The organism is Bacillus sp. JKS001846, from assembly GCF_900176455.1.
GTDB classification, from domain to species: Bacteria; Bacillota; Bacilli; order Bacillales; family Bacillaceae_G; genus Bacillus_A; species Bacillus_A cereus.
Genome location: NZ_FWYG01000002.1, coordinates 288358 through 518573 on the forward strand (window position 1 = coordinate 288358; position 230216 = coordinate 518573).

Genomic DNA, 230216 nt, shown 5'->3' on the forward strand with positions numbered 1-230216 from the left:
CTACATCAAGTACTTGATCAAAATATTGTAGTGGTCCATAGTTTGCTTCTTTTGCAATCACAGCCATTCTATTTTCAAAATCAGGCATGACGGCACCTGGCATTTTAAAATTCCTAATCACATTGGCAATATGGTAGCAATAATTTGGTTCCAATTCTAAATGAATTCGAATAACGTCTCGATAAAACGCATAATGAAGTGTTTCATCTTTTGCAAGACGGCGTAATAATGTAGCAAGATCTGAATCATGCTTACTTGCAACTTTAGCAACATTATTGTAAAACACCATCGTTGCAAGTTCTTGTAGCGTCGTATACGTCATGGCTTCGATTGGTGTATGAAAATTAGGCTCAAATCCACCCTCAACGACTGACTTTCTTAATTCATGTATTCGCTTAGGATTCACACTTCGAGTGAGTAGTAAATATGTCTCCAATAAATTCGAATGTTGATCCTCTTCTGAGGTCCAAGTATGAATGAAGTCTGTAATAACAGAAAGGGATCCTTTAAAAGTCGCAGATAAATACGTTGTAAACCATGGCAAATTCACTTCTGTTAATAAAGCTGTTTCAATGGCCGTAATTACACCAGAAGGAAGAGTAACTTGACTTTCATCCCAAGGAACTCTTTTAAAGTCCATTCCCTTATCCCATGGCAAAAACTCATGATAACCCCAGTCTATCTTCTGCGCTCTTATTTTATGTTGTTCATACATTTCTTTTAAACGTGGTTCTAATCGAAAATCTAAATCATTCGTTAGCATATGAGTGCCCCCTTTTCTTACCATGGATATTCATCCTATTTTTATCCTTAAAAATTTTCTACAAATAAATATTACTTTCCTTTTTTTAAGTTAAACATAATAAATTTGTAACAAAATTTTTTAAGAGCACTATGTTTTCATATGATTTCTTCATATAAAAAGGGATCCTGAGGGTAACATTCATGGATGATGATACTCGTCATGTTGTAAATCTTGTTGAGTGTAAAAAGATGCATGTCTATAAAGAATCGTTTTATAATAAGTATTGATAGTATTTTATACAAACCATCAACCTATTTAGATGTAAAATCCAATATATTAGATTAAGCATTTGAAAAACAAATACAGTTGATGAGATAGCTTTAAACTACAATTCCCAACAAGATCAATGTACATTGGCTATGATGAGTTAGACCAAATTTTGTGAAATAGCATACAACACAAAAGGAAGAGGCGATAAACATGCAGTCAACGGAAGCGCATATGAGGGAAAAACAACGTAGAGAAAAAATAGAAATTATATTTAGTCACAGGGTAAAAGGAGAGAGTTATTTTCATGGCTCTTCCTATCAATGGAAAAACATTGTATATCAAAATTATAATAGAATACAACAAAAAGAGTTAGAAGTTGAACAACTCATTTCGAAAATGGAAAAAGCAGGGGTTCGTTTTACGCAGCACCGTTCACTCATACACTATCCCGTCATTGATTTTGTAAAATATATAGCTAAGATTTATAATGAACCTCTCGAAATACAATAATCATATTTAAAGGAAATCTTTATAAAAGGTTTATTTTCGAGGCTTTTTTAACTAAAACCTTAAAAAATCATTACAATATTCTTTTTATTCTCAATACTCTTCAGTTTTGTTATAATATCAATCATAACGTATTATATTCGTTTGTATATTTCCATATTTCAGGGGTTTTATTACACAAAAAGACAACTCTTAATTGGAGTTGTCTTTTATTTTTTTCGATATACACAACACTATTTTGATACAAAAACATCAAGATTCTTACAACCAAAGAAAAAGTAGGATTTCTAATAAGAGAGATCCTACTTTATTCCCTCATATTCCTTCATTATTTTATAAAACGCGTTTTTCTTTAGCTCTAACATTTACATAAACATAGTAGCTGTTATTTCTCTACTTTTCCATTTAGAATAAGTTTCTTCTATTATATGCATTTGTTGTTTGCTTAGGGTTGAAAGGTTCGCCTGAGGACGCCCTAAATGTTTCCCTTGAGATTTAGCTACAGCAATCCCTTCTACTTGTCGATGATGAATTTTTTTACGCTCTTGATCTGCAATATAGGAAAGGAAAGATAAAAATTGGTCTTCAATCAACCGAACCATTTCACACATTTCACGAAATTTACGGCTATCGAATAAAAAAATAGTGAGCTTAATGTTTTTTCTTCACCTTGACATTTATTACAAAAAAATGTTATTATTAAAATTAATTATTTTTGTTCGGTGTAAAGGATTTGTAACTTTTCACCTTTATGATCACTGAGAGCAAGGATAGTATTACATTGTGTGTGTTTACACACTAGGAGGCAATACAAATGGAAAAAGGTAATGTAAAATGGTTTAATGGCGAAAAAGGCTTCGGATTCATCGAACGTGAAGGTGGAGACGATGTATTCGTTCATTTCTCAGCGATTCAAGGCGAAGGTTATAAAACTTTAGAAGAAGGTCAAGCAGTGACTTTTGATTTGGAGCAAGGTCAACGTGGACTTCAAGCTTCAAACGTACGTAAAGCTTCTTAATTTTACAAAGCAGGGAAGGCAGGCTCTTTTATGGGAGTCTGCTTTTCTTTTTTCTGTGAAACTATTTTGAGAAGTCAGCTCATTTTTTGTTTTGGGGGTGTTTACATTCCTTAAATTGATGGGCATGTGGCGGGACCCCACATCCATCAACTGAAGAAATTAATTGTTCCCTAAAACGAAAAAATTCGCCGAATTCTTATAAATCACTAACCCTAGAGAAGTATTTTTTTGTTATGGGACTATTTAAGAACCTTAGCTTGATGGCGATGGGCTACCATCAGCAAAACGTGAATTTACAAATGTTAAGAAGTATAAGAAGAATAAATGGTTGAACGTTAAGAGTAAATAATGAATTACCTCATGTATAGAAAATGAAATTCTTCATACACAAGAAATGATTTTATACACTACAGTGAGTTAATGAATATATTTTACAATAAACTTATGAAGGGAGATGACAAGATGAATATAAATTTTAACTCTGTGTCTATTAAGCCTTTAACAAAGCGTGGACGAATTGCTCCAGTAATCGGGCTGTTCTTCTTATCGCCGTTCGTTGCAGAGTATTTGCTTGGAAACATTTCAATCAGTAGGATAGCAGCATTACCTTTTTTTGCGTTGATGTATGGCTGTGGATCGATTCTCATTCGGGAGATTACCAGGCGTAGAGGTTACGGATGGCCCACAATGATCTTAATTGGATTAGCGTATGGAATCCTAGAAGAAGGATTAATCACACAATCTCTTTTTAATCCTTCGTATGCAAATGCCAATCTTCTGAGTTATGCACCTATCCCGGAACTAGGGATAAGTGCTTGGTGGACTCTGTTCGTCCTTACATTACACACAGTTTGGAGTACTAGTGTGCCTATTGCACTCATTGAATCTTTTATCCCTAACCGGAAAACAACACCCTGGTTGGGGAAACTCGGAATAGTCATAACAAGCATGTTATTCGTAGCTGGACTGATTTTCTATTTTTATGGTTCGTATGCACAAGGGCATTTTCTCGCTACTCCAACGCAAATGATCAGCACGCTCATTGCTATTTTCGTAGTGATTATCATTGCTTTCAGCATTGGTCATGTTCCAAGCACTTTTGTAAGAGGGGATGCACCAAATCCTTGGGTAATCGGGATAGTTTCACTGATAGCCTCAAGTTTATTTATGATTTCCAATAATTACAATGCCTGGGGGCTGTCGTTTTTTGGTTATTACTGTTCACCATAATGACAATCTTATTCTTGCATTGGTCACGGCGCAAAGGTTGGGGAAATACACACGAGTTAGCTCTAGCTGGAGGAGCACTCCTGACTTATGCATGGCACAGTTTCATCGAAGACCCAGTCATTGGAGCCACAGGGACCGTAGACCTGATTGGTAATGTGGTTTTTTCGCTTGTTGCAGTCATTATTCTGTTTCTCGCTATTAAAAGTTTAAAGAAATCTCAGTAAACCTATATAACGATAAATATATTCTGTGTTTCTATTTCATTGAGGAACAAAAAAAGCCTAATTTCTCAATTTTAATGCTGAGAAATTGGGCTTTTTAATATTGTAATTTCCTTAACGTTGTAAATCCGTATTTTACTGATGCTCCCCTGTATAAAACGGTACGAATTTATTCCAATTCTAAAACCGACTTATGAGACAACCTCATTTTTCACCTTCTATTCTAACTAATAAGTCGTGAAATTCGTTTCTTCTGCCATGAAAGTTTATAGTATCCGTATTGCAAAAGTAAACTCACAATAAATGCAGCTGGATATCCAATCCATATTCCTTTTATACCAAAATTTGTATGATAAGAAAGGTAATAAGCAACTGGGACTTCTACAAGCCATATTGATACGACACCGATAACAGTGGGCCATAGTACAGTTCCACTTGCTCGCATTGTCGCACCAATAATTTGAGCATGACCAAAAATTAAGTAACTCCAAAGTGTAATCATCACTAAACTATGTGCAATTTCGATTGTATTCGGGCTCGTTAAGAATAACGCTAGGATTTCTCTTGAAAACAAGTAAATAAGAGTAATTAATATTCCACCAATTATATAGTTCATAACAATTCCAGCGCGAATAACTTTCTGTAATCGATTAAATTGATTCGCACCAATAGATTGTGCAGCGAAAATGGATACTGTAATTCCAAGACTGACTGCCGGCATCTGAACATAACTTGCAACTTGGTTCACAACCCCATATGCAGCAGTCGCATCAGATCCGAAGCGATTCACAAATGCGATTACCGCAATCTCAGATAACGAAATAAGTATCATATTAATACTCGCTGGAATCCCAAGGCGTAATAATAGTTTTAATAAATCCCAATCCATACGAAGATATTTCCGTACTGTCTCATCTAATTGCAGTGGATGATTCTTCTTCTTTAAATAAATAAGCATCACAACAAATGTTACAATGGTTGAGATAACAGAAGCATAAGCGGCCCCATACACATCAAACTTCGGTATTCCTACCCAGCCAAAAATTAGAATAGGTAATAATATCATATTTAAAGCTGTACTAACAATTAAAAAATAAAATGGTGTTTTAGAATCTCCTGTACCTCGCATAAATGTTGTATAGGCAAAATATAAGAATAAAACTGGCATAGAAATAAATAAAATACGCGCATAATGCACACTCATATCAATTATATTTTCTGGCGTACCCATAAGGCGCATAATATTTAGGGCAAATATACTTCCCACCACTGCCAAAATAGCTCCTATTATAAAGGTAAAAGTCAGCGTCGTACCAACGATAGCTTTTAAACGATCTTCATTACGGGCACCAAATGCCTGACCAATTAAAATCGAACTACCTGATCCAATCCCAATTACAAATGATACAAGTAAAAAGAATAATGGGAAAAATGCTGAAATAGCAGCTAAATCATTCACACCAAGCCATCGCCCTACCACTACCATACCAAACAATTGTCCAACTGATTGTAATATATTACTTAAAAGCAAGGGAACTAAAAACATAGACATGGATTTCCATATTGGTTGCCCTTGATTTTGTGACTTTTCACTTTCTTGAATATTATCTATGGATGATTTCAACTTTCTTTTCTCCTTTTATTAGGGGTATTATGTGATTCTAGGAATTTTACACGAAAGACAAAAAGAGATTTTAAACCCAACTTTAATATTTGTAAACATTACCCTATATTAAATAATCAACATTTTATCACCAATTTCAGAATTAAATTTGGGGATAAAATTTAGCTAACCCTTTCTAAATCGCCCTTCTATATGGATACTTCCCATAGCCATCAAGCTATGTTTTCATCATGTTCCTCAAAAGAGAAAAATTATATATTTTTACTCCAAAGATATCAATTTTGCTCTTTTGAGGAATGTTTCATTTTACTAGCTTGATGGGCATGTGGCGGTACCCAAAATGTACTTAATTCAGAATCGAACATCAGTTTCATTTAGACTAGCCTAACTTGAGTTCCGTCCATAATAAAATAAAGACGTTAAAAATCTAAACCTACGTGAATGGGACTGTCCTTCTTGTCGTACACACCATGATAGGGATATTAACGCAAGTATCAATCTAAAGAATGAAGCGATAAGGCTTCTAACCGCAAGGACTGCGGGGTTAGCCTAATCAATTAGAGTTCGATAGAACTCTTTACTTAGGAATCCCTCACTTCTAAACGAAGTGAAAGTGGAGGTAGTTCAAGGATTCTACATCTGCAATGTGATACTAGAGATGCCCTATTTGTTAAAAAACTCCAAAATACGGTCATTTATATATTGAGGATTCTCCATGGACATTAAATGTCCTACATCTTTCACCAATTCTACAGTTAAATTGGGTGATGAATTTTCAGCACATTTGAAAGCTTCTATTGGGTTATACATTACTTCATTCTCTCCTAACATTAACAGCATAGGCGTTTGAATTTTGGCTAACTCTTGATTCGTAAAAATATATGGAAATCCCTGTTCTGTTGGAGTTTCATTTTTTAATGAATTATTCCACATCATTCCTGCTATCAATTGTTCTTGAATATAAGGATGAATAGTGTATCGATTATCAAAAATCCACTCCAAAAATTTCTCGACCCCTTCCCTACTATTCATCATTCCTGAAGCATAGGAAAAAAACAAAGGATGAAAAGGAATATACGTTGCTGCAGGACTCATTATTACGGCCTTATTTACCTTCTCTGGAAAAAATGTCAAAAAGTTAACGGTATGCAAAGCACCATATGACAATCCTACAATGTTCGTGCTATTAATTTCTAATGTATGTAATACTTCTTTTAACCATAGTGCGTAACTTAAGCGATCTGTAAAACCCTTTTTTGGAACACTTTTATTTTTATCTCCTAAAATATCAATACACATTATTCTAAAATGTTTACTCCAGTGTAAGATATTTGAATACCACATTGTCGAACTCATCTTTGCTCCATGGAGCAATACGAGAGGTTGTGCTAATTTATTACCACTTTCAATAATATGAGTCTTCCCTTGAGATGTTTCTACAAAGTAAGATGAAAAACTAGTTGGCCATAATTTTAGACTTTTCTCATAAGATTGTAGATAGTTAGTTTCTTGATATTTTTGTTCTAAAATCTTCATTTTAGTTCCCTCCACATAAATCATTTTCATAGTTCACTTTTAAAGTCACAGTAGTTTTGCTTTACTTAATACCCATTTTAAATTTAAAAGTTTCAATTTCATCGACTGCCTTGTTATATCCTCCAGCATTTTTTAAAGATTTCCCAATTCTATGGCTATTTTTTGTATAAATATTATTTGATAACACATGCATTGCTGTATTACGTAATATTTCCGGAGTAAGCAAATTACGATCTAACTGAACTCCGGCTTCTAATTCTTCTATTCTTTGAGCAACTATAGGCTGATCTCCCATAACTGGGATAACTAGCATAGGTACACCAAAATATAAGCTTTCACTGGAACTATTCATTCCCCCATGTGTAATAAATAGATTCGTATGTTGTAGAATATCTAATTGAGGAACGTAATTATATAGCTTAAAATTAGAAGGAATATTTTCTAATTGACTAATATCATTTTGTGCCCCTACAGCTAATATGATAGTAACCGGGATATCTCGAAATGCTTCAAAACATGTGTAATAAAAGTCAGGTTGTTCGTTAAATACTGTTCCCATAGAAATAAAAATAAGCTTGTTTCCCTTTTCCTGTTCTAAGGAAAAAGTATCTACATCTTTACGCTGTGCAATAGAAGTCCCGACAAATATATAAGAATCATCAAATTCCTCTACATTTGGTTGATACAATTTTGATGTATATACAATTGTAATATCCCCCGGGCATGTCATCACATTTTGTCTTTCATTAAGGGTAATACCATAAATATCTTCCCATTTTTTTAAAATATACATGACTTCCTGATATGAAGGAGATTTTTTATTTTCTTCTCCATGATTTTTCATAAGAGTAGAGGCTATCTTTTTAGTAATGGCAAATGTTGTACATGAAGAAATTTTAGGTAATTGTAATACTTCTGCTATGATCCATCCAATAGCGAAATTATTATCATATATAACATAATCGTATTCTTCTTCTTTTACTTCTTCTAAAATTATCTCTATTATTTTATCCATGGATTTTACCATGTGTAATAATAGTTCTTGAGAATCTATTTGCCCACTCATTCTTTTTACCATGTCTATTTGTGATATGAAATTTTCATATGGTCGAAACAAAGCTCCTGTATTCTCTATTTTACTTCTATACTTTTCTACGCAATAGTAAATAACTTCCTCGCCTCTTTTTATTAGTTCTTCGACAAGTGCAATTGTCGGATTAATATGTCCTTCTCCTGGAAAATTAAACATTAGAACTTTTACCATATTATTGTTCCTCCCCTAAAGTTTAAATAACTATTCTGTTATTACTAATATCAATCACGTACTGATATTTGAAGTAAAGGTAAAAATTTTCTCCTTTCATTTTAATGAAATCACTTGTGCTATTAAATGGAAAAAACAATTAAGAAACAAAGTAGATATAAAAATCACATAATTCCCTCTCTCTATTTCACTCATGTATAATAAAAAATAACTAAGAGTAGAAAGGGCTGAATTATGCGCAGATATCAATATTTTTAATCTACCCATCACTAATATAATGGAGGTAAAAGTATTGATTACAGAATTATACACACAAAGATTACATTTAAGAAAAACAGAAGAATCCGATTCATTAAGCTTATTTAAAATATGGTCTGATCCAGATGTTACGAAATTCATGAATACCAAGAAAGATTAGTACAAGTCTGATTCCTGTCGAGTGTATGTATGTACGAAAGTAAAGAATACTCCATCAAAGAAATTGTAGAAGGAACTGGTATATCACAAAGTTCTCTTTATCGTGCAATCAACGCGAACTGGAAGAAACGCAAAAGTAAAAAACTTTGCGTTTCTTTTTTAATACATTTTTCAGAAACTCCTTTCTATAAAATTCAAATTTTGTTAATTTTTTATGAGTTATATATTCGAACGTTCAAAACAAAATGAACCTATAGACACATACACCATATACTTATTTAAATACTTCCTAAGAAAGTAGGTGAAAACTATGCCAGCTATTCTTGGAAACCTTGTCGTACAAACCAGTAATGGTTCTTTCAATTTAGGTGATTTTTATAACGTTTCTCCAAAAGAAAATACAAAATCTTATAATGGTTCAGGTTCAACAAATAATGCTTTTATTACCAATAACTTTAGTGGTGTTAGTGCCACAAACACATTCGATGCGGATGTTGCAGACCAAGATCAAGTAGTAGCAAACTAAAATTATTCATTCCCTCTACCTCCCGGATTGAACTACGCTACCAATTTACTAAATCGCTAGTTAATTATCCAGATATCTGTAGATACTTCCATACTGCCAAATAATTGCATGAGTGTTGGTACTTATGACCTATGGGTTAATCCATATATCAAGCATCAAATCCTTGTGCGTGATACTTACTTCTTCTTCTTTAGAAATAGATTAAAAACTTACGTTGATAGCTATGTCGCGATACTTATATTTAAAACTAATGTTAATAAAAGGGGCATATTCTAAACATGAAAACAGAACAAGCTATAGTGCTTGTCCCATCCGGAGCAATTCATAAAAATTTTTAAAATGTCCAAATGACTCATATTGGTAAAATGAATCATTGATAGTTTGTATAAATTATTTTTTATGATGTTATCTATTTGCTTATTATAGAAATAAACCGTCTGTACGACCTGCTTCTCGTTCGTTTGGTATATGGCCCTTCCTTTTATATTAGGAAGACTCTCTGCGCCGCTCTCATCTAATACAGCTCGGCTCCCTGCTTCCGTCTGTAATCTAAAGCAAACACGAGCGCCAATGTTTTGTCTCAGTTGTGACAGCATAGCGCTATTGGTCGGATATTGGGTTGCATATATTAAACGGAATCCAGCCGCCCTGCCACGACGACCAATATCAACAATGATGTCCTGGCACTCCTGATATGGCGCTATATCGGCTGCTTCATCTACGATTACAAAATACCGTAATGGATCACCAGCTTCTTTTATATCTTCGTATCCTTTTTCTAGTAAATATTCGTTTCTAGCGTTCAGTTTATCTTGCAATTCTCTTAGAGTCTCAAGGGCTTCCTCTGGATTCTTCGCAATTGATTCGAATTGATTTAGGAATCTGTATCAGTTGAAAGAGAGACCACCTTTCAAGTCTATAAGGAATAACTTTATATTTTCTGATTGGTTACGTACCAGTGATGTAATAATTAGTTTCAATACATTTGATTTCCCCATATCTGTCATGCCGGCAGAGATCATGTGCGATAACTGGTCAAAGTCGTGTTTTACTAATATATCCCTTGTATAACCTATCGGGACTTCCCAACTTCTACATTGCCTCATCATCCCTTCTTCGAATTTCACAAAATCAGGAATCCTCTTCTCGTAAACTCTTATTTTTAGCAAACCATCGTAAGACAGCTCAATTTCCTTTCTAACGATTTTTTTCTTGTTTATGATGTTTTTATTTGTTTTAAGATATCTTTTCGCATTCGAAGAGATTTGAAGTCTTGTAGTTTCAAATCATAAACTTCGCTCTTGTGATTTAACCCACCCTCTAAATGTTGTATCTTTTGTTCAAAATCGGAGAAGCTAAGACCTAGCGGAATCCTATACGCATATTCAACTCCCCATTTATTCCTCGTTTTACGGAGTAGCTGTATTGTCCTGGTTTCTTTACCTTCTTTTACTTTTAATCCGCAGTTAGCGCAGATTCTTTATATCTTAGAGGCATCATTTGTTGCTCCTTTTTGATGCATTTTTGATAGAAAGACTACACCACCGACTGCAGCTGAACTTACTAACTCAAATATCACAAACTCGCACCACCCCTCATGTATGTTTTAACGAAAACAGTCCCTGCTAATTAGAAGAGAGAATAATAGCTATGAATCATTGAAAACGATAGTCTCGCAATGTCTTACGCATCATTCTGTAAACGAATTCTATTCGGAATAAGTGAAACGTAGTTTTGAAAGGCTATCAATTTGGAACTGAAAATCGTAATTTGTTTGGTATGGTAAAAGGTATTCTATACAGCTTGCTCAATATTCACCATTTTTAGGGGTTTATTTTTAGTGAAACTAGGACATTAATAAGGACAACAGATTCTTTAAGGAGTGAAAGTTGTGTGGGGCCTTGGAAAAAAACGTACAAAATTAGGTAAATATTTAGATAAGCATGGAATTGAGCAAGAATGGTTAATTAGAAAATCAGGGCTAGGAAGAAATACTGTGGGAGATTTGGCTAATAATCCTGACAGGTCACCTACGAGAAGAACAATGCAAAAGATATTAAAGGTTCTCCGTGAATTAGATTCAAGGATTAAAGCTGATGATTTTTGGGATATGTAAAACAATAGTATAATTTTACAAAAGGAGCTGTTTATATGGGTATGGAGAGAAAATCCGTTGAATATTTCATAGAAATAATGAATGAACGTATTCAATTCTTAACGGATAGCATTAATGATTTCGAAAAGGAAATAAAGTCTGCTGATGGATATGCAAAAGGTCATTTTAAAGGATATAATGCAGCTCGCCGAAGTGAAATTGAATTTATCCAACGACGAATAGAATTTTTAAATAAGATATTAGAGGAGAACAACGAGCCAGAAAAAGCAGTTTAAAGAGAACGTACGTTCGTGTATAATGAACATAAATTACACGAATCGGGGGATAATCATGGAAAATCAAAGCTAGGAAACACCTAAATTACGCGGGAGAGGCAGGAAGATATACTTATTTCGTTTTACAGAGATGGATTCATTAGCAATATGTACATAACTGTTATACGAATTGATTTACATACTAATACAATGCATTGTACAGATGCGTTTAATTTACATACGAAGTTTAAGTTTAATGAAATTGTTGATGTAGCTGACTAATTATTTTCAGCTTTTTATACTGCTGTAACTCTAACGAACAAAAATAAACTATAACAATAAAATAAAAAACTAGTCGCATCTCATGAGGCGGCTAGTTTTTATTTTATATTAAAAAAGTCTAGCTCTAAAGTGTACGGAACTGTTGTTACTTCCAGTAGGATCAAAAATTTTAACAGTATATCTTCCTCCGTCTGTAACCTCTAAATCTCTCACTTCAGCATATTGCCCTTGTGATGTAGCTCGTCGTATTAAAGTTTTATCTTTATAAACTTCAAAAGTCATTTTATTACTAGTAGCGTATTTATCCATCCAAAGATTCACAAACGTACGTAATCCACCACCTAATGGTGTTACATCAAAATAATACACATCGTCTGCCTTCGCTCCGCCAAATCCTGCATTATCTGTATCAAATTCTCTTTTGCCTGAATTTAAACTTGCGTAAACTGTGAAACCACCTAAAGCAGCAGAATTATGTTTGATATCCGATTGGTTAAGGACATTTGCTGAACTTACTGTTGGCAAATTATTTTCTTCTGCTCTAGCTGCAGTTCCTCCAATTAACCCTAATCCACTTAATCCAATTACCCCAGCTAGAGCAACTCTTGTAAATTTTATAACCATTTTTAACTTTAAATCCCCTTTGCATTTTCCTAATTTCACCAATAATTTACAACGTAATACCAAAAAAGTAAATATATATAAAATTTATAATATTAAAAATATTCAATTAACGTTGGGGTATCGCCACATGCCCATCAAGCTAAGATTTTGAAGTATCCCCAAAACGAAAATTTTATTATTTTACAGTTTTTTATGAGAATTCAACTCATTTGTTTCGTATTGGGGAACAACCAATTTCTTAACCTGATTTGAAATTAAAAATATAAACCTTTGCCCACTGGCTGAACAGTTTCTAACACAGTGTCAACCATGTCTTCATTAATTAGGGTTCTTATAATCCAAGCTGAGAGATCTTGAGCAGCAAAACAACCTGCAGCAGTCGAGATATTTCCTTCGTTTACGAAACTTTGTTCAATAACGTCTACATCAAATTCTTTTAGCTGTTCTACTACGGATGGATATGTAGTTGCTTTTTTGCCAGTTAACAATTTTTTAGCTCCTAGTAGTAGTGAACCAGAACACATAGAGCCTATTAATTGTCTTTGAGGATCTACATGAATGCTATTAAGATATTCTTGATTTTTATATAAATCTTGTACACCCTTACCGCTTCCAAATATTACAGCGTCAGCAGAAGGAATATCAGATATGGTTCCTGTCATGGAAATACGTAAGCCAGACATGGATATATGAGTTTTTTCCGTTCCTAATAGTTGGACATTCCAATCAGAAATACCGCCAACTAAACGTACACGATTTAATAAATCCCATGGTAAAAAAATATCTATATCAGTAAAGTTATCGAAACAGACTATTGCAATTTTCATTCTCTAGCCCTCCATTATTTAAATATTAGAAACATTTTAATTGTAACAATTTCAAGTGGCAGTAGCGAGGTTTAAATTTTATAATAACCGGGTATCCCGCCAGCGCCATCAAGCTAAAAAATTGTATCCATAAAACGAAAAAAACGCTATTCTTTTTGTAGAAATATACAGAAAGGATGGCGTTTTTGTATGAATCTATCGATTCAAGATGAGTTTCATCTATTCGCTGAGGAACTGCAGCGATACCTTTCTCCCCATGTTCTTAAACAACTCGCACAGGAGACGGGATTTGTAAAACGTAAAAGCAAGTATGGCGCACAAGATTTGGCTGCTTTATGTATTTGGATCAGTCAACATGTAGCAAGTGATTCTCTCACTCAATTATGTAGTCAGCTTTATGCAAATACAGCTACACTCATAAGTCCAGAAGGACTGAATCAACGTTTTAATCCAGCAGCTGTCGCATTTCTTCGAGAAGTTTTTACTTCCCTTCTCACACAAAAACTCTATTCAAATCACTCACTTTCTGCACACATAATCTCTACTTTCAATCGTATCCGTATTTTAGATGCGACAGTGTTTCAACTGCCTGATCAATTCGCCACTGACTATCAAGGTTCAGGTGGAAGTAGTAATAAGGCAGGCGTGAAAATCCAATTGGAATATGATTTACTTAGTGGTCAATTTCTTAACGTGCATCTTGGACCAGGAAAGAATAATGATAAAACATACGGTACCATCTGCCTTGAAACTGTAGAGGCGGGCGATTTGTGTTTACGTGATCTTGGTTACTTCGATTTAGGAGACTTACAAACTATTCATGATAAAGGGGCTTACTATATCTCACGGTTGAAGCTGAATACACGAATTTATATCAAAAACCCTGAGCCAGAATACTTCAACAACGGCACGTTAAAAAAGCAAACAGAATACATCCAACTTGATATGACACAATTGATATCGGGTCTAACTCCTGGTGAAACGATAGAAATTCCCGAGGCATATATTGGCCAAAATCAGAAACTTCCAGCACGTGTCATTATCCATCGTTTAACCGATGATCAAACGCAAACACGCCTAAAAAACCAAGCGATACGTGAAAAGAAACAGGGCATTGTCATGAAGGATAAAAGTAAACGTTTAATGGGTATGAATGTATATATCACGAACACGTCTCTAGAAGGAGTACCCACAAACTACGTGCACTCACTGTATTCACTTCGTTGGCAGATTGAAATTTTGTTTAAAACGTGGAAGTCATTTTTTGAAATTGATGAATGTAAAAATATTAAAAGAGAGCGCCTAGAGTGCCATTTATATGGACAGCTCATCGGCATTCTCCTCTGTTCTTCTACGATGTTTCGAATGCGACGGTTTCTGCTTAAAAAAACAAAGCGATTTATATGATTAAAGATTACTTTCCGTTACTGTTTCAAGCGATAGCCATTGGCACAGAAGAACTTTTGAAAATTTTGTATCATCTTTATCTACTGCTCAAAAAGAACGGTCGTAAATGTCATCGGTATAAGAAGATGACCGTCTTTGATATTCTAGGGATTGTGTATAAAACGACGGTGAAGCATAGACAAGCTGCCTAGCGAAAAAATCAGATTTTAATAGGCTTCTTTAGTATGCCTACTTTTCTATCAATTGTTAGTTTTGAACCAAGGATCGTTTCATATCTAGTAAATTACTTGGTTAGCTTGATGGGCATGTGGTGCTACCCCTATGAATATTACACAAACGTTTGTTTAAAATATTTTAGTTATGAATCAATGTATGGGGCATGATAGGTTACAGTATTCAACTGTCTGCTTAGTTAATTTCTCATTTATTATATAAATTTTATATAGCAAAGAAAAAAAGCATCCGCTATCGGTGCTTCCACTAAAAATTTATCGCTACAAGTTCTGCTTAACGCTTTTTCTTCATGAGAAGTAATTAACTTTTAAACTTTTCCCAATATTTGAAACCACTATTTGTAATTCAATCCATATTTTATTGATACCAATACAGTTACAGGTATGTTAAAATCCATTTGAAACATTGCTTTTGGGAATACAATTGCTATTATAATCGCAATTTATTTTCTACAAACTGATTGGGTTGCAACCCAAATTGCGGCTTTATTCCGCAGTCCTTAACAATTTGTTAAGGACCTTTTTATTTGTCCTTTAGTTGCAAAAAAATAAAGTTTTCATTTAGAGGGAGTTAGTATTCTTAAGTTGGTAGATATGGGGCACCGTCATATAATCATCAAATTGAGATATCAGTTGTTTCAAAAAGAGCCGAACTTACATAAATAACTATCAATAGATAGAAATTTCATTTTGGGGATACTGCAAAATATTAACTTGATGGGCATGGGATAGCACCACTTATCCATCAAGCTAATATTTTTGGATCCTTCTCATAACGAAAATTTCACCTTTTTAAAGTTATTCACGAGAATTTGGCTTATTTTTACATTTCGGCAAGCAATTAATTTCTTTAATTAGTGGCGATGTGCTGAAACTCTGTATCTGTTGGTTTGATTATCATGGTTATTATCCCAACACTCAATTCCGGATTAATTATTAATGTAGCAAAAACACCTAATAAAATACATTACATTTCCCTTCTTTTATTTATAAATTTAATCTTTGTAATATGGAAAGTAAATATTAACTTTTTCTTATTCGTTTTAATATTTATCATATTGTGAATTAGCTTTCATCATTCCTTCGTTAACAGAGATTATATCTTTAAAAGCTCGTTGTTTTTCTTGAATATGCTCTGCAACCTTCATAATTATGGGCATAATCTGTTCTATTACTTGTTGTCTTTGTTCTCCCTTCAAACATATGAGCCAGTAATTGAATTGTTCTTGCTTCTTTTGAAATTCTTCTTCTGACATTTTTAAATCACCAAGTTCATATATAGCATGAACAAATTCTTTATAGATTCTCTCATTCATGTCAACACCTCCTTTATAACACAAACTTATTATTAGAATTTTTTAATATTAAAACCGTTCTTCAAACTTTTCATCTATTTTCCATCCTATTTCAACCATGAGTTCATTGTGTTCATTTGGGTATTAAGTAATGCGTAAGCAATTCCTAATCTTTGATATTTATGAATATGTTCATCCTGTTTTTGACTATTATAGTAGTCAATATAGTGAAACTTTGTATCTAAATCATTTAAACGTGAATTTATGTTTTTAATTCTTTCACTAATAATGCTATCATCTCCAAATAGTTCCTCAAACGATTTTCCAATCGTATGCCCCAATCCATCGGAACTAATGAAAAATTGTTTTGCTGACTCTGGCTGTTCTTCAAAAGCTTTTGTTAATTTCTTATCATCCATTACCATTGTTCCGTCATCTTTTAATTGAATACCATAAGTAGATAAGGTATTACCATCTTGCGAAAATCCGACTACGTTCCGCATTGCTTGATAAATATCATTCATAATTGCATGTCCATTTAAAGCTCCCATTGCCCCTGTAAAATCTTCGAAGGAAGAAGCAACTTGATTGTAATCTGTGACCAGTTTTTTTACTAGTTTAGTCGCTTCTGACATACCCGAACTATTTACTGTGAATTTTAATTCTCTACCTTTGACGTTAGTATTCTTTGTACTGATTTCTGATTCTTTTAGTAATTCAATCTCTAAACCAGGAAGTGGTGTAATTAAGTTAGTAGCACTTGACTCTTCAATACCATTTAGGTAATATTTTGCATCTTTTGCTGTATTAATGGTATTTAGCATAAACTTTTGCTTTTCATTACCACCTTCATCTATAGGGCTAGTTTTTACTTCTGTATAAAATATCTTTCTAAATAAATCTGATGTACCATCTATTAATTCAATTTTATTTTCTGCACCAACTTTTTTAGAATTCATAAAAATTTTATCGCCATGTGTATAAGCAGTTACTTCATATTCTCCATCATTGATTTGATTAATTAAATCTTTATACGTCATATCACTTGTTACTATTAAATCCTTATCTCTAATTTTCAAAGTATCATTCACATTCAACTTTTCATCAAGATTAATAGGATTTGAAGCGATTTGGTGATGCTCAGCAAGTTGCTTTACTCTTATATTAAACGTTCCGTCAATTGCATTGTGATTCGCTTTCACTTTAATATAACCATCTTGTGAAATTGTTACTTTTTTCTCATTGCCTTTAAAATTGGCTAAATTATTTAGAGTCTGTGCAAAAGGACTAAACTCTGATTTTAAACTTACATATACTTGCTTATCTTTTAAAAGTTCACTTTTGGTATTTGAGTAGCGTTCATTGTTGAAATCAGACTTTTGGTTTCCTACTTGCTGTATTTTTGAATTAGATATTACATTACTAGGAATACCCCAAAGGTGTGGTCTACCCATAAAACTTGTATATTTTGTTCCAACCATTTCTAAACTCATTCCTTTTCAATTTATTTTTAGGTGTATTTTCATTGTAATTGTAAATACATCTAAAAATAGATTGATAATATACAACTTATAATTGTGAAATATTCACACTGTTTTTATGTAAAGTATGATTATTTGATATTAAATTAGAGCCTATAAAAGATTGGGACTAGATATGTACCGTATCTTCAATCGTTATATTTTTTACTCCTGTGGCGTGCACAATACTTTTAGTGGTTAATACAAGCTAAATTAGTTAATCATTATCCTTTATATCCAATCGATATCCTATTTTGCTTACCACTTTAATTGCCTTTCTAACCCCTAAAATATCAATTTTTTTATTTACACGTATAATATTTTTATATAAGGTATTTTCACTCACGGATTCTCCATTTGTCGAAATTGCAGATGATAACGCGTTATGTGCTACAGTACGTGGATATTGCAAAAAAAGGAGTTCTATAATAATTCTTTCATTATTTGTTAAAGTAACTTGCTTTGATTTAAATTGTAGCTGTAAACGCTCTGGATAGAATATCAATCCTTTTATCTCTATAAAACGTTCTAATGGATGTAGAATATATTCACCATACGTTCGGCGTAAATATCTTTTTATTTTTGTTACTATTACTTTACAATTAAAAGGAGGAATTATACAATCATCTGCACCTTTTTCAATGGCTTGAATTTGTTCTTTTTCATTTTTACAATTAGAAATAAATATAATTGGACAAGTAAATCTAGATCGAATTTTCTGTAGCCAATAAAAACCATCCAATACAGGTAATTTTGCGCCTAATAATATTAGGTGTGGATCTAAAGTGTTTAAGTACTTCATAACTTTTTCAAAGTTTTTAACAGTTACTACTTTACAAGGTTCTTGTTTTAAATAAGTTTTTAATGTAGATGTGAAGTTCACATTACCATCAACAATCAAAATTCTATACATATGTTTATCCCCCCTAAAACATGTCCTTATTTATAAATCTGATTCTTTTTAGGTCTAATCGTGTATTACAAAAGAGATAGATACTACAGTATAAGAATCAGTAGCACCTATCTCTTTTCTTTATTTTACACTTAATTTTTCTTTCACTTTTGTAGGTAAATCATCTTTCTCCACTTCTTCCCAGGATTTTACACCCTTTTCTTTAGAATAGTATACAAGTAGAAATGCTTCTTTACGAAGATTCTTTTGTGTTTTGAATTCTAACTCCTTTTCTTTACCTTCCTCATCAAAACCTTGTAATTTATATGTAAATTCCTTTCCCATTATTTCACCATCAATGGATTTTGCAACTCCTTCTTTTCCATCTACATTGATTTGAACATAATATTTTTCTGTTCCAATACGATTTAAATTACAGCCAACTAACATACTACTAAATACAGTTAAAATAATTAAAAGTAAAATGATTTTTTTCAATAGATTCACCTCATATTCTTATACTTATATTAATCGCATATTTTCAATTAAGAAATCCAGAAACATTACATAAACATTACATTTTTGTAAGATAACAATAATTGCATGTAACTATTAATTTGCATTACCTTATAGGAGTCACCATATCATTTCGGGAAAATTGTATGATTTCCGGAAATGGTATGGTGACTCCTATTATATGAAATAGACGTGCTTAAAAATATCTTTCTATAAATGATTAACTTATTTTAAAAATAAGAAATCAATTAATCATAATAGTTAAAGGATTATAATAGGTTCCTTGAAAATCACTATTAGTTTGTAAAGGTAATTCGAATCATTTTATAAACGTTTATTTTTAATGAATACCTTTATAAACAAAAATGGTATAATTGTGGTAACAAATGTAAGGAGAGTACAAAACGTGGCAAATATTTATGGATATATACGTGTAAGTACAAAAGATCAAAATGAACAACGTCAGTTACATAAGATGATGGAACGAGGAGTGGAAGCTCGACGCATTTTTGTCGATAAAGCAAGTGGACGACATTTTGATCGCCCTCAATATCAATTATTACGAAAGATATTAAGTACAGGTGATATTGTTTACATAGATGCCTTAGATCGTATGAGCCGCAATTATGATGAGGTAATTTCAGAATGGAAGTATATAACAAGAGAATTACAAGCTGATATCGTAGTTTTAGAAAATGAAACCTTGTTTGATAGTCGGAAATTTCGTGATATGGGTGATATGGGCCGATTAATGGAAGATCAATTTTTATCATTGCTATCCTACGTTGCGGATCAAGAGCGTAAAAAAATTCATCAGCGACAAGCAGAAGGGATTGCTGTAGCTAAATCTCAAGGAAAGCACTTAGGGCGTCCTCAACTTAATCTTTCAACATTAAGCCAAAAGCAACTATTTATAATAGAAGAAACTTATCCAAAATGGAAAAATAGAGAAATTACTGGGGTTGAATTTATGGAGCTATTAGAACTAAAGAAAAATACTTTTTATAAAATAATTAAAGAATATGAACAAAACACATTATAACCTAAAGAAAATAAGCCGAATGTTCCTTAAAGTAGGAAATCCGGCTTATTTTATGTCGAATTTTTATTAGTCTATACTTTCATTAAGATGTAAATGCTGCCTCTAATTCACTCACTTTTTGTGTTTATCATATTTGTTTACTAAATTTGATATTGTATCAACAATAAAGTTTACGAAACCTACGTAAACTTAAAAAATGAATGAGAAACCATCGAATTGGGTCACCTTATAAGCTTAATGGACATGTGACGAGACCTCTAAATGAATAACTATTGTACTTAAATTTTTATAAATCTGCTTGATAAACCATATATCTACCATTAGCAAGTGAAACGAATACTTGATTCTCTTTAATTTTTACTACAGTACCGCTAGACGTATAATTGGTTAGTTTTGTTTTTGCTCTAACGGAAATTTTATTATTTGCATCAACCTGAACTAAAAGCATCTGACCAGTAGAACTAATTACTAGTGCATGTTTATCCTTGAGAGCTATTATTTTATTCCATTTATAATTCTTATTTTCTTCATCAGTTAGTTCAGCACTATCAATCTTTTTTCCATCTTTATCAAATAAGGCAATTTTTGAACCTTCTCCAACTGCTAATATTGTTCCATCATCAAGTTTGTCAATAGACATGATGTCATGTTTTGTTGAGCCCCAATCCCCAAAATCAATGATGTTGCCATTTTCTAGTGACATAACTTGATATTTTCCCTTTTCACCCATCATCAAGATCTTGTCTTTACTTAACTCAATTGTATCGTTAATATTCCAATCATTTGGCCATTTTCCTGTTCTTGTTACGTGGTAAGAATCACCATCAAGAATAGTATAATAACCTTTATCATATACTAATAAAATCCTTCCATCCGATAGTAGCTTAACAAATCTTGGACTAAGTTTATCTGATAGTTGTCTTTGTTCAATTAAACCTGTAGATGAATCTACAATTTTCCATTTCCCTAGTGTTCCCGCAATAAAAATATTGCCATCAGATGTTTTTACCATCCCTTTGGTAGGAAAATAAGGTTTGTTTTTTTCATGTGATACCACTGATCCACCAGATTCCATGCTTAATACAGCTAAATCACTAGAATTACCGACAAAAATAGTATCCCCGCCAAGACTAACAGCAGCTTCAATGGTACCACTTCCTTCCCATTTATTACTCACAACGCCGTACACGTTCGCCGCACTTGCACTTGTAGGTAATAAAAATAAAGTGCCTAAAATCAATGATATAGTTAATTTTTTAAGTTTAACCATTTTTCCACCCCTTTTAGCAAAATTTAACATATTTTCTATTAATATATTAACTCAACAGGTAACATAGGGTAAATATCATAAAATATTTATCAATAATATATTGAATAATTGGGGTCACACAACATTCCTATCAACTTAAGAATTTAGAATTACCCTAAAACGAAAAAAATGAGCTTTTTTGTTACAAGTTAACACAAAATTTCGTTCTGGGGGTAATTTGTTTTGTTAGCTTGATGGGTATGTGGTGCTACCCCACATCCATCAACTTAAGGTATATGTTTATACAAAGGCGGATCTTTCCATGTAGTTTTTCATTATTTTTTATAGATATCCTAAAAGTAGGCATATCAAATAAACCCCGAAGGGTTACAATTTTTTCACTATAATTATGCTACCTGATGAATGGAAGTGGTATACTCATAGACAACACCCAAAATATCAAAGACTGTCTTTTTCTCGTATCGATGAGATTTTCGTCCGTTGTGCTGTAGGAGGTTAAACAGACGAAGGAGAACCTTTGATAATTCTTGGGTGTTTTTGTGTAATGCTTGGTAAAAAAGTGAAAAATAATCCTTAATTATGTACATCGCTTTATATTCACTTAGCTCTTTCTGTTTCTTACGTAATAGGAGTTCTCGCATTTTAAACATAGTAGAAGAACATAGTAGAATACTAATGAGTTGCCCATAAAGATGACATTCTAATCGCTCTTGTTTAATAGATTTACAACGATGAATTTGAAACCAAGATTTCCATATTTTAAATAACAGCTCAATTTGCCAACGTAATGAATATAAATCATAGATTTTCTCTTTTGGTACCCATTCCGTAGGAATGTTTGTCATATATACCGTAATACCTTGTAAAAGCTTCGTGCGCTCTGTATATGTAATTCCTGTTTTCTTTTCACGAATAGCTCGGTCATGTAGGCGTTTCTGTTTTTGCTCCTCGGTACACCTATAAACTACAATACGAGTAGGCAGTTTGTCTTTACTCCCTACATATACATCGTGTAATTCATACACTTGGCCAGGTTGTAATTGTTTCATAATGTCTTCCAAATGAATTTGTATATATACCGGTTTTAATTGAGAGGGTTTTGTTTTAAATACCACTGTTTCGAACTCTTTTCTATATATTTTAGTTGGTAACTTAAGACGAGATAAATAATACCCTTGCTTGTCTTGAATAGACTGAAAGTCTTGTAGACGAAAATATCCTAAGTCACGAATATACAGCTCATTCTTTTGTATCATGCCTGTTCGAGTCGCACCATATGCCTGATCACTTCGTTTTCCTGGTTCAATTTTCACATCAGAAAATTCTCCACTTAACAAGTCATACTCTAGTTGAATTTTCACACCAGCTTTATGACTACATCCTCCGGCACCAGGATAAGTGGATGCGAATCGATCTGGAACTTGAAAGGTTGTAGAATCAAGGATGCGAATGCGCTCAAAGTAGGAAGAAAGAGAATGAGAAATCTTAGATACGCCTCCAATTTTAGCTTGTAGAAGTGTAGTAAACACCGTTCGAAAGAAGGCTACAGAAGCCGAGTTAAATCGCCGATTAAGTCCTTCCGGACTTAATAAAATTCCTGTTGAAGTTTCTAATTGACTACATAGTTGAGTAAGAGAGGTAGTAGCGACTTGTTGATTAAGCCATACACACAAAGATAAGAAATGGTGCCCGTGGCACTTACGTTTTCGTTTCATCCCGCCTGCTTCTATGGCTAATTGATTAAGTGTAGCGGGAGACATATATCGATATAACTCTTCAGCGAATAAAGATAATTCTTGTTTTTGATTCATATTCATAAAAAGCACGTCACCCTTTCTCATTAACATAAGAAAATAGTAACGTGCTTTTAACTTCAAAAATAGTCTAAATCCTTAAGTTGATGGATGTGTGGTGCTACCCCTAATATGAGAGCATTGCTCTCATTGCCAAAACGATGTTTTACACCTTTAGAGACAGTTACCATAAACCCTTCAGGAATTATTACACTTTCAACCTCTGTCTCAAGTACAAAACTCCCTTGAAATGCAATAATCATTTCTTCTGCTGACTCATGAACTTCATAGGGATATTCCTTTTCTTTTAGGTTAATCAGTATAAAACTTCCTTTATTTATTTCTTTTAATACATGATCTTTATCAACTTCTAATGAATTACCTAATTTTTTAAAATTTACTATGTTCATAATATCGTTCCTTTTATATAGGTTCATTTTGTATTATTTCAATGTTTTTCTCATGGCATTCTTTAGTAAAAGTTGATTGGTAACTCATTTCTTTCCCTAGTTGGTCAATTGATTGACTATCACTATTTTTTACAGATTCAATGAGTCGATTTATATATTCGCGAGCTAATTCTATCCTTCTATTCATTTCACCTCTATTTTCTGTTGAGTGTCCATGTCCAGGTACAAGCACACTAATAAAATGGTTCTTTAAAATTTTTTCAGCCTTCAATAGAGTGTTTATATAGGCGTTAGCACTATCAAACAGATAAGGTAACTCAAAATCAGATAAATAGTCTCCAGTAATCCATATGCCTTGTGGTTCAATTATTGCAAATAATCCATCATGAGTATGACCAGGTGAAAGATAAAAAGTAATTAATGTATTCCCTATTTCAAGTTGTTGTCCATCTTCTTTAATAACTATATCAATAGTTGGAAATTCAATAGGATATGGTCTATCGATGTAATACTCACTATCAAAGTTATTAATTAAATTAAGTTTATATTGCTTATTTGGATGGTCTAACATCCCTATACTTCCTATTACTTTTGCATCTGGAAATGCTCCATATCCGATAATATGATCAAAATCACCGTGCGTAAATAACAAATATAGTTCTTTTCCATCTCGAATTTGTTCTACATATGATTTAATTTCATTTATTTCATGTGGTAGCCATGTTGGATCTGTTATTAGTATAAAATCATCCGCCTCAAACACATTACTAGTAGTCTTCCATAAGGAACTTTGATAAACAGTTAAATTATTTTTCTTAAATTGTATCATAACTATCCTCCTACTTTATTTTCCCTTAAGAATAAATAAAAAAGCCCGGAAAATATCTTATTGATATCTCCCGGGCTTTTATCCCTCCGTGTATACAGTAAAGTTTACCGTACGTTTTCTCTCGGACCTGACCAATTAGAAAGTAAAATTGCGGAACCCTAGAAAACTTATAAATATTTATTCTTTTGAATAATTATACTTAAAAATTAAAATAAAATCAATAGAGTATAGGAATGAATATGAAATATCCCTATACATATTTACAAATAACACCTAGAATTCCATCCATGTACATAGTTAGGTTTTACAACCGTAATGGGATGTTATTATTGTATATTGTATACATGTGAAATTTACATAACATTATCAGCAGTAATCAAATCCGCGTTTTGCCGTCAGTACCTCATCTAGAAGAAGTATTACAAGCTGTTTTAAAACTGAATACATTTTATTGTAACTACTATCAAAATGTATAAAATTATTAACCCAATAAATTCGAGCCTATATTATTTAAAATAACATGAATCATAGTGGCAGGCACCCGAAAGAGTGCCTTTTCTCTATAAAAAATATATCTAACAAGAAATATAGTCTTAACGTACAGCATACATCTCAAAATATGTCCAAAATGTGTCTAAACGTACAATTTTCTTTTTTTGATATGGTGACCCCATGCCCATCAAGTTAAGAAAATAAATCAACCCCAAAACGAAAAAAATGAGCTTTTTTGTTACAAGTTAGCACAAAGTTCCGTTCTGGGGGCGCTATGAAATTTCAACTTTGTAGCAATAAGGTCTCACCAATATTACGCGATTACCTTAACTTCGATGTGAGAACTATTGGAGTATCGAAGTTTCTCACATCATTTACATATATTCAATGTAAATTCTATTAAATCATTTTTGATAAAAAATTTGATTACTATTACTGTTCTTATTGTATTAAAGCACTCCGTAAGTATAACAACTAAACTTAATGCTATTTCTCTTTTGTAAAAAAGAATCCTGTTCCTTCTTCTTGTGGTACAAATCCTTCTTTAACTGACATATTTTCTACCATTTTTTGTTCCTCTTTTGTTATAACTGTAACTTGGTCCTTTTCATTTAACATACTTTCTCTGTGTTCTTGGTCCTCTTTTGTTACAACTCTTGAATAGTCCCTTTCATTAGTATTTACCATTTCTGTGGTTTGTTCTTTCTGCTGTTCATCTGATCTATCTGCACGTGCATTTAGTAAGGATAGAGATGAAACAGCAAGAATCGCAACAACTCCAATGACAGACCAACGATAAGAGTCCTTTTTAAACTTTTTAATCATAAGAATTCTCCTTTTCAATGTTCTTTTATTTCTACTTAAGTTTGCAAAACTTGGCACTTGATAATAACTTGAGTGGTGTTCTAAAAGGCTGATAATTGTTTGACCATATGCAAGTTGTTCCTCTGAGTCTATATATGTAAGAGCGCACGCATCGCATGCCAGTTCCTGATCTTCCCTCATGCATGAGTAAGCATACCAAAGAATCGGGTTAAACCAATTTAAAATGAGTAAGCCATGCATAAGCCAATTCACACCAACATCTCTTCGTTTGATGTGAGCCAATTCATGATGAAAAATATATCGTAATTGTTGCTCATCTAATATTTTCATATGTACACTTGACAATAACACCCTTGGTCGAAAGAAGCCGAAAACAGTTGGACTTGAAATTTTTCCAGCTAGGAGTAGTGAAATATCCTGTTGAACAGACATAGATTTCTTACAGCTTTCGAAGATCTTGACAATCCTTCCATCTGTAATAACAGGTTGTTTTTTTATGTAGAGAAGTAAACGCCTATTCATAATGATGGTAGCAAGACCTAGGATGATAACCCCGGCAAGCCAAATATATAAAACGATTGTATAAAACGAAAACGTATCATCCTGTGGCTTTTTATTACTGTGCGTTTGTTTCTTACTTTCGGCTGGTTGTGTTAAATCAGATGCATAGTTATCTTCTTTTGTGACTACCTTTGTATCGCCTATATTAGTCCGCTCTTTTGAAGAAGAAACAACTACAGACTCTTGGTAAAAGGTATCAGAAGTTCCATTACTGTACGAAAGAATAGAATAGATACTGTAGGAACTATCTGGTGACCATGGTAATAGAAGTCTTACAATTAATATCATCCATAATAGATACTGCCATCGCGGGGTTAACTTGTTTCTAAGCAAGATTTTGACACATAAGATTAAACCAACTAATATACTTGCCATAATGGATGTTTCTATCACCCAATCAAAAAATCGAGGTAGATAGACGTTTACAAACATATCAATCATCATTATCTATCCTTCCACTGATTTTCCTCAGTCTTCTCATCCAGAATACGTTTGAGTTCATTAATATCTTCTGAAGAAAGTTTTTCTTCTTTTAAAAAATTCACAAGTAAAGGTTTAAATGCTGCACCATAGAAACTTTTGAGTAGCGATTTTGTTTCTACTTGTAGATAACTATCTTGCGACACTAAAGGATAATATGCATACATACGCCCTTTATCCTGATGGTAAGAAACAGCCTCTTTTTGGACTAATCGATTAATAAGCGTTCGAATCGTTTTCGGTTTCCAATCCATCGTTACCTCTAGTGCTTCAATCACTTCATTTGCTGTTTGAGGCGATTTTGACCAAAGAACTTTCATGATTTCTAATTCAGCTTCCGAAATTTTAGGTAATTCTTTCATTTTATAAAATTCCACCCCCTTGTATTACATTTGTAATCTGTAAACTAATATTACAAATGTAATCTTTAATTGTCAACCATATTTTGGGTTTGTAAATATATTCTCATGAAACTTAGGAAATTAACCCAAAAAACAATGAAAATACGCTATTCTTTTTGTAGAAATATACAGGAAGGACGGCGTTTTTGTATGAATCTATCGATTCAAGATGAGTTTCATTTGTTCGCTGAAGAACTACAGCGATATCTATCTCCACATATTCTTCAACAACTCGCACAAGAGACAGGTTTTGTAAAACGTAAAAGTAAGTATGGCGCACGAGATTTGGCTGCTTTATGTATCTGGATTAGTCAACAGGTAGCAAGCGATTCTCTTACTCGATTATGTAGCCAGCTCTATGCAAATACAGCTACACTTATGAGTCCAGAAGGACTTAATCAACGTTTTAACCGATGTGCTGTTTTATTTCTACAGCGTGTATTCTCCCTTTTAATCAAAAGCAAACTAAACGATTCGTCTCGAATCTCAAACCAATACACCTCTTATTTTCAACGTATACGTATTTTGGATGCTACTATTTTTCAAGTACCCAATCATTTGGCTCCCATTTATCCTGGTTCAGGAGGATGTGCACAAACCGCTGGTATTAAGATTCAGCTAGAGTATGATTTATATAGTGGAAAATTCCTCAATTTTCGAATGGAACCAGGTAAAAATAATGATAAAACTTTTGGTACAGAATGTTTGGATACCCTACGACCAGGAGATTTATGTATTCGAGATTTAGGATACTTTTCTCTAAAAGATTTAAACCAGATGGATCAACGAGGGGTGTTCTATGTTTCACGGTTGAAATTAAATAATAGAGTATATGTAAAAAATGAATCTCCAGAATTCTTCCGGGATGGGACAGTAAAAAAGCAATCTTTATATGCTCTACTTGATCTTGAACATATCATGCATCAGATAAAACCAGGAGATACTTATGAAATTCGAAATGCCTATGTTGGACAACAAAAATTACCCTCAAGAGTTGTAATATATAGACTCACATCAACTCAAGTTCATAAACGCAGGAAACAGCAAACTTATGTTGAAAAGAAAAAAGGGATTACATACTCTGAAAAAAGTAAACGTTTAACAGAAATTAATGTTTATATTACCAACATCCCGTGGGAAATTGTTCCGATGGAACATGTTCACGAGATTTATTCTCTACGTTGGCAAATAGAGATTGTATTTAAAACATGGAAATCTCTTTTTGGTATCAATCATTGTCACAATATTAAGCGAGAGCGTCTAGAATGTCATCTTTATGGACAGTTAATTGCTATTTTTCTTTGTTCCTCCACTATGTTCAAAATGCGACAGCTGTTACTACAGAAAAAACAAAAAGAATTAAGTGAATATAAAGCTATTTATATGATTCAAGATCATATGTACTTAGTATATGAAGCTATACAACAAGACACCCAAGAAGTATCAAAAATTTTTCTTCGTCTGTTTGAACTCTTACAGAAAAACGGACGGAAATCCCATCGATATGAGAAAAAGACAATCTATGATATTTTAGGTGTTGTTTATCAGTACACTGTATCCTGTATAAAGCAGAAAACTGCATAAGCATTCCAAATACACCTTATCAAGGTTTATTTGGAATGCTTATTTTTAGAAACAAATAAACAAAATATTAAGCATATAGGCAACAATAACGGAAGTTCATGAAATACCCAACCTTAGCTTGATGGGCATGTATGGTGACCCCATGCCCATCAACTTAAGAATTGAGAATGCCCCCATAATAAAAATTTGCATTCTTTCATTGTACTTTAAAGATGTCTCACAGGTATATTACTGGCAACTATGTATCTTCGGGATTTTAATTATCTTTGTGCAAATTATATTCAGCAAAATTTGGAGTAAATATTTCCGCTATGGTCCCATTGAATGGATATGGAGAAAAGGAATTTACAAAAAATAACCTATTTTCACCAGTTTCATGCAATTAACTGAAAAAAATGATAAAATATCATATGAAAGATTAAAGATATATTTGTGATTGTAAAATGAAGTTATTAAAATTAAAGTGGTTCAAGTCAGAGGAAGACACCTTGTGGTGTCTTTTCTTTATTAAAATATGTATTTTAACAAATCTTTAATACTTATGTATTGGATAATAATATTATTTAGTAAAAGACATTTTTGGAGATAAGAGCCAATAAAAAAAGCCCTAACAAGGGTACCGCCCCATGACCACCAAGCTAAGATTTTAAAGTACCCCCTAAACAAAATTTTTACTTTTCTACATTTAGTTATCTTATCATAAACATTGATGAAATAAGTTTCGAAAACAGAAGCCTTCATAAATTAACCAATCAAAGTTTACATACGCAAAAAGGCTGGAAGCAACCAGATTAATTACCCTAATCATTCTTATAAGAAGTACAAAAAAAGCTAGTATAATACTAGCTTTTTTGTACATAAATAAATATTGAATATAAGAATTTAGTTACATTTACATGAATCTTGTTCTTAAAAACTGTTTATGGCTTCAATTTTATTTGATAATGTGATAGTAAACGTATACTTTAATTAATAAAGATATACTCATCCAAATTAAGATGGTCTAAAATCAGTAAATTGTTATATAAAAAAGGAAGAAGGTTTCGCATGATTAAACTGCCTTCTTCCTTTTTAGATTGCAAAAGCTTCTTTTAGGTGCTTATCAGTTTGTGAAATAAGTGCCCTTCAGAACTGCTTAAAATAGGATATACTTTGTTAATTGCCTGTACAAATTCTTTCACTAACTCTTCTTTGTTGGTCAACATCACATATTCGATAACCATTCATTCATTAATTCCTTATTTTTTTAAGAAACGTTTTACTCCCTTTACAGCATAATCATGATCAAGTTGAGGTGTAAGCCCCGCTACTGTTACAGTCCCAATTACACCTACGCCTATAATACGAATAGGGAAAGAGCCACCTACAGCTTGATAATCTGATGATTGAAGAAGAGAACTTTCATCATGAGTCGTTCCTTGCTCTTCGAATCTTGCTCTAATATAATGTGAGCTTCTGTTGTAATGATCCACTATGCGTTTTTTTCGATATAGCCATAATACATTTTCTTCAGATGTACCATCCATTAGGTGGGTGAATAACGGTACTCGATTACGTTCAATATGAATAGCTACTGCTTTATTATTTTCTTTTGCATACTCAATTAATGTCATGCCCAGATTTAGAGCATCTTCATTTGTAAATGTTTCAAATTGTAATTCGTTTTCTACATTTTCTAGTTGTTGTAAGTTCATAAATAAACTCTCCCCTAAAATAATTTTTGTTTTTTATCTAATTTATAATTCAGTACGGATAGAAGAAATGCGAATGCCGCCATAATGGCACCAATCCATGCCGTATCTAAATACGTTAAATAGTCTACTGCTAATCCACCTAAAGTAGATCCTGCAGCAATCCCTACGTTAAAAGCTGATATATTTAGTGCAGATGCAATATCTTTTGCAGAAGGTACTAATTTTTCAGCAAGCATTACAATGTAAGCTTGAACTCCTGCAGACATCATAAATGCAAATAAACCTAACAAGATAACTGATAAAATACTTAATCCTTTACTAGGTAGTAGTACCATTTGTAATAAAAGTACTATTCCTTGGAATAAAAATACAAATCGTAACGATTTAACAGGATGCTGGTTTGCTATTTTTCCACCTACTATATTTCCAATTGCCACGGCAACCCCATAAACTAAAAGTAACAATGAAATAGATCCTGATGAATACCCACTAATTTCTTGGAGAATAGGGGCGAGATAGGTAAACAAAGCAAAGGTTGCACCAAATCCTAGGGCAGTCATTAATAATGCCAGAAGAATACGTTGATTTTTCACAAGTTGTCCTACATCTTTTAGAGTAGGAGAATTTGCTTGTCTGTTCACTTTATCAACGGCAAATACATTTACAATTAACCCAATAATGCCGAGCACAGCTACCGCACTGAATGTAGCGCGCCACCCAAAGTGTTGTCCAATATAAGTGCCCATTGGAACACCTGCTATGGTTGCTACTGTTAATCCAGTGAACATAATTGAAATAGCTGTTCCTTTCTTGTTTTCTGGTACGATATCGGCAGCAACTGTAGCTGCAATGGCAAAAAATACACCATGAGCGATAGCAGTGATAACCCTCGAGATCATTAATACTTCATATGTTTCGGCAATGGCTGACATGACGTTACCCAATATGAAGACCATCATTAAGATGAGTAAAAATCCTTTTTTAGGAATGCGCCCTGTAATAGCTGTTACAATCGGTGTTCCGACAGCTATTGCTACTGCATAACCAGAAATTAAAGTACCAGCTTTTGTCACAGAAATAGTTAAGTCATCAGCAACTATTTGAAGTAAGCCTACAATAACGAACTCGGTTGTTCCGATAGCAAAAGCACTAATAGCCAAAGAAAGTAAGGCGATGTATACTTTTGTTGACATTTCTTTCATATTCACCCTCCTTAACACTTATGATGTTTTCCATTAAAGTATTTTTGATATATGCGAACTACATTGAATAAGTTTCTTACTAAAAGTCTTATCTAATTTTTTATTTAAACGAAGTGCTGGACCAGATACAGCCACAGCTGAAATCACATTTCCCTCAAAGATGACAGGAGCTGCAATACAGCGTAGGCCTATTTCTGTCTCTTCGTCATCTACTGCGTACCCTTGCTTACGAATAACCTTTAGGTGTTCTTTTAATAAATGCAAGTCTGCAAATGTATTTTTTGTATTTTGCACTAATGATAATTCTTTAAGGATTCCTTCGAGCTTGGTTTTGTCTAAAAAAGCTAATATGACTTTTCCTAGAGCGCTTAAGTGGACAGGAGCCCGGTCACCAACCTTTGAGTGTGCTCTTATAGTATGAGGGCCGTCAACAACTTGCGCAGTGATTACATCCGTTCCTTGAAGAATTCCAACATAGGCTGTTTCTCCAACTTCTCTACTCAACTCATGTAAAGGTGGAACCGATAACCAATTTGCTTTTGAGTTATACGAAGTGGATGAAGACACCATCTTATTAGTAAGACTATAGGAATTATCAATTTTTTTGACATAGCCCATTAATTCGAGGGTATATAATAAACGAAAAGCTGTTGACTTATTAAATGACAATGTTTGTATAACTTCACGAAGTGTCATATCTTTTTCTTGCAAAGCATCTAAAATTAGAAGTCCTTTTTTCAGTGTAGCTACTTCATATTGCTTCAATGGATTCACCTCTCTTTCTTACGTTGTTCATAATAAAATGTTGAGAAATATAAATCAAAAAAACAATAAAAGTTCCTATATTTGAAACAACGCATAAATATAATAACTGTATTACGAAACGTTTATCTTTTTGGATGTAGTATTCACAAAATAGGGAATGAATTATTTACCCTTGAAGGAGTTATGGATAGTGAGAACTTTTAAAGAGATTATTGAGTGGGAGTTCCTGTAGTTAGAGTTTGGCAAGGAAGTAAAAAGGAAAATGAAGAGAATGATTAATATTTCAATTCTATAGTTTTCACACATTAGTTCTGCTAATAGGGGTACCCCCATCACCATCAAGCTAAGAAATGCAAATACCTCAAAACGAAAAAATGAGCATTTTGTTACAAGTTAGTACAAAATTTCGTTCTGGGGGGTACTATAAAATTTTAGCTTGATGGGTATGGGGTATCGCCACATGCCCATCAAGTTAACAAAAGCGAATACCCCCAGGACGAAATTTTCGTACATTTTTGACAAAAAACTGCTTATTTTTTTGTTTTGGGAAGTATCCGTTTCTTAAGTTGATGGAGTTAATGGTGATGTGGCGATAAATACTATAGGTTTTATGTGTGTACCTATGTGAATCGCTCCCCTTACATTCATAAAATGTAGTTAGACATAGTATTGAGAGTATTCCTTGTGATAAAACGACATTGAAACAGGTCTTTCTTTACTACTTCAAACAAAAAAGTTTTGAAAGAACCTACTGAAGTAGAGATAGTTTTATAAAATTCATTTGTAGTGTTATATAGAATCAAAAAGGATATTTATACCATATTTGAATTGTTTTATGTTAAAATTATTCTGAATATTAATATTATTGTCAGGAGGATTATAAATGCTTACACCAGAACAAATCTCCAACTTATTTAGAAACTTTTCAGAAAAAGAATGTAAAGGGTCGAGCGATTTATATGAAAATTTATCATTAAGAATTGCAGAAGATGAGGAAATTCTTGCATTAGTGTCACATGCACAAATTGGTCAGCCTATTCCAAATTTATTATTTGGTGCCGTTCACTATTTATTATTGAAAGGCAACAGTCATGTATTAAAACAATACTACGGTAGCCTCGTTTCAACTCCAGAAAAAGATTTAGACCAGGCATTTCACCATTTTAAAGATTTTTGCCAGCTTCATAGAGAAGAAATTATTGCTATTTTAAAAACGAAGTTAGTACAGACAAACGAAGTAAGAAGATGTACATATTTATATCCGAGTTTTTGCTATATGTTTAATAAAGTTAATAAACCTTTAGCATTAATTGAAATCGGAACAAGCGCTGGTTTACAATTATTTTGGGATCAATATTGTTATTCGTATGGGACAGAGAAAGTGTATGGTAACATAAATTCTAAGGCTCAATTAAAATCGGAAATAAAAGGTGAAAATCAACCATTTCTTTTACAACAAAGCCCTCCTGTCACAGAAAGAATTGGACTAGATTTACATATAAATGATTTGAATGATGAGGAAGATTATTTATGGTTACGCTCGCTCATTTGGCCGGAGCATAAAGAAAGGCTTGAAATGTTCGATCATGCAGCAACTTATTTAAAAGAACAATCAGTGAAACTTATAGAAGGCGATGGGGTATCTCTTCTTTCTGAAATTGAAGAACAAATTCCAGAGGATTCAGTGATTTGTGTTTTCCATACACATGTAGCGAATCAAATACCAGAGAGTGAAAAGCATAAACTAGTAAAGCAGATTAAAGAAATTGGTGCGAAACGAGATGTTTTCCACCTTTACAATAACATGTGGGATAGAGATCTTCATCTTGATTATTTTATTAATGGTAAAGAATACAATGAAACGGTCGGAGAAACGGACGGTCATGCACGCTGGTTTAGCTGGGGATTAGAGAATAAATCTTTGTGCTAAATTTAGATGTACAGTAATATTTTTAAAGTAGTTGGGGTCACTATATATCACTATCAATCTAAGATAAATTTATATCCATAATTCACAGAAAACGTTATTCTTTTTGTAGAAATATACAGAAAGGATGGCGTTTTTTTATGAATCTATCGATTCAAAATGGGTTTCATTTGTTCGCCGAAGAACTACAGCGATATCTATCTCCATATGTTCTTCAACAACTCGCACAGGAAACAGGGTTTGTAAAACGTAAAAGTAAGTATGGCGCACGCGATTTGGCTGCTTTATGTATTTGGATTAGTCAACATGTAGCAAGTGATTCTCTCACTCAATTATGTAGTCAGCTTTATGCAAATACAGCTACACTCATAAGTCCAGAAGGACTGAATCAACGCTTTAATCCAGCAGCTGTCGCATTTCTTCGAGAAGTTTTTACTTCTCTTCTCACACAAAAACTCTGTTCAAATCACTCACTTTCTGCACATATAATCTCTACTTTCAATCGTATCCGTATTCTAGATGCAACAGTGTTTCAACTGCCTGATCAATTCGCCACTGACTATCAAGGTTCAGGTGGGAGTAGTAATAAGGCAGGCGTGAAAATCCAATTGGAATACGATTTACTTAATGGTCAATTCCTTAACGTGCAGCTTGGACCAGGAAAAAATAATGATAAAACATATGGTACCATCTGTCTTAGAACCGTAAAAGCAGGCGATTTGTGTTTACGTGATCTTGGTTACTTCGATTTAGGAGACTTACAAGCCATTCATGATAAAGAGGCTTACTATATCTCGCGGTTGAAGTTGAATACACGCATTTATATCAAGAACCCTGAACCAGAATACTTCAACAATGGTACGTTAAAAAAGCAAACAGAATACATCCAGCTTGATATGACACAAATGCTGTCTGGTCTAATCCCTGGTGAAACGATGGAAATCCCCGAGGCATACATTGGCCAAAATCAGAAACTTCCAGCACGTGTCATTATCCATCGTTTAACCGATGATCAAACACAAACACGTCTGAAAAACCAAGCGATACGTGAAAAGAAGAAAGGCATTGTCATGAAGGATAAAAGTAAACGTTTAATGGGCATGAATGTATATATTACGAATACGTCACTAGAAGAAGTACCGACGAACTACGTGCATTCACTATATTCACTTCGTTGGCAGATTGAAATTTTGTTTAAAACGTGGAAATCATTCTTTGAAATTGATGAATGTCAAAATATAAAAAGAGAACGCCTAGAGTGCCATTTATATGGACAACTCATTGGCATTCTCCTCTGTTCTTCTACGATGTTTCAAATGCGTCAGTTTCTGTTTGAAAAGAAAAAGCAGGAGCTGAGTGAATATAAAGCGATTTATATGATTAAAGATTACTTTCCATTACTGTTTCAAGCGATATCCGTTGGCACAGAAGAACTTTTAAAAATTCTGCATCGCCTTTATCAACTGCTCAAAAAGAACGGCCGTAAATGTCATCGGTATAAGAAGATGACCGTCTTTGATATTCTAGGGATTGTGTATAAAACGACAGTGAAGGATAGACAAGCTGCCTAGCGAAAAAATCGCGTTTTAATAGGCTTCTTTAGCATGCCTACTTTTTTATCACTTGCTAGTTTTAAAACAAGAATCATTTCGTATCTAGTAATTTATTTGATTAGCTTGATGGGCATGGGGTATCGCCAGCATTTCGGAAAAAAACCACGCTAAGCAAAAAATAAAATAAGCCATCCATATGGACAGCGTATTTACATAATTATCGTTATTGGAAGTTGTATGGATTCCCCTTCATTTACAGGCTTTGATATTGTTTGTTAAAACAGGTAATCCTAATTTCTCGGTCTTGGAATTGGATGGGCGTACTTGAATTTGTACTCCTTTCATTTCTGCTGTAATAATATCAATTCTCCCCGCCCAAGTAGGACCATCATCTTCTTCAGAAGGATACAGTTTGAATCGCCAACTAATTTCTTCTGGAATGAAGGCAAAACCTTCGTATGTATCATAATTACCCAAAGTGATTGGGTCAGGTAGGTGTACACCCAAAATACTTATGTTTGTTCGTGGAAAACTTGCTGTTAACTTCACCTTATAGACCAAAGCAACCCCTTTGGCATTCTTGTCTGCTTTATTGAGTGAATTTAGTATAACACTACATGGTAGGGATGCAGATGCATCTGCCTGCGCTTGATACGGGCTTAAAATAATGGTCATACACATTACTAATATCACGATAAACTGTCTCATAAGTTCCTCCAAAGGTTTTTTAGGTTAGTTTGCCTTTACAGGATTTTAATTATGAATACTTATTCATGACTGATTAACATTACGTCTCATTATCGGGAGTCAATATAATTTAGAGACTATCAAGAGCCCTCCAGTTTAATTGATCTGGAGGGCTCTTATGTTTACATAATCAAGTGTTATCAGAAGTAAATACATGTGTTTTGCTTAACATTGGGTAGATGAAATAAGGGAATTAAGCACTGATTTTAATTGTTCTCTCGTCGTAGGATCTAGGATTTCTGCTTTACTATTAATCTTGGTTCCTACGACACCAATTTGTAAAGTGCTTTCTTTTGGGATATTTGCTTCAATCATTTGTAATGTGAGCATTATTGATTCGTGTGCTTTATCTCCACCTGTAATACGTGAAGAAGCACTAATAACAGCTACTGGTTTATTCATAAATTCTCCCGATGATACAACCCAATCAAGAGCATTTTTTAGAACTCCTGGAACTCCCCTCGCATACTCAGGTGTACAAATTATTACACCATCAGCTAGTTTAAGTTGTTCACGTAAGTCCTTAACTGAAGCAGGAGGATCATCTGTATCTGCTTCAGGACTAAAGTATGGGAGATGTTCCAATCCTTCATAAAATTGAAAATCAATATTTTCCGATTTCAGATTAGAAATAGCATATAAAACGTTTGTATTGGAGGAATTCTTCCGTAGACTTCCTGAAATAGCGAGTATTTTTATTCTGTTTTCATTCATAGTATCATCCATTCTATTAACTACAAATTTGATTTTTAAATTTCCACCTTTTTCAAATTCCTTAATATTCCATCCTTCATAATTATACTGCTTTTGAAATGTCGTGTTCAACTAATTTGCTCCATCAGTTGAATAAAGAACCCTTTATATTTTATTCATGTCAAGTTTACATAACGTCCTATTATCGGTAGTTTTAAAAAAAGCCAATCCCTTGATGTAGAAGGGATTGGCTTTTGCCTGTTTTCTTACGATATACACTTTTTATACATCGTTGATCTACCAGGCTTTTAGAGAGATGTAGCTATTTAAGGATTTCTTTTCTTTGCATATAATCCTGTATATAAATTTGAAGAAGTTGTGTCAAATAAACTAGTTTATTTGACACAACTTAAGGTCTTACCTTGTGAAAAACCAAATAGCAAATAATATAACAGCGCTTACTAAGTAAACGAGCAAACTATTCCCAAGGTTCATTTTCCGTAGTAGTTTAAAATCACTTTCCCATCAACCTCAGCGTGTTTTGCTAATTGTAAATGATGATGCTTTGTCATTAAAATCAGACAAGTTAAATACCTTTTCACCGTTCGTATCATTATTTAATTCTTTTGTTTCTCCACCATAGTTAGCATTTTGATAAAGTAAAACTTTCGTATATGCACCTACGATTACCGATGAAGCCATATCGTTAAATGAACTACCAATTGGACTATTATCAAATGAAGGGCGAGAGATTGTTTCTGTATAATTATATCCTGAATTTCCAGCGTTTTCGTAACTATGTTGTAAAAACGTTACACTATGCGCTGGAAGCTGATCAATCTCGTACGATGATATTCTATTATCAAAAGTAGTTAGGTCGTACGTTTTTACATAATCACTATCATTTATAACAGTATGTCTGTATCCAGATTTATTTGAATCTTCGTAAATCACTAATCTTGTATGTGGCTCCAATGCTACACTAGAGATTTTATCATCAAAGTATGAACCTCCTGGACTATCTCCCACCCAATTTCTTGACATTGTGTCTATATATGATTGACCTGATCCGGATGGATTTTCATAAAACGTTACACTGTGAGATGTTGGAGTCGTAGTACCTAATTCAATAATATACGATGACATTTTGTTATCAAAAGAAGTTAAATTTATTAGTTGATCGACATTTGTAGTATTTGTATAGACAGAGGAAGCTCCACCATAGTTTGCTTCCTCAAAAACGGTTAGTTTTGTACCTGGAGTTAGTTTCACGCTTGAAGCTCGATCATTAAATTCGTCCCCGCCAGGACTGCTGGACATAAACTGTCTGGATAGGTTTGTTCCTCTTACAGTATCTCTAAAGCTTTGTCCATTTCCATTTAACTCGTCATAAAACACCGCATTGAAATAAACTGGATAAGCATTGTATCCATCTAAATGGTACACAATGTAAGAAGAAGTTTTATCATTATAAACTCCATTCGCTATTGTACTGAGGTTATAGAAAACATCTTGGTCTGTATTATTTGAGAGATAATACGTGGAGCCAGTATAGTTTTCTCCATCATAAATTCTCAATTCTGTTCTAGCTGCCAATGTCACACCTGATATATTTTTATTAAACTTCCAGCCACCAGGACTATTATTCACACTGGATCTGGAGACAGATTCAGTATACTCAGCTCCAGTGTTCTTTCCATTTTCATAAAAAGTAACACTATTGGAACCGATATCCTCAATTTTATAAGAAGAAGTTTTATCATTGAAACTTTGCGTTAGGTCGAAAAATTTATCTGCATTCGAAGCATTTGTAACGATATAAGACGCACCACTAAAATTTTCACCATCATATAATGTTACTTTTGTATTCTTTCCCACAGTCAAACTTGAGATTGTATTATTTAAATTTGAGCCACCAGGACTACTTCCAAAATTGTTACGTGAATACGAATCAGTAAATTTCGTTCCAATACTTGGATCTTGCACATAGAATGTTACATTATTCTTTGAACTTGTAGCTGCTTCAGCTGTACCTACAGAATTTGATAAATTGATAAAATTTCCTAATACTGCAGCTAATGCAACTAAGATTACTAGAAATTTTTTTCTCAATTTACGCATTTTTTCGCCTCCTAATTTTAAGAAAAATAGAATTATTTAATTAGCAAGGATACTTTCAAAGAGGTCCCACCTTCTTCATCTTATTTCGCTAATCAAATTCCTAAGCTTTATCACTAAAGTGAAAAAGTCTCAACTAAATATTACCATTTTTCAAGTGATACCTTATTGAGAAAAAAATCAAGAAATTATATTTATATTTTGGTTTTAAGCTATTGTTTCACATCAATTTGATGCAATTGTGTCTAAACGTACAATTTTCTTTTTTTGATATGGTGACCCCTTGCAGATATCTTGGCAGTTCTCATTCAGCATTCTATAGAAAAAAGTAATAAAGATAATAATCCTGAAAAATATATTTTTATTCGCTACAAAGGTAAGCCATTTAATCAAAAAACTATTCGTGATCACCTAAATAAATTAGCACGTAAAAATAAAATTCTCGATGAAAATGGAAATATTTTTTATTTTAAAATCCACCAATTTCGTCACACATATGCTGTCAAAATGTTAAACGGCGGTGCAGATATTCTAACAGTACAGGAGTTATTGGCTCATGCTTCTCCAGAAATGACATTAAGGTATGCAAAACTTTTAGATGATACTAAAAGAAAAGTCTTTGAGTCAGTCATAAAGCAAGGTGTTTTTAGCTTTGAATTAAACGGTGAAGTACAGGAAATTAAATCAGGAGAAGATATTCCAACAGACATATTGGATGCATTATGGCAAGACCACAAGCTAAATGCGATGGACAACCCTTATGGAACGTGTCACGCTCGTTTAAACAGAAACTGCCCTCATATGGAAGCCCCGCCTTGTCTAACTTGTGGTGATAATCAAACTCCTTGTAAAGACTTAGCGGTGGGTTTTTCAGAGTTAGATAAACAAAAATATGAACTTCACATTAAAACCACTACGAAAGCAATTGAAATAGCAAAACAACGTGGTAGAGAGGATATTGCGGAGAGGAACCAAAAAAATCTACAACGTTACCAAAATATTTTAAATACCCTCCAAGATGGAAATGTTATCTTTGGTAGACAAGATCGGATGAAACGAAAGTTAGGTGTTAAAAATGTCTGAATATGACCGTTCTACACATTTGAAAGAGATTCACGCCAACCGTAAGGCTAACACTTATTAGAAGGTAGATGAAGCCATTAAAAGGCTTATAAAAGCTAATGAAAAGATAAACTTTAACAGTGTATCCAGTGAAGCGAATGTATCAAAAGCAACACTCTATAACAACAAGGACTTCCGTTCCAGAATCGAAACATTACGAAATCAACAATCACAGGCACCTACACCGAAACAAGTAAAGCGAGAAATGAATGAAAGCAATAAGGATGCACTTATAGCATCACTTAAAAGAAAAAATCAAAAGCTGGAAGTGGAAAACAAGCAATTAAGGAAACAACTGAAAGTAGCTTACGCAGATATTTACAACAAACTATAAGGGGTACCACCACATGCCCATCAAGTTAAAATCTCATATTACCTCCAGAACGAAAATTTTGTGCATTTTGCTCGTATTTATTGTTTTGGGGAAATTCATATTTTTAGCTTGATAGCGATGTGGTGCTACCCCACATCCATCAACTTAAGGATTTAGACTATTTTTGAAGTTAAAAGCACGTTACTATTTTCTTATGTGAATGAGAAAGGGTGATGTGCTTTTTATGAATATGAATCAAAAACAAGAATTATCTTTATTCGCTGAAGAGTTATATCGATATATGTCTCCCGCTACACTTAATCAATTAGCCATAGAAGCAGGCGGGATGAAACGAAAACGTAAGTGCCACGGGCACCATTTCTTATCTTTGTGTGTATGGCTTAATCAACAAGTCGCTACTACCTCTCTTACTCAACTATGTAGTCAATTAGAAACTTCAACAGGAGTTTTATTAAGTCCGGAAGGACTTAATCGGCGATTTAACTCGGCTTCTGTAGCCTTCTTTCGAACGGTGTTTACTACACTTCTACAAGCTAAAATTGGAGGCGTATCTAAGATTTCTCATTCTCTTTCTTCCTACTTTGAGCGCATTCGCATCCTTGATTCTACAACCTTTCAAGTTCCAGATCGATTCGCATCCACTTATCCTGGTGCCGGAGGATGTAGTCATAAAGCTGGTGTGAAAATTCAACTAGAGTATGACTTGTTAAGTGGAGAATTTTCTGATGTGAAAATTGAACCAGGAAAACGAAGTGATCAGGCATATGGTGCGACTCGAACAGGCATGATACAAAAGAATGAGCTGTATATTCGTGACTTAGGATATTTTCGTCTACAAGACTTTCAGTCTATTCAAGACAAGCAAGGGTATTATTTATCTCGTCTTAAGTTACCAACTAAAATATATAGAAAAGAGTTCGAAACAGTGGTATTTAAAACAAAACCCTCTCAATTAAAACCGGTATATATACAAATTCATTTGGAAGACATTATGAAACAATTACAACCTAGCCAAGTGTATGAATTACACGATGTATATGTAGGGAGTAAAGACAAACTGCCTACTCGTATTGTAGTTTATAGGTGTACCGAGGAGCAAAAACAGAAACGCCTACATGACCGAGCTATTCGTGAAAAGAAAAAAGGAATTACATATACAGAGCGCACGAAGCTTTTACAAGGTATTACGGTATATATGACAAACATTCCTACGGAATGGGTACCAAAAGAGAAAATCTATGATTTATATTCATTACGTTGGCAAATTGAGCTGTTATTTAAAATATGGAAATCTTGGTTTCAAATTCATCGTTGTAAATCTATTAAACAAGAGCGATTAGAATGTCATCTTTATGGGCAACTCATTAGTATTCTACTATGTTCTTCTACTATGTTTAAAATGCGAGAACTCCTATTACGTAAGAAACAGAAAGAGCTAAGTGAATATAAAGCGATGTACATAATTAAGGATTATTTTTCACTTTTTTACCAAGCATTACACAAAAACACCCAAGAATTATCAAAGGTTCTCCTTCGTCTGTTTAACCTCCTACAGCACAACGGACGAAAATCTCATCGATACGAGAAAAAGACAGTCTTTGATATTTTGGGTGTTGTCTATGAGTATACCACTTCCATTCATCAGGTAGCATAATTATAGTGAAAAAATTGTAACCCTTCGGGGTTTATTTGATATGCCTACTTTTAGGATATCTATAAAAAATAATGAAAAACTACATGGAAAGATCCGCCTTTGTATAAACATATACCTTAAGTTGATGGATGTGGGGCGGTACCCCTTCTACATGATTCTTCATCGTAATTATCATAGTAGCGAACTCCTGGTATAACTGTTGAGCAATGATAACAATTTAAATCTCTTGTTCCTCCTGGATAGGTAAATTCATAATCTCCTAGCCCTTTTCTCCCCATCTTATATTCAGAATCCCCGACCACTTTAAGTATATTTTTAAAGCCGCAATGAGTGCATATTATAGGAAATCTATCTGTCCTACAGTCGGAGCAATCACAAGGCCTCCCCCAATCACAATTTGGCATCAAATATCCACCTTTTTCTTAATTAATTTTTAATATTTACATTATTAAAATATACACCTATACGGTAAAATATTCCATTATCGATATGTAGGTGAAGGACCACCAGCAAAATAAAAATTCGTATACTAAAAGATTTCTATGTTATTAAAAATGATATATATATTATTGATATCGGTAACATATATTATGTTTTTTAATTGATACTAACTGTTAAATAGTATTTATTTTTCGAATATTCTTTCGATTCGAGTTATACTAAGAAAAAGAGTCAAGTCTCCTTTAGGCTATATGTATACAAAATAACCAATTCTACCTTACAAGAATTGGTTTTTTGTAATTTATTTGCTATAAATCATGCAACAAGTTTACGCTTTGCAATCCCTTATCAAAATCATTTTATGATATACTCTTACAGTGAACGTAACAGTGACAAGTCTCTTCTATGTGTAATATCTTGTCACTGATCTTTTCTCTTGTGTCTTCTTCTTGCATCGTAAAAGAAAGAGCCACAATCCCAGCCATTGGGGATTGTGGTTCTTTTACTATCTTGGTTGTTTATTATGAATTTCCTTTCAAAATAAGCTCAACTTCTTCTATACTTAATTTACTTGCTTTTGCAATCGTTTCAATTGGTACACCAAGTTCATTCATACCTTTAATCATTTGAATTTTCCCTTGCTGAACCCCTTCTTGAATCCCTTCTTTTTTCCCTTCATTACGAGCATGGGCAAATTTTGCAGCTTCATCCATCAACGCTTTTTCCCTTGCTTCATATGCTTGTCGGAAAGAAGAATCTTGACTCATACGTTCCCATTTATTCATCGCTTTTTGTAAAATTGGGTCTTGGTTCATCGCAATATCCTCCAATGTTTGGGTTAATTGTTCATCCTCATTCGCTGGAAGCAATAACAACCAACGAACAAATGAATCTTCCCAGGGATTTACTTGTTCATTACGCCACTGTTGCATGAGCTTTGGAATCTCTACGATGTGAACTTCAATATCACTACTTAATATTTTCTGTTGTTGCTGATTCCATAGGATTCCGGTTGTATGGAATGCCTCATATTCAGGAAACATAACGAAATTTAATAAATTGATCGTAATTGTTTTATGAAGAGAGCTATATGGCATTCCTTTTTGAAGTTGGGATGTGTATAGCCTTCCCCAATAATACAGGCTTCTTTTAATCATATCATGATTATTATTCAATTGAATTTCCACATTTACCTTTGTTCCTGTATCTAATGTCGCTGAAATATCTAAAATTGATAATTTATCTTCCTCATGTTCTCGGTGTAAGTGCGGGTCTTCTAATTGTAACGAAACAATAGGTGATTCTAAAGAATCCTGTAACATCGCATTTAAAAACGCAATTAGAATATCTTCATTTCCACTTGTGCCAAATAATTGTTTAAAAGCAAAATCAATGCGTAAATTCACTAATTGTTGATTGGACATGGGTTTTCCTCTCCCCATCTCATAAGATGTTTTTCTTTTATTGTACATAAAAGAGTGGTCCGCATGCAAACAAGCTCTTACGTAAATATACATAAAAGCCTACTTATAGCATTTGTTGTATAGAACGGAGAATTGTTGATTGTAAGAAAAACTTGAATTTATTATACAAAATAACACAATTGATTCAACAAATTCTTTCGGCTATTATCCAAATTTATCAATTTATAGAATATTTTTTCAAAAACATGATTCCCAAACTATACCAATTAATGTATGAGAAAATAAGGGATACAAGACTAGTGATGAAATACATAATATCTCGACTTTTTATATTATAAAAAAATATGAATGGGAGAATGATAGTATGTTGAAAAAGAAACTAGGTAAATTAGGTGTAGGAGCTTTAGCATTGGGTGCTTTAATCCCTTCAACTTCCGCTTTTGCAGAAGAACCAACAACACTTCCTACTAATGGGGTAAGTTATGAACAAACAAATTTATCACACACACAAGTCAGCGAAGATTTCAAAGTTGAAATTTATTAACTTATTATCGCTATTATAAATTTGAATTATATACGTATCTTCTTTAACTAGCTTTTTGTTTTTATCGGTTTTCATAGCATTATTTATATCTTGCTCAAGTCTTTTTGCATTTTCCTTTGCAGTTGATTCATTTCCAACTATAGGAGTATTGATTATAAGTGTAACTGGTCCGTTCGAATCTTTGCTATTACTTATTATGGTAGTTCCTTTGTACTCTGGTTTACTTAATAAATCATCTATCAGATTTAAACTAAGTAGTTCCCATCTATGCTCTTTTTTTGCTAATTTAACGTCTTCTTGGACAATATTAATTGTATAAGATGTAATTTTTTTCTTTTTTAATTCTTTATCGATTTTTTCCTCAACTTCTTTAGGTGTTTCTGTATCAGATATTCTAAGGTCTAAAAACTTTGCGGCATCATCTACTGTAGCGCTAAGAAAATTTTTATCATTTACTACATTATGAACCGTATCCAACACTCTAGAACCCTCACTTTGCGAGGCTTCTACACTATCAATTTGCTGACAAGAGCCTATTAACATGAGTGAAGAAAAAAGAAGCGGAACAACAAACTTTGATTTTTTCAATTACATCACCTCTCTATTTCTTTCTTTCATCATACACTAAATTTACAGCAAAAAGGAAAAACTGAGGTATAGAAATTCTATAAACGATGTGTTTTTCAATATATTATTTATTTTTTATAATTGTACATAAATCAGTGATTTACATGCAAACAAGCTCTTATATCCATTGACATAAGAGCTTGTTTGACACCATACATAATTAACAGATTAGTTGCGTTTCATAGAAACTGAAAGATTGCCTACTGTAAGAAAAATTCACATTTAGTATACAAAATACGAACAAAAATTCCAATACATAAATTCATAAAATATTGTCCAATACATTTAAATTTCTATCCAGTCCAATGATTCAAAGCACCATTTCGCTTCATTTCTTATCCAAACAAAAGGATTTGTGCACCACTTTTAAAAATCACTCTCCAACTTTCACACAATATTAGCTCATAAAGGGGTCTCGCCACATCACTATCAAGCTAAGAAAATACAACTGTGGCTTCGGAGTAAAGTCTAATTCTAGGGGGGATTAACACGTATTTTATAGCAAAAGAAAAGGATTCATTTTGGGTAAACTTTACTCAAAATGAATCCTTTTCTTTTTAAATAAACTTTCTGCTTTATAAAAAAGTTTGATAAAACTTTGCTCATGAAATATTTTAATGTATACGCATTTCGCTTAATTACGTAGTTTATTAAAAAATATTACGATAACTAAAAAGTTATTTAGTATCTTATAGCCCAAAGTTCAAATCATTGTTGGGTGTCTTTTCTCTTTTTAATAAAATACTTCTACTTCATACAATTACAGTACTATACTTATACTAAACCCATCATATCCCTTACTTCCTACAGTTTGTATTACCGTTGAGGATAGTTGCGGTTCAGATGCAAGAATATCAAAAAAACGACGAACTCCCTGAACACTAGGATCAGTACTAACAGAATTTACTATCTCTCCTTTTCGAACTACATTGTCTCCTATAATTACCGTGCCTTTTCGAGATAATTTAAGTGCCCACTTTAAATATTCCGCATTATTTTGTTTATCCGCGTCAATAAAAATTAGGTCAAATGGAGAAGCTCCCTCATTATATAAGTTCGACATTGTTTCAAGAGCAGGTCCAATTCTTACTTCTATTAAGTTAGATAGACCAGCCCTTGCTATATTCAATTTTGCAACTTCTGCATGATGGACTTCTGATTCAAGAGTAATTAGCTGCCCATCTTCTGATAAGGCGCGAGCTAACCAGATAGTACTATAGCCTCCTAAAGTGCCAACTTCTAATATTCTTTTAGTTCCTTGAATTAATGCTAGTAAGTGAAGAAATTTTGCCTGATTGGGAGAAACGTCTATTGCTGGTAAGTCAGCCTCAGCATTCGTTGCTAATATTTCTTCAAGAATGGAGTCTTTGGGTAACAATTGATTTGTAATATATGTATCTACCTCATGCCACTTCTTTAAATCTATCATTATAAAATCCCCTTTCATCTTTTACCATAATTTCAGCAAGAAAAAATTTCCTTGTTGTAATATACATCAATTCACCTCTATATTTAGTATACTTTGTTCAAAGTTGGAAAAAAGGGTCATAATTTAATAATAATTGTCCTCTTTTAATGTAAGTTTTGATTATATAAGACACACTGTTTCAAATAATATATGGGAGTAATGGCATGATAAATCAAAACTATGTAAAGGCACTATAAAAAACAGGCTATAAGGGGTATTTAATTACTGTATACAGGCTAAAGAAATCTCAGAAAATGTACGCATTGAATAGTTTCAAACCAAGAAAAATTTTATGAACATTCTAGTGCACATATTCAAACTAATCAGTTGCAAATTTGAAAATAAAAATATCCCTTTGGATGATCAAATCTAACGGGATAACATCGTTACTTTTATACAAATATCGCGACTTTATTTTAAATGTTGCATCTTTTTATAAGCATCGTAACTTTATTTCAAATTAACAACAGATGAAAAAGCCTAATTTCAAGCTACAATAACAAGAAATTAGGCTTTAATTATTTCATAAAGTATAGGTTACTTATTAAGGGGTGGTACCAGCTACAAAGTGTATGCTAATGACTGATAATAATTGAACCGTAGTTCCGAGTAAAGTTCCATTACTCACTGTTTTAGGAACTTTTCATTTTCTTACTCTACGGCCTATGTCAGCTGCGCTGGTATCAGTCCTAAATAAAGAAGGAAAGACCTTATACCTTGTCGTTATGGCCTTTCTTTTTTTCAATTATCGATAATGAAATATTGTGTAAACTTTGTGTATACATTATACAATCTATTCAACTGTTAATAGCTGTTCAAAGAAACCGCCTATTTCTAGTTCTCGATCAATAAAATGTATCTCCAGGATCCAATCCCGCGGTTGACCGTTCTTATCAAGTTCTCTCATGGAAACATCATTATCAATATGAATATAGTTCTCAACTTCTTCCCCTTGAACTTGTTCATGAGGGAACTCACCAATGAGATGACCAGCATGTGGACCTCCATATTCCCACCCATACTTTTTTGCAAGATCACAAACAAATGAGAAAAGTTCACTACCTGTGATTGTAAGATTAGATTGAAAGAAGGCTTTTCCTTCTTCCCAGGCTTGTTCAATATCATTACGTAGTTTTAATTTGACTGGATCTTCTCCAAGGACGTATGTCCTACCAAAATCAGCTTCCCAATCTTCAAAAATAGGACCGAAGTCAAGAAAAATAATATCTCCCTCTAGCACGGTTAAATCTGGTGGATTTTCTCTATAAGGATATAATGTGTTCTTTCCAGCTCGTACAATGCGTTTATGCCAATATTTTTTGATTCCGAACATTTGAAAAGCCAATTCATAAATTTCCCGATTGATTTGTTTTTCAGTTACACCACTACGTAGTATCCCTTTTTCTTCAATCGCTCTGAAAAGATCTTCGGCTTTGCATTCAGCTTCTCGTAAAGCTAAACGTCTTTTATCTAAGGATTGATTCAAAACTACATCTCACCTTTCATAATTATGTAATCTGATTAAATTATAGGATTTTAGAACTTCTATAATTTTTCCTTTGCGGTCTGTCTCAGCTAAGCTCGTTCTCCCCCTTATAGGCTTACCAGCTTCTTAATTATATTAATATCCCCTAATTCACTAAGTCTTCGCACTAGAATGTTTTCTATATTCTCACTTAATACTAGTTGTTCAGATGAAAACGGTGCGAGTTGTAAGTTCTCACCAATCATAACTGAATACATTGCATGTTGAAACATTGTAATATCATTTGCATCATTACCGAATGCTATATATTCTTTTTCTTCCACACCCAATTGCTGCAATCCACTCCACTTATCTATTCCGTTTGGACTTATGTCTAAGATTCCTTCGTTTCCGTGAGAGTGAACCACAACATTCATATTACTAAGCTTTTCTTTAACTGCTTCCATGTTATCTGAAGTAAGCACTAAAATTTTTACGATTGACTGCAATTTATCCAATTTAACGTTTTTAGCACGCCTTTCTGGATCAAGATTATTCAAAATCGGATGTGTAGTTGGCCCTGTATAGGCATAATCCCAATCACCATCTATTAAATAAGAGACATTATAAAATTTAAGTAATTGAACAATATTTGCAAGCGTTCCTTCATCAAAACTAATCGTTGATATGATTTTTCCTTTCATTGCAATCATGGATCCATTTCCACCAATCATTGGGTATTGATGAAAACGTTCATGTAAGACGGGGAGTAAATCACGTATTGGTCTGGCTGAAGCAAAAATGACTTCGTGCCCTTGAGCTACTAGCTTTTCTAATGATAATAGTAGTCTTTCAGAAATAGGTTGACCTTTAAAGCAAATTGTTCCATCTAAATCGAACACAAATTTCATTCTATGCCACTCCTAAAATTTTTATTGTTCTTATCATATCAGTTTATCTTATAATGAAAAGGACATATGTCCCAAAAGGAGTATTATATGAAATTTATTCATGACTTGAAGCTACTTGGAACAAAATTACGAGAATATCATATTGAAGAAATGTTTAACGGAGAAAAACAACCCCCATTTACACTGCAGCAATATGGACAAGATGAAATTGTTTTACTTGAGGGAAGTGAACTAGAATCATTATTATTCTTAGTGGAAGGGAAAGTAAAAATAACATCAAGTGTTGAAACTGGAAAATCACTTTTACTACGATTTATCCAACCTTTTTCCATTATTGGTGATATTGAATTAATTCGAAATGTTCCCGTCCAATCACAAGTTAAAGCAATTAATGAATGTTTATTAATTGGACTACATTTTGATTATATAAAAGAATATGAAATGAATAATCCAAAGTTTTTACATACACTTTTAGAACATGTAAGCTATAAGCTTCAAACGTGCACAACAGCTTCTCGTGTGAATTTATTAGCATCTGTGGAAAATAAATTTGCGAGCTATCTTATGTCTACGATATCACCTGAGCCCGATAATATCTTTGGAGTGGAGCTAAAGACTTCAAATATAAAAGAGATTGCAGATTTACTTGGCACGACATATCGACATCTAAATCGAGTTATTCATTCGCTATCAGAAAAGAAAATTATTGAAAGAGATAAAAACTCTATTCGTATATTGAATTGGGGAGATTTGAAAGAAATGTCCAATGGAATCCGATATAAGTAAAAAAGATAACCCTGATTTCTTGGGGGTTACCCTTAAAATTCGTAAATTATCCACTTATGATATGATGACCCCCTATTATTGTACCAAAAACGACCGTTTATGTTTTAAAACTCATTATTAAAAATAAACACTCCTAACATATTAGTCATATACAATATGTTAGGAGCTTGATATTTTAAGTATTTTTTGAATTTAGGTCTTGATAACAAATGGAGACCATTCCTCTTCCTTTTGGCATATTGGCGTTACTCATGATTTATGTCCTCCTATTAGTGTGTTTCTGTATCTAGCTGTAGCGCTATGCGTGTAGGAAATTCCTCGTAAAATACTGTTTTTCCCAAACTTTGTGCGTATTTCATCCATTACTTTTGCTAACTTCATTTCTTGTTCTCGTTTCGTGAGATTATCAAAAAGAGAAATTTGTTCTTCCCCTTCTTGAATTAGGTTTGTTAAGGATATGTTTATGCTACGAATGAGTTCTCCAGTATATTGTTGATGTAAAAAGTATGTACAGATATTATATATATCCATTGTTAAATTTGTTGGACGACTTAAAGTATGTGTTTTTCTAATGCCACCGGAATAACTCTTGCTATAACCGACAGAAAAATGAACGGTTTGAGCAAGTTTGTTTTGTCTTCTAAGCCGATAACAAACTTCTTCAATATGTTCCAGTAGAATAATCGGAAATTCTTCTATTATATAGTCACGCATTAGAATTTGGCTTTTTCCAATAGAAGTTGTGGCAGGAACATATTTTTCTGAAATACGACTAAAGTCAATTCCGTGACTATGTAAGTGTAATTCTTCTCCAATCTTGCCAAAGCTCTGTTTTAAGTATTTAAGGGGATAATTGGCTAAATCCCCAATAGAGTATATTCCCTTCCGATTTAACTTTTCTTCTGTTTTATAGGATATGCCCCATGCCCATCAAGCTAAGATTAAATTTCCTATGAACTTCCGTTCATGTTGCCTACATGCTTGATATTTTGTTTATTTGTTTTTAAAAATACGCATACCAAATAAACCTTGATAAGGTGTATTTTTAAAGATTATGCAGTTTTCTGTTTTGGGTTGAATACAGTGTACTGGTAAACGACACCTAATATATCAAAGACTGTTTTCTTCTCATATCGATGGGATTTCCGTCCATTTTTTTGTAAGAGATTAAACAGACGAAGGAAAATTTTTGATACTTCTTGGGTGCCTTTTTGTATAGCTTCATATACTAAGTACAAGTGATCTTGAATCATATAAATTGCTTTATATTCACTTAATTGTTTTTGTTTTTTCTGTAGTAACATCTGTCGCATTTTGAACATAGTGGAAGAACAAATAAAAAACATGTTTTTTTGTTTGTAGGGCTAATGCTACCAATGAATAATAATTAATCAAGAATTAAACAATCAGAGAATGATAAAGAAAGGAGGCATCTTATGGCACAGACATTTCGTCTTTATTTACCAAAGCAAAAAACAGGGTGGCATGCTTTTAACTGGGACATTATGAGGGAGAAAATGCCTTCATTTCCAGTAGTTCATATCTCTGCTTGTGAAGCAAGGCTTTATGATAATTCTTTAGGTACTGACTTGCAGACAATCGAACTGGTCCAAGGTGATGCAAGTATATACGCAACAAGTGTTGTACCATCAATAAACTCAGATGGTACAACACTTGTTGATTTTCTTTTGGTAGTAGATTGGGATCATGAAACTAAATGTTGCCTGTGATATTACTCTATTTGACACACCAGATGGGTCATTAATAGTGGGTGGTAGGAGTTAAACGAATGAAGCTGTTGCAAGGTTTATAGCACAGCGGATAAATCTCTGACTTATTTTACTGTTAGTAGCTTATGAAGAAGAACATCATTCCTTTGTATCAAGAAATGATGCTCTTCTTTTCGTTTTGCTTGTTTTTGAAATGAAAAATTTTTATAATGATGAATTTATTTATTTTTCTTCATCACAAAATCTTTTTGTTCTCCTTTTAGTTTGTAATACTTCACGTTCAGACGAATAGCTACTACAGAGATTATAATAAACCCAATTACATATAACATGTCCCTTTCTCCATTTCTTATTGTTTAGCGAACTTATTATGTAAATACTTCACATGTTTCTTTTTAATATCCTTATCCGTAATGTTTGCTCGCAACATAGTTTGATAAATATGATTAACCTCGTCATTTGTAAGTTGCAGGTCTGTATAGGATTCAATACATTTCTTGAGATCGTTATAATATAAGACATGCTTATCTTTAGAAGGAACATTTACCCTTTTTAGACTGCATTTTGGATGAAAGGCTGCTATAGAAATGCACGGCAGCTGTTGTTCCATTATCCATTCAATAGCTTTTATATGTTTATAATTTTGTCGAAATGGATTTTGAAAAGAAGATTTCTTTCTAAAAATCCCCTGTGTCCACCTTGCAGATTTTTCGTTTCCATAGATCCATCCTTCGTAGTTTTTCGTCTCTATAACAAATACACCGGTTTCCGCGATAACAATATGGTCAATTTGCGTTGTATCACCATACTCAATATGAACTGTAACATCATGTAACACGCAATACTTTTCAGAATCCAATTTGCTCAATGTACGCTTCACTAATTTTTCTCCGACTTTCCCTTTCCATTTTGGTACATGTTTTTTCACAACAATATTCAATGGAATTAGAATTGCAATGAGAATTAATTCGAATATCAATACTTTCATTGTAAAATCCTCCTTTTCACACTCTTACGTTTTTGCGCATTAGACGGTAGATATACGTTTCTAATCCTAAAATAAAATATGAGATACATAAGCCTTTTATCACCATCTCTACAAATCCTAAAGCTAATGAAAGAAGGAGCCCGCCCCTAAACGGAAACGGCCTTGTCACTCTTCGATTTACTGGTTTTTCAATAACTCCAAAATTTGCCCATGTAGGCAAACGCTTTTCCACATTCTTTACAGTGCCTGTTAATCCGTATTTAAGCGATAAAATGAAACATCCAATTAATAAATATACGATAGATGAAAAATAGATAGATAGACTTATAACGATAATTGTAAGCAACCAACCTATTAAAATAGAATTTCGCAAAGCAATATATTCCCGATTTCTTTTCAAAACAAACATTCCTTTCAAAATAAATTAGGGTATTTTCAAATGGAAAATATTTACATTTGAAAATAAGCATGATATGATACGTCTATATTAAATTATGAAATAGCCTATAAAGGATTGTGATAGATATGTTAAAACTTGTAGTAGATAATACCGTAACAGAACCAGAACCAAAAACAGATTCAGCTTTTTCTAACTTTTTCACCTGCAAAGACTGCGTATATTATCTTTCAAAATCAGATTCTTGCAGTCTGCAATTAGCAGCTGATTCAAATAATCCCCTTGTCCCTTATGAGTGTGGTAACTTTGAGGAAACCTATGAAATCGGAACGGAAGATCCATTGAATTCACACATACATCAGCAACTTTGTGAAGAGAAAGCGCAAATCCTAGTTGAAAGCTATCCAGCACAACCTTCTATTGATCCAATTCATAAAGACGCAATATGGTATGGGTCAGTAAACTATGGTTGTTGGATTATAAATGATTCGAAGAAACGTTTTGCACTTGCAGAACAGGTTCCTTTCGGTGATAATAATGTGTCATCTAAAAAATACGCATCTCCTTTCCCTTTACATGACCATGGTGCAAAAGAAAGTATCAGGCACTATATGTGTTGGTACGTAAATGAAAAAGGAATTGGCGAATACCATCTTCTTATTGGTGGTGTCATCATGAAAATTGCAGAAGGAGTTAAGAAACTTGGATTCAATTACTAATCGTATCTACAAGAAAAGAATGTTAGAACATACCATACTATTTAGTTTGGTACAGCTGGTACCACTGATCATATCTACCGGTATCATATATATATTGCTAGAACTTACTGATACGGAGTGGAAAACCTGGTTTAGTTATGAAGGAATCTTTGTAATTATTTTTCTTATAACGAGGTTCCAGGTATTTCAGAATAAGAAAAGTATTATTTCTTTAAATCAACACGAAAAATGGTTTTCAAAGTTAAATATCTTCTTGGTCTCTATATCGCTAGTATTATTTGCATCCATACCAACTCTATTAAAAATTGCTTTCATTCTACAAATGACTGTTATTCTACTCCTACTAGAGTACCTTTGTTTGTATATTGATCGTTTACCGATACATAATTTATATAGAGTACAAGAGATCATTTGTGATAAAAAACAACTCAAAATTGAACGAATTATTCCAAACAATGAGGAACACGGTACTCATACAATTAAAACAAGGGATGAGCAATACTTTTTATATACCGCTGTGTATTTGAGCGGCATACTATCGCCAATTTCAGAAGAAGTATTTGAAGAATATGAAAGAAAGAACCTAATGGGTAGATAAAAGGTACTGAATGTAGATTCAGTACCTTTTCTATCTTAATATATAGTTCTTTAAATATTAGCAAATAGCCATGGAGCGAGTACGGCTAACATACACAGCAAACAAGATCCTGTTATGACACGGTTGGCCCAACGGTAATATTCCGGCTGTTTCGTACTCTCATGAATTCTTCTTAAACGAATACCTGCGATTAACATAAAGGGTGTGAAAATAAGTGCTGTTGCTTTAAACAGGTCTAAAAAATCCGTAAAGATGTTCATAAATGAAAATACATCGGAACTAAACAAAAAGTATACACTTAGTCTCATCGACATCATGCTGATAAATGAGAAAATCATACTTCCGGTTGCCCACTTCATCCATTGACCATTCTTTGTAATTAATGCCATAACCATGACAATAACGCCTAATACGAATGAAATAGAAAAGATATTGACTCCTACTTTAAAAGCCGGCGCATACAATCCTTCAATCTTTTGTATGATTGATGATCCAAACGAATCATCTTTCTCTGTTGTTTTCGTTCGATTGTTTAGTCCATCTTTAAATGATGACGAAACATCATTTCCTTTTAACTCATTAAAATCTACTTTTACAGAAGCTTGAGCTGCTTGTAAGGGTACAAGTAATAAAATCATCAAAACAAGCGTGCATAAGACTCCTATCATTCCTTTTTCTCGTTTCATCATACATCACCCGCTAATTTTGGTTTGATGCTCTTTAATTTGATTTCATTTCCTTCTGCAGCATAATAAAGATCTGCTGCATAATAGATATTTGCTTTTGTATATGCCCCCATAATTGCATTTGCAATTTCTTCTTTTTCTACTGCCACATATGTTTCATTTTCATTATAAAACTCAATTTCAATTCGGTTAATATTATTATTTAATACTGTAATATGTAATTCTTTTAAGCTATCTAAGCGATTCCCTAATCCACACACCAACTTAAATACTTTATTTGCAATTGTTGGTGGTTTTACATACGTCGTATTAAAATGAATCGTTTCACCATCTATTACACCATCTTCCTCGACTTCACACGTCATAATGAAAGAATGATTTTGTTTTTCAATTTCTTGTTGACTCAACTTGCGATCAATGACATACTTCACGCTTGTTGACAGGTTTTCTATATATTCATCCAGTTCGGTATTTGAAATTTTAACCTCTGAGAATTCCGGAAAAATCATGTAAGCGTGTATATTAGAACTACTTTTACTTACACGTAATACCTGGACTTGTTTCTTTTCATAGCGCACCGTTTGTTCTAATTTTTCTACTACATTGTTACTTATGGAATTAATATTCATTTACATTCACCTTTCAAAATTGTTATTTTTTTAACTCAAAAATATTTTTTACTTCATATAATCCTCATGTTTGGATTTAATCTATTTTAAGCATTGTAATATTACGAAGAGTTCTCAATTCTCCTGTTTTAAGACTGTTAATCACTTGAATCTCAAAACATTTCAATATTACAATGACGTACAATGTCTCATTATAGTCGAATATCCTTATATGGTGAATCATTCTGTCCCACTCATTTGTACAAAAATAAAAAAATGTTTTATTCTTGTACAAATGAGTGAGAAAATGCTGTATTTCATGCTATTTAACTAAGAAAATCCAACTAGGAAATAGATTTATATATTCCCTAGTTGTCTATTACTCCATTCAACTAGTGTATAAGAATAAGGTGAATTGACCTCTAATTCTATATACAGTAATTGATTTTCCGGTAATATCTCTCCCTCTGTTTGAATCCAATAACGTTTCTTATTAGACATATTTATGACACGTGTCAGTCCTTGTTCTCGTCCTATCACTTTTGCAGTCCACCTCACAAAATCCATATCTTCAACATCAGCTACTCCTTGTTGAACAGGAAAAACGTGTTCCTTTTCCGATGGAATTGAAACATATTCTTGTTGTGGATACATGTCCTCATATTCTAATAATTCCACTGGTATATCCTCATCACTTGGAAAAGGAATATCATAAACAGCCTCAGGAGTGGGAGTATGATGAAAATCTTCAACATACTCCACTTTTTCTATATCCTCATGTTTTAACCTGTCACTCTCTTCCTCACCCAGATTCTTATGAACAGATGTAGCAACTAAATCATATATACTTGCTACATCCTTTTCTAAGGTGATTTCTTTTGTTGGAACAGTAACACGCTCTTGTTCCCTTCCAATAGGCTTGTTTTCTCTTGGGCACCAATAAACAGGGCGTTCCACCGGTTTATTTTCCATTTCTTTTTTCTTGGCTTCTTCTATTAGAAATTTTTTCTTTGAATTACGAACTACCAAAAACACATAACAAAATAGACCAATTAAAATTTTTGTAAACATAATATTCCCCTCTCGATCATCCAAATAAATCGAACTCAAACTGTCCATCGATTACTTTGTTTTTTCGTTTCCCTTTCTTTTTAGAAGAATCCACTTCTACAATAACTGAATCCCAGAATGTGATATCCTGTTTTTGCACAAGCATACGCTTATCAGTATTCAGTGTTGTTAAAGCTCGAATGACATCTTCTATTTCTCCATCTATTTCAAGTACATTCTGCTTTACTCGAACACCAGGTACTTGCTCATTTTTTATGCACTCAACAGCTCTTCGTACAAATTGAGCTTCTTTCATAAATGCTACGTCCATCGTTTCTGGTAATTTCTCCACCCAATTCGTAAATTGAATTTCAAATGATTCAAATACAGGTGTAATGACATTACCGATGTTTGCTAGGACGCGTTTAGATTCATCAGATGCTGCTTTTGTCCATTCCTCTGTTGAACCTTTTAATTTATTTCCACTCTTAATGTTTTGAATTAATAAAGTCTGTAGATCTCCAGTATCACCAAGCATTGCATTCAGCCCATCGCTTGTTGCATCACCATTCATTGCTTCAGCAGCTTTATTCTTCTGAGCAATTAACTGTGCCATCTGAGCTTGGAATGTTTCTTTGTAGCTCAGATAGAAGGTTCTACATTGCTTAGTTTGTCCAATACGCCAGTGTCTTCTTGCGGCTTGGTTTAACGTAAATAAGCTAAATGAAAGCTGGTAGAAAATGAGCGTTGGTGTTGCCAATAAATCCAAACCAACTTTTACCAATTCCTGCGAACAGATAATTACATTTACACCACTATTCACTTGCTCTTTTAACCATGCACTGCGCTTTGGCGGAGTAACTGTATTGGTGCGAAGAATAGATACTTTCGCACCAGGTACTTGCTCTGCGACCTTTTGTAAACGAGGCTGAACGTCTCGTTCTTTCACTGTAGATCCTGTATCAGATACATAAATGATGGTTGGACGGCCTTCAGAGATTTCAGTATGCAATATTTCTTGCAACTTCTTCTCCTTCGGCTGAATACAATCCTCATCAAATTTGAATGTATCATTAGACCAAACCAGTTCTTTTCCTGCATTATCTAAGTAATAGTTCGGATAATGGATCATATTGTCTGGATATGCATTACCTGTACGAATATAAGAAAGCCACAATTTTCCGGCGTCTGGTGTACCTTTCGCTGCTTCGATTGCTTTTTCGAACGACTCTTTCATATGCTCATAGGCTTGCTTTTGCTCTTCAGACATATCAACAAGAATTGTAGGGACATTGACTAGTTCCACAGGATTTGGCCATACATCTTTAAAGCGTACATTAATGGTTGTATCCATTAAATATTGGGTAAACACATAAGGTGAAATACCAGGTACGACCTTGGTTTTATCTAATGTACCTTGCGCTCCACGTGAAGCTATATTAGATGTGACCTCACCATCATGGTAATATGTTCTCTCGATGTTTCCGTAGGTTTCATTCCATTCCATGAAAGAACTATATTCAAAACCGCTTTTCACCATTTTTTGAGGGAATAAACGCCATAACGTATAGAATACATCGCTTGCGCGGCCACCAAATAATGTACCTGTTCCAGCTACAACCTTCTTACAAACCTTTGCTAAACTTCCTAAGGCAGTTCCTTGTGCTGTTTCACTTTTTAATTCGTGGACTTCGTCACAAATTAAAGCATCAAAGAAGTGTTTCATTTTTCTACGAATATACTCAACAGTAGCTACCTTTCGATATGCTCTTCCTGATTGCTTCGCATCATATGGCTTCACACGATTCTCTAACTCTAGTTGTTTTTGCAGCGGTTTATTTCCCTCTTTTATTGCTCGCACTAATTTATTTTCATATTTGGTCCAATCTTTAAAACTTGCATATTTCGTTTTTACTTTTGGGCTCCAAATATTTGAATTACAATCAGCACATACACTGTTTTTATTTGTTTTCGAATCTAAGTCACTTCCTGTAAAATCTTTATACTGACAGACTTCTTTCTGTTCACCATTAGCTTGTTGAACCATAATTGAAGACGTTTTTTTACGCAACTTAGCACCACAATCTGGACAATAGTATCCATTCTTATAATATCTTTGCACCTCTTCCTCTGATTTCTTGGAAAGTGCAATTTTCTTATAAGGTAATGGCATCTGTTTAATAGAGTCCCCTCGCATTGTTGTAAAACTAATAACAAAATAGGTTGGTTTTTCTGGTTTTGGTCTTCCAGCCTGAATCCAGGATTGATGAATGCGAATTAAATCCTCTGTACGTTTAATTAGATGTACTTCTGCGTCTGGTATTAAGTGTCGTATTTCTTCTTTTGCCCACTTCTCAGTAAGAGTCGGTGGAACAAATACGCAGGTACGATACCCTTTTTTCCCGGTTAAATGGAAATATCCATCTACTGTTGCTGTCATAATTGCACTTTTTCCCGACGACATTTCCCCCTGTATAATGATTCCTTTTTGTACTTGTAATGCTTTTGCTGCACCTGTTGCTACATGTGCCTGTACAGGGAATAATGGTCTTTTGTATGTATCAAAATGAGATAATGCCTGATCTTTCATTGGTTGATGCAATGGCTCATCTAATTTTGTTACCTTATCAAGCATGACAGGCGAATATTCCAATAGGTATTCATTTAAATCATTAATTTCATTGATTTTTTCACCTGTACCTTCTTGCGGGAATTGACATTTCCCAGAGCGAATCATTTCTGATAAAAACTCCTTACAATCCTTTTCCTTTAGTAAGACTTGCGCAATCGTTAAAGAAGAAAATTCATTCTTATCAAAATACACCTCTAACGGTTGTAATAAATTTCTTGTTAGCATCTCATCATAAATTGGCTTCGCCCATTCTTCTAAGATCGGTAAACCATACGGAGGAGCCATTAGGAAATCTCTTACTTGTATCTCTGGCGCTTCGTCAATTGCAACAATATACTTTTCTTCTAATTCTCTAGAAAATGCAATAATTGCCTTCTTCTTATTTACTGTTTGTGTGTTAATAAATTCAAACTGACCTTTTGAGTTTACATTCACTTTTTTATCTAAAATGTAATGTAATTCTTCTTTTTTTCCTTCTCCAAAATACAAACGACTAGATCCCATTGATATGGCAGCACGGAATGACTTTAATGTACTGTCATTCGCACCTAGTACTGCAAATTGGATTTGATGATGACGATTTACTGCCATTGCAAAACAAAAAGCTGTATGTGAGGCAGTGGCTGTCTCCAATTGCAGCATCGCTGGTGTTTCTTCCTGGTCAAATGTATCTTGTTTAATTATTTCTTGTAGCATAAGTTTCCCTCCTAAAATAAAAAACGCATCATAATCGATACGTTTCATGTCCTACTCATTTAATTTATGTTTTAAAAATCTATAAACTGTTTCCACTCTGGTAATGATTGTTCAGCTGCAGTTAACATATCGCCTACACCATGGAATACTGAGAATTGCTCTAATACTTCCAAATGTGTACCTGCACCTAACTGAGAAGCACATAAACAAATGAATGTAAGTACAATAGCAATACGAAACATACGATTACTAAATTCCCATACGATAAATAATGCTCCTATTCCTAATAGTACAGACATAGCCTTCTTCCTTTCCTAGACAAGTTCTTTGACTACACCAGTTGGTGTTGCGGTGATAAATTTAGCGCGACGTTTTTGTAAAACAACTTCTTTCGTTGTTTTTTCCAATTGCTCAAATGAATGTTCATAATACACATTTTCAGATCCACGAACTGCATGGAGTGTATCACCTTCACCAAGCAAACCATCTGCCACACCTGTTATCAGCAATAGTCCTAATTGTCCGGAAGCAATCGGCATCTTTGCTCTTTCAGCAGCTGTTTTCTCACCTTGAAGTGAGTAGCCATTCCCTCTATTTAAACGCTTCTTTAATGATGCGATTCCCTCTGATTTGCCTATACCTTTATAAGCATCTTTATAATCCACGCGAGATGTGAAAATAAGTTTGTTTTGATGACGCAATTCAGGTATAGTCCAATCCTTATGATTCACCATTTGTGCTAAAGTACTCACATGTTTTCTTACGAAAGTAAGATCGGACATATTTTCACAAAAATTAGCAAATCGATCATTGAAATATGTATCATTTTTCGTAGCTACACGCTTACGGCCAATAAAAACACATTGCTTAAATTGCTCAAATTCTTCATTTTCATCACCAAAACGCATCAAGCCTATTTCCTCATAATTCTTTGCTAAAAAATAACTGATATCGTCTCTAGCGAATCTGTCGTATGGGATGACATACACCATAATCCCACCATCTTGTAAATAAAGGTGAGCACGCTTTAGGAAGTTGAACTCCATTTTCTCTGATTTTGTATTTTCTGTACGAAGCTCCATATTATATGGAGGATTTAAAAAAATAAGCGGAAAGTAGTCATGACTAATCATCATGCTTTCAAAGCTTGAGCGTACCACTACATCTAATTGCTCTTTTGCTTTGTTATATCGGTTTGCATCTAATTCCACACCATATGTATCAAGTTGTATGCCAACCTGTCTCACCTCATCTGCAAAGCTTCGTAAAATTGTCCCTTCTCCACAGCATGGGTCAAAGCAAGCATAAGCTCGCTCTGATTCCATTTGTAATAATCGTACTAAGTGTTCCCCTTCTGTTAGTGGTGTTGGATAAAATCCTGCCGCTAAATCATTTCCTAAACGCATAATCGTTCCCTCCAAGTTCTTTTTTACAATAAAAAAAGGAAGATCCAAGTAAATACATCACTTAGTTCTTCCTTTTACCCTCTATACACTACCTCGACTTTATTAAAACGGTAGTAAATCATCTGTAATCTCCGATAGCTCTTCCAAACCAGCGAATATATCATCCGGTTCTTGAGATTGCTCGTTTGTTTCCTGCTCTTTTGGATCATCTAATATTGTCCAAATGTTATCCTTTTTCATCTTCATATTCCTCTACCCTTCTTATTTTTCAGGTTCATAAACAACTTCCTCGTAATCAAAAAAGTAATCTTTCAGCTTACGTAGGATCTTGCGAAACTTCGGTTCAGCTACGAGCTTAGTACCACTATAAAAACTTGGTTGCCCAACAAAGCGCCATAAGATAACATAGCCTATCTTCATTTCTTGAATCCCTTCAATATATAAAGCGATTTCTTGAGTGGCTTCTTTTTCATTAAGAGCATGTGGCTTGAAATATTGAAATTTACCATCTGGTAATATAATTTCTGCTTCAAAACACCCTCTCATTTGATTTACTCTTGCTCTAGATTCAGATGACATTGCTGGTGCAGCATATGACTTCTGGTTATTTTCCATTCGTGTTTTATGCTCCTCTACTGTTGGTACTAGTTTTAAGTGTCTACAATCTTTTTTCATTTTACTATCTCCTCTACTGTTTAATTTGTTATTTTATGAATCATAAATAACCCCGCCTGCAAACTTGAAAACAATACAAAAAGGGCTTCTTCAAGTCGATTAATAATGTGCATAGCAAAATAAGCTATATATACACTAATCGGCTCAAAGAAGCCCTTTCACAAATGAAACAAGACGCAACTTGCTTCTACAACTCAACCACAACACAAAAAAAGGTGTGGGAATAAACGGAATCAAATAAACTAACAATATAACTATATATTACACAATTAAGATTTCTATATCAAGATTTTTTAAAAAAATGTGCTCTCTCCTCTTAGAATCTATGACGAAAATTCTTATAATACTATACTGAATAAAAAATTCTAATTGGAGGTATTCAATATGTTAATTAAAGTTAAAAATGCTCAAAAGGAAATCTTATTTATGGTATTTCTATTCTCCCTATTTTTCACAGCACTTTTCTTTGATGAAAAAACTGCTGTATCCAGAGCATTAATGTGTTTTTTTAGCATTTTAGTAGAAAATAGATTTTCCCAGCAATCATAAAAATTATATGAAAAAGAGCCATTTTAAAATGGCTTTTTTTCATCAATTATATTTATAGCTATATTTCATAGATTTTGGACTAAACCCAAATAATTAGATTAGCATATTATCAATTAATCATTACTTTATCTTCGAGAAAATCAGCCCATATTCTTACTTCAGGTAACAGGTTATTCCTTATATATTTTTTCCACTCATTAAACTGTTCACCTACGATGCTTGATTTATTCCTAGAAATATATATTACTAAGTTTGTATAACTAGTTAGCAGATTAAGATCATCGCGTGTTGATATTTCTAGCTCTCCCTCATTTATTGTTCTTAAATAACTATTAGCATATTTAATCAATAACTTATAATCACTTTCATTAAATACTGAAGGAATATATTTAGCAATATCTTTTATTATATCAATAGCCATACTTACAATATCCACTGTTCCATATTTTATTAACTGTAAAATTTCAGTTTTAATTAGAACTGAATTTACACTTATTTTCTTATGTTCATTTAATAATAAACAATCATATAGTGCTTGCATTGCTAAATTGACATTATTTCTTTTTTTATCACTTAACCCATCGATCAAAAGCTCTATATTGCGATCACCATTAATACCTAACCTTTCAAAGCACGGTATTAGAGAGTATGAGAATCCTTTTTTAATATCTAGTATATCCCAATAAATCTCCTTCATTTTATTTATATCGCTTTCTCCTAAATATTCTTTGGGAATCGTACCCCACATATTATTTCCTAAAATAAATACCAATTCATCTAAATAATTATACGCACCAAAATGACGATCCTCATAATCTTGCTCTATTTTTTTAAACCCTTCTTTTTGACTCTCCCACCAAAAATAAAATTTTTCTAACCACTGTTTATAAATACCTTTCTTCAGTTCTTTTCCATTTGCATCTATTATGTGATAAGAAAACACATTTGATAATTCCTTAAAGTATATATTTAATTGGTTATTTATAGTCAAAGAGCGAGAACTATAAAATTTAGGTATTTCTTTTTTTACAAATTCTGATTCATCTATTAATTGAAGTACTTGTTCTTGACTAATAATTTCTTCTATTATAAATTTCAGTTTAGAACTTTGACGCCTTGTGTAATTATTTATATAAGATAACAATTTACCATAATATAATTCGGATAAACTTTTTGTTCTGGCAAGCGCAATCAATTTAAGTAAAGCAACATCATGCTCATCATCATTCTTTAAATTACCAAATAATATTCCTATATGATTTTCAGGAACCTCAAATTGAATAAATCTAATTCTTTGTTCAAGTCCTTTTACAATATGTATAAAAAAAACATTCCCCATTATTACATTATTATTCTCTAAACTTACAATTTCATTATCTATTAACCTTTTCAAAAACAATTCGCTTTCAACACTATTTTTAGATACAATTATTCTTTCTAAAAATTGTTGTATCACTTTTATTTCTTTTGGTTGGAATATTTCCGCTTTATTTATAAAGTCTATTAATTTTAAATCTAATTGTTCTCTTTCTTCAATTGATAAAGCAAAGTATATTCTAGAGAGAACTTCCACCTCTATTCTTATATCTAAATCATTGTGATACTTATTAAAAATAGAATTTATTAAATAATCACTTAAGATATTTATATTAGTTTTTTCCATCGCATAAACGGATTCTCTTGAAAATACTCTATCTAAATCCTCTAATTCTATATTCTGTATTTTCTTCATTTGACAATATATTGGATAAAATTCTTCTAAGTTTCTTATTGCTAAATCTAGTTCGTAAGTATTATTAGTCGGTAACATTAAAGTTTCTTGCATTTGTAGGGCAGCAAACGAATCCAATAATGCTTTATCTATCAACAATGAATATTTAGTTTTAAATTTTTCGCTTCCCGGGTCAAATCCATAAGTGTGTTTTGTACCCAATGTGTTTTCAAATTTCTTTATTGAAATAACTGATTGCTCATACTCCCTACCTACATCACAATTCTTACTGTTTAATAAACTCAATCTATCTTCCCTTCCACTATTCTGTAAATGAAGCAGTACAACACTTTCTAATGAAAGTAATCGATAATCATCTGGCTTTATTGCAAGTAAGCTTCTAATTGTTTGTAAATACTCATACAACATTCGAGTTGCTTTGTCATTTTGATGAACCCTAAAATAAATAATCGCCTTTTTTATACCCCATTCTATTTCAGATTTCCCCACATGCCATTGATCCATCATTTCTTCTATAACTTGAAAATCACTATTTAAAGTAAATAATATTTGTTCATATAATAACTTATGGGTTTCTTCCTGGTTTAGCTTAAGTCCCTCTAGTATACTTTTATATCTAAAAAAACCATTTGCATTAATTTTTAATCTTTCTTCCTTTAAAAGTCGGAACAGTAATGGAATATATTCTTTATTTATCTCCTTCAATTCGGCTATTAAGCCTTCAAGCTTAATAGATACAGAATTAAATTCAATAGGAATATAAAATTTTTCACAACACCATACTATCTCGTTTATATAATCTATTATTTCTTTATCTTCAATCGAAGAAATTTTATTTATAAAGAATGTCATCTGTTGTTGAATGTCATCTACATATTTTTTTCTTATGTCATTTGGTATAACAAACCAGCCAGGATACGTTTCTCGATTTACTTTAAAATTTTCTATTCTATGATAGCCTTCATATGGCCACTTTATTTTCTCTTTTCTATTTTTATAAGAAAGATACTCGAAAATATCAGCGAACATTGTAGGATATGGGTTTCCTGGTTTATTATATATTTCTTTAAAATCAATTAACGTAATCCCCATTTTTGCCAGGTCATTAAATCTCAGCTTGCTCTGCCCATTACAATCTATCATATAGATTTTCGGCTTATGTTCACCGAGGTTATCTAGCACCCATGTTGTCCACTTTTTGAAATTAGGATCATCTCCAGAGAAACCTATTAATACAAATGTAGTCTCCATAATAGACTGCTGAACCATGTTTACAAATGGTCTAAAATCTTGTTGGTATTTTTCATAATCTTTTTTTGTAAAGATAAAAGGCCTATGCGACGGAAAGCTACCGTGTAATTTTACAATACGTGGTTGCACGGAACTTGGGATATCATTAATATCGTAAATAACTTGATAATTCCGCTCATAAACATGTTTTTTAGCGCGTTCTAATAAAGTATCATAATTTGTAGTATAAATATCCGCCCATGGAAGTTTCAATAAGTCGTGATGTATAGTATCTGGTTCATAATTATCATCAGGGATAGCCTCTTTTAAAATTTCGTCCAGACTCGTTCTTCCGTATTCTTCAACATATATTTGGCTAATTGCTAATACATCTTTCTCCTCAATATTTGGATGGTGGGTTAAATCTTGTATTAGTCGCTTTTTTAAATGGGACCACAAAGCCATGCTTTCAAATGAAGATTCCACTTTTTTGGCATTTAAGCTAAATCCTGCCCCAATCATCACTGACACCCTACTTTTACCATCTTTCATCCAAAGTCTGTCTCGAATAGCCTTTAAATGAGGATACATCGTTAAATTATCTTGAAAAAACTTTTCAACATCTTTTTTCAATTATAAATCGCCTCCATATAACAACCTTTTCCTATAATAAATTCATTACTTCTTGTCTTTCTATCCACTTATCTAGCTTATTCTTCGTATCATCATTTAATCGTTTTCTTTTACCGGATAACATCCTTGAAAGTGTTGAATATGAAATATTCGCTAACTCACGAATACTTTTATTATTCTTCTCTTTATACGTGTTCATCTTTTCAATATAAAACTCGATACTATTAGGTATTTCTTGATCTGGTATACTTATTGGCTTCTCTTCAATTACTGGTGGCCTTTCTTCCATCTCAATAAACAAAGGTGCCTGCTGCTTACTTTTCTTAGTAATCAACTCTTGTTGTAATTTAACAAGTTCATTTGTCGGAGAAATAATTACTTTTAATTTTAGCCAGTAATTCTCAAACCAGTTTTTCCCCTTACATTTCTCTTCATCAATATCAGGAGAGTATTTCCACTCTTGAATTACTTGGTCTCACATAAGATCATCTAGCGTCTTTTCAAAAACTTGTCTTGTAAGGCTTGGTTTTCTATTCATACTGATCTCCATTACTTGCAATAACCCTTTAGGACCACCAATACTATATGAATGTGTAAGATGTTGATAAGACTGTTGAATACGCCAACGCCAACTTAGATATCTGGTTACTCTTTTATGGTATCTCTGCTGCTTACTGTTATACTCCAATGCTTTCTTAGATAGTAATCCCGTTAGTTTCTCAGAACCATATAGATATTTTGATAAAAAGCTACCTAGTGTAACATTCATACTCTCTATTCCCAATGTTTTATCCGTATCAATATCCTTTGCAATGATAATTTCATCCATTACAAATAGCCTTCTAATTCTTTGCTTTTTATAAGCTAAGGTTTCATTGGGATCCTCTTCATTTAAAATTACAATCTCATTATCTTCATTGACATAAATAAAAATACTAGCAAGAGCAGCTAAGCGCTCCATAATCTTTAACCTGTCCTCTTTTCGATAATAAGCCTTGCCATTTTTGATTTGCTTCATATTACACATATCTAATATTTGTTCATAATGTACAGGCACAATGGTCTTATCATTTTCCGCACTCTTTACCCATAGTTCAGTTACAATATCAAGACAATCAGCAGTTAAATCGTCCATCACTCGAGTTAAAAAAGTAGAATCAATAAGTGTATTCCATCTTTTGAGCTCTTCTCTTTGCAATTTCATATCACCATCATCATGCGAAGAGACCACCACTAGACTATTTTGTTTATCCTGCAATTGCGCAATACGAACATTTTTATCTTGATCATCTGTAAACTTATTCTTAGCAATGGTGTCTGATAAATGGTACATAAATCCTGCATTACTTCGTTCTATATACTCACCCTTAGCCTCTAAATCTAAAGGTAATTCTTTTTCGACAACAGGCAGTTTAATCCCAAATTCCATATATAAATCGTCTTTTAGACATTCGAAAATTTCTTCCTTATGATTATCTAGTTTTGGGAGAATGTCTATCACAGATAATCCTAAAGCTTCTTTTTAGAAACCCATTTCACTAACCTTTCAAACGTCTGTGATGAATATGTTGAATTGTAAATTCCCTGTAGATCTCTTTCTACATCTTGATAGAATAGTTGCCATTTATTTAAAACTCTTTCACTCCCCTCAACTCCAGTGAATAGGGGATACGCTATATATATAGTGTTTTGAAATAGTACTTTTAACTTCTCCACTAATAATCCTTCTAATTGCTACTAATACAATTATATCAATTGCTACTAATCATTAATACCATTCTACATAGAGTTTCGAAAGTATGTACAGATTAAAGGTAATTTAACCACTCTTAAAAACTGTAACATTTTCCTTTCTATTACCTTACTTTAAGGCATTACTCATTTTCCCATCTTGCGTACTTTTGCTAGATAATACACAACACTAATATAACATTGTGATTTCTATAAAAATAGACTTAATTTTCGGAATATTATTGATAAATCAGTATTGCACTTCCAATTATTTGGTAATGAGATTATATTTGAGATGAGTTATTAGATGATAGGGGGATTAAGTTATGAAACAGAACAAACTATGTACAGTGTTATTTTCTGTGGCTTTAATGTTTAGTGTTGTCTTTGCAGCTTTTTCATTTCCTACGGGGGCTAGTGCTCGAGTAATGGATGAGAATAGCGGTACTTACAATGGGGCTAACTATAACCCGCCAAAAAGCAGTGATACAATTAAGTTTAGTGTTACCCCAGGATACGGTCACCTTAAAGTGTACATCAAAAACCGTGGTCAATCTAATCTATATGTTTCACTTAAACATGTAGCTAGCGGAAAAGTATACTTTGAAAACAAAGAAATTAGAGTAGGCGATCCAGCGCTAGAATGGAAAAGTAACAAAGAAGGTTTTCCACAAGGTGTTAAAGCTGGTGACTTTGAACTCTCATTTAGTAGTGGCGGTAAACCAGCATACCTTGACTGGGCTTACAAATCATCAGATATTATTTGGCCTTAGATGAAGAAGACGGGTTTTCCGTCTTCTTTTTTTATATGTATTAAAAAATGCAATACCCTTCCCATATTGCGCACTCTTCTTGTGAAACTAGCAAAGTTTTTCCCAAGCTGCGTACCTAAAAAATGTTTAACTCTTTTCAAATCCCTTGTGGTTCTATGGTTCAATAGGTGTTGCTTCTTTTAAATATATCTTTTAAAAGGCACGCTTTTACAAAGAATCCTTATATAAATATTAGTCCTGTTGTATTTACAAAGGCTATCTTTAAGCTATATGTAGCAGCTAAGAAGCTATTCTTAGACATTGCTATGCAACATCATATAGAAATAACTTTAAATGCGTTCTTTGTACAAGCACGATGAGAAGAAAAACGAGACGCACTTTAGCCAGATGTATTATTTCTTTCATAAAAAAATAACCGTACCAAACCAGTACGGTTATTAAAGAATTATCAGCTACACTATGATGTACGATACATCTCGTCATAGATGTTAAAAAGTGCAGAAATACATTCACAACAATTCTAACTTTATATATAAATTTTAAATATTTATAGTGTATGTTATCGAATAAAATTAATCGTTAGGAAACATCCATTTCCCTTCATTATTTGTATTTTGTGGTTTTATAATTTTAACCATTGTATCGAAGATAGAAGGAATTCCACCAAGTGGAGACTCTTCTAAATTTGACATATTATTCACTTTAACAATATCCCCTACATGAAATTTTTCCTCTTTTGATAAGTATTGTTCTACAAATCCATCTGATAGGTATACAAATACACTTTCATTTTCCCCTTTGGAGTTAGGATATTGTACTCTTAGGACGTTATCAGGATAAGCCGGTGTAGATGTATCTCTATTTACTGAAATAACTTTTCCTACTACGTAATCCATTTTACCATTTTGTTCAAAATAAACACCTGGTTCCAATGTATCGTTATTTTTTAACAATTCGATGTTATCCGTAACCGTTGTACCTGCATTCAAGTTACCACGCCCAAGGGCAGACTCTATATTAATTTTAACTTGATCTACTAGTTTAAATTTTTGTCCCTGAGTTAAACGAACTTCAATATCTTCCTCTTGACCGTATTCATTAATATAAGGAACCATTACATAGTTAATTGAGTCGTTAAATCTTTTCCCAATTTCTTTAATTTCACCTGTTACGTAATCATTTACTTGATGGTTTAAAATATGGTTATTATTAATTTTAACAACAGACTCAGGAACCATACTATCACCAAATGAACGCCATATCGATCCAGTGACTTTTATAATATCACCAACTTTTACATTTGGGTTTAATTGAGTTGTATTGACTGTCAAACGGTTAGGATTATCCATATTTTCATTAAATCCTTTTGCTTCAATCTCAAAGGAATTTGCTTCGACCTTTAAAACGCGTCCTTCAATTGACTGAATATTTGATTCAACCGCTGCGCTTGCTTTTGTTGCTTCTAAACCTGGTAAATTTGTGCCTGCAAGAGCAGCAATTCCTAATGCACCTGCTAGAATAACTTTTTTCATACCCTATAACATCTCCACTCCTATATTTTTAGATTAATTAAATCTATATTTAAAACGACTTTATGTAACCATTATAGTTACACCAATGGTATTTTTCAACTTCTAGATATATGCATTTCTTCATATTACAAAATTTATATTTTCTGGTTAATATAACTGGTTTCAATTTATATTAAATTTTTCAGTATAAACTCCAAATATATAATCAAATCCAAATACATGTCGCTTGATGCTCCCTGACAGGTTGTTTTAAATAAATATTCCTTATATATTTTCCCCCGACTATTGTTGAAATATTGTTCCTAACATAATTGGATAATAAGAATAACTTGAGATTTACAATTAAAACTTTTAAAAAATATAATATAAAACTCATTTAGAAGTATCATTTTCATTGTTTAATAATCTAATTAATTGCCCCATTGTTACATTTTCCAGTATTTGTTACATTTCATCTTGCGCTTGAATAAGAATAATTTCTAATACAAATTGTATATTTGCACCTATAGGACAGTTAAACTTTAAATTTTCATGAATAGAACATATTTCCCCTTCTACTCTGCATACTGAACGATAAACATCTAGTAATGTAATATGATGGACATCTTTAATTAAATACCACCCCTCCCCTTTATGATTATTATGAATAATACCTGTATCTCTTAGACATAATAATATACCACGGATAATTTTAGGATGAATACTTAAAGTTCTCCCAATAAATTCCGAATCATATGGGGTTAATGGATTTTTTTTAGAATAGATAAAATTTGTGACGCAACTGTTAAGCTAATATTAATTTTCATAATTTATATCCTTTTCATACATAAAGTAACTACATTTAGTTGAAATCCTTTTTATCTTTATATTACAAATCATATTTATTGATACTTTATAAATATCGAGTAGCATGATTATTCGTTCAATATTCTATAAAGGATAAAAACTTTATTTTACTAATTTAAAGTTAAATCAATTATTTACTATTTATTTAATTTTGAAATAGATCTTTCTAGCGTAAATCTTCCATCCCAATTTTTCTTGTTAATTACTTTTACTCTATCTCCGTCCTTAAATTCATGGCCTTGAGATGTATTCATATGCACATGGTCTGTTTGACCTCTATTATTTATATATTTTACAGAGACGTGATACTTTTCTGCATTATATATTTCACCTATTTCAAAATCTTCATTTTGCTTTTCATTCTCATTAAACTTTGAGATAGACCCTTCTAATACAAATCTTCCATCCCAGTTTTTCTTGTTAATTACTTTTACTCTATCTCCATCTTTAAAGTTATGTTCATGAGATGTATTTACATGTACATAATCTGTTTGGCCTTTATTATTAATATATTTTACAGAGACATGATACCTTTCTGCATTATATATTTCACCTATTTCAAACTCTTCTTTTTACTCTTCATTTACTTTGGAAATAGACCCTTCTGGCCCTATCCATGCGGTCATATTTCGATTATTTACTATCTTTTCCCATTCCTCTTTATGTACCACTTTGACTTTGTCACCTTTTTTATATGAATGGCCTTGTGGAATAGGTACATCTACATATTGTTTTTTACCTTCATTATCTTTTAATTTCACTTCAATATAATCAACTGATTTATCCTTAGTTATCCCTTCTACTTCACCTATTTCAAACTCTTCTTTTTGCTCTTCATTTACTTTGGAAATAGACCCTTCTGGCCCTATCCATGCGGTCATATTTCGATTATTTACTATCTTTTCCCATTCCTCTTTATGTCCCACTTTGACTTTGTCACCTTTTTTATATGAATGGCCTTGAGGAACAGGTACATCTACATATTGTTTTTTACCTTCATTATCTTTTAATTTCACTTCAATATAATCAACTGATTTATCCTTAGTTATCCCTTCTACTTCACCTATTTCAAACTCTTCTTTTTGCTCTTCATTTACTTTGGAAATAGACCCTTCGGGACTTATCCATGCGGTCATATATTTATTATTTACTTTCTTTTCCCATTCTCCTTTATGTCCCACTTTGACTTTGTCACCTTTTTTATATGAATGGCCTTGAGGAACAGGTACATCTACATATTGTTTTTTACCTTCATTATCCTTTAATTTCACTTCAATATAATCAACTGATTCGTCCTTAAATATATCTTTTATTTCACCCATTACTAATTCTTCATTTTGTTTCTCATTAACTTTTGTTATGACTCTCTGTGAATCAGTTGATTCTTTAGATTTAGCATTATCATACTGGGTTGTTTGATATCCAAAACTTTTATGATAGACTGTTTCCCCATAATTACCAATCTTGCTAACTTTTACTGTATCCCCTTCTTCAAAATCATGTTTTTTTGATGCCCACACGTAAACAGAATGATTTTTTCCATCATTATCATTATAATTTACCTTGATGTAGTCTCCATTTACCTCTCTAATAATAGTACTTACTATCCCATCCATATACTCTTCTTTTTTGTTTGACATTTTTTCATTCGAACTATTAAGGCTTCCCCCAACTCTATTTTGAAGCGCATCGGCTTTAGCAGTTAGTTGTGCAGCTTCTACACGAGTCACTAATTTATCTGGTTGCCAACCATTATCAGTACCTTTAGAAATTCCTAAATCAATTAAAATACTTGCGTATTTTTCACTCCAGTGTCCTTTTAAATCTTTAAATATAGTTTTCTTTTCACTTTTTACTGGGCTTTGTAATTTATATGCATTCACAAGCATTGTCGCCATTTCCGCACGAGTAACTTTACCCGATGGATTAAATAGCCCATTTCCTACTCCTCTAACTATCCCTGCTTTTTCTGCTGCAGCGATATAAGGCGCTCCCCAATGATTTTGTGCATCTTTAAATGAAGGCTTTTCACTTGAGTTTATATTTATTCCTAACACTTTTGTTATAATTTTGGCTGCAGAAGCTCTGTCTAATAATTCATATGATCCAAACGTGCCGTTAGGTAGGCCATTAATAACATGCTTATCCACTAGATAATTAACCGACTGTTCCGCCCATTTGGGTACATCTGGAAATCTCAAAGTATCTGCAAATATATTGGATGAATGTGACAATAAAGTTCCTGTAATAATTCCTGCTGCAATTAATTTATTTTTCATAAATATAACACCTCTAAAAGTTTATTATGGGGAGTTGGGGATTAAATTTAAGACAAATCATTTTTGTGAATTAGATAAAATATTCAAATTTAAAATACATCACCTTTAAATATAGTTAGTTAGTAAATATCACACATAAAGGAAGCAAAAAACAAATCATGAATGTAGGGGTGTTAGTAATTCACTTTATTTTGAAATGATGAAAATTTAATACACCCAACTCCGTGTAACCATTATAGTTACACCTATTAGTAAAGTCAATTACAGTACCCTTACACTTTTGTAAGATAATCTACTAAATAATTAACAAGGTTATGTTTACACCTACTGAATATTTATCGAATTAATTCAATAACTTTTCACGTTCAGAAATATGATTTTCAAATAATAAATTCAAGTTCCTTGTAACGTTCCATTGCTAAAATATATTTTAAAGACGATGATCTTTTTGGAAATTCAGGTGAAAATGATCAGCATCATTATATACACCAAATTCATAACCTTTTTCTTTATAAAACTTTATAATTTCCGGAAGCACTGCTAATGTTTGAGGTTTTTCATGCATTAAAACTACTTCAACATCCTCTGTTGTAGATTTTTTTACATTTTCTATAATTTCATTTGGATTATTCTTTAATTTCCAATCATAGGAGTCAATTGTCCAATCCCATACTTTTATTCCAGCTTCTACAATTTGATTACGAGTTTCTCCGCTCTTCAGCCCTGGTGCTGATCCATATGGTGGACGTACTAACTTAGGGTTTGTACCTGTAATATCTTTGATAAGAGATAATGTTTCTTTCATTTCTGGAACAAATTGTCCATTCTTGTATAGCTTATCACTATTATGCGTCATACTATGTGCTCCGATATAATGTCCTTCTTTTACTGCTCGCTTTACATTTTCCTGATAACTTGCATTTTGTAAATTACTTCCCTGCATGAAAAATGTTGCTTTTACATCGTTTTCTTTTAATACATCTAAAAATTTCCCAGTTAAAGTACTCGGACCATCATCAAATGTTAAATAAACAACTTTTCCTACAGGTTTTCCATCTGCTCTTTTTTCTCTTTGGGGTTTTGTATTTTCTATCTCTTTAGATTGTGACATTATACTTTGGTTATTTTTCCCCTCTTGGTTTGCTCCTTTTGCGGAAGTGGAATTAAACTTACCTATTATAAAGAACATAAGAAAAGAAGTTGTTAGTAGTATCATGATCGTTAGGAACACTCCCCGTATTCCACTATTTTTATTACCGTTTTCCGACATCGTTATCTATCCTTTCTCTATTATTTATACGTAAAAAGCAGGTTTTAATTGCTAGATTTAATATTATTACCCCCGCTCTGTACAAAAATAGATTACTAAAATGAAATAAAGATAACATGCAGATTATGTCGAAATAAGTTAAAGAATATTGAAATTCAACATAGAATCGTATACAGGATTACCACTGTGTTAAAAAACAAATCCGTTCGATACTTTGTTTAAGCCTGCCAAGCGAGTTACTGCAGCGATAGAGGCTATGCACACATTCAAAAAAGGATAGATTCTTCCAAAAAGGAAGTATGTCCAAAATCCAAAAAATTCATTCATAAATTAACTAGATTAGCTTCATCAGCTAGCAAACTAAAGGAAATTAACACGCTAGGTTTCTATTGAATATTTTTCATATTGAAATTGTTAAAAAGAAAGTTTAATTTAGCCAGGCAGAACGCCAAGCTGATTAAAAACATTTAATGATCACTGTTTGTCATTAGGGTAGAAAAATAAAAAAGAAAACAGCACCTCACCATTAAATTAGAGAGTGCTGTTTTGCTTTAAATCATATTTAATTGTGAAACAGGTTCATCGTGGTAGTTTTAATTATCAATTTCCATTCGAACTAATATCGATATTATTGGGAGCGTGTATAATTTATCTTAATATTTTTGTCTTAGCTGGTTGAGAGGCGCTAAAAAAACGATCAAAACGTCGCATCATTGCTTCGAGTGGACCAGCAGGAAGTTTTACAATTATTCCTCCAATTACCAATGTTACAGTCGCAACAAGTACATCCCCGATCGGAAATTCCAGACTATACTGCTGTATTCCTATCAGTTGAAGCCCCCACAATACGACAAACTGAGCTGCATACATTGTTAATGCTACTCGTCCAACCTTTTCGAAAGGCATCAATGCAACGGAAAACTTCCTCGGTACAAGACATACAAGTCCGAGCACAAGAAATGCGGCCCCAAGCCCCGTCAGTGTTTGAAATGTTGATGCACTGTGTGCATTTGTCCAAAGAAGAGTATGCCACATTGGTGGTTGGGCATTAGATGGCCAAATTAAATTTGGATCAGGCTGGTTACTAACGGAACCTTGAACGCTTATGAGCCACCCCTCAAAAGATTGACTGAGATCAGGAAGGACAAAAATAGCCAACAGCTTACAAATAATAAGTATAATCAAACCATTGCACATAAGTAGAAATGCAGGGCGCTGCTTTGTTAAGTCAATTCGCCCAATGACCATGCCTACGACGAAAGCGGGTGCTAGTGCTATCCCAGACATAGGACCGCCTCCTATATCTCTAAGAATAAATGAGTTCGACAAAAGACTTTCTCCCAGAATCATCAGAGGTGGACTTACAACAATCAGAGCACTTGCTGTTATAATGAGTACACGTGTTGAACGATGAACAAGAACAAGTGCCAGTACGAACAGGGCCGCATAGGCAGGTAAAATTACACCGACATGAGTGTTAAGCATAATAAGAAGATACCCAATTATATCAATAAACACTGCACGTGCGAGCATTCTAGATCGGAACCTACTGGTCTCAAGTCCTTTTTCTTTCGTGCGTCGAGCCATAATAGAGTAAGAAATACCTCCACAAAGTATAAATAACAATGTAGTGTTACCAGATACAATTGAAGCATTCATATCATTTAAGGCAAAGTGCTGTATAAACATTCCTATTACAGCTAAGCCACGAACCGCATCAAGCGCTACTAGACGCCCCATCTTCTGAGAATTCCTTTGTTCTTGTTTAGGACCTTCCTCAAAATCCGGACTCTTAACCTTATTGTTTGCTTCTGGCTCAGATTCTTTGACGAACTCGTCCAAAATTTTAATCCTTTTTCCCTTAACATGTTCCGACATTTTTTCTATCCCTTCTCTATTATTTGTATTTGAAAAAACAGGGTTTAATTGCTAGATTTAATACCTTTAACCCTCTATATACAAAAAAGAGATTACTAGAAATAAATAAAGATAAAATGCAGATTATATCAAAACAATTTAAAGAATATTGAGATATAACACCACATCATATACAGAATGTGGTGGCTATTAAAATTATAAATGCTATTCAATTTCTTTCTTCCTAATTTCTAATATGCACATGTAAAAGAGATTTCCCCTGGCAATAAATAATAAATTCATTTTATCTTTATCCTATCTTCATTTCCCTATGCTAATATTTTCATCTAAAACGAACAGGGGGCGTAATACATGAAGAATAAAAAAAACGTTAGTATTCTTCTTTAGTAGTATTGTTATTTTTATAACACTAACTGGATTACTATATAGTATTCATCTATTGAACAATACCAATAAAAAGCAGCGTTACGGTATAGAAGAACGTTTATTACAATTTAAGCTAATTATTGAAAAGGAGTTAGAAAAATATAATTTAAGTGACAAAACAACAACCTTATTAGGAATCATGTATCAAGAAAGTAGAGGTGAAGGTACAGATCCTATGCAGTCTTCTGAATCACTTGAATTAAATCGAAATGAAATTCAAGATGTTAACTTAAGCATTGAGCAAGGTGTAAAACACTTCGCCCAAATGTATCAATATGGAATAGAGAAAGATGTTGGAATGGACACTATCATTCAAAGCTATAATATGGGCCCAAAATATATTGATTTTATTGCAAGTCAACAAATTAAAAAACATTCAGAAAAGCTAGCTAAAGAATTTTCTAAAATAAAAGTCGATCAAAATCCAGATCTGTATACTTGTGGTGATAATAAAAAGAATTTTAGATATCCATATTGTTATGGCGATTTTACGTACGCAACAAAAGTAAAAGAAAAAACTAAGCTTATTGAAGACTTTTTACAAAAAAAAGAGCTAGCATATGATATTGATTAACAATAAATTCAAATAAAAAAAAGCGAGTAGAAAAATTCTTTCTACTCACTTTTTTTATTTGAACTTAAATAGAAGAAGAATAATACACCATCTCTTGTATTACATACACCATATTCGACGCCATGTAGTTCTAAAATATTTTTAGATATAGCCAGCCCTAAACCGGTTCCTCCTTTTGAACGTTGGCGAGCAGCATCTGCACGATAAAATCTATCCCATACCTTCTCTAGTTGTTCCTTCGGAATATGAGCACCTTTATTTTCTACACATACCTTTACACGATGATTCTCTTGTATTGTAGAAATCACAATATTTTCTTTCTCTGGTGTATAACGAATTGCATTTGTAATAAAATTCGTAAGTACTTGTTCAATTCGACGCCGATTGGCAATGACCTCAACTTTAGAAAGACATTGATGGACTTGTAATTCCTTTTTTGTTATTTCTAAAGATAACTGTTCACAAATCTGTTCGATTAATTGATCAATATAAAAAATATCCATATCCATTTTATATGTTCCAGATTCGAATTTTGCCAAATGCAGCATATCAACAATCAACACATCCATCTTGTCTACTTCTTTTGCCATTGCTTCAAAATAATAATCTTTTTTATGGATTGCGACACCATCTTTTAAAATCGAAATACAACTTTTCATAATGCTCAAAGGTGTTTTTAATTCATGGGATACACCTGCAATAAATTCCTTCCGGGTATTCTCTAATTGTTTTTCTTTCTCTATGTCTTTATGCAATTGATTAATATGCAAATGTAATGTATTCGAGAGCGTATTAATATTTTTTGATAAATCACCGATTTCATCTTTTGATGTAATTGGAATTTTTTCCGAAAAGTCTAAGTTTGCAATCTTTTTTGTTGCATTGTTTATTTGTAATAAAGGTTTTGCAATTTGTTTGGAATAATAAAAAGAAGCTAGAAAAGTAAGAAGTACTACAAATGCAAAAATGTATACATAGTAATCTTCTACCATTTGTACAGCCTCATCAACTGGTTGTAGGGATGCCATTAAGAAAATATATGTTGTTGCTCCATCTTTTTCTTTTATCGGCGATATTAACACTTTATATTTTATGTCATTTTTCTTATAATCAAGCATCTGTAAAGAATTATAATGATTTTTACTTTCATTGAATAATAAATTCATTTGAAATTCTCTTATATTTCTCATAAATGATTCATTTTTATAAATTGTAGTTGCTGTCTCATTTCTATCAGGTATTTTAATTTTAGTAATTTCCCCATTAAAGAAAACTATAGGAGCATCATTCTTATTAATCTCATTAGTTTCTTTACTTGGGAACATTGATGATTTCTCTTTCGTTTGGATCTCATTTAATCTTACTTTTTCTTTTGAAAGCATTTCTTCTACTTTTATTGACATTTGCTTATTTTCCCAAAGTAATCCACTTCTCTCTATTCCCAACTCATAAGGAACCACATTAGAATTTTTATTTATTCCATAACCATATATTCTTGTCCCTACTGGTAATTTTTCGCTTGAAATATCTTCTAAACTTATTAGATTATATAAAGGGATTGTGAGTACCTTATTATTTAAATCATTCTCATCAGAATTATCCACTTTCACTTCCACATAAAAATCATTTGTATATTTTAAATTGGCATTACTATCTAATATTGTAATTAATGCATTATTTTCTTGATAAAATTCTTGTTCTAGCTTTTGAATAGCTTGTACATTACCTTCACTATTCAAGTATTTTTTTTCGAAAGATTTCATACTTATTTTCATATCATTTATTTTTCTATTCGCATAATACTCTTTAAAGAATATTGTTTGTCCAATAAAGATGGTTGCTAAAATCAACATGCATAAAGCTGTTGTTAATACAAATAATTTTAAAACAATTCCTTTTTTCATATGTCTCCCTCAAATTTATAGCCAGCTCTTACCACTGTTACAATATGATTTGCCTTTTTCCCCAATTTATGGCGTAAATTTCGAATATGACTATTTATAGTGCGATCATCCCCAGCAAATTCATAACCCCATATTTTAGTGATCAGTTGTTCTCTCGTAATAACAATTCCCTGATTTTGCATTAAATATGTTAATATTTCAAACTCTGTGTGTGTCAAACTTATAGCTTCCTTATCTAAAGTTACGGTACGTGAAGGAAAATGTATATAGATACCACTATTCATTAATGCATCTTCATTGGTTACGCTAATGACCGAAGAATATCGACTTTCAATTAACCGCTTTGCTCTTGCTAATAAAATTGGTGGACTGTATGGCTTTGTAACATAATCATCCGCTCCTAGTTCAAATCCAAGCAATGTATCATCTTCATCCACACGAGCTGTAAGCATAATAATTGGCACATTAGATGTCTTACGAATCCGTCTACAAACTGACCAACCATCTAATTCTGGTAACATAATATCTAGAATAATTAAATGCACCTCATGTTCTTCAAATATAGATAATGCTTCTTTTCCATCAGTTGCTTCTAACACCTCATATCCATCATCTAGTAAATAATCTTTTACAATTTCACGTAAAATATCTTCATCTTCCACAATTAAAATGTTTCTTTGCATGTTTTATCACCCTCATTAATTAGTTGATTTTGTAGAAAGAATTATCCTTATATTTTTCAGCTAATATGGATTTTTTCACTATTTCTATTACAAATATATTTAGCGTAATTATATACAGATATTACTATGTTAATGTAAAGATAAAATGCAGAAAAGGGCTTAAAATATATTCAAATAATGAAAGTACCCCATGCCCATAAAGCTAAGCTTATATAAGTTTATTTTTACGTGAATTTTTTTATTTTTTGGGCTTGTTCTTTCAACCACTTCTCTATTTGTTCCTTTGTTAATCGATGAATAATAACACGAGCTAGTAATTTTTGATACTATCCAATGTATGCCTCTGAAATCTCCATTGTTTGACTAGGGAGCAATTGATTCACGAGTTCTTCCATATCTAAACGAATATAGAGTGTTCCTTTCTTCACGATTCCATTTCGAAAATATTCTGGCTTATCATTCTTACGATAGATTCAAGAATTTAATTTCAAACGTGAGATATAGTAAACTTCTTTATCATGGATTTTCTATAAGTCATGTAAGTCGAAATAGCCTAAACAAGTTCTTTGGTTGAACGGTTTGTATGCTGGTCGAACCAAAAGCTATATCATTTTCTCTTCCTTCTCCTATATAAACGCGCAGAAACTTTTCACTCAAGAAGTCATACTCCAATTGAATTTTAACTCCTGCTATATGGCTACTTCCACCTGAACCTTGATAATGTGGAGAAGAACTTATCTGGAAGCTGTAATGTTGTAGAATCTAGAATCCAAATGTGCTTAAAGGTCGCAGTATATTGATGAATTATTTCTTTTGTTGAATGAATTCTTTGAGTTAGAAGTTTAGCTAGCACTTGTTCAAGAAACTGTGCTGTGGAAGCATTAAATCGTTGATTAAGTCCTTCGGGACTGATAAGAACACCTTTAAATACTTCAAGAAAGCTACATAATTGTGTGAGTGATGTACTTGCAGCCTGTTGACTAAACCTAAGCCATAAGCATAAAGCAACTAACTCCTGTGCTTGATATTTATTCTTTCGTTGAACAAATCCTTTTTCTTTGGCTAGGTGTTCTAGAGTATGAGGAGACATATGTCGTTATAATTCTTTAGCAATCAGTTGAAGTTCGTCAAGAATCAAAAGATTCATAAAAAAACGCCATCCTTTCCAATAATTCTCCAGAAGGGATAACGTCTTTTTCTCTTTATAGGGAGTACGAAATCTTAACTTGATAGCGATGAGGTAACACCACATCGCCATCAACATAAAAATTTTCAATACCCCAGAACGAATTTTTTATCTTTGGTAGCAATGAAGCATATTTTTATCGTTTTGAAGTATTCCTAAAACGAAATCTTTATTATATTACATTTATTTATGAGAATTTAACTCATTTTTTTATTTCGGGGAGCAATAAATTTAATCAATTTCTTGACTTGATGGCAATTTAGTGGGATCTCCATATCAGTTTTTTTGATTATATTATAATCTCTACACTCAACTCTGATTTAGTTATTTATGTAGCAGAAACACCTCCTAATAAGATAAATTATATTTATCTTATTTTATTCATAAATTTAGTATTTCTTATATACAAATTAAATAATAATATTTCCTTATTCGTTTTAATATTTATCATAGTGTGAATTGGCTTTCATCATTCCTTCGTTAACAGAGATTATATCTTTAAACGCTTGCTGTTTTTCTTGAATATGCTCTGCAACTTTCATAATTATAGGCATAATTTGTTTTATTACTTGTTGTCTTTTTTCTTCTTCCAAAGATACAAGCCAGTAATTGAATTGTTCTTGTTTCTTTTGAAATTCTCCTTCTGATATTTTTAAATCACCAAGTTCATAAATAGAATTTACAAATTCTTTATAGAGTTTCTCATTCATTCAACCCATCCTTCATAAAATAAACTGATTATTAGAATTTTAAAATACTAAAACTGTCCTTCAAACTTTATATATATTTTCACTCTATTTCAACCATGATTTCATTGTGTTCATTTGAGTATTAAGTAATGCGTATGCAATTCCTAATCTTTGATATTTATGAATATTTTCATCCTGTTTTTGGCTATTATAGTAGTCAATATAGTGAAACTCTTTATTTAAATCATTTAAACGAGAGTCGATGTTTTTAATTCTTTCACTAATAATACTATCATTATCAAAAAGTTCTTCAAATGCTTTTCCAATCTTATGTCCTAATCCATTGGAACTGAAGAAAAATTGTTTTGCTCCCTCCGGCTGTTCTTCCAAAGCTTTTGTTAATTTCTTATCATCTATTACCATTGTTCCGTCATCTTTGAATTGAATACCATAAGTAGATAAGGTATTACCACCTTGCGTAAATCCGACTATATTCCGCATTTCTCGATAAATATCATTCATTATTGCATGCCCATTTAAAACTCCCATCGGTCCCGTAAAATCTTCAAAGGACGAAGCAACTTGATTATAATCTGTGACCATTTTTTTTATTAGTTTAGTGGCATCTGACACACCAGAATTACTTACTATGAATTTTAATTCACTACTTTTGACATTGGTATTCTTTGTACTTACTTCCGTTTCTTTTAGTAATTCAATCTCTACACCAGGAAGTGGCGTAATTGTGTTACTAGTGCTGGAGCCTTCAATCCCATTGAGGCTATATTTTGCATCTTTCGCTGTATTAATGGTATTGAGTACATATTTCTGTTTTTCATTACCAGATTCATCTATTTGGTCTGTTTTTATTTTTGTATAAAACATCTTCTTAAATAAATCTGATGTCCCATCTTTTAATTCAATTTTATTATCTTCACCGACTTTTTTAGCATTCATAAAAATTTTACCGCCGTGTGTATAAGCAGATACCCCATACTCTCCATCATTTATTCGATTAATTAAATCTTTATACGTCATATCACTTGTTATTGTTAAATCCCTATCTCTAATTTTCAAAGTATCATTTACATTCAATTTTTCATCAACATTAATAGGATTTGAAGCAATTTGGTGATGCTCCGCAAGTTGTTTAACTGTTATATTAAATGTTCCATCAATTGCATCACGATTTGCCTTCACCTTAATATAACCATCTTGTGATGTTGTTACTTTTTTCTCATTACCTTTAAAAGTAGCTAAATTCTTAAGAGTTTGTGTAAAAGAACTAAACTCTGACTTTAAACTTACATATAACTGCTTATCTTTTAAAAGCTCATTTTTTTCATTTGTGTAAGGTTCATTTTTGAAATCAAGTCCTTGTTTTTCTGATTTTCGTATTTTGGGGTTAGATATTACATTACTAGGGATACCCCAAATATGTGGTCTACCCATAAAACTAGTATATTTCGTTCCAACCATTTCTAAAATCATTCCTTTTCAATTTATTTTGAGATGTATTTCATTGTAATTGTAAATACATCTCAAAATAGATTGATAAAGTATAACTTATAATTGTGAAATATCCACACTATTTGTATGTAAAGTATGATCAGTAGATATTAAACTAGAGCCCAAAAGGATTGGGGTTAGATATTTGACGTATCTTGAATACTTATATTTCAATATATTTTGTTTTATAGAATATATCTAATAATTAATAAAAACTAAATTTGCTAACTATGTTCCTTTATATTTAATCGATATCCTATTTTACTTACCACTTTAATTACCCTTCTAACTCCTAACATATCAAATTTTTTATTTACTCGTATAATATTTTTATATAAGGTATTTTTACTCAGGAATTTTTCAGTCTTCGAAATTGCAGATGATAACTCGTTATGTGCTACAGTACGTGGATATTGCGAAAAAAGGAGTTCTATAATAATTCTTTCATTATTTGTTAAATTAACTTGCTTTGTTTTAAAATGGAGCTGTAAACGCTCTGGATAAAATATAAATCCTCCTATCTCCATAAAGCGTTCTAATGGGTTTAAAATATATTCACCATATGTTCGACGTAAATATCTTTTTATTTTTGCCACTATTACCTTGCAATTCAAAGGAGGAATTATACAATCATCCGCACCGCCTTCAATGGCTCGAATTTGTGCTTTTTCATTTTTACAATTAGAAATAAATATAATTGGACAAGTAAATCTAGATCGAATTCTCTGTAGCCAGTAAAAACCATCAAGTACAGTTAACTTTTCCCCTAATAATATTAGGTGCGGATGTAAGTTGTTTAAGTACTCCATAACTTTTTCAAAATTATCAACAGCTACTACTTTACAAAGATCCTGTTCTAAATAAATTTTTAATACAGATGTGAAGTTTACATCACCATCAACAATCAAAACCTTATACATATTCTTATTCCTCCTGAGACATGTCCTTCATTAGGACAATATGCTACTTATGATTCCGTCACAATTCTATTTGCTACTACTATACTTTATAGTTTTCTTTCTATTCATCGTTTTTTCGTTCATCTTTTTCTCTTCTTTAAGTATAGAAATCGCATAGGATATAATAAATCACTTTATCTTATATGTATCTTTCACCTTTATTATTGAACTAATAGTGCAGGCTTTTCAATAAAGTAAAATATTAGATATCATAATAATCATATAGTTATACCCTTCCTCCATTAAACAATCTTTTATTATGTATTTTTATAACTTGAAAAATACATTTCTAGTTTTGAACTACCCCCACTTTCACTTCGTTTAGAAGTGAGGGATTCCTAAGTAAAGAGTTCTATCGAACTCTAATTGATTAGGCTAACCCCGCAGTCCTTGCGGTTAGAAGCCTTATCGCTTCATTCTTTAGATTGATACTTGCGTTAATATCCCTATCATGGTGTGTACGACAAGAAGGACAGTCCCATTCACGTAGGTTTAGATTTTTAACGTCTTTATTTTGATATCCACAACAAGAACATAATTGGCTGGAAGCAAATGTTTTCGATACGACAATGACTTGTTTGCCATACCATTTTGCTTTGTATTCTAACATTGATCGAAATTGCGACCAAGATACCTCACTAATTACTTTTGCTAACTTATGATTCTTTAACATATTCGATACTTGCAAATCCTCTATACCGATAACATCGTGGTTTTTGATGATTTCAGTTGAAATTTTGTCCAAGTAATCTTTTCTAGTATTTGATATGTATTCATGAATTCTAGCTACCTTTACTCGTTGTTTATTCCAGCGAGAAGATCCTTTCATTCTTCTAGAAAGAACACGCTGTGCTTTCGCCAACTTATCTTCTAATGAACGGAAAAACTTCGGATTTTCATAGTGTGTTCCATCTGACAAAATAGCGAAATCTCTTAGTCCTACATCTATTCCAATGTAAGAATGTGTTTTCGGAAGTTCTTGTACTTCTGTTTCAACTAATAGTGACACAAAATATCTACCAGAAGGGTTCCGTCTAACTGTAGCATTTACAATACGCCCCTCTACTTCGCGACTTTTGGCAAGTCGAACAAGGCCTAGTTTCGGCAACTTTATTTTGTTCCCTATAACGGCAATGTTTTCATTTGTTTGTTTTGTGGTATAAGATTGTAGGTTGTTCTTCTTAGATTTAAAGCGCGGTGCGCTGTTTTGTTTTTTGAAAAAGCGTGTATAAGCATCCGCAAGGTTGCGAACAGACGACTGAATCGCAATACTATCCACTTCTTTTAGCCAAACAAGCTCTTTCTTCATGGCAGGTAGTTTGGCAGAGCATATACCATAGGTCAAGCCTTTTCCTGTCTCTTTGTATGCGTGATTCCATAAGGATAGGAAATGATTGAATACAAAGCGAGAACACCCAATCGTTTTGTTGATTAGAATTGCTTGTGCTTGATTTGGATAGATACGAAACTTATAGGCTTTATTAATCATTATTTGATTCACCTCCATTTTGGTATATGACTATCATACACCAAACGTACATTCGATAGGTAGTGGCGTAATACTTTCTATATGTCGAACAATTAAGATGGCTTACTGCTATCCCTTGTTCGAAGCCAATTCATCTCCCACCTACTCACTGGGCTGTGACCCTTCACGCTCCTTGAGGAAGGAGTCTTCTTGGCTAAAATGATAAAAAGCTATCCTTACAAAAGGAGATAGATACTACACTATATGAATCCGTGGCCTCTATCTCTTTTCTTTATTTTACATTTAATTTTTCTTTTACTTTTGCAGGTAAATCATCCTTCTCCACTTCTTCCCAAGATTTCACACCTTTTTCTTCAGAATAGTATACGAGAAGAAAAGCATCTTTACGAAGATTCTTTTGTGCGAAAAATTCTAACTCTTTTTCTTTACCTTCTTTATCAAAGCCCACTAATTTATATGTGTAATTTTTCCCCATTATTTTACCGTCTGAAGATTTCGCAACTTCCTCTTTTCCATCTACAGTGATTTGAACATAATATTTTTCTGTTCCAATACGATTTAAATTACAACCAACTAACATACTACTAAATACAGTTAAAATACCTAAAAGTAAAATGATTTTTTTCAATTGATTCACCTCATATTTTTACACTTATATTAATCCCTTAATTTCAATTAAGAAATCCAGAAACATTACATTTTTGTAAGATAACAATAATTACATATAAGCATTAACTTGCATTATCTTGTCAGGCCCCTCTTATATATCTTTCAATGCTGCATATATGTAGAGTTAATATATAATAAATGTCATAAGAAGATGTTGACTTCTCTTATACATGTAACTAAAATGGTTACATCTAGGTGGTGTTAAATTATGAAAATTAGTAGTCGTTTTACAATTGCAGTGCATATTCTATGCTTATTAAAAAACGATCCATCATACCTTTGTAGCTCAAGCTTTTTAGCGAAAAGTGTAAATTGTAATCCAGTAATAATTCGCAAGATATTATTGTGCTTAAAAAAATCAGGAATTGTTCACGTTTCACAAGGGAAAAATGGAGCTCATTTATTTAAAGCTCCTCAATTTATTACTTTATTAGATGTATATCGTGCAGTAGAAGTTGTTGAGAAAAATAAATTATTCTTTTTTCATGAAAACCCAAATCCAATGTGTCCTGTTGGTGCACGTATACACATGGTTTTGGAACTAATTCTTATTCAATCCCAGGAGAAAATGGAAGAATTCCTCCAAAATGTTACAATGCAGCAAGTAGTTTCATTACTAAACATTCAACCTGATCTTGTTGCTAAAAATATAAATTAAAACTTATTTGAAACTCCCCTATATAATTATATTTACATACTTTTTCTTAATATCTTCTAATATTTGATTAATTGTTTGTGCTCTATACCTTTCCATCTTATATATCTTTAACAATTTAAATCGAATTAGAAAAAAAAGCACCATTTTAAAGGTGCTTTTTTCTAACTGAATCTAAATAATTAACTATATCTTCTTTCTAAAACATATTATTAGTTATCTCACTTGAAATCTCTCGAATAATATTCTAATATCTGGAAAACTTATGATCTTTTATACGAAATATATCTACTATAGCAATCCCCTACAGATATGGTCCCGTTGGGACAAATACATGCCTAGTATTATGCGCGTTTGCAAATCTTTTAATCGCCTTCAGTTACCTTTTGAAAAAACAATCTAGCTAAAATTGACTTTGCACAGGCTTAACTTGATAGTGATATGATAGTACCTCAATACAAAACGAAAAAGCTCTAGCGTGAGAATGAAGAACTGATAAAAGGGCTTGATTCACCAAAACTTTACTTTATCTAATTAAAAACGTTATCTGTATATAGTAAAAGAATACCATTTTAAATTTTTATATGAATTAATCTGAAGCATGAATTTTTAACTACCAGACTTTGGAATCATTTTTTTCCATAAGGGAAATACCTTTTTGAACACTTCTACTATTGATGGATCAAATTGTGTACCGGATCCTTCTACAATACGTTTATAAGCTTCTTCAGGCGATAAGGCCGAACGATATGCTCTTGAAGAAGTCATTGCGTCAAATGCGTCTGCTATCGCAACAATTCTTGCACATAACGGTATTTGATTTCCCTTTAATTTTTGAGGATAACCAGTTCCATCCCATCTTTCGTGATGAGAAAGAATTATGTCTTCACTACCTTTTATTAAAGATATATTTTTGAAAACCTCTAATCCTAATTGTGGATGTGCCTTAATAATATTATATTCTTCTTCTGTGAGAGAAGACGCCTTATTTAAAACTTCATCAGGAATACCTATTTTCCCTATATCATGCAATAAACAAATAAAATGAAATTTTTTTAAAGATTTATCATCAAATTCATTTGTTTCCTTAGCAAGAATAGTAGCATAATTTGCTACACGTTCACTATGTCCTTTAGTGTATGGATCCTTTAATTCCATTATCCTCATTACTGATAAAGCTGTTTCTTTCATTTGTCTTTCATAGGATACTTTTATTTTTTGCACTAAAAATTTCAGTGAAAGAAACACAAAAAATGACGTAATAATGATTGTTATAAACAATAATACTAATTTTATTGGATAGTTAACGTGAAAATAATAAATAGCGATTAGAAATCTACATAGCATACAAATAGACACCCATAGAAGAAAACGAATGCTTAAAAATAAAGGTGAAGAAATTACTAAGAAGCTTTCCAGATAAGGCACATGTAAAGAAGTATTTGGACTACGTGTAAATATAAAGTCGTATGTTAGAAGATAAATAACACTAACACCAAGAAAAATGTATTTTGTTAACACTTGTTTATTCTTTTTTTGTAAATACTTGTTATATAAAATGCATGAAATAAAAATAGCTAAAAACACTAATTCAAATAAAAATTTCTGTAGCGAGAAATCCTTCCTAAGGATGAAGTAATGATAAATATTATCAAATAAAAGAATAATACAAGGAACAAATAAAAACATTTTTATGGGTTCCTTAGTTTCAATATTTTTAATACCTTTAATCATTGTAAACACCACCAAACCGTTAATAATATCAATATAATTTTATATAAATATTATCTTATATTATCTAGAATGTCCAAATATCGGTTCTAGTGCAAAAAAACACCATCCTTTCCTATGATTCAACAGAAAAAATAACGTATTTTTTTCATTTTGAGGGTATTTAATAGCCTACATTTTAAGAAATGTAGGCTAGGTTATATAAGTTAATCTGTTATTAATTTTGAATAAATACTTAGATCAATAAACTTTTCATTAGATTTTTCACACTTTCTCATTGTTCCTTCGAATGTAAAGTTTAACTTTTGTAAGACTTTTATTGAATTGATGTTTTCAGATTCAACTTTTGCTTCTATTCTATTGAATTCTAAAGTACTAAACGCATAATCCATTAAAGAGAGAATGGCTTCTGGCGCATATCCCTTACCCCTAAAAGCTTTACTAATATCTTAACCAATTTCTGCTTTGGCGTTTTTGAAATCCAATGAATTATAACCACAAGAACCGATAATTTCATTTGATTCTAATTCAATTATTGAATAACGAATAGCTCTGTTTTCCCGAGATAACTTATCAAGCATTTCAATCATATCTACCGCTTGGCCTTCATCAATAAAACTATTGATATTCATAAATTTTGTAACTTCTGGATCAGACCAAATTGTAAACATGCTAGCTGAGTCTGATGCTTTCATTTTTCTTAAAACTAATCTTTCGGTTTGTAGTTCTGTAATCAATATTTTTACCTCCATTATGTTTTTATTTTGGGGTCAAGATATTGATATCTGCGCATAGTTCAGTCCCTTCGTATTTCAAGATATTATTATAAAAGCTACAAAGGATGAAAAAATAAATTTCAAAAATTTGGTTATGTCACAGTTTATGATAACTACGTAATAAAGAAAAATGAAACAATTGTATTGTGATTTTTAAACACCTTTAATTTTATTCTTATTTACCGTTCGTTGAGAGCAATTATTTTTTAGTTGCTGTATTTCCCATTGCAATAGAAATTCTATTCCAACTGTTGATTTGATTAATTACCAGAACAAGGTCAACATATTGTTTCTCGTCATAGTGTTCACGTACTCGCTTATATAGGTCTTCAGGAACTCTTTTAGTGGGAATTAGAGTAATATACTCAGATAGTTCAAGAGCAACTTTCTCTTCAGGTGTATAAAAATCACATTCATTCCAAGCATTCAAGCAATAAATTCGTTGTTCGGTTTCACCTATCTTACGAGCATCGGATGTATGCATATCCATGCAGAAAGCACAACCGTTAATTTGAGAGACTCTAATCTTTATAAGTTCTCTAGTAATTCGATTAATTGTAGACTTCTTAGTGTATTTCTCCATATCCATCATAATTTTCATGCCATCAGGTGCAACATCATAGTAGGAAATTCTTTGACTCATAAGGCAAGACCTCCTTTGATTTTAAGATATTTATAATTATACCTTAATACGAACATTCGTACTATTTTTTTGTTTGTAAGGCATTCGAAATCAAAGAGAATGTCAGTTGTAGACAGTGTAATTAGTTGTTTCATGGTACGTAAATATCGCAAGTGAGTAACAGCATTTTCCAAACAAATATTTTCACTTTTTAATTACTTTATTATTACCGTCAGAATAAACCCTTTACAAACTTAACTTATATTTTTAATGCAATTTGAAAACCTGTTAATTTGCTATTTTATAGTATGTACAAGCCATATGGTGAATAAATTTGTTAGAGGAAAAGGAGGTGTACATATGTCAGATGAGAGTGAAATTTATCCAAAAAGATTAAATCTGGATGATTTTATATCTTCTGGAGCATTTGATCCTAGCCTTATAGGACCTACATTGCCATCAATTCCACCATTTACATTACCTACAGGACCTACCGGTGTTACCGGGCCCACTGGACCTACCGGAGTTACTGGGCCTACCGGAGCTACTGGACTTACCGGAATTACCGGATCTACTGGAGTTACCGGAGTCACTGGAATTACCGGAGTTACCGGAGCTACCGGGCCTACCGGAGTTACGGGACCTACTGGACCTACCGGAGCTACTGGACCTACCGGAGTTACGGGACCTACCGGAGTTACTGGGCCTACCGGACCTACTGGGCCTACCGGAGTTACCGGAGCTACCGGGCCCACTGGACCTACTGGTTCCACTGGAGTTACCGGGCCTACCGGACCTACCGGAGTTACTGGAATTACCGGAGATACGGGACCTACTGGACTTACCGGAGTTACTGGGCCTACTGGACCTACCGGAGTTACGGGGCCCACTGGACCTACTGGGCCTACTGGCTCCACTGGAGTTACCGGGCCCACTGGAGATACGGGACCTACTGGACCTACTGGGCCTACCGGAGTTACTGGGCCCACTGGACCTACTGGTTCCACTGGAGTTACCGGGCCTACTGGACCTACCGGAGTTACTGGGCCCACTGGAGATACGGGACCTACCGGAGTTACTGGAATTACCGGAGTTACCGGAGCTACCGGGCCTACCGGAGTTACTGGGCCCACTGGAGATACGGGACCTACTGGACTTACCGGAGTTACGGGACCTACCGGAGTTACTGGAATTACCGGGCCCACCGGAGCTACTGGATCTACCGGAATTACCGGAGTTACCGGAGCTACTGGACCTACTGGAGTTACTGGGCCTACCGGAGTTACGGGACCTACCGGAGTTACGGGACCTACTGGGCCTACCGGAGTTACCGGAGCTACCGGAATTACCGGAGTTACCGGAGCTACTGGACCTACTGGAGTTACTGGGCCTACCGGAGTTACGGGACCTACCGGAGTTACGGGACCTACCGGAGTTACCGGAGCTACCGGGCCCACTGGACCTACTGGTTCCACTGGAATTACCGGGCCTACTGGACCTACCGGAGTTACTGCAACAACATCTACAAAGGCTATCCTTTTTGGTGGTACTAATGCGGGATTTCAGCGCACAGCAGGATCACCTGGTGCAGCAGATTCACTAACGCTCCCTTATGTAACAGCAGGAGCTGGTAGTATTGTTGGTTTTTCCGCTTCTATTAATGTAAATAACTTAGGTATAGGTGTATATCTACTACAAGTATGTGATAATGTACCTACTAATCTAGCTTCACCAGGGGTTGGTCAAATAGTATCTACAATTACCCTTACTCTTACAGCCAATATTACTGGAACAATAGTCTTTTCAATCAAACCAACTGATATTGGAGCACAGCCTGTAAAAGTATTTAATCCAAATCCAGTAGTTGCTCCTGCAACAGTTACATGGACTAGTACGATACCTGGTAATCCAGTTGCAAGGACAGATGCTATCTCACTTTTTATTACTCCAGGAATTACTCAAAGCGCTGTATACTCTGTATTTATATCTACTGCAGTTTAAAAATTTAATACTTTATACATACAATATTAGTCTTAAAGGATTAATATTGTATAAGAATTTATGGAAGAGCCCAAGGGATATAGGGCTCTTTTTTTTGGGGGTCCTGATGCAAATAAAGGATACATTCCAAAAGGCAACGAAAATTATGTAAAGGGGTTCAGTCACATCTCCATCAAGCTAATAAAAGAAAATATCCCCAAAACCAAATTTCTGCTTTCTACATTTATTTATGAAGATTAAATTCATTTTTCCTTTTTAGAAAATAATGAATTCCTCAACTTGACGGTGATAGGGTTGCTAATGGGCGTTGCCAGGAATAGAAGGAGCATCCATATCGAGAAATTCAAAAAAACTTCTAATATTCGTCTTATAACCTCCGATTCTCTTTATAATGATGGTTACTTATAAAAATAATCAAAAACCCCAAACTATAGACTTTTTTAAGTGTCCATGGTTTGGGGCAGTTCATGAAAGCAAGTAGGATTTATTTTTTTATTATTTAAAAGTATCTTTTAAATCCTTATCTGTTATTTTTATATCTGCTTGTTTGAATAAGTCTTTGAAGAATTTCTGTTGCCATTGCTGATCTGTTAAACGTTTCGCTTCTAATTCTTTATTTATATTCTCTTTTTCTTGATTAAACGGTTTTAATTCTTTTTTCTCTGTCATTTTAATAATATGATAACCAAAAGAGGATTTAATAGGTTCACTTACTTGTCCAGCTTCTAACTTATAAGTAGCTTCTTTAAATTTAGGATCCATTCGATCCATTTGAAATGCATTAAGTTCTCCCAATTCTCCCCCTTTTTCCTTGGAACCAGGATCTTCTGAATGTTCTTTAGCTAGCGTAGTAAAATCTTCGCCGTTATTTATTTTTTCTTTTATTTCTTTCGCCGTTTTTTCATCTTTTACTAGAATGTGACTTACTTTTAAAATTGGTTTATAGTAATATTTTATTTCTTTTTCTGTAATTGATGCTTTAATAGCTTTCTCAAAAGCCATTTGTGTTTTCAATTTATCCTTAAGTTCATCTTCATTTTTAACATTCTTTTGTGTTAAATAAGATTTAAAATTATCTCCCATTTCTTTTTTCAATTCATCCACTTTTTTCTTTGTGTCATCATCTGAAACTTTGTATTTATCTAATAAAATTTTTTCTAACATTACTTGTTGTAAAACAGAATCCCCTGCTTTATCTCTTAATTCTTTGTTAAACTCTTCCTTAGTCAAATTTCCTGATTTTGATGTTACGATAGTGTCCGAATTACCACATGCTGATAATAATAAAACACTACTCATCGCAGCACCAATAAAGATACGTCGTGTATTCAATTTATTATACCTCGCTCTATACATAAATTTATAATTGAAAATCTATCGCCATTCCTCAGCAATCGCAAAGTTACTCATTCCATATTTCGTTGGATATTCCTCTTTTTTAATAACATCTACTTCACCAGGAGCCATGATCCAAAAACCAGGTGCTAATTCTCGGTTGTCAAACGTAGAATGGACCAAAATCAGCCCTGTAGACTTAGCATCCACAAGTGTTTGTTTTGTTGGTAATCCTCTATTTTTCAGACTATTTATTTGTGATTCCTCAAGCTCAAATGAATATCTTGGTTTATAGATATCTTGATTACCATTAGTTTTTCTATCTATATTTTGTATATTTTCTACTTTATGTTCCTTTTTATTAGAGTTTTCTGCTGTTTTTGCATTCATTAAAGAAAATACAGAAACGCCGATCACTGTTACTATTCCTAAAATTGACCAGCAGTATGACTTCCTATTAAATTTTTTAATCATCAAAATCCTCCTCTTTAATGCATATTTATTTCCACTTAAATTTGCTAAACTTGGTGTTTGATTGTAATTAGAATAGTGTTCTAATAATGTAATAATGGTATTACCGTATGCCAGCTTTTCTTTGTGACCAATAAAAGTGAGTGCTAGCGCATCACATGCAATTTCTTGATCTTCACGCATAGCATAATATGCATACCAAAGAATAGGATTAAACCAATTTAAGATAAGTAAACTATACATGAGCCAATTTACTCCCACATCTTTTCGTTTAAAGTGAGCTAACTCATGATAAAAAATAAATCGTAGCTGTTTATTATTTAATTGTTCAATATGTCTCTCACAAAGTAAAATTCTAGGCCTAATACATCCGAGGAGTGTTGGACTTGGAATCTTTCCAGCCAGAAGTAATGAGATATCTCGTTTAATTGACATTGTCTCTTTGCAACTTTCAAAAATGCGTAAAACTCTCTCATCTGTAATAACAGATTGTTTATGTAAATAAACATGCAAACGTCTATTTATAATTATGATGGAAGAACTTAAGCAGAGTACACCTAATAACCACACATACAGAAGAATTTCATACATAGACAAATGCCAAAAACCTTTATCTGTATCCTGAAACATCATTTCATTTTTTACTTCATTCTCCCCTTTTAAATTGAAAGAATATGTTTTTTGTTCATTAATTTCTTTTGAAGTTTGTACCTTTATATTTTCCTGCATGGGATAACGGAGATATTCATAGCCTTGCGAGAGCATAGAATACATACTAAATGAACTATTAGGTGACCAAGGTAACATAAGTCTTACAAGAAGAATTAACCATAATGCATATTGCCATCTTGGTGTTAATTGATTTTTTAATAATAATTTCAAACATAAGATTAAACCAACTAATATGCTTGCCATAATAGAAGTCTCTATTACCCAATCAAAGATATGAGGAAGATAAACATTGCGTAATACACTAAACATAATTATTTATTCCTTATTCTGTGAGGTTTAGCTTTGTCATCTAGAATTTCTCTCAGTTCATTAATTTCTTCTAAAGATAGCTTTTCTTCTTTTATAAAGTTTACAAGTAATGGCTTTAATGCAGCACCATAAAATCGTTTCAGAAAAGATTTTGTTTCTATCTGCAAATAATTATCTTGGGAAATTAATGCAGTATATGTATACAGTTTTCCTTTCTCTTGATTAGAAGAAATTGCCCTCTTTTTTACTAACCTGTTAAGCAAAGTTCGGACAGTTTTAGGACTCCAATCATTCGTTTCCTCAAGGCATTGAATTACTTCATTTGCTGTAAGTGAGGATTTCGCAGTCCAAAGTACTTTCATAACTTCTAATTCAGCTTCTGATATTTTGGGTAGACTATTCATACTTAATCTCCTTTCTGAGATTACAATTGTAATACGGTTATCATATTACAATTGTAATCAACAGAAGTCAAGAGTATAGTAAAATATGATTAATCGTTAATTACGCCGACCAATACCGTTAATTTACTGATTTTATTTTGAAAAAATGGACATTTGAAGAGAAAGGGTGTATATATTCTTCTAACAATTACTATTTTAGAAGCTACTGTAATTGGTATAGGGTTCTATTTTAAATAGGAGATGTGACACATAGATAAAAAGATGATGTTATTTGCTATTTTAGGACCTTTTTAATATTTTTGATTTCTTTTGCAGGATGTTCAGGTATTTTGTTGGGGGGAGAGATAGTTATTAGTTTTAATTCTAATTTAGCTACATGACTGTATTTACAGTTAGTTCGATTGTATATGTATTGATTATCATTGCGAAAGTAATTTTTGCTTATATAGGGTTGAGAGTTTTGGATAAGTTATTCGTTAATAGTTGTCTAAAACATCAAATAAGCAAGAATAGAAATAATTAAAGAAGCTATGTTTATACGCTCCAGAAGTTATACAAAGGAAAATATATAGGGTTATTCCAAACTTGTTACTGTGAAATAAAATTTTATACCTAAACAGCTAATAACCAGCCTAACTTATTTCATTTCTGAGGGATATTTCCAATCTCGTTCCTTTTTAGGCAGGGAAAAAGACTTAGATGTTTTTTGAACCTTAACATGTCTATCTGATATGCTGCCGCTAAATTAACAGCAGAATTAGATCAAACGGCTGAAATTATCAAGCAAATCACTGGTTATAAACCAACTCTCTATCGACCAGTCGGAGGCCTTCACAACGATTTAATTATTAATACAGCTATACAAAATTGGAAACTTGTTATTCTATGGTCATGGCATCAGGATCCTCAAGACTGGAGAAATCCAGCAGCTAGTAAAATTTCTAGATATATAACTAAAGGTGTTAAACCTGGAAATATTATTCTACTTCATGATTGGAATGGTAGCGAATTTTCTCAGACATCTCAGTCAGTTAAAACATTAGAAAATATTATGAGATATTTATACAGAAATGATTACGAATGTGTAACAATATCTGAAATGCTCTATCGTTCCATAAAAATAATCCTCACACCTTTTGATACTTTTTATCATTTTAGCCAAGAAGACTCCTTCCTCAAGAAACGCGAAGTGAGTAGATTGAAATAAAAAAGTGGCCGAGCGCCACTTTTATTATTATTGTTAAGCTTGATCGGAATTTCGTACATGTAATGGCGGAGGAACTACCCAACCTTTCTTCTTGCTTAAACGTAGTAAAGCTACTCCAGCTTGTGCTTTTTTCAAGTGAAATTGTCCAAAGAGCATGCCTACATCTTCTCGAAGGCATTTCCCCATAACTTGACTACAAGTTACTAATCCTGCAGCAAGACTTGTAGCAACGGCTGCTGCAATTTCAGCATCATTAATGCGTGCGCCAGGAGGAATATCTTCAATAGAGGCAACCGGTCTTTCTGGAGGTGCTGGTGGTAAAGCCACTCCATTCACCTTTAAAAGAGCTTTTAACTCTTCTATTTCAGAAGTCATATCATTCTCAATTAAGTTTTGTAAGAACTTCCTTAAATCTTCATCACCTGTGTGATTCATACATACTTGATGTCCAGCTACAGCTCCTTGTGCCGCAAGAAGATAACTCCAAATATCAAATACTTCTCCGTAATGTAAAGGCTCATTTTGAGGATTCCCACTTAATATACCCATTTTAAAATGCCTCTCTTTCGAAAATATCATAATAAGTATAGTTTTCAATATTGAAAAGATATTTTTAAGTATGTTTTTTCCTACAAAAGACTTTCTATCATGCATGGGAAACACCTTCCCAACACTGTGTGTAGTTTAGAAAAGAGATTTGCAAACAAAGTACTCAAAGATTATCAATAACCTTTAAGTGAGAAAGCGTTTACTATAAGGGCTTATTTTTTTATGAATACACAAAAGAAATTGGTTTGAATATCTGCTATGTCTTATACTAATCCACTCTCATTTATAATTGAACTTAGCGATTAACTCCACCGCCAAGTTGTTGTTCAGCCATTGCAACTAAACGTTTTGTGATTTCTCCACCAACAGAACCGTTTGCACGAGCTGTTGTATCTGCACCAAGTTGTACACCAAACTCTTGTGCAATCTCATACTTCATCTGATCAATTGCATTCTCAGCGCCTCGAACCAATAATTCATTACGACTTCCGCTATTATTGTTTGCCATAGTGTATCACCTCCTATAATTTTAATATGCTACGAATCATGGAAAAATAGTTATTCCTTTTTATGGAAATTTAATCCCACTTTAATTATGTATTAATATTGACTCTCTTCTTAAAAGAAGATTAAAAAATAAAGCTGAACAGAGTAAGAATAATTAATCTGTTCAGCTTTATCCAGTACAATTTAATTAACATATGTGCTTACTAATTCTTATATTATTGTAACGGCTGATTAATAGGCTGATAACTGCTTGCTATTGCTTTTATTTCAGAATCTGGTGCTGGAGATAACGGATAGTAACCTTTTTTAACCATGTATTGCCAAATATCATACGCATGTCTACTACTATTTAAAAAGGCTTTTTCTAAAAAAGACCTCAAATTTGGATTCGCGCACTCTAATACAGCCCCAGCATAATTTAATGCAGCTGATTTTTGATTTAAGAGATAGCCCGTAGCAATTGCTCGATCGTTTGGAGGTGCTCCATTTATACTAGGTGCAACAGATGGATATTGTTCAATAGGTGCTTTTAAATAAGAAACCAATACTGGATTTAACTTAGAGGGCTGAAAACGCTCAATATCGGGTGTATTCTGGCTTTGGACAAATTCTACTTTTAAATTATAGTCTTCCACATGGAGCGGAAAATGTTGCTGTAATAGTTGTTTTAATTCTAGATCTTGTGCTTGCTGAATGTATGTACCCATCGTATTAATTGTATTGTAACAGCCAGCAATTAATTCACTTAAATCACGTAACTCATGTGTAGCTAATTGCATTTTTGAATCCTCCTTTTCAAAGTTTTTTTAGTCTCTCCCAAAATATAAAAAATGCATATGAATTTTCTTATTACTCATACTAAAACTATTCGTTTTCTTTTTATGGAAAGAGAAGTTTCAAATGCACACGGTATGGAAAGGCTCTCTTTCACTTGGATTATTAAACATAGGCATTAGGCACTTTGTTTCCTAATCTTCGCCTGGCAATCGAACTGGATCAACTAATTTATAGCCATAGTAAAATTCGTTCTCTCGCAAATCTACCAGTGGTTTTTTAATCTATAATGCGACATTAATAAGGAAACGTGTCGCGCAAATAACTATTTTGTTAAAATTTTTTCACATTTAAACCAAACAAGCATATGTTATTGTATTGAGACCCTCTATGCATAGGAATCTACCTTTCTAACCTAAGAACATTGTTATGTGCGTGCTCTTAGATTTTTTATTATGAAATAACAGTACTATTATTAAATGCATAGATTGCATCTTTTGCACTATAGTTATACCATTCAGTTACAACAAGATTAGACGTCAATTCTTTTTTTACAAAAAAATAAATTTCTATCCTATTGTTTTCGAAATTTTAGTATTAAAATAACTTTCCTTGACCATGACTGTCTATTTCTTAAAGGCAATGAACTCAAAAAAACACCTCCTTTCCTTCACACTTATTATGCAAAGTAAGGAGATGTTCTCATATTCCTTTAATAGATTTACTTTTGGTACTATACTATTTTTCGTTTTTCATCATTAAGAGAAATTGGCATTTTAATTAGTACTTTGTGGATAAATTTAATTCTTAGAATGTCCCCAGACCCATCGATCTTTGTTTAATGTTGGTTCTTTTAAATCATTAATTTTTTCAATGTTATTCTCTACCTCCCAACTTTGATTATTTCCACCTCATAATACATTCTCCATATTCACTTTAACTTTATCACCTACATTAAATTTTTGGCCTTCTGTTAAGATAATATATAAAGATTGTTCCTTTTCCAGTTCATCAGGAGCTTTGACTATTACATATTTCGTCTGATCTCCAGGTCCATAAAGTCCTTTATCTACCACTGCTATTTTCCCAATTGCAAAATCAAATAATCCATTTTGTTTTTTATAAAATCCTGGTTTTAATTCATTATTATTTGTTTGTGTATAACCCCAAACCCATCGGTCTTCATTTGACACAGCTGTTTTTGAATCATTAATCTTCTCAATTCCATCCTCTACCCAGCGATTCATATCTCTCTTGACATTTCTCATATCAACTTTAACTTTATCATCTATATTAAACTTTTGTCCTTTTGTTAATAATACTGGTATTTGTAGTTTTTCTCCCTTTTTCCCTGTATATTCAAAGGTTACATACTGTTCTACAAATGCTATAAGTTTTACTTCATACACATCAGTAACTTTCCCTATTTCATACTCAAATGCGTTATCCTCCTCTAGATACTTTCCTTGATGCAACATTTGATTATCTTGGATTTTCTCAACAGCTGCGCTCGCTTTTGTTGCTTCCAATCCTGGTAAGTTTGTGCCTGCAAGAGCCGCAATCCCTAATGCACCTGCTAAAATAAATTTTTTCATACCCTATAACATCTCCATTCCTATATTTTCAGATTAATTAAATCTATATTTAAAACAACCATTCTGTAACCATTATAGTTACATCGATAAAGATTTTCAACTATAAAATTTTCAGTTAAAAGTCTCTTCCCTCAAACTCGCTAAGTTATGAACATCACTTTCACATTTCAAATCAATGTAGGAAAAAGATACGTAGTACAGAAAAAGTAACCTTTATACGAATCAATCACTAGCTATAATTTAAATAGGCTGTATAAAAGCAAGTATACCTCCACTTTTATACAGCCTATTTATCACATCTTATCAATTATAACCTGCCTTTTATACCACCGGTTTAGCTTCTCCTTAGCAACACCTGAAAGACGCTTAGTTTTTTGATTGTAGAATCTTGAAAGAGTAGGTTGTGATATACCTATCTCTTCTGAAAGCTCCCTCATTGTTATATTCTTTTTCGTATGCAAAAATACTATCTTTTCACGGATTAAATATTCACTTTCATCCACACTTATAGGCTTACTTTCTTTCTTTTCGACAACTTTTTCCGCTTGTATTACATTGGTATTTTTCTTTTTAACCAAACTCTCCATTGAACTCATTAATTCTTTAGGGGGAAATATTCTAATACCTAACTGCGAATAATAATTTTTAAACCAATTCTTCTTTGTTAATTGTTCTTCATCTAAACCATTTTCATACTCCCAATGGGAAATAACCTTTTCACGTTCTAGATCCATTAAGACATTTTCTAATTGGTCTCTAATTCTATTAGGTTTTTGATTTTGTTTAATATCCATTACTGCTAAAAGTCCTTTATCCCCACCTATAGAATAGGGCCTGCTTAAACTAGAAAACATTTGTCGAATTCTCCACTGCCATGTTAAATAACGAATTAGCCTTTTATGATACTTATGCCTATAACTATTGTATTCAAGTGCTTTTTTAGAGAGTAACGCGTTTGTACTATTTGAGCCATATAAGTAGCTTGATAAGAAACTACCTGGTTTAATTCTACATGATTCTATTCCCATGTATTCATTAGTGTTTTTATCTCTCCAAAGCACCACTGAATCGAGTACAAAAAGCCTTTTTATGATTTCACGTTTTACTTCGTAATGTTTACCAGGTTCTGCACGATCATTTAATACTACAACCTCATTTTCATCATTAAGATATATAAAAATACTTGCTAAAGCAGCAATTCTTTTAGCAACTTTAATCTTATCTTCAGCTCGATAATATTCAACTCCATTAGCTTTTGCCTTAGGAATACTACACATTTCTAAAACTTGTTCATATGAAAAATCAATGAACTCATCTGGTGATTTAGCCTCATTCAACCATTGAATAGTGATAGAATCCAGACAATCTGCTGTTAAGTCATCCATATTACTCATAACACCGTCCACGAGTGTATTCCACCGAGCTGCTTCCTCTATGTTTGTTAACCTTAAATCCTCATCTTTATGAGAAGAAAGTTGAGCCAGTCCATTACTATCCTTTGTTTCAATTGGATATGACTTGATTTTCGTTTCTTCATCCTCTTCAAATTGATTTTTTGCAATTCCATCTCTTAACTTATAATAAACAGCAGAGTTATTAACCTCATAATAAGCATTTGGTTTTACTCGATTATCATCCTCTAACGGAATAGATTCCATTTCATTGTTACTCTTTATAGACCTTAAAAACTCCTGATGAATAAATAAATCGATTGCCTCTTGTATTTCATCTTTATATTGATCTATCTCTGTGAATATTTGTAATGAAGAAACTCCTCTTTTTTGCTGCTTTTCAAGCCATTGTACTAGCATTGAAAAAGAAGGAGAAAGATATGCAGAAGTTACTATTTTGCTGTTATCTTCTTTCACATCCTTATAATAAGCATTCCATTTATCCCATAATGTCTCGTTATCTTTATAAAGTGGTTCCGATATTAATAATGCATCACGAAACAATTGTAGAACATTATCCATATGTCCCCCTCCTTCTTCATTAAATTTTTAAAATCTTTTTATTTCAAGTTGAAATAATATAGCTATATGAATTCCCTTATATAAAAACATGAAAAAATATCAGAATTTTCATTCTTTTACTCTCACTATTAATGACGTTTCATCACATGGCATTGAAGTTTCTTCTTTTATTTATTATATAGAACAACAACAATTTGTAAAACATAGGTATTGTATAGCCTACTTTATAATAACATTAACACCATTAAATAAGATTATTTTCATATAAATATGAAAATCTATAGCGGTATCATGTCCCTTTCGAGATAAAGATGGAAATTGTATCAATATCTTTATTAAAAATAATAAACAAAATTTTTTTCATAAACCCCTATATCCCTGATATAAAAGGATTTGTTCAATCTTCTTAATATTAAACATGAAAATTTATAGCGGTATCATGTCCCTTTCGAATTTATCTTGAAAGGCTTAAAACCACCTATATATCAATGTTTATAATGCTAATTTTCATTTTAAAAGTTCTTTACCCTACATGAAAACTTGTAGCGGTATCATGTCCCCTTATTTCAAAAACATGAAATACAAAATAGCTATATCATGTCCCTTTCAAAAACTCTAATATTCGATATGACGCCTATCATATCAACGATTTAAGGTTATTCCCCTAAAATCCACCGAACATAAAAAGATGAAAATATTTAGCGGTATCATGTCCCTTTAGAGATAATCCAAATTCATTAAAATCATTATTAAATCAAGCATTACAGAGGTTTTCACTTCTAGTTCTTTTCTTTCTAGAAAGATGAAAATCTACAGCGTTATCATGTCCTTTATTTTTTTTGCATATTCATGAAACCCCTTGTGGCTCTAAGATTCAAGACACATTTCATCTTTTCATATTTCACCTTAAAGGAGGACATTTTTACATTTTTCGATTTGTTATAATGAAAATTGGTATATTTTATAGTCTTTTGGCATATATTTCTGAATTTGTAGAACGGAGGTGAAAAAGATGGGAAAGTCATTTGTAATACGAAATCGACGTAGTTTAAATGGAGAAACAACCAATGCTGTGTTAGTAACACTAAAATCTTGGCAAAAGTTCGTGGAAACATTTGAGGAGAAATACTACAGCTATAAAGATACATATTTGGAAGATATTCTGCAGCACATGACATACGAAGAACGTATTGCTGACGTAGAAGGCTTTGTCGAAAAAGCCAAACCATCTTTTTCACGTCGCGCAATGTCTGCACTTGCAGAAAAAACGGGAAGAAAGCATAAATTATACGGCATTACAAATGCTGATCTCGAAGTGTTCTTATATCTACATAAGAAATGCTTTACGAATGGTGTCATTCCAAATGTAACAATACATATGATGTGGGAAGATTACAAGAAATATAAAGAAGAGCTTGCATACATTCAGCATTCTCAATTCTATATCGCTTTGAAAAAGTTAAGCTTACATAACATTATCTCTATTGAAAACGGAGTAGATGGCCGATATACAATCAAGCTGACTCATTTTATGAATGAGGAAACAGAAAAAGCAAATCCATACGTATATATTAGTCCTGTTGTATTTACAAAGGCTTTCTTTAAGCTCTCTGTAGCAGCTAAGAAACTATTCTTAGACATCGCAATGCAACAACATACGGAAACAACATTAAAGCGTTCTTTGGACAAGCAAGACGAAAGAGGAAACAAAACTCACTTTGGCGGGATGTATCGTTTCTTACATAAAAAATATCCGCATCAAATCCGTGCAGTTATTGAGGAATTAACAACGGCATTACCATGTACGGGGAATCCCCTATTCAAAATTTGTAAAATGCAAAAAGGTGTAAAGCATACAAAACGATATACGACATTATATCTGTCTATCCATTCAGACTACTTATGTTCGAAAGAAGCTGGAGAAGAACAATATAGGGATCCCTTTACACCAAAAGCTACCTATGCACGTAAAGCGAAATTCATCGAATCGGTTCTACAAGAAATGAATATTGGTGAACTGTCTGCAGACATGAATAAATTCATTCATGTATTAAAGCATACGTGTCATCGTCAAATCCGCAGTGTCATTCGTGGGCTTCGTGATATGGTTGATCGAAAAGAAGGATATCCAACGAAAATTGTATATACATTGAAAAAACTATTGCATCAAACATCTCAATATCAAATTCTTGATACTGCAGCAAAAGAAGGTATCTATCCTCTTATTGCGCAACATATACCAAAAGAGAGAAATAGTGACCGTGAGCACGCTGTCTTTAATTTCGGTTTACATTATTCTATGTACTCTCTTCACAACATTAAGAAGATGTTTAAGAATGTGCATGCACTACTGAAGCAGAAATTTGCGGTACCAGTGACGGAAGAGTCTTATCACCGTAATTATCTAAAATACCAGGAAGAAGCGTTATTTAGAAAATATGCATATGATCAGGGTGTTAATCTCCATACATATATCGCTTTAGAAATTGAAATGCGAGAAAAACTAAAAGTTCGTGGTCATAAAGAACGCACGATTCCAAGTGATGTACGTGAATGGTTTATTGAAGAAATTGATAAGCTACCGCAAGAGCAACTGCGTGTGATTGAACTACCAAAGCAGTTTAATTTACTAGAGTTTATGCGTACCTTCGAACGTTTAGTACGTGCTGGAGTAACAATAACAGCTCCAGATCAGGTGCTAAACGCAATGGAAATAAAATAATAGTAATGAGCTCTCTATTTTTGAAAAAATCGAAAGTAGAGGGCTATTCGTGTTTGTTTGATTAGTAACACCTTCCTACTACTCTATTCATAAATACTACATTCAAAGAACTTCATGTAAAATGGAGTCTTTTTTTATGCACTTTTATACAAATTCGATTCTATCAATACATAACTCTCCACATAATACTAGAGTGTATTCTTCTAATGTATTAAAACCTATCTTATAATACCTACAAAAAATCAAAAGGAAAATTATAAAAATAGTGGATATGAGGACAAAAAGGATCCAATGTGGATATAATCTTTCTAAAATCATTGTAATGACTAATGTTGTTGTATTTATCTAATAAAAATCATCAATAATAATGTGAGTTATGTGTAAATACTGATTAATGTTAACAAATTGCGGCCTAATCTGAATGAAATGTGGATAATTAGACGGTTAAAATCAACTTGATTACCACATTAAGTGAAAAAATCCCTATTTACTTGGTTGAATATATATAATGCGATTGGTATCAAATTCTTTCTGATTTCATGTAGAAATATATTATTTTCTTTCTGCTTTTTTGTAGAATTAAAAGTCTAATAATCCTTGAATCTACGGATACTTTTTCTGTAATTTATGATTTTTTCTGTTCCTATATCAAATTCCCCCTTACAGGAGTAAGTCTAACCTCTATTTTGAATAACCTATAAAAGTTCTATCTTTATTTCTTTTTAATATATAAGATATATATTTATAATAGATTTTAATCTCATTAGTATGCTTGTTAATAAGATGTCACACATTCAAAAACATTTGTCAATTCCTTGATAATAAATGTAATTAAACACATCATTCCCCTCATACAAAAGGTGGTTTAATCTATCGAACTATATTTTAATAACTTTTTCATGATAAGGAAGACTACAATTACTAAAGTAAGCAAAATATAATTAAAAATGAATGTGCTTTAGTAGGAAAATAATTAATCAAAAAGAAACTTTTGTTTGATACATTTGAGAAGCATTGGTCGCATGTCGAACAACTCTTTAATCTTTGACTATAGCGCTGATATTCACAAAGCTATGTACACGACAAACGCTGTCTAAAGCATCAATTCAAGTTTCCGTAAGTAGACGAAAAAGGCGCTTTCCTGAACGAAAACGCCTTACTAAAAATTCTATATTTACCTGTGAAAAAGTTCTAAAACAAATGGAATGATGGTCATATTCGCAATTGATCAAGGGTATTGAATCAACTTATGATTAACGATAAAATCGCCAAATGTATTGAAAAATACAGTATTTACCTACCATAATTAAAATGCTTTGTTTGTTCAATAAGATAATTTGATATATCTATATTGGTGCCATTCCGCAAGAGGAATTCCACTAAATCTTGTTTTTGAAGAACAGGATTAATAACGGCTCCATCTAACTGACTTAGAATCTGAACAATATCATGATGTGAAAACCCTTTAATTGTTTTAAAAAGCTCTGAATCACGTTTCTTTCGTTCAGCGGATTCTTCAGGATACCAAGTATTTAACGGTTCTTCAAATAGTTTCTCAAGCGTAAAGCGAAGGTTTAATTCGCCCGCCCAACCGAAGTTCAATCCAAGTGGCAGTGATGCACAGTTTCCATTATTTATCCTACCGAATAAGAACGCATCTGTTGGAGTTGGCAGATAGCCGCTAATGACATTTGGTAGTGTATTACAGGCAATTGACATACCAACACCACTACTACATCCAGTGACGACAAAATCAACTGCACCTGAATTTAATAGTAGCCCCACTGCTAAGGACACTTGGATATAGCTTAACTCGGATTCTTCAACTGTAACACCAAAATTGAGCACTTCATATCCATGCTCCGCCACAGCCCTTTTTGTCTCTTCAAAAATCAGTTCATTTTTGCTAGTTTGGGTACTTGCTTGTATTACAGCTATCTTCATTTTCACACGCCCTTTCGATTTAATTATCACACAAACCGAAAGTCAAAAGAAGATAAAAAAGACAGAAGCAATCTTGCCTTAATATTTACTATTCTATGTGCTCGTTTCAAAAACTTACAGAATAACAGTATACATTCAAAATACCATAAATAAAGGCATTACAATCCTAACAAGCAAAAAAAAGTATCTCATTACTATTGAAATACTCATCTAAAGAAAGCTCAAATTAACAATTAGTATATAGCTCCTTACTATATTTCTTTACTAAAAACGCCATTAATAACGTAATAAATCCTATATTTAAACCAAATAATTGATCTAAAGAAATTACATCACGAAAAACTCAACGTATAATAAATTCCACACCAAATACTAATATAAATATCTTATTTGTATATATATGTCTTACATACTCACACCCTGTTTAACGAACTATTTAAAAATAGAAAGTGGCAATAGCATAAAAGCATTTAGTAAAGATATGACAGTTCATTTAAAACTCTAGTAACCCAAAATGTCCAAATATCATACATAAAGTTAAGCCTATAGGATATTTCCAATTTATCCATTCATATAGGGGAGGTAGTTATACGATGATTAAAACTCCTAATACAATTAAAACAACACACTTTCTTCAAATTTAATCCTTATTGCTTGTCTTTTTATTGTCTTGATAATTGAAACTATCCATTTCCCCTGGAGCTGAGCAGTTAGTTCATTCTAACTGCTCTTTTTATTTTTTATCGTCACCCTTCCATTGTACCTCCATATGTTGTATAGAAATATCTCCTTCTAAATTGTCATTGATGCCTCTTTCAAGTCCTAATGCACATCCTACGATGAATTGAGATTTTAACTTATGAATAATTTATGGAATTATTTCCAATACTACGAATAGATTGGTAACAGCCAATCTGTATCCATAATGAATCTCTGATTTTCTTGAATTCTCCCTGAGGCAAGGCGGCTATTTTTAATAGCCGCCTTTCTTGTATGAATTATAAATATTTGTACATACTATTAACGGAATGTTTGAATCATTGTCATTGAAAATGTTCAGCACTTCCGCTCCTTAAGAGAACAGTCTACGCAACTGTTCTCTTTCCTATTTCCTTTTTTCACGCATATAATCTGACAAGCAATATTAACTCTAACTCCCCTACAATCAATCGCATTGCAACATTCTCAACATTTCCTCAACAAATTCTCAATATTTTTCATGGACAACAGCACACTTTCTCAACAGTTTTAATATCTTAATATTAAATACTGAAAGGAGATGTTGAAAAATGACTTGGTTCATTATTTTAGGGTTTATGCTTATTTTAATAATAAGCGGTTTTCATGCACATAGTATTCATATCATTTTCAAAATAGATTCAGATACAAAAGCTATGCCAAATTGGTCTTTCGTTAATAAAATAAACTTTCAAACATTTAAAGAATTGATAAAAAGACCAAACAAGAATAAACTCAAAAGCCTTACAATAGCAGAACTGTTTATCCCTTTAAGTATATTTAATAAATTATTTGGCAAAACATTAATTTTTCTAATCCTATTCTTCTATTCTCAATTCTTAAACTAAATATAATATGAGATGAGTAAAAGAATAGCAGTCGCCGACCATAACAAACAACAGACCGCCTATTACAGACGGTCTGTTTTAAAACAAATTGACTATATCAACAGAATAATAGTGTTTTGATTATTCTGAATGTTATTATTCATAAAAAATAATAGTTAAATATAAACTATCCATTGGCGATCCGCCAGAATTCTGAAATTATAAATAAAATACCGAATCATTTTAAAGCATTATTTGTCTTAGCAAGAACATATTATAAAATGAAGTTCATATTGTAACTAAATATAATTTTTGAATATATGTAATGGAATTGTCTTATCTTTTTTTATTTATGTGATAAAGAAATTAGGTTTGGGAAAATTATACAAACATTTATTTTAAATATTTTAGTTATAAATCAATGTATGAGGCATGATGGTTACAGTATTCAATTGTCTGCTTAGTTAATTCCTCATTTATTATATAAATTTTATATAGCAAAGAAAAAAGCATCCGCTATGGATGCTTTCCCTCAATATTTATAGCTACACGTTCTTTTTAACTGTTTTGCTAATTATTTTTTTCATAGTAGTCCCTCATACCCAGAATCGTCTATTTTTGATATGATGGCCCCTAATAATAAAAGAGATGAAGAATGACAAATTAATATATTTGATCTTCATCTCTTTTATTCTGTAATTTAATTTTTAATTAAATTATATGAGCTTAGCTCAATCTTACGATCACAAAATTCAGCCACATAAGGATCATGTGTAACAACTAATAATGTTTTACCTTCCTGATTCAATTCTTTCAAAAACCCCAAAACCATATCACGATTTTCTGAATCTAATGCACCTGTAGGCTCATCAGCTAAAATAACTTCGCATGGTTTTAGCATCAATCTTGCTAATGCAACCCGTTGTTGCTCTCCACCACTTAGTTCGTAAATTCTATTATTCATTTTATCCATAAGCCCAACTTTACGCATTACTTGTTGTTTTAGTTCTTCTTTATTTATGTTTTTTTTAAATTTTAATGCTATATCTAAATTTTTACTAACTGTTTCTTGATCTATTAATGCATAATTTTGAAATAAAAATCCAAATTTGTCACGTAATAATTTTATATTTTGTTTATAATTTATTTTCTCCCCATCAATCAACACTTCGCCTTCTTCAAAAGATTCTAAAGAACCAATAATATTTAACAATGTTGATTTTCCTACTCCACTTGGACCAATTAAAGCAACCATTTCTCCACGAGAAATTTCAAAATTTATGTTTTTAAAGATATAATGTGAATTATATTTTTTACTTAGTTCTTTTACTTCAATCATTTTTACTCTCCTTTAACAACAGATACTATTCCTTTGTATTCTGAAGTTCTTATAATAAAGTGGGTTAATAATAACTCGAAAGATGCCACACCAACAATAAGCGAAATAATAAATAAGGAAACTCCAAAAAATAGAACAAATGTTAATAATGTTATACACCATAAACTCACTATGATAAAAATAAACTTATAATGTTTATCCATGAATGAATAACCATGAATTGTTTGAACAGCTAAAACAAACTTACTACGCTCCAAATAATTTAAAATAGTAATAAAAACAATAAAAAACAATAATAAACTTACAAATATTAGTGTAAACTTCAAAATCAAACTTTCCTGTTTTAAATCACTTATTTTTTTAGATACAGATGCATATACCCCAGGAGTTCCAATAATTAAATCCTCAGTTTTAGTTTCAGAAATAACCGGTAACAATTCACGATAAGAATTCATAATATCATTCACTTCTGTTAAAATTCGGCCATTACTTATATAACTAACATAACTTTCTGGTCCAAACGTACTAGAATCAATCAAAACTAAAATACAATCTGTTACTGATTCTTTTTCAAAAGAATTCGTATGATCATATAAAAACTGGTACTGATTATTTTTTATATAATGAAAATCTAAAGATAGATTTTGAGATTTGAAATCATCTTGAGTCATCTCTTTAATCACTACTTTATCAAAATACTTCTGTGTTCTAAAATAATCCAAAAAATCTTTTTTAAGCTCTTTTTCCAACGAACGGTACTTTTCTGGTACAAGTAAAGTTAATTCAGTATCACTTTTAGGTTTTAAGTTTTCTAAAGAATTATTATCAATATCAAATACTTGATGATTTTTTAAATAGTTACTATTAACTACAGCATATTTTTGTGAAATAGATTCATCATATCTAGAACCAGATGAACCAGGCATAAAGTAACTAGAAGGAGCCATCAAAATAGAACGACCTTCAACCTTTTTATATAAGTTAACGATACTCAGACCGTTTTGATAATTTTGCTTTTCATTATTAGCTAAGTCAGACGCTTTTCCTCCATACTCAAAAAAAGCATATGATTTTAATTTATCCCAATCCTTCATTTTATGAATACGATCATTTAAATCTTTTTGGGTATGTAGCAAATTAAATACTAAAAAAATTAAAATGAAAGATGCAACATACTTTGACGTAATATTTAATATATTTATAAATTTAAAAGGCTGTTTATTTTTAATCATTCTTTGTATAGTAACGTATTTAACAGCAACAAATACAACACTATTAATAAATAATATAGCTATAATATAAACAATAAAAATTAACATACTAAATAATATAAAATCAAAGAAACGTTTTCCTTCAAATGCAAACCACACAAATGAAAATAGAATTATCATTGTTGGTAATAAAAGATAAATAATTAATTTCAATTTCTCTATCATTATATAAACATAAATGGTTCTCTTTTTATATCCATGAAGTTTTAAAATAGCTAACTCCTTATATCGCATAAAAATCTCATATAAAGTTACAAAAAACATTACAATCATGAAAATAATTGCACTTATCATTAAAATGAAAATTCCTGGCATCGCTAACAAAGTACCAATAAAATATTTGATATTCAGCGAATTATAGTCATTATAAATCAACCCTAAATCTGTTAATTTATTTTTAATCATTTCACGCTGATTATTAGTTTGATATTGAAAACTGTAAAAACCTATTATCGATTTTTCCTCGGCCTTTACTAACGGCTGAAGCGTCATACTTGAGTTTTTATTAAATAAGTCAATATCACCATTATTTGTTGATAAAATTTTATGATTTTCTATATCTACATTCTTTAAAGGAATTACATCCCTAACTTTAGATCGATTATAAATAGAATAATAGTAATCATAATTCACTCCACCTTTATTGGAAGTAGAAAACTGCTTTTTATAAATATTAATCTTTTGCTCTTTTGCAAAATTCTCTAATTCAGTCAAAATATCAATACTTTTCCGATCCTTAGCCCATGAAGTAATTTCAATTGTAGAAACATTAGTTCCTGGAAAATATACTTGCTGATACGATTCTTTTAAATCAAATAAAAAGATACTCAAAACAGAACATATCAAAAACCCTAAACTAATCATAATTAATAATATCTTTTTCATAGTTTCTCCTATCCCTTACTGTAAATAATTAATGTAAAAGGATTTCAGTGATAAATACACTGAAATCCTTTTAGATTGACTATTGAAGGTTATAATATGTTGAAATTGAATCATACCAACTATAAGTAGCTGAAGCTTTAGCCCAAGTGCCTTCACCAATCCAACCACTTGAATAAGTTTGACCTCCAACTTTAACAGCTGCACTGTGCACCTTACTATTATGAAGATAGTAAGAATGTACTACACCATTAGAATAATCATGATCCCATTTGCCGCCCCCAACATCTACTACAGCAGCTGCTGCTGATGTAGCAAAAGCACTTACACACACAGCGCCTAATACGAAACTAGACAATTTTTTCTTTAATCCCATTTGACATCCACCTTCCTAATTTTAAAAAATAAAATATGACTTGCTCACTTATTATTTTATTTTTTCTGAAAATTGTCAAAAAGAAAAAAGTACAAAAAACGACAATTATAATAACCTCTGCTAATAAAAATAATAAAACTGTCAAAAATATTCAGAATTTTCAAATATAATAATTTTACTAAAATGCGCCTTTTCGTCGTATTCCCTTGTGTATTTATATAATCAAATTGACTTGTATTTGATATTAATTTTTATCAAAAACCAAATGTGAACATTATTTAAACTTCTTTTTTTCTATTGTTTTATTTAAAGATTCTTTCAATTTGTTTTTTTCAAATTCAGTTACATTCAATTCTTTAAAATCACTTTCACTTATTTCTATATCATTTAATAACTCATAAATATCCTTCATAATTCACCACCTAACTATTAAATGTAAGTGAAAAACCCAATAATCCTTCTTACAAAATAGATTTACAATTTATATAACGCAGCAAAAAAATAAATCTCTCACTTTAAAAATAAAAATTAAAGGATTGGTTCACTCTTAACAAGGTGAATTCCGTCTCTTCTCTAATTTGATTTTGCTTCTTGAGATACAGCCAAAATGACATTGTGCTGCATTAAACACTCTTAACGTTGTTAAAATCACGCAATTTTATTTAACCTAGGGGTCCTTAGCTTGATGACAATGTTTCCGTCCCCCTAGATAGTTCTAAAAATCATACAGTTTTCTTTTGTCCTCTTAATCCAGTATACTCGTTAAAAACCCCAAAAATATTCTCATATGGGTGAAGTTTTCGTCCGTTTTAGCTAGAAATATGTTCATAAACTGTGTATATAAATCATGGAGGATAGTTTAAAATCTAGAACGGTGAATCGCATCACAAATACAGGGGAGTTTTGGGAAAAACTTATTTTACAGATGCTTCAAGTTCATTTAGGCGAAATAATAATGGAAAACCAGCCGTTGTATAATCAATTTATTACGAACATGCAAGGAGGCTTGTTAGGAGTGAAAATAAGCGAACTAGCACGATTGACCAATGTCAGCATACGATCCATCCGGCATTATGAAAATAAAGGACTTCTAAACGCAGATAGGTTGGAGAACGATTACCGGGATTTCGACGAATCGGCCATAGAACGGGTCAAAGCAATTCAGTTATATTTGAAGCTTGGACTAACAGCAGATGAGATTAAAGTATTGTTCAAGAGCGAATCGGCAAATCCTGACGAATATGAATATTGCGAAGAGATGCTGGAAACGTATGAAAGAAAGCTAAGTAATGTGAATTATCAAATCGAAGCACTTCATGGATTAAAGAGATTACTGGAGAGGCAAATCGCTTTAACGATTAGGAAAAAGAGAACTGTTTAATGTAGAAATGGCCCCCGAGCATGATGAATCGCTCCGGGGCCATTTTTGTTTGTGTTGACATTGACACTAGTGTAATCCTTTATGATTTACTTAATTTCATCTGAAAGGGGTTTTTCATTGAAAAGTAATAGCCAAAATGAGAAAAATGGTTCTGAAACTACAAACACGGTTGGGAACCGAAAATCAGTAACAGTCCTAGGATTAGGGCCGATGGGTCAAGCGATGGCAGGCGTTTTTCTGGAATACGGGTACTCGGTGACCGTGTGGAATCGGACTTCAAGTAAAGCAGACCAGCTTGTAGCAAAAGGAGCCATCAGGGTGTCCACAGTCAACGAGGCGTTAGCTGCTAACGAGTTAGTAATCCTTAGCCTTACAGATTACAATGTGATGTACTCCATTCTTGAACCCGCCTCTGAGAACTTATTCGGTAAGGTGCTCGTTAACTTGAGTTCGGATACCCCAGAGAAAGTTCGTAAGGCGGCTAAATGGTTGGAAGACCGTGGAGCACGGCATATTACTGGAGGGGTGCAAGTTCCACCGTCAGGCATAGGTAAATCGGAATCTTACACATACTATAGTGGTGAGCGAGTGGTCTTCGAGGCTCACAAGGAGACCTTGGAAGTGTTAACAAGTACCGATTATCGGGGCGAGGACCCCGGATTAGCCATGCTATACTATCAGATACAGATGGATATATTCTGGACGGCAATGCTGAGTTACCTACATGCTCTTGCAATCGCTAACGCAAACGGCATTACGGCGGAGCAATTCCTACCATACGCTTCGGCGATGATGTCATCACTGCCGAAATTCGTAGAGTTCTATACCCCGCGTCTCGACGAGAGTGAGCACCCTGGTGACGTGGACAGACTCGCAATGGGCTTGGCGAGCGTTGAGCACGTTGTTCATACTACCCAAGAAGCCGGCATCGACATCGCTTTGCCAGCAACTGTTCTTGAAGTCTTCAGACGCGGCATGAAGACTGGTCATGCCAGTGATAGCTTCACCAGCCTCATTGAAATCTTCAAAAAGTCCGATATTCGTTCATAAAAAATAGACCATTCCTTTCGGGATGGCCTTTAATGGGGCACGGAAACATCGTCATCAAGCTAAGGAAAAGAAGATACCCTCAAACCGAAAAATAGAAGCTTAGATTATATATTGCCACGCTAGAAGGTGAAATTTAACTCTATACAAATCGAAATAAATTTAAGTAACAAACAATTTTTTATAATTGTTTGTTACTTGAATGATATATAGTGATTCAATCGAGAAATTCATAAAAAAAACGTTATTCTTTCCTATTTAGCTTATTTAGAAAGAATAACGTTTTTTTTACTTTGGGATAGCCATGTGTGACAACAACCCTCTTTACTTCACTCACCATCAGCCTAACTTTCCGAATATGGTTCCGCTTTTAGAAATTCATCAATTTATTGTATGAACTGTAGAAGCATAAAATGAGCAATCCTTTCTTGGCACCATTTTATAATCTCAACATATTTTTAAATTATTCTTTTACTGTATTAATTGGCTTCATGTTTCTTTGGTTTCCGTTACACAGTTTCTGAAGCTGGGATGACTCTTAGAAAAAATGAGATAAGAAGACTGTTACATGAGGTACATTAAATGCGAACAATTTAAGAAAGACACTATTTTAGTAACCACTTGTATTTAAGTCTTTCTTAACTAATTTGTTGTAATTACAATTGAACTACCCCCACTTTCACTTCGTTTAGAAGTGGGGAATTCCTAAGTAAAGAGTTCTATCGAACTCTAAATAAAAAAGCTTATCCTTTAACACGTAATGATAAGCTTTTTTATTATTCTTTTCATTTTTTGTTTTCGGAAGTATTTCTTTAAGTTGATAGCAATGCGGTTCTATCCCATCACTATAAAGCTAAAACTTTATAGTGCCCTCAAAACGGAAACAACAAGTTGCATTTATATAAATAGCTTTTGGGAAATTGATAATTTTGTTTAGGGATACTTTAAGATTTTAGCTTGAGAGGCATATAGTACAACCTCATACAGAGTGATTAGGATATTAAACTTAAACGTGTTATTTTTAGCATTCTAAATAATCGGGTTCAATGTATTTTTCTGTTTCAGGAGAGCTTTTAATTTCTATAGGATATTTCTTAAAAGCTACAACAGTAACCCTATCTTCTTGAACTAAACTTCTGGATTCATTTATAGAAGAGAAACCTGTTCGCGTTAAAAAATTGTATAGAGAGGATTTTGTCATCCAAAAACTAGTAATGTTATCTAATGATGCCCATTTTGATTTTAAACGTTCTTCTATTGATGAATTAGCAGAGTGTTCTAGCATTGTGTGCCCCTTATATTCATAATTTTTATAGAGTACTGATACATTGGGAATATGAGTGATATGAGTATCAATTATTACAAACCTTTTGCAGACTTCATACACTTTTTCTAAAAAAGGGAATACATCTGAGCAATCTAAATGATATAAAATACCAGAGCATAAAACAATATCAAATTGACCATATTTTTCAGCACTTAAATTTCTTACATCATCTTGATAAAAGGTTAAGTTTTCCAACCTTAATAAATCTTTAGCGAATATAGCTTTTTGTACGTTTGATTCTCTTCCTTCTATCCCTACAACAGTTGCTCCTTGCATAGCAAACTCAATAGCGTAATGCCCCTCTAAACAAGCTAAATCTAAGATTCGAAGATTTTTAAAATCACATTGTGTGATATCTTGAATCATTGTCACAATTTTTTTTAACGCAGGATTTGGTTGTCGAATATCTCTTGTATATAGAGTATCCGTTAATTTAATATCATAAGCGGTCCATTCACCATATTTACGAATAATGTTTTCTTTTTCGAGAACAAAATCTTTCATGATACAATTCGCCACCTTTAACATAATATTATGTGTAATATATACCTTTATAAGATCAATATATGTGTGTATAACTTGTATTTAGACGAAGGTAAACATTTTAAAGTTTATTCCCAAGTACCATTAAGCACAAGTCTACGCTAAAGGTGTTATATGCATAATAATGTTTTTATGAAAAGGTAGTTGCAATTGCAGCTACTTTTTTATATAAGGCACATTGTAATAGATATTTGCGCCAACATAAAGACTCTCTTTCAAATTTTTCAAAAATAAGCTGTTTTTTAATGTTATGTACAAAAAACTAGAAATATTTAATTCTACGTTTTTTATAGATTAATCACTTCATTTACTATTTCTCAAATTCATCAATTTCAGCTTTACGCTTTAAAAATATTTCAATATCTTTATTTACTCTTTCCATTAAACCAAGAGCGTGTCTATCATTTAAAGCTAATTCTTTATAACCCCATATATATTCTATTGTTGTCGCTTTACTTTGTTTATGATCTGCAAAATACCATTCTAAAGGCTGTAAAGGATTAGATACTTCAAACAATTCAGCTGGGTACCATGAAGGCAGGTTTTCATTTTCACCTAAGATTAGATAGTCTAATTCTCCACCCAATGAATTAATACCATAAACCACATATTCCTTATAGATTTCTAAATTTATTATCGAATTTCGATTATATTCTTGTTTTAATAACCCCTCTGAAAATGTATCTCCTGAATTTTTTATACATTTTACTTTCATATACAAACTCCTATCAACAAAAAATTAATTTTTAAAATTAAAATCATCAAAATTGATATAATAAAAACCGCAGAAATTAAATATTCGCACGGTTTTATGTTTACCTAAGGCTCTTTTCATTATTTTACAACAATATAGAATTCACCTATCATTTCTTCTTGAGCATCTTGAAATGTTTCTAAAATCAAATCCGCTTCTGCGGCCTAACATATTCTTACTATCTTTAAAAAACTCCCATTCTATTGTTAAAGGAAGAGTAACCCATGCTGTTAACCAATACCACAACGCATCAGCATTCTCTCCATAATAATTCGGTAGATCTAATTTATTTTTCAATATTTTATGCATTATCTCTTTACTTGTAAATTTCCGTCATCTAATTGGATTGTTTCTATAATAAATATCCTCTCTATTTCATCTCAGTATAGAAACAAAGTCTATGGATGTTGTCATGTATTGATTAGCAGACTTTTAGCCCGCTATAAACTCAGCGTTTTTTTCCGGTGGAACACCCAAATCATATAACACATTACATAAATCAATGTTATCAATATTTCTCGAAGCTGGAATATCAATCTTATGGCTTGCTATTCTATTAGCTCAGTCCGTAAATGCATTTGCAAGATTTATTCCCATATTGATATCTGTGAAAAATCCTGGTATTTTTACATCCAATGCTTGTAATTCTTTCGCAATAATTGGAGCGTTTTTTATTATAATACTTATCTTTCAATTTTTATATCCTTACACCATATTTCTAATTCCATAGGAGGCATAATTATATTACAGGTATATAATTTCAAGCCCTCTTTTTCTACTTCACCGATTTCAATATCATGAAGAAAATATGGTAACTGTTCATATGTAAATGTTTTTATTGGCTTTTCTTTTACATATCCCATGCTATGTTTGAAATCTATTCTATAGCAACCGCTAAATTGAAAATCTACGTCGCCATTTTCATTCTTATAAGTTAGGTATACCTCATCACCAAAATAGTCGCATACTAATTTAGTAACCCATGCATCAAAATAGTGTAACTTTTCAAATTCTGCTTGTATTCCCCTTACGTTCATTTTCGACCTCAATTCTTACTTTTTATATGGAATAAGAGCATCTGTACTTTTAATATCCACTTTACTCCGATTCTCATCATATAAATCTACATAATCATATTTTGTTACTTTATCTGGTAGATCTATTCTCATCTTTTTCTCCTTCACCCAGCCATTTCAGTTGCTATTCCTGGTGCAAAAAATTCTAATCAGGTTAAAGAAAACTCTTCACATTTAATTCGTCCATTATTATTAGATAATAAAATTAAATTCATTAAACAACTTTGATTAAGTAATTATTCTTCTATAAAAAATTATGCTGATTTTTTTTCCAAATCCATACTACTACTTCTTCTCCACTAGAATATATCTTTAGCACTTCCAACCTATTTCTTTTATCTTTTCCCAACAATATCTACAGTTTATAAGGTATTTGAACCCTTTTATTAAACTACCTTATAATACGTTCTACATTATATAAAAATATCTATTACACTAGTTGAATACATGCTAGGGAAACATCCAAACCGAATAAACAATTAATTCAGAAATATTTTTAGAAACTTCATTATCTCACAATTACTTTTTTAAAATAAATCAAAAAATTTTTCTTTACTTTAAATTCCATAGTTCATATAATCTTCTATGGAATTACATTTTTTTCTAAATAGCTCCTCATTTCTAAGTGTTCGAAAGGGCAATTACAAATCATTATACCCTTATGTTTAACCAAGTAAAATAAAAATCCAGTTTTTCACAAGGAGAAGTGACTGCATGCAAGATATTTTAAAACTATTTCCGAGCGTTGACGGAAATGAAGAAAAACAACAACTTTTATTAGAATCTATGCAGAAAATAATTAAAAATCTTGACCGATTAAAAAATGAAGAGCGAGCTACTTTAGGTACATGTGAGGAAAAATCCGAAGGATACTACAATGGCTTAATTCACCAAAGTCATATTCCACTAGCTGGAATCACTATGTCTGAGGTTATAGAAGAGCTAAACCAATTTATGAATGGTCATCCTTATCCAAATAAATATTACTTGTCTAACGCTGTACCACTACCAAGTATACCTTCACTATTAGGTGTAATAACCATGGCCCTTTTAAATGGTAATGGTGTTTGGGATGTATATGGTCCAGGGGCAGCTGAAGCAGAAGTAAAAGTTGTATCCATGCTTTCAAAACTGATTGGTTATAATCCGCATAATAGCGGTGGCTATACAACATGGGGTGGACAAGGATGCGTGTTTTCGAGCTTGCGCTTAGCAATTTCTAAACAATTCCCATCAGCAAAAGAACATGGCGCTCCACAAAATGTATATTGCTTTGCTTCTGAAAATGCACATTATAGTTTATTAAAGTCAGCTGAAGCAACTGGCATCGGGTCAAATCACTTAATAAAAGTAAAAACTGATCCTTATACAAATTCTATGGATATAGAAGATTTAGAGAATAAAATGATACAGGTTATTAAAAATGGCGGTATCCCTCTCTATATTCTAGCTACTATGGGGTCCACAGATACATTTACCATTGATGATATAAAAAAAATTAAAGAGAGCGCTGAAACAATACAGAAAAAATATAAATTAAAGCCTATTTATATCCATGCTGATTCTGCAATGGGCGGATTCTATAGCTTCTTTAACAATTATAATTTTGTAGAAAATCCACTTTCATTTGAACCTAATGTAAAAAATGCCTTACAATACGTACAAGATAAAATGCAATATATGTCTCTTGCAGATAGTGTATGTTTTGATTTTCATAAATTAGGACAAACACCTTATGCCTCAAGTATTTTAATCGTAAAAAGTCATACTGATTTACAACTGATGGACATTGACCAAGATGATACACCTTATCTTGGTAATAGATCATATGGGAGTTATCATACAGGCTATACTTTAGAATGTTCACGAGCTGGTAGTGCTATTCCAATGTATATCAATCTATTAGCCTTTGGAATTGATGGATATCAAAAATTATTAGCAAATTATATTCGTGTAAATCTATTATTCAGAGAGAAGTTGCGTGAAGCTCTACCTCAAGTCGCAATCACAAATGATTTTACATATGGACCAATTACAACTTTCCGTTTCTATATGAATGGAGATGGCCAAGAAAATTGGAAAAAAGAACGAATAGGTCTTGCAACAAAAGAAGAGATTGAGGATACAAACCGATTAAATATAGAACTATTTAATTATCTAGGAAAAAATCGCGATCAAGTATTTTTTGGTGATACAACTCGTTCTTGTGTAGTAGATGTATTAAACAGTAGTGATAGAAATCCGATTTCCACATTAAAATTCTTTTCTATCTCTCCATATACAACTGTTGAATGTTTAGATGAGGTCGTAGCATTTCTTTATGAACATATTTCGATTGCTACTAAACAGATTTATTCATATGTTTAATCACCATTTTTGTTAGCGCTTTAATAGTTAAACTTAACTAAATTAAATAAAATTTTTTAATCCTTTTAATTACTATTAACTATATCAGGAAAGAGGAAAAACATATGAATATAGAGCTACTTGATACACACCACGTGAAAGATGCAGCACACTTACTTGCACATTCCTTTGTGAATAACGAACCTCTTGTAAGCAGTTTACAAATTCCTTTTGCTCCTTTTCACAAAATGTGCGAAGAAATGATGAAACAAGCTGTATCTCAAGCTATGTCATTTGTAGCAATAGAAAATTTTCAAATTGTTGGAGTTCTTTTAACAAAAAAAGTAACTCAGCCACTAATAGATACAGAGAAAGCGATTGAACTATGCCCGCAAATGGAACCTATTTTTCAACTTTTAGATACATTAGAAACAGAATCTATTAATTTTTCTCATTTAGATAAAGAAAAATTGGTCTATCTAGATATGGGCGCTTGTCATCCAGATTGGATGGGAAGTGGTATAGTCACTACCCTTCTTTCACATGCCATTCAAGAAATAAGTAAAAGAGATTATGATTTTATTGCTGCTTGTACAAATAAAATTTCTCAAAAAATCCTAAAAAAACTGTGTACGACCTATGAAATGAATGAAATAGTGTATAGTAATTTTCTTTATAAGGAAGCATACCCATTTGCTAATACAACAACTTCTTTAACAGCTCAATTACTATATATACCTCAATCTCAATTCGTCATTAAAGCCATATAAATTTGTGAAGAAGACTAGCTGTACTTTTGTGCAGCTGCTTTTTTATATAGAGTAAATAAGTAATAGATATTCAGGTTAACATAAGTGAAAATTTTCACATTTTAACTTCTTCGAATTCAATAGTCACTTTCTAAGCATGCCTTAATTCTACGCTGAGCCTATCTAAAGATCCCCTTCTATTTATTTCAACATGCTTTAATTTCATATGCTCCATTATTTCATCTATACAAGTAACTTAGACACTTCTCCCTATTTAATGACTAATCCTTTACTTTTTAAGTAACGATTGATACACACCTTCCCACTCTTAAATACTTTAAAATTTATTACCTAATAACCCCTCAACATTCTCTCTAATTCTTACAATTCTCTTTCATTTTGTTTATCTATTCATTCATCCCCATATCCTATATATCTCCCTACTCTTCCCCAAAAAATCCAATGTAAAATTCATGATAAAAGAAAACAAACGTATCATATGTAGATTATTTAAGGGAAAAAAGTGAGAATTACTGAATTCTCCTTTCTTTTCATCCTTTTTAGAAACTCTTTAAAAGTCTAATTCTATTACATTCCAGCTAGGTAACATATCTACTAATCATTAACAATTTGTATAGCTATATAAAGACTCTACTAATTCATTAAAGGAATCTCCTTCCCCCTATCGAATTATTGTAGAGGAAAGGAGAGGAATACATGGAAATTCTAGGATTAGATCCTCGCGCATTAGCGACTTTAGGTGCACTTGAATACACCAATCGTCGCAATAAAATAATCGAAGACTCGGAGAATAACATATACGAGTGTAAAGAAATAAAAGAAATACTTCAATCACTCCCTAAAGAGAAGCAGATTGAGGTTCTTGAGAATCAAGCTCACTTCGAAGCTGTGGCAAAGATGATTGAACAAAACAATTTAATCCTTTTAGAACAGATGAAAGCTCTACAGCTAATTCAGAAATAAGAAACTTATGATTAATTAATTCTACATATGCTTCCATATATAATGTCTCTTTATCTATACCACCAGCCTCTGTTTTTACAGGGGCTTTTGTTATGCGTTGATTCATATTTTGAATTTGAATGGTTTCTTTCACATGTATGAATAGATCCTCTAATAAACCTGGTGTCGACTCTAATTCTTGTTTTTCAATTTCCTCTGTGACAGCACTTATAAATTCCCATAGTACCTTTGCACCTAGTAGTTCCGCTAATCGTTTTTCACGCATTTCAAATGTTTTCATGTTCATATTTAAACACTTCCCTTATCTAATATTTTTTTAAAAATAATTAATAAATTATTTCGTTTTAGGAAAACAATATAGAAATGAAATTCTCACCCTCAAATTACACGTATCGTGACATTAATCTTCAAAAAAAAGAGTCCAATCAAACTTTAGCACCTTAGCTATATTCTTTGCGACAGCAACACTTGGATTTCTTTCACCAATTTCAATCATTGCATACATACTTCTAGATATTCTTGCCTTATATGCAACATAATCTTGTGTTTTCTCTTTATTTTTACGTTTTTCTAATAACCAAAACCTCATTATTCCCCCTCTTTCTTTGTCACAAAATGTGTAACTAATGATTATATTACATAATTATAAGTATGAAATCAATGTTTTTTACACATTTCGTGTACTTTGTTAAATGTTACAAATTGTGACGTTATAATTGATATAGAAAACACCTAAAAGGAGGTAGCATATGTTTGGCACTAGACTACACACTCTTCGAAAAGAACGCAAACTGCGTCAAGAAGATATGGCAAATCAACTAGGGATTGCTCGAACTACATATGCAATGTATGAACAAGGAAATCGAGAACCTGATTATAATACATTGATAAAATTAGCGACTTTCTTTGAAGTATCAATTGATTACCTCCTCGGTACAACTGAAATGAGACAAGTTACAGACATACAGGATCCTGAGCTTTCTCAATGGTTTGAAGATATAAAAAATGCGACTCCTCAAAAGCGTGAGGAATTAAAGAAGTTTTGGGAGTTTATAATACAAAGAGAAGACTAAATTATTTAAAAAACCGCCACCTTGACAGGGTGGCGGTCAGCCACAACGGGTAGTTATACGCCTTTTGTCTTGTTTTCAATAACGACATAGGAGGCGTTTTTTTATGACATCTAATATGGAACATTATCTCTTATATTTTTCATTCCTACTGCTACTTATGTTATTTCTAAATTAATATGGTCATAATTAAAAAAGAGGGTGCTCGCAGCTCCCTCTTTTTTTAGATAATTAAATATGCTCTCCATGATCCATAAACACTTCAATAGTTTCATTTTGTGATACGTCTTTTACATTAGTAAGACCAAAAGTAAAAACAGCGGATAACATCATCATTAATAAGATTGCTTTTTTCATTTTAGCGCCCTTCTTTCTATACTCTTTTTATCTGCATCTAAAGCGATGTGTAAATACTTGCTAGCTTTTTCGTGATTTTCTGAACCATAGAATATATTACCTAAAAGATAAGCATATTCTTTTACCCAATCATATAATTCTTCTCTTTCAAAATACATAATACCTTCCATGACCACCTTTTCTAATTCTTCTTGTGGTGCATAGTTATGTAATGCTTTTAAAATTTGAAAATGATGACGATAACATAAGTCACTAATCTTATAGCCATTCTCAATATATTCATTAGCATTATGATTGTGACCTAACTTAATATGTTCTCTTGCTAAAAGAAACATCGTTTTAGCGTTGTTTTCTAGTGATTCCTCTAAATGCTTAATTGCTAACTCTGACATGTTTTGACTTGCATATAAAAGTCCTAAATTGTGTTTTACACGTTTAGTAAGACTTTCGTCATTAGATTTTTGAAAAGTACCCAATGCTGAAAGTAAATATTCTTCCGCACTTTCGAAATCACTTAAGCGAGTGTGTGCCATCCCTAAAGTATTCAAACAAGCAGCAGTTTTTAATTCATACCCTGGACTAATTGAAAATACTTCATTTGCCTTCGTAGCAAATTGAACTGCTAGGATTGGTTTCAATATGTGATAGTAATGAACTGCAAGCCAATAATTAAATTCAGCTTTTTCGATTTCATCATGCATGTACTCTAAATACTTTTCAGCTTCTTCAAATTGCATTCTTGCTTCACTATGGTTTGCTGTATTAGTAGCATAAATTGCTTTAAATAAATGATGATAGTACTCTAAAAATGTTTCTGTAGGCTCTTGTAATGGCTCAATTTTATCCAAAATATCTTTTGAACTATCCATATCACGAATTAGCAGATTATACCGTGCATTCAATAAAGCATAGTAGACTAATATTGTTTGGTCTTCCTTAATATTATTGATTTTATCTGCAATCTCTTCTTTTATTTTATTAGACTGTAATACACGTTGTGAAATTATAGCTTGATACCAGTCGTTTAATAATTTTGTGATTTCTTCTTTAGAAATAATTTCAACATTCATATACGCTACCCCCTTTTGTTAAATGTTACCACAACATACTTGTTTATATAAACGATTTTTCGAATATTAAAACTTGATAAACTTTTTTGAACACTTATATTAAACAATGTTAATTTCAGATTTATTGAACTACCCCCACTTTAAATAATTATCTGTTAATCTTACCAATCCAATTAGTACAACAGTTAACATGATACACAGGGAAGATTTAATTGAATAGAAAATATATTTTGAATAACTCCCCTTAAAATTAGTATCAGTATGCCTCATTCCCTCGTCTATCGATTTTAATATCCGTATTTCTTCAAGTACACATATATGATTTGATTTTATACGAAAAACCATGAATTATTAAAAATTTAGTTTCAGATAGAATACGTAGACCATAAGAGTTGGTGTTTCTTAATCCAGAATACATTACTGGGTCTTTTTTTATTAGTACAAGATATAAATCGTCTGTTTGAATTATATAGTTGAGAAGGAATGCTTATAAAGAAGGAGGATCATGATGAAATATCAAACAATATTTCCCTCATTAAAAAAATCGCTTTTTATCTTTATCCTTTCTTTCAGTATGTTAATTTTCACACTCCCTGCCTCTACCTTTGCACAATCCAATAGCAATGCAAACCCTGTTACAAATTACTATGTATCTCCAACAGGAAATGACCTCAATCCTGGTACATTAGATCAACCTTTCGCTACCATTCAAAAAGCTGCTAATGTCGCAAAAGAAGGAAGTACAATCTACATAAGAGGCGGAGTTTATAACCAAAAAGTTCGTGTCGCTCATTCTGGTACCTCAGGAGCACCCATTACTTTTCAAAATTACCAAGATGAAAAAGTCATTCTTGATGGTTCTAAAGTCAAGTTAGAAGATGATGGGTTATTTACAATAGAAGACAAAAACTATATTCAAGTAAAAGGATTAGAATTTCGTAACTTAAAGTCAACGAAAGTTAACGAAACCCCTATTGGTATTTATATCACTGGAACAGGAAGTTACATTGATATTAGAAATAATTATATTCACCACATTGAAGCAAATGTTAAGGATGGAAATGCACACGGTATTGCTGTATACGGTACTTCATCTAGTGCTCAAAATAATTTAAATCATATTGTCATCGATAATAACGAAGTAGCAAATTTGAAGTTAGGACTGAGTGAAGCAATTGCTGTGAATGGAAATGTAGATTCCTTTGAAGTTACCAATAACAAAGTACATGATAACAACAACATCGGAATTGTCCTGATTGGACATGAAGGCGTATCGCCAGTAGCTTCTTTAGATCAGGCACGAAATGGAGTTGTTCGTAATAACATTGTCCATCACAATTCATCCATCAATAATACTAGTTATAACGAATATTCAGCTGATGGTATTTACGTGGATGGTGGAAAGGAAATTATCATTGAGCAAAATCAGAGCTATGAAAACGACCTCGGTATTGAAGTAGCTAGCGAACATGCGGGGAAAAGTGCAAGTCAAATTACAGTTAGAGATAATACAATATCTAACAATACTATGGGTGGCATTGCAATTGGTGGATATGACAGTCAGCAAGGATACGCTCAAAATAACACGATTACCAACAATTTGATTTATAAAAATGACACAAAAGATCAAGAGAGTGGTCAAATTGAATTAAATTACGATCTTCGTAACAATGTGATTACCAATAACGAAATCTATGCAAGTAATAGTCGTATTTTTATTAGCAATAATTTTAATAAAAACACAGGAAACAAACTTGATTACAATCATTACTATGGTGAATTCGATCAAAATAATGGCTTATGGCAATGGAAAAGAAAAACGTATAAAGGATTTTCTTCTTATCAAGCAGGTATGAACCAAGAAGGAAATGAACAACATAGTGTATTTAGCAAATTGTCTCCTTCATTCAAACTTATTTTAAAATGAAGCAAATTTACTAAAATGACTTTGTCTTAGCACACTTCAAATCCCCTCCCCTATAATGGCAAGGAAGAATTAAAAATTGCAGTTTCAATTGAAACTGCAATTTTTCCATGCTTATAAAAAACCTGTATTTATTCTTTAAGTACATAGGTGTATCTATAATTATATTAGTAAGCTGCGGCTAATTTCTCTTAATATTAAGTACTAATACCTCCGCAGAAAATAATCTATTATTAATTCAGAAATAAGTATATTAAAAATATGAACCTTATTTTTAGTATTTCTTTTTATATTTAATAGCTCCTTCTCCAATATGAATAAGCAACTTTTATTATCCCTAAAGAAATAAAGAAATATAAGAGGATATTCACAAATTGTTCTGCTGTAATATACTGAAGTATGTTAAGGAAAAATAATATAAATATTCCCAGATAAAGAGTATTATATAAAAAATTAGTAGTTTTATACTGAATTTCTAAACCTCTCTCATCTCTTGCCTCTGGGCTTTTTTGAAATTTAAACATATATAATTCACTTAAGCATGATAAAACTATAATAATAATTACAGCATACTTTATAAATTCCATTTGTTTATTCCTCCTTAAATTCAAAAACTTCCTCTAATGGTTTTCCAAAAGCTTGGGCTATTTTAAATGCAAGAATTAAAGAGGGATTATATTTATTCCTTTCCATAGAAGCGATAGTCTGTCTACTAGCACCTACTCTCTCTCCTAAATCTTGCTGTGTCCAACCTTTTTCGGCACGACAAACAACTATCCGGTTGTTTAACAACTACCTCCACCTCCCATATATATTTTATCCTATTTTTAACATTTTGCATATAATTTTTAACATATTGTGTATTATTTTTCACATTTTGTTAAAAATATAATATAAGGAACATTGAATATTTGCAAGAAGTTGTCTCTTCAAACGACTAGTACTCTAGGAAATTGCAGCTAAAGAAATTGCTGTTTCTTTTATTTCTCTAAAAATTTAATCGCTTTGCGATACTTCTCCAATCGTTTTAGGTCTTTATCTGTTATCCTAGCAAGTCGTGAGAGGTCAGAATTATGTTTTAAATCTGCAAGTTTGACTGTACGGGCAAGAGAATTTTCTTTCACTTTGCTCAGATACTCAAAATAAGGTGTGTATTTCTCTTTTGTCAGTACCTGCACTGCCTCAACTACGTTATGAGGTATACCAGCATTTAATAAATCAGCAGCTATTATCTCAGTATCTTCCAGAACATCATGCAAATAAGCAGTAGCCTTCTCTTCGGTCGTATTTACAAAGCTAGCAACTGCCTCAGGGTGTTTAATATAATCCATACCTGCTTTATCTACTTGTCCAGCATGGGCTTTTTTGGCTATCTCATAAGCTATCTTTATATAATCAGGTAACATCACAAAATCTCCCTTTCTTTAAATAAAATCTCCCCCTCTAGCAAGCTGTTCTAAAAGTGAAGGAGGAAAATATTGATATAATCCCTTAGCAAATCATTGAAGTTTATCTTGGAACAAAAAATTCATAAAAAATGCCATACTCTCTGTATATTTCTACAAAAAGAATAGCGTTTTTGGGTTATACGGATAGAATTTTATTTTAATTTGAATTACGCCCTTTTCCCTTACGGGTATTTACTATATTAATGAAGAAAATTAGTCCACAGACAAGAAATAAAAAAGGGTGCACCCATGTTCTAAAATTACCAAGACTTATAATAAGCATTATAATGCAAAGGATACAACCTATAATATCAATGCTAAAAGATAACTTCCCCTTTATTGTTTTCATTTTTAACTATTCCCTTCCAGATGCCACCTTTAATTTATAATTCTTAATATAATAATAACATACGTTTTGAATTTTAACTTTTTTTACATTTAATCACTTTTTTTGTTCTGGTACAACAAATCCTGTTATTGTGTGCACCCAGGTAGCAAGATAGCAATTACCGATGAAATTAAAAGTAAATCTGAACAGGTTGAAGAATCCATTACAAAAAAGCTAACGAAGCAAAAATAAACAACATATAGATTTGAATTATATTTCTCAACAACCAAAATTACTTAATGTGGTAAAAAATAATCAGGTTGGCACCCAATACCATATTACGATGGTTCCAGTCGCAGGAAGGCACCTTTGGGTGTCTTTTCTTTTGTTTGAAACATATTCTGGCAAAATACCTGTATCTTTGTTCATTTACGACTCACATAAAACAACAAACTTCGTATATATAATTTGTTACCCTAAATGGGTTGAAAATACGAACAGTTATAGGAGGATTTTGTGAATGGTAAAAACAGCTTGTGTAAGTATTATTACTGGAATTCTTTTAATATGTTCAACAGGATGTGCCAATCAAACTGATTCTATTATAGCTAAAACTCAATCAATAGATGATGGCACATATACAACAAAAGAGATCACAGACGCATTTCCTGTAGGAACACCCATAACTACTTACATTCAAAAAGAAGAAAAACTGAACGTAAAACATCTCACCAATATTTCACTTACAGATGGTGGCGTCGGTAGAATTCTGGAAGCAACAGATGGTTTTGTTGTCGTATGTGGGAATGAAAAAGGAGTTTTTGATGTGTTAATATTTAAAACCATGGAAGATGTAAAGAAATATGAACAGAGTTTAAAGCGATAATTAATATTCTTCTTATATCTTTTACACAGACATTGTCCTCTTGCTCTTGCTATGGCTTTTTCTAAGTACAGTATAATTGCGTCATGAATACACACACGTTATAATAGTCACCTAATTACATATGAAGAGGTGCAGAAAATGAATAAAACAGAATTAACAAAAGTAGTAGCAGAAAAAGCTGAACTTACACAAAAAGATGCTGCAACAGCAACACAAGCGTTATTAGATACAATAACAAATGCGTTAGCAAATGGAGAGAAAGTACAGATTCTTGGTTTTGGTACATTTGAAGTACGTGAAAGATCTGCACGTACAGGACGTAACCCACAAACAGGTGAAGAAATGCAAATCGCAGCTTCAAAAGCACCTGCTTTTAAAGCTGGAAAAGAATTAAAAGAGGCAGTGAAATAATTTTACATATTGAAAAGATCTTGATATGAATATTAAGATCTTTTCAATATCCTTTTTGTTTTATCATTTTAGCCAAGAAGACTCCTTCCTCAAGGAGCGTGAAGGGTCACAGTCCAGTGAGTAGGTGGGAGATGAATTGGCTTCGAACAAGGGATGGCAGGAAGCCACCTTAATTGTTCGACATATAGAAAGTATTACTCCACTACCTACCGAACGCATGTTCGTTTTATAATAGTCATATACCAAAATGGAGGTGAATCAAATAATGATGAATAAAGCCTATAAGTTTCGTATCTATCCAAATCAAGCACAAGCAATTCTAATCAACAAAACGATTGGGTGTTCTCGCTTTGTATTCAATCATTTCCTATCCTTATGGGATCACGCATACAAAGAGACAGGAAAAGGCTTGACCTATGGTACATGCTCTGCCAAACTACCTGCCATGAAGAAAGAGCTGGTTTGGCTAAAAGAAGTGGATAGTATTGCGATTCAGTCGTCTGTTCGCAACCTTGCAGATGCGTATACACGCTTTTTCAAAAAACAAAACAGCGCACCGCGCTTTAAATCTAAGAAGAACAACGTACAATCTTATACCACAAAACAAACAAATGAAAACATTGCCGTTATAGGGAACAAAATAAAGTTGCCGAAACTAGGCCTCGTTCGATTTGCCAAAAGTCGCGAAGTAGAGGGGCGTATTGTAAATGCTACAGTTAGACGGAACTCTTCAGGTAGATATTTTGTGTCACTATTAGTTGAAACAGAAGTACAAGAACTTCCGAAAACACATTCTTACATTGGAATAGATGTAGGACTAAAAGATTTCGCTATTTTGTCAGATGGAACACACTATGAAAATCCGAAGTTTTTCCGATCATTAGAAGATAAGTTGGCGAAAGCACAGCGTGTTCTTTCTAGAAGAATGAAAGGATCTTCTCGCTGGAATAAACAACGAGTAAAGGTAGCTAGAATTTATGAATACATATCAAATGCTAGAAAAGATTACTTGGACAAAATTTCAACTGAAATCATCAAAAACCACGATGTTATCGGTATAGAGGATTTGCAAGTATCGAATATGTTAAAGAATCATAAGTTAGCAAAAGCAATTAGTGAGGTATCTTGGTCGCAATTTCGATCAATTTTAGAATATAAAGCAAAATGGTATGGCAAACAAGTCATTGTCGTATCGAAAACATTTGCTTCCAGCCAACTATGTTCTTGTTGTGGATATCAAAATAAAGACGTTAAAAATCTAAACCTACGTGAATGGGACTGTCCTTCTTGTCGTACACACCATGATAGGGATATTAACGCAAGTATCAATCTAAAGAATGAAGCGATAAGGCTTCTAACCGCAAGGACTGCGGGGTTAGCCTAATCAATTAGAGTTCGATAGAACTCTTTACTTAGGAATCCCTCACTTCTAAACGAAGTGAAAGTGGGGGTAGTTCAATCTAAGGACACATCTTGCAAAGTCTATATAAAATAGATCCCAAAAAGAATGTAACCAACTTGTGTTATGATGAACATTTTAAGTTCGAAACCAGTGAGCTTTCTTTCCCTTTTTATTTTTCGAAAATATAGAAGCATTATATATTCTCTTTATTTATATACAGCTAGTTTTTGTAAAAGTTGTTCTTTTATAACCGGCCATTCGCTTGCAATAATACTATATACAACTGCATCCCGTACATAACCATTTGGCAATTGTCTTTCGTTTCGCAATACACCTTCTTTTACAGCACCTAGCCTTTCAATTGCGCTTTGTGCTTTTTCATTTCGTAAATCCGTTTTTATTTGCACACGTAACATGTGTAACTCTTCAAAAGCATATTGCAATAACATATACTTACACTCAGTATTTATACTTGTACGATGTACACTTGGATGATACCACGTTTGCCCAAGTTCAACCGTTTTGTTATCATTTGAAATACTGTACAAACGTGTACTGCCTACAATTTCATTCGTTTTCTGATCTACAACAACAAATGGTAAATCAGTTTCCCCTTCAAAACCTTTTATTGCTACTTGAACATACTGCTCCATATCTTGATGGCTATCCATTTCAGTTGTTAAATACTTCCATATACCTTCATTTCCTTCTACTATGGTAAATAAGCTTTCGATATCATTTACATGCATTAATCGTAACATGGCTCTATCATTTACTAATTCCATAAACTATTCCCCTTTTCAATAGATGCTCCAATAGTTGGCATTTCATAATCATTTCTTCAAATGGTTATGAAATTGGATATAAATCAGATTATTTGCTACAAATTTAAAATCATTAAACATTTCCTTTCACTTCTTATTATAAGTTTCACGTAATTGTATCTATTTTAAAAGGTCCGCCATATATATATTCTCTTTAACTAGTGGTATGGTTTAACACACAATTAGTTATACATATAAAAAAGGTTTCCTGCCTTGTAACAGAAAACCTTTTATGTATTATTAACCTACAAACCTAAAATTTCAACAATCTGACGTGCCTTAGCATTATCTATAAAATAATGCATCTCTATCCCTCTTCTTTCTGAGCGGAGTACGGTTCCCCTCAATTTTGATAAATGTTGTGAAACAGTGGATTGTGGGAGTCTCAATATCTCTGTTAACTGTGTAACATTGCAGACTTTATGTTGCATTAATTCATTTACAATTTGTAATCGAACAGGATGTGCCATTACTTTTAATACATCTACATCGTCTTCTTGGATTTCAGCTAGATTTCTTTCAGATATTAATGTTATCATTTCGCATTCTCTTTTATTATTAATTTCTATTTTCCTTTTATTCTTATAATTAATACTTATAGCTGATTACCATTTGTCCTGTTGAGAAAATATATTCTCTTTTTAAAACAAACAGGACACTAATTCATTAAAACGTTTTTACTGCTTTAATGAATTGGTGCCCTCTAATTTTTTGACCCAATATATCTTATTTTAAAGGATATTTTCGATTCCTTTTTCTCACATCTAGTGAAAATTTTGTATTTTCTTTAAAATCCATATTAAGAATATTCTTCAAATCCTGAAAGCATAAGTTTGCGGCAAACTTATGCTTTCTATCACATTCCATACCAATCAAGATAGTTAACACTATTAATGTAGTACTAACTATCTTAATTAAATATTAGTAATAGTAAGTCTAAATATTATCAATTCACTTTATATTACATGTATGTAAAAATAATAACATGATAAGCTTTTTCAAATTTTTCTCCTTGTAAAGATTTGAAAATAGCATTTCATTACTCTCCTTACTGTTAATATGCCTAGAAAAAGAACCCCATAGGGTTCTTTTTCTGTTCATTCCCTAAAGTCCCATATTAATAAAAAAAGAAGAGGGATATATCCTCTCTTCACCAATAAAATCGAACATCTTTACACTTAAGGAAGGGCATACATTCATCAAGAGATGAAATGAACAATAATAGTTCACCTAGTGAATTATAACATAAAACCAATTCCATTAATAGATAATATTAACATTTATGGAATAATTGTGACAGAATTGTTAAGTATCTTAATATTAAAAGGCTTTATATGTATGTAAATTGAAAATGGATAGTGTAAGGATAAAATATAAGGGGGATATATCATGTTTAACAAAAAACAAACATTCGTAACAACGGTAACAGCTTTAACACTAGGATGTGGATTTACATTCGGATTAACACCGGCCTTTGCAGATTCTAACAAGATTTCCGCCAACAATATTCCTGTTCATTCTATTCAGAACCAAGAACAAGAACCTTTTACTGGATATGTCATTTCAGTAGAGAACAATTATTTAGTAGTTGCAGCTACGCCTACAAAAGATGAAGCTCTTGCTTATCAACATGATTGGTGGGATCTAGTTTCTCAAAATAAGATTTTAAGAGTTCCTGTTTCAGATGATGAAAACTACACATTAGGTGAGAAATTAAATGTATATGCAGCTGCATGGACTAAATCCCTACCACCAATAGCTGTTATGCCTACAATTGAAAAAGTATTTCAGTAGGTAATATTTCCAATAATTTAGCTATCCCATATAAAAAGGAGTCAAATAGCGACTCCTTTTTATATTCTTTTTTTACCTTTCCCTAGATTCCTTACCTTCTCATACCCCTAATATTTAATAACATGCCTCTTTCTCACTAGCTAATACAATTTTCATCTTAGGAATTATTCATCGTATTATTTATTTGAATCCTTATTATAGTTTTAAAAATATCCATTATAAAAACGTATCCCTACCTACATTCACCTATACAAATTTAAGAAATAAATAATTTAAAAAGAAAAATACTACAACAAAGAATGTCCATTTGTTTCTTTTTGTTGGTTTCCAGCATGTTGTATGTAAAAAAATAAAGCACTACCTGTCATTGTAATTAAAAAGATTTGATAATAATCAACCATCTATAATACCCCCCTCCATACAAAAATAAGAAGTCTCTTTTTAAGAGACTTCTTATTTCTAATACAAACGACATACATAGGGTAAATATACACAATATTATCAGGATGGTGTGCTTTGTTACTCCTTTAGCATAACACACAATATCTCATTTTTGTTCAATAATCCCAATTCATAAAACTTTATCAACATTAAAATATTTCATTTAAAGTAAACGAACAAAAATAAACTCAACAAAATATTCACTTATAAAACCAACGTATATAAAAAAAACAGCTACAATTCCATTCATAGTTTTAAAAATTTGTCCTCCTCTTCTTCTAAGAATATTCTAAATCTCAGATAGATTATCTTATAGCGCCACCTTATGTATGCAGAATTACATATCAAACCATATTGAAAGTCATTCTCATTGTAACTATAATGGTTTCAAGAAGTGGTATTTTCACTTCCTTTTCAAATCTCAACATATATTAAAGGAGGAACTGGCATTATGAAAAAAGTTATTTTAGCAGGGGCACTAGGAATTGCAGTACTATCAGGTATGAATTTACCAGGAGTAGAGGCACCAAAAGCGAGTGCGGCAACTACGAATTTAGAAATTCAAGAAGTTACAAAATATTACTCTATGAATTCCTATGAAGTTTCTCAAAAAGAATCATTTAATCTTAGTAAAGGGGAAGAACTTACAGTCTTTGTACAAAATTCCGGGTTCCCAATTTCTTATACAGTCTTTGATGCAGATAATCAAGTAATTGGCACATACAATGCTAATTCACCATATGGTCGCGTATTCAAAGCACAAAAAGACGGTAATATTTCTGTTCAATTTCAAGCAGGAGTAAATTCTTCTTACATGAAGAAAATGAATTTCACAGCTAAATTTGCGGTTTCTAAACTTAACCAACAATAAAAAATGTAACGATCCTCTTTAAAAGCAAATTAAAAAGGTATATCCCTTCAATGGGATATACCTTTAACTTTAGTGAATTTTATATTGACCAGATAACTGCTCTTGCGCCATACGAACTAAACGTTTCGTAATCTCTCCACCTACTGAACCATTTGCTCGTGATGTTGAATCTGGTCCAAGTGTAACGCCAAACTCCTGAGCAATTTCATACTTCATTTGCTCAATTGCACTTGCTGCAGCTGCTATTAAGATTTCGTTTGAATTATTATTTTCGCGAATTTGCATTTTTTAAACACCTCCGTTGAATTTGGTAATATCATGCTCTATTTCCAACAAAATATGCAAAAAAATTATTCGTTTAGCTATTTTTCATATATACCTAAGCTTTCATCTCTGATGTGGGAATAAATAAAGGTATAGGTCATACTCTATACCTACACCTTCTTCTATCCTACTTACTTTTGAATTCCCCTATTAACCCCTGTAACTCTTGCGAGAGCCAATTCAAAGAATTTGCTAACTCTGCAATATCTTGTACATATAGTTCTTGCTCTTTCATACTTGTCTCCACATTACTACTGCTATTCACATATGTATTTACAATGTGTGATAATTCATTTACAAACTGAACAATTGTTTGATTATCTTTTAGAATGTCACTTGAATTATTCGAATTCGCTTTAATTTGATTTGTAACAGATTGTGCAGATTCTGAAATCTTTTCAAAGAAAGCACCACTACTTTGAACAAGTGTTATTCCTGATTCAACTTCCTTTGAACTCTTCTGTATGGATTTTACAGCTCTTTCTGCTTCAGCCTGGGTTTCACCAATTAATTTAGCTATATCCCTTGCAGATGCCTCGGTTCTTTCCGCTAATATACGTACCTCGTCCGCAACACCTGAAAATTCTTCTCCCATCTCTCCAGCACATGAGGATTCAGTAGAAGCATTTAAAGCTAATGAATTTGTTTGATTTGAAATGGTTGTAATTACAGTAAGAATTTCATGAGTTTCCTTAGATCGTACTTCTAATGCATAAATACTAGAAGATACATCCTGAACTGTATCTTTGATTCTTTTCATTTGATTCACGATTTGCTTAATCAAATCTTTTCCCTCTACAGAATGCTGGTCCATGTCTTCCAAAGCATTGCCAACTTGTTTTGCAGCTCCTTTAATTTCTTTCATCTTACTTTCCATTTCTTGAACAATCCCTAAACATTTTTGCACTACATATTCATGAGAATGTGCTCCTAAATTTAATCCTGTAATAGCACTTGCAATTTCTTTAAAGGCTATGCTATTCTCTTTTGTACTTACCGATAATTCCTGTGAAAATGTCGAAACCTGCTCAGCAGTCTGCCTTACTTTATCTATAATACTATTGAACTTTTTAATAGTATTATTAAAATAGGTATTAGTTATCCCTATATCATCAGATTTTTCATTCAATTTAATACTTAAATCCCCTTCACCAACTTTACGTAACCCTTCTTGTAAATCCTTTAAAGGCGATAGAGAGTTTCGTGAGATAAATATTTGAATTGTAATTGCGATTGTTAATGAAATTATAATAAATAGTAAACCTTGTATCATAAATTGTTTCTTTGTAAGAGGAATAATAGAAGCATCCAAATCCGCTGCAACAATTGCAATTATATTTTTATTTTCATCTGTAACTGGCTCTAAAATTGTTACCCAGAACCCTAATTCATCTTCATACACTTCTGTCATTTGTGCCTGTTTTGTTTGCATTACTTTATCATATGTTTTCATCCAATAAGTAGGCTGCTCATAGTATTCACCTGGTTTTACAGAAACAGTATTTGCTAATTGTGTATCCAAAGCTACTATTTGTAATTCAGCTTTATCATTTAGCTTGGCTCCTGTAACATATGTTTGCCCAACACTTTTCATATCTTTTATAGCTTTATCTAATTGCTCTGTCAATTTTTCTTTCTTCACTCTTTGTGCTGTGGGGTCTTTTGCTACATCTTTTACTATTTCTAGATCTAATTGATTTAATACCGCATCACCTGTTTCAAAAGACTGCCTCTCAAATATAGACATCATACTACTTTGAAACATATTAAAACTTAACGCTCCCATACTTCCAACAAGGGTCAGAATTACTAATACCGTTAGTAATACATTTTTTTGAAGCAACGATAGCTTATGCCAATATTTTTTCATTAACATCACCTTTCTTAATTTCTGGAATAAAGCTAAAGCAAGTAGTAATACCTTTTAAAAAACTTTTTTCTTTTATCTTGATTGTTTCACTATATTCATAGCAATATTTAAGGACTCCAAACGTTTATGTACGTATAACCAAAAACATGCAATTGTTATAAGCATTAAAATACAGCTAATTTTTAGCTCTCCCTTATATAACAATACTAAAGATATGATAGCCATCACATCTATAAATAATAATGCTAAAGTTTTTATATTTCCTCTCCTTAATACAATAACACTTTATAGAATTTAATATTAAGCGGTACAATATTTCTGTAATTATTGGATCTTCTGCTTATATTGTTTAATCATTTCACTTCTTTATCATTGCAAATTTTTCGTTTTTCACTTTATACGAGAAAATAAGTACAATCTACTTCTATTAACAGCTATAATTCTTTTACTCCACCACAATTTTAAACTTCATACCGTCATTTAATTCCCTTAACTTCCTCCCCTATGCAAGAAACCGCTCCTCAGTTATCATAGGGCTATATATTGAACACTCGCACCCTTTATATGTCCAGCTGTTTCTGGAAATATATCCGATGGAAGATATGAAGCCTCTGGTGCTCCATTCTTTCCACTTCTACTTATATTTTTTAAATTGATGACATCAAAGTTGTAGCCTACCAGAACAACTATAATAATTAATAGACTACTAAACATGATTTTTAATTTCATATTTATCGCCTTAAAAATTTCACACTAGATTCGTTACTATTTATTTTAATGTGTTTATCGGTGAGGAATGGAGACTGGTCTTATTTAATGTTTTTCGAAATTAAAAAAGAGACCTATTTATTGGTATTATCCCCTATAGGTAGACAGTAAAAAAAGAGTCCATCTGATATGATGGACTCAATACTGTTTTATCTGGAGGGGATTTTTTTATGGCAAGAAAAGGACAATCATTTCAAAAATATACAGAAGAACTAAAGCGAGAAGCAGTTCGTCTTCGATTAGAAGAGAGAAAATCATTGCGAGAAATTCGTGAACAACTCGGTGTGAAGAGCGATGCCCAGATTATTGAGTGGGTAAAACGTGCGCAACAAGGGGAGTCCTTTGATGATCAACGTGGTGTCTGGAATCGAAAGAATTTTAATAGTCTAGAAGAAGAAAATGCTTATTTGAAGGCACAGGTTGAGTATTTAAAAAAGCGCAATCCAAATCTACACGGGAAGGAATGGTCCTAAAGAAAGAACGATTTTCTCTTATCGATTCATTACGCCAAGCCTATCCACTCCGATGGTTGCTTCAAATCGCGGAAGTTTCTAAGGCTGGCTACTATAAATGGCGGAAATATCATAACGTGCAGCGTTTACGTCAGAAAAGGGATATGTGGCATAAAGAACATATTTTATCTATTCATCGTCAGCACCCTTACTATGGGTATAAACGTATGACTCGTGCTTTGGCTCGAGAAGGAATGGTAATGAATCATAAACGTGTTCGTCGTCTTATGAGAGAGCTGGGTATTCAATCTATCATTCGAAAAAAACGTCCGTTTTATGGAAGAAAAACATCTGTGGTATTTAAAAATCATTTGAATCGAGAGTTTCAAGCTGAAAAGCAAAATCAAAAATTCGTAACAGATATTACTTATGTACGAATCGGAGAACAATTTGCCTATTTGTCAGCTGTGTTAGATTTATACAACAATGAAATTGTTGCCTGGAAGCTATCTTCAAGAAATGATTTAGATTTGGTTTTAACTACATTACGTCAATTAGAAGGGAAGTCATTAACTACTAAGCCCCTTTTCCATTCAGATCAAGGGTTTCAATATACATCTAAATCCTACGCAAAACAGTTAGAGAAATTAGGATTTGTCGGTAGTCATTCTAGACGTGGAAACTGTTTTGATAATGCGTGTATCGAATCATTCTTCTCACATTTAAAAACAGAGAAGTTGTATTTAGTGTGCCCAAAAACATATGAAATGGCCTACCGAGCAATTCAAGAATATATTCAATTTTATAATACAGAAAGATTCCAAGAAAAACTTCACGGCCTTTCCCCGATAGAATATCGGGAAAAGGCCGTGGCATAATACTCTTTTTATTACTGTCTACTTGACAGGGAGATGACCATTATTAGATCTCTTTTTTAATTTATCTTAACTTAATTATTCTATTCTTTTACCTAAAATTCTAATATCCCCATAACTTCTTTTGTAAATAGTTTAAAATCAGTTAAATGTTTTTCAATAATTTGACGAACAATATCTAAATTTACACTTTGATAATCATGTACAGCAATATTACGAAATCCAACCATCGCCTTTAACTTATTTGCCAGCTCTGCGCTAAGTAGTCCTGCTGTAACTAATAAATCAAAGGCCTCTCGACTAGATTGGGGTAGTCCTAATTTTTTCCCTGCAACAATATGCATTGCTAAATCAATACTCGCTTCACAAGCTCTTTGTATGTTCAATATTATTGAATCTTGTTTTGTAAAGTCCTCTAAATTTTCAGGGTCATTTCCATATACATCTTGGATTCTTTTTATACAACGCTCTATTGTAGAAATTTTATTTAAAATAACCTCATTCTTCATATATAGAACCTCTTTTCTTTATATCATCAAATACTATCTGTCGTTCTTCATTCAACTTTGAATACATTTTTAAGGTTTTCATTTCAAAAATAACCTTACGTTTTTCATCCGAACAAAATATTGTCTTTCCTGTATGTATAATCTGAGCTTGAAAAACTGTAGAAGCTTCGGATAAATCAACTAAATCAACATCTCTATGAACAATGTTAGCTAACTCCTGTGCTAATAAAAAACGTTCATAGTTCCCTAAAGTTGTGTCACTTAAATAAGCTATATCAATATCACTATCTTCTCGTTCTCTGTTCTCAGCCGTTGATCCAAACACAATTATCCAATAGGGATTCACCGTCTCTTGTAATTTTTCTATAATAGCTGTTATCATGCTTTGAAAAATCATCTCATTAATCCCCCTTAGTATACTTGAATTTTATTATATCATAACCAATCATCAAGCCTTTAAACTACTGCAAATACTTAAACAAAACTAGAAGCTTATTTCTGGCCTAAAATTATTATAGTTCAGGAATAGGTATGTTGTAGCTTTGAATCTTAAATAATTGTTTATAATCCAACACTTCGCCTGTTAAATGTCTTTTATATTTTCTTCTTGCAAAAGTAAAAGACTGACAATAACTGTCAGCCTCTTACTTTTATAACTCTGAAGAACTTTAGCCTATTTTAATATACATTCTAATAATTTAAGGATATATTGCTCTAACAAAGACTTATATATATTAATCCACCTTTAATTTTTCTTTTACTTTTGTAGGGAGTTCGTCTTTCTTAACCTCTTCCCAAGATTTCACACCTTTTTTCTCAGAGTAATATATACGTAAAAATGCTTCTTTACGAAGGTTTTTTAACGCTGTAAACTCCATTTCTTTCTCTTTACCATCCTTATCAAATCCAGGTAATTTATATTGGTAAGTCGTATCCCCATTTACATTTTTCTCTTTTAATTTTTCACCATCTTTGGTAATTTGCACATAATATGTATCTGTACCAAGACGGTTTAGGTTACAACCTGTTAATATTACTGTAAAGAAAACAAAAACACTACACATAAGCACTATTCGTTTCATATTACTCACCTCATATCTTTTCTCACAAAAATTATATCCTAATCTATTTGCTACCAAAATTCATTTCCATTACGCTAACATTACGTTTTTGTAAGGTAGTAAAAACAGCATAAAATTAAAAGGATATGAATTCATATTTCTATTGAATTCATATCCTTTGTTCTTATTGAGTAAACTATTTTACCTCATTCTAAATAGGAGGTATTTTTATTATTCTGGGAAAATGAAATTAGAGTTCCCTTCACTATTATCGGTATCCTCTTTCGGGAACGTAATAGTAGAGCCTTGATTTCCTTTATTTATTTCTTGTTCTTCAGGAAATACAATGGAAGAATCATTCCCTAAGTTTGGTGAAAAACCAAGTTTAGATAAAATGGCTTTTAAGTCAGGTAAAACACCAATTTTATCAGAGATTGGATCGTTAGATTTCGTTCCAGTACTAGGGTCGCTTAAAATATTCCTAAGCTGGCTTGGTGTATATACTTTTCCCTTATTATTTTTTGCAATTCCTTGAATTGATGCAGCAGCACCAGCAATAATAGGCGATGCACTAGATGTTCCAGCAAAACTAGATGTATATAGATTTGTTATAAATTCACTTGGTTTAGCATCTGTAGTATCTACTGCATTCCCCCATCCATACACATCCACTCTACTACCGTAATTAGAGAAATATGAACGTTTATGAGGAACCCTTGCAGAAGCTGCCCCAACCATAATTGCCCCTGAATCTTTATAATCAGGACTATTACGATTTAAAACCTGTTTACCATTACGGTCTCTAAATTGATCCAAGTCATTTCCACCGTTTGCACCTGCTTCAATAATAATAATTCCCTTATTTGTTCCCATACGAATTGCATCAAATATGTCTGGTTTTACTTCCACAGGAAAATAGTTCTTATCTCCATATCCATCGTAAGTTGCTTGTGCCTCTAGTAAAAGAATATCTCCAGCTTGCATATTGTTAACGGCACTTAAAATAGCATCAGCTGTATTATAATTTCCGTTATCCCTAATCTGGGATACAACCTTTACCTTAGCCTTTGGTGCAATCCCAATTCCACCTATGTTATTATCCTCTGCAGAAACAATTCCCAATACTGAGGTACCATGATCATGGTGTTCACTCTTATTCTGCCCAGACATCAATTCTATCTTCTGATTCACTAAATCTTCATGACTTAATAACCAACCATACTCCATATCTACAAAAGTTATTCCTTTTCCGTCTCCACCATTTATACCCCAAGCATAAGGTGCATTAATTCCTAATGGTGCTGGTTCAAGGTAACCTTGTCTTGTAAGTCTAGGCTCATCATATGGATTAACAGATAAATTTGGTAAACGCTCTTCAGGTGGCGTTTCTTCTTCCTGTAGATATGCCGTTTCAATAAGAGATGATTTCTCAAACTTTGCAAGTAAGGCTTGTACATCAATATCACCTTGATTTTCTACAATATAATAGTTTAGCAAATTGGAAGAAATATGTTCGGAGTCGTTTATTTCTCTACCTAAATCTTTAATTTCTTTAGGATTTAAAGAACTAAAAAGTCGATTTATAGTTACATTTGGATATTCGGCTAAAATTTTAATTAATTCAGGGTCTTGTTTTTCTTCTTTAATGAATTTTTCTACCCCATCCTGATATGGTAAATTTACTTCATTTTTAAATTTCAAAATTAATTGTTTCGTAACTTGCTTATGTACATTAGAATTTAATTGCTTATTTGAATAATTGTAACTAGCTGCATAGGCAACTTCTGATTTATCACTTGGAAGTAATCCACCCACCCCATTAAATGCTGTTAACGCAATTGAAGAAACTATAATTCCCTTAAAAATTTTCAAAATGTGCACCTCTTTTAATTTATATATGATTATAAAATGCTTTATATGGCCTTAATTCTTTTTATATAAGCTTCTTATATTTCCAACTCCGTTCATTTTTTAATAATTGCTTATATATCATTAATACAACTACTTCATACCATCAAACCTATTAATTTAGTTCCATAAATGTAACTATTATAGTTACACCCTTAGCAAATAGTCAATCTAATTTTTTATGCAATTTCGCATTTTAAAGAATGTCTAATTGCATCCACTTAGTCCTAAATATTTTAATAGATGTTAGGCTTCTATCATTATAGGTAATTGCATATATGTAATATAAAACATATAAAGGGGGCAAAACGTGGAAATCTCAAGACAAGATTCCTGGACTAACGATAACGATTTACTTCTCGCATCAACAGTACTCCAGAATATTCGTAACGGTGGAACACAGTTAGCTGCATTCAAAGAAGTAGCAAAATTACTAAATAGGACACCTGCGGCTTGTGGATTTCGTTGGAATTCATACGTGAGAAAACAATACCAAGAGGAAATACAACAAGCAAAACAAAATCGAAAAGTGGGAAACAATATTTCTCTCTCTGAACAAAAAAAAGAAACAAATTCTTTATCTATGACATTAGATGATATTATTCTCTTTCTAAAAAATTATAAAAAAACAAATGAATTTACAAAGTTACAAAACCAAATAGAAAATTTAGAGGCAGAAAATCAGTCCATTCTACAACGTGTAACTATGTACGAAGAAGAGTATCGTATGTTACTTAATCATATTGATAAATCAAGGAGTTTAGTTGTAATTGATTAACAGAAGCAGTAACTTACTTTTATATACTTAGGTTGTAACCTAAAAAATTACTATATATGAATTAACTTTAAATACTAATAAGTAAAGTGTACGTTTACTATTAATAAACGTGCACTTTACCTATTTCTTAAAACATAAAATTTAATTTTCAACTCATTAATAATATTAAAATTAAGATGTTTGTTTTATAGGTATTTCTTTACTTCTATTCTCAATAAGTCTATCTAATAGTAAGTAAACAAATCCAGAAATAATACAACCCACACCTAAGATTGTAAATAATATATGCCCTAAAAGCTGATCCAGTAATACACCACCTAGAAGAGGTCCAAATACATTACCTGTAATCCATTGCAAATTAGCCGCTCCCATATAAGTCCCCCTCAAATGTTCTGGAGCTATATTAGCAACAAATGTCATTTGAACAGGTGACATAATCATTTCCCCTACTGTATAAACTGTATAAGCTATTAATAATGAGCTTAGGATCCCTAAATCATTTGCGTCTATTACATGAAACCACTTTGGTAACCACCCTATTGCTAAAAGACCAACGCCAAAAAGAATGGCACCATATAGCATTGATTTACCAATTGATTTGTGAGTTAACCACTTTGAAATAGGAAATTGAAAACATACAACCAATAAGCCATTTAAAGTCATTAAATATGGAAATGGATTACTATTTCCAAAAATCATTGTATCCTCATTACTAAAATGAAGTGGTAACATACCTTCCGATTGTGAGAATCCCATAAATATAATGATTCCCGTCACTATATAAAATAGAAATATTCTATCTCTTATAACAACTCTTAACGTAAATCTTATTGACTGTTTATGTGTTTCCTCTTGTATTATGATATTTTTAGGTTTTGTTTCCTTTAGAAACAATAACATTAATATTGTATAAAACAGCATGGTTCCAGAAGTAATCAAAAATATGACATCTTTTGATACAACCACAACTGCTGCACCAATTATAGGGCCTATTGCAGCTCCTATATTATGAGCCATTCTAAGTAATCCATATGCCTCAGTTCTTTTTTCGGGTTCTGTTACATCGGTAACCATTGCAGATGCCGCTGGTTCAAAGAAAGAATTACATAGTCCTAAACCAATAGATAAAATGGCATATGCTATAAAACCATCAATAAACAAAAAAACAAGCATTAGTAGCCCATTACTGGCCATAGAGAGCACCATAGTTGGTTTTCGACCATAAGTATCTGCTATATGCCCTCCAATTAATGAACCAATACTTGCTGCAATTGGAGATAAGGCTATAATTATACCTACCTCAAGTAGAGAATCCACTTTGTCCTTCAAATATAATGCAAAAAATGGCATTAACATCATCATTGCAATACCGTTTAAAGCTTCCCCGATAAAGCGGATCCAGACATTAAGGTCCATCCCCCTTAATTCTTTCCATGTACTCCTCATATAGTTACCTCGCCTATGCTCAAAGTATATTTTTATCCCAATAAAAGTTTTACTATATTATTATTAAAATCTAAATTTAGTCGGCTATGCTGAAACCCCCGAAAAAACCTATCTTTTGATAAAGTAATATAAACTTGTCCCTATAATTTCTAGTGCCTCCTGCATACGTTGAGGAGAAATATTTTCTAAAACGGTATCTTGAGGTGTATGGAATACCTTTTCAACATGATAAATTAGGGGATTCCAACTCTCTACATCCATCCAAATAAATAGTGCTGAGGAAATTCCAGCTTCGTAAAATGGTACATGATCACTAGAATCAAACTTTCCAGTTAATACAACCGATTTCCCTAATGCTTTACTAGTGGCTACCGCAGTATTTGTTACTTCATTTTGAGAGCCATCTAGTGTCATTGCATATAAGTCCTTAGCCTGTTGGTAACTTGTCGCTATCATATCTGCATTAAAAACCCCTAGAATATGTTTCTTATCTGTTGTAGATAACTGATTAACATAATGGTAAGCACCTAAAGATTCATTTTCTTCTGCTCCAAACGCTATGAATTGAATTTCTTTATTAGTCTCTATATCTTTAAAATTGTATGCTAACTCTAATAAAAGTCCTACGCCAGAAGCATTGTCATTTGCTCCAGGTGCTCCGATAACACTATCATAATGAGCACTCATTATTGCTACATCCTCATTATCTGTCTTGTATTTGGGCTTTTTTTTCGCAATAACATTTAATGAACTCAAATTCATTTCGTGTTTTGCCTTTAAACTAACTATATTTTTATTATGCACTATTTTATCTTTCATTCTAATTCCCTGATTATAAGCAAGCCCAAATACAGGTATTGATTGTTTCTTTTTTAGAACTGGGTTAAAGGCTTCTCCATAGTTGCCTCTATCCCCAATCGTACTATATAACAATACAGCTTTTGCTCCCTTTTCTGCTGCATACTCAACTTGTTCATTATATTTCTCATACGTATCAGCTTGTTCCAGTAATACTATTTTCCCATGAATTGGCTCAGGTGAATTTTTAATATCGTTCTCTTTTCCTATAGAAACTACCGGTCCTACGACAGGATCTTTAGGTATAGATGCATTAGATGCTGCTCCAACTTGCCATTCTTTTTCTCCATACACACTAAAAGAGATACTCCCAATATATTGATCTGGTACAGGAAAGGCCTGATACTCAACTTCATACCCTAATTTTTTTAATGTATCTCCAATGTATGTAGCTGCTTTATGTTCTTCCTTAGTCCCACTTGGACGTGGACCAATTTTCTCAGACAGAAAACGTGTATGTTCAATAGCTCGACTAGCACGAACCTTATCTGACATGAGAGAACTTTGGTCGTTCTTAGTCATAGCATGTACTAGTATTACATCCTCAGATAAATTACTAAAAAGGAAAAGCAACAAAATCCCAAAAGTTACAATAAGCTTCTTTATAAGAGTTAGTTTTTTCATTTGTCCTCCCTATGATTAAAAAAGATTAATAGTAAAACCTTCCCTCCTAACACACTTACTTAGAAGAAAAGGTTCATTAAAATAATCTCTAACTCAAGTTACATGTAAAAATAAATAGACCGATAGTGCCTTTTATATCTCCAAATAATTCATTTTTGTTTGCATACCAGTAATATTTTTATGAAACCAATTAAGAGTCTCCCATGACCTCTTTCTATTCGTATAATCAGTTTCCTGAACCTCAAATACAATTCCTATGTTTTTATCCAAAGTATTGTTCTTCACTTTTAATAAAGTTTCATGTAATAAACTTTCATTAATAGATCCATTAGCCGGATTCTCTCCCTCATAGCAACGTACCTCACTATAAGGAATCGTTAAATGCTTAAAAGAACTAAAATGAAAATGTTTAATATGATCCATTAAGCTTAAATACTTATGAAAATCCTTATATTCAATTTCTTCTTGCCTTAATAATTTAGAAATACCTAAACGTGTAAGATAGGTTATAGACCAATGACATATATCCCATGTTATTCCAACGTTAGATAACTCCAAATTAACCAAATCAGTAAAATCTTCGGGATATATAAATATAGGATCAAAATCATCACCCAAGTTTCCAATAATGGGTAGGTTTTCAACACCAATCCATATATCAGTTCCTTTTATTTCTTCATCTAGCATGTTAAAGAACTCTATAATCCTTTTTCTATTATCAAGAAGATTATAGTTTTGAAATTCCGCGACATTCATGAATTGATTAGCATGCACTGTTATACCTGATGCATTATACTTTATAGCAAGGTCAATAAATTCATATAGTTGCTTTTTAATAAATTCATCATTGAGATAGTCTGCATTATCAGTAGGAAAATGCAGCGTTAACAAGGATGGATTAAGGGTTTGAACAAAAGAAAGGACCTCAGAAAACCTTTTTGTATATGAGTTATCAAATAAAGATTTCCCATCAAAAATATTTGCTTCTAATCCATAGCCTTTTTCAACCCATTTTAAGTCAATCTGTTTACTATCTAAACCAAAGAACGGGACCTGTGGTATTAACATATTCTCTTCACCTACCATGTCCCCCTTACTAACATAAATGCCTCAGCCGCTTGGTATCCTGATTTGGCACCCCATACAAATGCGTTATGTCTCATTGCTTCTATAGAGCGTGGATGAGGAAATTCCCTTAACTCAGATTCATAATGTCTCATCGCACTTAATTTCTCCTCCAAATGATCTTCAATATTTACAAAATAATTAGGATGGAACTTATCTTTTTCATTATAATTCCACTCTGTAGAAGATAAAGTTTCATATGCAAATACCCATTTGATATTAGTATTTGGCAGAGGGCGTGTCGCTGTCATTACCGCTCTGTAAACAACAGTATGATCAATATTTATATCTCCACCATATTGAGTATAAATAATTGTAGGATTTATTTTTTTAATGTGATTTTCAATCTCTTTCACTACATCAAGTAAGGGTAATGTATCAAGACGATTATCAGGGAAATCTAGTCTTGCAAAACTTTTTACACCAAGTGTAGTACATGCCCCCTCTGTTTCTTTATACGATAAGTTCTTAACCTCTAAATCTAGCTCTTTATATTCTTTAGCTCTAGAAGATTTTCCCTCTGCAAGTATTACAACATGTACATCATCACCTTGTTTCACATGTTTCGCTATTGTTCCACCAACACCAATTATTTCATCATCTGGATGAGCAGCAAATACAAGTACATTCATAGAATTTTAGACTCCTTTAATTAATTTTTCTGTTTCCTTTGGCCCACAATTTAGTAAAATATCTAAAATAGATAAATGTGGTATAAATTCCCCAAATAATTGCTTGTAGGAATAATCTCTTATTCTTTGATAAATAATTTCTATATTCTCATTCTCAAAGTCTTTTTCGTTTAAATAATCTTGCCCTAAACTTCCAGAATAATAAGTACTGGCATTAAACTTCTGACACAACTCTAATACAAAATCACTTTTCTTACCTGTAATCCCTTCTAAATCTGATACATAATATAGCTCCGTATCAATGTTTAATTCACGGATAATAAAATGAATAAAATTCATGTTCATATCATTTAAATTAAGCCAATTTTCCGAATAAAAACTTTCTAAATAATCCTTATATACATTAAAGTAAGGTGCATTAGAATAATTAATTCTTATCGCTTTCCAATGCTTCCGTTCCCAATCTTGAGTATTGTCTATCTTTAACTTATTAAATGGAATTTCTTTATAATTCTTCATTTGTATTGGAACCGTTAGCCAAGACGCTCCTTGTGAAGTTTTAATACGATTTCTATTTAAAAAACCTTTTTTTTCAAATTGTGCTATATCATGAAATACAAACACATCTGATTTATGAATTTTTTCAAAAAAACCATACCAAGGTAAATAACTTGGTTGGTGGCCACTAATAATCATAGTTTAAATCCTTTCTTTTAAACAAAAACATTTTTTCAAAGCTGCCCCCCAGTATATCTTAGGTCTAGCAATCCCTTTATTATGCGAATATCCTAAATCCGCATACTTTAATTTATTATGAATTGCTAATTCAAACGCATCATTTAGTAGTAAATATGAAGATTGTGAATTTTTCCCTTCGGTATTATTAATATTAATCCAATAATATAAAGCCTTTTTATCCATTATAAAAATGCTGGAACTAATTAATTCTTCTTCTAAGAATGCCCCTAAGAAAAGGATTTTTTCTTGTAAATTAAGAACTAAATGATAAAAAAACTCTCTACTAAATGAATAACTGGCTCCTATACTTGTATTATGTTCTTGATATAATTGGTAAAACTCATCTAATTCCGCTACAGTTATAGGACGAACTTCAACATTCTGTTTACGTGCATACCTAACACTTGTCCTAGCTTTCCCAGAACACGATGTCCATAAATCCTCAAACCTATTTGGTAGGTCTAACATATAAGTTTCTTTATAATCCCACTTTTCTTTACTATAACTTTGAAAAGGATTTATCGTTATAGGTAATAAAAGCTTTTGAATTTTATTTTCAAACTTCTTATTTATTATGGATTCATAAACCGAAAAATCTATTTTGTCTTGGCCAATTATTATTGGACCTCCATAACCAATTAAACTTCCCAAAAGCCTACCATCCTGTACATACATAGGAGTTAAAACTACTGTATCTCGTGTTTCTATTCGTACTGGGAAAAATTGAACACCAGGTAATAATTCCATTAACTTTCCCCATTCGTAACTATGAAATACAGAACCATTGTATTCTTCCATACAGGCATCCCAATATTGGGCGTCAGTACATATTTCGATTTCCATATAATCACCTTTTAATTCTTATTCTCTAAATATTTTAGAATTTGACTACATATATACTTAAGATCCTTGTCTACTAAAGGATATTTAAAAGGTATTGATAATACCCTTGGCCATAAGAAATCTATATTTTCTGACTCAGTTGCGTACTTCGAAAAAATAGGGATTTCACTCAGAGGTAAATAGTTCCAACAAGTTTGTATACCTTTTTCCGCTAAATGTACAGAACACTCATACCTATCAGATGGTTCTTTGAATATAATGGTAAAATAGTTCAAATAAACGTTCTGAGCTGAAAATATAATCTTAACGCCATACTTTTCTTCAATTTCCTGCAGCATTGTATAACACAGACTAGCGTTACATATATTCATTTCTAAAATCTTCTTTGTTTTCTGTAGGTGTTTATCAATTAACAATGAACGTACTATAGACATTCTTTTTGGATTTATAACTTCTGTTTTCTCCGGTAAAGAATCTAACTTACTATTATTATAAGAGGGCAGAATCTCTAATTTCCTCCAATAATTAGTAAATAAACTCAGTACTCTACTCTTTTTTATTCTTATACCTAATTGTGTTTTTAAATGATTCTTATAATCTAAAATCACTTCTTCCTTCTTTTCTTCATCCATGTCACACAATTCACTTATTGTACGATTAAGAAGTAACGCTCCTCCCCTATACTTGGGATTGGTTTCGTTCCCCCAAAACTTAAAATACCAATGTCGCCTAAACTACCAACTGGCTTTCCATTTTGATAAGAAAACATTGCTTGTGCAGCATCATCGATGATATATATATTATTTTCTCTAGCCCAGTCAATAATTTCTAAATCGTCATGACATCCATACAAGTGCGTAAGAATAATTGCCTTTGTATTAGCATTCAAATGTTTTTTTATTTTATTAAGAGAAATTGAATGATTAGTGTTTAAATCAATTAATACAGGTTTTGCGCCCACCGTTAATATTGCTTCTATCACATTAGGACAATTAAAGTTTGATAGAATTACTTCATCTCCCTTTGCTACTTTTAGGTACTTTAAACCCGCCACTAATGCAGATGTACCGCTATTAGTTAATATAATTTCTGTATTCGGATAAAGAGCTTGAAGACTTTTTTTAAGGTTAGAATCATTAGGTCTATATACACTTTTCAAAAAAAATACATGATCAGATAAACTCCAAAGAGAAGAATATATGGGATACTTAATTTTCTTTGGATTCTTAGGATATAGATACTGTGTTTCCATATTTCTCCCCTATTATTATCTCTAATCCTTTATCTAATGAAATAATTGGTTGATAGTTTAAAAATAATTTAGCTTTCTCTATTGAAGGTATTCTTCTAAAGATTTCAATGCTAGAATTTCTGACTCCCTCTTCACCTAAATCAAGAAATTTAATTTTACTTTTATTGCCCATTAATTCATTAATTTTTATTGCTAGTTCTTCCATAGATATAGGTTTGTTATTGCCAACATTAAAATCTGCAAAGTTCTCTCCTTCATATTCAAAGGCTAGTATAGTTCCGTTAACAATATCACTTATATAACTAAAACATCTAATTTGCTGTCCATCTCCATAAATAGTAATATCTTCACCACTATGAGCTTGTTTTAAAAACTTAGAAATTACAAAGTTATCATTTTGTTGTGAACCGTATACATTAAAATAACGTACCACTCTGATTTTCAAACTATCACTAGCATATTCTTTCAAATAATCTTCGGACATTAATTTAGCTTTTCCATAAGCTGATTTTGGCATTTTAATATCATTTTCTTTAAACGGAACACTCACGCCATCCCCATATACCTCTGAACTGGAAGAAAACAATAATTTCTCTATACCATTTTCGCTACAAACCTGTACAATATTTTTCGTACCTTCAAAGTTCACCCTCACTACATCTTCTTCATTTAAACGGCAATTATCAACACCCACTAATGCAGCTAAATGGATTAACCCATCGACATCAATAAGATTTTCTCTTAATGTTGCAATATCTAAAATATCAATTTCCTTAAAAGGAACATCAATACTCGGTTTAAATTTATCAAATATAACTACTTCATACCCCCTTGCTAGTAACTCCTTTGTAACATGCTTACCAATAAATCCGCTGCCACCAATAACCCCAATTTTCATAAATATTTACCTCCCTATTTTTAATTGATATAGACTTTTTAAAGACGTTATAATATGTTCAACTTCATTGTCTGTAAGAGCACTATACAGTGGTAATGAAATAATTTGATTAAATATCTCTTCCGTTTTAGGTAAATATACGTTAAATCTCTCTTCATAATACGGATGCATATGAACAGGAATAAAGTGAACACTCAGCCCAATATTTCTCTTTTTCATTTCTTGAATTACCTGATCTCTACTAACAGGAGAATTAGAATTAATTTTTATAACAAATAAATGCCATGCGTGTTTTACACTTGGATCGTTAGTATAATTAGGTAACGTTATATATTCTTGAACCTCTTTTAATTCCTCTTGGTACCTTTCAGCTATTCTCTTCCGTTTTTCAATCATTTCATCAGCTCTTTTTAACTGACTAATACCCAAGCTAGCTTGTAGATCCATCATGTTATATTTAAACCCAGGTAATAGAACATCATAACGCCAGCTTCCTTCTTCACCATAACGATTCCATGCATTTTTGGTGATACCATGCCAACCATATAATCTAGCTTTTTCAGCAATCGATTCATTTTTAGTGACTAACGCTCCACCTTCACCTGTTGTTATATTTTTTGTGGCATAAAAACTGAAACAAATAACATCTCCATGTGTACCAATTAAAGTATTATCATATTTTGTCCCTAATGCATGCGCTGCATCCTCTATCAAAAACAGTCCGTATTCTTTACATAATTTTTGAAGTTCTTTTAATTTAGCCGGGTATCCAGCAAAGTGAACTGCAATAATTGCTTTCGTTTTTTTAGTGATTTTTCTTTTAACATCTTGAAGATCAAGGCATAAATTCTCTTCATCTATGTCTACAAATACAGGTTTTGCACCTACATGCATAATAACGTTTACACTTGAACAAAAAGTAAAACTTGGAACTATTACTTCGTCTTCTAATCCAACTCCCAGAGACAGTAATGCTAAATGTAATGCGGCAGTCCCTGAATTACAACTTACTACATGTTCAGTATTCAGATATTCTTTTAAATTCTCTTCAAACTCTATCACTTTTGGCCCCTTTGAAAGCCATCCAGATTTAAGGGCAGAAACTACCCTCTCTATATCTTCATCATTGATTTCCGGTCGATAAAAAGGAATAAACTCTACCATGTAATCACCTACAAACTTATAATATTTTTTTTATATACTGATTCATCTTTAAATATGTTTCTTGTGTCTAAAATTAAACAATTTACCTCATTAAGCAATTTAAAATTAATGCAATCATGATCCGTATGAACAATAATTAAAGTGTATTTGTCTAATTGACTTAGGTTTAAATCTATAGATTTTTTCAATGTGTTATCGCCCACAATGAGTTCCTCTATAAACGGATCGTAATAATCCACGTTATAGTCCTCTATCATTAAATCATTCATAATATCCAAAGCTGGCGATTCCCTAGCATCATTAACATTCTTTTTATATGCAACACCAACGATAAGAATATCCTTACCATCTTTATCATCTAGTAACTGTAGTGCTCTATTAAGAACGTACTTAGGCATGTTTTCATTAATTTCTCTTGCCACATCAATCATTTTTGTTGCTAAATCCTTATTATTTGCAATCCACTTAAAATAAATAGGATCAATCGGAATACAGTGTCCTCCTACGCCAGGGCCAGGATAGAATTTTTGAAATCCAAATGGCTTAGTTCCTGAGGCATCAATTACTTCCCAGATATTTATGTTTAACTCATTACAAATTTGTGTCATTTCATTAATAAAAGCGATATTTATAAAACGATACGTATTTTCTAATAACTTAGCTGTCTCTGCTACTTCTGGACTGCTTACCTTATGAATATCCTTAATTAAGTTACTATAGAAAGCTGCTGCACAATCGGTACAATTAGATGTAACTCCACCTACGATTTTTATAATATCTTGAATTGAAAACGATTGATTTGCAGGATCGATTCGCTCTGGAGAGTATGCTACAAATATATCTACACCAATTTTAAAATTAGTTTTCTGTTCTAATTTGTAGAAAACTTCTTCTCTTGTAGTACCTGGATAAGTAGTACTTTCTAAGACAATTAATGTACCTTTTTTAATGTATTTAACTATTTCATCAACTGCTGAATGAATATATGTTAAATCTGGTTGTTTACTAGTTCTTTCTAATGGTGTAGGAACACATATAACTACAACATCACATTCGTTTATATCATTCATTTCTGTACTAACAAAAAATCTATTTGTATGTAAAGCATCTTGGATTTCAGTATCTTGAATATCACTGATATAACTTATTCCACGTTCTAGTTTTCTTATTTTTGCTGAATTTTTATCAAAACCTCTTACCGCATAGCCTACTTCTAAACATTTAAGAGCCGATGGTAGTCCAACATAACCTAGGCCTACATATCCAATACACGCATTTTTATTTGCAATTTTTTCAACTAATAAACTTTTAGTTTCATTATTTAATACTGTGACCATTACTTATCACTTCCCCAAAAGATTTGATATTAAAATGCATACTAGCAAATAATAACTGTGCGTTCTAAAATCCCATGGATGCATATAAAATACTGAATTAGCAACAACCTACATTTTTAGCACTATCAATCCTCCTAATTTAATAAACATCTAAATTTGTAAAAACTCATGTGAAATATCAAGGTGTAATTTATATCTATAATATTCACACGTTATTTTTTGGGATTCAATTGATATTTTTCTATTTTTTTACTTTCTCAATATATAATAATATTTATTATTCCGAAAATTCTTTCTTTAAAAACCAAATATTTTTATATCATTAAAACAACATAATAGTTGTTATATCTACATTTAGTACAATTTTCATCCTTGAATAAAGAAAAAATCGCGCATACAATCATCCAATAAATTCTATTTGTTGGTTGTTTAAATGAACATTTAACCATAACTAAAATGGATAAATTTTATGTTTTTTACTTTTCATTAAAATTAATGGAAAAAGATCTATCTGAATTATAAAAAACAATTTGAAATATATTCAAATTGTTGACATAACAGATAAATATATTAACACTTGTTGATTTTGTAATAATTCTTAAATACATATACTCACTAATGCTATCCACAAATCATAATGAAGCATTACATCAAAAAAAAATCGCAACTCTCCATATTTAATGGGTGTTGCGATTTTTATGTACCAATAATTTTTATAAATTTTGCGTTAACCTAATCATATCCATACATTGAATACCATTTTCATATATTTCTTCATTGTAATTTCGTAAGAAAAAATCCTTATCCACACTGGTTATTCTAAAACCACATTTTTGATAAAGGCCTAATTGCATTAAACTAGAATTTCCCGTGCCTATTTCTATAGTTTTATATTCTTCTTTTTTAGCATAGTCTATAGCAAATTCAAGTAAATATTTCCCATATCCTTTTCCTTGCTCTTTTTCGGAAACTGCTATATTTATAATCTCAATTGTTTCAGGGCAAGTAGGAATTAAAATCATAATACCTACAGTAACCGTATCTTTTTTTAAAACAAAGCATTCTCCCTTTTTTAGGTATCCATTAACTACTTCTATTGAAGGATCAGCTAGTAATAACAACTCCATTTCTTCCATATTAACATTTGTAATTTTTTCAATACTAATTCCATCCCAATTATTTAATTCCATCTCTAACATCCTCCCAATTAATATTTTCAATTAATATCTTAATTGAATTCATTCTCACAAAACAATATTAATAACAATTTTAATATTTAGTAGGTAGTTACTATTCTTTATTAGAAAAAAACACATACAAATTGTATGTGTTTTTTCTAATAGAGATTTTTAGCTCATGTTACATCTTCTCTAATATTTCTTGTCTTTCACACCATTTCGTTAGCTTTTCTAATGCCTTTTTAGATAAACGTTTTGTTTTATAATTACAAAACCTAGATAATGTAGACGGAGAAATACTAATTTCATCTGCTATTTCACGTATGCTTACTTTTTTTTCATTGTGTACCTTCAGTATTTGGTCACGGATCTTCTTCTCTATTTGTTCGACTGATTCTACAGTCTTCTTTACCTCTTTAACAACTGTTACTTCAGGTAATTGTTCTTGAGGTTCTTCTATACTTTTCTTTTCAATTACCCTATCCATTGATAGTAGCATTTCCTCAGGTGGTAAAATCGTTATTCCTAAGTTTGCATAATAATTTTTAAACCAGTTACGTTTTCCAATCTGTTGTTCATCAAGCGGATCACTATACTCCCAATGAGAGATTACTTTTTCATTTTCTAAATCCATTAGAACATTTTCTAACTGTTCTCTAATACGATTTGGCTTCCAATCTTTTGGGATATCCATTACTGATAGTAATCCCTTATCCCCTCCTATAGAATATGGCTTTTTCAATGATGAATACATTTGTCTAATTCTCCACTGCCATGTTAAGTATCGAATTAACCTTTTATGATATTTGTGTCTATAACTATTGTATTCAAGTGCTTTTTTAGACAATAATGCCGTTGTATTATTTGATCCGTATAAATAATTGGTTAAAAAGCTACCTGGTTTAATACGACAAGATTCAATGCCCATATATTCATTTGTAACACTATGTCTCCACAATACAACCGAATCTAATACAAATAATCGTTTAACAACCTCACGCTTTAATTCTAGTCGCTCCCCATCGTCTTCACGGTCATTTAATACTACGACTTCATTATCATCATTTAAATAGATAAAAATACTTGCTAAAGCCGCAATTCTCTTTGCTATTTTAATTTTATCTTCCGCTCTATAGTATTCTTTATTTTTCACTACCGTTTTTGGAATGTTGCACATCTCTAAAACTTGCTCATAAGAAAAATCAATGAATTCGTCTGGAGATTTTGCTTCGTTTATCCATTGTATTGTAATTGCATCTAAACAATCTGCCGTTAAATCATCCATATTACTCATTACATCATCGACAAGGGTATTCCATCGAGCAGCTTCTTCTATATTTGTAAGTCTTAAATCTTCATCTTTGTGTGAAGAAAGCTGTGCTACACCATTAGAAGATTTTGTATCAATAGGATATTGTAAAACCTTACTTAACTCATCTTCTTCAAATTGATTTTTTGCAATCCCATCTCTTAGCTTATAATAAACAGCAGAGTTATTTACCTCATAATAATCCTCATGGTTTACTACGTTTGTCTTATCTATATTTTGATCATTTTCTAATATTTTTGAACTTGAAGGTGCTACATTTTGAAATTCTTTTTCTATAAATCCTTCAATTTCTTTATATATTTCTTCCTTATAGGAATCAATTTTCGCATAAATTTGTACTAATGTAATACCGGATTCTTGCTTTTTTTCTAACCAAGACACTAATGCAGTAAATGATGAAGAAGCATGGGGTGAGGTTAATACTTTATTATTGTTGTTTTCAACATCTTTAAAGTATGCATTCCACTTCTTCCATACTAGCTCATTCGTTTTATAAATTGGCTCAGAGATTAGTAATGCATCCCGAAACATTTGTATTAAGTTATCCACTTTATATTCCTCCCTAAACCATGGATCACAACAAAGTAGTTTTCATTATAAGGTTTCTTACTACTATTATATTTAATTTATTGTAACAGATATTTACAAGATTTTGCGTCTTTCTTTCCTTAACCACTTAACTTGCAACAGATTGCTCTTTCTTTTACCTATTCTTCTTTACTTGCATTCTTTTTGCGCTTTGCTTTCCTTAACCCCTTAACTTGCAACAAATTGTTCTTTCTTTTACCTATTCTTCTTTACTTACATTCTTTTTGCGCTTTGCTTTCCTTACATCCTCAACTTGCAACAGGTTACTCTTTCTTTTACCTATTCTTCTTTACTTGCATTCCTTTTGCGCTTTACTTTCCTTACATCCTTAACTTGCAACAGGTTGCTCTTTCTTTTACCTATTCTTCTTTACTTGCATTCCTTTTGCGCTTTACTTTCCTTACATCCTTAACTTGCAACAGGTTGCTCTTTCTTTTACCTATTCTTCTTTACTTGCATTTCTTTTGCGCTTTGCTTTCCTTACATCCTCAACTTGCAACAGGTTACTCTTTCTTTTACCTATTCTTCTTTACTTGCATTTCTTTTGCGCTTTGCTTTCCTTACATCCTTAACTTGCAACAGGTTGCTCTTTCTTTTACCTATTCTTCTTTACTTGCATTCCTTTTGCGCTTTACTTTCCTTACATCCTTAACTTGCAACAGGTTGCTCTTTCTTTTACCTATTCTTCTTTACTTGCATTTCTTTTGCGCTTTGCTTTCCTTACATCCTCAACTTGCAACAGGTTGCTCTTTCTTTTACCTATTTCATTCAACTTGCAACGCGTTTGCGGTATCCTTTCCCTATTTCATTCAACTTGCAACAGTATATTTTATTTCTCAACCTAGTAATTTTAAAATTTTTAAGCCACTTTTCTTATATTTTGAGTAAGTTACATACATAAAATGCAACATGTTTGCGGTATCCTTTCCCTAACTCCTTACCACTTTTCACTCCAACCCCATATATATCAAGCTTTTAAAGGTTTTTTATTTAATTCTTTATGTATCATTCAACTTGCAACACGTTTGCGGTATTCTTTCCCTTATTTTTCACCCAAGATGCAACACTGTTTGCGGTATCTTCCCCCTATTTTCAATCTATAAATACCAACAAATCCTTTTATATCAAGGATAATCATTGTAATTTATTTTAAATAATTATCCTCACCAACTTGCAACACGTTTGCGGTATCCTTTCCCTAACTCCCCTGCCATTTCTACTCTAATCCTATATATATCAAGGGCTTAGGTGTTTTTCTGCTCATTCATATACATATCATCAAACTTGCAACATGTTTGCGGTATCCTTAACACAAAAAAAAAATAAAAAATTCTCTTAACCCTTGATACGACTAGCTTCATAAGCTGTTGCAAGTTGCTATTTTTCTTCTTAAAGGAGCACGTTTCAGCATTTTTCATTTTGCTATAATCAAAATTGGTATATTTTATAGTATTTTGACATATATTTCTGAATTTGTAGAACGGAGGTGAAAAAGATGGGGAAATCATTTGTGATACGTAATCAACGTAGCTTAAATGGTGAAACAACAAACGCAGTTTTAGTAACACTAAAGTCTTGGCAAAAACTTGTGGAAGCATTTGAAGAGAAGTACTACAGCTATAAAGATACATATTTAGAAGATATTCTGCAGCACATGACATACGAAGAACGTATTGCTGACGTAGAAGGCTTTGTCGAAAAAGCCAAGCCATCTTTTTCACGTCGCGCAATGTCTGCACTTGCAGAAAAAACCGGAAGAAAACATAAATTATACGGTATTACGAATGCTGATCTCGAAGTTTTCTTATATCTACATAAGAAATGCTTTACTAATGGTGTCATTCCAAATGTAACAATACATATGATGTGGGAAGATTACAAGCAATACAAAGAAGAATTTGCTTATATCCAACACTCTCAATTCTATATTGCATTAAAGAAATTAAACTTACATAACATTATCTCCATTGAAAACGGACTAGATGGCCGTTATACAATTAAACTCACTCATTTTATAAATGAGGAAACAGAAAAAGCAAATCCATACGTATATATTAGTCCTGTTGTATTTACAAAGGCTTTCTTTAAACTCTCTGTAGCAGCTAAGAAACTATTCTTAGACATTGCGATGCAACAACATACGGAAACAACATTAAAGCGTTCTTTGGACAAGCAGGACGAAAGAGGAAACAAAACTCACTTTGGCGGGATGTATCGTTTCTTACATAAAAAATATCCACATCAGATCCGTGCAGTTATCGAAGAATTAACTACTGCATTACCATGTACGGGGAATCCCCTGTTCAAAATTTGCAAAATGCAAAAAGGGGTAAAGCATACAAAACGATATACGACATTATATCTGTCTATCCATTCAGACTTCTTATGTTCGAAAGAAGCTGGAGAAGAACAACATAGGGATCCATTTACACCAAAAACTACCTATGCTCGTAAGGCGAAATTTATCGAAGCAGTTCTACAAGAGATGAATATCGGTGAACTGTCTGCAGACATGAATAAATTCATTCATGTATTAAAGCATACGTGTCATCGTCAAATCCGTAGTGTAATTCGCGGACTTCGTGACATGATTGATAGAAAAGAAGGATATCCAACAAAAATTGTATATACATTGAAAAAACTATTACATCAAACATCTCAATATCAAATCCTTGATGCTGCAGCGAAAGAAGGTATCTACCCTCTTATTGCGCAACATATACCAAAAGAGAGAAATAGTGACCGTGAGCAAGCTGTCTTTAATTTTGGTCTACATTACTCTATGTACTCTCTTCATAACATTAAGAAGATGTTTAAAAATGTGCATGCACTACTGAAGCAGAAGTTTGCTGTACCAGTGACGGAAGAGTCTTATCACCGTAATTATCTAAAATACCAGGAAGAAACGTTATTTAGAAAATATGCATACGATCAAGGTGTGAATCTCCATGCATATATCGCTTTAGAAATTGAAATGCGTGAAAAGCTAAAAGTTCGTGGTCATAAAGAACGCACGATTCCAAGTGATGTGCGCGAATGGTTTATCGAGGCTATTGATAAGCTGCCACAAGAAAAACTTCGTGTGATTGAGCTACCAAAGCAGTTTAATTTACTAGAGTTTATGCGTACCTTCGAACATTTAGTACGTGCTGGTATAACAATAACAACTCCAGGTCAGGTGCTAACCGCAATGGAAATAAAATAATAGCAACGAGCTCTCTATTTTTGAAAAAATCGAAAATAGAGGGCTATTCGTTTTTGTTTCATTAACAATCCTTTTCTACTACTTTATTCATAAATACCAAATCAGAAGGACTTCATGTAAAATGAAGTCTTTTTTTATGCACTTCTATACAAATTCTCTTCTACCTATACATAATTCTCCACACAACGCTAGGGAGTATTCTTCTTATGTAGTAAAACCTATCCCATAATACCTACAAAAAATCAGAAAGAAAATTATAAAAACAGTGGATATGAGGACAAATATAATCAAATGTGAATAATATTTTCCCAATATCCTTGAGAATACTAGTGTCGTTGAATATATCTAATAAAAATCATCAATAATAATGTGAGTTATGTGTAAATACTGAGTAATGTTAACAAATAGCAGCTTAATCTGAATAAAATGTGGATAATTAGAGGATTAATACCAACGCATTTACCAAAATAAAGAAAATAACTTCTATTTACAAGATTGAATAAATATAATGTGATTGGTATCAAATTCTTTCCGATTTCATGTAGAAATATAGTATTTCCTTTCTGCTTTTTTGTAGAATTGAAAGTCTAATAATCCTTAAATCTACGGATACATTTTCTACTATTTATGATTTTTTACGTCCTAATATTAAATTTTCCCTTGTGGGAGTAGATCTTTCCCCTATTTTTGATAACCTATAATAGTTTTATCTTTATTTCTTTTTAATATATAAGATATATATTTATAATAGATTTTAATATTACTAGTGTGCTTGTTAATAAGATGTCTGACCTAATTGAAAATATTTGTAAATTGCGTTATAATAATGGTAATTAAACATATCATTACCCACATAAAAAAAGGCAAACCTAAGTATCCCTATCAGGATGAGGTTTGTCCTTTTTTCATTTTAATAAACAATTTATATTGGAAGGATTAAACATGGCTGTATTAAAAAATACAACTTATATAGAAATGAATGCCTATAACAAGATTGGATTTTTTAAAGGGAGTCTTTGGGATTAGTTTTTGTAGTGCCTTTTTGAAGTATTATGATAGCCCTATTTATTTGGTTTTATAAATAATAATCAACATATCAAAAAAGCAAAGGGCGGTAGTTTTTTGTTTAGAATAAAATTTAATTAGAATTTTTTTACAAAATCTTATTTGATAAAAAACAAAAGGAAGGCCTTTTTAAAAAAATTTGATCAGAATTCACTTATGATTATTTTATTATGTTAATATCACAGTTAATGCTAAATGAGAGAAAATAATTAATTTTATTTTAGTATTTCCTTTCAAATTAAAAATTTATAAGTATTCAGGAAAATACAATTTTAAATTTTCATATAAAGGTTATAATATACTAAGAAATTTCTAGACGAGAGGTGTACAATGAAAAAATCTTTAGCTAACTATATTTTGTGGGGCTGTTGTTTGTGGGTACTTATGCATCAAATTCTTTTGGCATTCCCAGCTAAATATGAATTTCTATATAACTTGGGAATGTTATTACAAGCATTTACTCTTTCCTATATAGCGGCATATCTTTTTTATGCCGTATACACTATTCTTCCAAACTTAAAATTCCAAAAACAAATAAACCCTGTTATGTACCAAGAATTAAGTGATTTATGGGAAGTATGTAATAAATTCAGCTATCAATTAGCCCATCATTCTAATGTAACTGCATACCAAAATTCAGATAAGAACTTTAGTGTTACAGTTCCAAAACAAATCGAAAACTTGCCTGTATTCCCTGGTGCAGTAAATAATTCAAAAAATGATATTAGTGATGGTAAATTGATTAATTTACAAAGAGAAAGCTTTAATTGTTGGAGCGACGCTATTCAATATGTCATTGGCCAAACTGACAAATCGATCAATCTAATTATAAGTTTAAAAGACATTCTTCCTGAGGAAACAAAAGAAACGTTAGTGAAAATTGTTTTAATGCAGAAAGCGCTTGCTGATTTTCAACATATTGCAAAACAATACGAGAGTTTAGGGCGTTTCGAAAAATTTAATCACCCTTTTATTCAGAGGGAAATGATTAAATTTTATGAGGCATTAGAAGACTTAGCGACATACAAAGTTAAACATGATAAATACACGAAAGAACAATTTACTATATACAAACAAAACTTAAACAATACAAACTCTAATTAATACATTGCAAAGCTTTATTTACCTGTATCCCCCATTTCGAGCGTCTTTTTTAGAAATACCTTGACTTTTTTTAAGTTACAGTAGCAGGTCTTTCACTTATTTTCTGTTATAATATATCCAAAGAAATTAGGTGATTATAATGCAAGAGAAAATAAGTTTAGAAGAAACATTAGAAGCATTTTCTGCTTATTTAACAGAAAAAGGTCTAAACAGTCTACGATCCAACGTTATGCATACGACATAAAAGATTTTTATAGATGGTTGAATCAAAATGAGTTGCTTTTACATATAAAATCATGGAATGAAAAATCCTCAGATGATTATCAAGCTTATTTCTCAGTGTTAGAAAACAAACGAGAATATTCTCTTAAAACAAGGCACAGGATATGGGTAGTTTTAAAGAGGTTACACATGTTTTTAGGCATAGTTAGTCCATTAGATGATATTCATCTCTCTTTAATTCCGGATCAGTCACTAAATGACAATGATTTTATTACCGAATTGGAAGAAACACTTTTAAAACAAATTGTTCTATCAACAAATAGGTTAACAAAAAGACAAGCTAAATATCGGCCTCTAATCATGGATAGAAACGCTTGTATAATTAATTTAATAGTAAACTACGGTTTGTCTTTACGAGAGCTTGTATCGCTTAATATGAGCCATATACAGTTTGCCTGGAACATTTTAATTGTTCCAGGTAAAAACGGAGTTACTAGATCTGTCTTCTTAACAGCTGAAGATACACAGCAGCTTTACAGATATTATTCGACTATCCCAGAACCCGTAAGACCTCGACAATACACAAATAATCCCCTATTTATAGCATTTAATTTTAATCGAGGTACTTATCGATGGGTTTACGAAAATGATGTACCAAAGGCTTTGTCTGAGGTTGCTATACAAAAGATGATTCGACTTGAAGTGAAACGAACAGAATTAGATAGGCGTATTTCTGCACAGCAAATGCGAAATACTTTCATTATTCGCATTAGTAAGCATACTAGGATTCAAAACTAAGATATCTTTAAAAAGATATTATCAGTATCTAGAAACAAAATCGTACATCATAAATAAGAATAATTAACTACTAAAAATAAAATTAGAGAATGGAGATTAAAATGACAAAAGAAGTATTTCAAATAAGTCTTGATCCCACAATTATTGAAATATTAAGAGATGACGTAAATGAGCAACAAAATATAACCATAAATAAAAAAGATGGTGAACACCGGTCGTGGGATAAAATATACGCTACAATGGATAGACTTGATGACACTGTTGAGTATTTAAATGGGATTAAATGCAGGTAAAATTGCTTAGAGAATAAATGCTTACTAAATAAGAATATTCCTAACGAATTAAAATACCGAAGAAGCTTGTTATCTAATGAGGAGTGAAAAGAGTTTGTCTATAGTAACTAAAATGAATTTAATTTTATAATCCAAAATAAAATACCCCTTTTCAAATAAATGAAAGGAGGTGTTTTTATTTTTCTTACTATATTTAAATATGATCCTTAATTCTTTCAAGTTCAATATTTATTTCCGCTACTTTGAAGAGTTTTTCGGAAGGTAAAATTTTAACATACAACTCTTCATCTAGAATATGATTAGTTATAATATAATTTTTGAAATTGCCTAAATCATTTTTTATTAATTGTCTTTGTTTTAGCTTGTCAGCACAGTTTGTATATGCGATTTCTCCATTCTTATAGAATAGTGGTATATGCCCGTTTAGAATATATAAATTTATATTTCCTTCCTTTTCGGCTTTATAAAAGTCTAATTCTTCGAATTGGTTATTAAACTCATAAACAAACCTAAGTGGAGCTTCAACATAACAAGTATCTACAATTTCAAGCGGACATACTATCTTAAATTTCTTTTCGTGAGTATCATTAATACCAATAATCATAGAATTGGGTATATCATATTCTTTATTTGAAAGATGGATTCCAATAAAGAAAGTGCTAAACAGATTTATGAAACAGACCAATCCTAGATCTTTAACACTAGTTAGAATTAAGTAATGGAAATCTTCTTTAGGATTTATTAAACTTTCAAAAGGTATCATGACTTCTTTTTGTAATCCATTTCCAATAAATAGATTATGATTATCTAGTCCATCAAAATCTGCTTTATAAAGAAGGTTTGATATAGTTCTTGCTTTTACATCTTTTAAAAAATAATGTTTAATGTTTTCAGTAGCAAATTCATATCCAATTTTCAATAATCCCATTTTAAACTTTTTTGTATCTATACTTAAATTGACTTCAATAGGCTTATCTATTAGTTTGTTTTCATTCCTAACAATAGATACGTTCTCTTTAGGAATCCCATTTCGTTGGAGTATCTTATTAATTATTTTATCCATATTTTTTTCATCTTTTTTATCCAACGTAATTGAAAAACTATTATCTAAACTATTACGAGGAATATCGGGAAGAATATATGGTGTTATTTTACCCATCTTGTCCTGTTGTAATTTTACTTTTGTATCTTCATCCCCTTTAAAATAATTTATTCCATCAAAAGGATGAGGCATTATACCTTTTTTCCCTGGAATGCGCATAATATAACGCTGAAATTCCATGAATTTATGATTAGTAAGCGGCTCATCTATATTTTGACCTAGCTTACTATTGCAAGGTTTACAAACTGTATAAATATGATAATAGCCATTAATGGAATCTGGAATAACATGTTCATCTGAAAATTCCACTCTATTTTTTCTGCAAATAATACATTTTTTCATCTATATCACCTATTCCTTTTGCTGTTGAAATAAAGAAAACTCTTATTGTAAAAAAAACTTTCTTTAAATATATCTATTACTTATATATTATGCTATTAGAAACGTCTCGCTAACTAATTCTTTAAGTATTTTCGCAAAGATATAATTTGTCTCTTCTAATAGCAGATCCTCTAATTTTATTAACCTGGCCAGTCTATTTGTAAAATCTGCAGTATACAAAAGTTTGGTACTTATTTTTTCATCTCCCTTAAATAGTGGTTCGTTTTCAATGAATTGAATTAAAGGGTTAATAAGAATTTGCTTATGCAGATCCTCCTTCTTTCTATGATACATCCCCATCCCTAACCACTGACGTACAATTCGTTCAGCATCTCTTGTTTATGTTATATCAGATCTAGATACAACAAAGGGTAATTTGTTTCAGATTAGTTTTGTAACCTCATTTGAATAATTAGGAGGGAAAAAGAAAAAGCTTTGTTATGTAATTCTCTATCTTTCTTTTATCCAACGAAATAGCCGCTGCTTCCCTAAATAGATATCTATTTTCAAAAAAAACACAGGAAATAGGGAAGTCGTTTTTTCTTCGTTTATTGTACAATCGTGGTGTATTGGCTCTAATTCATCACAATATACTCGAATCCCATTTGTTTCATACCAGGCTTGCAATACTGCCTCAATCTCTGTTTCAGATATAAGAACTCGTATACATTTCATATTGCGTATAAAGTAGACACTCTAAAAATATTCTTCTACCTTCTACTTAATCTCCTTTTTCTGTACAATCAAACATAACATAATCATGTATGGAAAACAGGTCTAAATTTCACTTGTTTTCGGTTCTAAGGAGTGTTTGCAGACTATGTCTGCATAACGTTCCGGTTGCGAATATCATTTCTAATGGACGGTAAGAAGCTTTTCCATGATTGTAAATAAGCCTAGTCCGTATTATCTTCACTTATTAGTTGGGTTAGCATTTTATCCTCACCATTCATCATCAGGCAAGTCCAACATCCACTGCTTGAATTTGCAGCTATATTAACACTTATTTTTTGTTTTTTTATCTATTTTTATGCCATATTCCAACATATTCTACCATACTGAATGTTCATTTCTTCCATGTATAAGCCTAAAGGCAGAATCCCCTTATAGAAAAACATCTATACCTCATAATTGGTTATGAGGTATAGATGTTTTTCTTGTTATTATGAAGTAAAAATAAGGAATTGGAATTTTTTTCTATTTATAAAAATTTGTTTTCTTCGAATCCTCTCTTCGTTAAAAAAGAGGAGCAAGGAAATACCATTATATATAAGTTTGATAAGTTTTTTTGAAACCCATTATTTAGGTTGTTCTCTATTTTTAACGCGTGTTAGCTTATAAGTTCGAAATCTTCTTCAAATATTAAATCATAATATTCACAGAAAACAACGCATAATTCTTTATAAAACTCTTCTAATTCTACATAATCCTCATTTTTATTTTTTTTCTCAACAATTTTTTCTTTTAATAAATTTTTTTTAATACGTATCTTTTCAAGATTATAGAAAATCTTATGCCTTTTAAGATATAGTTTTAATTCTTCATACATATACTTTCCTAATAAAGTTTTATAAATAATTTTCCCTTCCATATTTCTTTCAAGATGTTTATAGTATTCATCTGTACAAGGATCAATAAATCCCTTATTCCCAATAATATTTTCTTTTGGTGAGCTCCCAATCCATTTATTGGATTTCGATATATTACAATATGGACAACTATATAACAAATTATCATATGTAAACTCAAGTTCTTTAAATTTTTCTTTCGGAGCAAAATGCTCTACATGATAAACATTATAGCCACCGCTATAAATATCTAAATCATCACAATAAGCACATTTATTATCAAAATCCTTAGCTAAGTACTTTTTGTTCGACTTATTTGTACGCCAAATTTCTCCTGTATGTGTCCTTACTGGCTGCTTTATTTTTATCCTTTCCAATTTTCTTACTCCTTTTCTAAGATAGTATCAATTTTATTTAATAGCTTAGTTAATTTATTTGAATCTAAATCCCTTTTTATCTTATCGGGTAACGCATTTATGCCATTCATAGACTTTTCCAACTTTGCATCTAAATCCAGTAGCTTAGAATCAATTTCTTGAGATTTTCCCGCTAATGGTAATAGTTCTTTTATTTCTTCTTCCCATTGTTGTTTTTGTTTTGTATTTTTTAATATCTGCTCAATAATTTTATAATTTAATTCAATTCTCTCTGATTCCTCTTCTAGATATCTTTTAAAATCGAATACCTGATACGCATTAAATATCTCGTTAAAAAATAAATCATCTTCATACGAAGTTAATATAAAAGTAGGAAAGTCATATAATGACTCTTCTAGCGCTTTTGCAAAACCTACGCCTGAATAATCCACATTCTTATAGGAAGATAATTTATAATCTACTAAGACACAATCAAGTTCTTGGTCTATTACTTGTTGCACCATCTCTTCAATCTCATCTTTTATTTCTAATTCTACAGGCTCCAATCGATACATTGAGTATTTTGCTTGTTTTTCAGATGCTGCTCGATTAAAACCTTGCATTAGTTTTATCATTATTTGAGTTACTTTGGATGAATCATCATCAATTATCCCTATTCTAAATATACTCTCCATAGTCTTCAACCTCCTAAATTGAGAATTGTAGTTTCAATCCAAACCCTGACGTATATTTCGTTATTTCATATTTTGCATTGTATTCTCTGAGTGTTGATGCAACAATATACATTCCTAACCCTGTTCCTATAGGCTCTCCATTAATATCATTTTTACTGGTTACTCCATAGTTAAATATTTCATAAGGATTTTGAAATACATCAGATAAGCCACTACCATTATCCTCATAATGTAAAATAAAATTAGAATCTGTTCTCATATTAATATTAATAATTCGCTCTTCTGTTTTTATTTTTTCAAAAGCTTCTATAGAATTGATAAGCAGGTTGTAAATGATACTTTCAAAATCAGAAATAAATATTTTTTTAAAAACCTTTTTACCATCATCTTGAATGTTTACTTTTATGTTTTTTTGATTTAAAATGGGCTCCAATAAGCTGATAAGATTTTTAATCGTTTCGTAAATATTCTTTTTTCGCCGTTGTCTTTTATCCTTCTTTTGATTAATTATTACTGTTATCCACGATTTGAGAAAAATGTCATTTTTCTCCAAATCATCTAAACAGCGTTCAATTAATATATTATTATTACTACTGAATGCATATTTTAATGAATCTATTCTACTAACTAGTATTGCATTTATACTTTTTAAATCATGTACTATAGAAGTAGTTATAAGCCCATTTGTTGATAACTCTCGAAGTAATTTAATTTCAGAAATCAATTCATCTCTTTCTTCTTTATAATACTGCACTGTCTTCGCTAAAGTTTCAACTTGTTCCATCTCTTTAACTTGTTCAACTTTGCCTTTATTATCAAGAGTTTCTTTGGTTTCTCGCTCTTTTTTCTTTCTTTCTTTTTCCTTCTCTTTTAGTACTTGAACCGCTATCTTCGTCCCACTTTGTTTTGTTATCTCTTTCTCACTAATAATATCTTGATACTTTTTTATTGATCGTCCAATATAAGCTCTGTCTTTTTCAAAAACAGAAATAATATTTTTTATTACCTCTTTAAAAATATTAAAATATTCATTTTCAATAATGCCTTCTCGACTAGATTTATCTAAAATGCTGTCATTATTAATTCTAGAAATAAATAACGTACCTTGTCCTTGAAGGTTTCTGACATGCCAATTCCCCGATGGATGAGATATTGCAGCTGGGTTATTTGCTCTTCTAGCATCTATACCTAACCAATCAAATGCCTCTGATTTTGGATCGCCATAAGGCCTAACTAAAAAATTATCTCTATAGATTTTAATACCATTATGCTGTTCAAGCCAAATTCGCCTTTTTTTACTAATTTGTTTATAGAAAAATTTCCTTTTATCTTCGTCACTCATTGTTAATTTCATAAAAGTATAGTCAAATTTAAATGGCCCTATTTTTTTTATAGCATTCAAATAATCTTTTTCGTTATTACGCATAAGCTCTGCTATTGTATACTCATAATATACACTCTTATTCTCAAAGTCTTCGTATCTATACGGAGCTTTTTGGAATTCCTCCAACTTAAAAAGGTTTTTAGGAATTTGATCTAAATCAAATTCATTTCTATTTAGAGTAATTTTAAATACTTCTCCATCAAATTCTGCAAATAATCTATAATCATATTCTTCCGATGCCTCATTTTCTACTATAAAATACGGGTCTGAAAGAGATTTTTGTGCGCAAATTATATATTCTTTTTGCTCGGTTGGAGGAATTAGAAATCCTAAAGAATTAAATATATTATTAATGTCTTTTGCAGTCCACATGTCACGTAAATTACTTATTTTCAAAAGTGTACCTGTATTAAGATTAATATTTAAATCAGAATTTGTTTCTTTTATATTCTCAATATTTTTTAAAATATCATAAGGAATAACTTTTTCGAAATAATCGTCTAAATATTCGAAATCCGCTTCAATTTCATCAATTGTTTTTCCAGGTTCCTCAAATTTTGTCCAATCATTTCTCCATAAAATTAATTTTTCTTCCCTATTTTTAGTATACATGTCACAGCGACTTCCTAGCCGGTCTAATGCAAATCTACCTATTCCTTTTTCACCCGATTTTATTCTGTTTTTAACAGACTTGTAATTTTCCCTTTTATTATCAGTCCCAATCATCATCCAACAATTTTCTATAATATCCTTTGTCATACCGACACCATTGTCTAGAATATAAATACAATCATTTTCCATATCAAAACAAATAAAGCATAGCGTTGCATCTGCATCATACGTATTCTTGACTAATTCAATAATTGCTCCATCAACTTTTGAAACACTTTCACGCCCTAATAGTATCGTTGCACGTGATGAGATTCTATACTTCATTTTTTCCATTCTCATAATACCTCCTGTTTTGGAAATTCAAAGTTATTTATATCCCTAGCAGTTATTCTCACGGAACTTCCACTAGCATTAATGCCAATTGATTTTACATATTGATAAAAAGATTCACTTTCTAATATTTTCTTAGCTGTATCTAATTTTATATCTCCTTTGGATATGATATAAATACCGGAATATGGGATACATTCTTTTTTTAATTCATAAACTTTCACCGTCTTTGTTACAACAATAGATGTTAAAAGCTTTTCTTGATCTAAATGCGCAAGTGCCTGTGTCCTTCCATACTCATACCAGTTTACACTTCTATCTGACTTTCTTTTTTCTAAATTCCCTTTAAAGTTTTTCAAGTACTTATATCCTTCTGGAAAAGTTTTTTTAAACTCTTCAGGTGAATACTTATTTAATTTACCGTCTACATACGTATAAGGAAAAATTATTAATTCTTTTTTATTATAATTTAATGCACGTGGACTTGCTGTTTCTCGTAATAGAGCTTTTTCTATTCTGAAACTGTCTACATTAATATACTCTTCCTCTTCTGTGAAATTCCCTACAACAAACGCTCTATTCAATAATGTTGCAACGCTACTTGAAGCAGTAAAAAAATCACTGAATTTACATTTTTCTATTGAAGTGTTTTCCTCTTGGATAGAAAATACCCATTTCATTTTTAAATTTATTTTGTTTACCTTATGCTGTTTTTTATTTTTAATATCAAGGTAAGTGATTTCGTTAACTATTTTACCCTTATCTAAAATTAGTATTGCCGATGATATTAGTGCATTTTCAAATATTTTTTGCACGGTATAATCATGAATTTCCGATAGATACGGTAGCATTATCTCTCTAATTTCTTGGGCAAATACATTTTTAAATATACTATTTGGAATGAGATATGCAATTTTACCCGTATCATTTAAACTATTTAAACTGTCTTCAATAAATGCATAACAGTAATCAAATTTCCCTTTTTTACAAGATTGGAAATTTTCTCTTACAAACGTTCTAGTCTCTTTGTCCAAATCTCTATAATTAATATATGGTGGATTACCAATTACAAAATCAAACTTGATATCTAAACTTACTTTTAAAATATCCTTATTAAGAATATTCCAGGATATATTATCTAAATTATACTCTGCTGCTATAGAATTTAAATTTTTTATGCAGTTCTCATAATGTACTGAATCTATTTCGCACCCATATATATCTAATTCTAATCCTTTTTTTATTTTTTCCAAAGAGATACCCCTATTTAAACTGTCTTCAATATACCTTCTAACAATCTCTATTAAAATATTCCCATCTCCACAGGCATTTTCAATAACCTTTTTTCCATATAAATTTGAAACATAGCCTACGCCATTTAATATATCGTTTACTATGTTAAGCGGGGTAAATACTTGACACTTCTTATTCATTAAGCTTTCTCCTTATGCAAATTTTGCATTGATAAGAGTACATACCTCATATTTTTTAAGTTAAGTATTAACTTATATCATGCAGCACAATTTTATTCGTACTACTTACACCTTAAAGAAAATCAAACCCGAATTAAAGCTTTAAGATGTATGCAATGTAAATAGAAAAGGAATCCCTTTTCATAGAATTGAGTTTCTACACAAAATTCAAGGGAAAAGGCTTCCTAATAAAATAGTTTACAACATATAATCTCCAACCACTAGCATAAAATATTGAGGTAGTATTATTATTAGATAGCCATACTTTAATATAGTATATGAGATTAAATAAGCATCGATCTTCCTTTATAATAACTTTATAGAGTTATGAACTAATCTTTCTAATCATACATATAGCTCTTCTAACGATAGCTAGGCAATCGCATCCTATAACAATCTCAATCAACATGGCAGAATTATCTTTGTCACCACTGTACCCTATAAAATAACACGCATGTGATAAATAGGTCTTTTTCATTTACTCTTTAATTTGTGTATAAATGTCCGTCATTATATTGTTAGATTTATAGTAGCATTTCATTCTACTATGAATTATTCCTCTTTTTTTAGATAGAAAAAGAGAGTCCCTATTTAATAGGCACTCTCTTTTATGTATATCCTTTATTTTTAATCGACTGTGATTTCATGTATATTCAACTTGTTTAACTTTTCCATATAAAAACTCATTACTTTTTGAGCATGTTGTATGGCGATTAATCCATCTTGAACAGTAAGTGCTTCAAAATACGGATAACGAATATCTGTAGCATAACCATTCAGCTGCACGCATTGCTCTAAAATCAATGAGAACTCCTCATCTAATCTACAACAAGATTTGTGCAGCATTAAAAGGTTATGAGTTTTTGGGACTGTTCTACCATTTAATGCAAGAAATCCTTTTAGAAGTTTCTCCACACATTGTTGGCTATGATAACAAATAATTGCAGTGGGGAAAGGTTTCATATGAGATAAGTAACTAGCAGAATCTAAATCAGATTTTGCGATGAATACCCACTCTTTTAGATCCTCAGTATTTCTCATATAGGACCTTCCCTTCTAGTGCAATCTTATGTTCCATAGTTACGATACGGTTAGCACGTTCTAGAAACTCTTCTGGCCCATACACTAAAATATCAACTGGTGTTTCCATAACATCGTAAATACCCCAATTGATACAATTAATGACTTCCCTTTTTCTTTCTCCTACACCTTCCACAACAATACAGAGATCAAAATCACTATCTTCATTTGGTGTGCCATATGCATGAGAGCCAAAAAGGATGATTTTTTGGACAGAAGACACAGTTTCACGAATCTTTTGCACCAATAGATCCAATTCCCTTTGTACCTCTTCGTTAATCCGAATCACCCCTCGGATAATGTAATTAAATAGACGTTTAAGTATATTATACATGCGTTTCTCTTCTCCTTGCTATTACATATTTATTTTTATATTTTTCTCTTGTTTCCCAACGTTCTGCAATGCTTGATAACATTCGTATATCTGCTTGAAATCTTGTAAAAATCCATGGTCAGAGATACTATGAAATCCTTTAAAGTTCTTTCTACACCAATATAAGATGCTAGATTCATCCTTCGCTAAAAAAGAATCCGGATTGAAATGAATCAAAGCCTCTGCTAAACAAGCCAGAAGCAATGGTATCATTTCGGAATCTTGCTTTGATAAATCAAGTAAAGATACAACGGTATACTGCTTATATTGGTAGTATTGTAGAACACCATTACACATGTTTGTTGGTGTTAAACTGTGTTGTAATTGAGTGGAATCTAATTGATACACTCTCATCTTGTCCCCTCCTATATCATTACTCCTCAATTGGTGCAGCTTTCATAAAAGCCTTTTGAGCTTGGAAAATGATATAGTGATTCGATACGGTACCTTCATCAAAGAGTTCGTTGACGAATTGAGCAACAGTCATGGCAGCGAACTTATTGGTAATAACGCGCTGTGGTTCTGAAGCAGCTGACGGATTATAATTTCATAATAAGAAAGTACCCATTCATCAAATGAGTACTGTTCATAACCATCCTCTAGAAATTCAATCAAAATATGAATGGGATACGCTTCGCTTTGATAGGTGTTAAACGAAAATTCATGTAACACGAATTGAAAATCGGATTGTGTTATATGTTCCGATCCTATACATAAATAGTAACCAGCTGTATCGAAGTAATATCCTTCCGCAACCATAGAACTAATATCCGAAGCAAAATTCGAATACATGTCTTCTGAGCTAAATAGCGCGCCATCTAACAGGTCTTCTTCAGTTCCAAAGGCAAAGTGACAAAATATACGTGTTTGCTCGTTAAAACGCGCAAGCGACTCGAATAATAGTTCACTTGTGATATGCAACTTGTCCCTGTGAAAATCATTGATATTGATTAAGAATGGGATGTTATATTTACGAATTAATTTTTGTATGCGTAGTATCCGAATGTATACTTTCATCTCATTTCCTTAATTAAATAAATATTTCATCTTCTAGCCCCTGCTTTTCTACATCTTCTAGTTGTTCGGTGAAAAGATGTAAATGTAGCATTTCTTTTAATTCACAATCTGGACCATTTATACGAAATGAATTACCACTATAAAACGTGACATAATGTCGTAGCTGCTCAAATTGCTTTTCAAATTCATCTATATGTTCTAATGGTATGTCTTCTAAATCAGGCATTTCATTCGCAATAAATCCATTTATAATTGATTCAAAGGACTGACGAAGTTCATGATTATTAGGAAGGACTTCTTTTGACTGTAAAAAGTCAAAGAAGTCACTGTGATTCATACTCATTTGGATGCCCCCTTACACGCGAACCGGTAGAATTAACTGCAGATTAGAGTGAGTTGTATCCTCTGCTCCTACTACAACGATAGGTCTCTGATTACTAATCATTTTTATCGCGATTGTTTCAGAAGTTATTGTTTGTAGTGCTTGCAGCAGATATTCCACATTACAAGCCAATGTAAATACTTCTACTTGATTACATGGAATTTCTACACTTGCAGTACCTACTTGAGAATTTTGTGGTTTAAGATGGATGCTTTCTTTTCCTTCTGACGTAAGCACGATTAAGGAAGAAAATGCTGAAAGCTGCTCCAACGTGTTTTTAAATTCTTCACGTGATAGTTGTATTTCACTTTTAAATTCGTCGGGTACCATACGTGCCGTATCAGGATATGTACCAGCTAGTAATCTAGACTGATAGATAATACTTTCGCCACGGATCACCAGCTGTGTATCACTAATGAGCTTTAATTGTAAATTTGTTTCACGATTAAAGAGTTTAAGAGCTGTTTTAAGAGACTTAATTGGTAACACGACTTCACCATCTTTTGCGATAGTGATCTGCGTACAATCAAAATGTAAACGGGCTAAACGGTGAGCATCAGTTGCTATACTAAAGAACTTATCATCAACTGATTTTAAGTTCACACCTGTTAGGATTTTACGTGTATCCATTGCAGGAATAGCATGTAATGTTCCGTTGGCCATTGATATAAATTGTTCTTGCGAAAGTGAAATCCAGTCTTCCCCTGCTTCAATTTTGATTTCAGGATATTCTTCATGATCCATGGTACAAAAGCTAAACTGTTTCTTCATACTTTCTACAATTTTCAGCTCGTTATTTTTATGTTCTAAACCAATGAATTCACTTTTGAATTTCTTAATCGTTTTAAGTACCGGAGCAGCTGCAAAGAGCACCTTCCCCGGTTCAGTACAATCCCCACTGTTTACATTAAAGCGAGTTACTAATGTTACTGTTTCAGTACCGTCTGAACCCATTAGAATCATTCCCTGTTGATTACAATCTAATAAAACGCCTTGTAATGCGGGCATTGGGTTTTTAACGTCTACAGTAGCACTAGCTTTCTCTAATTTTTCGATAAATAATGTACGGTTAATAGTAAATTTCATAATAAATCCCTCCAAAAAGTAATAAAAAAAGAACAGACCTCATATCCTGTTCATTCGTTTTCCTGCTATAAAACAAAGCTTTACCCGCTTTGTTGTTTTTTTAACTGTTCTATAAGTTGATGAATGGCTTCTGTATGATCATGAAGTAACCATTCTCTAAAGGACGTAATATCGCCGGATATATAGGTAGATAACCAGCGGTTAAGCTGTTTTTCATTCCCATGGCTAATACTTATGGACTTATGAATCAATTGCAAACGAGTTATAATGTCCCCTAATCCATCAGTCGTTGTATCTTCGAATGTTCTAGCCTGTGCATTATGATTGTGATTATAGGCAAGCAAAACATCCCTAGATGTAATTCCTAAAGGCTTAACTAGTTGTTGCATGTCTTGAATTAATAACCCCAGACTTGGTTGGGCGTTTGATGGTTCCTTCTGTGGACAACCTTGTTTATTCTTTTGCTGTAACATAGTAGGTGGTGTGAAATAATACCCTTTCTTTTGATAAGAAACATAGATATCATTTTTCCCCTTACTAAGTGTAGTAAGCTCTACTTTATGTGGTTTTATATTATATAAATATCTTCCCACGCCCCAAAGGACTGCTGCCCTTTTTAAGCTATTGGAAAATCCACCTTTTACAGCATTGTAATCAGATTCTTCACTGCCATCCTCTTTTGATATCCAACGTTCATTCAAAAACACTGAAATGGTACATTTTGTTGCTTTCTCACCCCATTTTTCATAAGACACTTGCCATTTATCAATACCAAAGACTTCATCAAATCGGTCCTGAATGGCGCGTGCGTCAACAAATGGAGCTACATACGCGAAAAAACGCCCGTTGCTTTCGAATGTATGTGTAATCTTCCAACCTAATTGTTCGAATGGAAATTCGGCTTGTAAACTTTCCATATTATTCGTCATAATAATCCCCCTACATTAATTGTTATTTCGAATCTGGGTGTTTCCACTCTGTCTTTCGAAATTCATCAATCATTTCACATATAATTCCTCTGTTTTCATGAAGTAACCAATCCTCATAGGAAGTAATATCTTTTCCTGATTGAATGGATAGACGCTTATTCAAATCCTCTATACTCATACGACTGATATTCCTTGCTGCATAAATGAGACTTAAACTTACTTTCAAATCTCTTAAATCAGAAATGGTAATATCCTTAAATGTCCTAGCTTTCGTATTGAAGTTTTGATTGTGCGCCTGCAACATTGATACAGAACTGATCCATAAAGGATTAGCTAGTTCTTTAATTTCTTCAATAATGTCATGTAAATGAGCATCATTTTGTATTTTACCTTGTGATTTTTCCATGACTAAATTCATGATGTTTCCCCCTAATTAATAAAATAATTGCCTAAAGTGCTGGCTATACAATAACTCCAAACTTGAAGACAACACAAAAAGGGCTTCTTCAAGTCGATTAAAAATGTGCATAGCAAAATAAGCTATATATACACTAATCGGCTCAAAGAAGCCCTTTCATAAATGAAACAAGACGCAACTTGCTTCTACAACTCAACCACAACACAAAAAAGGTGTGGGAATAAACGGAATCAATTAAATAATAAATGTATTTGTATATTAAACTATCTTTATTTTTAATGCAAGTAAAAAAGAGTGAAACAACCGTAACACTCTTTCATTCATAGTATATTATTTGCTCCAAAACTCATTATAATACCAAGCTCGATAAGAAATATGTTCTGATACATCCATTATTTTCATACGGCTGCTATGATTTTTAGGATGAACAGGTATACTATATATCCTCGCATCGTCTGGTTTCGTCAAATCTTCTACTTCAATTTTTACAACTTTTAGATGGTATGGCATACGACCATTGCTAAAAATATCCCCTACACAAATTGTCCAAAGACTTGTTTCTATTTCAGTTACACTATTCATTTTATATTCTCCTCTATAAATTAATAAAAAAGACACTGAACGAATACGTCCAATGTCTTTTTTCCCTCTTATATACTAGTTAACTCAAAGTATAATTTTTCTGGTTTTCCATACATGTTAATTTCATTTTGATATAGGACAGCTAATGGCTGAGACATCTCAATGTTTTCCATATAGGATAATGAAACAGCTGCTTCTATTTTTTCTTTAATCTCATTAGGAATGGCTGAGTAAGATAAGCTATCCATTTTACTTCCTAATTTAGTATCTGTAGCAGCTTCATAATAAATTTCGGTAATTAAGACCTCATTATCATCTGGATCATACATATATCCTCGGTTAACTGTAATCATATTGTAGTGCTCCTCTCAGTTTTACATTTTCTAATTCCTTGTGCTTTTAGCATTGCAACAAGTACCATACCTATATATAAATCCCATATTTTCTATAGTTGCATTCCATTCTATATCTACTGTACTATGTCTCTTTTATGAATTGTTCTTAAAAACGGAGAGTTCAGAAATTCTTAACAAAAGTAGGATATGATAAAGCCCTGGATTTGGTAGTAATTTCTTACCGCTTTTAATATTCGACATTCTCTAAATTCGTTTTTTTACAATGTAATAGCATAGACCCAGGAGCCTTTTTCAAACCTAAATGTATCAAGATCTTTATCTATTCGATAGAAAACATTCGGTTCATACTCTGAAACTACTGCAAAATACATATAAACTGTTCCTTTACCTAAATATTCAATTCTCTCAATTGATAAAGAGAACATATCCCTCATAAGTTGTTTACAATGTAAAATCTCTTTTAGTTCTTTTTCAACATTCATAATATACACCTGCTTAATTAATTTTTTGGTAGTAAATTTGCTATAACACATGGGAAATCTACAATTTGTTGACGATGATAAATTTCTTCTACGGTATCATAGATTGCTATATGTCCATAATCTACCTTTACCCGCTCACGCAAACCTAATCTTTTAATATTAACGTACTCCACTTCACCATAATCATTTTGCGCTTCCATTAAATAAAATCCTACTGCTTCATATGGACTATTGGCTGCAATAATTTTTATAGCAAGTCTTTCTCTATAACTAACCTCATAAAATTTCATTTTTACTTCCCCCTTAGATATAGAAAAAAGCACCTTATAATTGTGCTTTAATCACTCTTATTATTGGTTTAGCCTAGATGGTCTAATACAAGTAGTTCCTAACTTAAAGACAACACAAAAAGGGCTTCTTTAAGTCGATTAAATATGTGCATAGCAAAATAAGCTATATACAATAATCGGCTCAAAGAAGCCCTTTCATAAATGAAACAAGACGCAACTTGCTTCTACAACTCAACCACAACACAAAAAAGGTGTGGGAATAAACGGAATCAATTAAACAATAAATATAGTTATATATTAATCTATTTCTATATCATATTCAATTGTTTTGAATAGAATGAAGATAAGAAGGAACCTTCTATGTAGTTATTATATGTATTGAAGAATAGTGCTCTTGTTTTCCCTACTAAAAATCCCTTCTTATTTTCAGTTCTTGATGTTACTTCATGTACTGCAGTTCAAAATATAGCTTTTCTGGCTTTTGATTTTGGTCTAAATGGCAAAGTATTTCTTGAATAGTTTCTTCTTCTACTTCCATACTTTCCATATAAGACATACTTTCGTTTTCTTGGATCTTTTCAAAAATGGAAGTAGGTAGCTTGTCTGCAGCAAACACACTCATTTTACTTCCTAGCTTTTGTTCGGATGCGGCTTTGTAGAAAATTTCGTTCACAATGACCTCATTATCATCTGGATCGTACATGTAGCCTCTTTGTATATGTAGCAATGTGTTACCCCTTTCTTATATATTCCTTTACGCGAAATAAAAACATTTATATATGTTGTTTTTTCTGTATAAAGGTGTCAAAGAATATTATTTCGTAAAATCCGTACTTTGTATAGAGGTAGATACAGGATTATTAGTTTTCTTAAGTTTTTTTGGTATATGGCGTCCTTTTTTAAACATTTCTAAAAAAAAGAGAAGCTCATATTCTTTTACGAATAGCTTCTCTGAGAAAATGTTACTCCTTTCTTTTTAAACAAAGTTACACCCACCACATCTGTGAAGGATTTTCCTCAATTAAAATAGATTGAAGATTCTTTGTGGCACGTTTGAATCCTTCTTGAATAGACATGAGTGGATCTTCGTGTTCAATACTTACAACATAATCATATCCATATGTACGAAGTACACTCATTATTTGCGACCATTCATCTAAGCTATGGCCACAACCAACAGAACGGAACGTCCAAGCTCTTGTTTTCACTTCACCGTAGGGCTGCATGTCTGTTAAACCATACATATTCACATTTTCTTGATCAATGTAAGTGTCTTTTGCATGAAAGTGAAAAATTGCATTTTCTTTCATTAATAACCTAATAGCAGCAATAGGGTCAATTCCTTGCCACCATAAATGGCTAGGGTCTAAGTTAGCACCTATTGCATTGCATGTCTCTTGACGTAGTTTTAGTAATGTATATGGCGTATGTACTAAGAAACCACCGTGAAGTTCTAAACCAATTTTCACACCATGTTCTTTTGCAAATTCACCAACTTGTTTCCAATAAGGAATGAGCTTTTCTTCCCATTGCCATTTTAAAATATCGTTGTATTCATTTGGCCATGGTGCAACAGGCCAATTCGGGTATTTTGCGTTTTCATGGTCACCTGCTACACCTGAAAAACAATTCACAACAGGTACGTCTAGTAGTGAAGCGAGTTGAATGGTTTTTAACAATGTTTCATGGGATTTTTTTGCAAAAGCAGTATCCGGGGATAAAGGATTTCCGTGACAACTAAAAGCGCTAATGATTAAATCTCTTTTTTGTATATGTTCTATATATGTGCTTCTGACTTGTTCGCTTTCTAATAATAAATCTAAGTTACAGTGCGATCCTCCAGGATAACATCCTGTACCAATTTCTACAGCATGCAAACCGGCTGCTTGTACATAATCTAGCATTTCTTCAAACTCCATATGAGAAAAAAGTGTTGTAAATACTCCTAATTTCATTTATCTTCCCGTCCTTTCTACATCTGTGTTACTACTCTTGTAAATTGCATCAATAATTTGTGATACTTGCAGCGATTCCTCAGGTTTTACAATTAATTCCTCGTCGTATAAGCAAGCTTTTATAAAGTTTTCAGCTTGCAAAATTCCAGGATCACTGTTAGATCCTATCCAAATAGGTTCACTATTTAATAGCATATTATGTTTTGTTGTATATAATTCAATTGGAAAAACATTCATTCCACCGTTTACTCCGGAGATACTTACTTGTTCTTCATCATTTTTAATATTTGCTGCCCAAGAAGTTTCAAATATTAATGATGCTCCATTTTCAAACTTTATGTATGCGGTAACATGATCATCAACTTCAAATGTTTTATAATCATATTTCCCCCACATGTTTATTTGATTTGGTAGCTTACTAACTGCATCATAGACACTACCAATGACTTCTGTTTGTTTTGGATTTCCAATTAACCATAGTGCTAAATCAAGAAGATGACAGCCGTAATCTATTAAACTTCCCCCACCTTGTAATTCTTTATTTGTGAAAACGCCCCATCCTGGCACTTTTCGGCGACGGAGTGCCTTTACACGAACAACAAGAGGCGTTCCAATCTCATCTATCATCATTTTTTTTGCAACTTGTGACTCCTTCATGTAGCGATAATGATAAGCGATAGCAAGTTTTTTACCGCTGTTTTTGGCAGATTCTATCATTTGTTCACATTCTGTCGCTGTTAAAGCCATTGGTTTTTCACATAATACATGTTTCCCTGCTTGTAATGCTGCGATAGAAATCTCAGCATGAAACTTATTTGGTGTACAAATACAAACAGCGTCAACTTCTTTAAAGACCTCCTCATACGTTTCAAATACATAAGGAATGTTATATGTTTCAGCGGTTTGTTTTGCGCGTTCTATGTTTCTATCATGTATAGCCGTAATCGTACAATATTCATGTAACTTTACAAATGCAGGGATATGGCGACCTTTTGCAATTCCTCCGGTCCCTATTATTCCAATGCGTAGTTTCTTCATGTCTTCACCTTTTCTCATAATGGAATTGTAACAATTTGTTTTGTTTCACTTGATTGTATGGCTGCCAAAATGACTTCTAGCGATTTCATTCCTTCTACGCCATTAATTAACGGCTCTTTATCAGAAAGAATAGACTCTACAAACCGCTCAATCACATGCGAATTACTTTGACTAACTATAGCATTCGATTGAATTTTATCAAGCTCATATTTTACAACTTCACCATTTTTATATTGAAGAATGAGTGAGTAAGTTGGATCATCTTCTAGGCGAAGAGTGGCCTTTTCACCATAAATAATTGTTGAATTATCTTCTTTGCTAACGTAAGACCAACTTGCTGCAAGTGATCCGATAATACCACTTTCGCTTTTCAACACACATACTGCACAATCATCTACATTCGAAAATGTTTTTGCGCTCGTCTCAACAAAGGCGCTAACTTCTGTAATTTCTTCATTCAGGATATACCGAATTAAATCGGCTTTATGTATACCTAAATCACCCATTGCACCAAGAAACGCTTCATCTTTTTTAAAGAACCAGCTCTCTTTTCCATCTACACTCCAATTTTCAGGACCACTATGACCAAATGCTGTACGGAAGCTATATATTTTTCCAATTTCTCCATTTTCAATCAACTGTTTTGCCTTTTGGTGAGAAGCGACAAAGCGCTGGTTATGACCAATCATTAACTTTTTACCGTTTTTTTCAGCAGCATCAATCATCTTTTTCGCGTCTTTTTTTGACGTCGCCATTGGCTTTTCACATAGTACATGAATGCCTGATTGTAAAGCAGCGATAGATATTGATGCATGTAAATCATTTGGTGTACAGACACTCACTGCATCTAACTCTTCACAATTGATAAGCTCGTTAAAGTCAGTGTACATATTTACACCATATTTATTGGAAATTTCTTTTGCGCGTTGTTTATTACTGTCACAAACAGCTACGATCTGCACATATGGGTTTGCTTGGTATTCTGGTAAATGACGATACTGCGCGATGCTTCCGCAGCCAATAACACCTACTTTTAAAATATTCAATATCATATCCTCCTTTTGCTCGATTTGAAATTATTATAGAAATTTTTTCACTTAAAAAATATGCCATATATCGTTATGTTTATATCAAAAGTTGCCTTCTTCTATTAGAAATAAGGCAACTTACTTATCGTATTTTGATAAAGGTGTTATATTGCTAACAAGGAGGTGTAAACGTCTATGACAGAAGGGATTTATAATAAACTTACTGAAGCAATTGAAGAAAAGGTCACTTATCAAAATCCATTACTATTTTTAAAGGTATGGGACATTGTTATGGAAACTTCTTATTATGATCAAATTGAGAGTGCCCCTTGGCATTATCATGAAGAGATTGAGTTTTTAGCAATTATAGAAGGATATTTAGGTATACAAAATAAAGATAAATATATTGTTCTTGGCCCTGGAGATGTTTTTATTTTGGGGAAATCTGAGTTGCATCGGTCACATAAAGCTTCTGCAGATTCGTTACACTACATTGTGTTTCAAGTAAATTTAAAACAACACTTTGACCGAAGCATTATACAATATTTACATTGCTTTTCAGAACAAACAAAATCTCTAAATGAGTTAAACTATATTTTTGAACAAAATAAAGTGGTAAAAAATGAGGCTTATGCTCTTATTATAGAAATCTTTACAGAATCAAAAAAGAAAATAAACGGATATGAAATCGCAATTAGTGCTGCTATTAAGAAATTACTTTTAATACTAGTAAGAAATGATACACATAACATTTTAAATTATAGTGAACAAGACGACTTGGCTCGTTTAAAACCCGTACTTGATTATGTAGAAAATCATATAGGAGAAAAGATAACCGTAACCAAAGCATGTGCATTAATAAATTTAAGCTATCATTATTTCATAAAATACTTTAAAAGAATTATGGGTATTTCCTTTTTGGATTATGTGAATTATAAGCGCATCAAACAAGCAGAAAGTTTATTAATAACAAGTGACCTTAGTATTTCAAATGTCGGATGTGAAGTTGGAATTGCAAACATGTCACAGTTTTATAAGTTGTTTAAAAAAGAGAATAACTGTTTACCAAAGGAGTTTAAGCAGCGAATACAAAGCAGTAAACAAGCCACCCTTAAAAGAAATTAATAGCTTGTAAGGGTGGCCTAGTGTGTTGCGAATAGCTTTGTATTTAATTGTTTAATCTCCCCTTCTGCAAGGGGCTCATAAAATGCATGTTGTAATCCTTGTATGTGCAAGGTTTCTCCTATACATAACAATACTTTACCAGGTATCAGGTCGAGTAATAGTTCATTATTAATTTGCTTTGCTTGGTTTTCAGTAGAAACATATATAACTAAGACTGTAGGATTGTTTCCTAAATCTTGCATAATAACATCTTTTCCTGACTCTACGAAATCTTTCCATCGAGCAATAATTCGTTTTAAACGATCCTTTTTATCTGTTAATAGGGTGGAGTATACAACGAAATTAAATTTGTGATTTACTCCACCTTGCACAGCAAAACTTAAAGGAGGGGTAAAAACCCCTTTACTAATAGATGGATGCATGATATGCCCTAAAAACGATGGGGCATAACGCAGATGGCAGATTAAATCTATATCGTGCCAATAACGTAGGTGAACATATTTACCGTGATTATCAATTCGTTCTGGAGCAAAGAAGAACATATTTCCCTGCCAGTATTTTAAAAACTTGTAACCATTGTCGGATAACGTATATGTTTCTTCAAAACTCTCCATATCAAAACTCTCCACTTGCCATTTTTCAATTAGACGGTAGTAAAGTAATCCTTGAAGTGCATCATTTATTTTCTTACGTGAATATTTCTCCTTAAATAAATATAATAAATGATTAAATCGAACGGATGTATGAACACCAATGAAAGCAAGTACGGTATACTGTTCTTCTGTTAAATGCTGCTTAAACTTAACCAATTCATCAAAAGAATGGAATACATAGGTTTTATCCAGTTCATGTATTCGATATATTTTAAGTCCCTGTACATCCTCACTTGATAAATGAGGAATAGAAGGGACATAAGTAGGCAATTGTTTCTCTATTGTACGCATAGTCATCCATTAAAATTGGAAAATTGACGAATTAGTTTTTTTACTTTGTCCCTGCGGATAATTTAGGATACGCACTGTACCTTTTCTATTTTTGGCGTCGATATTAAGCAGCTCACATGTAACAATCGTTTGATTTTTCGCATCTTCTACAGTTGGATTGGCAAGATTACGGCTCTTAAGTCCTTTAAACTGAATTCCTGGTGCAACCTCTACGAAAATACCCGCAATAGCGTCTACCCCTACAATTTTACCTACAAATCGGTCACGGCGTTTCTTTAGTTCTAACAACTTTTCAATTGGATCTGTTTCTAGTTTCTTTTTATTTCCTCTAAATTCATAACGGCCATTCTTTTCCCCTACTTTATCGATGATAAGTTCTACAACATCACCAATGACAATATCCTCCGGACGAACGAATGTATAGGACCAGTGTGAGTACCTTACACCTATTGTTACACCATGCACTTCAACTAAGACCGTTTGTGCAGATGGGATATGTCCTGAAACGATTCCTGTGTATACCTTGTTGCCCTCTTGCGCTGTCACTTCTTCATATAATCTTTTTTGAAGTGCCAATTCCCCTGCTGTGATAGATACAACAGCAAAGTTGCCTTCTTCCGTTTTTTGGAAGTGTTCAATGATAACAGGCTTTGTTCTACCCACTAGCCATTGAGGATTTTTAGGAACATTTATACCCGCCTCTGTAATGGGGCAATATGCTGTTGTATGAGTACCAATTTGCATTGTAAGTACTTGTATACGCTCAGACTTTCCGTTTTTAGTTGGGAATAGCTTTTCGGATACGACTGTAATCAAGCCTTTTCCTACAGTACGCTCACGTTTCATACGGGCTAATTCCTCTAGTTCATGATCACGTACTCGCTCAAATTGATTAAAGTTTGTTTCTAACACCGTGTCACCTTGTGGGTTCTCTGTTTCAAAAGCCATTCCAAGTTCTTCTACAGTTTGAGTGTTTGTCTTATCTTCTGCCATTATATTTTCCTCCTAGAACGTAAAAAAGGACACACCTGTACCGTTGGGATGGTACGTAAGGTGTGTCCTTCACGTAAATTATGTTTTATTTATATAGTTGTTAATACAAATATAATGGTATTTCTACTTAAATGCAAGAATAATTTTAAAATCATAAGTTTGCTATAGGTTGAATCAAAATCTAGAATACAGTCTTACTAGGGCTCTACTGCCAACATTTCAGAAAGATAACACGCTAAGAGTATGCATAATTTTATACAATTTTTCGGGTAATCCAGTAACAAACGAGAAACCTAAAAACGCGACATAATAGGATTGTATAAAAAAATGCATTGCTCCATAGAACGGAAAAAGGAGATTTCCTTGTGAAAGTAGGATTCCTTCTTTTTCCTTTCTACCGATAATGAGACATTATGTTAACCGTACGTGTATAAAATATACACTTAGATTATAGAATTTATAACATTTAAAACGAATTAACATTTCATACAATACGTCACTACTTTCTATAAAAAAACAAAATTAGTACCTGATAATATTATTTAGTGTTAATATAGAGATGAAAGGGGATTTAATATGAACTATACACAACAAGTGCAAAAATTTAAAAAAGACTATGTAGCCAAGATTCCCAAAAATGTTCAAACAATTATGCAACGAGCAACAGATGAATTAACAGCATCTAAAAAAACATTTAGTTTAAATGTGGGGACAAAAGCTCCTAATTTTACATTGCATAATCATAATGGGGTTCCTGTCACTTTATACGAAGAACTAAAGAAAGGACCTGTTATCCTAACATTTTATCGAGGAGTGTGGTGTCCTTATTGTAATATGGAATTGCGAGCATACCAGGCTATCCTAGACCAATTAAAAGAACAAAATATACAATTACTTGCTATTAGCCCTCAAATACCTGATCAAACTCTTACTACACATGAAAAAAATCAGCTACAATATCATGTATTAAGTGATTTAGATGATAAGGTATCAGAGACATATGGACTTAAATTTACAGTTCCTGATTATATGAAAGAATACTATATAAAGTTTGGAGCAAATTTATCTCTATACAATGGAAATGACTCTTGGGCCTTACCTATACCAGCTACTTATTTAATTAATAAAGCTGGTGAAATTACATTTACTCATGTGAATCCAGATTATACAAATCGAATAGATCCTCAAGACATACTGCAAATAATAAAAAATAAATAAGCCTAATAGTCTTATTTACATAATTATCGAAGGAGGATCTATACTTTCTCTAAAAAACCGCTTCTATTTTATAGAGAAGCGGTTTTTTTAATGAATACAACTATGAATTAACTTTAACTGTTCTGTTTATATATTTTTTCACTTTTTTTTTCTACGCGATGTATAATGCTTTCTCCTTCAACATCAATGTTAGGCAAAATTTTATCCAGCCATTTTGGCAAGTACCAGGCTGATTTACCCATGAGAATCATGAATGCAGGTACGATTGTCATTCTCACGATGAATGCGTCAAAGAAAACACCGAATGTAAGAGCCATGCCTATGGATTTAATGATGGTATCAGGCGCCAACATGAATCCAATAAATACAGACATCATAATTAATCCCGCTGCGACTACGACTCTCCCGCTCTCTCGCATTCCTTCTAGAATAGCTCTCTTTGGATCACCTGTATGCGTATATACTTCCCGCATCTTGCTCACTAGGAACACCTCATAGTCCATGGCGAGTCCGAACAAGATGCCAATCAGAATGACAGGCAAGAAGGCTAAGATCGGACCGGCAGCCGGGAACCCAAATATATTTTGGAAATGTCCATCCTGCACGAAAAATACCACGGCTCCCAACGTAGCGCCAAGAGACAGTAGAAACCCTAATACTGCTTTTAATGGAATGAGCAGAGATCTAAACACTAGAACTAAGAGTACATACGCAAGTCCCACAATAAGGGCAGCAAAAACTGGCAAGGCGTCACTCAGCTTTTGCACGATATCAATATTCATCGCTGCTGTTCCCGTTACCATTAGTTCAATTCCATCTTTTTTCTCAGTCTGGTTCGATTTGTCCCGGATCGCTTTTACCAAATCCTTTGTCTTTGTATCGTCAGGTCCAGTTTTTGGTGTAATAGAAATCATATAAATCTTTCCAGAAGGCCCCGGGATAGCTGGTGTCACACTTTTCACGTCAGGTAGGTTATCCAATTCTCTTGCGATGATGTTCATAGCATTTTGCGTTTCAGCTGTTGCTTCCTCTGATTTTGCTACTACCATTAAAGAGGCATGAAATCCTTCCCCATATGCTTCCGTCAATAAATCATATGCTCTTCTTTCTGTCGTTTCTGTGGACTTTGTTGTTCCATCAGAAGGCAGTCCAAGGTTCATATGGAAAAAAGGAATCGAAATCACTGCAAGTAGTCCGATTGCGAAAATCGTAACAATCAGAGGACGTCTTATGACAAATTCTCCCCATTTATTTGAACCAGCATGTTTCTTACCTGCCCCAGTCATCTTTTGTAAGAATCGATTTTGTTTAGATGGGGCAATCTTATGGCCGACAAGTCCCAAAATAGCTGGTAATATGATGATGGAAACCAACACCGCTGCAAGCACAGTAAAGGCAGCGGATACGCCCATCGCTGTCAGGAATGGAATCTTTGTAACAGACAGTCCCAAAAGACCTATAATAACAGTTAATCCCGCGAAGATTACGGCACTTCCCGCTGTTCCCGTTGCGATGGCAACAGATTCTGGAACAGAATCTCCTTGTGCAAGCTGCTGTCTAAAACGATTGATAATGAAGAGTGCATAGTCTATGCCTACTGCGAGTCCCAGCATGGCAGCTAATGATAAGGAAACTGATTGGATTTCCACATAATTGGTTCCAATCATGATTCCTAGCATTCCAATTGCTAATCCGATTATCGCAGTGAGAATCGGCAGTCCAGCTACTAAAAAAGACACAAAGGTAAATGCCAGGACTACGAAGGCAACAAGAACTCCGACAATTTCAGTCATACCTGAAGTCTCTGAGTCAGAAAACGTAACATCGCCTCCTGATAACTCCGTTTGAATGCCGGCATCCCTTGTTGTTTCAATACTATCTAAAATCGTATCTTTAGAAGCTTCTGTAACCTTTTCTGCTTTTACTTTGTACGTAACAACTGCATATCCAATTGTCTTATCTTCACTGAAGTTCTGCAGTTGCATCGGTGCTGCCACAGAATCAACAGCTGAGTCTTTTTTTATCTCTTCAAGAACTCCTGCAATTTTCTGTTGTACTTCCGCTGACTCCAAGGTTTCATTTTTGGGTGCTTTAAATGCCACTTTTACTTGGGCACCTGCTGGTTGCATCGCTTTAAACTCTTTTTCAATTACTTTTCCTGCTTTATCTGCTGGTGTATTCGGAATACTCAGCTCGTCCTTGAAAGAGGAACCCATGTTGACTGCAAAAAGCACTAATGCAATAAGAATTGCGAGTGCGCTGAATACAACCTTCTTCCTATGATTTACTGCCCAATATCCTAACTTATACAGATGTTTTGCCAATTAAATCTCACCCTATTCTTTTCAAAAATTATTCTTCTTACGTTGTAATCTAGAAACGTACAAATACCTGAATTACACATAATTAATATAATAAGATTTTAAAATACTTATTATAGATTGTATCTGAATATCCCTCCCTATTTATAGCTTGCAAAATGGCGACAAATTGCCAGTAAGAAACAAAGAAAATGGTACACATTGACAGCGATAATTTCCTTTTATACAATGAAATTATCACCGCACTAACAATTGTACTTACAAGTGTAAGTATAACAGTGAATTTTCATCTTTCAAGCAATATGTGATGATTTACACTTAAAACGAACATAATGAAGGGATGTGTTAGCTTTGAGGAAGTCAAGAGAAGACAGTATACACTCTCAAACATACATTATGGAGGCATTGAGCGCACTGTTGCATGAACATAAATTGCAAGATATAACAGTAACAGCTATTTGTAAAAAGGCTGGAGTTGCCAGAGTCACATTCTACAAATACTACCGCAACGTTTACGACGTCGTGCAAGCATCTGTGGATGAAATTGTTCAACAATTCTTAAAAGAGGTTGATAGTTTGGATCCGTATGAAAGTATGCAGCTAATTATTGAATATATCATAGAGGGATTTGTCTCTGCACAGAAGCCGTCAGGAAAGTTAATTGATGCAAATATATCTAATATGATGCTTGATTACTTGAATTATACAATGGAAAAGGTCTTTCAAGCGGATATTACACACGATCATGACATGAGCAGAATGCAAATCCTGTTTTTAGCAGGCGGTATCTTCAATATTGTTACCGATTGGATTAAAAGAGGGTCAAGGGAGTCTCCTCAGGCACTTGCTGCAAAAATATACGAGATTCTTCCATATGGGACAACAGATACACGGAATTTGGCAAATTCCTGATACAACTATTCTACCTTTTATTACATCTTAAAAAATGGGCACCACATAAAAAGCTGTAAGTATTTCATCTAACCATAAACGGCCGTTTTTGGTTAAAAGAGCAAAACTTTCTTTCATATAGTCTCGCCACACATCCATCAACTTAAGATCTCATAATACCCTCAGAACGAAAAAAGTGTACATTTTGCCCGCTTTTTATTGTTTTGGGGTAACTCGTTCTTTTTAGCTTGATGGACATGGGGTACGGCCCACATTTTAACGAAAATATACGCTAAGCAAATTTCGACATAAAAATAGCCGAATTTTCTACTCTAAGAAAAGTCCTGCTTTTATTTTCAGATTTGTTGTAAGGGACGAAGAGCTTCTAATGTTGTAGTATCTTATAACGACAGAAAAATGGTCAAGAGATTCTCTCCGAAAAAAAATCGTGTATAATTGTTGAAGAATCCATTTCGATGTATAGAACACTATACTATTCGAAATAACATCAGAATCTAGGAGGGATATAATGAACGCTACGCTTGAACTATTTCGTTACCATGTTTGGGCTAATAAAAGAGTTTTTGATCATTTAAAGAAACTTCCTGATGATCTGTATCGTAGACCACTAAAAAGTGTATTTCCTACCATCAGCGACGCATTAGCACATATCTATTCTGTGGATAACACTTGGATAAGCATAATGTACCATGAAAGTCCTGAGGACATTTATGCTGCAATGACGAGCTCGCGTGAAGAGGTAAACGATGTCACGCTCGATGCATTTGAGGCTTACTTTGATAAAATAGCAGCTCGATATGAAGAGTTTATTTTGAACCATCAATTTGATTTAGAGACAATATCTGAGTATCCGCTTAAATTCGGTGTGTTGCGGGCTAATTACAACGATCTCATTAGGCACGTGGTTAATCACGGCACATATCACCGTGGTAACATTACTGCAATGCTTAGACAAATGGGTTATGAAGGTATTTCCACAGACTATGGATTTTACCTTTTTGAACTGAAACGATGAACACTCCTTCGGGAGTGTTTCTTTATAAAAGTTGTTCTCGATTTGTCTCCAAAGTATTTTCTCCTATATTTTCTTCACGTTTCCAATCATTACATGTAAATCTAGGGCGAATTGATGCCCATCTACGCTATTCATAAATTTAGCCCCTTAACGTATATTTTCGTTAAAATGTTGGCGGTACGCCTATAAGCGTATTATCTAAGTGATACAATTAAGAAAAGGGAGGTGTATGTATGAAAAAGGGTTCTATACGAAGAATATTCCTGAAGGAATGGACGTTTACTCTGGTACTGATAGCAATTTTCCTTAATGTTTATATCCAAAAAACAGATATAGCACACATTTCCCTGCTCAAATTACTGTTTATTCCCGTTATCTTTATCGTTGCTCATTTCGTAGATAAGAAATTTGCAAAGTATGCAAGTTAGACATAGAAGGTATTCTGAGGTTAAAAAAGCAATCAATGTAAGGATTTCTCCCTTTCTGTTTCGGAAAAGGGTTGCTGTAATATTAAAAATTAGTTTCGAATAACGAAAATTATGTAAATAAGCTGTCCATATGGGCAGCTTATTGTATGTTTTTGCTTAGCGTGTTTTTCTTCAAAAATGCTGGCGGTACCCCTATAAGTACACTTGCAAGTATATTTATAGATGTACTTATAAGTGAATTATTTGTATTCCTGTCTATATAATTTAAACGAATAAATAGCTCCAATGAAGAATACAAAGGCTTCAAATAATATAAAGATTTGACGGAAATTCTCAATATCCTTACCAACTAGAGAAATAAATATAGCATTCATTAGAATTTGAATAGTAAACATACGAGAAGTAATTTTTAAATAAATAGCATTTGTTCTTTCATATGGTTTACCAATTTTTTTGTAAATAATAATAAGTGCAATTGCTGAACCCAAAAATAGAAGTGCTGTAAGTCCTACAACGATATTAAAATTGGCTGTACTTTCTAACATCCATTTATTTAATAGATCAATCATTATTATCTTCCTTTCCTACATAAGAGAATATTTCGTTCTTCTTTTTCACTATAATAAAAAAAGAAAAAGGAAAACATCGAACTTTCTTACAAACATTCGTGTATTCTTACAGTTTTGTCATTTTATAAATTTATTCATCGTCTTACCTTTCCCTATTTTCTTTGGGAAACATGGTGAATTACGAGAAAGAGCGCTACAAAATCAACTTTCGAAAACCATAATTATGTAAACACAAAAGTCCTCCAGTTAAACAATCCGGAGGACTTTTAATAGTTTTCTAAGTTATCTTCCAAATACACTCAATCCTAAATAAATCAAACTATAACTAATTAAAGCACTTGCAAGCATAAAACCTATTTTTAATAATTTATCTTTTATATTAGGCTTTACTTCACTTATAGGTTTTCCTTCTATAAAATCAACTATTTGACGAAAAGTTTTTAAATTATGCTCTTTTTTCAAGTTTTCAAGCTTCGATGATGAAAGCATAAGCAAAATCACTAGTACCACAGGTATTATAAGACCATAATAACCAAAAAAGTAAAATACAGGTGCAATAGAAATAGGAAGTAGAATCATTAATGCTAACATAATGTAACTCCACTTAAAGAAAATTGATTTTTGAAGTTCTTCTTTCATGATCTTTACATCTCCTTTAACTAAATCATCCAGGGAGACATTAAAAAGAATACTCATCATTAATAAATTATGAATATCTGGATAGTTTCTTTCATTTTCCCAGTTAGAAATAGATTGTCTGGAAACATGAATTTTTTCTGCTAACGCCTCTTGGGACATGTTATCCCGTTTACGAAAATATTGTATCTGTTTACCAATGTTCATTTATACATCTCCCTTAAGTTTGAGGTTAAGTTAAAGGCTAATTAAAGACTACCAAATTTCTTTATAATAACGTAATTTTAAAATGTAAAAATGTTTTATCATGCAATTTCCGCTTTATTTTTACTTCCTACAACGATAATTATATAAATAAGCTGCCTATATGGGCAGCTTATTGTATTTTTGGCTTAGCGTGATTTTTTTCGAAATACTGGCGATATTCCTACTAGATTTAATTTGAGGTTTACAATCTATTAATCAAAGAAATTATTCAACTCTTTACTCATAATGTTCGATGTTTTTTGCTTTGGTTTTTCAATTTTATTAAGCAGAGACTGCGAAGTGTTTTTCTTATTTTTTTGCTGAGATTTTAAGTGCTCTTGGCGTTCTTTGTAACTCATAGGTTTATATTCTTGTTTCTTCTCATCATTTTTCGAATGATCTTCTCTATTTTTTTCTAAGTTTTCTTGAACCGTAATACTAATAGATTCGTAAACTTTTGCTACATCTTCATCTAGCTTGTTTTCTTCGGTATGATTAAGCATTTCTTCAACTGGAACCGTGTTGATTTCTACATGTGTTTCTTCTGCCTCTGTTATTGTAACGGGAGGTCCATTAGATGGGAATTCTTCAAACAGTGTTTCGGTCTCATCAGGAATCACGGAATGAATAATGGAATCTTTATTCCAATCTTGCTCTAACATAGTAATAGATAATTCTTTGTTTAGTTCTGCTACCTCCATGTTAATTTCATAGCATTCGTCCATAGGAGGTAATTCTATATCTATGGTTTCTTTAATATCTTCTTTCACGACTGGTTCTTTTATTTCAGTGCTTATACTTTCTAGATGTGTTTCTTCTGCTATAACAGGAAGTTCATCATTTCTTTGTAGTGCTTCTATTAATCTTGATGCACGTGTATAACTAATTTCAAACGTGTCTTGTAGTACCGGTATAGAGGCACTTCTCGCTTCTTTCACAAAACTTAAAACATCGTCGTATAGAATATCCTTAAAGGCGCTAGTCTCATCTTGTACAGTTCCTTGGTCTTCGCTTCGAATCGCTACTTCCCGTGAAATAGTATTATTAGATGAATGGGTAGTATTAACACTTGTTTCTTCTGGCATACTACTATTATTTGAAATTAATACTTTACGAGGTCCATCCCCTGTGTAAGAACTTACAATTTGATTTTGTTCTAACTTCTCAATACATTGCATAGCCTTCATATAGCCAATCCTGAATTTTCTTTGCAGAAGAGATGGCGAGACTTGTTGTGATTCGATAATAAATTCCTTAATATCTTCATACAACTTATTATCAACTTCATCATCAACATTTCCCTGCTGGCTCATTGCTGCGGGTTCATTAGGTAAGGTTTCATTTTGAGACTTGTCTCCCTTATAATCCTCCAATGATACAATGTGTTGATGCTCCACGTTTGTTTCCATTGTTTCCATGGAGTTATTCTGTTCAATCTCACCTTCTCGGATAGGTGGTAATGGTTGTATTTTCTTCATGTTTTCTGCATCTACATGCTTCATAGGATTTGCTTTTTCGATAGATTCATTAATAAGGCGAAGACGCTCATTTTCCCAATATTCACCTGTTTTTGTATCTACTTGAATGATTGCTTGGGCGAATTCTTCTTTTGGTACAAAGTTACTTGTAATTTGTTGTACAGGTTGCACATGATTATCTTGTACGATACGAGCAGCACAGATGAATGCACCTTGTGCCATGATATCTCCTGGTGACATAACAACTTCTTTGGACTTTTGATAGGTTGATCCTAGTCGACTAACAGGATTCTCTTGCATAGGAGAAATACCCTGTTCGGATTCCGCCTCTTTAAATTCCTCTTTCTCACCAAACATGTCAGAGAAAATTTTTGCATCGTATGGCGTTACATCTCCAAATATCATTTTGTTACGGAACGAACCTAGTAGAGTAAACATGTATTGCTCTGTGAAGTCGAGGGCTAATTGCGATAGTGTTTGACTAGCGATTGTTAGAATTACTTTATATTTACGAGATTGTGCAGGGAATTCTTTAAACGGCCGCACAACATAATCCGGAAACTCATCGACAATTATGTGATGATAAGGTGAGACGTTTGGTTCCCTACGGAATACCGCATTCTGCATACTCAGCAATACAAATTTTCCTAATACATTAGAAAGGTCTGCTAATTCCCCTTTTGCGGTATTAACAAGTAGAATGCCACCCCGCTCTAAATGGACATCGAAATCAAAATCAGATTTTCCAAATAAAACACGTCGTATTAAAACGTTTGAAGCTAAATCTTTTAATATGTTGCGTAAACCTTTTACATATTCTTCTTCTCTGTCATAATGCATTGGTTGTCCGCGGTATTTTCCTGATTTATAAACTGCTGGTTCACCTTGAAAATCCATTTTTTCACGAATGGTATTATCAAACCATTCATCAATACCTTTTATAATTTTATATTCATTTTTTTGGTCACGTGAAGCAGCGCCACTTTGAACAAAATCATATAACTTTTCGACCTGTACTTTTAATAGTTTATGCATACGGTGAACACGTTCTATATCGTCATACATCTCAATCAAATCGTCGAAGGTGACATCTTTTTGCGGGTTGTAAAGCTTTAATAAATAGATATGTTGTTTAAGGTGGTTACGTTGAGCTTGTTCAAAGAATGCATTGTTAGATTCTGACAAACCTTGAATAACCATTGCGAAGACCTCTGCTACTTTATCAACTGGCCCTCGCAGAATGTTTATATTTTTGGTATCAGGATTAGTTGGATCAATGTAATAAACCGAACTTGCTGGGATTTTATGTGCTTGTACTAACTTAAATACTTTTTGACATAAATCATTACTGGGTTCAATAACAGTGACACCATTTAAAAATGTTCCTTTTACTTCTTCTGTATCATAATCATTCTTTTTATACGCAGTTTCAAACTTATTTATGAAACGTACCATCCAGTGTAAATCTTGATTTATCATAGGAATAATTAAACTTGATGTTTTACCAGAACCAATTGGTCCAATAATGATACCATTTAACGTTCTATCTTTCCCTTTAATCCGGACCATTTCTTTATGCTCAATATGAGGTCCAATTTCTACATCAGGATATATTTGTTCTTCTTGGCTATTAAACCATTTTTGTAATTTGTGATTTTTATATTCGTATTTTTGTGCCCACTTTAATATCTCTTCTCGGTAACGAACAATATGCCCACTATACCAAAGTGTAAACAAAATCATAAATACTGTTGGTAAAAATACAAAAATCATAGTGAGTGTGTGGAAATTGCCTGTTAAGACATGACCTAAGGCTTCATACTCACCAAAATTAAGATGTTTTGATTTATCCGTAAGATAAGGAATAACCTTTGCATGGATTGGAGCAGTTGCAAACCATAAAAATTGAATATCAACCGCAAAGTGAGAAGCAACCAAAATTATTAATTTCCCATTATTTACATGTAAAGCTGGAATACGGCTGTAAAACCTAAAGCTAAATTCTCCTAACAGTAAAGAAAAGAACATTAGAATAAGCGGTACATATGTAATTTCTATAGGATAAGACGGTGGTTCAAATGCATAGTAGAGTAACTTGATGTAGTTTACTAAACCGAATCCAAATGAAAGAATAAATCCGCTAATTAAGCCGATTGTAGTAAATAACGGTAATCGTTGTTTAAATGTCTCCATATAGGCTCACCTACTTCTTACAGATATAGTTGAGCTTTATGTTTAAATTGAAATCGATTATTGAATTCTGGTTGGAATAGTTCCTTTGATTTTTCGAGAAAGAATTCTGCTGCATCTTCAGTTTGTTTTAAATATAAATCAATACTCTCTCTCTCACAGAGTTGATTGTATTCTTGTTGAGAAAGTACCGCGATATTTACCTCGATTTTTTTATCCGTTGCCGTTTCAATTATGACATCGTACCAATAGAAATTTGGTTTCCCTGGAATTTGGATATCTTGTAGAGAAACACTAAACGTTGCTCCCTCTTCTGTAATATGATTAAGGACTAGTTCCGGGTTTTTAAATGCTTCTCTAGCAGAGAGTACTTCCCCAGTAGTAGTAGTTGCATATTGTAAATCCATTTTGATTTTCCACCTTTCTCCATATAAAAAAAGGCAAGCGACACCCACTGTAAAAACAGCGTGTGTCGCTTGCCTTAATTTCATATGTTCTGATTTAATTTTAGTTTTTAGTGTTTAGTTCAAACGTAATTCTATCACCTTAAATAATAAAAATCAATAAAATTGTATAAAAGTATATAAAAAATAAACGATTAATATAATTCAACAAGCTTGCGTCTTTTCGGGTGTATGTTATTTGCAGTACGCGCCATGATCTGTTCATCCGCGTCGATAGTAACACCTTCATTTTGGAGGGATAGCAGTAATACGTTGTCATAAGTGTCCATTAAAAGTATATCTCTAGCCTTTTTGCGCTTTGGATAGATCACAACAAGTGGTACCCCTTCATCACCTTCTCTTCTTGAAAACACAACATCGTCTAATCTAGCAATCATTCGGTAATCATTTTCATTCCCAAAAATAAAGAAGAAATCTTGCATAACATCTTTATCTCTCCTATACGTTCGTCTAAGACCACCATCTATTGTTTCCGTAAATGTTTGAACTTTTTCAACAAATGCATAACGCCAATCGGCATCTCCTACTGTGCGTTGAGATAAAGGCAAAAGAATATCTTGTTCAAAGTTTTGGTTATCATCTATTCCTAGAATGATATCTGAAATAACATCTCCAGCTTCTTTCAAAGAGCAGATGTGCATATTTAGGTTTGGTAGATTCATTAAATGTTCATGATATTCTCGCATAGAAAATAAGAGATTTTTCATACGTACGTATGGTGGTTCTGCATCTTGCGCAAGGAACATCGACTTGTCATAAAGAACAAAAACAACCGTTACATTCTTATCAGTTTTTTGCGCGTAATCGATGTACTTCCCTACTTTTTCAACTAAGGTAGCATTAGTTTCTTTACACATATCCATCTCTATATAAATATTTTTATTATGATATGAAATGTGTTCATCAGGAATTAAAGGTAACTGAGCATCTTGAATTGTCATGTTTTTCTTTAGGTAATAGGAACGGATATCTAACTCATTTAATATTTCATTACTAAATGTCTTTTTAGTAATAGCTAGTAGAGTACGTACAAAAACTTCACGTGCACATAAAGTATGAAGTGTAATTACACGTGAATATCTTTTTTTAGAAACGTTCGGTGGAAGTTTCCCTATTTTTTGTAAGAATTCAATAGCTTTTTCTTTTAAAGAGAATGAAGCTCGTTTTGTTATACTATCCTCTCTTTTATCAATCTTTTTAGTTAGGATAGCGCCGTATTGTGAGTATCGATCTAGCTTTGTGAATATGCTAGCTTCTGAACATTCTCTTCTCTCAAATGCACTATATAACGTTGTGATTTGTCTTGTTGTAAGAGCTCTTTTGTAATATAAAACTGTAAAAACAAATATGTCTGCTTCTTTTAGATGAAAATATTTCTGGGTACCTGCCCTTTTATATTTATACACTTTCTGCGGCACTATATACACCTCTTATTTATAATTAAATTTAAACAAAATCAGTAGTATTTTATATACTATTACATCTAAATATTGATTGTAAAATAAGAAAAAATGAATTTGAGAATTTCTTTTCTAGAGATACCTATTCTTGTACCCCAAAGTTGTGGTGGTAATGAGCTTTAAAAATCTATAGTAAATCATTAGCCTCATGGGGTTTATTAGATTTCCCTGATTGTTAGGGCGAAGTACTACTAGGTAACTAACAATTACTCAGGAAAAAGTTACTAATAAAGTGATACTATGCCGTCCTAACACGAAGCCGATTAAGATATTAAAATTTTGATGGATTACAATTATTCAAAAATTATAAAAGGATTTTGGGAATCAAGGATGATTTTCTTTATTTATTATTTGATTGGATGTTTATTTTTAATACTGGTTTATCTTGGGAATTTAGTTTTTAGTTTCCCTCCCCCGTGCTGAAATGGCAATTTAGTAAGAGGAAAATTAATGTTATTTCTATCTTATCAACGGTACATTTCAAGTACATTCATAGGTTTTGTATATTAATCTAAGTTCTATAGAATTCTCATTCACTAAATTGTAAACCTATGTAACAAACTTAAGGAACCGTTTTTTGTTTATATGAAATTGATAGAGTAAGAATGTTAGAAAGATCTAAGCAAAATTTCAATTATTCTAATCTATAAAGTATTTAACTAAATAACCTAGTGATTTTGTGGATATGAAATTAACAATCATCCTTAATAAACTTTTAAAAGTTACTGAAATTGATAAGAAATCGGGTTCGTATATAGACCGTCCTTTTTTCATTACACATATATTTAGGTGGATTAGTAACACAATTAACATAACATTAACAATCTCTAATTTAACAAGAAGTGAACTGTGTAAAAGGAAATGTAAGCATTTATCAACATAAATACATGAGTGTAGTGCAAATTATTAAAATGCAGGCGTTTTTCATCATTTATATGTAAAGTGCATATATAAAGTGTATATATAAGATTTATATATACACTTTATTATGTTTTGTTTATATATAATTGACAATTAATGAGGGATTAATTGTTGAAATATATAACCTTACATATACAACGTATGCATACGTTGTATATGTAAGGTGTATAAGATTATAATTAGATAATATATAGGTTTCTTGATGATGAAATAAAATCTTTTTTTATGTTTTTGTTTCATTTAATCATGATGGTAAAAAAAATATTATGAAAATGTAAATTACATGAAGTGTCAAATTGACATATCATATGTACGTTTTATATATACGTCGTATAGAAGAGGCTATGGGAAATATAGATTGTTTCTATTAGAGTATATATAAAACTTATATATACACTTTCTATATAAGTTTTATATATAATGACTTGATATACGGTGTATAATGATGTACTATGTTTCTAGGAATAATTAACCAATGTTTTAGGGGGGGACAACTTGAACGAAATATTAAGTGAAAAATATCAAACAATTAAGTTTACAGATGAAGTAGTAAACATGTTTGCTGATATTCTTGAACAAGACGAGATACTATATAGTGTATTTCTATACATAGGAAACGTAGTAAATAAACAATTCCAAGAGACAAAATACATGAGGGGCATATCCATTAATGAAATAGTGGAAAATGTAGTTATAGACAGGCGAGTAAAGAAAAAAAAAGGAAAATCTTATTCACTAGAGGTTGAACGTACAAATATATCAAGACGTTCAGCTGAAATAAGTGTAAGTACATTATCATCAATGTCTTTAATTTATGAAAAGACTATGCATCCATATAAATTTTTAATCTCAACTTATAGAGGACAACAAGTACTTATTGAGTTAGGGAAAAGAAAAAAAAGTGAATAAGGAGAGATAAAATAATGGCGAAAAACTTCTTGAAGAATGAAGTGGCAGTTAAAATGACGATGGTTGGTTTTGGACAAGCTGGTACTAGAATGGTAGACAAGTTTGCGGAGTATAAGCATACAGATGGGACAGCAGTATATAACTGCTTAGCACTAAATAGTAATGATGGAGATCTAGCTGAATTAAAAAATGTGCCTAAAAGCAATCAGGTTTCACTTAAATTAGGTGGCTTAGGTAAAAACCCAGAGCGCGCGGTTAAAGTTCTAGATTCAAATGAAGAAGCAAAAGAAAAATTAAAAGACTTTATCACTGAACGTGTAAGACCATCGGATGAACTTGTTCTATTTTTTGCTGGATTAGGTGGAGGAACAGGAACTTCTACAATAATTAAGGCTATTGAAGAATTTTCGGCATTTCATAACAAGCCGATAATTAGGAAAGAGTTACAAAAGGTTGCACAACAATATCCAATGGCTGAGATTAAAGCAAATCAAGCAAAATTTGCAAGAATAGCCTTTGAAAATGCTATTGAGCGTAAAGATTTTATTAAAATGGGAATTGTGGTGACACTTCCTGTCCGAGCTGATGGGCCAGATGTACTACGACAAGTAAATAAATTTTCACAAGAGATTTGGAAACTAGCAAATGACAAATCTAAAGGTGTAGCATTTGTAGTATTTGCTGATAACCAGCACTTTTATGATGAATTTAAGGAATTAAATGAAAATGAGAAAAAAGGTATTGCTAATTCAAGAGACTATGCAAATCAACGGATTAGTGAGATTATTCATGAGTTAAACACTGCTGCTAATGGTTCTGGTACTTCTGTAATACTGGACTCTCAAGACTTTAAACGTATTTTACTTGAAAAAACGGGCTGCTTAGTAATTAATAAAGTTTCTCGTAATATGAACCAAATAGAAAATAGTCATGCGATTATAGAGATGTTCCAAGAGTCATTAAGAGGAAGTTCATTCCACCATCCAATTGATTTAATGAAAAGAAATAATGATGGTTCTGTTGAAGCATCAAAAGTACATCATTTTGGTATGTTGGCTATTTTGGATGAGCAAAAAAACATTGATGATTCCTTTATGGATGACGCTAAAGTAGAAGTTTCAAATAATCTACCTATCAATGGTACTGTATTTAATGGATATCTAATAAGTAAAAATGATTTCTTAGGAAGCGTGTATACGTTCTATAAAACTGATGCGTTACCATCAAGGTTATCTAAAGGATTAGTAGAAGAATTTAATGAGTTTAAGGAAAGACAAAGTCAAATTCAATATACAAAGTCCCAAATTAGTACAATAGAGAGTATAGATGAGGATGAAGATTTAGGGTTTGCGTTTGGAGATTTTATTGACATGGGCAATGATGAAGATGAAAATTCTGGGATAAATGAAGATGATGAATTAGCAGATTTTCTAGATCCAGATAAGATGTTTGGTACTACAAAATAATAAAAAAGTCTGGATGTTTATCCAGACTTTTTTATTATTCTACAGCATTCATAAGAGATTTTATATAATCAATAATATTATCCTGTATGTACTGCTCAATGAAGAGTTGCTTTTTACTCAAATCTTCCTCTTTTTTAAACCAACCTGCTTTCCTAGTACGTTCCTCTTCAGGTTTACTATTCCACAGATTTTCTGCTTGTTTTCTTAATTCTTGTCGTGCTCTGTGCTCAATAATAAAGTTATCAAGTCTATCTTGACGTTGACGCAATTTTATGGTTTCTTCATCCTCTGGCTGTGGCAATTGTTTAAGTATACTCTCCACTCTCTCTTCATAACGAGACTCAATATGTTTTATTTTCTCTTCTAACTGTTTAGATACCATTTTTTCAATGATTTCTGCAGTAGCCTGAAGGTTTAATTCAGTAGATACCTCATTTGATTGATTCTCTGGTGATACAGGTCTTAAATCAAATTGGTGTGGTAAAAGGTCAATAATTGCATCTAAAGACCATTTTTCATCCCTTTTTAGCTTAATAAATAGAGCGATTTCAAGATCTAATGTATTATAGAGTTTTTCATTGGTATTTTGGGTTCTTAACGTTTCGTGAAGTCCTTTTTCCTCTAGAATATTGAACCAATTATAAACGGTATTATGATGACGTCCAACTAGTTTAGAGAATTCAGTTATTCGCCATGCTTTTTCAAAAACATTATCAGTTAATATATCATCATCGTTAATTTGATGGTCTTGTGATTCGTTTTTTTGTTCAATCATTGTAACTACCTCCTTAAAAATCAATGCATGAACACCCAATATGAAATTAACATGTGAACTGAAATTGACATGTTAGGCAGTATTGTGGTGATATTCATATAAATCCCTGTATATCCAGTGACTCATATGAAATGTGAAATTAACATGTTAGCATGTTCTTGTTGACAGAACATTAACTATAAATGCAAGAATATGCTTGGTTTATTAGTGTTATTATTAACTCCAAGTATATAAATGGTAATGTGCTATCAACGAAAATCTCGATCCTTTACATTAGTGAGATCAATGATAGTTGCTATGAGATTAACAAAATACGTTACTTAATACTAATGATAAGGAAATATAGTTGTTTTGTAAACAAGTTATAAGGAGATAATCATTGATAGTGAGGAAAAAAGTAGACTTAATCTAGGGAATTTAAATTATAGTGTATAATTGCTAGAAATAAAGATAATAATATTACTAAATTAGTAGTATGTTATGAGCTCAAATATATTTAGAGTATAGGATCGGCATCAATATAAATAAACAATGAGATTTAATACCCACTCCATGCTGCACGGAATATTTGAGATGGTTTTATGTGGTTACGGTAATACTGATGTTTTTTAAACGTCCTAAAGACATCATTCATCTAATTTCAAACAACATGTTCCATATTATAGTAGTGTCTTCCTGTTTAGAGGTAATTCCAACTCAGAATTGACATTAACATGAAATTTAACATTAACATAGAAAGTGTAATGAGGAAATGAATTCGCTCAGTTGTCAATGTCTTGTTAACTAGTCGTTAGTTTAATCTGACTTATATTTGCTGTTTTGTTTCACCATATGAAAGGATACATATTGTGTGTGAATAAAGGGTATAAAATCAACGTATCTACCACCTATTGGATGATTCTATTAAGAAGACTTATAACATTATCATTAACATAAGATTGACATTTTTAAAGCCCATTATAACTATTATTAATTACATAGCAACCGAAAGGATTAAAATATTAACACTATAGTTTCAAAAGGTTTATTAATAGATGACACTTTGTATTTCATTAGAAGTTTTATGTTTTTTTAGTAATTCATTCGTTGTAGTTTCAAGTTGCTGGCTCTCTAGCTATTTATAATATGTTCTACTAAGAAGCATTACTTTAAAAGGATAACAATGATATCAAATGGTAGCATGTATACAAAGTACCTAAAAACATTGATATGACATTAACATTTTTCGTATAAAATTCGGTGACATGTTAATGTTAATTGATATGTCGATGTGATTGATTCCTAAAAAAGCCTGAATTGTTTACATAACATCAATATCGCTTTTGATATTGATTAGTTTTAAGAGTTTGATTGAACATATATATTTTAAGGTTTTTGTATGAAAACCACACGATCGTATTTAAGTAACTTCTTATATATAGCAATATATTGAAAACTTATTTAAATGAAGATAAGGAAATTTCGAATCTATATTTTTTTATAGGATGTTAATGATATTGAGTGAATGTATGTACTTGCTGCTGAAAATATTGATATGACATTGATATTTTCTGTTAAGTTTTTAACTACATGTTAATGTCAGTTGATATATCAATGTGAGTCGGTTTTATAAAACGTAATTTTGCTGTTTACATAACATTAATATGGAGGATTATATGTTGATGTTATGTGAATTTGAATGTATATAATGATTGTAAGATTTTTTATGTGAAAACTTCGGATCTTTTGTAAGTAACTTTCTAGACATATTATGTTTCTGAAAATTAAAGTTATCCTAGGGGTTATCTAAATGAAAGAGAGAAGAACTTAAATGCATATTATTAATTATAAAAGTTATCTATGGTGCAAATTCAATTGTTATTTAGAATTATTATGGGATTATTTTATAAAAATTAAACATGAAGAGGTATTGACATTTAATTTTTATAAAGATAATCTTGTACATGAATGTTAATTACAAAAGAGTTATATACAAATAAATAAAATTAAAATTCTTGCTAAACGGACACACCGAAGGCACATAACCTGCCAATGGTGTGTCCTTTTTATTTTTGGGAGAGGAGTAAAAGGAAACTATGAATACGCACTTAAAATTTTCTGAACAAAGTCTTAATATTCATGGGGTTAAATTTTTTGATGGGCTATTAAATATCGTAAAACTAGAAAATGAAAGAAAAGAGTTACCATCTTCAGCTTTAGCTACTTACATCTTGCTTCACTTTGAATGCAATGATATAGGAATGCTACCACGTGAATTTCAAATAATGGATCTTGCTAAGAAAAGTGGGATTCCTTACACAACAATTTATACAGGTTTTCAAGTTTGTTTGGAGCGTAGACTCGTAAAAGAAACACCTGTTGGAAATCGTACTGTATATGAAATTGTAGATTATGCGTTGTATAACCACACTACTGCAGAAATTGTAAATATGACAGGTACATCGCTATCGTATTTCCGTATTCCATTTCACCTAATTCAAACAACGATAATGGGTAGTCTAGTAAAGGCTCGTGATAATAGAGGAATTATATTCCTGTTAGATTTAATCAATACATTTTCAAGAAAAGTGGGTATGGAGCATTATAAACATAAAATTGATGAGTTTCAGGTTACAAGAAAGATGTCTTTCTTAAAAAAGAGATTAAATCGTAATGCAAAGAAAGTAAGACACTACATAGAAATTATTAACCCCATTGTGCAATTTACTGCAATTGATTCTAAAGAGAAGAAATCTAATAAAACAAGAATTACAAGTGTAAGAAAACAGGTAAAACAAATCATCATTGAGAAGTTCAACGTGGTATTTTCTTCGAACTGCGTAATTGAGAATGATAAAAAAGAATTACATAGATCAGTAGCAAAGTGCAGAAAAGAAGCGGTGTCTCGTTTAAAACACATGGGACAGGCCTTACGAAAAAAAGATAAAGAAAATATAATGACCGCATTTAGACAAGAGATTGTTGATATCGCGATCTATTTATCAACAAAACAAAAACAAAATGAATTACTAATTTACGCAATGACTTATGCATTAGATCAAGTTGAAAGTTGTATGAAACAGCAAGAAATATTCTCAATTTCAGCATTTATGCGTGTACAGTTTAGGGAATCCTGGATGTATTTTAAGGAAAAAAGCTTGTCTATAGTAGAAAGACACGGTGCAATGATAACTTATTTTAAACAAAATGGTGTCTATCCGGACTTCATGTGATTTAAAAAAAATATATATAGCAACCCTTTTTAAAAAATCACTTAATAACAAGGGTTATTTGGCATGTTCTTTAATTTGAAGACATGCTTTTTTATTTAGGAAAATATATCTATTAGCATTTTTATGAAAGTATATAATTAATTTATGCTTTGTTTCGTTACGATTCAGTTTGTTTATAATTCGATTCAATACTTGTGGTTATCTTAATAATATTATTCTATTCTTGTGAATTCTGAGTAATATGATATTTAACTTCTTAATTTGTGGTTTCTATGATGTAGAACTTGTATGTATTGGGGATATTACGATAGAGAATTTAGCTTAATATCAAGGAACTTATGTAATACAAGGCTTTAGAGGTGTTTGCTAAATCTCTTTATAATTAATAATTGGGTTTAGTTATATATATTTCTTGTTGCTTGTATATAAAATACTTGTGATTATTTATATTTTATTACTTGTATTTTTTTAGATTAAATACATAGAAAAATAGAAAGAAGAAATAAATATAAGTTTCAAAGGGGGGAATTAATCTATTGACTTTTAAAATTCATAGAGTTATTCTTATACGTGACCAACAATTAACTAAGAGAAATATACAAATTAATAGATTTAATTTCTAGCTAAACGGACACACCGAAGGCACATAACCTGCCATCGGTGTGTCTTTTTTTGTATAAATAACAAGAAAAAAGGGAGATTTTGAAACTATGAACGAAATTGTGAATATGAGTAAAGAACGATTTACAAAGTATTGTGAGGAAAATGCAGCATTTGAGGAGAATATTAGTCGCATTATTAATCACTACTTTTTATTACTAGGAAATAAAGCAAATATCTTACAAGAAAGAGAATTTAATAACGAAATTGAAGAAAAAACGTTTAAAAATAATGTAAAGCGTTTTGAAACTCTATTCCCTGCAGCTGTTAAGAATGCATTTTTAAAAGGGTATCAATTATGCCTTGAGTTTATACATCATCCTGAAACACAAATCCCTGAGAATCTATATACTGATCCTAATTTTATAAAAGATATTCCTTTTGCCTTAGCAAATGCATCTGAATATGAATTGTACGAAATCATTCGTACAGATGAAACACAGGAATTTAGTGTGTTTGCTATCCGAACATATGAGGGGATTCGTCCATTGTTAGAACAAGTATTTTGCGAAGTTGCATTCACTGGTGCTGAATATGCTTTTGAACATGAGCGATTAGAAAAAGGACTTGAATTAAAGAAAGGTAATAGTACCTCGTTAACCAAAGTTCCTGTAGATTGTCTTTTTGCAATTACGCCTTCTGTAAATGGAGTTGTTGTACATGCGGAACAACATTGCGAGATTTGGAATTTAAATTGGAATAGCAAAGTAACAATTGATAATCCTTTTATTGAGCTTGCTGAGGTTACATTTATTCATCAAACAAAAGATATGATTCAACAAAATATTGAAGCTGGTGTTTTATACTACAGCATTCTTTATCTTGATACACCTTTACATGAGATACAAGATCGATTAGAAATACGAGTAAAACTAAATTCTGATTTTGGGGCTCCACGTCTAATGGAACAAGTTGAAATAGAGTATATTCTGAATGAGATTATTGGGAAAGTTCATCTTGAGGCACAAATTCCAATTGAAAACATGATTTTAATCCAACGTTAGAGTTTGTAGGAGGTTAACTATGGTGAAAAAAATCGTTTTAGCTATTAGCGATACTGTATATACGGCATATTTACGTGAGGATTTTATTGGTGCGGGATTTGAAGTAGCTGATAGTGATGTGATGCATATCAAGTATCTAGATGAAATTCTAGATACAGAAAATCCCGATATTCTATGTATTAATGACAAACGATTAAATATTGATGCGGGACATGAAGAGAAACGTGAATTGATTATCTTACAGAAACTAAGAGATATTCGCTTTAATCGAGATATTCGTATTGTGGTATTTACAGAGCGTGAAAATGATGATGAGTTTTTGGCGAAACTGATTTACCTAGGTATCTATGACATTTTTAACTCTCGTAAAATTGATATTGATAATAAAGTCATCCCGCAGCTGCTACAGGAGTCGGATATTAAAAATGTAGCAGAAATTGTAGGAGCAAGTCAGGCACCACAACAAATAAAGTTGCCCGAAGTTCCTGTTGATGAGGAAGAAGAGGAAGTATCAAGTGAACTAGAGAAAGGTGGCAACAAAGAACCTTCCTCTAATTCCAACAAACTATTTAAAAACAAACAAAAGCGTAAATCTGTTCCAGATGAGACGCCCAAAGCACCTATTATAAAAAAACAGTATAAATTGGCTTTTGAGCCGGTATATGAAAAACAGATAGGTATTGCTATTCCGAGAAGAACAATTGTTGTGGCCAGCATGAACAAGAGAAGTGGTGCAACTTTTGTTTCACATCTTTTAGCTGCTTATTTAAATGAACTACAGATTGATGTGAATTATATAGAGAATCTATATGATGATGGATATACGTATCCTTTATTAAAGGGATATACAGAAGCACCAGAAAACTATCGTAGTGAATTTATGTTGCAGCGGTATAAAGAGATGTTACAGAAGGAATCTGATATATTATCCATTCCAAAATGGAAACCAGGAAGAATAAATTATATCGTAAAGAATCCTATAGTGGACCAAGAGCTGAAAAACAAAACAGAGCAGGACTTTGACCATTTTATTAAGGTATTATTGGCTAACCAAGAAGCGCCTATATCTATTATTGATGCGGGGTACGATTGGGATGAAGATTTATACCATGAAATATGTGAAATGGCAGATTTTATTTTCTTTGTAGCAGAACCAGATCTGCATCAATTGCTAAAGATAGCGCATCCTCTTACACAAAAGGAGAGAAAGCTTGTTTCTTACTTAGCTTTAGAGAAAACGAGAATCATTGGGAATAAGTTTTCTCCTGCGCTTTTAAAGCATGAAGTAGTAGAAGAATGTTTTGGAGATAAGGTATTAACTGCTTTAGCACCATATGAGATAGAGGATGTATTTGAATCTCAATTAAATAGTAGTACGTTACTATCTAGTCGGAACTATTATAAAGAACTTGAAGGAATAATGAAGAAAATAGCAGAGTTATTGCTACCAAACCAATTGTTGAACCAAAAGAAAAGTTCCATTTTAAGTGGATTTCGATTTCGGAAGTCTGAAAATTAAGGAGGGGTGAAGTAAGATGCAAAAATTTATTATAGGGGCCGCCTCAATATTATTATTTGTTGGTTGTTTATTCTTAATGACAGATATGATTATTGGAGATACAACACACACAGATAATAAGTCTGCATCAGAACGTGCTGGAAGTACAGCAATGGATAAAGCCGTAAAAGTAGGTGTTTTACGAGCACAAGAAGAAATTGCTATTGAACCAGATATCGCAAAGAAAGAATTTGAAAAGTCTTATAAACAAAATGCAACATTTAAGGATCCTGCATCAAAACGAGAGTTTTCTGTACATGCTGTACAAGAGCAACCTGCAATGATTGCGGTTGAAGGAGAGGCGGAAGCTGCTAGTTATACTAAACAATTTGATGAAAAGAAAGGCAACATTAAGAGTAACGCAAAACACATATTTATTTATGAAGCAGATTCTGACAACAAGAAAGCTGGAGGAAACGTGAAATAAATAAGAAAAAGTAGGTGTGTAAGAAATGCAAAATACAGTAACAACAGCGCTTTTTCTAACGCTTTCTTTATTATTGATAACTCTTATACCAGAAGGTGTACTGTACGGAATGCAGTTAGTAAAGGCACATGATTTTGCTTCTAGTACAGTAGAGTTAGCAGAACAAACAGGTGGTTTTCAGTACACATATGAAGGAAAAAACGTAAATCTAATTCCTGATATAGAGAAGAAATTGAAAGAGCAGAATATGGATGGATGGAAATATGAATATACTAAAGGGCGCGTAGATCATAATCAGCCATTAAATTTTAAGATAAAAGCTGAACATCACTTCTTTATTTTTAAAATGATAGGGATTGATAGTGTGAAAGCGCCAATATGGGCTAACAAAGATGGAATGGGACAAATCTATTTCCGTTGAAAATATCAATATGTATAAAAAGGGGGAAAAACTATACTGAAAAGTGTAGTTTTTTTACTAGAAATATATATTTATAAATAAATATATAAAAATGCTTTACAAACCTATTTCTATATGGTGATATTTTCCATATAGAAATAGGTTATAAAAAACAAATTTATAAATTCGTAAATTTGTATGTTAAATTATCTGGATTTTATATTTAAATTCGGTACAATAAAGGAATCTATGAAAAAACTAATATATTTGGAGGAACAAACAATGGCAAACAAATTTTTAAAAACAGCAACAGCATTAACAATTATGGGTACATCATTACTAGGAGCAGGAGCATTTACTGCTAAGGCTGATAACACAGACTCATTAAAATTCAATGATGTTCCAGAAAATCACTGGTCTACAAAAGCAATTTATGATTTAACAAACCGTAAAGTAGTGCAAGGGTACGGAAATAATATCTTTGGCTTTGGTGATAATGTAACTCGTGGGCAAGTTGCTCGTATGATTTATATGTACGTAAAACCAGCAGATGCAGATGCTAGCTTCAAAAATCCGTTTACTGATATTAAAGGACATTTATTTGAAAAAGAAATCTTAGCACTTGCTAAAGCAGGACTTGTCAATGGATTTGGTGATGGAAAATATGGTCCAGATGATATTTTAACTCGTGAACAAATGGCACAAGTACTTACAAATGCTTTTAAATTTAAGGCAACGAAAACAACAAAATTTGCAGATGTTGATAAAAATTCTTGGTCTTACGGTGCTATTAGTGCATTAGAGGAAAATGGAGTTACTATTGGTACAGGAGATAATATGTATTCTCCAAAAATGTTTGTAACACGTGAAGCGTATAGTCAGTTCTTATATAACTCTATTAATGCAGTAGAAAAAGAGACTAAGCCAGAAGTAAAACCAGATCCAAAACCTGAAACAAAACCAGAGGAAAAACCAGAAGTAAAACCAGATCCAAAACCTGAAACGAAACCAGAAGAAAAACCAGAAGTGAAGCCAGATCCAAAACCTGAAACGAAACCAGAAGAAAAACCAGAAGTGAAGCCAGACCCAAAACCTGAAACAAAACCAGAGGAAAAACCAGAAGTGAAGCCAGAGCAGCCTAAAGTCCCTGAAGGATTAGATGTGAATATGGTATCAGATGACTTCGAATATTTCCCTGAATCATTAGAAAATCCTGCTGTAAAAAAACAACTATCATCAGAAGCTCAAAATATTGTAAAAGGTATTAATAATAAATACAATACCAACCTAAAATATGACAATCTATTAGGTGGCGTATATATTTTAGATAAAAATATGTATTTACCAGAAGGTACAATTGGAGCGCAATTTGTTGTATTAGGTAATGCAAATGATTTTAAAATCTTATTCCTTGATAACAATGAAGCAACTGTAGAATTAACAAAAAAATGGGTAACTTTCATGAACGGTTTAAATTTAGATAAAGAAATTCAAGAAACAGTTGAAGCACAAACAATTAATACTTATGAAAAAGGTAATTATAAAATTCGTATTGGACAGTCAACAGCTGAACATACAATGTATGTAGAAGTGGAACCTAAATAACGAGTTAGTATTTACAAGTTTTATTGCATATTGTATAATTGTTTAAAATTAATATAGTGATAATTAATGAATTACGTGAAGGACAAACCTTACGTACCTCCTATGGTACAGGTTTGTCCTTTTTTGTATTTAAGGAGGGAAATTTATGAAGGTAGGAAAAAGAGTATTGTTAACTTGCGCATCATTAATGTTGGCGTTACCATCGGTTGCTAGTGCGGCAAATAATAACATACCATTTTTCGATGGTAGTGAAAATTCTTTATTAAAATCAGACGAATTACAATTAAAAGGTAAAATGCTTAGACCAGGAAGTGGTTACAAATCAAAAGAGTTCAATTATAAAGCTGATTTACATTTTCCTGCCGTCTATAATGGCTCTTTCAATTGGGGAAATCCATGGGAAAATCTCGTCCAAAATGAAGATAAATCTGATCCGTATGTTCGAATTTCAAATGATGGGTACATTAACAGTGCAGTTGTTGTTGGGGATCGAATGGTAACAGAAGTTGAACAAGTTACAAAAACTGTTGTTAAAGATAAATATTGGGGTCAGCCAGATTTTGTTTTAACAACTATGGCAAAACATAAAATCATAAAACTAAAAGGATCAAATGAATCTTTAGGAAGTTTCTATTGGATTAGGGACATTGCCTATCTTTCTGGCGGATATGCAGGGGCTGGTGGTGTAAATGCCGTGAATAGGTATAGCTTGTGGTATGTACGCACAAGTAAACCTCAAATAAAAGATTTTACAGCTACGAGTGGGAAAAAGGATATACCCATAAAATTTACATTTAACGGTTTTGAATATGTAAGTAAAAATAAAGGATACAATGACCGAGATCCTAACGGAACAACAATAAACCCTTATCAAAAAGCTGCTGGAGAACGGAACCGAGTTAAATGGATGTTAGATATTACAAAAGATGGCGAAACCGTGTATCATCAAGAGAATTATCTGCGTTCAACTCCGCAAAAAGATAATCAAAAACCAAATGAAGGTGATGCAGGGCAATTTAAGTCAGAAGAACTAAAGTGGCAGCCCCAAATGTGTGGCCGATATACTGCGAAAATTAAAGTCCTTGATGCTGTTCAAAGGGAATCAAATGAGAAAACTGTTGATTTCACCATAGATGGTAACTGTGGTACTGAAGTGACACCTAACCCAGATCCAGGCGATGAAGATGACTTTAAATATAAAATTGATTTTTCTAGTGACAGAATCGAAGGAGAAACAGCAAGGGAAGGAAAGAATATAAAAACAAGAATAGATGTATCACGTGATAATTTTAAACCGGAACGTGACCAATATAGAGCAAAGGTAAATAATAATATTAATAAGTCCCGGCAAGAAGTAAATAGTTCTGAATCCGATAGAGATAGTGCGCAGTCTAGTTTAAGTTATTGCCGTCGTAATCCAATTCATGAGGTAGATGCAGAAGGGAACCATCACTATTACGATAGAGACTGCTCTTGGGAAGAAAATAGACTGGATAGTGCAGCAAGTAGGTTAGATACAGCAAGGCAGAAGTTAGAAGAAGAGAAAAATAAAATTAAAAAGTTAGATGCGCTAGAAGCGAAATATGCAAATCCTGAAACAGTAGTCGTGCTCAAGCATAATGGACAACAAGTAGCATCAGAAAAGGTAAGATTAACTGAGGGGGAAAAGAAAACTTTGAACCTTGGCTGGCAACATAAGGGGAAAGGAACAATTCAGGCAGAAATTAACCCTGTTGGTAATCGGCTAGATATAGAAGAAACCACATACAAAAATAATCTTATTAAAACAGCTATCTATGCACCATCTCATAAAAAAGGGATGTGCGGAGTAACGAGTGTAAAAGGTGTGGTAGAAACAGTAAGTGAACGTGTGTCTAAAGAAGATACAGCTGGAGAAATGTACTATGAAACATTGAGTGGAAGTATTGATGGTTTAGCACCATCTAAGCTCCATTCGGGGTATGGTTTTTCTTATGAAGTAAACGGAAAATATAAAAATGATTGGAATGCTAATTATCCAGGTGTATTTACAAAAGCAACTGCACAATATCCATTTGCAGATGAAGGACTAAAAACAACACAGGATTTAGAGAGTGTTTCTAATAAGGGCTTAACATCAAAATTTCTACCTAAAAATATGTATTTGTCTGAAGTAACAGGACATGTCTTCGATAGTAAAAGACCAACTAAGTCTTTATATTGGGATGGGCAAGAAAAAATTATTGATGGCCAGCGTAAATGGTATGCGCCATTAAAAACGAAAGATGGAAAATATTCGTTCAATGTTGAAACAAATCCAGCAGGCGTGAATGAAATGAGTTTGTGCCTGACAAATGAAGTGGAAATTAAAGGTGTTGCGTACGATGATTTTAAAAAGAGAAGGGTGCTTGCAGATCTTCCATTCCCTGTACAAACACCAGGTTGGAACTGGGTTGGAAAGGAACATATTATTACGGATCTGTCTAACTGGTACTATATGAAGAATAGAAATTAGTTTAATAGTATTGTATAATAACTTGAATCGACAAAAGTATATAATCCTTCTTAAACTAGTAGCTGAATGGATAAACCAAAGGCACACTCCTTAATGGGGTGTGCCTTTTTTTCGTAGAAAGGGGAAATCTGAGTGGATAAAAAGAAAAAGCAACGTGTGAGACGAGTGATTTTTCTTGGAGTAATCGCAATGATTGTATCGTTATACATTGGAAACGAATTTCAGGATCGAAATGGGACAAGTTATGCTCCTGCAAAGTATTTTGAAACAGGGACAAAATTGATTTCGTTTTAATAATAATTATATCTATATTACCAACTATCGTGGATAAATCTGCATGACATGTACAATAGTTTTTTCATAAACTAAAGAAGACGAGATGCTCCAACATCTCGCCTTATGTAACTGTTACTGCAAGGTGGCTAATTGCTAAAAAAATTTATTTTTTCTTAGAACCGCCCTTCACACGCTTGCAGGCATTGTGGGTGGTTCTTTTCATTTTTCGTCGCTTTTTTTGTGTTTTCTTCCAAGACGTTGATAGGTATTTACCTACTCGTTTTGCAAAAAATACAGCGACTTCCCTAGCAATTACTTTTAAAATTTCAATTGCTATTATGAAAAGTATTTTTATGCGATCACCTCCTTTCTCCATAAAATGAAAGAGAAAGGATAGCAACCGACTACCCTAAAATATTCAGTTAAGTTAGACTAGTTTCACCATATTTATGAGGTGATTAATGGCTTAAAAACACTCATATGACAACGTTTTGAGGCTTTTTTTATTTTTAGAATTAGAGCTTTAGAATGATAAAAAAATATTTTTTTTAGAAATGATTGACATAAAACTCTATATATCATAATATTGAAATTGTAATATTAAAGAAATCAAATCCAACATTTTCATATAGACTTTAGATTAGCTAAAAGGACACACCTAAGGCGCATTATGCCATAGGTGTGTCCTTTTTTTGCGTTTAAGGGCTACATAAGGAGGAATACAAACATTGAAGCCATCTAAGTTTCAAAAGAAGCAGATTGTTGCGGTAGGTTTAGCTGCTGCAACAGTAGCGGGTATCTATGGGTACAATCATTTCGCAGTTGAAAATGCAGTGAAACCAACAAAGATTGTTGTAGCCGCAAAGGATATACCTGCGCATACAGAGATTAAAGAAGACATGCTAGTGGAACGAACATTACCTGGTGATGCGATTCCCCCCAATGCATTACGTGCAAATAAAAAAGAAGTTGTAGGTAAGTGGACAAATGATGGGCAGCCCATTACAGAGAATAGCTATCTCTTTAAAAACAAAGTAGTAAAAAAAGAAGAGTTACCGGACTCTGCCATTTTAAATTTGAAAGATGGAGAAGTTGCCTTTCCGTTACTCGTTGATTTGGAAACAAGTTCAGGTAATAGTATTATTCCGAACACGTATGTGGACTTGTATTTCAAACAGGTTGTAAAAGAAGGAGACAATGAGAAGGTTGTATTCGGTGGTCTTTTCCAACGTGTACGTGTGACTGCTGCAAAAGATAGCAATACAGAAGATGCATTTGTATTAGAAAAGAAAGAATCAAAAGAGGAACAAGAAGGAAAACAAAAGCCAAAGGTAACGCGATTATATACACTGGCTGTTTCACCTGAACAGCTTCAATACTTAAATCGTGCAAAGACACTTGGAGATGTAATTCCTGTTGCAGTCGGACAAAAAGTAGAACAAACAGGGAAAGAACTAGAGCCAGCTGAAGGATTCTCGCAAATATCTGATCAAAAGAACATTTTAGACTATGTAGAGAAGCATTCGACCAATCCAATTTCTAAAAATGTAAAAGAGTATGTAGCACAGTATCTGAACGAATCTAAGTAAGAAAGGAGTTTTTAGGATGGATCGGCAAGTAAGAATTATTGCTTTTTATGCCACAAATGAAAACGTAGGAAAAAGCACATTAAGTATTACGATGGCAAATGAGTTAGCTCATCTAGGGGAAAAGGTGCTTTATGTAGAAGCGGACCAAGTAAGACCAAGTTTTGCGATTGGAACTGGTCTGAGCCACGATAGTAAAAACATCTTAGAACTTGTAAGAAAAGAAAATGAATACAATCTCTCGCAGTATATTTGTACCAAGCAAGATTTATTAGAGAAAAAAGTGAATTCAAGATTGATGCAAAAATTGCACGATAAGATGGATTTTCTGGTATTTCCATCAGGTTATAGCTTAGCTCAATTCCCAGAGATTCAAAACAAAGAATTGTTTGTAACGACATTTATAGAATCACTTGTAGATACAGAATACGATTATATCATTCTATCGGTACCAACTGAATTATCCGAGGTGCTGAGTTATCCAATCCTATATCAATCAGACATTGTTGTTCATGTGCTAAATGGCAACCCCCGTGGTGCAATAGCGATTAAACACGAATTACAACTAATAGAAGAAGCAAAGCTAACATTGCCTCGTATGATTCATGTTTTGAATATGGGGGATGAGGATTATGTAGAAGATATTGAAAAACTTTCTTCCCAAAACATTGCAGTGACAATTCCGTATGACAGGGATCGGACGAGTTACGAATGGGGAATGCAATTTGGTTCTCCCCAAATTAATACAAAGGTCCATCACATTATGGAAGCAGCTGGTCTTGATATTCCATTCCAGCATACATCCTCTATGAAAAAGGGTCTCTTTGGTTTACGAAATTAAAAAGGAGGCAGTGGTATGTGGGGCTATTTACAGGAAAAACAAGTCGCCTTAAAGCGCAATCGAGTGGATTTATATCACTTTGGTTATATGATTCGTTCCAAATCGGCTCGAAAGTTAGGAACAACTACAGCTCAACAGATTAAAGATATAACGGATGAAATTCGTGCATTTTTAGTAAAAGACCACCGTGATATCTTAAGCGAATCCTTTATGAATAAAGAGAAGAGAGCAGCTGTAGAACAAATCATTAAAAGCTTTCTATTAAGTAATCAGGTTGTCATTTCAGAGGTACCTTCTGAACAATTACTAAATATGGTATGTGACGATATTGTAGGATTTGGGATTATAGAACCTTTAAAAGAAGATAAGGATGTAACCGATATTTATATTAATGGCACAAAAGAAATTATTTACGAAAAAATTGGAGAGGGAGAATGTACATTTCCTTACCGATTTGAGACAGAAGAAGAGGTAAAGGCTTTAGCCTATAAGATGGTAAACAGTACGTCAGAGTCATTAAATACAGCAAAGCCATATGTGGACTGCGTATTTCCGTATATACGTATCAATATAGCACTAGATGAACTAGGGGGGCTAGGAACTACGATAACGATTCGTAAGAATGCAGATCATCTTCGTGCCTCTGAAGAGCGTATGTTATCTACAAATCAAGCATCGAAAGAGATGTTGAATTTTTTGGCTGCAGCTGTGAAAGCAAAAATGAATATTTTAGTTGCTGGAGCAACAGGTACAGGGAAGTCAGAGTTTATGAAATATCTTGCTTCTCATATTCCAAATGGGAAGAAGAAAGAACGTACTCTCGTAGTAGAAGATAACCCCGAACTCTATTTGCATCGCATATTTCCAGAACATCACTTTGTTCCGATGCAGTGTAGGGCATCGGAAGTAGAGGAAAATGCAATCGACTTTGATAGATTGTTAACAAATGCTTTACGGCAAGGACCTAAGCGGTTAATTGTAGGGGAATCGAGGGGGAAAGAGGCGTTAAAAATGATTAACTTCTTCCAAACAGGACACCCTGGCTTTACTTCTGTCCATGCAAGGAGTGCGAAAGAAGCAGTCAGACGTTTAATGCTTATGTGCTTGCAAAGTGGTGCAAATATTGATGCTCAGTATTTATATGAATTAATTTCACAGACATTTGATGTGATTGTCTTTTTAGAAAAGAAAGATGATGGGAATCGCTATATTACAGAGATGATTGAATTATTGGATTATCAAGATGACATACAGTTCAATCAGCTCTCTCAATTTATTCCAACGGGTGAGGAATACGATAAAATGAATGAGAGAGTAGGAAAGATTCGTGGAGATCATATCATTACAGCAAAAATGTCAGCTGAAATGGAGAAGAAATTCCGTTCTTCTACTGTAAATCCAGCTCTTTATGCGCCATTCCTTTCACAACAGGAGGTGCAGTATGCATAGTTTATTGGCTTATGGATGTATATTTTTAATCTTTATTAGTGTTGGATTGCTCGTTTTACTTTTTACAAAATCTAAAGGTTCTGCTCTTTCTCAATTTGTTCAAGAAAATGAGAAAGAAGAAAGACGCTTGGAATTAAGAAATATCAAAGGTATACGAATGTATCTGCCACAATCCGTTATCCAAGAAGCCCAAAAGTACGAGTGGAAATTGACGAAAAGTATGTACTGGGTATATACGATTCTTTCCGGCATGAGTATTGCAGCAGTATTCTATTTTTCCTTTGGTAGAGATCCTTTTACACTGATTACCGTTTTATCTGGATGTTTAGTTCCAAGGTTTCTTCTCTATCGAAGAAAAAAACGTTACTACTTGGTTGTCATTGACCGTCTTTCCATCTATATGAAGGCAGTAGCAAATGCACTTCAAATTAGTAACAATGCAAAACGGGTGTTAGTTCAGGTGAAACCAATGATGCATGAAAGCATTCAAGAAGAAATAGAGAAAGTTTCTCTTTTATTAGAAGGTGGAACCACGATGCATCGTGCATTTAGAGGATTCAATGAAACGTTTAACTTTAGAGAATTGGTTTTCTTCCATGAAATGTTGGAAGTGTGTAGTCGAGAAGGTGGAACAAATTCAGTACAAATCTTACTAGATATTGCAGAAGATTTCGAAAAACAAAAGTTGTATTTAGCAAGATTGCGTTCTAGTTTGTCACAAGCACAACGTGCTTTTGTACAGAACTGTTTAATCGTCATTGCTATGCCGATAGTTATTATGTTGATGTCAAAAGAAGCATATGGATTTTTAGCAGGTTCTATGATGGGGAAAATTGCATTAGCGGTAAATATGTTCATTGTATTTTTCTTAGCAACCCGTGTAGAAAAGATTGCAAATTATAATCCAACAGAAAGAGGGGAATAAAGTGGCTATGATTTTAGCTTTAGTGGTATTCGTTGTCATGTACTGGGTATTCTCTACCTTTCTACAAAGTAAAAAAGACAGCGGTAGCCTACTTACAAACTATGTAGAAAATGCAAAACGAATTGAAAAAAAGAATTTAAATCAAATGATGCTTGCTCCCTTCCAGTCGTTATCACATAAGTATCTGACAGAAGAAAAGAAAGAGCTGATCCAGAAAAAATTAGAAGAATCTGGTTTGGATACGAAACCAGAAGAATATTTGAAAATGAAGGTTGCGTATCCCATCATTTTCACCTCTGTTTTCTTGATATGTACGGTATTTCATGATTACTACTTATTTAAAGTGGGTGTTTTGATTTCACCACTGCTTTATTTCTATCCTGATTATCTATTAAAGAGAAGAATCAAGCAGGCGATAGAAGCAAGGAAGTTCGAATTACCGGAGTATTTAATTCCTATGTTGCAGTTGTTAAAAACACATACAACATTAGAAGCAGTAAAAAAGGCGCAAATATATGCTGGGAAACATCTTCGACCGTATGTATCTACACTTACAGCGGAATTAGAAATGTATGCGGGTTCGGATCAACCATTTCGAAACTTTGCTGCAGCCTTAAATAGTCCAGAAGTAAATACCTTTACGATTGCATTGCAACAAGCGCAAAAAACGGACAAGGTACAGAGTCTTCGTATTATGGATGCACAGATTAAAATGATGCGTGAGTTAAAACATGAGAACTATAACCGTCTTATTCAAAATAAACCAATGGAAATGAATAAATTTAACGTCGCAGTTATTGGATGTATTGTGATTTATCCAATGGTTATTGTTATTCAATCCTTAATGCAAGGATTTGCAAGTATATAGAAAAACATTATTCAAAATGGAATAGGTAAAGGAGCAAAATATATGTTAACGAAAATGAAGAATTGGTTAAAAAATGAAGACTCACAATTATCATCAGAAAATGGTATGTTAATCGCCTTGGCGGTCATTATTGTGCTGGTAATTGGACCATTTGTATGGAAAGCAATCCAAGGTGGCTATGATACAATTCTAGCACGATTCACAAAAGCATCAGGCAATGCAGATGTGAATACTTGGAACAAGTAATAAAAGTTTTAGGTTAATGATGTTTATTATGTATAGCTCAAATAAATGGATAAGGGAGATTCAATCATGTTAGCAAAAATGAAAAATTGGTTAAAAAATGAGGATTCACAACTATCATCAGAAAACGGTATGTTAATTGCCTTGGCGGTCATTATCGTATTAGTAATTGGACCGTTTGTATGGAAAGCAATCCAAGGTGGTTATGATACGATCCTGGCACGATTCACAAAAGCATCAAGCAATGCAGACGTAAATTCTTGGAATAAGTAATAAAAGATTTAAATAGTTAAGTTCTTATTTTAGTAAATTCTAAAAATTGATATATAAAGGAGATAAAATTCAATGTTAGCAAAAATGAAGAATTGGTTAAAAAATGAGGATTCACAGTTGTCATCAGAAAACGGAATGTTAATCGCCTTAGCGGTAATTATTGTGCTAGTAATTGGGCCATTTGTATGGAAAGCAATCCGAGGTGGTTATGATACAATTCTAGCTCGATTCACAAAAGCATCAAGCAATGCAGATATAGATTCTTGGAATAAAAAATAAATATAAAAATAAACGAGGGGGCTACTCTAAAAGTGGTTCCCTTTTTTACACAGTATTTTTATATGAAATTAAGAGGGGAGTAAAGAAAATGAGCCTGTATATCATGGGATTATTTCTAAGTTATATGGTACTTAATGTATTTACTGACTTAAAGTATAGAAAAACAAAAAATGTATGGCATTTCATTTTTTTAATAGTAGGTTTAGGTATTACGTATTTTGCAGGAATACGAACGGGAAAAGAGATTGTAATTGTACTAACTATGGCCTTAGTATGTGGCTTATTGTTAGAGACATTTAAATTTTCTTCACCCGGTGATACGAAAATGCTGGTGGTGGTAGCCTTATATGTTAGCAATGTAGTAGAAGAATCGGCTATGCTTACCGCAATTACATTAACAGCTTTCCATTTACTATTCTTTTGGATTGCTAGTATTTATCGATTAATTAAAATTTTAGGGTTTGTGGGAGCGATTAAAGACCAATTGGAGCATGCTGCGTCTATATTTGGTGTGAAACTGCCTAAGAAAGAAATAAAGCTAATACAGAGCTTTCCTGGGGCTTGTTCTATTTTACTAGGGGCGATGGTTTATATTGCGTTCACTATCTATCAAAATGGAGGTATCTTGGCTTGAACAGTAGAATCATTCATCAAAGAGAAACCTATATTTACTTTACAATTTTTGCGCTAATAGGCGTTATTATTTTAAACATGTTTATTAATATATTGTTTGTATTAGCATATCCTTTACTGATAGGATTAATTGTGCAGGTTATCTTGTTGCAGAAGATAAAGAAGCCATTTTATCGGAGTGGGAAAGAATTAACAGAACAGTTAAAACTAAAAAATATGTTTCTAGTAGAATCAAATATTTTAGGAGATGAAGGAGGAACAGTTTATGAGGTGCATCAAATGCCTTTTACAATCTCTAATGGATTAATTAATAAAGATAAGACTTATAAAGTGATAAAACAAGAGTATGAGAGAAAAGTAAAAGAGGATTTAACGAAAATTTCTAAATGGCAAGTTACAACAAAAGCTAGACTTGTTACGACAACTCATTTTCGTTTATATACAATTTGGCAGAAAAATAGTACAGGCTATCAGCTAAAGAAGTTAGAAGATTGTATAGATCCATATGCCAAGATGAACTTTATTCAATGGATAATTGCTTCATTCTGTACGACTGGCCGTTTAAAGTATGATAAGAAGCCTAAAGAATGGGAAAGTTACGAATGGATAACCTTAAAATAAAAAGACAAAAGTTATAATACTTTTGTCTTTTTTTTTTGTTATTTCTTCTAACAGTTTCGTGAACTATACATGATTTTTAGCGAGTTCTATAAATGCATGATATTTTGTTACATCACTAATATCAAGTCCGAAATCGAAAGCATCTATTTCTGCATGATAACCGTAAGATACTAAACCAAAATCTTTATGTGACTCAGGGAAGTAAATAAGTACTTTTGCATTTTTATATTCTTTTAAATTTAATAATCCATACATTTTAATTATTATATATTTGCCGATTCTATTAATTTCACTTGTTCCGCTTGTGACGTTAGAAATCTCATCATAAATGTGTAATGTATGATTTTCACTGTCGACGAATAATAAAAAATGATTGCAACCCATATTGTGGAATTTTTCTGTAACTAGGTGATATTGGTTTTCAAGGCTTCCCTTGCTTCTTTAACATATATGGAAGAACAGGGTTTACAATTAAGAGAAGACCTTTGGAGCAATTCACGATACTTAAATGATAAATTACAGGAGAATGGTTTCAATTTATCATTTTAGCCATGAAGACTCCTTCCTCAAGGAGCGTGAAGGATCACAGCCCAGTGAGTAGGTGGGAGATGAATTGACTTCGAACAAGAGGTGGCAGGAAGCCATCTTCATTGTTCGATATACATAAAGTGTTACTTCACTATCCACCGAATTTACGTTCGGTATATAATAGTCATATACCGAAATGGAGGTGAATCAAATGATAATTAATAAAGCCTATAAGTTTCGTATCTATCCAAATCAGGCACAAGCAATTCTAATTAACAAAACGATAGGTTGTTCTCGCTTTGTATTCAATCATTTCCTTTCCCTATGGGATCACGCATACAAAGAGAATGGAAAAGGTTTAACATATGGTACATGCTCTGCCAAACTTCCTGCCATGAAGAAAGAGTTTGTTTGGCTCAAAGAAGTGGATAGTATTGCGATTCAGTCTTCTGTTCGCAACCTTGCGGATGCGTATACAAGATTTTTCAAAAAACAAAATAGTGCCCCGCGTTTCAAATCCAAGAAGAACAACGTACAATCTTACACTACAAAACAAACAAATGAAAACATTGCCGTCGTAGGAAATAAAGTGAAATTGCCAAAACTAGGTCTTGTTCGATTTGCCAAAAGTCGCGAAGTAAAGGGACGTATTGTAAATGCTACGGTTAGACGGAACCCTTCTGGTAGATATTTTGTGTCACTATTAGTTGAAACAGAAGTACAAGAACTTCCGAAAACACATTCTTACATTGGAATAGATGTAGGACTAAAAGATTTCGCCATTTTGTCAGATGGAACACCCTATGAAAATCCGAAGTTTTTCCGATCATTAGAAGATAAGTTGGCGAAAGCACAACGTATTCTTTCTAGAAGAATGAAAGGATCTTCTCGCTGGAATAAACAACGAGTAAAAGTAGCTAGAATTCATGAATACATATCAAATGCTAGAAAAGATTACTTGGATAAAATCTCAACTGAAATCATCAAAAACCACGATGTTATCGGTATAGAGGATTTGCAAGTATCGAATATGTTAAAGAATCATAAGTTAGCAAAAGCAATTAGTGAGGTATCATGGTCACAACTTAGAACCAAGTTGGAATATAAAGCAAAATGGTATGGCAAACAAGTCATTGTCGTATCGAAAACATTTCCTTCCAGCCAATTATGTTCTTGTTGTGGATATCAAAATAAAGACGTTAAAAATCTAAACCTACGTGAATGGGACTGTCCTTCTTGTCGTACGCACCATGATAGGGATATTAACGCAAGTATCAATATAAAGAATGAAGCAATAAGGCTTCTAACCGCAAGGACTGCGGGGTTAGCCTAATCAATTAGAGTTCGATAGAACCCTTTACTTAGGAATCCCTCACTTCTAAACGAAGTGAAAGTGGGGGTAGTTCAATAGATACTGTAAGCCAAATTGTCCCTGTTCTAGTTGGAGATGATAAAAAAACAGCAAGCGTCACTTCATGGTTGATGGAAAAAGGATTGTTTACCGCAGCTTTCATTTCTCCAGGTGTTCCTGTAAATAAGGGCCGATTACGTATTGGTGTTACAAGTAGCCACTCGATTGAAGAATGTCAAAAAGTAGTTGATTTATTAATAGAGGCTAAAGAAATCTTTGAATTTTAATTCCTATATTTGCTAACTATCGTTGTAAAAGATGATATACTTATACATACAGATAGTTATGATACCATCAGTAATATTAGCTCATTTACCTCAAACTGATGGTACCATTATAAATATATTAATTAAAAAGGATGCGAATCATGGAGAATTACGAATGCAAAAACAGAGAAAACATTCTCGAACAATTTAATTTGGCGACTCCCATTTTCCAAGCATTGGGCGATGTAAATCGGCAGCAAATTATTATGATTTTACTTAAAACAGATGGATTAAATGTAACTCAAATAACAGAGCAAATGTCAATTTCTAGACCTGCAGTATCTCATCATCTAAAAATACTAAAACAGGCAGAATTGGTTAGACCAAAAAAACATGGAAAAGAAGTATATTACTCTTTGACAACCAGCAATTTTGTAATTTATATGAAAGAATTAGTATCTGCGATTGAAGCAGGATATTAATTTTTTTATTTAACATGTTTATAAGTTTGAACGCATGAACATGTTATGTGCACTTTTAAGAAATAGGAGGTACAAAGATGCAAAACCAAAATCATTCAAACAAAATTTATTTCTTACTTTTATTAGTTCCTTTGTTTTGGGGTGGTTCATTCTCAACAGCTGAACATGTCGTAACAGAAATTCCACCTCTAGTTGCGGCTACACTTCGTTTCGGTATCGCAGGTGTCATCCTTATGGTGTATTTAACAATTAAAGCAGAATGGGATATGGGATCTATTAAGAAAAGATGGAAAGGATTATTATTAGTCGCGTTAACTGGTATTTTCGGGTATAATGCTCTTTTCTTTTTAGGTGTACACTATACATCTGCAATCAATGGTTCATTAATCATTGCAACAATGCCAATCTTCGTTACACTAGGTTCTATTCTCTTTTTAAATGAAAAATGGAACAGTAAGGTCGGAATCAGTTTATCGCTATCTTTAATCGGTGTGATTATTGTTATTACAAAAGGGTCACTTGATATGTTACTCTCTTTAGCATTTAATGTGGGAGATTTACTATTTTTAGCTGCTTTAGCATGTGGCGTTATTTATGGTTTAGTAGGTAAAGCTGTTATGAAAGATGTTTCGCCTTTATTTGCAACTACGATTATGACTGTTATGGGTTCTGTTTTTCTAGCAATCTCTTCCTTATATGAAGGTGGCTGGGACAAAGTACCAAGTATGTCTGCACAAAGCTGGTTAGAAATGTTTTATATGGTTATATGCGGTACGCTTGTTGGATATATTATTTTTAACAAAGGTGTAGAGCAAATCGGTGCAAGTAAAGCGAGTATGTATCTAAATCTTACACCAATCGTGACGACTTTAATTTCTGTAGTGCTCTATGGATCAGTCATGAGTTGGAAAGAAGTAATTGGTATGATATTTGTACTAATTGGGGTATACATTGCTAATTCAAAACCAGCAAGTTCAAGTAAGAAAGTTGCCCTTAATGATTAAAGGGATTGGTATAGATATTACAGAGATTGAAAGATGGAAAAATAAAAAGATACTGCAAAAATTATTCACGGAACAAAAAGTAATGTGGGCAAAAGAGAGTTACATCAACTATTCAATCATGTGGTGCATCAAGGAAGCATCAGTAAAAGCACTCGGTACTGGTTTTCAAAAGAACACCATGTGGAAGGATATAGAGATAGTAAACATTGATGGGAAATACGAAATACATTTCAGCACTGCAGCAAAACACAAATGCCATATAAAAGCAAAAGATCAATTCCATATTGATGTGACAAGAAACGATACGAGTGTGATAGCACATGTAATTTGGACTGATACTCATTTGGTATAAAGTTAATATTGGATTAGCACCACATCGCTATCAAGCTAAGATTTTAAAGTCTCCCCTAAACGGAAATCTTCTTTCTCTACAGGTAGTTACTTTGAGAAGATAGCTCATCTTTTTCGTTTTGGGGGCGCTTATTTTTTTGTTGATGGTGATTTGGCGGGCTCCTATAAAAAAAGACACCCTAAGGTGCCTTCCTCTAACTTGAACCACGTTCATTTAGTATAAACCCATCCGTATTATCCCTTTGTTATACGTGTAAACACATCCTATAAAACAGAATCGTCAATATACACCAGATTGTTAGTTCACAAAGTACAAGAGATTTGAGTTCAGTATTAGAGTGACGCCACACCTTTTATAATTATCGATATGTTACGCCTTTCAAAAGAATCTGCTTTATAGAATGTATCCACAATTTATATGTTACTATATGTAATATTTATTTGGTGTAATTTTTATGAATATGTATAATTGCATAAAGTTTATGAAAAAATGAGAGTATAATTGGGTATTGTGTAATAAAGATAAGGCCCACCTACGGAAATAGGTGGGTTTTTTGTTGGGTATTTTTATCTCATTGCACAAAAGGGAATTTCTATTAAAACCATAGCATATTTCTATAGCTCTTATATTGAGAAAAAAGAAAAGACACCCAAATAAGAGTGTCTTTTCCCATAGTTTTTAGCAGAAGCAAGAAGCTCCAACAATAATTAATAAAATAAATAATACAACTAATAAAGCAAATCCTCCTGCAAAGCCACAGCCGCCACCGCAGCTACCACCAAAGCCCATAATAATTCCTCCTTTAAATAGTAGGAGAAAAATAAGGAGTCACTCATGTATTTTAATGGATTCAAATTACTTTATGTTTTTATGGATTAAATGAGCAGGTCCTTTTGAAAATAAGGGAAAGATGATCTAAGGCACTTCACCTGAAGAGGGGTACGGCCACATCGCTATCAAGCTAAGGTTAGGAAAGATCGGTTTCAGAAGAAATTTTTTTCTTTTTCTAACAACCAGTGTAGATCATTGGAAATTTTGCATATCAAATAAACCCTAACGGGTTTCACTTTTTTTATTAAGCTGCTTGATTGTCCGACATGGTACAATTGTAAACGACACCTAATATATCAAAGACTGTTTTCTTCTTGTATCGATGAGATTTTCGTCCGTTGCGCTGTAGGAGGTTAAACAGACGAAGAAGAATCTTTGATAATCCTTGGGTGTCTCTTTGTATTGCCCGAAACAAAAGAAAGAAATAGTCTTTAATCATATATATGGCTCTATATTCACTCAGCTCTTGTTTCTTTTTCATGAGAAGTAACTTCCGCATTTGAAACATAATAGAAGAACAGAGTAGAATGGCAATCAGTTGCCCATACCAATGGCATTCCAATCGTTCTCGTTTTATCTTTTTACAATGATGAATGTGAAAGAATGATTTCCACGTTTTAAATAAAATTTCGATTTGCCAACGTAAAGAACACCCCTACAGATATTGTCCCATCGGGACAATATCTGTAGGGGTGTTTGTCATATATACATTGATACCACTGAGTCGTTTACTACGAGAAGAATACTTCATTCCTTTCTTCTTTTCTCTTACAGCTTGATCTTGTAATCGTTTTTTTTGTTGTTCTTTTGTTAATGGATGTACAATCACACGAGTTGGTACTTTATCAGTCATTCCTACATAGGCGTCGGATATTTCACATGTTTGTCCTGGCTGAAGAGAGTTCATTAAGATCTCCATATCTATCTGTACATACTCTGTACCTTTCTTGATTCTTCCATCTTGAAAGTAATCAGGTTTGGGATTTTTTTGATAAATACGTGTATTTGACTTGATACGAGAGATATAGTAAGCCTTTTTATCTTGTATATGTTGAAGATCTTTCAAATGAAAATAACCTAAATCTCGGATACATAAATTATTCGCTATTATAGTTGGGACACACAGAGAACCGTAGGTTCGATCATGTTGTTTACCTGGACCAGTATGAATATGTAGGAACTGTCCGCTTAACAGGTCATACTCAAGTTGAATTTTCATCCCAGCTGTATGACTGCACCCTCCTGCACCTGGATAAACGAATGAAAAGGGATCTGGGAGTTGAAAAGCAGTGGAATCTAAAATACGAATACGCTTGAAAACAGAAGTGTATGGAGAAGAAATCGGCATAAATGAAGCCAATTTTTGGTTTAGTAGTTCAGCTAATATGTGTTGTAAAAATTGGACGGCTGCTTTATTAAATCGTTGATTCAGTCCCTCGGGACTAATAAGTACTTCTGTTGATGCTTCTAAACAGCTAGATAACTGAGTTAAAGAAGTCGTAGCGACATTTTGGCTCATCCATACACATAAAGCGACTAAATCTTTTGCTTGATACTTACTGGTTCGTTGCACAAAACTAACATCTCTAGCAAGATTTGGTAAGAGATTTGGGGATAAGAAGCTTTGAATTTCTTGAGCAAATAGTTGTAATTCATCAGATACAGAAACAGACATATAAAACGCCATCCTTTCCTATGATTCTACAGAAAGAATAACGTTTTTTTCGTTTTATAGATACAATTTTTCTTTAGCTCCATGAGCATACGGCAGGATCACATGTATAAGAAATATAAAAGGAGTAAAAAATTGTAAAAAAACACAAAAAAACACAAAAATATTATTGAATATATTTTAATAGTATTATATCATAAGGAATATTATGGTATAAATT

The 230216-nt window shown here is 32.5% G+C and carries 196 protein-coding genes, 24 pseudogenes and 1 riboswitch (1 of these 221 running past the window's edge); of the genes and pseudogenes, 80 read left to right on the forward strand and 140 right to left on the reverse strand.

The features are described 5' to 3' along the window. On the reverse strand, positions 1–763 hold the 5' portion of the coding sequence (locus B9A45_RS30370; RefSeq protein ID WP_084065818.1) for an acyl-ACP desaturase. 146 nt of this gene lie to the left of the window's left edge; 763 of the gene's 909 nt are visible here — the first part of the coding sequence; it begins with the start codon at positions 761–763; its stop codon lies off the left edge, out of view. A gap of 462 nt (positions 764–1225) precedes the next feature. Between B9A45_RS30370 and B9A45_RS30375 the strand changes: the two genes are divergently transcribed. Further along, a complete protein-coding gene (locus B9A45_RS30375; protein WP_001192003.1) occupies positions 1226–1525 on the forward strand; it encodes a hypothetical protein in 300 nt (99 codons plus the stop codon). Positions 1526–1824: 299 nt separating this feature from the next. On the opposite strand, the pseudogene B9A45_RS30380 reads toward B9A45_RS30375, so the two are convergent. Next, positions 1825–2160: pseudogene (locus B9A45_RS30380) on the reverse strand (recombinase family protein); the annotation flags it as partial. A 176-nt stretch (positions 2161–2336) separates the two neighbouring features. Between B9A45_RS30380 and B9A45_RS30385 the strand changes: the two are divergent. Beyond that, positions 2337–2540 carry a cold-shock protein gene (locus tag B9A45_RS30385; RefSeq protein WP_000410774.1) on the forward strand — a complete coding sequence of 68 codons (204 nt, stop codon included), beginning with the start codon at positions 2337–2339 and terminating at the stop codon, positions 2538–2540. A gap of 462 nt (positions 2541–3002) precedes the next feature. Continuing rightward, positions 3003–3770 (forward strand): hypothetical protein, encoded by a 768-nt coding sequence (locus B9A45_RS30390; protein ID WP_256891735.1) that lies wholly within the window; start codon positions 3003–3005, stop codon positions 3768–3770. A 444-nt stretch (positions 3771–4214) separates the two neighbouring features. Here the strand turns inward: B9A45_RS30390 and B9A45_RS30400 are convergent, their stop codons facing one another. Beyond that, positions 4215–5615: an MATE family efflux transporter gene (locus B9A45_RS30400; RefSeq protein WP_084065820.1), complete on the reverse strand. Its 1401-nt coding sequence runs from the start codon at positions 5613–5615 to the stop codon at positions 4215–4217. 346 nt (positions 5616–5961) lie between these two features. Here B9A45_RS30400 and B9A45_RS30405 point away from each other — a divergent pair. Next, positions 5962–6168 (forward strand): annotated as a pseudogene (locus B9A45_RS30405) (zinc ribbon domain-containing protein); the annotation flags it as partial. 110 nt (positions 6169–6278) lie between these two features. Here the strand turns inward: B9A45_RS30405 and B9A45_RS30410 are convergent. Together B9A45_RS30410 and B9A45_RS30415 are read right to left on the reverse strand one after the other, a co-directional pair. Beyond that, positions 6279–7151, reverse strand: a complete 873-nt coding sequence (locus tag B9A45_RS30410; RefSeq protein ID WP_084065821.1) for an alpha/beta fold hydrolase — start codon at positions 7149–7151, stop codon at positions 6279–6281. Between the two features lie 61 nt (positions 7152–7212). Further along, complete coding sequence (locus B9A45_RS30415; RefSeq protein WP_084065822.1) at positions 7213–8415, reverse strand: macrolide family glycosyltransferase; 1203 nt, start codon at positions 8413–8415, stop codon at positions 7213–7215. A 292-nt stretch (positions 8416–8707) separates the two neighbouring features. On the opposite strand from B9A45_RS30415, the pseudogene B9A45_RS30420 reads away from it, so the two are divergent. From B9A45_RS30420 to B9A45_RS30430, 3 genes and pseudogenes are all read left to right on the forward strand, one after another. Then, positions 8708–8818: pseudogene (locus B9A45_RS30420) on the forward strand (GNAT family N-acetyltransferase); the annotation flags it as partial. A 35-nt stretch (positions 8819–8853) separates the two neighbouring features. After that, positions 8854–8946, forward strand: a pseudogene (locus B9A45_RS33090) (helix-turn-helix domain-containing protein); the annotation flags it as partial. Between the two features lie 196 nt (positions 8947–9142). Further along, complete coding sequence (locus B9A45_RS30430) at positions 9143–9358, forward strand: spore germination protein (RefSeq protein ID WP_084065823.1); 216 nt, start codon at positions 9143–9145, stop codon at positions 9356–9358. A 395-nt stretch (positions 9359–9753) separates the two neighbouring features. Here B9A45_RS30430 and B9A45_RS33315 read toward each other — a convergent pair. After that, positions 9754–10835 (reverse strand): annotated as a pseudogene (locus B9A45_RS33315) (FtsK/SpoIIIE domain-containing protein); the annotation flags it as partial. Between the two features lie 414 nt (positions 10836–11249). Between B9A45_RS33315 and B9A45_RS30440 the strand changes: the two are divergent. From B9A45_RS30440 to B9A45_RS30450, 3 genes are all read left to right on the forward strand, one after another. Continuing rightward, positions 11250–11474: a helix-turn-helix domain-containing protein gene (locus B9A45_RS30440; protein ID WP_084065824.1), complete on the forward strand. Its 225-nt coding sequence runs from the start codon at positions 11250–11252 to the stop codon at positions 11472–11474. 35 nt (positions 11475–11509) lie between these two features. Further along, positions 11510–11749, forward strand: coding sequence for a hypothetical protein (locus tag B9A45_RS30445; RefSeq protein WP_084065825.1), 240 nt, complete (start codon positions 11510–11512; stop codon positions 11747–11749). Between the two features lie 147 nt (positions 11750–11896). Then, entirely contained in the window at positions 11897–12010 is a 114-nt protein-coding gene (locus B9A45_RS30450) for a YolD-like family protein (protein WP_256891736.1), read from the forward strand. A 108-nt stretch (positions 12011–12118) separates the two neighbouring features. On the opposite strand, the gene B9A45_RS30455 is transcribed toward B9A45_RS30450, so the two are convergent. Together B9A45_RS30455 and B9A45_RS30460 are read right to left on the reverse strand one after the other, a co-directional pair. Continuing rightward, positions 12119–12673, reverse strand: coding sequence for a hypothetical protein (locus tag B9A45_RS30455; RefSeq protein WP_256891747.1), 555 nt, complete (start codon positions 12671–12673; stop codon positions 12119–12121). A gap of 215 nt (positions 12674–12888) precedes the next feature. Then, on the reverse strand, positions 12889–13461 hold the full coding sequence (locus tag B9A45_RS30460; RefSeq protein ID WP_084065828.1) for a DJ-1/PfpI family protein: 573 nt from the start codon (positions 13459–13461) through the stop codon (positions 12889–12891). Between the two features lie 189 nt (positions 13462–13650). Between B9A45_RS30460 and B9A45_RS30465 the strand changes: the two are divergent. Beyond that, positions 13651–15059: pseudogene (locus B9A45_RS30465) on the forward strand (IS4 family transposase). 1085 nt (positions 15060–16144) lie between these two features. Here B9A45_RS30465 and B9A45_RS30470 read toward each other — a convergent pair. The 4 genes from B9A45_RS30470 to B9A45_RS30485 form a co-directional block, all read right to left on the reverse strand. Continuing rightward, entirely contained in the window at positions 16145–16417 is a 273-nt protein-coding gene (locus B9A45_RS30470; protein ID WP_084065829.1) for a flagellar biosynthesis protein FlgG, read from the reverse strand. 86 nt (positions 16418–16503) lie between these two features. Continuing rightward, a complete protein-coding gene (locus B9A45_RS30475) occupies positions 16504–17877 on the reverse strand; it encodes a flagellar hook-associated protein 2 (RefSeq protein WP_084065830.1) in 1374 nt (457 codons plus the stop codon). Between the two features lie 256 nt (positions 17878–18133). Beyond that, positions 18134–18829 carry a response regulator transcription factor gene (locus B9A45_RS30480; RefSeq protein WP_084065831.1) on the reverse strand — a complete coding sequence of 232 codons (696 nt, stop codon included), beginning with the start codon at positions 18827–18829 and terminating at the stop codon, positions 18134–18136. A 120-nt stretch (positions 18830–18949) separates the two neighbouring features. Continuing rightward, on the reverse strand, positions 18950–19315 hold the full coding sequence (locus B9A45_RS30485) for a YxeA family protein (protein ID WP_142263113.1): 366 nt from the start codon (positions 19313–19315) through the stop codon (positions 18950–18952). Positions 19316–19700: 385 nt separating this feature from the next. Between B9A45_RS30485 and B9A45_RS30490 the strand changes: the two genes are divergently transcribed. Next, positions 19701–20366 carry a recombinase family protein gene (locus B9A45_RS30490; RefSeq protein WP_084065833.1) on the forward strand — a complete coding sequence of 222 codons (666 nt, stop codon included), beginning with the start codon at positions 19701–19703 and terminating at the stop codon, positions 20364–20366. A gap of 286 nt (positions 20367–20652) precedes the next feature. On the opposite strand, the gene B9A45_RS30495 is transcribed toward B9A45_RS30490, so the two are convergent. From B9A45_RS30495 to B9A45_RS30520, 6 genes and pseudogenes are all read right to left on the reverse strand, one after another. Continuing rightward, positions 20653–21636, reverse strand: coding sequence for a hypothetical protein (locus tag B9A45_RS30495; RefSeq protein ID WP_084065834.1), 984 nt, complete (start codon positions 21634–21636; stop codon positions 20653–20655). A gap of 386 nt (positions 21637–22022) precedes the next feature. Beyond that, on the reverse strand, positions 22023–23453 hold the full coding sequence (locus B9A45_RS30500; protein WP_142263114.1) for an IS4 family transposase: 1431 nt from the start codon (positions 23451–23453) through the stop codon (positions 22023–22025). 56 nt (positions 23454–23509) lie between these two features. Next, positions 23510–23839, reverse strand: a complete 330-nt coding sequence (locus B9A45_RS30505; protein WP_179135421.1) for a cupin domain-containing protein — start codon at positions 23837–23839, stop codon at positions 23510–23512. A 13-nt stretch (positions 23840–23852) separates the two neighbouring features. Further along, positions 23853–24668 carry an MBL fold metallo-hydrolase gene (locus B9A45_RS30510; protein WP_084065837.1) on the reverse strand — a complete coding sequence of 272 codons (816 nt, stop codon included), beginning with the start codon at positions 24666–24668 and terminating at the stop codon, positions 23853–23855. 65 nt (positions 24669–24733) lie between these two features. Next, positions 24734–24841: riboswitch (guanidine-I (ykkC/yxkD leader) on the reverse strand. A 1042-nt stretch (positions 24842–25883) separates the two neighbouring features. After that, positions 25884–26987: pseudogene (locus B9A45_RS30515) on the reverse strand (M56 family metallopeptidase); the annotation flags it as partial. 2 nt (positions 26988–26989) lie between these two features. Beyond that, entirely contained in the window at positions 26990–27388 is a 399-nt protein-coding gene (locus B9A45_RS30520; RefSeq protein ID WP_000661416.1) for a BlaI/MecI/CopY family transcriptional regulator, read from the reverse strand. 189 nt (positions 27389–27577) lie between these two features. On the opposite strand from B9A45_RS30520, the gene B9A45_RS30530 reads away from it, so the two are divergent. Then, the gene (locus B9A45_RS30530; protein WP_084065838.1) at positions 27578–29011 is read left to right on the forward strand and encodes an IS4 family transposase; all 1434 of its coding nucleotides are present in this window, start codon (positions 27578–27580) and stop codon (positions 29009–29011) included. A 175-nt stretch (positions 29012–29186) separates the two neighbouring features. Next, a pseudogene (locus tag B9A45_RS30535) lies at positions 29187–29369 on the forward strand (DUF418 domain-containing protein); the annotation flags it as partial. 880 nt (positions 29370–30249) lie between these two features. On the opposite strand, the gene B9A45_RS30540 reads toward B9A45_RS30535, so the two are convergent. The 3 genes from B9A45_RS30540 to B9A45_RS30550 are packed head-to-tail and all read right to left on the reverse strand — an operon-like array spanning position 30250 to position 32672. Beyond that, positions 30250–30705, reverse strand: a complete 456-nt coding sequence (locus B9A45_RS30540) for a heme-degrading domain-containing protein (RefSeq protein ID WP_084065839.1) — start codon at positions 30703–30705, stop codon at positions 30250–30252. 14 nt (positions 30706–30719) lie between these two features. Beyond that, complete coding sequence (locus B9A45_RS30545) at positions 30720–31907, reverse strand: MFS transporter (protein WP_084065840.1); 1188 nt, start codon at positions 31905–31907, stop codon at positions 30720–30722. 33 nt (positions 31908–31940) lie between these two features. Beyond that, positions 31941–32672, reverse strand: a complete 732-nt coding sequence (locus B9A45_RS30550) for an IclR family transcriptional regulator (RefSeq protein ID WP_084065841.1) — start codon at positions 32670–32672, stop codon at positions 31941–31943. Between the two features lie 883 nt (positions 32673–33555). On the opposite strand from B9A45_RS30550, the gene B9A45_RS30555 reads away from it, so the two are divergent. Then, positions 33556–34602 (forward strand): DUF2332 domain-containing protein, encoded by a 1047-nt coding sequence (locus tag B9A45_RS30555; RefSeq protein ID WP_016136153.1) that lies wholly within the window; start codon positions 33556–33558, stop codon positions 34600–34602. A 137-nt stretch (positions 34603–34739) separates the two neighbouring features. After that, positions 34740–36170: an IS4 family transposase gene (locus tag B9A45_RS30560; protein ID WP_084065842.1), complete on the forward strand. Its 1431-nt coding sequence runs from the start codon at positions 34740–34742 to the stop codon at positions 36168–36170. 231 nt (positions 36171–36401) lie between these two features. Here B9A45_RS30560 and B9A45_RS30565 read toward each other — a convergent pair whose 3' ends face one another. From B9A45_RS30565 to B9A45_RS30575, 3 genes are all read right to left on the reverse strand, one after another. Then, positions 36402–36860, reverse strand: a complete 459-nt coding sequence (locus tag B9A45_RS30565) for a hypothetical protein (RefSeq protein ID WP_084065843.1) — start codon at positions 36858–36860, stop codon at positions 36402–36404. Between the two features lie 204 nt (positions 36861–37064). Beyond that, positions 37065–37613 carry an NADPH-dependent FMN reductase gene (locus tag B9A45_RS30570; protein ID WP_084065995.1) on the reverse strand — a complete coding sequence of 183 codons (549 nt, stop codon included), beginning with the start codon at positions 37611–37613 and terminating at the stop codon, positions 37065–37067. Between the two features lie 510 nt (positions 37614–38123). After that, positions 38124–39713 (reverse strand): hypothetical protein, encoded by a 1590-nt coding sequence (locus B9A45_RS30575; protein WP_084065844.1) that lies wholly within the window; start codon positions 39711–39713, stop codon positions 38124–38126. A gap of 279 nt (positions 39714–39992) precedes the next feature. Here B9A45_RS30575 and B9A45_RS30580 point away from each other — a divergent pair. The 3 genes and pseudogenes from B9A45_RS30580 to B9A45_RS30590 all read left to right on the forward strand — a co-directional run. Then, a pseudogene (locus tag B9A45_RS30580) lies at positions 39993–40793 on the forward strand (tyrosine-type recombinase/integrase); the annotation flags it as partial. Next, positions 40786–41166 (forward strand): annotated as a pseudogene (locus B9A45_RS33100) (DUF6262 family protein). The pseudogenes B9A45_RS30580 and B9A45_RS33100, both read left to right, overlap by 8 nt. A gap of 223 nt (positions 41167–41389) precedes the next feature. Next, positions 41390–42820 carry an IS4 family transposase gene (locus B9A45_RS30590; RefSeq protein WP_142263115.1) on the forward strand — a complete coding sequence of 477 codons (1431 nt, stop codon included), beginning with the start codon at positions 41390–41392 and terminating at the stop codon, positions 42818–42820. Between the two features lie 962 nt (positions 42821–43782). On the opposite strand, the gene B9A45_RS30600 is transcribed toward B9A45_RS30590, so the two are convergent. After that, on the reverse strand, positions 43783–44685 hold the full coding sequence (locus B9A45_RS30600) for an Rpn family recombination-promoting nuclease/putative transposase (protein ID WP_084065846.1): 903 nt from the start codon (positions 44683–44685) through the stop codon (positions 43783–43785). Between the two features lie 364 nt (positions 44686–45049). Here B9A45_RS30600 and B9A45_RS30605 point away from each other — a divergent pair, with 364 nt between their 5' ends. Next, positions 45050–45229 carry a hypothetical protein gene (locus B9A45_RS30605; protein ID WP_084065847.1) on the forward strand — a complete coding sequence of 60 codons (180 nt, stop codon included), beginning with the start codon at positions 45050–45052 and terminating at the stop codon, positions 45227–45229. Here the strand turns inward: B9A45_RS30605 and B9A45_RS30610 are convergent. The 4 genes from B9A45_RS30610 to B9A45_RS30625 all read right to left on the reverse strand — a co-directional run bounded on the left by B9A45_RS30610 (position 45185) and on the right by B9A45_RS30625 (position 49700). Next, positions 45185–45817 carry a DUF4030 domain-containing protein gene (locus tag B9A45_RS30610; RefSeq protein ID WP_084065848.1) on the reverse strand — a complete coding sequence of 211 codons (633 nt, stop codon included), beginning with the start codon at positions 45815–45817 and terminating at the stop codon, positions 45185–45187. The genes B9A45_RS30605 and B9A45_RS30610 overlap by 45 nt on opposite strands. Positions 45818–46616: 799 nt before the next feature. Continuing rightward, complete coding sequence (locus B9A45_RS30615) at positions 46617–47285, reverse strand: O-methyltransferase (protein WP_084065849.1); 669 nt, start codon at positions 47283–47285, stop codon at positions 46617–46619. Positions 47286–48117: 832 nt separating this feature from the next. Then, the gene (locus B9A45_RS30620; protein WP_084065850.1) at positions 48118–48810 is read right to left on the reverse strand and encodes a M24 family metallopeptidase; all 693 of its coding nucleotides are present in this window, start codon (positions 48808–48810) and stop codon (positions 48118–48120) included. A gap of 107 nt (positions 48811–48917) precedes the next feature. After that, entirely contained in the window at positions 48918–49700 is a 783-nt protein-coding gene (locus tag B9A45_RS30625; protein WP_084065851.1) for an HAD-IIB family hydrolase, read from the reverse strand. An 87-nt stretch (positions 49701–49787) separates the two neighbouring features. Here B9A45_RS30625 and B9A45_RS30630 point away from each other — a divergent pair, with 87 nt between their 5' ends. After that, on the forward strand, positions 49788–50486 hold the full coding sequence (locus B9A45_RS30630; RefSeq protein ID WP_084065852.1) for a Crp/Fnr family transcriptional regulator: 699 nt from the start codon (positions 49788–49790) through the stop codon (positions 50484–50486). Positions 50487–50735: 249 nt separating this feature from the next. Here B9A45_RS30630 and B9A45_RS30635 read toward each other — a convergent pair. Next, positions 50736–51410: pseudogene (locus tag B9A45_RS30635) on the reverse strand (DNA repair protein); the annotation flags it as partial. A gap of 128 nt (positions 51411–51538) precedes the next feature. Beyond that, positions 51539–51826 (reverse strand): annotated as a pseudogene (locus B9A45_RS30640) (IS4 family transposase); the annotation flags it as partial. Positions 51827–51922: 96 nt separating this feature from the next. Between B9A45_RS30640 and B9A45_RS30645 the strand changes: the two are divergent. Then, positions 51923–52216 (forward strand): hypothetical protein, encoded by a 294-nt coding sequence (locus tag B9A45_RS30645; protein WP_084065853.1) that lies wholly within the window; start codon positions 51923–51925, stop codon positions 52214–52216. Positions 52217–52565: 349 nt separating this feature from the next. Here the strand turns inward: B9A45_RS30645 and B9A45_RS30650 are convergent, their stop codons facing one another. Together B9A45_RS30650 and B9A45_RS30655 are read right to left on the reverse strand one after the other, a co-directional pair. Continuing rightward, positions 52566–53204: a nuclease-related domain-containing protein gene (locus tag B9A45_RS30650; protein ID WP_084065854.1), complete on the reverse strand. Its 639-nt coding sequence runs from the start codon at positions 53202–53204 to the stop codon at positions 52566–52568. A 16-nt stretch (positions 53205–53220) separates the two neighbouring features. Then, the gene (locus B9A45_RS30655) at positions 53221–53604 is read right to left on the reverse strand and encodes a hypothetical protein (RefSeq protein WP_016112268.1); all 384 of its coding nucleotides are present in this window, start codon (positions 53602–53604) and stop codon (positions 53221–53223) included. A gap of 125 nt (positions 53605–53729) precedes the next feature. On the opposite strand from B9A45_RS30655, the gene B9A45_RS30660 reads away from it, so the two are divergent. Beyond that, entirely contained in the window at positions 53730–54320 is a 591-nt protein-coding gene (locus B9A45_RS30660; protein WP_084065855.1) for a hypothetical protein, read from the forward strand. Positions 54321–54339: 19 nt separating this feature from the next. Beyond that, positions 54340–54918, forward strand: a complete 579-nt coding sequence (locus B9A45_RS30665; protein ID WP_084065996.1) for a hypothetical protein — start codon at positions 54340–54342, stop codon at positions 54916–54918. A gap of 50 nt (positions 54919–54968) precedes the next feature. Here B9A45_RS30665 and B9A45_RS32015 read toward each other — a convergent pair whose 3' ends face one another. The 8 genes from B9A45_RS32015 to B9A45_RS30700 form a co-directional block, all read right to left on the reverse strand. Beyond that, positions 54969–55604 carry a hypothetical protein gene (locus B9A45_RS32015; protein ID WP_142263123.1) on the reverse strand — a complete coding sequence of 212 codons (636 nt, stop codon included), beginning with the start codon at positions 55602–55604 and terminating at the stop codon, positions 54969–54971. Further along, positions 55604–56233: a hypothetical protein gene (locus tag B9A45_RS30675; protein ID WP_084065856.1), complete on the reverse strand. Its 630-nt coding sequence runs from the start codon at positions 56231–56233 to the stop codon at positions 55604–55606. Before B9A45_RS30675 ends, B9A45_RS32015 begins: the two co-directional genes overlap by 1 nt. 336 nt (positions 56234–56569) lie before the next feature. After that, complete coding sequence (locus B9A45_RS30680) at positions 56570–57283, reverse strand: transposase (RefSeq protein WP_084065857.1); 714 nt, start codon at positions 57281–57283, stop codon at positions 56570–56572. Positions 57284–57299: 16 nt separating this feature from the next. After that, on the reverse strand, positions 57300–60590 hold the full coding sequence (locus B9A45_RS30685; protein ID WP_084065858.1) for a DEAD/DEAH box helicase: 3291 nt from the start codon (positions 60588–60590) through the stop codon (positions 57300–57302). 71 nt (positions 60591–60661) lie between these two features. Beyond that, the gene (locus tag B9A45_RS30690) at positions 60662–60889 is read right to left on the reverse strand and encodes a hypothetical protein (RefSeq protein ID WP_084065859.1); all 228 of its coding nucleotides are present in this window, start codon (positions 60887–60889) and stop codon (positions 60662–60664) included. Between the two features lie 15 nt (positions 60890–60904). Further along, on the reverse strand, positions 60905–61996 hold the full coding sequence (locus tag B9A45_RS30695; protein WP_084065860.1) for a DUF6094 domain-containing protein: 1092 nt from the start codon (positions 61994–61996) through the stop codon (positions 60905–60907). A 102-nt stretch (positions 61997–62098) separates the two neighbouring features. Continuing rightward, positions 62099–62242 (reverse strand): hypothetical protein, encoded by a 144-nt coding sequence (locus B9A45_RS32440; protein ID WP_179135422.1) that lies wholly within the window; start codon positions 62240–62242, stop codon positions 62099–62101. A gap of 15 nt (positions 62243–62257) precedes the next feature. After that, positions 62258–62671, reverse strand: a complete 414-nt coding sequence (locus B9A45_RS30700; RefSeq protein ID WP_084065861.1) for a DUF6018 family natural product bioysynthesis protein — start codon at positions 62669–62671, stop codon at positions 62258–62260. 384 nt (positions 62672–63055) lie between these two features. Here B9A45_RS30700 and B9A45_RS32445 point away from each other — a divergent pair, with 384 nt between their 5' ends. Further along, positions 63056–63220 (forward strand): hypothetical protein, encoded by a 165-nt coding sequence (locus B9A45_RS32445; RefSeq protein WP_179135423.1) that lies wholly within the window; start codon positions 63056–63058, stop codon positions 63218–63220. 109 nt (positions 63221–63329) lie between these two features. Here B9A45_RS32445 and B9A45_RS30705 read toward each other — a convergent pair whose 3' ends face one another. Together B9A45_RS30705 and B9A45_RS33105 are read right to left on the reverse strand one after the other, a co-directional pair. Continuing rightward, on the reverse strand, positions 63330–66815 hold the full coding sequence (locus B9A45_RS30705) for an SIR2 family NAD-dependent protein deacylase (protein ID WP_084065862.1): 3486 nt from the start codon (positions 66813–66815) through the stop codon (positions 63330–63332). A gap of 31 nt (positions 66816–66846) precedes the next feature. After that, positions 66847–68531: pseudogene (locus B9A45_RS33105) on the reverse strand (hypothetical protein). Between the two features lie 341 nt (positions 68532–68872). Here B9A45_RS33105 and B9A45_RS30720 point away from each other — a divergent pair. Next, a complete protein-coding gene (locus B9A45_RS30720) occupies positions 68873–69319 on the forward strand; it encodes a hypothetical protein (protein ID WP_000812406.1) in 447 nt (148 codons plus the stop codon). A gap of 215 nt (positions 69320–69534) precedes the next feature. After that, positions 69535–69779 (forward strand): annotated as a pseudogene (locus tag B9A45_RS33110) (hypothetical protein); the annotation flags it as partial. A 112-nt stretch (positions 69780–69891) separates the two neighbouring features. Here B9A45_RS33110 and B9A45_RS30725 read toward each other — a convergent pair. The 5 genes from B9A45_RS30725 to B9A45_RS30745 form a co-directional block, all read right to left on the reverse strand. Further along, positions 69892–70851, reverse strand: coding sequence for an ATP synthase F0F1 subunit alpha (locus B9A45_RS30725; protein ID WP_084065863.1), 960 nt, complete (start codon positions 70849–70851; stop codon positions 69892–69894). 444 nt (positions 70852–71295) lie between these two features. Next, complete coding sequence (locus B9A45_RS33115) at positions 71296–71616, reverse strand: Rrf2 family transcriptional regulator (protein ID WP_347366359.1); 321 nt, start codon at positions 71614–71616, stop codon at positions 71296–71298. A 653-nt stretch (positions 71617–72269) separates the two neighbouring features. After that, entirely contained in the window at positions 72270–73976 is a 1707-nt protein-coding gene (locus B9A45_RS30735; protein WP_084065864.1) for an S-layer homology domain-containing protein, read from the reverse strand. 430 nt (positions 73977–74406) lie between these two features. Next, the gene (locus B9A45_RS30740) at positions 74407–75246 is read right to left on the reverse strand and encodes a polysaccharide deacetylase family protein (RefSeq protein ID WP_001293472.1); all 840 of its coding nucleotides are present in this window, start codon (positions 75244–75246) and stop codon (positions 74407–74409) included. A gap of 648 nt (positions 75247–75894) precedes the next feature. Beyond that, a complete protein-coding gene (locus tag B9A45_RS30745; protein WP_084065865.1) occupies positions 75895–77124 on the reverse strand; it encodes a DUF418 domain-containing protein in 1230 nt (409 codons plus the stop codon). A 358-nt stretch (positions 77125–77482) separates the two neighbouring features. Here B9A45_RS30745 and B9A45_RS30750 point away from each other — a divergent pair, with 358 nt between their 5' ends. Beyond that, positions 77483–78124, forward strand: a complete 642-nt coding sequence (locus tag B9A45_RS30750) for a lysozyme family protein (protein WP_084065866.1) — start codon at positions 77483–77485, stop codon at positions 78122–78124. A gap of 41 nt (positions 78125–78165) precedes the next feature. Here B9A45_RS30750 and B9A45_RS30755 read toward each other — a convergent pair whose 3' ends face one another. The 8 genes and pseudogenes from B9A45_RS30755 to B9A45_RS30795 all read right to left on the reverse strand — a co-directional run bounded on the left by B9A45_RS30755 (position 78166) and on the right by B9A45_RS30795 (position 87180). Continuing rightward, positions 78166–80028, reverse strand: a complete 1863-nt coding sequence (locus B9A45_RS30755; protein WP_084065867.1) for a sensor histidine kinase — start codon at positions 80026–80028, stop codon at positions 78166–78168. After that, the gene (locus tag B9A45_RS30760) at positions 80025–80711 is read right to left on the reverse strand and encodes a response regulator transcription factor (RefSeq protein WP_084065868.1); all 687 of its coding nucleotides are present in this window, start codon (positions 80709–80711) and stop codon (positions 80025–80027) included. The genes B9A45_RS30755 and B9A45_RS30760 overlap by 4 nt, the downstream gene beginning before the upstream one ends. 233 nt (positions 80712–80944) lie before the next feature. Beyond that, positions 80945–81801 (reverse strand): annotated as a pseudogene (locus B9A45_RS33120) (IS4 family transposase); the annotation flags it as partial. Positions 81802–82334: 533 nt separating this feature from the next. Then, a complete protein-coding gene (locus B9A45_RS30775) occupies positions 82335–82607 on the reverse strand; it encodes a flagellar biosynthesis protein FlgG (protein ID WP_084065870.1) in 273 nt (90 codons plus the stop codon). A gap of 84 nt (positions 82608–82691) precedes the next feature. Further along, entirely contained in the window at positions 82692–84065 is a 1374-nt protein-coding gene (locus B9A45_RS30780) for a flagellar hook-associated protein 2 (RefSeq protein ID WP_179135424.1), read from the reverse strand. 254 nt (positions 84066–84319) lie between these two features. Then, the gene (locus B9A45_RS30785) at positions 84320–85015 is read right to left on the reverse strand and encodes a response regulator transcription factor (protein WP_084065872.1); all 696 of its coding nucleotides are present in this window, start codon (positions 85013–85015) and stop codon (positions 84320–84322) included. A 409-nt stretch (positions 85016–85424) separates the two neighbouring features. Then, a complete protein-coding gene (gene tnpB, locus B9A45_RS30790) occupies positions 85425–86543 on the reverse strand; it encodes an IS200/IS605 family element RNA-guided endonuclease TnpB (protein WP_084065873.1) in 1119 nt (372 codons plus the stop codon). A gap of 271 nt (positions 86544–86814) precedes the next feature. Then, entirely contained in the window at positions 86815–87180 is a 366-nt protein-coding gene (locus B9A45_RS30795) for a YxeA family protein (protein ID WP_142263116.1), read from the reverse strand. 240 nt (positions 87181–87420) lie between these two features. Here B9A45_RS30795 and B9A45_RS30800 point away from each other — a divergent pair, with 240 nt between their 5' ends. After that, positions 87421–87870 carry an Rrf2 family transcriptional regulator gene (locus B9A45_RS30800; protein WP_084065875.1) on the forward strand — a complete coding sequence of 150 codons (450 nt, stop codon included), beginning with the start codon at positions 87421–87423 and terminating at the stop codon, positions 87868–87870. A gap of 606 nt (positions 87871–88476) precedes the next feature. Here the strand turns inward: B9A45_RS30800 and B9A45_RS30805 are convergent. The 3 genes and pseudogenes from B9A45_RS30805 to B9A45_RS30815 form a co-directional block, all read right to left on the reverse strand. Beyond that, entirely contained in the window at positions 88477–89601 is a 1125-nt protein-coding gene (locus B9A45_RS30805) for an HD-GYP domain-containing protein (RefSeq protein ID WP_084065876.1), read from the reverse strand. A gap of 203 nt (positions 89602–89804) precedes the next feature. After that, positions 89805–90335 (reverse strand): annotated as a pseudogene (locus B9A45_RS30810) (GNAT family protein). 238 nt (positions 90336–90573) lie between these two features. After that, entirely contained in the window at positions 90574–91017 is a 444-nt protein-coding gene (locus tag B9A45_RS30815; protein WP_084065877.1) for a carboxymuconolactone decarboxylase family protein, read from the reverse strand. A gap of 339 nt (positions 91018–91356) precedes the next feature. Between B9A45_RS30815 and B9A45_RS30820 the strand changes: the two genes are divergently transcribed. Then, complete coding sequence (locus B9A45_RS30820) at positions 91357–92997, forward strand: exosporium leader peptide-containing protein (protein ID WP_084065878.1); 1641 nt, start codon at positions 91357–91359, stop codon at positions 92995–92997. A 495-nt stretch (positions 92998–93492) separates the two neighbouring features. Here B9A45_RS30820 and B9A45_RS30830 read toward each other — a convergent pair whose 3' ends face one another. Genes B9A45_RS30830 through B9A45_RS30840 form a run of 3 tightly spaced genes read right to left on the reverse strand, consistent with a single transcriptional unit; the run spans position 93493 to position 96188 of the window. Next, the gene (locus B9A45_RS30830; RefSeq protein WP_179135425.1) at positions 93493–94329 is read right to left on the reverse strand and encodes a peptidylprolyl isomerase; all 837 of its coding nucleotides are present in this window, start codon (positions 94327–94329) and stop codon (positions 93493–93495) included. A gap of 42 nt (positions 94330–94371) precedes the next feature. Beyond that, entirely contained in the window at positions 94372–95784 is a 1413-nt protein-coding gene (locus B9A45_RS30835; protein WP_084065881.1) for a M56 family metallopeptidase, read from the reverse strand. A gap of 2 nt (positions 95785–95786) precedes the next feature. After that, entirely contained in the window at positions 95787–96188 is a 402-nt protein-coding gene (locus B9A45_RS30840) for a BlaI/MecI/CopY family transcriptional regulator (RefSeq protein ID WP_084065882.1), read from the reverse strand. 736 nt (positions 96189–96924) lie between these two features. On the opposite strand from B9A45_RS30840, the pseudogene B9A45_RS33125 reads away from it, so the two are divergent. Then, positions 96925–97395 (forward strand): annotated as a pseudogene (locus B9A45_RS33125) (polysaccharide deacetylase family protein); the annotation flags it as partial. Positions 97396–97428: 33 nt separating this feature from the next. Here B9A45_RS33125 and B9A45_RS30850 read toward each other — a convergent pair. The 5 genes from B9A45_RS30850 to B9A45_RS30870 form a co-directional block, all read right to left on the reverse strand. Beyond that, on the reverse strand, positions 97429–97944 hold the full coding sequence (locus tag B9A45_RS30850; protein ID WP_084065883.1) for a DUF3231 family protein: 516 nt from the start codon (positions 97942–97944) through the stop codon (positions 97429–97431). A 295-nt stretch (positions 97945–98239) separates the two neighbouring features. Further along, positions 98240–98452, reverse strand: coding sequence for an alpha/beta-type small acid-soluble spore protein (locus B9A45_RS30855; protein ID WP_000002836.1), 213 nt, complete (start codon positions 98450–98452; stop codon positions 98240–98242). Between the two features lie 214 nt (positions 98453–98666). Further along, the gene (locus tag B9A45_RS30860; protein WP_084065884.1) at positions 98667–99230 is read right to left on the reverse strand and encodes a spore coat protein; all 564 of its coding nucleotides are present in this window, start codon (positions 99228–99230) and stop codon (positions 98667–98669) included. Between the two features lie 906 nt (positions 99231–100136). Then, entirely contained in the window at positions 100137–100820 is a 684-nt protein-coding gene (locus B9A45_RS30865; protein ID WP_256891737.1) for an ATP synthase F0F1 subunit alpha, read from the reverse strand. A 293-nt stretch (positions 100821–101113) separates the two neighbouring features. Further along, positions 101114–102793 (reverse strand): helix-turn-helix domain-containing protein, encoded by a 1680-nt coding sequence (locus B9A45_RS30870; protein WP_084065885.1) that lies wholly within the window; start codon positions 102791–102793, stop codon positions 101114–101116. A gap of 1012 nt (positions 102794–103805) precedes the next feature. Here B9A45_RS30870 and B9A45_RS30880 point away from each other — a divergent pair. Next, complete coding sequence (locus B9A45_RS30880; RefSeq protein WP_084065887.1) at positions 103806–105515, forward strand: hypothetical protein; 1710 nt, start codon at positions 103806–103808, stop codon at positions 105513–105515. Between the two features lie 1293 nt (positions 105516–106808). Here the strand turns inward: B9A45_RS30880 and B9A45_RS30890 are convergent. After that, complete coding sequence (locus tag B9A45_RS30890) at positions 106809–107459, reverse strand: RpiB/LacA/LacB family sugar-phosphate isomerase (RefSeq protein WP_084065888.1); 651 nt, start codon at positions 107457–107459, stop codon at positions 106809–106811. Between the two features lie 1289 nt (positions 107460–108748). Between B9A45_RS30890 and B9A45_RS30900 the strand changes: the two genes are divergently transcribed. Then, a complete protein-coding gene (locus B9A45_RS30900) occupies positions 108749–109045 on the forward strand; it encodes a hypothetical protein (protein WP_084065889.1) in 297 nt (98 codons plus the stop codon). 679 nt (positions 109046–109724) lie between these two features. On the opposite strand, the gene B9A45_RS30905 is transcribed toward B9A45_RS30900, so the two are convergent. The 4 genes from B9A45_RS30905 to B9A45_RS32450 form a co-directional block, all read right to left on the reverse strand. Then, on the reverse strand, positions 109725–110363 hold the full coding sequence (locus B9A45_RS30905; RefSeq protein ID WP_084065890.1) for a putative bacteriocin export ABC transporter: 639 nt from the start codon (positions 110361–110363) through the stop codon (positions 109725–109727). Between the two features lie 2 nt (positions 110364–110365). After that, the gene (locus tag B9A45_RS30910) at positions 110366–112519 is read right to left on the reverse strand and encodes a DUF1430 domain-containing protein (protein WP_084065891.1); all 2154 of its coding nucleotides are present in this window, start codon (positions 112517–112519) and stop codon (positions 110366–110368) included. 79 nt (positions 112520–112598) lie between these two features. Beyond that, positions 112599–112892 (reverse strand): lactococcin 972 family bacteriocin, encoded by a 294-nt coding sequence (locus tag B9A45_RS30915; RefSeq protein WP_084065892.1) that lies wholly within the window; start codon positions 112890–112892, stop codon positions 112599–112601. Positions 112893–113166: 274 nt separating this feature from the next. Continuing rightward, positions 113167–113304 carry a hypothetical protein gene (locus tag B9A45_RS32450; protein WP_179135426.1) on the reverse strand — a complete coding sequence of 46 codons (138 nt, stop codon included), beginning with the start codon at positions 113302–113304 and terminating at the stop codon, positions 113167–113169. Positions 113305–113907: 603 nt separating this feature from the next. Here B9A45_RS32450 and B9A45_RS30920 point away from each other — a divergent pair. Continuing rightward, the gene (locus B9A45_RS30920; RefSeq protein ID WP_084065997.1) at positions 113908–114273 is read left to right on the forward strand and encodes a MerR family transcriptional regulator; all 366 of its coding nucleotides are present in this window, start codon (positions 113908–113910) and stop codon (positions 114271–114273) included. Positions 114274–114354: 81 nt separating this feature from the next. Then, positions 114355–115323: an NAD(P)-dependent oxidoreductase gene (locus tag B9A45_RS30925; protein WP_256891738.1), complete on the forward strand. Its 969-nt coding sequence runs from the start codon at positions 114355–114357 to the stop codon at positions 115321–115323. 1018 nt (positions 115324–116341) lie between these two features. On the opposite strand, the gene B9A45_RS30930 is transcribed toward B9A45_RS30925, so the two are convergent. The 5 genes and pseudogenes from B9A45_RS30930 to B9A45_RS30950 form a co-directional block, all read right to left on the reverse strand. Continuing rightward, positions 116342–117151, reverse strand: coding sequence for a class I SAM-dependent methyltransferase (locus B9A45_RS30930; RefSeq protein ID WP_142263117.1), 810 nt, complete (start codon positions 117149–117151; stop codon positions 116342–116344). 349 nt (positions 117152–117500) lie between these two features. Continuing rightward, a complete protein-coding gene (locus B9A45_RS30935) occupies positions 117501–117905 on the reverse strand; it encodes a hypothetical protein (protein ID WP_084065895.1) in 405 nt (134 codons plus the stop codon). 119 nt (positions 117906–118024) lie between these two features. Next, positions 118025–118300, reverse strand: a pseudogene (locus tag B9A45_RS30940) (barstar family protein). 115 nt (positions 118301–118415) lie between these two features. Continuing rightward, positions 118416–118616: pseudogene (locus tag B9A45_RS33135) on the reverse strand (hypothetical protein); the annotation flags it as partial. A gap of 11 nt (positions 118617–118627) precedes the next feature. Next, positions 118628–118981, reverse strand: coding sequence for a hypothetical protein (locus tag B9A45_RS30950; protein ID WP_084065896.1), 354 nt, complete (start codon positions 118979–118981; stop codon positions 118628–118630). Between the two features lie 138 nt (positions 118982–119119). On the opposite strand from B9A45_RS30950, the pseudogene B9A45_RS33320 reads away from it, so the two are divergent. From B9A45_RS33320 to B9A45_RS30960, 3 genes and pseudogenes are all read left to right on the forward strand, one after another. Then, positions 119120–119248: pseudogene (locus tag B9A45_RS33320) on the forward strand (aldo/keto reductase); the annotation flags it as partial. 486 nt (positions 119249–119734) lie between these two features. Continuing rightward, a complete protein-coding gene (locus B9A45_RS30955; protein ID WP_084065897.1) occupies positions 119735–121387 on the forward strand; it encodes a pyridoxal phosphate-dependent decarboxylase family protein in 1653 nt (550 codons plus the stop codon). Positions 121388–121491: 104 nt separating this feature from the next. Next, positions 121492–122136, forward strand: coding sequence for a GNAT family N-acetyltransferase (locus tag B9A45_RS30960; RefSeq protein ID WP_084065898.1), 645 nt, complete (start codon positions 121492–121494; stop codon positions 122134–122136). An 838-nt stretch (positions 122137–122974) separates the two neighbouring features. Here the strand turns inward: B9A45_RS30960 and B9A45_RS30970 are convergent. Together B9A45_RS30970 and B9A45_RS30975 are read right to left on the reverse strand one after the other, a co-directional pair. Beyond that, on the reverse strand, positions 122975–123385 hold the full coding sequence (locus tag B9A45_RS30970) for a hypothetical protein (RefSeq protein ID WP_084065899.1): 411 nt from the start codon (positions 123383–123385) through the stop codon (positions 122975–122977). A 114-nt stretch (positions 123386–123499) separates the two neighbouring features. Further along, entirely contained in the window at positions 123500–123688 is a 189-nt protein-coding gene (locus tag B9A45_RS30975; RefSeq protein ID WP_084065900.1) for a helix-turn-helix transcriptional regulator, read from the reverse strand. 160 nt (positions 123689–123848) lie between these two features. Here B9A45_RS30975 and B9A45_RS30980 point away from each other — a divergent pair, with 160 nt between their 5' ends. Then, positions 123849–124172: a helix-turn-helix domain-containing protein gene (locus B9A45_RS30980; protein WP_084065901.1), complete on the forward strand. Its 324-nt coding sequence runs from the start codon at positions 123849–123851 to the stop codon at positions 124170–124172. 228 nt (positions 124173–124400) lie between these two features. Here the strand turns inward: B9A45_RS30980 and B9A45_RS30985 are convergent, their stop codons facing one another. Continuing rightward, positions 124401–124526, reverse strand: coding sequence for a hypothetical protein (locus B9A45_RS30985; RefSeq protein WP_000709205.1), 126 nt, complete (start codon positions 124524–124526; stop codon positions 124401–124403). Beyond that, positions 124523–125596: a Rap family tetratricopeptide repeat protein gene (locus B9A45_RS30990; RefSeq protein WP_084065902.1), complete on the reverse strand. Its 1074-nt coding sequence runs from the start codon at positions 125594–125596 to the stop codon at positions 124523–124525. The genes B9A45_RS30985 and B9A45_RS30990 overlap by 4 nt, the downstream gene beginning before the upstream one ends. A gap of 508 nt (positions 125597–126104) precedes the next feature. On the opposite strand from B9A45_RS30990, the gene B9A45_RS30995 reads away from it, so the two are divergent. Beyond that, positions 126105–127523 carry a right-handed parallel beta-helix repeat-containing protein gene (locus B9A45_RS30995; RefSeq protein ID WP_084065903.1) on the forward strand — a complete coding sequence of 473 codons (1419 nt, stop codon included), beginning with the start codon at positions 126105–126107 and terminating at the stop codon, positions 127521–127523. Positions 127524–127813: 290 nt separating this feature from the next. On the opposite strand, the gene B9A45_RS31000 is transcribed toward B9A45_RS30995, so the two are convergent. The 3 genes from B9A45_RS31000 to B9A45_RS31010 form a co-directional block, all read right to left on the reverse strand. Then, a complete protein-coding gene (locus B9A45_RS31000; protein WP_084065904.1) occupies positions 127814–128107 on the reverse strand; it encodes a hypothetical protein in 294 nt (97 codons plus the stop codon). 4 nt (positions 128108–128111) lie between these two features. After that, entirely contained in the window at positions 128112–128312 is a 201-nt protein-coding gene (locus tag B9A45_RS31005; protein WP_000933886.1) for a helix-turn-helix transcriptional regulator, read from the reverse strand. A gap of 188 nt (positions 128313–128500) precedes the next feature. Next, positions 128501–128926: an HD domain-containing protein gene (locus tag B9A45_RS31010; protein ID WP_084065905.1), complete on the reverse strand. Its 426-nt coding sequence runs from the start codon at positions 128924–128926 to the stop codon at positions 128501–128503. Between the two features lie 890 nt (positions 128927–129816). On the opposite strand from B9A45_RS31010, the gene B9A45_RS31020 reads away from it, so the two are divergent. From B9A45_RS31020 to tnpB (B9A45_RS31030), 3 genes are all read left to right on the forward strand, one after another. Then, positions 129817–130182 carry a hypothetical protein gene (locus B9A45_RS31020; RefSeq protein ID WP_084065907.1) on the forward strand — a complete coding sequence of 122 codons (366 nt, stop codon included), beginning with the start codon at positions 129817–129819 and terminating at the stop codon, positions 130180–130182. Between the two features lie 138 nt (positions 130183–130320). Then, positions 130321–130593, forward strand: a complete 273-nt coding sequence (locus B9A45_RS31025; RefSeq protein ID WP_061655541.1) for an HU family DNA-binding protein — start codon at positions 130321–130323, stop codon at positions 130591–130593. A gap of 265 nt (positions 130594–130858) precedes the next feature. Continuing rightward, positions 130859–131977 carry an IS200/IS605 family element RNA-guided endonuclease TnpB gene (tnpB, locus tag B9A45_RS31030; RefSeq protein WP_084065908.1) on the forward strand — a complete coding sequence of 373 codons (1119 nt, stop codon included), beginning with the start codon at positions 130859–130861 and terminating at the stop codon, positions 131975–131977. Positions 131978–132201: 224 nt separating this feature from the next. Here the strand turns inward: tnpB (B9A45_RS31030) and B9A45_RS31035 are convergent, their stop codons facing one another. Both B9A45_RS31035 and B9A45_RS31040 read right to left on the reverse strand, forming a co-directional pair. Beyond that, the gene (locus B9A45_RS31035) at positions 132202–132780 is read right to left on the reverse strand and encodes a GNAT family N-acetyltransferase (RefSeq protein ID WP_084065909.1); all 579 of its coding nucleotides are present in this window, start codon (positions 132778–132780) and stop codon (positions 132202–132204) included. A 284-nt stretch (positions 132781–133064) separates the two neighbouring features. Then, entirely contained in the window at positions 133065–133358 is a 294-nt protein-coding gene (locus tag B9A45_RS31040; protein ID WP_017657775.1) for an ArsR/SmtB family transcription factor, read from the reverse strand. A gap of 850 nt (positions 133359–134208) precedes the next feature. Between B9A45_RS31040 and B9A45_RS31045 the strand changes: the two genes are divergently transcribed. Together B9A45_RS31045 and B9A45_RS31050 are read left to right on the forward strand one after the other, a co-directional pair. Then, a complete protein-coding gene (locus tag B9A45_RS31045) occupies positions 134209–134613 on the forward strand; it encodes a DUF3221 domain-containing protein (RefSeq protein ID WP_000482313.1) in 405 nt (134 codons plus the stop codon). Positions 134614–135505: 892 nt separating this feature from the next. After that, positions 135506–135925, forward strand: a complete 420-nt coding sequence (locus B9A45_RS31050) for a hypothetical protein (RefSeq protein WP_084065910.1) — start codon at positions 135506–135508, stop codon at positions 135923–135925. A gap of 69 nt (positions 135926–135994) precedes the next feature. On the opposite strand, the gene B9A45_RS31055 is transcribed toward B9A45_RS31050, so the two are convergent. The 3 genes from B9A45_RS31055 to B9A45_RS31065 form a co-directional block, all read right to left on the reverse strand. Beyond that, entirely contained in the window at positions 135995–136210 is a 216-nt protein-coding gene (locus tag B9A45_RS31055) for an alpha/beta-type small acid-soluble spore protein (protein ID WP_001167049.1), read from the reverse strand. A 166-nt stretch (positions 136211–136376) separates the two neighbouring features. Next, positions 136377–138119: a methyl-accepting chemotaxis protein gene (locus B9A45_RS31060; RefSeq protein WP_084065911.1), complete on the reverse strand. Its 1743-nt coding sequence runs from the start codon at positions 138117–138119 to the stop codon at positions 136377–136379. Between the two features lie 528 nt (positions 138120–138647). After that, entirely contained in the window at positions 138648–138848 is a 201-nt protein-coding gene (locus B9A45_RS31065) for a hypothetical protein (RefSeq protein ID WP_256891739.1), read from the reverse strand. A gap of 209 nt (positions 138849–139057) precedes the next feature. On the opposite strand from B9A45_RS31065, the gene B9A45_RS31070 reads away from it, so the two are divergent. Then, a protein-coding gene (locus tag B9A45_RS31070) for an IS3-like element ISBth8 family transposase (protein WP_087874946.1) occupies positions 139058–140217 on the forward strand; the annotation gives its coding sequence in 2 pieces (ribosomal slippage) (positions 139058–139316 and positions 139316–140217; 1161 coding nt in all). 92 nt (positions 140218–140309) lie between these two features. Here the strand turns inward: B9A45_RS31070 and B9A45_RS31075 are convergent. The 4 genes from B9A45_RS31075 to B9A45_RS31090 all read right to left on the reverse strand — a co-directional run bounded on the left by B9A45_RS31075 (position 140310) and on the right by B9A45_RS31090 (position 143656). Further along, positions 140310–140723: a type VII toxin-antitoxin system HepT family RNase toxin gene (locus B9A45_RS31075; protein ID WP_061139844.1), complete on the reverse strand. Its 414-nt coding sequence runs from the start codon at positions 140721–140723 to the stop codon at positions 140310–140312. Further along, positions 140713–141120: a type VII toxin-antitoxin system MntA family adenylyltransferase antitoxin gene (locus B9A45_RS31080; protein ID WP_000577223.1), complete on the reverse strand. Its 408-nt coding sequence runs from the start codon at positions 141118–141120 to the stop codon at positions 140713–140715. Before B9A45_RS31080 ends, B9A45_RS31075 begins: the two co-directional genes overlap by 11 nt. A gap of 337 nt (positions 141121–141457) precedes the next feature. Beyond that, positions 141458–141805: a YxeA family protein gene (locus B9A45_RS31085; RefSeq protein WP_084065912.1), complete on the reverse strand. Its 348-nt coding sequence runs from the start codon at positions 141803–141805 to the stop codon at positions 141458–141460. A gap of 210 nt (positions 141806–142015) precedes the next feature. Continuing rightward, on the reverse strand, positions 142016–143656 hold the full coding sequence (locus B9A45_RS31090) for a S8 family peptidase (RefSeq protein WP_084065913.1): 1641 nt from the start codon (positions 143654–143656) through the stop codon (positions 142016–142018). A 346-nt stretch (positions 143657–144002) separates the two neighbouring features. Between B9A45_RS31090 and B9A45_RS31095 the strand changes: the two genes are divergently transcribed. Continuing rightward, positions 144003–144470 (forward strand): RsfA family transcriptional regulator, encoded by a 468-nt coding sequence (locus tag B9A45_RS31095; RefSeq protein WP_084065914.1) that lies wholly within the window; start codon positions 144003–144005, stop codon positions 144468–144470. A 171-nt stretch (positions 144471–144641) separates the two neighbouring features. Here B9A45_RS31095 and B9A45_RS31100 read toward each other — a convergent pair whose 3' ends face one another. The 12 genes and pseudogenes from B9A45_RS31100 to B9A45_RS31155 all read right to left on the reverse strand — a co-directional run bounded on the left by B9A45_RS31100 (position 144642) and on the right by B9A45_RS31155 (position 158444). Next, complete coding sequence (locus B9A45_RS31100) at positions 144642–145916, reverse strand: MDR family MFS transporter (RefSeq protein WP_084065915.1); 1275 nt, start codon at positions 145914–145916, stop codon at positions 144642–144644. Positions 145917–146024: 108 nt separating this feature from the next. Then, entirely contained in the window at positions 146025–147398 is a 1374-nt protein-coding gene (locus B9A45_RS31105) for a M28 family metallopeptidase (protein ID WP_084065916.1), read from the reverse strand. A 132-nt stretch (positions 147399–147530) separates the two neighbouring features. Beyond that, positions 147531–148466 (reverse strand): TIM barrel protein, encoded by a 936-nt coding sequence (locus B9A45_RS31110; RefSeq protein ID WP_084065998.1) that lies wholly within the window; start codon positions 148464–148466, stop codon positions 147531–147533. Between the two features lie 11 nt (positions 148467–148477). Beyond that, positions 148478–149155 (reverse strand): PIG-L deacetylase family protein, encoded by a 678-nt coding sequence (locus B9A45_RS31115; protein WP_084065917.1) that lies wholly within the window; start codon positions 149153–149155, stop codon positions 148478–148480. Between the two features lie 6 nt (positions 149156–149161). After that, on the reverse strand, positions 149162–149851 hold the full coding sequence (locus B9A45_RS31120) for a WbqC family protein (protein ID WP_084065918.1): 690 nt from the start codon (positions 149849–149851) through the stop codon (positions 149162–149164). A 3-nt stretch (positions 149852–149854) separates the two neighbouring features. After that, complete coding sequence (locus tag B9A45_RS31125; RefSeq protein ID WP_084065919.1) at positions 149855–150736, reverse strand: GNAT family N-acetyltransferase; 882 nt, start codon at positions 150734–150736, stop codon at positions 149855–149857. A gap of 11 nt (positions 150737–150747) precedes the next feature. Next, a pseudogene (locus B9A45_RS33325) lies at positions 150748–151988 on the reverse strand (aminotransferase class V-fold PLP-dependent enzyme). Then, positions 151963–152886: an NAD-dependent epimerase/dehydratase family protein gene (locus tag B9A45_RS31135; protein WP_084065920.1), complete on the reverse strand. Its 924-nt coding sequence runs from the start codon at positions 152884–152886 to the stop codon at positions 151963–151965. Before B9A45_RS31135 ends, B9A45_RS33325 begins: the two are co-directional and overlap by 26 nt. A 6-nt stretch (positions 152887–152892) precedes the next feature. Further along, on the reverse strand, positions 152893–154050 hold the full coding sequence (locus tag B9A45_RS31140) for a DegT/DnrJ/EryC1/StrS family aminotransferase (protein WP_000229114.1): 1158 nt from the start codon (positions 154048–154050) through the stop codon (positions 152893–152895). A gap of 8 nt (positions 154051–154058) precedes the next feature. After that, on the reverse strand, positions 154059–155387 hold the full coding sequence (locus tag B9A45_RS31145; RefSeq protein ID WP_084065921.1) for a nucleotide sugar dehydrogenase: 1329 nt from the start codon (positions 155385–155387) through the stop codon (positions 154059–154061). 713 nt (positions 155388–156100) lie between these two features. Then, positions 156101–156577: a GNAT family N-acetyltransferase gene (locus B9A45_RS31150; RefSeq protein ID WP_084065922.1), complete on the reverse strand. Its 477-nt coding sequence runs from the start codon at positions 156575–156577 to the stop codon at positions 156101–156103. Between the two features lie 169 nt (positions 156578–156746). Further along, the gene (locus B9A45_RS31155; protein WP_084065923.1) at positions 156747–158444 is read right to left on the reverse strand and encodes a helix-turn-helix domain-containing protein; all 1698 of its coding nucleotides are present in this window, start codon (positions 158442–158444) and stop codon (positions 156747–156749) included. 1534 nt (positions 158445–159978) lie between these two features. On the opposite strand from B9A45_RS31155, the gene B9A45_RS31165 reads away from it, so the two are divergent. The 4 genes and pseudogenes from B9A45_RS31165 (at position 159979) to B9A45_RS31185 (ending at position 165170) form a co-directional block, all read left to right on the forward strand. Next, positions 159979–161688, forward strand: a complete 1710-nt coding sequence (locus B9A45_RS31165) for a hypothetical protein (protein ID WP_084065925.1) — start codon at positions 159979–159981, stop codon at positions 161686–161688. Between the two features lie 1395 nt (positions 161689–163083). Beyond that, on the forward strand, positions 163084–163857 hold the full coding sequence (locus B9A45_RS31175) for a hypothetical protein (protein WP_084065926.1): 774 nt from the start codon (positions 163084–163086) through the stop codon (positions 163855–163857). Between the two features lie 139 nt (positions 163858–163996). After that, positions 163997–164944, forward strand: a pseudogene (locus B9A45_RS31180) (site-specific integrase). A 34-nt stretch (positions 164945–164978) separates the two neighbouring features. Next, on the forward strand, positions 164979–165170 hold the full coding sequence (locus tag B9A45_RS31185; protein ID WP_256891742.1) for a hypothetical protein: 192 nt from the start codon (positions 164979–164981) through the stop codon (positions 165168–165170). Between the two features lie 193 nt (positions 165171–165363). On the opposite strand, the gene B9A45_RS31190 is transcribed toward B9A45_RS31185, so the two are convergent. From B9A45_RS31190 to B9A45_RS31295, 22 genes and pseudogenes are all read right to left on the reverse strand, one after another. After that, positions 165364–166614, reverse strand: coding sequence for an HNH endonuclease (locus B9A45_RS31190; protein WP_084065927.1), 1251 nt, complete (start codon positions 166612–166614; stop codon positions 165364–165366). A gap of 87 nt (positions 166615–166701) precedes the next feature. Next, positions 166702–167921 (reverse strand): annotated as a pseudogene (locus B9A45_RS33150) (phosphoadenosine phosphosulfate reductase); the annotation flags it as partial. A 62-nt stretch (positions 167922–167983) separates the two neighbouring features. Continuing rightward, positions 167984–168598: an HNH endonuclease gene (locus B9A45_RS31200; RefSeq protein ID WP_084065928.1), complete on the reverse strand. Its 615-nt coding sequence runs from the start codon at positions 168596–168598 to the stop codon at positions 167984–167986. A 5-nt stretch (positions 168599–168603) separates the two neighbouring features. Continuing rightward, entirely contained in the window at positions 168604–169272 is a 669-nt protein-coding gene (locus B9A45_RS31205; RefSeq protein ID WP_084065929.1) for a hypothetical protein, read from the reverse strand. A 13-nt stretch (positions 169273–169285) separates the two neighbouring features. Then, positions 169286–171601, reverse strand: a complete 2316-nt coding sequence (locus B9A45_RS31210; protein ID WP_179135427.1) for an ATP-binding protein — start codon at positions 171599–171601, stop codon at positions 169286–169288. A 2-nt stretch (positions 171602–171603) separates the two neighbouring features. After that, entirely contained in the window at positions 171604–173031 is a 1428-nt protein-coding gene (locus B9A45_RS31215; RefSeq protein ID WP_084065931.1) for an Eco57I restriction-modification methylase domain-containing protein, read from the reverse strand. A 666-nt stretch (positions 173032–173697) separates the two neighbouring features. Next, positions 173698–174111, reverse strand: a complete 414-nt coding sequence (locus tag B9A45_RS31220; RefSeq protein ID WP_084065932.1) for a HEPN domain-containing protein — start codon at positions 174109–174111, stop codon at positions 173698–173700. Beyond that, on the reverse strand, positions 174098–174484 hold the full coding sequence (locus tag B9A45_RS31225; protein WP_084065933.1) for a nucleotidyltransferase domain-containing protein: 387 nt from the start codon (positions 174482–174484) through the stop codon (positions 174098–174100). The genes B9A45_RS31220 and B9A45_RS31225 overlap by 14 nt, the downstream gene beginning before the upstream one ends. Positions 174485–174505: 21 nt before the next feature. Continuing rightward, positions 174506–174877, reverse strand: a complete 372-nt coding sequence (locus B9A45_RS31230; RefSeq protein WP_084065934.1) for a hypothetical protein — start codon at positions 174875–174877, stop codon at positions 174506–174508. 129 nt (positions 174878–175006) lie between these two features. Beyond that, positions 175007–175540 (reverse strand): hypothetical protein, encoded by a 534-nt coding sequence (locus tag B9A45_RS31235; protein ID WP_084065935.1) that lies wholly within the window; start codon positions 175538–175540, stop codon positions 175007–175009. 13 nt (positions 175541–175553) lie between these two features. Continuing rightward, on the reverse strand, positions 175554–175883 hold the full coding sequence (locus B9A45_RS31240; RefSeq protein ID WP_084065936.1) for a hypothetical protein: 330 nt from the start codon (positions 175881–175883) through the stop codon (positions 175554–175556). 12 nt (positions 175884–175895) lie between these two features. Then, a complete protein-coding gene (dnaN, locus tag B9A45_RS31245; RefSeq protein ID WP_084065937.1) occupies positions 175896–177008 on the reverse strand; it encodes a DNA polymerase III subunit beta in 1113 nt (370 codons plus the stop codon). 80 nt (positions 177009–177088) lie between these two features. Continuing rightward, positions 177089–177937: a Rad52/Rad22 family DNA repair protein gene (locus tag B9A45_RS31250; protein ID WP_084065938.1), complete on the reverse strand. Its 849-nt coding sequence runs from the start codon at positions 177935–177937 to the stop codon at positions 177089–177091. 22 nt (positions 177938–177959) lie between these two features. Then, positions 177960–178355: a hypothetical protein gene (locus B9A45_RS31255; protein ID WP_084065939.1), complete on the reverse strand. Its 396-nt coding sequence runs from the start codon at positions 178353–178355 to the stop codon at positions 177960–177962. Positions 178356–178685: 330 nt separating this feature from the next. Beyond that, positions 178686–178937, reverse strand: a complete 252-nt coding sequence (locus tag B9A45_RS31260; protein ID WP_084065940.1) for a hypothetical protein — start codon at positions 178935–178937, stop codon at positions 178686–178688. Positions 178938–179005: 68 nt separating this feature from the next. Further along, positions 179006–179290, reverse strand: coding sequence for a hypothetical protein (locus B9A45_RS31265; protein WP_084065941.1), 285 nt, complete (start codon positions 179288–179290; stop codon positions 179006–179008). Positions 179291–179550: 260 nt separating this feature from the next. Beyond that, positions 179551–179775 (reverse strand): hypothetical protein, encoded by a 225-nt coding sequence (locus tag B9A45_RS31270; protein WP_016112231.1) that lies wholly within the window; start codon positions 179773–179775, stop codon positions 179551–179553. Positions 179776–179792: 17 nt separating this feature from the next. Then, positions 179793–180065: a hypothetical protein gene (locus tag B9A45_RS31275; RefSeq protein ID WP_084065942.1), complete on the reverse strand. Its 273-nt coding sequence runs from the start codon at positions 180063–180065 to the stop codon at positions 179793–179795. Positions 180066–180504: 439 nt separating this feature from the next. Further along, positions 180505–180768 carry a hypothetical protein gene (locus B9A45_RS31280; protein ID WP_084065943.1) on the reverse strand — a complete coding sequence of 88 codons (264 nt, stop codon included), beginning with the start codon at positions 180766–180768 and terminating at the stop codon, positions 180505–180507. A 283-nt stretch (positions 180769–181051) separates the two neighbouring features. After that, a complete protein-coding gene (locus B9A45_RS31285) occupies positions 181052–182020 on the reverse strand; it encodes a sugar phosphate isomerase/epimerase family protein (RefSeq protein ID WP_084065944.1) in 969 nt (322 codons plus the stop codon). After that, positions 182021–183076 (reverse strand): Gfo/Idh/MocA family protein, encoded by a 1056-nt coding sequence (locus tag B9A45_RS31290; RefSeq protein WP_084065945.1) that lies wholly within the window; start codon positions 183074–183076, stop codon positions 182021–182023. Beyond that, positions 183073–184104, reverse strand: coding sequence for a Gfo/Idh/MocA family protein (locus B9A45_RS31295; protein WP_098323925.1), 1032 nt, complete (start codon positions 184102–184104; stop codon positions 183073–183075). The genes B9A45_RS31290 and B9A45_RS31295 overlap by 4 nt, the downstream gene beginning before the upstream one ends. A gap of 177 nt (positions 184105–184281) precedes the next feature. Here B9A45_RS31295 and B9A45_RS31300 point away from each other — a divergent pair, with 177 nt between their 5' ends. Beyond that, on the forward strand, positions 184282–185211 hold the full coding sequence (locus B9A45_RS31300; RefSeq protein WP_084065947.1) for a helix-turn-helix domain-containing protein: 930 nt from the start codon (positions 184282–184284) through the stop codon (positions 185209–185211). A 17-nt stretch (positions 185212–185228) separates the two neighbouring features. Here the strand turns inward: B9A45_RS31300 and B9A45_RS31305 are convergent, their stop codons facing one another. Both B9A45_RS31305 and B9A45_RS31310 read right to left on the reverse strand, forming a co-directional pair. Continuing rightward, positions 185229–186155 (reverse strand): hypothetical protein, encoded by a 927-nt coding sequence (locus B9A45_RS31305; RefSeq protein ID WP_084065948.1) that lies wholly within the window; start codon positions 186153–186155, stop codon positions 185229–185231. A 9-nt stretch (positions 186156–186164) separates the two neighbouring features. Further along, positions 186165–187148 (reverse strand): RNA-binding protein, encoded by a 984-nt coding sequence (locus B9A45_RS31310; RefSeq protein ID WP_084065949.1) that lies wholly within the window; start codon positions 187146–187148, stop codon positions 186165–186167. 576 nt (positions 187149–187724) lie between these two features. Between B9A45_RS31310 and B9A45_RS31320 the strand changes: the two genes are divergently transcribed. Continuing rightward, positions 187725–188366 carry a peroxiredoxin-like family protein gene (locus tag B9A45_RS31320; RefSeq protein WP_084065951.1) on the forward strand — a complete coding sequence of 214 codons (642 nt, stop codon included), beginning with the start codon at positions 187725–187727 and terminating at the stop codon, positions 188364–188366. Between the two features lie 113 nt (positions 188367–188479). Here the strand turns inward: B9A45_RS31320 and B9A45_RS31325 are convergent, their stop codons facing one another. Continuing rightward, the gene (locus tag B9A45_RS31325; RefSeq protein WP_179135428.1) at positions 188480–190690 is read right to left on the reverse strand and encodes an MMPL family transporter; all 2211 of its coding nucleotides are present in this window, start codon (positions 190688–190690) and stop codon (positions 188480–188482) included. 393 nt (positions 190691–191083) lie between these two features. On the opposite strand from B9A45_RS31325, the gene B9A45_RS31330 reads away from it, so the two are divergent. Together B9A45_RS31330 and B9A45_RS31335 are read left to right on the forward strand one after the other, a co-directional pair. Next, a complete protein-coding gene (locus B9A45_RS31330; protein ID WP_084065952.1) occupies positions 191084–191599 on the forward strand; it encodes a TetR/AcrR family transcriptional regulator in 516 nt (171 codons plus the stop codon). 508 nt (positions 191600–192107) lie between these two features. Further along, positions 192108–192614: a DinB family protein gene (locus B9A45_RS31335; protein WP_084065953.1), complete on the forward strand. Its 507-nt coding sequence runs from the start codon at positions 192108–192110 to the stop codon at positions 192612–192614. Positions 192615–193281: 667 nt separating this feature from the next. Here B9A45_RS31335 and B9A45_RS31345 read toward each other — a convergent pair. The 5 genes from B9A45_RS31345 to B9A45_RS31370 form a co-directional block, all read right to left on the reverse strand. Beyond that, the gene (locus B9A45_RS31345) at positions 193282–193611 is read right to left on the reverse strand and encodes a 6-aminohexanoate hydrolase (protein ID WP_084065955.1); all 330 of its coding nucleotides are present in this window, start codon (positions 193609–193611) and stop codon (positions 193282–193284) included. A 282-nt stretch (positions 193612–193893) separates the two neighbouring features. Further along, positions 193894–194454, reverse strand: coding sequence for a helix-turn-helix domain-containing protein (locus tag B9A45_RS31355; protein ID WP_084065957.1), 561 nt, complete (start codon positions 194452–194454; stop codon positions 193894–193896). Positions 194455–194705: 251 nt separating this feature from the next. Next, complete coding sequence (locus B9A45_RS31360; protein ID WP_084065958.1) at positions 194706–198164, reverse strand: DNA translocase FtsK; 3459 nt, start codon at positions 198162–198164, stop codon at positions 194706–194708. A gap of 17 nt (positions 198165–198181) precedes the next feature. Next, positions 198182–198568, reverse strand: a complete 387-nt coding sequence (locus B9A45_RS31365; protein WP_084065959.1) for a hypothetical protein — start codon at positions 198566–198568, stop codon at positions 198182–198184. 191 nt (positions 198569–198759) lie between these two features. After that, entirely contained in the window at positions 198760–200043 is a 1284-nt protein-coding gene (locus B9A45_RS31370) for a replication-relaxation family protein (RefSeq protein WP_084065960.1), read from the reverse strand. 1458 nt (positions 200044–201501) lie between these two features. Here B9A45_RS31370 and B9A45_RS31375 point away from each other — a divergent pair. After that, the gene (locus B9A45_RS31375) at positions 201502–201915 is read left to right on the forward strand and encodes a hypothetical protein (RefSeq protein ID WP_061655383.1); all 414 of its coding nucleotides are present in this window, start codon (positions 201502–201504) and stop codon (positions 201913–201915) included. 14 nt (positions 201916–201929) lie between these two features. Further along, positions 201930–203381, forward strand: a complete 1452-nt coding sequence (locus B9A45_RS31380) for an FtsZ/tubulin family protein (RefSeq protein ID WP_084065961.1) — start codon at positions 201930–201932, stop codon at positions 203379–203381. 34 nt (positions 203382–203415) lie between these two features. On the opposite strand, the gene B9A45_RS31385 is transcribed toward B9A45_RS31380, so the two are convergent. After that, entirely contained in the window at positions 203416–204156 is a 741-nt protein-coding gene (locus B9A45_RS31385; RefSeq protein WP_000572542.1) for a MerR family transcriptional regulator, read from the reverse strand. A gap of 2075 nt (positions 204157–206231) precedes the next feature. On the opposite strand from B9A45_RS31385, the gene B9A45_RS31390 reads away from it, so the two are divergent. The 8 genes from B9A45_RS31390 to B9A45_RS32460 all read left to right on the forward strand — a co-directional run bounded on the left by B9A45_RS31390 (position 206232) and on the right by B9A45_RS32460 (position 215810). After that, positions 206232–207368, forward strand: a complete 1137-nt coding sequence (locus B9A45_RS31390; RefSeq protein ID WP_084065962.1) for a hypothetical protein — start codon at positions 206232–206234, stop codon at positions 207366–207368. Between the two features lie 710 nt (positions 207369–208078). Beyond that, complete coding sequence (locus tag B9A45_RS31395) at positions 208079–209032, forward strand: hypothetical protein (protein ID WP_084065963.1); 954 nt, start codon at positions 208079–208081, stop codon at positions 209030–209032. A gap of 19 nt (positions 209033–209051) precedes the next feature. Beyond that, the gene (locus B9A45_RS31400) at positions 209052–210551 is read left to right on the forward strand and encodes a hypothetical protein (protein WP_084065964.1); all 1500 of its coding nucleotides are present in this window, start codon (positions 209052–209054) and stop codon (positions 210549–210551) included. A gap of 16 nt (positions 210552–210567) precedes the next feature. Further along, positions 210568–211017, forward strand: a complete 450-nt coding sequence (locus B9A45_RS31405; RefSeq protein WP_084065965.1) for a hypothetical protein — start codon at positions 210568–210570, stop codon at positions 211015–211017. A 25-nt stretch (positions 211018–211042) separates the two neighbouring features. Beyond that, positions 211043–211438 (forward strand): DUF4320 family protein, encoded by a 396-nt coding sequence (locus B9A45_RS31410; protein ID WP_084065966.1) that lies wholly within the window; start codon positions 211043–211045, stop codon positions 211436–211438. Between the two features lie 228 nt (positions 211439–211666). Next, positions 211667–213022, forward strand: a complete 1356-nt coding sequence (locus tag B9A45_RS31415; protein ID WP_084065967.1) for an S-layer homology domain-containing protein — start codon at positions 211667–211669, stop codon at positions 213020–213022. Positions 213023–213167: 145 nt separating this feature from the next. Then, positions 213168–215516, forward strand: a complete 2349-nt coding sequence (locus B9A45_RS31420) for a hypothetical protein (protein ID WP_084065968.1) — start codon at positions 213168–213170, stop codon at positions 215514–215516. A gap of 132 nt (positions 215517–215648) precedes the next feature. Continuing rightward, positions 215649–215810: a hypothetical protein gene (locus B9A45_RS32460; protein ID WP_000358426.1), complete on the forward strand. Its 162-nt coding sequence runs from the start codon at positions 215649–215651 to the stop codon at positions 215808–215810. A gap of 145 nt (positions 215811–215955) precedes the next feature. Here B9A45_RS32460 and B9A45_RS33330 read toward each other — a convergent pair whose 3' ends face one another. Further along, entirely contained in the window at positions 215956–216147 is a 192-nt protein-coding gene (locus tag B9A45_RS33330; protein ID WP_084066000.1) for a hypothetical protein, read from the reverse strand. Between the two features lie 373 nt (positions 216148–216520). Here B9A45_RS33330 and cpaB point away from each other — a divergent pair, with 373 nt between their 5' ends. The 10 genes from cpaB (at position 216521) to B9A45_RS31475 (ending at position 223510) form a co-directional block, all read left to right on the forward strand. Beyond that, positions 216521–217381, forward strand: a complete 861-nt coding sequence (cpaB, locus tag B9A45_RS31430; RefSeq protein WP_071737107.1) for a Flp pilus assembly protein CpaB — start codon at positions 216521–216523, stop codon at positions 217379–217381. Between the two features lie 16 nt (positions 217382–217397). After that, complete coding sequence (locus tag B9A45_RS31435; RefSeq protein ID WP_084065969.1) at positions 217398–218219, forward strand: AAA family ATPase; 822 nt, start codon at positions 217398–217400, stop codon at positions 218217–218219. Positions 218220–218234: 15 nt separating this feature from the next. Further along, a complete protein-coding gene (locus B9A45_RS31440; RefSeq protein WP_084065970.1) occupies positions 218235–219668 on the forward strand; it encodes a CpaF family protein in 1434 nt (477 codons plus the stop codon). Next, positions 219661–220593 (forward strand): type II secretion system F family protein, encoded by a 933-nt coding sequence (locus tag B9A45_RS31445; RefSeq protein WP_084065971.1) that lies wholly within the window; start codon positions 219661–219663, stop codon positions 220591–220593. Before B9A45_RS31440 ends, B9A45_RS31445 begins: the two co-directional genes overlap by 8 nt. Position 220594: 1 nt before the next feature. Continuing rightward, a complete protein-coding gene (locus tag B9A45_RS31450; RefSeq protein ID WP_084065972.1) occupies positions 220595–221461 on the forward strand; it encodes a hypothetical protein in 867 nt (288 codons plus the stop codon). Positions 221462–221503: 42 nt separating this feature from the next. Next, positions 221504–221707 carry a hypothetical protein gene (locus tag B9A45_RS31455; RefSeq protein WP_084065973.1) on the forward strand — a complete coding sequence of 68 codons (204 nt, stop codon included), beginning with the start codon at positions 221504–221506 and terminating at the stop codon, positions 221705–221707. A 66-nt stretch (positions 221708–221773) separates the two neighbouring features. Further along, positions 221774–221977, forward strand: a complete 204-nt coding sequence (locus B9A45_RS31460; RefSeq protein WP_000879955.1) for a hypothetical protein — start codon at positions 221774–221776, stop codon at positions 221975–221977. 72 nt (positions 221978–222049) lie between these two features. After that, a complete protein-coding gene (locus tag B9A45_RS31465) occupies positions 222050–222256 on the forward strand; it encodes a hypothetical protein (protein WP_084065974.1) in 207 nt (68 codons plus the stop codon). Between the two features lie 88 nt (positions 222257–222344). Continuing rightward, a complete protein-coding gene (locus tag B9A45_RS31470; protein WP_044306997.1) occupies positions 222345–222890 on the forward strand; it encodes a hypothetical protein in 546 nt (181 codons plus the stop codon). Then, entirely contained in the window at positions 222887–223510 is a 624-nt protein-coding gene (locus B9A45_RS31475; protein ID WP_084065975.1) for a hypothetical protein, read from the forward strand. Before B9A45_RS31470 ends, B9A45_RS31475 begins: the two co-directional genes overlap by 4 nt. A 63-nt stretch (positions 223511–223573) precedes the next feature. Here B9A45_RS31475 and B9A45_RS31480 read toward each other — a convergent pair whose 3' ends face one another. Next, positions 223574–223894: a hypothetical protein gene (locus tag B9A45_RS31480; RefSeq protein WP_084065976.1), complete on the reverse strand. Its 321-nt coding sequence runs from the start codon at positions 223892–223894 to the stop codon at positions 223574–223576. 355 nt (positions 223895–224249) lie between these two features. Here B9A45_RS31480 and tnpB (B9A45_RS31485) point away from each other — a divergent pair, with 355 nt between their 5' ends. The 5 genes from tnpB (B9A45_RS31485) to B9A45_RS31505 all read left to right on the forward strand — a co-directional run bounded on the left by tnpB (B9A45_RS31485) (position 224250) and on the right by B9A45_RS31505 (position 227493). Beyond that, positions 224250–225371, forward strand: a complete 1122-nt coding sequence (gene tnpB, locus B9A45_RS31485) for an IS200/IS605 family element RNA-guided endonuclease TnpB (protein ID WP_084065977.1) — start codon at positions 224250–224252, stop codon at positions 225369–225371. Between the two features lie 149 nt (positions 225372–225520). Continuing rightward, a complete protein-coding gene (locus tag B9A45_RS33155) occupies positions 225521–225676 on the forward strand; it encodes a hypothetical protein (RefSeq protein WP_242245487.1) in 156 nt (51 codons plus the stop codon). A gap of 140 nt (positions 225677–225816) precedes the next feature. After that, a complete protein-coding gene (locus tag B9A45_RS31495; protein WP_044306992.1) occupies positions 225817–226137 on the forward strand; it encodes an ArsR/SmtB family transcription factor in 321 nt (106 codons plus the stop codon). Between the two features lie 77 nt (positions 226138–226214). Continuing rightward, entirely contained in the window at positions 226215–227141 is a 927-nt protein-coding gene (locus tag B9A45_RS31500; protein WP_061655853.1) for a DMT family transporter, read from the forward strand. Continuing rightward, complete coding sequence (locus B9A45_RS31505; protein WP_084065978.1) at positions 227134–227493, forward strand: holo-ACP synthase; 360 nt, start codon at positions 227134–227136, stop codon at positions 227491–227493. The genes B9A45_RS31500 and B9A45_RS31505 overlap by 8 nt, the downstream gene beginning before the upstream one ends. A 678-nt stretch (positions 227494–228171) precedes the next feature. Here the strand turns inward: B9A45_RS31505 and B9A45_RS31510 are convergent. Further along, positions 228172–228282 carry a YjcZ family sporulation protein gene (locus tag B9A45_RS31510; protein ID WP_000505681.1) on the reverse strand — a complete coding sequence of 37 codons (111 nt, stop codon included), beginning with the start codon at positions 228280–228282 and terminating at the stop codon, positions 228172–228174. Between the two features lie 286 nt (positions 228283–228568). Next, positions 228569–229999: pseudogene (locus B9A45_RS31515) on the reverse strand (IS4 family transposase). Positions 230000–230216: the final 217 nt, after the last annotated feature.

Excerpts from the sequence above, each read along its gene's own strand:
- B9A45_RS31205 (WP_084065929.1), bottom strand. The coding sequence starts at position 169,272 with ATGGAGAGTATATTTAGAATAGGGATAATTGATGATGATTCATCCAAA.
- B9A45_RS30855 (WP_000002836.1), bottom strand. The coding sequence starts at position 98,452 with ATGGCAAACAATAATAGCGGAAGTCGTAATGAATTATTGGTTCGAGGC.
- B9A45_RS31110 (WP_084065998.1), bottom strand. The coding sequence starts at position 148,466 with ATGTTAATACCACAGGTCCCGTTCTTTGGTTTAGATAGTAAACAGATT.
- B9A45_RS31215 (WP_084065931.1), bottom strand. The coding sequence starts at position 173,031 with ATGAATAAGAAGTGTCAAGTATTTACCCCGCTTAACATAGTAAACGAT.
- B9A45_RS31500 (WP_061655853.1), top strand. The coding sequence starts at position 226,215 with ATGCAAAACCAAAATCATTCAAACAAAATTTATTTCTTACTTTTATTA.
- B9A45_RS30630 (WP_084065852.1), top strand. The coding sequence starts at position 49,788 with ATGAAATTTATTCATGACTTGAAGCTACTTGGAACAAAATTACGAGAA.
- B9A45_RS30980 (WP_084065901.1), top strand. The coding sequence starts at position 123,849 with ATGTTTGGCACTAGACTACACACTCTTCGAAAAGAACGCAAACTGCGT.
- B9A45_RS31060 (WP_084065911.1), bottom strand. The coding sequence starts at position 138,119 with ATGAAAAAATATTGGCATAAGCTATCGTTGCTTCAAAAAAATGTATTA.
- B9A45_RS31310 (WP_084065949.1), bottom strand. The coding sequence starts at position 187,148 with ATGGCAGAAGATAAGACAAACACTCAAACTGTAGAAGAACTTGGAATG.
- B9A45_RS30780 (WP_179135424.1), bottom strand. The coding sequence starts at position 84,065 with ATGGTTGGAACGAAATATACTAGTTTTATGGGTAGACCACATATTTGG.
- B9A45_RS30600 (WP_084065846.1), bottom strand. The coding sequence starts at position 44,685 with ATGTCCAATCAACAATTAGTGAATTTACGCATTGATTTTGCTTTTAAA.
- tnpB (WP_084065908.1), top strand. The coding sequence starts at position 130,859 with ATGATGAATAAAGCCTATAAGTTTCGTATCTATCCAAATCAAGCACAA.
- B9A45_RS31380 (WP_084065961.1), top strand. The coding sequence starts at position 201,930 with ATGGCGAAAAACTTCTTGAAGAATGAAGTGGCAGTTAAAATGACGATG.
- B9A45_RS30785 (WP_084065872.1), bottom strand. The coding sequence starts at position 85,015 with ATGTATAAGGTTTTGATTGTTGATGGTGATGTAAACTTCACATCTGTA.
- B9A45_RS30925 (WP_256891738.1), top strand. The coding sequence starts at position 114,355 with ATGATTTACTTAATTTCATCTGAAAGGGGTTTTTCATTGAAAAGTAAT.
- B9A45_RS30375 (WP_001192003.1), top strand. The coding sequence starts at position 1,226 with ATGCAGTCAACGGAAGCGCATATGAGGGAAAAACAACGTAGAGAAAAA.
- B9A45_RS31115 (WP_084065917.1), bottom strand. The coding sequence starts at position 149,155 with ATGAATGTACTTGTATTTGCTGCTCATCCAGATGATGAAATAATTGGT.
- B9A45_RS31145 (WP_084065921.1), bottom strand. The coding sequence starts at position 155,387 with ATGGTCACAGTATTAAATAATGAAACTAAAAGTTTATTAGTTGAAAAA.
- B9A45_RS30675 (WP_084065856.1), bottom strand. The coding sequence starts at position 56,233 with ATGAATATTAATTCCATAAGTAACAATGTAGTAGAAAAATTAGAACAA.
- B9A45_RS31250 (WP_084065938.1), bottom strand. The coding sequence starts at position 177,937 with ATGACGAATAATATGGAAAGTTTACAAGCCGAATTTCCATTCGAACAA.
- B9A45_RS30800 (WP_084065875.1), top strand. The coding sequence starts at position 87,421 with ATGAAAATTAGTAGTCGTTTTACAATTGCAGTGCATATTCTATGCTTA.
- B9A45_RS31470 (WP_044306997.1), top strand. The coding sequence starts at position 222,345 with ATGAGCCTGTATATCATGGGATTATTTCTAAGTTATATGGTACTTAAT.
- B9A45_RS31360 (WP_084065958.1), bottom strand. The coding sequence starts at position 198,164 with ATGGAGACATTTAAACAACGATTACCGTTATTTACTACAATCGGCTTA.
- B9A45_RS31410 (WP_084065966.1), top strand. The coding sequence starts at position 211,043 with ATGCAAAATACAGTAACAACAGCGCTTTTTCTAACGCTTTCTTTATTA.
- B9A45_RS31420 (WP_084065968.1), top strand. The coding sequence starts at position 213,168 with ATGAAGGTAGGAAAAAGAGTATTGTTAACTTGCGCATCATTAATGTTG.
- B9A45_RS31305 (WP_084065948.1), bottom strand. The coding sequence starts at position 186,155 with ATGCGTACAATAGAGAAACAATTGCCTACTTATGTCCCTTCTATTCCT.
- B9A45_RS31035 (WP_084065909.1), bottom strand. The coding sequence starts at position 132,780 with ATGGAATTAGTAAATGATAGAGCCATGTTACGATTAATGCATGTAAAT.
- B9A45_RS31025 (WP_061655541.1), top strand. The coding sequence starts at position 130,321 with ATGAATAAAACAGAATTAACAAAAGTAGTAGCAGAAAAAGCTGAACTT.
- B9A45_RS30900 (WP_084065889.1), top strand. The coding sequence starts at position 108,749 with ATGACTTGGTTCATTATTTTAGGGTTTATGCTTATTTTAATAATAAGC.
- B9A45_RS31300 (WP_084065947.1), top strand. The coding sequence starts at position 184,282 with ATGACAGAAGGGATTTATAATAAACTTACTGAAGCAATTGAAGAAAAG.
- B9A45_RS30880 (WP_084065887.1), top strand. The coding sequence starts at position 103,806 with ATGGGAAAGTCATTTGTAATACGAAATCGACGTAGTTTAAATGGAGAA.
- B9A45_RS30740 (WP_001293472.1), bottom strand. The coding sequence starts at position 75,246 with ATGTCGGAAAACGGTAATAAAAATAGTGGAATACGGGGAGTGTTCCTA.
- B9A45_RS30935 (WP_084065895.1), bottom strand. The coding sequence starts at position 117,905 with ATGAAAGTAAAATGTATAAAAAATTCAGGAGATACATTTTCAGAGGGG.
- B9A45_RS30410 (WP_084065821.1), bottom strand. The coding sequence starts at position 7,151 with ATGAAGATTTTAGAACAAAAATATCAAGAAACTAACTATCTACAATCT.
- B9A45_RS30960 (WP_084065898.1), top strand. The coding sequence starts at position 121,492 with ATGAATATAGAGCTACTTGATACACACCACGTGAAAGATGCAGCACAC.
- B9A45_RS31165 (WP_084065925.1), top strand. The coding sequence starts at position 159,979 with ATGGGGAAATCATTTGTGATACGTAATCAACGTAGCTTAAATGGTGAA.
- B9A45_RS30700 (WP_084065861.1), bottom strand. The coding sequence starts at position 62,671 with ATGAAAAAAGATTGTAGACACTTAAAACTAGTACCAACAGTAGAGGAG.
- B9A45_RS31265 (WP_084065941.1), bottom strand. The coding sequence starts at position 179,290 with ATGATTACAGTTAACCGAGGATATATGTATGATCCAGATGATAATGAG.
- B9A45_RS31140 (WP_000229114.1), bottom strand. The coding sequence starts at position 154,050 with ATGGTAGAGTTTATTCCTTTTTATCGACCGGAAATCAATGATGAAGAT.
- B9A45_RS30815 (WP_084065877.1), bottom strand. The coding sequence starts at position 91,017 with ATGAGTCAAAGAATTTCCTACTATGATGTTGCACCTGATGGCATGAAA.
- B9A45_RS31055 (WP_001167049.1), bottom strand. The coding sequence starts at position 136,210 with ATGCAAATTCGCGAAAATAATAATTCAAACGAAATCTTAATAGCAGCT.
- B9A45_RS30545 (WP_084065840.1), bottom strand. The coding sequence starts at position 31,907 with ATGAAAGAAATGTCAACAAAAGTATACATCGCCTTACTTTCTTTGGCT.
- B9A45_RS30645 (WP_084065853.1), top strand. The coding sequence starts at position 51,923 with ATGGCACAGACATTTCGTCTTTATTTACCAAAGCAAAAAACAGGGTGG.
- B9A45_RS32450 (WP_179135426.1), bottom strand. The coding sequence starts at position 113,304 with ATGAAGGATATTTATGAGTTATTAAATGATATAGAAATAAGTGAAAGT.
- B9A45_RS30820 (WP_084065878.1), top strand. The coding sequence starts at position 91,357 with ATGTCAGATGAGAGTGAAATTTATCCAAAAAGATTAAATCTGGATGAT.
- B9A45_RS31230 (WP_084065934.1), bottom strand. The coding sequence starts at position 174,877 with ATGAGAGTGTATCAATTAGATTCCACTCAATTACAACACAGTTTAACA.
- tnpB (WP_084065873.1), bottom strand. The coding sequence starts at position 86,543 with ATGATTAATAAAGCCTATAAGTTTCGTATCTATCCAAATCAAGCACAA.
- B9A45_RS30950 (WP_084065896.1), bottom strand. The coding sequence starts at position 118,981 with ATGAACGTAAGGGGAATACAAGCAGAATTTGAAAAGTTACACTATTTT.
- B9A45_RS31075 (WP_061139844.1), bottom strand. The coding sequence starts at position 140,723 with ATGAAGAATGAGGTTATTTTAAATAAAATTTCTACAATAGAGCGTTGT.
- B9A45_RS30970 (WP_084065899.1), bottom strand. The coding sequence starts at position 123,385 with ATGAACATGAAAACATTTGAAATGCGTGAAAAACGATTAGCGGAACTA.
- B9A45_RS31280 (WP_084065943.1), bottom strand. The coding sequence starts at position 180,768 with ATGTACGATCCAGATGATAATGAGGTCATTGTGAACGAAATTTTCTAC.
- B9A45_RS30415 (WP_084065822.1), bottom strand. The coding sequence starts at position 8,415 with ATGGTAAAAGTTCTAATGTTTAATTTTCCAGGAGAAGGACATATTAAT.
- B9A45_RS32440 (WP_179135422.1), bottom strand. The coding sequence starts at position 62,242 with ATGAAGATGAAAAAGGATAACATTTGGACAATATTAGATGATCCAAAA.
- B9A45_RS31065 (WP_256891739.1), bottom strand. The coding sequence starts at position 138,848 with ATGAAATTAAAAATCATGTTTAGTAGTCTATTAATTATTATAGTTGTT.
- B9A45_RS31045 (WP_000482313.1), top strand. The coding sequence starts at position 134,209 with ATGTTTAACAAAAAACAAACATTCGTAACAACGGTAACAGCTTTAACA.
- B9A45_RS31415 (WP_084065967.1), top strand. The coding sequence starts at position 211,667 with ATGAAAAAACTAATATATTTGGAGGAACAAACAATGGCAAACAAATTT.
- B9A45_RS31395 (WP_084065963.1), top strand. The coding sequence starts at position 208,079 with ATGAACGAAATTGTGAATATGAGTAAAGAACGATTTACAAAGTATTGT.
- B9A45_RS30915 (WP_084065892.1), bottom strand. The coding sequence starts at position 112,892 with ATGGGATTAAAGAAAAAATTGTCTAGTTTCGTATTAGGCGCTGTGTGT.
- B9A45_RS31385 (WP_000572542.1), bottom strand. The coding sequence starts at position 204,156 with ATGATTGAACAAAAAAACGAATCACAAGACCATCAAATTAACGATGAT.
- B9A45_RS30510 (WP_084065837.1), bottom strand. The coding sequence starts at position 24,668 with ATGATACAATTTAAGAAAAATAATTTAACTGTTTATCAAAGTTCCTTA.
- B9A45_RS30605 (WP_084065847.1), top strand. The coding sequence starts at position 45,050 with ATGTTGAAAAAGAAACTAGGTAAATTAGGTGTAGGAGCTTTAGCATTG.
- B9A45_RS31220 (WP_084065932.1), bottom strand. The coding sequence starts at position 174,111 with ATGAGAAATACTGAGGATCTAAAAGAGTGGGTATTCATCGCAAAATCT.
- tnpB (WP_084065977.1), top strand. The coding sequence starts at position 224,250 with ATGATAATTAATAAAGCCTATAAGTTTCGTATCTATCCAAATCAGGCA.
- B9A45_RS31390 (WP_084065962.1), top strand. The coding sequence starts at position 206,232 with ATGAATACGCACTTAAAATTTTCTGAACAAAGTCTTAATATTCATGGG.
- B9A45_RS31210 (WP_179135427.1), bottom strand. The coding sequence starts at position 171,601 with ATGGAAAAAATGAAGTATAGAATCTCATCACGTGCAACGATACTATTA.
- B9A45_RS31020 (WP_084065907.1), top strand. The coding sequence starts at position 129,817 with ATGGTAAAAACAGCTTGTGTAAGTATTATTACTGGAATTCTTTTAATA.
- B9A45_RS30480 (WP_084065831.1), bottom strand. The coding sequence starts at position 18,829 with ATGTATAGAATTTTGATTGTTGATGGTAATGTGAACTTCACATCTACA.
- B9A45_RS30745 (WP_084065865.1), bottom strand. The coding sequence starts at position 77,124 with ATGTCGGAACATGTTAAGGGAAAAAGGATTAAAATTTTGGACGAGTTC.
- B9A45_RS31345 (WP_084065955.1), bottom strand. The coding sequence starts at position 193,611 with ATGATTGATCTATTAAATAAATGGATGTTAGAAAGTACAGCCAATTTT.
- B9A45_RS31440 (WP_084065970.1), top strand. The coding sequence starts at position 218,235 with ATGTGGGGCTATTTACAGGAAAAACAAGTCGCCTTAAAGCGCAATCGA.
- B9A45_RS30540 (WP_084065839.1), bottom strand. The coding sequence starts at position 30,705 with ATGAACTTACAACAACTAGAAAATGTAGAAAACGAATTACAATTTGAA.
- B9A45_RS30650 (WP_084065854.1), bottom strand. The coding sequence starts at position 53,204 with ATGAAAGTATTGATATTCGAATTAATTCTCATTGCAATTCTAATTCCA.
- B9A45_RS30530 (WP_084065838.1), top strand. The coding sequence starts at position 27,578 with ATGAATCTATCGATTCAAGATGAGTTTCATTTGTTCGCTGAAGAACTA.
- B9A45_RS30835 (WP_084065881.1), bottom strand. The coding sequence starts at position 95,784 with ATGTTTAGTGTATTACGCAATGTTTATCTTCCTCATATCTTTGATTGG.
- B9A45_RS30390 (WP_256891735.1), top strand. The coding sequence starts at position 3,003 with ATGAATATAAATTTTAACTCTGTGTCTATTAAGCCTTTAACAAAGCGT.
- B9A45_RS31010 (WP_084065905.1), bottom strand. The coding sequence starts at position 128,926 with ATGTTACCTGATTATATAAAGATAGCTTATGAGATAGCCAAAAAAGCC.
- B9A45_RS30560 (WP_084065842.1), top strand. The coding sequence starts at position 34,740 with ATGAATCTATCGATTCAAAATGGGTTTCATTTGTTCGCCGAAGAACTA.
- B9A45_RS30955 (WP_084065897.1), top strand. The coding sequence starts at position 119,735 with ATGCAAGATATTTTAAAACTATTTCCGAGCGTTGACGGAAATGAAGAA.
- B9A45_RS30990 (WP_084065902.1), bottom strand. The coding sequence starts at position 125,596 with ATGAATGTTGAAATTATTTCTAAAGAAGAAATCACAAAATTATTAAAC.
- B9A45_RS30685 (WP_084065858.1), bottom strand. The coding sequence starts at position 60,590 with ATGCTACAAGAAATAATTAAACAAGATACATTTGACCAGGAAGAAACA.
- B9A45_RS31320 (WP_084065951.1), top strand. The coding sequence starts at position 187,725 with ATGAACTATACACAACAAGTGCAAAAATTTAAAAAAGACTATGTAGCC.
- B9A45_RS30520 (WP_000661416.1), bottom strand. The coding sequence starts at position 27,388 with ATGAAAGAATTACCTAAAATTTCGGAAGCTGAATTAGAAATCATGAAA.
- B9A45_RS31405 (WP_084065965.1), top strand. The coding sequence starts at position 210,568 with ATGCAAAAATTTATTATAGGGGCCGCCTCAATATTATTATTTGTTGGT.
- B9A45_RS31225 (WP_084065933.1), bottom strand. The coding sequence starts at position 174,484 with ATGTATAATATACTTAAACGTCTATTTAATTACATTATCCGAGGGGTG.
- B9A45_RS30930 (WP_142263117.1), bottom strand. The coding sequence starts at position 117,151 with ATGAAAGATTTTGTTCTCGAAAAAGAAAACATTATTCGTAAATATGGT.
- B9A45_RS30590 (WP_142263115.1), top strand. The coding sequence starts at position 41,390 with ATGAATATGAATCAAAAACAAGAATTATCTTTATTCGCTGAAGAGTTA.
- B9A45_RS30735 (WP_084065864.1), bottom strand. The coding sequence starts at position 73,976 with ATGAAAAATAAATTAATTGCAGCAGGAATTATTACAGGAACTTTATTG.
- B9A45_RS30690 (WP_084065859.1), bottom strand. The coding sequence starts at position 60,889 with ATGTCTGTACTATTAGGAATAGGAGCATTATTTATCGTATGGGAATTT.
- B9A45_RS32445 (WP_179135423.1), top strand. The coding sequence starts at position 63,056 with ATGTTAATTAAAGTTAAAAATGCTCAAAAGGAAATCTTATTTATGGTA.
- B9A45_RS31270 (WP_016112231.1), bottom strand. The coding sequence starts at position 179,775 with ATGAATGTTGAAAAAGAACTAAAAGAGATTTTACATTGTAAACAACTT.
- B9A45_RS30625 (WP_084065851.1), bottom strand. The coding sequence starts at position 49,700 with ATGAAATTTGTGTTCGATTTAGATGGAACAATTTGCTTTAAAGGTCAA.
- B9A45_RS30850 (WP_084065883.1), bottom strand. The coding sequence starts at position 97,944 with ATGGGTATATTAAGTGGGAATCCTCAAAATGAGCCTTTACATTACGGA.
- B9A45_RS30865 (WP_256891737.1), bottom strand. The coding sequence starts at position 100,820 with ATGAAAAAATTTATTTTAGCAGGTGCATTAGGGATTGCGGCTCTTGCA.
- B9A45_RS31480 (WP_084065976.1), bottom strand. The coding sequence starts at position 223,894 with ATGGGTTGCAATCATTTTTTATTATTCGTCGACAGTGAAAATCATACA.
- B9A45_RS31465 (WP_084065974.1), top strand. The coding sequence starts at position 222,050 with ATGTTAGCAAAAATGAAGAATTGGTTAAAAAATGAGGATTCACAGTTG.
- B9A45_RS30565 (WP_084065843.1), bottom strand. The coding sequence starts at position 36,860 with ATGAGACAGTTTATCGTGATATTAGTAATGTGTATGACCATTATTTTA.
- B9A45_RS30860 (WP_084065884.1), bottom strand. The coding sequence starts at position 99,230 with ATGCAATTAGCTACACATGAGTTACGTGATTTAAGTGAATTAATTGCT.
- B9A45_RS30470 (WP_084065829.1), bottom strand. The coding sequence starts at position 16,417 with ATGAATGAGAGAATCTATAAAGAATTTGTTCATGCTATATATGAACTT.
- B9A45_RS33155 (WP_242245487.1), top strand. The coding sequence starts at position 225,521 with ATGGAAAAAGGATTGTTTACCGCAGCTTTCATTTCTCCAGGTGTTCCT.
- B9A45_RS30505 (WP_179135421.1), bottom strand. The coding sequence starts at position 23,839 with ATGAACATAGTAAATTTTAAAAAATTAGGTAATTCATTAGAAGTTGAT.
- B9A45_RS31275 (WP_084065942.1), bottom strand. The coding sequence starts at position 180,065 with ATGAAATTTTATGAGGTTAGTTATAGAGAAAGACTTGCTATAAAAATT.
- B9A45_RS31505 (WP_084065978.1), top strand. The coding sequence starts at position 227,134 with ATGATTAAAGGGATTGGTATAGATATTACAGAGATTGAAAGATGGAAA.
- B9A45_RS31335 (WP_084065953.1), top strand. The coding sequence starts at position 192,108 with ATGAACGCTACGCTTGAACTATTTCGTTACCATGTTTGGGCTAATAAA.
- B9A45_RS31080 (WP_000577223.1), bottom strand. The coding sequence starts at position 141,120 with ATGATTTTTCAAAGCATGATAACAGCTATTATAGAAAAATTACAAGAG.
- B9A45_RS30890 (WP_084065888.1), bottom strand. The coding sequence starts at position 107,459 with ATGAAGATAGCTGTAATACAAGCAAGTACCCAAACTAGCAAAAATGAA.
- B9A45_RS31255 (WP_084065939.1), bottom strand. The coding sequence starts at position 178,355 with ATGAATTTAGTCATGGAAAAATCACAAGGTAAAATACAAAATGATGCT.
- B9A45_RS31330 (WP_084065952.1), top strand. The coding sequence starts at position 191,084 with ATGGAGGCATTGAGCGCACTGTTGCATGAACATAAATTGCAAGATATA.
- B9A45_RS31435 (WP_084065969.1), top strand. The coding sequence starts at position 217,398 with ATGGATCGGCAAGTAAGAATTATTGCTTTTTATGCCACAAATGAAAAC.
- B9A45_RS31460 (WP_000879955.1), top strand. The coding sequence starts at position 221,774 with ATGTTAGCAAAAATGAAAAATTGGTTAAAAAATGAGGATTCACAACTA.
- B9A45_RS31510 (WP_000505681.1), bottom strand. The coding sequence starts at position 228,282 with ATGGGCTTTGGTGGTAGCTGCGGTGGCGGCTGTGGCTTTGCAGGAGGA.
- B9A45_RS31085 (WP_084065912.1), bottom strand. The coding sequence starts at position 141,805 with ATGAAACGAATAGTGCTTATGTGTAGTGTTTTTGTTTTCTTTACAGTA.
- B9A45_RS30430 (WP_084065823.1), top strand. The coding sequence starts at position 9,143 with ATGCCAGCTATTCTTGGAAACCTTGTCGTACAAACCAGTAATGGTTCT.
- B9A45_RS30775 (WP_084065870.1), bottom strand. The coding sequence starts at position 82,607 with ATGAATGAGAAACTCTATAAAGAATTTGTAAATTCTATTTATGAACTT.
- B9A45_RS31260 (WP_084065940.1), bottom strand. The coding sequence starts at position 178,937 with ATGAATAGTGTAACTGAAATAGAAACAAGTCTTTGGACAATTTGTGTA.
- B9A45_RS31365 (WP_084065959.1), bottom strand. The coding sequence starts at position 198,568 with ATGGATTTACAATATGCAACTACTACTACTGGGGAAGTACTCTCTGCT.
- B9A45_RS31175 (WP_084065926.1), top strand. The coding sequence starts at position 163,084 with ATGAAAAAATCTTTAGCTAACTATATTTTGTGGGGCTGTTGTTTGTGG.
- B9A45_RS30910 (WP_084065891.1), bottom strand. The coding sequence starts at position 112,519 with ATGAAAAAGATATTATTAATTATGATTAGTTTAGGGTTTTTGATATGT.
- B9A45_RS30660 (WP_084065855.1), top strand. The coding sequence starts at position 53,730 with ATGTTAAAACTTGTAGTAGATAATACCGTAACAGAACCAGAACCAAAA.
- B9A45_RS31235 (WP_084065935.1), bottom strand. The coding sequence starts at position 175,540 with ATGAAAGTATACATTCGGATACTACGCATACAAAAATTAATTCGTAAA.
- B9A45_RS30975 (WP_084065900.1), bottom strand. The coding sequence starts at position 123,688 with ATGAGGTTTTGGTTATTAGAAAAACGTAAAAATAAAGAGAAAACACAA.
- B9A45_RS31000 (WP_084065904.1), bottom strand. The coding sequence starts at position 128,107 with ATGGAATTTATAAAGTATGCTGTAATTATTATTATAGTTTTATCATGC.
- B9A45_RS31400 (WP_084065964.1), top strand. The coding sequence starts at position 209,052 with ATGGTGAAAAAAATCGTTTTAGCTATTAGCGATACTGTATATACGGCA.
- B9A45_RS31100 (WP_084065915.1), bottom strand. The coding sequence starts at position 145,916 with ATGAGGAGTACATGGAAAGAATTAAGGGGGATGGACCTTAATGTCTGG.
- B9A45_RS30450 (WP_256891736.1), top strand. The coding sequence starts at position 11,897 with ATGTACATAACTGTTATACGAATTGATTTACATACTAATACAATGCAT.
- B9A45_RS30840 (WP_084065882.1), bottom strand. The coding sequence starts at position 96,188 with ATGAATAGTCTACCCAAAATATCAGAAGCTGAATTAGAAGTTATGAAA.
- B9A45_RS30615 (WP_084065849.1), bottom strand. The coding sequence starts at position 47,285 with ATGATAGATTTAAAGAAGTGGCATGAGGTAGATACATATATTACAAAT.
- B9A45_RS30870 (WP_084065885.1), bottom strand. The coding sequence starts at position 102,793 with ATGGATAATGTTCTACAATTGTTTCGTGATGCATTATTAATATCGGAA.
- B9A45_RS30665 (WP_084065996.1), top strand. The coding sequence starts at position 54,340 with ATGTTAGAACATACCATACTATTTAGTTTGGTACAGCTGGTACCACTG.
- B9A45_RS30570 (WP_084065995.1), bottom strand. The coding sequence starts at position 37,613 with ATGAATGAAAACAGAATAAAAATACTCGCTATTTCAGGAAGTCTACGG.
- B9A45_RS30555 (WP_016136153.1), top strand. The coding sequence starts at position 33,556 with ATGCTTACACCAGAACAAATCTCCAACTTATTTAGAAACTTTTCAGAA.
- B9A45_RS31050 (WP_084065910.1), top strand. The coding sequence starts at position 135,506 with ATGAAAAAAGTTATTTTAGCAGGGGCACTAGGAATTGCAGTACTATCA.
- B9A45_RS31185 (WP_256891742.1), top strand. The coding sequence starts at position 164,979 with ATGACAAAAGAAGTATTTCAAATAAGTCTTGATCCCACAATTATTGAA.
- B9A45_RS30575 (WP_084065844.1), bottom strand. The coding sequence starts at position 39,713 with ATGCGTAAATTGAGAAAAAAATTTCTAGTAATCTTAGTTGCATTAGCT.
- B9A45_RS32015 (WP_142263123.1), bottom strand. The coding sequence starts at position 55,604 with ATGAAACGAGAAAAAGGAATGATAGGAGTCTTATGCACGCTTGTTTTG.
- B9A45_RS30720 (WP_000812406.1), top strand. The coding sequence starts at position 68,873 with ATGAAACAGAACAAACTATGTACAGTGTTATTTTCTGTGGCTTTAATG.
- B9A45_RS31285 (WP_084065944.1), bottom strand. The coding sequence starts at position 182,020 with ATGAAATTAGGAGTATTTACAACACTTTTTTCTCATATGGAGTTTGAA.
- dnaN (WP_084065937.1), bottom strand. The coding sequence starts at position 177,008 with ATGAAATTTACTATTAACCGTACATTATTTATCGAAAAATTAGAGAAA.
- B9A45_RS31445 (WP_084065971.1), top strand. The coding sequence starts at position 219,661 with ATGCATAGTTTATTGGCTTATGGATGTATATTTTTAATCTTTATTAGT.
- B9A45_RS30495 (WP_084065834.1), bottom strand. The coding sequence starts at position 21,636 with ATGGTTAAACTTAAAAAATTAACTATATCATTGATTTTAGGCACTTTA.
- B9A45_RS31455 (WP_084065973.1), top strand. The coding sequence starts at position 221,504 with ATGTTAACGAAAATGAAGAATTGGTTAAAAAATGAAGACTCACAATTA.
- B9A45_RS31105 (WP_084065916.1), bottom strand. The coding sequence starts at position 147,398 with ATGAAAAAACTAACTCTTATAAAGAAGCTTATTGTAACTTTTGGGATT.
- B9A45_RS30725 (WP_084065863.1), bottom strand. The coding sequence starts at position 70,851 with ATGAAAAAAGTTATTCTAGCAGGTGCATTAGGAATTGCTGCTCTTGCA.
- B9A45_RS30760 (WP_084065868.1), bottom strand. The coding sequence starts at position 80,711 with ATGCAAAGAAACATTTTAATTGTGGAAGATGAAGATATTTTACGTGAA.
- B9A45_RS31040 (WP_017657775.1), bottom strand. The coding sequence starts at position 133,358 with ATGATAACATTAATATCTGAAAGAAATCTAGCTGAAATCCAAGAAGAC.
- B9A45_RS30445 (WP_084065825.1), top strand. The coding sequence starts at position 11,510 with ATGGGTATGGAGAGAAAATCCGTTGAATATTTCATAGAAATAATGAAT.
- B9A45_RS31150 (WP_084065922.1), bottom strand. The coding sequence starts at position 156,577 with ATGGAATTAAATAATTGGGATGGAATTAGTATTGAAAAAATTACAAAT.
- B9A45_RS30460 (WP_084065828.1), bottom strand. The coding sequence starts at position 13,461 with ATGAAAATTGCAATAGTCTGTTTCGATAACTTTACTGATATAGATATT.
- B9A45_RS31495 (WP_044306992.1), top strand. The coding sequence starts at position 225,817 with ATGGAGAATTACGAATGCAAAAACAGAGAAAACATTCTCGAACAATTT.
- B9A45_RS31290 (WP_084065945.1), bottom strand. The coding sequence starts at position 183,076 with ATGAGAAAAGGTGAAGACATGAAGAAACTACGCATTGGAATAATAGGG.
- B9A45_RS31190 (WP_084065927.1), bottom strand. The coding sequence starts at position 166,614 with ATGAAAAAATGTATTATTTGCAGAAAAAATAGAGTGGAATTTTCAGAT.
- B9A45_RS30755 (WP_084065867.1), bottom strand. The coding sequence starts at position 80,028 with ATGAAAAAAGGAATTGTTTTAAAATTATTTGTATTAACAACAGCTTTA.
- B9A45_RS30995 (WP_084065903.1), top strand. The coding sequence starts at position 126,105 with ATGAAATATCAAACAATATTTCCCTCATTAAAAAAATCGCTTTTTATC.
- B9A45_RS31240 (WP_084065936.1), bottom strand. The coding sequence starts at position 175,883 with ATGAGTATGAATCACAGTGACTTCTTTGACTTTTTACAGTCAAAAGAA.
- B9A45_RS30385 (WP_000410774.1), top strand. The coding sequence starts at position 2,337 with ATGGAAAAAGGTAATGTAAAATGGTTTAATGGCGAAAAAGGCTTCGGA.
- B9A45_RS30805 (WP_084065876.1), bottom strand. The coding sequence starts at position 89,601 with ATGATTAAAGGTATTAAAAATATTGAAACTAAGGAACCCATAAAAATG.
- B9A45_RS30905 (WP_084065890.1), bottom strand. The coding sequence starts at position 110,363 with ATGATTGAAGTAAAAGAACTAAGTAAAAAATATAATTCACATTATATC.
- B9A45_RS31135 (WP_084065920.1), bottom strand. The coding sequence starts at position 152,886 with ATGAAAATTGGGGTTATTGGTGGCAGCGGATTTATTGGTAAGCATGTT.
- B9A45_RS30985 (WP_000709205.1), bottom strand. The coding sequence starts at position 124,526 with ATGAAAAAAGCAATCTTATTAATGATGATGTTATCCGCTGTTTTTACT.
- B9A45_RS30680 (WP_084065857.1), bottom strand. The coding sequence starts at position 57,283 with ATGTTTACAAAAATTTTAATTGGTCTATTTTGTTATGTGTTTTTGGTA.
- B9A45_RS30695 (WP_084065860.1), bottom strand. The coding sequence starts at position 61,996 with ATGCGTTTAGGAAATGATTTAGCGGCAGGATTTTATCCAACACCACTA.
- B9A45_RS30475 (WP_084065830.1), bottom strand. The coding sequence starts at position 17,877 with ATGGTTGGAACAAAATATACAAGTTTTATGGGTAGACCACACCTTTGG.
- B9A45_RS30500 (WP_142263114.1), bottom strand. The coding sequence starts at position 23,453 with ATGAATATGAATCAAAAACAAGAATTATCTTTATTCGCTGAAGAGTTA.
- B9A45_RS31125 (WP_084065919.1), bottom strand. The coding sequence starts at position 150,736 with ATGGAAATCGAAATATGTACTGACGCCCAATATTGGGATGCCTGTATG.
- B9A45_RS31355 (WP_084065957.1), bottom strand. The coding sequence starts at position 194,454 with ATGAACATTGGTAAACAGATACAATATTTTCGTAAACGGGATAACATG.
- B9A45_RS31120 (WP_084065918.1), bottom strand. The coding sequence starts at position 149,851 with ATGATTATTAGTGGCCACCAACCAAGTTATTTACCTTGGTATGGTTTT.